Genomic DNA, 230,686 nt, shown 5'->3' with positions numbered 1-230,686 from the left:
GATACGGTTATCGTTTGATGATCAAGGTTGCTATTTAAGAGACCTTCAAATAGCAGAGCCATTTCAAAATCAAGGATTAGGCGCCAAAGCACTGTCGCAATCAATGCAACTGGCACGAAATTTAGACGCAACGAACCTAAGGTTGCGGGTTTTTAAAATCAGTCCTGCACAGCATCTTTATATTAGAGAAGGGTTCTTAGTGTCTAGTGAGGATGAAAGATTCTTATATATGGTGCAAGAAATATCATAAGCTTTATTAACACTTTATCTATGTTAGATTAATTAACTAACTCAATGATTTCAAAGTTACGAAAAAGGTAAATAATGAAGTTCAACTTGATTGCGTTTAGTATGCTGTTTTCTACTCTGATGTTTACAGCAAAAAGCTATAGTGGAGATGAGTTTCCGATCTTACAAGGAGATTACTTTGGTCAACAGGAACCTGGCTTAACGGCTGAAATTTTTGCAAAAGATATTGTTTCAATTAATGGTAGATACGAATACGGCATCAGCTTTTCGCCTGCTTTAAATGAAATGTATTTTTCAGTTCAGCAAGAAGGCGAAACCGCGAATATCTACTTTTCAAAACTCAAAGCTAATAAATGGCAACCGATTCAAAAAGCGAATTTTACCAAAGGTAGAAAAGCAGGGGAAATGGAACCTTTTTTAAGTCTTGATGGTAAAGAGTTATATTTTACCGCCTATAACCCTGATTTTACCGATACTAAAATTTGGGTTGCTCAGCGTGTTAATAATGGCTGGGGTGAAGCAAGAAAACTAGACTCGCCAATTAACGAAGAAGAAGTATTTAATGCTGTACTTGCCAAAAATGGTGATCTTTTCTATACCGATATCTTTAAATCTAAGACATACTTTGCGGCATTCAAAAATGGTAAATATCCGCAAGTAGAGGAAGTTGGTATTGAATTTGGTGTTCACGGATTTATATCGCCATCTCAAGATTACTTATTGGTCGATGCTCGCAACCAAGAAGACAAAAATAGAAAAGATAAAGACATTTATGTGTACTTTAAGAACCAAGATGGTACTTGGTCAAAACCAATAAACCTTGGCGAAGCAGTAAATTCAAAATTTGGAGAAACAGTTCCTAGCGTCACTCCTGATGGTAAGTATTTGTTTTTTAGTCGCTACAATGAAGAAGGTGGTTTATCAAACCTTTATTGGGTGAGTACACAAGTGATTGAAGATCTAAGGCCGAGTTTCTAGGTGCTAAACTAGAATTATAAGCTTGGTATTAAAACTTAGGCATATTCTTCATTCAACAGAAATTATGAAAATTACTTTAACTGAAATAGAAGATACTTAATAAGGAAATTGAGCGTGTCGTTAACCCAAGTCGCAAGGTATATAATCGGAGTTAGCTGGCTCTATCATGGTATTTTCCCTAAATTAGTTCATGTTGCACCTCTTGAAAAAGCATTAACAGCAAGCCTCGGTTTTTCAGAGCAAATCTCATACATGATTACCAAGACTGCAGGCATCGGTGAGGTTATTTTTGGCATTATCTTTCTCATTTTTTACAAAAGTCGAAGTATTGTTCTATTAAATATTGCAGCCTTATCAGGGTTATTGCTTTTTGTCGCTATTCTTCAGCCACAACTATTAATTGAGGCTTTTAATCCGGTAACTACTAATATACCTTTAATCGGGTTAAGCTTAGTTTTATTAAATAAATCAGATAATTAATTCGATGCCGTTTGTATTGTGGTTTAAATATTACAGATAACAACGTTTATAACTCTGTAAAAACACTAACAAACTGGTAACTTTCATTTACCTTTCTAAAAGTATTATTTTCTAAGGATAGCCAGTGCGTAACCTAATATTAATATTTTATTTTTGCGTGTTTGCAGCAAGTGCTACTAATTTTGACAAGGATATTTCAGCTAGCCTAATTGAAAGAACAACCCATGATTTGACTTATAATGGCGCTTATATTTCTATTTCATACCCCAATGGCGATGTGCCTGAAAATATTGGCGTATGCACTGATGTTGTAATTAGAGCTTATCGTACGATTGGCACCGATTTACAAAAACTAGTTCATGAAGATATGGCTAAAAACTTTAGCTTATACCCATCAAATAGAATTTGGGGATTGAACTCTACTGACAAAAATATCGATCACCGCCGCGTACCTAATCTGCAAGTGTTTTTTAAGAGACATGGTGAAGAGTTAGTGATTAGTCAAAATAAATCTGATTATAAAGTAGGTGATATTATCACTTGGATGCTGCCTGGAAACTTGCCTCATATAGGTATGGTCACTGGCAAAAAGAGTGCGCTAACTGGCAATCCCTTAATTGTACATAATATTGGCTCAGGTCCTATGCTGGAAGATATGATTTTTGATTATAAAATTACCGGACATTATCGGTTTGTACCAATGAAATATAAAAAAGCAATTAACAAAGGTTAAACGGATAGTATATGAAATTTTTTACCCTCGCCATTTCTCTTTTTCTTGTTCTCTCATGCAGTAGCCATGTAACGGTCAATGCACAATCAACCGAGTTAACAGGTGAACGCAATTCAGTTATTACAAAAACTGAGTGGATCCATGGTTCGAAGAATTGCGATACCAATCAAGACCCTTTATATGATGTTTATCAGCATGATGCGACCAGCTTTATTATTCGACAAAATAAATGTGCTACTTTTGAGGCGCCTTTTAGTTATGTTTTGATTGGAGAAAAGAAAATATTAGTCGTCGATACGGGCGCGTTAAGCGGAAAGCCAGAGTATTCATTATACGCTCAAATAGAGCGGGTAATTGGCAAAGGCCAATTAGCAATGAAATCAATACTTGTCGTTCATTCACATAGCCACAGCGATCATTATGAAGGGGATGTGTATTTTGAAGGCCATGATAACGTCGAAATAATTGACACATCTGCGACCAATGTTAAATCGTTTTGGGGCTTCCAAGAATGGCCTAATGGAGAAAAAACAATTGACCTTGGAACAAGAGAAATCACCGTAATTCCGACTCCGGGACACCAAGAAGAAGCAATAAGCATTTATGATCACCACAGTAAGTGGTTAATCACTGGCGATACGCTATACCCCGGTTATATCTACGTAAAGGACTGGCAAGCATATCGAACTAGTATTAGCCGTTTAACCGAGTTTGCCAACAACCATGAAGTATCAGCCATCATGGGAGCGCACATAGAAAAACAAAATTCTTCAAATGCTTACTTCCCCATTGGAACTACTTATCAGCCTAATGAAGCGAGCCTTGACTTAAGTGCTGACGTGTTACCAATCCTTAACACTAGACTAAAAACAATGGTTGAACCTGCTGAAATAGTATTTGATGATTTCACACTCAAGCCACTGAGCGGCATGCAAAGATTACTATCCAATGTTGCTCGCTGGTTTACTCAATAGCGAGTAATGAAATATTAGCTTTCTAATGGTATGTTTTGTGAGTAGGATAATTGCTACAGAAAGACAAAGCTTTGCTTACCAGAACTTTTATTAAGGAATTAAAGTGTCAAAACTAGTTAAATTAGAATGCGCATGCTCTAAGGTAAAGGGAGAGTTAACCGTCGTAAAGCGTTCGTTTTTTCATGTTCATTGTTTGTGTTGTGATTGCCAGGAATTTGCCTCGTATTTAAATAATAAAGAAATGATTTTGGATCAACATGGTGGTTCTGAACTGTTTCAAACTTATCCTCAATACTTGAGAATTACTCAAGGTCATGACCTCATTGGAGGCGTGCAGTTGCAAGAAAAAGGCATATATCGATGGCATACTGCCTGCTGCAATATGCCAATTGCTAATACATTGTCCACAGCCACAATTCCATTTGTAGGTATATCAGTTAAGCTGATGAAGTTTAAAGACGAACAAGAAAAATTTGAAGTGTTAGGGCCTGTTACAGTTAAAGCGTTTGGTAAGTATTCCATTGGCGATATGCCCAGTGATGCACACCCAAGGTTCCCACTTTCCTTTATGCCTAAAGTCATAGGGTTTATGCTTAAGGGGTTGTTGGGTAAAAGAAATAATCCATCGCCATTCTTTAATGGAAAAAAAACGATAGTCAAAGTGAAAACCTTGTTCGATAACAGAGTGTAAATTATTCTTTATTGAGACATCTATTTTAATCGACTGCAAATAATTAGTTAACAGGTCAAATATGAATAATAATTGGTATCAAAAACCGGAAATGATCGTCGCACTTTCGGCATTATTAATTAGCATCGTAACAGCGATAGTCGGAATATATTCAGCCTACATTGATCGCTCTTATGCACGCGCTTCAGTGTGGCCTAGGGTTGAAATTTATCGAAGCTTCAGTGGTGACAAATTTGAATATGGCGTAACCAACAGTGGAAATGGCCCTGCTTTAATAAAATATGCCGTTGTCGAATATAATTCTAAAGCGATAAAGACCTGGTCTGAAGTGCCTAAACTGGGAAACTATTCGCAATCACACATAAGCACCAAAATACTGTCACCGCAAAATATTATCAATCCAATTTCTTATCGTGGCGAAAATATTGAAGCATATCTAACAGCAGATAAGTCGATTGATATAGAGCTTTGTTATTGTTCAATTTATGACGAGTGCTGGTTGACGAGCAGAGTGAATGAGCCGATCGTGGTCGACAGTTGTGTCGTTGACGAAAGTAAGGCTTTTACACAATAAACAATGAAGCTAACGGTTATTATCGAAGGCTAGAAGGCATTTGCACAGTATGGATTACATAAACATCAATAAAGAAGCGTGGAATAAACGCACTAAGGTTCATGTCGATTCTAAATTCTATGATGTGAAAGCATTCAAAAATGGCAAGTCGTCGTTGAATAAAATTGAGCTCGAACAGCTAGGCAATGTCGATAGAAAAAGTCTTTTGCATCTACAGTGTCATTTTGGCCAAGATACCCTATCTTGGGCGAGATTGGGCGCTAAGGTTACCGGCGTTGATTTATCCACAGCAGCAATAGCGCAAGCCAAACAACTTAACTTGGATCTCGGTTTAGATGCGAAGTTTATAGCTGATGATATCTATAACTTTGGTGCTCACAATAGTGAACAATTTGACATCGTCTATACCTCTTACGGCGTTCTTTGTTGGTTGCCAGACTTAACACGCTGGGCACAGTTAATTGAAGATTCACTTTCTATCGGTGGAGAGTTTCATCTGGTTGAGTTTCACCCATTTAACGATCTGCTCAGTGGCTATTCTTATTTTCCTCAAGTTGATCCTGATGTAGAAGAAGAAGGTACCTATACTGAAAACTGCGACGGTGAAACATCAACTGTGGTTACATGGGCACATTCAATCAGTGAGGTTGTTAATGCGCTTATATCTGTTGGACTAAATATTGAATTATTTAACGAATATCCATACAGTCCATATGATTGTTTTGAAGGCCTAAAACATGTGCCAGAACTTGGCTTTGAAATGATATCTAAAGGACAACAAGTGCCATTGATTTATACAATTAAAGCGCGCAAAACAGGTTTGTCAGTGAAACAAAATAAACAATAAAATAAGTTAACAGGCACGAAAAATGAAAATTCAGAAAATTATATTGTTATCTTTCACCCATATTTCTATGTTGGCCGTAGGCTTTGTTATCGGCATTTATGTATTACCGATACTTGCTGCACCGCCAGCCCCAAGCGCTTTAGAAATAAATGCGGTTGTCAGTGAAGCTGACTATCAAACTGAGTTTGTACGCGAGTTAAAAGGTAGCGATACACTTCATTGGGGCGAAGGCAAAGTATCGCTTAGTCAACATTATATAACCCTTTTAGGCGAACTTGCTCCAGGTCCTGAGTACAAACTTTATTTGTCGCCTGAGTTTGTCGAAACAGAAGCAGAGTTTGAACAACTAAAAACTCAAATGACACTCGTTGGTGACGTTAAAACTTTTGATAATTTTATGGTGCCTGTCGATCAAAGTATCGATTTATCAAAATTTAATACTGTCATTGTTTGGTGCGAAGCGTTTAGTGAGTTTATTACTGCCGCCCAATATCGATGAGAGGTATCGCCAAGAGGCATCGATAATAAGTATCGCTAGCAAACATATACCTATATGAGGGGAATTTTTGAAGTCTATCGATGTAGAACAGCAATTTAATTCTTTAATCCGTGACGTTCGAAGTTGTGAAATTTGTAGTGAATACTTGCCCTTAGGTCCAAGACCTGTGGTACAGCTCGATCGTCAATCACGTATTTTGATAGTCGGACAAGCACCTGGATTGAAAGTCCATAAATCTGGCATACCGTTTGATGACGCCAGTGGCAATCGATTACGCGATTGGTTAGGTATGTCTAAGGAAGAGTTTTATGATCCTAAATCCGTTGCCATTTTACCTATGGGCTTTTGTTATCCGGGCAAAGGGGCATCTGGAGATTTACCTCCTCGTTCAGAATGTGCAAAAGCATGGCGTCAAAAATTACTGGCACAATTAACAGCGGTTGAGCTCACTTTAGTCATTGGTCAGTATGCGCAAGCGTATCACCTTCCAGACGCTGTTAATTCGGTAACTGACAATGTTTTAGCGTGGCAAGAATACTGGCCTAATGTAGTGCCTTTACCCCATCCAAGTCCGAGAAATAACCCTTGGCTAACACGCAATCCTTGGTTTGCAAATGAACTTGTCCCTAAATTGCGTAGTCGAGTGGAAGAGATTTTAGCGAAGCCGCGTTAATGTTTATGGTCGCTGTTTATCTCTATCTAGATGGCATTTTAATAAACTTAGGGTATAAGGCAATATAAATTTTATTAACAATCGAGCTACCTTTACTCTGGAAAAATAGAAGGCTAGGAGAAATGAAATGAATTATGTAGATGGTTTTGTTTTGGCTGTTCCAAAAAAAAATAAAGAGCAATATGTAAAACATGCTTTTGATGCGGCTCAGGTTTTTAAGGAATGCGGCGCGCTTAATGTCGCAGATTGTTGGGGGGATGATGTGCCCGATGGTGAGGTTACTTCATTTCCGTTAGCGGTAAAATGCGAAGAGAATGAAGTTGTTTGTTTTTCTTGGGTTGTTTGGCCGTCAAAAGAGGTGCGTGATGAAGGCATCAATAAAGCAATGGAAGACCCAAGATTATCATCTGAGGTTAACCCAATGCCGTTCGATGGCAGGCGTATGATTTTTGGTGGCTTCAATATGATTGTAAATGAATAGAAAAGTCCCCAAACCAATGTATATTAATGGCAATGAATAAGTAGAAAAAAGATTGGAAATTAGAAAGTTAAATTCGTTGCGAGCAATTGCCGCTCTTATTGTTTTCATCACTCACTTTAGTGATGTAACTCATTGGCTTGATGGCGCTTTAGGTGGTGGCTCAGGCGCATACGGCGTAATGCTGTTTTTCTTGTTGAGCGGCTTTCTCATGTCTTATTTATATTTAGACAAAGCGTTTAGCAAAGACAACATTAAACATTATATAGTTGCGCGAATTGGCAGAGTTGTTCCGCTTTATCTGCTTATCGTGTTCGCCTCGTATTTTTTATCTCAAGCTGGCAGTGATGTACTGTATCAAATTCCCGATTTCAACTCGTTATTAGGTCATTTTTTATTCATGGTTGGCGATAGAGTGCTGTGGTCAATACCTCCAGAGGTTCAGTTCTATTTAATTTTTATTGTCTTTTGGTCACTAAGCAATCATAGATCTGGCTATATTTATTTGGCGATTGTAGCGGTGCTGATAATACTGTTTTTGACTAATTTTCCGCGAATTTACGGTGATATTTACGGCGTTCCTTATAATATGTTTAATGTGATCAGGTCACTGCCGCTATTTTTTGTCGGCGTAGTGTTTGGCCTGAATTATAAAAAGCTGAACATCCCTACATATATGAAACAACATTGGTTGGTATTGGTTCTATGCTTGATCCCGTTGATGTACCCTGAGCTTAGCCCCGTTAATACCGACGCCAAGCACAAAATGTGGCTAAGCTATGAAGTGTTGTTAGTTATGAGTACGGTGTTTTTTTGTATCGTATTTTTAGTGCCAGACAACAACATCTTATTAGCCAATAAAGTAGGGGACGTTATTGGCAAGATATCGTACTCGCTTTATTTGTTGCACCTACCCGTAATCATGCAAGTGAATCAACTAAATTTAAACATCGAGCTTAAACTGTTATTGTCATTAGCGGTGAGTCTTTTATTGGCATACATATCCTATCGATATTTTGAAAAGCCAATTGCTCAATTTATCCGAGTAAAAACTACGAACTCAAGCAGCCAAAGTTGAACAGCAAAGCAGTCAATAGCGCCGGTATAAGATCGAAATAGACCGGCAACGAAAGCAAAATTTATCTGTTGTTCTCTCACTCGTTGTTGAGTGCCTAGCTTTTATTGCCTACAATAAGCTACTTTCAATTCAAATCAGGTCATAATTATGAGCGACACTAATCAACCAACGTTACCGGATCGTCTTGCCATTGATCCGCGCAGCCCACATTACGTAAAAGAAGTTTTTGAACACAATATTGGTATCCGTTTTAACGGTAAAGAACGCACTGATGTTGAAGAGTACTGTATTAGCGAAGGTTGGATAAAAATTGCATCACCAAAAGCATTAGACCGCCGTGGTCAGCCAATGCTGATTAAACTTAAAGGTACTGTTGAAGCATACTATTGTTAATAACAATAAAATTTAGCAAACGCCTAAAAACTTAACCGTTGTTATTATTCAATTTATTTCACTAAATGAATGTGACAACGGTTGATAAATCGATATTTTTCTACGCTTTCCCAATCAAACTGAAATTGCCAAAGCAATTGATGCTTTCAAATTATTCCAACCATATTTAGCAGAAATACTTAGATACAAACTACGGCTTGAGTGTGTCAATTACTTTGTGTTTAAATCAATAATGCTAGCCATATACTGGTCGTATTATGTTTATAAACAAGGAGAGCTTCAGTTGAATATTAGTAAATCAATTTTTATTTTACTATCGTTAATTTCATTTAATTCGTTTGCTACAAGCGCTGATGAGATCAATCATTTACTAAGCTATGTAGAGTCTACACAATGTAAGTATGAACGAAACGGTACGATGCATACCGGTAGTGAAGCGGCTGAACATATTAATAAAAAATATGAGTATTATCGAGACGATATTGAGACTACAGAAGATTTTATTAAATACTCAGCAACAAAAAGTAAAATGTCCGGCAAGTATTATAAAATTCATTGTGCGGATAAAGCAGTTGTTAACAGTAAAGATTGGTTATTATCAGAGCTAAAGCGTTATCGGTTGGCAAAAAAATAATATCGAAAGCTGTTTAGTTTCTGATTCCTTTGCACAATATAATTGGAGTCTAAATGTCATTTAAGGCCATTAATTTTGAAGAAAAGTTAGCCAAGTTCAATGAACATTGGTCGCCCCGAGTTATTGCCGAAATGAACGATTACCAATTCAAGTTAGTAAAGGTTAAAGGCGAATTTGTCTGGCATGATCACCCTGATACAGATGAAGTGTTTGTTGTCATTGAAGGTACACTTGATATTGAATTTCGAGACGGTACGGTCACCATAAATACGGGAGAAATGTTTGTTGTGCCAAAAGGCAAAGAGCATAAACCGGTAGCAAATAGTGAATGCAAAGTGATGATAATAGAGCCTAAGGATGTCGTTAATACTGGCGATAGAAACTCTGAGCTAACTGCTGAAAACGATGTTTGGATCTAAGTCATTTGATCTATGATTAATTAAATCCAGCTTGTTTTATACTGTCTTGATAAGTTCGAGAAACAGGTACTTCAATATCGTTAGTTAAGACTAAACTTATTTTGCGGTTTTCTTTTTTTACATGAGTAACGGCTTCTTTAGCAACCCACCACGAGCGATGAGTTTGCATTCCTGGGTAATTAGCGAGTAAGTTCATAGCGTCTTTAAAGCGCATTAATAAAAGATGATTTCCTTTATCGGTATATATCTTTAGGTAATGATCTGCCATTTCTAAACAAAGTAAATCTCCTCGCTTTTCTAGGGGTACCTGCTCCATTAAATGTGCCAACTTTTCATTTTCTAGATTGTTCGGAAGCAGCTGACTATTTTTCGCCTCGAGCTCTTTCAATTCTAGTTCTTGTTGCTGCTGCTTAATATGGTCTCTCATCATGGTAATGATACTAATTGCACCACCAATCACGACCGCTTTTGGGAAAACTTGGAAAAATTGAACCTGGTAATTAATCGGCATATTGAAAAATAGCCAAGTGCATACTGGGACAGTAAAGCCCATTAAAAAACTACCGAGTAACGTGCCAACAGCAACCCGATGCCAACGAATGTTAATTGAATCTTGCAATAGAATATCTACGAAATGCATCGATGGTGCGTAAATAAAGTAACCAATTATACAAGTAGAAACCCAATAACCAATCGATATCCATATAGACAATTGGCCCATCCCAAAAGGTGCTAAATAGCCAATAAATAAGCCAACGCAAATCGATATAAATAAACTGCTAATCACCCTTTTACGGGTAAAAAGTGGCTCTGTCCCTTGTTTTTGCTGGGGTGTTTCACGATTCGTCAACGGTACATTCACCTTTTTTTGTGTATTTTACGAAGTTTTTGAAGCACTTCACGAAACATAACTTTTGATCAACTAAACCACATTCTATCTTGTTTTAAACACGGCGCAACGACTGCGTATAAACAACAAGACTACAAATAAAATATAAAAGGATCAATGATGAAAATTTTTAATCGTACATCAAATACTATAGCCGCTTTATTACTTTCACTTTCTGCTCAATCTGCCAATGCCAGTAATATTACCTTTGAAATTTCCGGTGTCCAAGCGAAAGGGAAACTATACATTCAACTATTTAAAGGTGAAGACAATTACCAACAAGGTAAAGCTCACAACGCTACGATAGTTGTCGCCAAAGAAGGTATTACTAAAGTGTCATTTGCTGATATTGAGCAAGGTGAATATGCCTTACGTTTTTTTCACGACCAAGATGACAATGGTGAAATGGCGACTAATTTATTTGGTATGCCGACGGAAGGTTACGGCTTTTCAAACAATGCGAAACCTAATTACGGGCCAGTTGATTACAGCGAAATCAAATTTGAGGTCGGTAAAGATCAGCAAGTTGTTAATAAAACAGAAGTGATTTACTAGGAGTTTATAATGCAACGCAGAGAATTACTTAAAAGTATTGGTTTAGCGAGTGTTGGAGTAGGCGCAAGTATAGCAATGCCGAAGGCGCTTGGCGCTGCGGCGACTAAATCATTGACAAAATCACCTAAAAATATTGCGGTTAATTTTAAAGAGTTATTTAACCAAGCTTTGGCCAAAGACCCTGATCTAATTGGCTTCGCCAATGTTGAACATGATTTTGATACAAAGTCACTGCAACTCGAAGGTAAAATACCTAAGGACTTACAAGGTGTGTTTTATCGCAATGGCCCAGGTAAACATGAACGTGGAGATATGCGTTACAAACACCTTTTTGAAGGTGACGGCATGTTACAGCGGTTTGATATTGCCGATGGAAAAATAATCCATCATGGCAAGTTTATCGGTACACCTAAATTTAAAACAGAGCAAAAAGCTGAGCAGTTTTTATATTCAGGCCCAGATACTAAATTGGCTAACTCATTGCCAGTATCTAGCTCAGATATGGTCAATACAGCTAATACCAACGTTATACCTGTAGGTGATGATTTATGGGCGCTATGGGAAGCAGGTTCTCCGGCAGTGATAGATTCGGACACCTTAGAATTTAAGCAATTTGAGGCTTTAGGGAAAGATACAAAATATACCAATAGTTTAAAAGGATTGCCATTCTCAGCACACCCGAAAATATCTCCTGATGGTGATATTTGGAACTTTGGCTTAGGTCCTGCAGGTCATATCGTTCTGTATCATTTAGCCGCAAACGGAACGGTTAAAAATGTTGGTGTGATAAATGCCCAGTACAATGGTGGAATGTTGCATGACTTTTTGATGACCGATAAGCATCTGTTAATTATCTTACCGTCAATTGTTGCAGACCGCTCAATACAGGGGTATTTTGCTGGCACTCAATTTGATCAAAATGTGGCTATGACGGTGCTTGTGGTTAGTAAGCAATCTCTTGCCATTAAAAGCCGAGTAGAGTTGCCTCCAGGATTTGCGTTTCATTATGGTAATGCTTGGGAAGATATCGATGGCACCATACACTTTGATGCCAGCCTTTATCCTGATTTAGACGTTCTCCACAAACTATCAGATGTTATGCAGGGACAAATGAGTCATGTTAACTCACGAGCAAGAACAGCGTTTTATACCATAAAAAACAATGGTACATATGATATGCAAATACTTGATAGCATTTCTGAATTTCCAAGGGTGAGCGATCATGTCGTGGGCTTGAAGAATGATTACCTATATCACTTATCAGCAAATCAAAATAGCTTTTGGAGTGATACAGTTTCATCAATTAATACCGATACTGGTAAAGAACAGCACTTTCATTTCGGTGAAGATTATTTGGTGGAAGAACACGTTTCAGTGTGCCCAAAACAAAAACAAGGCACGGGATATTTAATTGGCACCGCCTTGCATGTACCAAGTAAACGCACTTGTTTAAATATCTTTGATGTTAGCAATCTTGGCCAAGGGCCGATTTGTAGAGCGTGGCTGCCTTATCATTTACCGTTAGGTTTTCATGGTAATTTTAAAATTAAACAAAGTTAGCAAGGAAGCGTTATTGATACGTGAATAGATAGCGCTTACTTTCAAAGTATGAACTGTAAATAGATCAAGGTGAAATAGGTGTCGCATAAATAAATAATAGTAATCCGCGCAGGTTAAATACTCGGTGGTATACTTAATTAAGGACTTTCAAAATAATCAGCATTATGAAGCTAGTAACGGCTAATGCCAAAATTTAAACATTTGATAATTCAAAGCCTTAAGGATAGTGAACATATTACTAAGTAAATACTAGGAGAATCTATGAATAGTAAAATTATCGGAATAGTGCTCATCATTGCTGGCGTCGCTTTAGCGATTTGGGGATATAACCTTTATGATTCTGCAGGTTCTCAAGTTAGCCGTGCATTTAGTGGTGATGCACCACTAGAGTCTTGGGCGGCGATGATTGGTGGCGTGGTTTGTGTGTTACTTGGCATTGCAAAAGTAAAATAGTTATCGTTAACGATACTCTTATCTAAATGAAATGACTAAAAGGAATTACTATGCTTTCAATGAGTAGTGCATGGCGTGCAATGCAACCACTGAAAAAGCGTTGCCAACGATGCGGACTTTATTATCCTAAATCACTCACAGCCTGCGACCATTGTTCTAACTTAAGTGAACATGAGCTGACAGCTTTAAAAACTGCTAATCAAAAAATGAAAAAGGGCAATGCTCAATTAGGGCGCATGATGTTTTTTTGCGCCGTTATTATCGGCGTGCTACTAATGGCAAGCTTTGTAAAGTGATGTCCGCCTACCAATAATAATTAGTTAAAAGGCAAAGTAAAGGAATGTATATTGATCACCTCAACATCAGCACCCCAACAAAAATATTAATTCAGGAAAAAACCTTTTTTTGCCAAGTATTTGAGCTAGAAGAAGGCTTTAGGGCCAAGTTATCATCGAACGGTTATTGGCTATATTCGGGTTTGAATTAATCGATGTATTTCGTTGTAGCATTTGCCGTTCTCTTGATGTGTTTCAGCACCATTATGATTGCAAGCCCAAATTACTGGTCAGCAGCCATTATACGCTTTGCCAAGAAAAGATACTTTCATTGGTTTGAGGTCTCTAGTCGATTTATAACAGGGATATTATTTGTGCTGTTTAGTGCTGATACGTTATATCCCAACGTCATTATTTTTATCGGTTATTTATTGATAGCAGTGAGTATTGGATTAATTGTTACTGGCGAAGCAAAACATCGTTAGTTCGCAAACTGGTCAGCGGTGAAATTCAAATCTATTTTTCGCCCTGCTGGACTAGGCTCTTTAATTTTTTCAGTGTTTTTGATTTATTTGGCACTGGCCGTTTAATAGAAAGCGTATAGTAGAGAGTGTTTAATAATGAGTCTTTAACAAAGAGAGTTTAAGTGTGTTTTTTGACGTTGATGAAATAGAAAACCAAGCTAAATATCGTTTGCTCAATGGCGGCGTGACACCTCGACCAATTGCATGGATAAGTACTCGTTCAAGTGCTGGCGTGGATAACATTGCACCTTATTCTTTTTTTACTGTGGCAAGCTGCAATCCACCGGTGCTTTTGTATACCCAAGTTACCCAACGAAACAAAATTGATAAGGATACCTTAACTAACTTAAGGGACACTGGCGAATGTGTCGTTAACATAGTCAACGCCGAGCTTTTAGAAAAAATGAACCAAACAAGCGCCGCTATCGATCATGATATAAGCGAGTTTGACTATGCCAATGTTGAGCAGTGTGCAAGTCATAGAGTAACGCCATATTCGGTTAAACAATCTCCGGTCCGATACGAATGTACGTTACGAGAAATTATTTCGGTTAGCGAAGCAGCGAGTGGCGGAACAGTTATTTTATTAGATGTAAAATGTATTTATGTCCGCGATGACTTGCTTGAAGAAGGTAATATCAATCAGCACCTAATTGATTCTGTTGGAAAAATGGGTGGTGATTTGTTCTCATTAACTGAACAAAGAGTGAAATTAGAACGTCCGTAAACAACAAACAATACAACTATCTTGGAGTGAATTGAAATGCTTAACAAACATAACACCGGTTTGATAGTGATTGATGTACAAGGAAAACTAGCAAGTCTGGTTGCCGACAGCGAAGCAATGTTAGCCAACATCGAAGTGCTAATTCAAGGCTGTAAAATCGTAAACTTACCTATTGTTTGGTTAGAGCAAAATCCACAAGGACTGGGGGCAACCGTTGCTCAAATAAGTCAGCATTTGCATGGTGATAATAAACAGCCAAATGAAGCCATCGTAAAACATACCTTTAGTGGTTGTGGCAGCAGTGAGTTTGTTCAAGCCGTGGCAGATAGCAATGTTAAACAGTGGTTAGTTTGCGGTATAGAAGCACATATTTGTGTTTATCAAACGGCCTATGCTTTATTAGAAAAGGGCTACGATATTGAGGTGGTTGTAGACTGCGTATCATCTCGCGACAAAGCCAATAAAGACTTGGCAATTGATAAGCTAAAACATAAAGGTGGTAGTATCACTAGTGTGGAAATGTGTTTGTATGAGCTGATTGAAGATTCGAGAAATGCAGAATTTAAACAAATACTTTCACTGATAAAATAATTTTCAGCTCATTGATTTAGTCGTCGGCATCGATGATAAGGTGTTTAATTTTATTTGGTACACCATCCCATTCTTTAGCATCTTTAGGCGGCGCTTTTACTTCAGTAATTCGCGGCCATTGCTTTGCTAATTCACTATTAAGTTCAATAAAGTCTTGTTGATCTTCTGGTACTTCATCTTCTTGAAAGATAGCTTCGGCGGGACACTCAATCGGGCATAAATCACAATCAATACAGTCGTCAGGGCTGATCACTAAAAAGTTAGGGCCTTCATAAAACGCATCGGCAGGACATACAGCGACGCAATCGGTGTATTTACATTTTATGCAATTGTCGGTTACTACAAACGCCATTGGCTGTCCTTTGTTTTAGGTTGAAGCTCTAGATAGAGGCTTTAGCTTGAATTTTTAGCTAAATAATAGCGGCGATCATACCGTGCTGAAAAACTATTTCAATTGCTGATTTATCTGAGCTAAGCATTTTGGTAAAATATCGCGGCTTAACTCGTAAATCGCGATGTAAATATCGTCGTCTATATTATTGCTGTTATTTAATTTCCCAAATTGGAACACATATGTTGCGCTTAACTAATATTAAGTTAGATCTAAATCATCAACCACAAGACCTTGAGAATGCTATTTTAACTAAGTTAAATATAGATCAAAGTCAGCTAGTTAACTTTACCGTGTTTAAGCGTGGTTACGATGCTCGCAAAAAGAACAACATCATTTTGATGTATACTTTAGATGTGGAAACAAAGTGCGATGAAGAATTATTAGCACGATTTGAAAAAGATCAACACGTCCGAGTTAGTCCAGATACAAGTTACCATTTTGTTGCACAAGCACCTGAAACTATTACTAAACGCCCTGTCGTCATTGGCATGGGGCCATGTGGTTTATTTGCCGGTTTAATCCTTGCGCAAATGGGTTTTAAGCCAATTATTTTAGAACGCGGTAAAGAAGTTCGTCAAAGAACCAAAGATACCTTTGGCTTTTGGCGCAAAAAAATCCTGAATACTGAGTCTAATGTTCAGTTTGGCGAAGGCGGCGCCGGCACTTTCTCTGATGGTAAACTTTATAGTCAGGTTAAAGATCCAAAACATTACAGCCGAAAAGTATTAAATGAGTTTGTTGATGCTGGCGCACCAGATGAAATTTTATATGTTAGTAAGCCACACATAGGTACCTTTAAATTAGTCACTATGGTCGAACGTATGCGCGCAACAATCACTGAGCTTGGTGGTGAAATACGCTTCGAACAACGCGTTGATGATATTCATTTTGAAGAACTTAATGATGGCTCAGGAAAGCGCAAAGTCGTTGGCTTAACGCTTGCTGATGGTGAAACCATTGAGACCGATGCTATTGCGCTTGCAATTGGACACAGCGCCCGAGACACCTTCAAGATGCTCCATGAAAAAGACGTCTTTATTAAATCAAAACCATTTTCTGTTGGCTTTCGCATCGAACATGAACAGTCGGTTATTGATGAAGCTCGATTTGGCAAAAATGCTGGTCATCCAATTTTGGGTGCTGCAGATTATAAGCTAGTGCATCATTGTAAAAATGGCCGCTCGGTTTACAGTTTTTGTATGTGCCCTGGTGGCACCGTGGTTGCTGCAGCTTCTGAAGAAGGTCGTGTAGTGACAAACGGTATGAGTCAATATTCACGCCATGAACGCAATGCAAATAGCGCCATTGTTGTTGGCATCGATCCAAAAGATTACCACCCTGATGGCAGCACCGATGATGTGTTAGCAGGAATTGAATTTCAACGCCGATTAGAAGAACAAGCTTACAAGCTTGGTGGTGAGAGTTATGACGCACCGTGCCAGCTTGTTGGTGATTTCTTAGCGGGTCGTAAAAGTGGTGAACACGGTAGTGTCGAACCATCGTACAAACCGGGCGTTAAATATTGTGATTTAAGCGAGGCACTTCCTGATTATGCGGTTGAAGCGATTCGTGAAGCATTACCAGCATTTGAACGCAAAATTAAGGGTTTCTCAATGGCTGAGGCAACATTGACCGCTGTTGAAACTCGCACATCATCGCCGATTCAAATTACTCGCGATAAGCAAACACTACAAAGCTTAAATACTGATGGTTTGTTTCCTGCAGGTGAAGGTGCTGGTTATGCTGGAGGTATTTTATCGGCAGGTATCGACGGTATCAAAGTTGCTGAAGCAATGGCTTTAGCAATGTTAGAAAAGACAGAATAGCTTCAGTTAGTTCTTTTAACTAATCTGTTTTAACTTAAGCTCGCCGGTCGGCTATCGATCATTAAAACGTCGAGCTTTCGTTGCGCTTGTTTTGGATTTTTTAAGTCTTGCTGTTCGAGCATTTCGCACTCATCTTTGAGCATTTCGTCAATACGACTAGGGTAATGGCGGCAGTCCTCTGGTCGATCTAAATATATACTGCAAGTGTATTTAGTCGCAGCTAATTCGTTTGCTTTCGCTTCGGTTTGTAAAAATGGGCAGCGCTCTAATTTATTGCCGGTTTTTGGATCAAACCATATTTGCTTGTTTTTTACGAACTTGAAAATCTCTGGTTGGAATAACTCCCATAGCTCTATCTCTGATGTTGAGACCGCTAAGTCACCACCACCATATTTTGTACAGCACTTGCCGCATTGATTACATTCTTGCATAGTTTGAAATAAAAGCTCAGCCAGTGATATCGGGTATCGTCATTGTAGCATTGATATTGTTGTTAGCGCATAAGCTATTTAGAGGCTAGTCATTTTAATATATGCTCTGATATAGTAAGTGCGCTAGCCCAAGTCTGTGCTAGCCAAAAAAAGTAAGAACAATAAACATGAATGAAAAATTAAAACAGGTATCGGAGTTAGTCGCTAAAGCCAATGATATGTTTTACAACAAATTTAAAACGGTTGATACATTGATGGGCATTATGGACAAAGCCTTGCGTAAACAAGGTATGAATGCCGATGCAATAACTCTAGATTGTGTCGCTTTAGATAAAAAAATAGTGGTGCTATTGCACGATCACAAACCTGACACGGTTGATATCGCTTTAGGTAATAAAGCCGGTGATATATTTTCATCAACTGAATTTAATATTGGTGAATTGTCAGAAACGGTAATTTTGGCAATACTAGAAAAGAATTTTATTGCTCAGGAATAATGATGAATATACGTCCTTTCTCTAGTCTTGCTTTGTTACTTTGCAGCGCAATATTGGTGCCTATTCAGTGTTTAGCACAGTCCAACTCAACCACCAAAGATATAAGTCATCTAGTTTCAAAAGAGCAGTTCATCTCCTATAAAGATGTTGGCGAATTTATCGACGCTTCACCGAAAGTAACCATTATGGTCGAATCATCGGCGAGTGATGTTGAAAAATACGGTGAGGGCGTAGTAAAGTCATTAACTGGAAGCGATTGTGATAGAGACGGCAAAATGGATGATAATGCCACTTGTAACGCTGTTTACCTTAAATTGTGGATTAAATATCAACGTTAGCTAAGCACCGCAGTTCAGCCTCCAACTATTGTACTCCTTCATTTTTTAACCTTTATATCTATATATTTTCCCTAATTATCATCGTATTTATTGTTTTTTTGACCACTTTTACGCCCAAATAGATACGTTATTGCTGACTAAAGTCCTGTAGCTTGATTATTTAATAACTTATTAATGTGCGATGAATGTAACTACAACAGTCAATACAACTGTTAGTACAAGAATAAAAACAACAAGCACATTGTATATAACGATAATAATGGGGTTAACAAATGAGTACTGAAATTGGGGCTTTGGAAAGAATTCATCAAGAGCCGATGAAAGTAGGGCAATGGTATATCGTTGCAATCTGTATCGGCATTTTAGCGTTAGATGGTTATGACGTTTTAGCCATTGCTTTTGCTGCACCAGGAATGACTGCAGAATGGGGCTTATCGAAGGCGGTTTTAGGTATTATCCTGCCAGCAGAACTTGTCGGTATGGCTCTGGGTTCTATTATTATGGGGGCTCTCGCCGACTCAAAAGGGCGTAGACCAACAATGCTACTTGGCTTGGTGATATTAACCGTCGGTATGGGGATTGCAGGCGTAGCACCCAATATTTATGTGTTGGGTGCCGCTCGGGTCTTCACTGGTATCGGTATTGGTGGCTTACTTGCTGCTGCTACTGCGACTTCATCGGACTACTGTAATAATAAAAACCGTTCTCTTGCTGTTGTATTAGTTGCTGGTGGCTTTGCCTTTGGCGTATACCTTGGGGCTACCTTTTTAGCGCCTTTACTAAAAGAATATGATTGGCGTGTTACCTTTTATCTAGGTGCGGTGCTGAGCTTATTATTTATCCCGTTAGTCTATGCGTTGGTACCGGAAACTATCACTTATCTTGAGCGTAAACGCCCAGAAGGTGCATTAGAGAAAATCCAGAATATAATGCGACGTTTGGGTCATTCTATTCCAACGGCATTGCTGCCAATAGAAGAGAAAAAGGTTGAGCCAGTCGGCGTTAAAAGTCTATTCAAAAATAATTTAGCGATTGTTACCTCGATTTTGATTTTTGCCTATTTCGCTAATATTGCGACTTATTATTATTTTGTGAAATGGCTACCGACAATTGTATCTGATCTTGGTCACTCTGCATCAGAGGCGACTAAAGTTTTGGGCATTATTAGTTTAGGTGGCGTGTTTGGCTCTATTGGTATGGGCATTGTTGCTCGCTTTGTATCGATCAGAATATTAATGGTGGTTAGTCTAATCTGTGCTGCGATAGGCGTTGCTGGATTCCCTTATTTTACTGAAACATTAACAAGTATGAAACAGATAGGATTCTTTACAGGTGCCTTTGTTTTTGCTGCAATTTCAGGTTTTTTCGGTTTGTTTGCCGCATCCTTCCCGTCTTCATTGCTAGGATCAGGTTCAGGCTTAGTGCTTGGTATTGGCCGTGGTGGCGCAGTATTAGGGCCAATGATCCCAGGGTTTCTTTTTGCCGCAGGCATGGCGCTAGAAAGTGTCGCACTAATTATGGCTGCAGGTTCGTTTCTCGCTGGCTTAACGGTGTTATTTTTGAAAAAGCAGCGAATATAACTCAAAAATAAATAATCGAAATGAAAAGGGCACTTTATCGTGCCCATTTTTATTATGCTAAAACAATCTAGAAAAATATTGGCTTTTATTAAGTATTCCCTTACCTTAAACAATATCAGAAAGTGTATGTAGCGTTTTAATTATGCTGCCTAAATCGATTTGTAAAGGATTAAAATGCGACGATTGTTAATTAAAATCTTGGCTTTGACAGGCTTGTTTTTTAGCTCATTCACCATGGCTTCACCAACGGAAAATGAGTTTATTCCATGTAAAAAGATTGCCGTGGCTATGCTTGAATCTTGTCTACAACATGATGATGGCAATTGTTGGGTCAAATCTGAAACAGCACATAACTCATGTCGAACGAAAGTAATCGATAGCCATAAAGTTGATCAAAACCGTGTAAACGCCGAAAAAAATGCAGCAGCAAAACGAGCGGCAGAAATAGAACAACACAAAGCAAACAACGATATTTAGCTTCTTTCTAAACCAATTATCGCCAATGTTTTGCAACGCTACTGGTGTTAAACAAACCTCTATATATTTCATAAAGTTACTGCTCGATTAGAAGTTAAATTAATCAAACAACAATTAACCATCATAGTACTAGTTTAGTGTAAATTTGCTGTAAATATGATTGATAATTGATGTAAATATAATTATTTTACTTATCAACCAATTAAGAAAACTATGGCTATAAAAATGATAAGAAAAGTAATTCAAGTTGTACTGTTACTGCCCCTAGTGCTGCCAGCTATGATAGAAGCAAAGGAAATCAAACCACTTGAATTCCCCAATATTGTTATCCTTTATGCTGATGATTTAGGTTATGGTGATGTGTCAGTACAAAATAGTGAATCTAAAATTGCTACACCCAATATCGATGCACTTGCCGCCCAAGGGATCCGTTATACCGATGCTCATAGTTCTTCCGGTGTTTGTTCGCCAAGTCGTTATGCACTGTTAACCGGTAATTATCATTGGCGCCGTCAGCATTCTATTGTAGGTTCGTTCGAGCCATCTTATTTTGAGAAAGACGAGTTTACTTTAGCCAAAATGTTGCAAACTAAAGGTTATCGTACCGCTATGTTAGGTAAGTGGCATTTAGGTTGGAATTGGCAAAGTGTTGTTCGTAAAGGCGCATCCATATCAAAAGTAGGTAAAAAAGGTAGTGGCTATTTTAAGGTTGAGGATATCGATTGGACTAAACCGCTAAAAGGGGGCCCTGTCGATTTAGGGTTTGATAGCTATTATGGTGATGGGACAATAAACTTTCCACCTTACGCTTGGATAGAGAATGATAAATTTGTCACTGCCCCGTCTAAATTATCTTATGCAGAAATACCAGAAGTTACTGAGGGAAAAGGAAAGTTTCGTCTGGGTCCACAAGCTGATGATTGGAAGCCATTTGAGGTTTTGCCGAGGATCACTGAGCGAGCGGTCAAAATAATTGACGAACATAACGCTGAAAAACCATTGTTTTTATATTTTTCATTTCCGTCTCCACATGCGCCAATTATTCCAAATAAGGAATTCATCGGTAAGTCTAAAGCGGGCTCTTATGGTGATTTTGTTTATCAAACAGACTGGGTGGTCGGAGAAATTGTTAAAGCGTTAAAAGACAAAGGGATAGAAGATGATACTTTGGTTATTTTTTCATCCGATAACGGTCCAGAATATTATGCCTACGAGCGAATGAAAAAACATGGACATGCGAGTATGGCTAATTTACGTGGCGCTAAGAGAGATATATGGGAAGGCGGGCATCGTGTGCCATTCATCGCTAAATGGCCAGCTAAAATTTCGGCAGGAAAGGTGTCTGATGAGTTATTCAGTCAAGTTGACTTATTAGCAACGATCGCCAGCATAGTTGATTACCCATTATCTAACGAAGTGGCCGTTGATAGCTACAATATGCTCGCTTCATTAACAGGTAAAAACGATAATGTGATCAGACAATCGACAGTACATAATACATCCAAAGGCAAGTATGCTATTCGTGTGGGAGATTGGGTACTTGTCGATCATAGTAAAAAAGATAAGCGCCAGCCTAAGTGGTATCTTACAGAGTATGGTTATAATCTACCATCAAAAAGCTTTGAGCTATTTAACTTAAGAACAGATATTGAACAAAAACATAATGTCGCTTCTAAACATCCTGAAAGAGTCAAAGAAATGCAGGCTCTTTTGCTAAAATACCAAACGTCTGGTCGCAGTGTTAAGCGTTGAATAATATGTTGAATCTGCAAAAACTAGCTTTCGGTATTAAACAAGTGTAGAAGAATGTTATAAAGTCATTACGTCACTAGAAATTAAGCTAAACTGATCAATTTAAAGCACCCAATAACAAGCTGAATATGCGAAAAACAGACAAAAAAATAGAGAACAATATCCGCATTTCGCTAACACAAGTTTGTGAACAGGCGTTAAAAGAAATCGATGGCTTTTTATGGTTAACCCATACGGTAAACTATTCGAAATTTCCCGAAAGCTTACAAATACTATGTGCCTTTGATACTGATGAATCGATAGAGAAACTTGTTTCATCGAGTGGGGATGTAAAAATGAATGCTTTGATTAAGCAAGAACTTGCTCGCATTGATATCAAATTAAAAAATATCAACAATCATGTAAGCTATGCTTTGGAAGCAAAAACAAAACTTCATTAATACAATGGTTGAAGATCAAGTTGTTTGTTTTCGTGAATTTTACGCCTATTATTAAGTGTTTTGGCAACATATCAAAGCAGTTTGACATCCGTAAAAATCGATTGTAGGTGAATTGGGGAGTATGTACGATGACAATATCTGGGCTATTTGATGTAAACCTTGAGCCACAAACTGACGAAAAAGCACCGGCAGGAAGATTGCTTATATCAAAGAAATATCATGGTGATATGCAAGGCAGTGGCAGCGGCCAGATGTTGAGTAAGCGCACTGAAGGTGGCGCAGCAGCTTATTGTGCAATTGAAGAATTTAGTGGCAGCGTTGCTGGTAAACATGGTGCGTTTACTTTAATACATACCGGCTTTATGGATGGCGCGGCAATGTCTCTAGATATCAAAATATTAGCCGGTTCAGGACAAGGTGAGTTGGCAAATATTACAGGATCAATGGAGATTATCCAGCAAGATGGCGAGCATCAATACGTATTGAACTATGCTTTAGATTGAATTGGAATAGAGCTGCTTCAAAGACAGTAATTTGTAGAAATAATAGTGAATTGTTAAACATCATATATGAACAATCAAACATCCAGCGGCATTATCGAAATATTCTGGCGCTATTTGATACTTGGCTTGGCTAGTTTCGGTGGTCCCGCAGCCCATATGGGGTATTTTCGAAAATTATTTGTTGAGCAGCTTAATTGGATTAACGACCAAGAATACGCAAAACTCATTGCTTTGAGTCAATTCTTACCGGGCCCAGGTTCGAGCCAAGTTGGGTTTGCCATTGGCGTACAACGCGGTGGTTTAGCTGGTGGTATCGCGGCCTTTTTGGGATTTACATTACCATCTTTCTTATTGCTCTATTTTTTGTCGGCATTAACTTTGTCAGACCAAGCGGCTTGGTTTGACGGCGTTATACATGGTTTAAAAATTCTGGCTGTTGTCGTTGTTCTTGACGCTACATTGTCGATGTTCAATTCTTTTTGCAAAGACAAAATAACCACTGCAGTTTGTACTGTTAGCGCCGCCACTTTGATGGTAATGCCTAGCATTACGACTCAAATGTTAGTACTCGTGTTTGCCGCTATAGTCGGTGTAATTTATTGCAAAGAAGTTTCTTCTCAAAGTACTGCTGAAGCGAATTCTAATCTTGCTGAAAATTCTGACATAAAGTCCAATTCGAGAAAGCTAAGCAAAGTTAAGATGGTCCCGCTTTGTTTGTTTGCGATGTTATTTTTATTGCTACCGGTCATATCTAACCAGTCTCTGTGGGGAGAATTATTCGCCAGCTTTTATAGTGCCGGTTCTTTGGTCTTTGGCGGTGGTCATGTGGTGCTGCCATTACTGCAAGAAACAGTCGGCAATAATGTTGCACCGGATCAATTTATGCTTGGCTATGCGGCGGCGCAAGCTGTACCCGGACCTATGTTTACCGTCGCCGCGTTTTTAGGCGCTGAAAGTATGCCTGAGCATGCATTTTTGGCTGCCACAGTAGCTACGCTAGCAATATTTTTACCGGGATTTTTGTTGGTACTTGCGTTCCAAAAATCTTGGGTAAATTTAGCCAAAAAACCTGTTGTTGCTGGCGCAGTTACGGGTATAAATGCAGCAGTAGTGGGTTTATTATTATCGGCATTGTATCAACCTGTCTTTGTTAATGCGGTGCATAGTGGCGTCGAAATGGCGGCGGTGATCATTGGTTTTATGATGTTAAGGCTATTCAAATTACCGATAGTGTTATTAGTGGTAGGTTTTGCAGTATTTGGCATAACATTGTAATTGTTCATTTATCGTAAATTTACTTGTATTCAACCCTTCAATATAGACTTTTCGACGATAAATCATTATTGTTGCGCTGTTTTTAACCATTAATAAGAAATTAAAATGAAAAAAATAGCATTATTATGTCTTGCTAGTGTTTTAGCTGCTTGTGGCACTAATACAGATGAGACTACAGCTGATATTACAACATCAAAAAAATCAATAACTTACCCTGTGACAGAAAAGATTGCAGTGGTGGATACATACTTTGATACCGACGTTACTGACCCGTATCGCTGGTTAGAAGACGATCGCAGTGAAGAGACTGGTGATTGGGTAAAGCAACAAAATAAACTTACCTTCTCTTACCTAAACGATATCCCTTACCGCGATGAATTAAAACAGCGTTTAGCCGAACTTTGGAATTTCGAGAAAAGCACGATTCCATACATTGAAGGCGACTACACCTATTATAGTAAAAACGATGGTTTACAAAACCAAAATGTTGTTTACCGTAAAAATAGTGACGGCGTAGAAGAAGTATTCTTAGATCCGAACAAATTTAGTGAAGATGGTACAACGTCTTTAGCAGGATTAAGTTTTTCACGAGATAGTTCAGTAGCAGCATACTCGATCTCTGAAGGCGGTAGTGACTGGCGTAAAATTATCATTATTGATACTGAATCAGGTGAGCAACTTGAAGAAGCATTAATTGATGTTAAATTCTCAGGGATCTCTTGGTATAAAAACGAAGGTTTTTATTACTCAAGTTACGACAAGCCAAAGGGGAGCGAATTATCAGCTAAAACTGATCAACATAAGCTTTACTACCATAAGTTAGGTCAACCACAAAGCAAAGATCAGTTGGTTTTTGGTGGTACTGAAGAAGAAAAGCGTCGCTACACATCTGGTTATGTAACCGATGATGACCGTTACTTAGTTGTTTCTGGTGCAGTTTCTACTTCTGGTAATGATTTACGCATTAAAGATTTAACTAAAGCCGATAGCAAATTCGTTACCATTCTTGATCACACTGATTCAGATACTTATGTTGGCCACAATGAAGGTTCGAAATTATTCTTAGTTACTAACTTAAATGCGCCAAATAAGAAAGTTGTTACGGTTGATGCTGCAAACCCTACTGCGGAAAACTGGGTTGATTTTATTCCAGAAACAGAAAACGTACTTTCAGTTTCTTTAGGTGGTGGTTACATCTTTGCTAAGTACATGGTTGATGCGATTTCACAAGTTAATCAATTCGACATGGCAGGCAAACTGATTCGCACCGTTGAACTACCTGGTGTTGGTACTGTTTCGTCTATATCAGGCAAGAAAGAACAAAAGCAACTGTTCTATACATTTACTAACTATACAACGGCTTCAACTATTTTTAGCTTTGACGCTGCAACAGGTAAATCTGACGTATACAAAGCATCGGCAGCTAAATTTAATAGCGACGATTACGTGTCTAAGCAAGTATTCTACAAATCAAAAGACGGTGTAACCGTACCTATGATTATTAGCCACAAAAAAGGTCTTGAACTAAACGGCAAAAACCCAACTATTTTATATGGTTACGGTGGTTTTAACGTTAGTTTAACGCCAAAATTCTCTGTTGCTAATGCAGTATGGATGGAAAAAGGCGGTATTTATGCGGTTGCTAACTTACGTGGCGGCGGTGAATACGGTAAAGCATGGCATAATGCTGGTACGCAATTGAAAAAGCAAAACGTTTTTGATGACTTCATTGCCGCTGGTGAGTACTTAATTGCTGAAAATTACACATCATCTGACTTCCTAGCGATACGCGGTGGATCAAATGGTGGTCTATTAGTTGGTGCTGTTATGACTCAGCGTCCTGACTTAATGAAAGTGGCACTTCCTGCTGTTGGCGTACTTGATATGCTACGCTACCATACGTTTACTGCGGGTGCAGGCTGGGCATATGATTACGGTACAGCAGAGCAAAGCAAAGAAATGTTTGAGTACTTGTTAGGTTACTCGCCAGTACATAATGTTAAAGAAGGTGTTTCTTACCCTGCAACATTAGTAACGACTGGTGATCACGATGATCGCGTTGTTCCTGCTCATTCATTTAAATTTGCAGCAGAATTACAAGATAAGCAAGCAGGTGCTGCACCGACGTTAATACGTATTGAAACTAAAGCTGGTCATGGTGCTGGTACACCGGTTTCGAAACTTATTGAACAATATGCAGATATCTTTGGTTTCACACTATATAACATGGGTATAGAAAAGCTTAATTAATATCGATAAAGCTTAATTGCCAAACAATTGAGAAAGCCGCTTAGTATTACATTGCGTTAAAACTAAGTGGCTTTTTATTTTTAGCTTAACGATATAATTCCGATCCGGCGTCGCTCTTCTTCATCCATGAAGCCGCGACATACTCGAAAATTAGATGAGGCGTCGAAAATGAAGTAAATGGAATTACAAATGCCGTGGGTGCATGGATGCACAGGAACGGCTATAGATCGGAGCTATCACGACGAGGCGTCGCTCCTCTTCATCCGTGAAGCCGCGATATAATCGAAAATTTAGATGAGGCGTCGAAAATGAAGTAAATGGAATTACAAATGCCGTGGGTGCATGGATGCACAGGAACGGCTATAGATCGGAGCTATCACGACGAGGCGTCGCTCCTCTTCATCCGTGAAGCCGCGATATAATCGAAAATTTAGATGAGGCGTCGAAAATGAAGTAAATGGAATTACAAATGCCGTGGGTGCATGGATGCACAGGAACGGCTATAGATCGGAGCTATCACGACGAGGCGTCGCTCCTCTTCATCCATGAAGCCGCGACATACCTACATCCGTGTAGGCAAAAAAAAATGCCTTTCATTAGAAAGGCATCAACATTAGGGATGTTTAAACCTACATCGGTGTTAAGAATGTAGAACTAAATATATAGCAATAATCGTTCCGAAAAAATTAAAGCCATACAATACAAGTGGTTAAGTAAATTTCAAAATGTAGTTTTTGTACAGCTGTAAAGTTTACTGACATATTTTCGAATGTGATTGCCGCTTTTGCTCATTTTTTGATGCAGTGTCTATTAAATGGAGGTTTGTTGATCTATATCTAACTATTAGCCTAAAGTCGTATTACATAATATTAACAACTGGTTTACTATTTAATAGGGATTATATAAATGGAAGATTTTAATGTTTTTACCTGAAAAAGTAATTATTGCTGACGACCATCCACTATTTAGGCAGGCGTTATTGCAAACGCTGAATGAAAAGATGTCGAGCACACAGTGGTTGCAGGCTGAAACCGTTGAAGAGCTGGATCAAGTACTAATCGAACATAAAGATTCAGACCTATTATTACTTGATTTGAACATACCTGGAGCGCATGGGTTTAATACTCTTATTCACGTTCGCCAGCACTTCCCACAAATCCCTGTTGTTGTTGTTTCAGCCTATGAAGATCGCGACACAATTACTCAAGCAATGAATTATGGCGCGTCAGGATTTGTGCCAAAATCGGCAGATGTAGAATCGATATTTACCGCAATTAATACCGTGCTAAGTGGTGAGTTGTGGACCCCTGAACTAGTCGAAGGCAGTGTTCATGATGAGAGTAAATCAGATACTGCTGAGCGAATTGCTAGTTTGACCCAGCAACAATATAAAATATTACTAATGTTTGCTGAAGGATTGCTAAATAAACAAATTGCTTATGATCTCAATGTTTCTGAGGCGACAATTAAAGCTCATGCAACCGCCATTTTTAGAAAGCTAAATGTGCGTAATCGAACGCAAGCAGTCATAGTATTAGGGCAGCTTGATTTGAATGACAGTGACTTTAGTACAGAGCTTACCTCTTAGGGGTTAAATCTTAGCGACTAAATTTTAACTGCTAAAATCTTAGCAGCTATCGCTTCGGTAAATAGTTCTGCTGTAAAGAGGTGGCAAGCTTCGCGCTCATCATTGCTCTAAGTGCAGCCGGTTTCACCATCTTTCTCATATAACCAACATCAGCTTTTTCGGTTTTTTCTTCCATATTACTTTCAGTGGTCGCGGTGATTAATATCGCCGGTATTTGTCGTTGAGCAAGCTCTCTAATTTGGCTAACTAAATCTAAGCCGTCTTCGTTATTATCGAGTTGATAATCGACCAGTAGTATTTCTATATCATTGTGTCGGTTAAATATTTCTTTCGCCTCTGCAATCGAACTCGCGCCGTATACATGACACTGCCATGACTTAAGTAGCTCTATCATTCCTGAAAGTACGGTAGGGTCATTATCGATACACATTACGGATACGCCCTGTAAGCCAACTTTATTTACAGGTGTCTGCAACGTTTGTGGTTTAGCCTGTGTTATTGGCACCAATACTGAAAAGTTACAACCATGGTTGGGCTCAGAAGTAAGCTGTAATTTATGGCCGAGAATTTGAGCAAGTGAGCGGGTTATGTTTAAGCCTAGCCCTAATCCTAAACGGTTGTTTTTAGCCTGTGTAGAATTATCAAGTTGGGTAAACTGCTCAAACACTAATTTTTGCTTATCAGCCGGGATGCCAGGGCCGTTATCAACAACTTGTAACTTGAGTTGATTATCAATTGTCTTTACCGCGACAGTAACATCGCCGGGTGAGGCATAGCGAAATGCATTGGTTAATAGGTTTTGCAAAATACGACGTAATAATAGCTTGTCACTTTCAACCCATTGATCACTGCTATGAATTTTAAATGATATCTGATGTGCCTCAGCAGACACGGAAAATTCACGCTCAAGAGGCAACAAAATTTCACTGATCGGGAAAGACTCAATTGTCGGTTTAATGTTGCCACCTTCGATACGGGCAATTTCTGCTAGGCTTGTTAATAAATCATTGGCAACTTTGAGGGATTGTTCAATATTCTCTACCTGGCGACGCTGACTGTTGCTAAGCTTGTTTTGCGCTGATAATGCTGAAGTAAACAGGCGAGCGGCTTCTAACGGTTGCATTAAGTCATGGCTACAGGCTTTTAAATAGTGACTTTTTTGACTGTTCGCTTGTTCTGCTAGTTGTTGCGCATTTGCCAACTTTTTGTTGGTCAACTCCAACTTTTTGGTACGCTCTTGAACTAACGATTCTAAATCGAGGTTTTCTGCTTTTAAGGTTTTTTCAGCCATTCGAAAGGCGGTGATGTCCTTAAACATCATAACAAACCCGCCATCGGGTAATGGGTTACCTTCAATCCCGATCACTAGCCCGTCTTGATGCTGCCGTTCAGAAGAATGAGGACTGCCATCTTTTAGATAATCTAATCGTTTTTGTACTTCTTTTTCGATATCGCCATCGCCACAAAATCCGCGCTCGGCATTGTATCTGATCAAATCTTCAATCGGACTGCCGATAAATATGATCTCTTCGGGATAATCAAATAATTCTAAGTACTTTTTATTCCAGGCAACCAGTTTTAAATTATTGTCAATGATTGAAATACCTTCACTGGCATTTTCTATAGCGCTATGTAACAGCGTATGACTAAATTGTTGCTGTTGGCTTGACGATTCTTCGACCAATTGCGCCAGTTCAGTCAAATTAATATTTCTGCCATCAAGCGCCGATTTTAATACCATGCGCGCCGATGACGATCCTAAAACTGTGCCAAGTTCACGTTCGCAATGTTGTAGTAATTCTTGGTTATATTCGCGGCTACCTACTGGCTGACTTACCTCTTGGTCGAACTTTACAAAGCTTTCGTTAGCTTTTTGCTCACCGATAAACCGAGTAAGCAATAACTGGTATTCTGAACCATCAAAGTTACGACTTTTAACCGGTAAGGGCTGCATTTTGTCGGCATTATCATTAAAAAATGCTGCTTGTACTCGTTCATGAACACTTTGTCTGCTGAGTAAGGATATTGCCCACATAACTAAGATATTACAGCCAAGGCTGATCAATGTTGTTGTGGTATTGATTGATAAACTCGAATCGGCAAATGGTTGTTCATAAATGCCCAGATTCGGTAAAAAGTTGAGTAAACACCACAAGCTAAACCCGGTTGTAATACCGCTATAAACGCCAGTCAAGCTAGCGTGACGCCAATAGAATGCTGCAACTAAGGCTGGCGTTAATTGGGCAATTGCGCCAAAAGCAATAACACCTAAAGATGATAATCGCTCTGGTGAAACCATTAAAAACGCGCCATAACCTAACAGCATAATTGCTAGCACTAAGAGCTTTCGAATATTCAGTAGTTTTAGACGAAATTTCTCATAATGGCTGTGTTGCTGCTTGTTCGAACGAAACATGATTGGAAAAACAATTTCGTTACTGATCATTGTACTAAGCGCAATAGACGAAATAATTAACATCGAACTTGCCGCGGAAATTGCCCCTAAAAACGTAAATAGGGTAATAAACTCATTATGTGCAAGACCTGGCAAAAGCAATACATATGAGTCAGCGGCAACGGTGTTGCCAAGTTGTATATGACCGGCAAGACCCAAAGGTATGGCCAAAATAGCAAATATCAGTAAATAAATTGGAAATATCTTTCGGCTATATTTAGTGTCTTGCTCGTTGCGTGTTTCAACCACCATTACTTGGAATTGACGTGGCAAAGATAAAAACGCAGCCATCACAATGAATAACATGCCAACCATGGTTGTAAGGTGCGGCAAACTGAGCTGCTCACTAATATTTATTTCCGCTTGTTGCCATATTTGTACAGGTGATTCGAACAGGTAAAAACTGACGAATATAGCGACAGCAATAAATGCTAATAACTTGATTAATGATTCAAAGGCAATGGCCAACATGACGCCTGGGTGGCATTCATTTACATCAATATTGCGGATCCCGAAAATGATGGTAAATCCGGCGAGTACAAGAGATACGATTAACCCAAGTTGGTAGACGTTAACTTGTTGTTCAAATTGTAATAATTCAAAGGAATAGACGATGGCTTTCAGTTGTAATGCCATATAAGGCAATGTGCCGACTAAGGCGACAATGGTGACTAATATAGCGAGCTTGTGGGATTTACCAAAACGAGCCGCTAATAAGTCGGCAATAGAGGTTAAATTGAGTTTTAAGCTAACCCGAATAATGCGCTGGATAAAAGGCCAAGCAAACATGAACAATAAGATTGGGCCGAGATAAATTGGGATATGAGAAAATATATTGGTAGCGGCTTGCGCGGTCGTGCCGAGAAAACTCCATGACGTACAATAAACGCCGAGGGTTAGCGCATATATTATCGCTTTGGCATTGCCGTATAGCTTATGACGATATTTGTCACCTAACCATGCGACTAAAAACAACAAGCCGATATAAACAATACTTAAAGTGATCAGTTGCCAGTTGCTAAACATTTATCATTCTCATAGTTATTTGTTCAGCTGCCGATTCAGCTTTATTATCTATTTCGCCGTATGAGTATAAAATTCGCTGATATATTGCCCACCTTTAATTGTGGCAACAATACGCATTTTATATGTATCACCTTGCTTACCAGCTAGTTCTCTCAGTGGCGTAGGGTTAAACCAATAATACGGTGTGTCACTCATTTGTAGTCGATAGGTACTTGCGCTGTCATTACTGTCGACTAAAAATAGTGTTGCAGTATCTAAAGGAAAAGTCGAGTTAATGTGAGTCACACCGTCTTTATCATAGATGTTTACTTTGAAATCTTTAGAAATGAGTACGCAATCGTTATTAATGACGTCACAGCTACTTTCAACGCTTAGCGGAATTAAACGTACTTGTTCGGCTTCGTTAGCGAGATAAAAGTCCGAAGCAACATACCCACCAATGATTAATAATGGTGCCACCAGCATTGCTACTTTTGTGTGTCTATTCATTATGTTAAGTCCTTGTTAATACTTTTTTAACAGATGCTGAATTTGATTGAAAGAGTTTAATGATAATAAAGGCTCCCGAAGGAGCCTTTAGTTAGCTTTATATTGGTTGCTTAGTGAGCGTGAGCTGCACCAGAACCTTTTGGTGTACGCATATTTTCAACCATTTGTTGAATCTCTTCTGGCGCATCACCGGTGATGAACTTAGACACACCGAATGCTACTGCGAAGTTAACGATAGCACCGACTGCACCAAAGGCATTTGGTGAAATACCGAAGAACCAGTTTTGATCTAGGCCACCAAGGAATGACGTACCAGGAATAAACATGATGCCTTTATGCTGGAATACGTACAGCATAGTTACACCAATACCTGAAATCATACCGGCGACAGCAGCTTGACCACTAATCTTCTTCGAGAATATACCCATCATAAGTGCTGGGAATATTGACGATGCAGCAAGACCGAAGGCCAATGCTACCGTACCTGCGGCAAATCCAGGCGGATTTAAACCGAGATAACCAGAGACTAAAATGGATATGGTCATGACAATACGACCGGCTCTAAGCTCCGACTTTTCTGATAAGTCAGGCGTTAACACCCCTTTCATCAAGTCATGGGAAATCGAGGACGATATCGCAAGTAATAAACCGGCAGCCGTAGATAGCGCTGCGGCTAAGCCACCGGCGGCAACTAAGGCTATAACCCAGTTAGGTAAGTTTGCAATCGCAGGGTTCGCCAATACCATGATGTCACGGTCAACTTTAACCATTTCATTTTTCTCAGGGTCAGCAACGTATTGAACTTTACCGTCACCGTTTTTATCTTCAAACTTCAATAGGCCAGTTTGTTCCCAATCTTTAAACCACTGTGGACGTTCAGCATAAACCATGTTTTGACCTGCTTCAGGTTCGATGGTGTTCATTAAGTTGAAACGAGCCATTGCACCAACCGCTGGCGCTACAGTGTAAAGTAAGGCGATAAATACTAATGCATAACCGGCAGAAGAACGTGCCGCTTTCACTGAAGGAACGGTGAAGAAACGCATGATAACGTGCGGCAGACCAGCAGTACCAATCATCAGAGACATCGTATATGCGAACATATTCAATGTGCCACCCATGTTATCTGTGGTGTACTCTTTAAAGCCTAAATCGGTTACTACCATATCCAGTTTATCTAACAAGTAAACACCGCTACCGTCAGCTAAGGTGCTACCTAAACCAAGTTGTGGAATTGGATTACCTGTTAACTGTAATGAAATAAAGATTGCTGGAATGGTGTATGCAAAAATCAATACACAGTACTGGGCGATTTGCGTATAAGTAATACCTTTCATACCACCTAATACCGCATATACCCAAACCACTAACATACCGATGCCAAGACCTAAGTCATAATCTACTTCTAAGAAACGAGAGAACGCTACGCCAACACCTTTCATCTGACCGATGATGTAGGTAAGTGAAGCAATGATTAAACAAATAACCGCAACGATACGTGCAGTTTTTGAATAATAACGATCAGAGATAAACTCAGGAACGGTAAACTTACCATGCTTACGCATATAAGGAGCTAGTAGCATTGCTAATAGTACGTAACCACCGGTCCATCCCATTAAGAATACTGAGCCACCATAGCCCAAGAAAGCAATTAAACCGGCCATTGAGATAAATGACGCCGCACTCATCCAATCGGCACCAATTGCCATACCATTTTGCATTGGCGAAATACCACCACCAGCAACATAGAAATCACTTGTTGAACCTGCACGAGCCCACCAGGCTATTGCGAAGTACAAGCCGAAAGAGCCAAAGACGGCGATATAGGTATAAAGTTTTAACTCATCCATCTTATTCTTCCTCTACGTTATGCTTTTTATCTAGCTTATTCATTTTTGATGAATACCAGAATACTAATGCCACGAAGGTATATATTGAACCTTGTTGGGCAAACCAGAAACCTAGTTTGTAACCCCCAATTCGTATTTCATTTAGCGGCTCGACAAGCAATAAGCCAAAACCAAATGAAACTACAAACCAAATGACAAGGCAGATGAGTATGAGGCGGATGTTTTCAGCCCAGTAACTTTGATTACTCTCCACAATGTTCTCCTAAGAAATAATGTTGTAATTGTTTAAAAACGACGTTTTTTTATTTATAAATTTATCGTCTAAAGTTTCCGAATAAGACTTAAATACAATGAGAAAATCATCAAAAATCTTTTTCTAACTATCAACTTAGCAAGGCAAATTGCAAAAAAGTATTAGACTTTAGGCTAGTATTGGCGATCGAACATTGTAACTTTGCTGTCTATCAGATACATATAAAAGAAGACTTCGAGTAATACTTAATGGTGATTAAATGAATAATGAGCTAGGTGAAATACAAGACTTTATTAAAGCCATAGAGCCGTTTGATCAACTGCCGAATGATGCGATTGCAAGTATCGTTCGCAATATAAGTATTTGTTATGTGCGAAGTGGCGAAGCCCTGCCTCCTAATGGCGTGGAGGTACCAATGTTGTATTTTCTCCGTAAGGGCTCGCTCGCGTACTTTGGCCTTGAGAGAGGTATAGAGAGCGGCAAAGAAACTGAACATAAACGTTTGCTAGGTAAATACGGCGAGCGCGATATTTGCACGGTATTTTGCTCTCCCGATAGCCATGTCGCCATAGAGGTTGTGCCACAAGAAGATACATTACTATACGCCATTAGCTGCAGTGATCTAGCGAGTGTTATTACTGACTATCCCGATGTTGCTGCTTTTTTCAGTCAAACCGCAGCTCAGCGATTAAAAAAACAAGTACGAAAAATTAATGAAGAGGCAATTATGGCATCGACATTAATGAATACCTCGGTCAGTGATTTTTACCATAGCCCTGCTGTCACCATCGAAAATACAAGCAGCATTCAGGCAGCCGCGCAGAAAATGACTGAGCTCGGGTTTTCCTGTTTAGTCGTTGTTGAAGCGGGAACAAATAGCGAATTCCATGAACAAGGTAATGTCGTTGGTATTGTTACCGACAAGGACTTGCGTCGCCGTTGTATCGCTGTTGGTCTTGATTATCAAAAACCAGTGTCTGAAATAATGACAGGCGACCTAAAACTTATGGATATCAACCATAGTGCATACGACGCTTTGATTATGATGACCAGTGCCCATATTCATCATTTACCGGTCACCAAAAATGGCGTTCTTGCCGGTATGGTCACCGTAACCGACTTAATGAATCAAGAAGGTCTGAATGCGGTAAATATGTCGTCGACGATCAGTAAGGCCGGTAGTGTTGAAGATCTAGCCGACTTGGCAAAAATGCTGCCTAAATTGCAAATTCGGATGGCTAAATTGGGCAATACCGCCGATCACGTTGGTAAAACTATCAGTGCAATCACCAATGCAATTACCGCTAAATTAATCGCTATGGCAAAACAACAACTCGGTCCTGAGCCGGTACCGTTTGCGTGGCTCGCCGCTGGTTCGCAAGCAAGACAAGAGCAATTTGCTCACTCCGATCAAGACAATGCCTTAATAATTTCCGATGAAATGAAACCTGAAGATGATCTATGGTTTTCTAAATTGGCTAAATTTGTCAGTGATGGATTGGCTGCATGTGGCTTTATTTATTGCCCTGGTGATGTGATGGCGACCAATGCAAAATGGCGACAAACAGAATCTATTTGGCAACAATATTTTGATCAGTGGATCGACACACCAGAACCGCAGGCGTTAATGCATGGCAGTATCTTTTTTGATTTAAATACTGTCTACGGCGACGAAAGCTTACTTGCTAATATTCGTCGTAATATGCTGCGAAAAACTCAGCAAAACACCTTGTTTATTGCCCATATGTCGACCAACGCTCTGAAATTAAGGCCGCCATTAGGCTTCTTTCGAGACTTTGTATTGAGCTATAACGGCAACGATAAAAAGACATTAGATTTAAAACATAACGGTATTGCGCCGATTGTTGATCTAGCGCGAATATACGCACTACAGGAAGGCATTGTTGCGGTAAATACTCTTGAACGACTGCGACAGGCGTCAGGGACCAAGTCACTAAGTAAAGAGTCGGCAGCGAACTTAATTGATGCCTTAGAGTTTTTGGCAGCGCTCAGGTTTGAGCACCAAGCGCGGCAATTGCAAAGTGGTATTGCTGCCGATAATTATCTTTCACCAAAAGAATTATCAAGCTTAGAACGAGAGCACTTAAAAGATGCGTTTAAAGTGATTAAAGAGCTGCAAAACAGCAGGCAAACAACGTTAGCCTAAAGCAAAGAAGAGTTAAGCTTAACGGCTTAGTCTTTGTTTTATAAACAATTTAAATAACTGGACCATCGTTATGAATGCGTTACTTAATTATTTTTTCTCTCTGGAAAAGCAGCGTAAAAGACTGTTGGCAAAAGCGCCAGAGGGTCCGCTGAAGCAGTTTCTATCGATCCCATTTGTCGGTGAAAATCAAAGCATTGCTGAAACTCAGTTGTTAGCGCTAGATTTTGAAACCACAGGTTTGAATGCTAAGACCGATAAGTTATTGAGTGTTGGTTACGTTACTGTTGATCAAGGTTTAATAAAGCTCGGCCAAAGTGAACATCAAGTGGTAAGAAGTAATGGTGCGCTGTGCAAAGATAATGTCGTCATTCATCAAATAACTGATGATGAAATGGCTAACGGTGAGCCTTTGTCTGAGGTTGTTGAAAAGCTGTTACAAGCACTTGCCGGCAAAGTGATGTTAGTGCATTTTGCCAAAGTTGAAAAAAGTTTTCTACAACAAGCATGCCTTGAGCTCTATGGCATGGCGCCCGTGTTTCCAATTATTGATACCTTAGTGGTAGCAAAACGTCGTTTGGATATGCGTGATACACCATACGATCCTTCCGAGCTGCGATTGGTTAACCTTCGTGATTATTATCAACTGCCAAGTCATTGGCAACACAATGCTTTAAATGATGCCGTCGCAACGGCTGAACTATTAATGGCGCAATTACAGCATAATTACCAAGGCCTGAAGACTCCCTTAAAAAGTGTTTTAATTTAACAGCTTAACGATATAACTCCGATCCATATAAGACTAAAGTCTACCCCGTAATATCGCCATTTTAGACTTAGGTCTAATACCTTTCATAGCAATTACTCTCTAACTTAATTACAACAAAAAGTTATCTGTAGCGGTAACGATAGAAATTTCAGACTGTTTATTCGTCGTTGAAAAATCAACTTACGAGATAGAAAACACAAACTCTCAACACAGTCTAAACAAGAATTTGATGGAGACAAACATGAGTCAGAACGATTCCCAAGACATATTTTACCCAAGCCAAGAAGTGATTGATCAAGCTAATGTCAGCGATTACGAAGCTTTATATAATTATTCTGTAGAAAATCGTGAACAGTTCTGGGCTGAGCAAGCGGATGAACTTGCATGGTTTAAAAAGTGGGATAGCGTGCTCGATGAATCTAATGCGCCATTTTACAAGTGGTTTGATGGCGGTGAAATTAATATTGTTCATAATGCTATCGACCGCCATTTAGAAAATGCTAACCGCAATAAAATGGCAATTATCTGGGAAGGTGAAAACGGTCAGAAACGTAACTTCTCATATAATGGTTTAAACCGCGAAGTTTGTCAGTTTGCCAACGTATTAAAAAGCATGGGCGTTGAGAAAGGCGATGTTGTTACGATCTACATGCCGCAAATTCCAGAACTAGTTTTTGCCATGCTGGCTTGTGCCAAAATCGGTGCGGTTCATTCGGTTGTTTATGGTGGTTTTAGTACTGAAGCGTTAGCTTCTCGTATTGATGCAGCTCATTCTCGTGTATTAATTACTGCCGATGGCGGCTGGCGTCGTGGTAAGCAAATTGACTTAAAGTCTATCGCTGATGATGCGATGAAACGCTCACCAAGCATCGAAGTTTGTATCTGTGTTAAAAATAACGAACTTGATGTAGAAATGGAACCGACTCGTGATTTTTGGTTACATGATTTAAAAGCACTTCCTATTGCCGGCTCAGCCTGTGAAACAGAAAAAACAGGTGCTGAAGACCCATTATTTATCCTTTATACATCAGGTACCACAGGACAACCAAAAGGTATGGTGCATACCCACGGTGGTTATGCTGTCTATACCTCAACCACGCATCGTATGGCGTTTGATATTAAGCCACAAGATAGATGGTGGTGTGCCGCTGATCCAGGTTGGATCACCGGCCATAGCTATATTGTTTACGGTCCACTAATTAATGGCGCAACCATTATGTTGTATGAAGGTGCGCCAAATTATCCTTACCCTAACCGTTGGTGGCAGATCATTGAGAACTACGGCATCAATATTCTTTACACCTCTCCTACTGCAATTCGTGGATTAATGCGTTTTGGTGAACGCTGGCCGAAAAAACATGATCTATCAAGCTTGCGCTTATTAGGTAGTGTTGGTGAGCCAATTAATCCGGAAGCTTGGCGCTGGTACCACGATGTCATTGGTAACGGCAAATGCCCAATTATAGATACTTGGTGGCAAACCGAAACCGGCGGTTTCATGATTTGTCCATTGCCTATCACACCGCTTAAGCCAGGTAGTGCAACCAAACCTTTCTTTGGTAATGAAATCTCCGTTGTTGATGAAGACGGCAATATTGCTGCGCCAAATGAAGAAGGCAAATTAGTCATTAATAACCCTTGGCCTGGTATGGCAAGAACGGTATTTGGTGATGACCAGCGTTATGCCGACCTTTATTGGAGTAAAAAAGACGGCAAATGGCAGTATTTAGCTGGCGATAGCGCCAAAGTCGACGACGATGGTTACATTTGGGTTATTGGTCGTATGGATGAAGTATTGAAAGTGAGTGGTTATCGTTTAGGTACATCAGAAGTAGAAAGTGCTTTGGTTAGTCACCCGCAAGTCACTGAAGCAGCTGCTGTTGGTTTACCTCATGAACTTAAAGGTAATGCGATTCATACCTACGTGATTTTACAGGCCGGGTTAAAAGGCGATAAAGCCTTAGAGCAAGAATTGAAAGCTCATGTCGGTTCGGAAATGGGCAAGATTGCAACCCCTGAACGCGTCGAGTTTGTTGAATCGCTACCGAAAACTCGTTCTGGAAAAATCATGCGCCGTGTACTGAAAGCCCGTGCACTTGGCCAAGACGAAGGTGATTTGAGTACCCTCGAAGAGTAAAAAAAATAATATTTAGCACACAGCGAAAACTTAAATTCAAAAAAAACAAAGGCAGGGATACACCTGCCTAATATAAACAAAAGATCGCTTAACAGGCCAAGCAGTATCACCTTAAGGCGAATGGGAGCAAAAACAATGTTAAATCGAAATAAACTTGCACTAGCAACCTTATTAGCAGCGACCGTTGGTAGCGCTCATGCTGCTTATGTCGTCAAAGTAAATGACACGGATACACTGACATTTGGTGGTTATATACAAGGTGATATACGGTATGTTGATGGTGATGCACAATCGCCTTTAACTACGGATGACTTTTGGATTGGTCATGTAACAAAAGATGATGTTTCTAACGTAAATTTTAACGCCAATTCAACGCGTTTTAATACTAAGTATGTTAGCGGCGATCTTACCGGCTTTATTGAAATGGATTTTTACGGTGGTGGCGGTAATGAAAAATTAACGAACTCAAGCCATCCACGATTACGCCATGCATTTATCAAATATAAAAACTGGACTGTAGGTCAAACATGGTCAACGTTTATGAACACGAGTTCATTAGTTGAAACCGCAGACTTTGGTGGCCCACTTGTTGCTTCTGCGTTTATTCGTCAAGATCAAATTCGATATACCAATGGCGGTTTTCAAATAGCTATTGAAAACCCAGAATCTTACGGTGGAGAAACCGCCGATACAGGTGCCTACGGCGATCAAGATTCGGTACCAGATATTGTTGGTAAATATACTTTAAAAGGTGATTGGGGTAATGCGGCAATCTCTGCTGTTGCAAAGCAGCTAAATACTGTCGGTGGAGAATCTGAGACTGGTGTTGGTTACGGTATCTCTGGTCGCATCAATTCGTTTGGTAAAGATGATTTTCGCTTCGCATTTCACGGTGGCAATACAGGTCGCTACGTAGGCGCTGCAGCTGCAACAGATTTAGTTGGCGAAGAAGTTGAAGAATCAACGGTTATTATGGTTGCATATCGTCATTTCTGGACAGAAACTATGCGTACCAATGTATTCTACGGTAGTCATGAAACAGATGAATCAGATAGAGAGCGTACTCATTGGGGAGTGAATATATTCAACAATGTTACCAAAAAGCTACAGTACGGCTTCGAAGTAGGTAACTTCGAAGCAGCAGATTTAGATGCCGATTCTAATTATGCGCAAATATCTGTGAAATATACTCTTTAGTATAGGAAGTTATTCTCCCGTATGTCACCCAAGCGCAAGCTAAAAGCGGGATTTTTTAGGAAGGCATATGCCTTCCTTTTTTTATGCCGAAAATTACTTAACGCGGGAATCAAAGAAGACATTTAATTATCTGCTAATCATTAGGCTGGGCTATTAGTTCGACACCGGTGTCTTATTCATATAAGTAGACTAATAACTGGCTTTAACTGCTTCGACATTGCTCGAACTAGTAGTGCTAAATTTCATTTCAGTCGTCTACATAAGCCTCTTGCTCAATATTTTAAGTCAAAGTTTTAGTCTAAGTTTTTAGTCAAAGTTTTTGGGAGCCCCAAGCTTGATATCTAGCATTAGCTTATAAATCATACAATTTAATTTTTTTACTTTCTGGATAACGTGGTCATTGACTTAAACCTTTGTGAGACATTGACCATAGCTACAAGTGTTATTAACGGAATGTTAACCTACCATTTACAAAAATACTTATATAAAACAAAGGGTTATCTTTTGAGTCTTTTTCTGTTGTTATGTTTTTGTAAGATATGTCCATTGCAACAATCAAGGAGTAACGTAAACTTAATATCAGTTACAGGATGTGACTAACAAGAAATCGAAAATAGGAAATTTGGTAAGGATGCTATAAGGAAGCTTAACGGATTATTAAGCCAATCAGGAAGATTAGTTAACACGGAAAGTGTCCCGCAAGGGTTTATGGATAGCCAATAAAGTGTCATGAAGACCAAAAACAAACATTTTGGTATGGAAACACAATTTATTATGGATGATAAGCAAGGATATGCAGGGCTGGAATACCAGAACAAATGACAAATTGAATTGTCAAAAGGCGATAGTTTCTATCGCCTTTTTTTTGTCTCACACATCCATGTGTTCACCCTTTCAGGGTAGCTTCGCAAAGAAAAACTATTCCCGATAGTTTTTTGTCTCACACATCCATGTGTTCACCCTTTCAGGGTAGCTTCGCAAAGAAAACTGTTCCATACAGTTTTGGGTTCTATTATCAAGTCGCCAACGTCTCAGAAAAAAGATTTTAAAGTTTAACTAATGCTGCATGTAATCGTCAGTTACAAAGAATATTGAACGAAAACTAACAGTTTTGCCTAACTTTAGCGTAAAATGTAGATAATCTATTGTTATCTAAGAATGTTATGAGCAGAACTAAAAAATCACGTAAGCCAGGACGTATAAAACCGTCAAGCGCACCAGCCTCTATTGTTGGCGAAAGAGAGCCTAGAGCTCGTAAGAAATCAGGTAATAAAGCTGGAACTCGTCAAACAGTTGCTAATGTTGAACGCAATCCAAAGCAAGAGACTGTGGATAAAGACCCACGTATTGGCAGCAAAAAACCGATTGATTTAGGCATTTCACTAAAACCTCAAGTTAAAAAACCTAAAGCTAAATCTGAGCAATCAGCGCCTATAGCTGCGATTCGTGTTGCTGAAGAAACGACTCAAGTTGATCAAACAGAGTTATTGGAACAAGAATTACTAGCGATAGAAAGTAACCAAGAGCTACAAATTCTTGCCGCTAAAGTAGACGCAGGCGAAGATGTTTCTGAGCAAGAAGCTGAATTACTGGCGACAAGCCTAGAACGTTACCAACAAATTATTGACCAACTTGATTTAGCAGGTTCAGATGAAACTGAACAAGAAGCTATTGAAAATTCGGCAAGTGACGACGAAGACGACCTACTAGATAAACTCGACGACTTAGATCTATCTGAATTTAAATAACAGGCTAAAACATGACAACAACCATGATTCTATTATTGTGCGTGGCTGCCGTTGTGATTTTTTCACTGGCAACCTATGCAACAGTCTTATTGCTTAAATTACGCGAGCAAAATAAGCAACAACTTGCATTGGCGGAAGAGCAAAGACTCAAACATAACGCTAAAGACTTGAAAATCATCAATTCAGTAGTGTTAATTGGCAAAGCCATGGAGCAAGAGCAGTGTGAGATTTCAGAAGGGTGTTGGCGATTATCTGTGTTGATTGAATCTATGGAAAATGGCTCAGAAGAAATACAAACTCAATTTCCTGCTATATTTAAGTTATATAGTAAAATCAAACATATGCCGATTTTAGATGCTCGTAAAGAGTTAACTAAGAAAGATAGGTTAACTCTTGACTTAGAGCGTATGGGCCATGAACAAGAATTTGAGTCTGCGGTAATGTTGGATGTTAAAAACCTAGTTCCTTATGCTGAGAATTTACAACAGGAGCTAAATCAACAATAAAAATAGAAAGGGAGCTGAATAATGTCTGAGCAGCTGAAAAGTGAATTCACCAAACGCATTATTGAATTACAATCTAGAGTTTCGTCAATCCATGAAGACTTTGCCGACGGAAGAGCCGCAGATTGGTCAGAACAAGCCGGTGAACGTGAAAATGATGAAGTGTTAAACGCACTCGAATCAGAAGCTAAGATTGAAATCCAGCAACTTTCTAATGCCATTACTCGAATCGACAATGGCTCCTATGGTGTATGCATGGATTGCGGCGAAGAAATCGCGGCCAAACGATTAGAAGTTCAACCATCAGCGACCAAATGTATACAATGTGCAGACTAGTTCTGCACCAATCCAGTTAAACCAATTTCATCGCTTTATGCATCTGCAAATGTTAATCAATTGCTAAATGATTGCGCTCGATCAATAAAAAATTATGTCGTTTCGATAGAATGACAAACTTAAAATAGTAATAGGTTTGTTTGATGTCATCTAAAATGTTTTCCCCTGAATTATTGTCTAAATATAACGTAAGCGGCCCTCGCTATACCTCTTATCCTACGGCGCTTGAATTTCATTCAGACTTTTCTGAAAATGATTTTGTGCAAGCTGTTGAAAATTCAGAAAATAACAATTTGTCTCTCTATGTTCATGTGCCATTTTGTCATAGCCTTTGCTATTACTGTGGTTGCAACAAGATTGTTACTCGTCATAGTGACAAAGCAGATGAATACCTCGATTATTTGTTTAAAGAAATTGAATCGAGAGCACCTTTATTCAAAAGCCATAAAGTAAAACAGTTACATTGGGGGGGCGGCACACCAACATTTTTAACCAAACAACAAATCAGTCGATTAGTTGATAAGTTAAAGTCGAGTTACGATTTTGATGAACAGTTAGAAATGAGCATTGAAATTGACCCAAGAGAAATTGAATTAGATTTAATCGACCACCTATACGAAGTTGGTTTTAATCGTATCAGTATCGGTGTTCAAGATGTTGATACGAAAGTTCAAAAAGCGATTAATAGAGAGCAGAGCACAGAGTTTATTATTGATCTAGTTCAACGTGCTAAGGCTGTTGGTATCAGCTCGGTTAATATCGATTTAATTTATGGTTTACCCCATCAAACACCGGAGACATTCGCCAACACTATCGCTGCGGTTAAATTAATTGATCCAGACCGAATTTCATTATTTAGTTACGCCCATCTACCAAGTCGCTTTGCGGCACAACGCAAAATCCGTGACCAATGGTTGCCAAATGCTGAGCAAAAATTAACATTGATGCAATACGCCATTGAGTCGTTTTTAGACTTGGGCTATGAATTTATTGGTATGGATCATTTTGCAAAACCTAACGATGAATTGGCGATTGCTCAACGTGAAGGAAAATTGCACCGAAATTTCCAAGGTTATACGACACTTGGAGAATGTGATTTATTAGCGTTAGGCGTGTCTTCTATTAGCGCTATTGGTCAAAGTTTTAGTCAGAATAGCAAAACCTTAAAAGAATATTATCAAGCAGTTAATGAAAAAGGTAACGCCCTTGAAAAAGGTATTGCGACCACAATTGATGATACGATTCGCGCCCATGTGATCAAAGAGTTGATGTGTAATTTCAGTATTAATAAAATTAGTGTCAGTGCTCTTTATAACATTAGTTTTGATGACTACTTTGCTGACGACTTATTAAGCCTTAATACTTTTATTGAAGATGATTTGGTAACGATCACCGATGATGAAATTATTGTTGCTGAAAAAGGACGCTTATTGATCCGTAATATTTGCATGTCGTTTGACGCATATTTAAAGACGAAATTACATCAACAACGATTCTCTCGTGTGATTTAATATTCATAATTCAGTGCTGACAGTATTAGTCTGTACTGACATCACCTAAACAAAAGCTAGAGCCAGCACTGTGAATAAGCAATTGCTGGCTTTTTTCATGTTCTACTATATCGGCTAATTCTGCCCACTGATAAAACACATTACGATGAATGCTCGCCATTAGATTACGACGAATGTTGATACTCAATTGGCCATTACTATCGATAACCAATGGATGTTCGTCATTAAGTAAAACCCGATCACCTAAGTTCGTTGTCAATTCCATCGTTGCAGGCTCTATATCTTCAAGCCATTGCCAAGACGTAACCACAAAAGGTAACTGTTCTACCTTAATCTTAATTTTCTCTACTGGCGTTACCAAAAAGTATTCGTCGTCTTGATATTTTATCACGCTGGCAAATAGCTTTACTAAGCGTAACCGTTCAATGGCGCTGCCGTTATAGTGCCAATCACCATTTGCTTTGATAATAATATCTATCTCACCGCAATATGGTGGATCCCACTGTTCAACTGGAGGAAAGGCGCTTTCTTGGTCGGCAAGTTGCTTACGGATACTTTCAAGAGACATAGTGGTGTTTGATAGTAGTTAATTGGTAGATTAATTATAGCACTCGCCACGTTTGGCTCGTGCTATGCAAAATTAAGCAGCGAAATGGGTAACCTTGTTTTTACCGTTAGCTTTTGATTCGTACATCGCTTCATCGGCTTTTTTGATGACCGATTCTAAGTCATCATCTTCGGTTACTTGTGCTAAGCCAAGACTCACTGTGGTTGAAAAACTATGGCCATCGAAATCAATTACACATTCTTCAATCGCTTTACGAATACGTTCTGCCAAGTTATAAGCATCACCTAGCGAGTTATTATGACACCCGATCATAAATTCTTCGCCACCAATACGACCACAAAAATCACTGGCACGGATCATAGTGCGGGTAAGTTCTGCTACTTCGACTAATGTTTGGTCACCGGCAGGATGCCCATATTGGTCGTTGATTAACTTGAAGTTATCGATATCAAAGGCAATGAATGTTAAAGGCTTTTGTTGGCGATTTGCTTGGGCAATAGCCATCTTCGCTAGATTCATAAAAGCGCGACGATTTGGTAGGTGAGTAAGCATATCCGTACGCGCTTCAAACTCAGCTTGTTCTTTAGCGGCTTTAAGCATCTGATTTTGACGCTTCACTTGTTCTTGCAATGCGTAAGCTTGTTCATAAGCATCAGTGATTGAATCGATGTCTTCAGCTGACCCTTCACTAAAGTGAATTTTTGCTTTGTTATACATCGCCCATAATAAACAAATTAATTGCGCTAACATGCCAACCGTTGGTAAATAAACTAAACCATAAGTTGGTTTAACATACCCCCAAGACTGTAAATTAAGAACCAGTAATGTGACGAAAAATAGCGACTTAGCTAGGATCATCGTCGACATTTGTTTTTCACCTTTTACGCCACAATAAATTGCAGTAATTATCGCAACAGGGAAGGTGAAAATTGCTAATTGTTGAATATCCATGGCTAATTCATGGAAGCCTATAATGGCTACCGGCAACGCAATTAGAGCTAATAGCAAAGTCAGATGTAGAATTTTATCGGCGAGCAAAGAGTGATATGACGCATTACTGTAAGCTCGAATAAATTGAATACCAGCAGCCATCATAACCACCATAGAAATAGTGCCGAGCGGATGGTAATCAAGATTTGGAATATAAAGGTTAAGGATGCCGGTAACTAAGCCAAGTACCGGAAATGAACTCAGTGCAAATAAGCTATACCAAAGGAAGAACTTTTCTTTTAAAACCCTAAATAGAACAAGGCTAATAAATGACGATACGATGATGAAACAAAACACAATACCGAAGATGATGTGCTCAACATTCGAAGCATGTACTAAATTCGCTGTTGACCAAATTCTAAAATCAGTAAACCTAACGGTGGCAATATCGCTATAGGTTTCAATTAATAATTCTTTACTTTCATTTGGCTCAAGATTGAGCGGTAACGCCACTCTCGGCGTTGAAATCTCTCTTTGATTAGACGTGTCACGAAGATCATTCTTTACTAAATTAAAGGCGCTATTGCTGCCGGATAAACGTTGGTATAAAACCACAGTAGATGGCTGATTAAACGGGTATTCAATATATACGGTTAAGTTTTTATCAGTGCCGTTTCTAACGACTAATTTGCTCCATACAGAACCTGAAGTTTTTTCTAACCAAGAATTGATATCGGCGTCGGCGGCAATAAATTTATCAGAATTGGCAACACTTTGAGCAGTTAAGGTAGAATCTTTATCGATTAAGTAGGCACTGTTCGCGCTGACAGATATGCCTTGCTCATTACCATTAAGTACGATTGTCGGTAAGCTATTTTCGGCATAACTAGCCACGCTAAATAAAGCGATAATAGTAATGCAAAAAGTAGAAATGAATTTATTTAAATACGACATATAATTATTGTTATTAGTTACATTCTTATAATATTGGTTCGTAAACCAATATGTAATCTTATTTGTACGTTGTCATACGTTAACTAATCTAGCAGATTTAGAAGCAAATTGTAATTTAGTCTCATAAAAAAGCTGAGATATTAACCAGACTAAAAATAAATTGATATGATTTAATGATACAGGGTTGAATGTTTTAGGCGATCTATATACAATCCGCGCACTGTTTCAAACCTTGATGCAGCTGTTTATTCTAAACATCAGTGGTGGCTATAGCTCAGTTGGTAGAGCCCCGGATTGTGATTCCGGTTGTCGTGGGTTCAAATCCCATTAGCCACCCCACTTTCTCAAATTAATTTAAACTTTATTCATTAGAATCACTTGTGATTCCGACTTACAATTTCCGTGAGGTTCAAATCCCATTAGCCACCCCACTTTCTCAAATTAATTTAAACTTTATTCATTAGAATCACTTGTGATTCCGACTTACAATTTCCGTGAGGTTCAAATCCCATTAGCCACCCCACTTTCTCAAATTAATTTAAACTTTATTCATTAGAATCACTTGTGATTCCGACTTACAATTTCCGTGAGGTTCAAATCCCATTAGCCACCCCACTTTCTCAAATTAATTTAAACTTTATTCATTAGAATCACTTGTGATTCCGACTTACAATTTCCGTGAGGCTCAAATCCCATTAGCCACCCGGTAATCCCCCCATTTTCTCAAATTAATTTAAACTTTACTCATTAGAATCACGGGTGATTCCATTCTCAGTTTCCGTGAGGTTCAACATTGTAAACAGTCATTTTATTTAATTATTTTAAAAACCACCTTTTAGTTTAATCAAACTACCATTAATATAGTTAGTCGATGAAAAGTAAGGTTAAAAGTAATGAAAAAAGATATAAAACAAATACAAAATGCCCAATTAGGTATTTTAGAGCAGTTACTAGCGGTGTTTAAAGAACATAACCTCAATTATATTGCTGTTTGTGGAACGTTACTTGGTGCTTATCGACATAAGGGCTTTATTCCTTGGGATGACGATATTGATCTTGGTATGCCAAGAGAGGACTATGACAGGTTTTTAAAGATGCAGAATGACATGCCTGACAATTTGTTTATTCAACATTACTCAACCGAATCAACCTACCCTTTATATTTTGCTAAGGTTCGTTTAAATGGTTCTCGTTTTGTAGAGCGACGTTTTAAAACCTTCGATATTCATCATGGTGTCTACGTAGATATTTTTCCATTAGATAATATCGATAAAAGTACAAATACAGAGAGTAAATTTAAGCAACTAGAAAAATGCTCTGATAATTTTCGTCGCAGTTTAAAACCATATAAGAAGTGGTTATATTTTCTTACGAACCCTTTTAAAAATGCCAAATCATATTTTGCTGAATATGACAAAGTTAGCCAAAGCGATAATGATAAAAGTGTAGATAAGATTGGTTACCTTTTACTGCATGATTATTTTGACGTTCAGGAAAATTGGTCTGAGCACCAGCTTCCTTTCGAACATTTAATGATAAATGTTCCTCATAACATCGAAAAATATTTAGAATATAAATATGGCAACTATATGGAACTGCCAGCAGAAAAAGATAGAAAAACCCATAATATTATTGAGTTCTCACTTTAGTTAGTGTGACTTGTATAAGTCTTTATATTTTGCGGTGATTTATTATTTAAAGCTCGAGTTTAAATAATAAATCACTCTAAATCCTTTTACTAATAAAGCTTTCTAATGTGGATTTAAACTTTATAGAATTTATCTAACTTACCTTGTTTAGCCAGTGATTCGTATTCTTCAAGATCGTCCACAGAATCAATTTCTAGCCAGCCGTTATTTACTAATGCTGCTTTTGTCTTCCAACCGGCATCAATTAATGACTGCAAAAAGCTTGTCATGTACATATTGTCGAAGTCTTTTCCGTCAAAACTAGCGTTACGATCGAGCTGTTTATAAAAAGCTACAAAGTCAGATATTTTATCGGCACTAATTTTAATCAGACCAGTGTATTGACCTTGTATGCGATCGTAGTTTTCAGGCTTTTTACCTAACTCAGTTACATAACCAGCATCATTCATGACCAAAGTTTCAGCATCTTCTAAAGGATTTTCCAAACGCAATGACCATAAGTCACGCCATTTTTTATCAATCATTAATGCGATCTCACCGTCACTTTCTAACAGTGTAGTAAGGTTAATATCGTCATAAACAATATCGCCATAGGCAATGATTAAATCACCTTCTTGTTCGATAAAATCTAATGCACAAAATAACGTGCTAACCATATTTGTCTGGTTGTAACGCGGATTCAACGAGGTTGGGTATCCCAATGTTTCGATTTGTTCAGCTCGATAACCGGTAGCGATATGAATGTCAGTAATTCCCTGGCGTTTTAAACAAGCGATTTGTCGCTCAACCAGAGACGTACCAAGTAAAGGCACCATACATTTAGGTTTATCATTGGTCAAAGGGCGTAAACGTGTACCTTCGCCGGCCGCTAATATAAGAACTCTAGTCATAATAAAAATCTTTTTAGTAATTGAATATCAAGGTTAGTGAAATTTTCTTCGCGCTCAGGGTGCCACATGATCCCTAAAATCTTTGAGCTAATACTATAAAAGGCTTCAATATTGCCTCCATCATCGTAAGCTAGTGGCTCTAATGATTTAGCAAGACCGTCATTTGGTACGCAATAATTGTGAAAACTATTAACTGTTTTAGGTAAATCAAAGCCTTTTACATTGGAAGTTATTGAATGGCGCTGACCAACATGACCTTGAGTCTTAGCTAAAGCTCCACCCATAGCAAGGTTTAATACCTGCATTCCTCTACAAACACCGATTAGAGGAATATTAGTCTCAAGTGCTTTAGCAATAATAGCGTTTTCAAACTCGTCGCGCTCTGGTGCTGCATCTGAGGCCTCGGGATTTAAAGTCGTTATAGAATTACCGCCGCTTAAAATAATAGCATCAAGTTGCAAGGCTGTTACAAGAGCTTCCACCATATCTTCAGATACGTTTGGCAAAGGTATCGGCAAAAAACCTAACTGGATAATCAAATTTGACCACTGTTGATCAAGACAATCGCGGCGTTCGCCGTAGCTTTTTACAACTTCAACTCTCTGAGTAATGCCTATACGTTTCAATCTATATTCCTAATAAGTTGATTGCCGCAATCTAATTCAACCATGCGCATAGCTGAAATTTCTTCATAGAGTTTTTCTCCTACCCCAATTGCGGCTGGTAGGCCTATTTCTGCGGCACGAATGGCCATATGTGAATTAGCCCCGCCAAATTGAGTGATCAATCCGGTAATGCCGTGACCAAATAACCAATCATAGCCAGGGTCAGCTTGCGGAATAAGTACAATCTTACCGTTAAGGTCTTCTTCCTGGTGATTATCAAGGCTCTGTGTAGTGCCTTCCACACGGCTAGAGGTAACGAAGTTTGGTTGCGATGCTAAGCGTTCAAAACAAAATAAATCGATGTCTTGCTGAATAAACGACGGTAGCTCAATCACCGAGGTGGTTGCGTAAGACTTTTGACGCATTTTAATCAAATCATTTATGTCAGATAACGTCGATAAGTTCAGCTTAACATGCTTTAAATCATTAAATGTTACAAACGCTAGGTCTTCTCTATTCAATTCATATTGAGCGCCGAGTTCAACACAATAATCTAGAGCACGACTTAAGTTTCGTGTAAATTCAAATTTAACATACTCACGTGATTGTATTGATTCAATTAAGTATGTAACGAGCTGCTCAGACGATATGTCCGAGCCTAGTTCCGTTAACATCTGAGTAAATGCCAACAACTCTTGTTCAGTAAAAGAAAAATCTGTCTCTTTATGTTCATTTGCATCATTTTCTGAGACCAAATAACGAGCGGGGTCTTCCCAGTAAGCTTGAGCTGTAATGTCATAAGTACCAGGTCTTAAATGGCCATATTTATTGATAAGGTCTTGCAATTCAATATCACCGTTAGCGTGTTGGTGTTTATCTTTACTAAATTCTCCAGCAACAGTGGCAAAGCTATTTAAAAATTCCAGTCTACGCTCATCGGTTAATAAGTCGTTTTCAATAAAGGCTTTCAATAACGATGTAGCCACAAATCCAGCTCTTGCTGCATGAGAGAATGCTAAAGTGCCAAAACGTTTACAGTCATCCAATAAGGTATATATTTTATCGATTGTCGATAAATTACATGCATCGATAACTTTGCGTCGTTCATTCAATACAGTGATTGATGCAGTATCATCAGATAAACGTTCTAAAGCATTACAGGTGATATCCTTAAGCGCTGATTCTAAATTTTCTATGTCCGATTTTAATACGCCATAAGGTAAAAGACGTGCTTCGGCTTTGGCAGTAAATCCAGGAGTCCAAACGGTAAAAAGAACGTCAAATTCAAGCTTGTCATGATACTGAGGATTGTCCGCTAATATCTCAAGGTAAGCATTGGCTAGTCGCTCTGCTGTTGCGTCAGATAAAGACGCCGGGATGAATGAGTTTATACTTGCGCGACAATCAATATATGGTTGACCACATAAAGAAACTAATAACGGTGAAGGATTAACATCTCTATAACCAAACTCGGCACGTTGTTTAGCCCAAACGTCATTAGTAATTAAATGTCTATATAAGCTAAACGCTAGAGGTTTTGGTCGAGTACCAATAATTTCTGCAGGGTTCCAATCAGGCATATTGGCAAAAATCGTTTTGTTGCCATAAACAAATGGAGATGCAGTTTGTTGCCTAGAAAATTGCTTTGAAGCATGTGCTAACTGAGAGTTAACCATTTTTTCATCGACACTAAAATCATCATGGTTTACCGTGATAGGACGCACTTGGAATATATGCACCATACCAGTTTTGGCGATAGCAAATTCAATGTCTAATTTATCAAAACCTAATAGCTGCTCTAATTCCTGTATTGCGACTAATACAGGCTGTAGCTCTGGCGCGACTTGTTCTAACTTTTCTGACGCAGCACGATTTAATAATACCGTTCGTAAATCACAATGAGTACCAGCGGTAACTGATTCAGTTGACTGAGTTTTATCATCAAAGTTGAAACGGTAGTACGGAGAACCAGACTCTAAATCACAGGTGAAAACAACACCTGCTGCTTGTACATCGCTTAAATACTCTTGCACGAGAATTTGGTCATCACCAGCTTGTGGTTTTCCAAATGAAGTGATCACATCGTCGACGGCATTTTGTACGCTATTATCATCGCTGCCATCGACATTTAATATACTTTCAAATCCGCCAGCATTCGAACTATACCAATTGTCCTCACCCTTTGAACTACTGCGCACAACGAGACGTGCACCATTAAATTTAAGCTGAATATCTTTAAGTACTTTGTTCTGGTCAAGTTGCCAATCTAGTGAAGTAAAGCTGACTTGGCTGCCAATGTGGCTATGTTTTACTAAAGGCTCTAATCGGGCTAAGGTTTCAGATTTTGTGCCGAGAATAAAGTGAGCGATATCTCTTGCGGAGTTAAATTCTGCCCAGTGGCCAGCAACATCGTGCGTAGCGATAGAGTAACCGCTCTTCTCTAAATAATGAATCAAGTCTATTAAGGTTCGTCCAACATCACCTTCAGCGAGTGTTGGCAGCAATTGTGCAATTGCCGGTGAGAAATGTATTAACCCAGTAAATTCTACAACTTGGTCATTAATAACAATAGTTTCAGCAGATTGGATATCTGTTTCAGAACGAGATTCATACCTTTCTTTCCAGCAGCTATCAATGGCGAATACTATGTCGGCATCAACCTTGACTAACTCTTCAATATTGCTTTTACGAAATACCGTATCAGAATAAGCGACTAGGATAGAGTTACCGGTAAATTGTGTTCTTAAGAAAGTATGTAGAACACTGTGTTGTTCCCAATCAGGGATAACTTGATATTTAAGAAAGGAATAATCTTGAATAACTTCTTCAACATTATAGCCGCCTAAAAACGTAATGTTTTCTACATCGACAACTGATTCTAGGCTGTGTAATTGCCAATCCATAGCTTTGGTATTTAACGCTATAGATCTAAGCGCTGCAGGTTTATGACCTTGTGCTGGTCGACCAGCACCTAAGAAATACATTTCCAATTTATTTAGATTCTCTTATTTGGGCGAATATTTTTTGTAATAAACAAGTTTTATGCTGAAATAATTATAACATAAGAAAATATCTAAGTGATTTTCTTATGTTGTAATTATTCGTTAATGATAAGTAGCTTAATTATAAACTTAAATCTAGACAAGATTGCTTTTCTTCAAGAGTGCAGCAATAGTGATTTTTGTTATATATTTTATTTTTCCGTCTATATGTTCAAGCAATAGTTTTGCTGACTGACTTCCTATTTTATAGGTGTCTTATTTGAGCACTGTAATTGGCACCTTAAAAAATTCGGCCATAGGAATTTCATCGAAACCAATTAAGGAAAAATCCTTTACCACTATAAGATTCAGAGGTTCGATTGCTTATAGGAAGTCGGTAGTAATGGCTAAATGCTGAGTGAAAAAAACGTTGGTGGTTCAGATAAAGTGAACATTTTCGCCAATGGTTGGTTGAAACCGCTTTCTCTGCTCCAGTATTGGGTGAGGTTTTCATCAATAGGTAAATTGTATTGCTTTAGTGCTTAGACATAAAAATACCCCCAGTAATTGGATAGTCCAACTATTGGGGGTCACTTCACGAAGCTGCTTTTTTACTTTAAATGTGACGTTTACTTAAGAGATGACATATATTCAGATAATACTTGAATGTCTTCGTCAGTAAGTTTTGCTGCAATTCCTGTCATCATTGAGTTCATATCGTTATTACGAGAACCATCGCGGAATTTAGCCAATTGCGATTTTAAGTAATCAACATTTTGAGTTGCAATTGTTGGGAAGCCGGCAAGTGCAGAACCTTTACCTGTGCTACCGTGACATGCTATACAAGCTGTAATGCCACGAGTTGCGTCACCGCCTTGATATAACTTCTCACCAACAACGTTACTTTCAACAGCTGAAGGTGTTGCTTTTTGGCTTGCGAAATAGGCTGCTAAGTTTTGCATGTCATCTTCAGATAACATTGCTACTTGACCAGCCATTACAGGGTCATTACGACCATCTGGGCCTGCTTTAAAGTCAGCCAGTTGTTTTGCTAAATACTGTTCATGTTGACCAGCAAGCTTTGGATAAACAGGAACCATGGCGTTACCATCGGCGCCGTGACATGCCGCACATACAGCAGCTTTTGCTTTACCCGCTTCAACATCTCCTACAAATGTTAACTTTTCAGCTGAAGGTTTAGCAGCCACTACAGTTGCTACCGCTTCTGGATCCTTAAAGTATGCACCAATATCCATGATATCTTGTTTAGTTAAGTTTTTTGATACGGCATTCATTGACGGGTCTACACGCTCGCCAGAATTAAAGGCTGTTAATTGCTTTTCAATGTACTCTGGATGCTGAGCGGATAAGTTCGGGTTGATTAGAACTTTAGAGTTACCTTCGTCACCATGACAAGCAACACAAGCTGTAATACCACGAGCAACATCACCGTTTTCATATAAACCTTTACCGGCAGATGCATCGCCTAACATTACAGGCGCGGCTGGCGCTGGAGTAGCAACGGCAGTAGAATTAGATGCAGTATCAGTTGAAGTACTTGCCGCAGCTTCGCCGCTACGTGAGAATGAAGCGAAATAAGCTGAAATATCTGCCATATCTTGATCTGAAAGTGCTGCTGCCATAGGCTTCATTACTGCGTCAGGACGTGAGCCATCTTTAAACGCAGCTAATTGCTTGGCAAGATAATCAGCGTGTTGACCAGCTAGGTTAGGATACATATCAGTAATACCAATACCATTTGCACCGTGACATGCTGCACACGCTGCTGCTTTGCTTTTACCTGCTGCTGCATCACCAGCGGCGATTGCATTACCAAGTAAACCAAAACCTAAGATCGCTGTAAGTAGGATTTTTTTCATAGAGTTTCTGCCTGTTTTCATTCAGAGTTTTATTTGCGTTGCCACATAACTCTTTTATTAGCACTTTAGATATAAAAATTAACGGTATTTTACACAATTCCCGCGTTAGTGTAATGGTTATTGGTGAAAATATGGAAAATTAATTGTAATTGCCCTCAGATCTGAGCCATTACAAAAAAACTATGTCTTAAATGTTCAAAAACAAGATATAATTGAACAAGTTATTATTTTTGTTTTTTATGGTGGGATCTATTTTGACAACTCCTCAGGTAAACCTGCATGTGGCAAAGTTTGAGCTTAGTGCTCCAGATATTCGTCGCCTGCCTGAAGATAGTGGTATTGAAGTTGCCTTTGCTGGCCGTTCAAACGCTGGTAAAAGTAGTGCGCTTAATACTCTAACAAATCAGAAGTCATTAGCGAGAACCAGTAAAACCCCTGGTCGAACGCAATTAATTAATGTTTTTGATATTCGTGAGAACCGTCGTCTTGTCGATCTTCCGGGTTATGGCTTTGCTAAAGTACCACTGGAAATGAAAAAGAAGTGGCAAAAGGCTTTGGCAGAATATTTAGAAAAACGCTTGAGCTTAAAAGGCTTAGTAGTTCTTATGGATATTCGTCATCCGCTTAAAGATTTAGATGTAGATTTAATTCAGTGGGCAAATGACTGCCAATTACCTGTTTTAGTGTTGTTAACCAAAGCTGATAAATTAAAACCAGGCAAAAGAAATTCTGAAGTACTACAGGTTCGTAAGAAAACTAAGAGTATGCACAACAATATTAAGGTGCACGCGTTTTCATCATTAACTAAAGTGGGTTTAGAAACTGCTACTAGTATAATCAGTGATTGGTTTATCAATCTTGAATATCAGCAAGTTGCCGACGGTGATGATGATCAGCAAGAAGATTTTGTCGAAGAGTAAAAGTTTTCATAAAATCGAATGAAAGAAACCAGCGAAAGCTGGTTTTTTGCTTTTAGGCGTCGCTCTTCTTGACGTATAAGGACATATTAATGCAGTGATCACATGGATGTGAAAGAGCTGTCATCCATGAAGCCTTGGAAACATGAGTAGGCGTCGAATTTATTACCATCCATGGCAATTCGACATATGATGTATAGGATATACGAATGCCGAGATCACAGGGATGTGAAGGAACGGCCCTACTTCCTGTGAGGCGTCGCTCTTCTTCATCCATGAAGCCGCGACATACCTACTTCCCTGTAGGCAAAAAAAAACCGACGCAAATGCATCGGTTAAAATAAGCTTATGGGGAAGCTCAAACAAAAGTTATTACAACAAGATTCCGTTAGGAATGATTGTAGTTTAGAGTCTTTATTCTACAAAGTAAAGTATTTATTCTAAGTTTTATTACATTTCTTTGTTTATTTTGTAAAAAAAAAGCAAAATATTTCGAATTTAACGAATATTTTGCATTTTTTACTGCTTTTTTGTAATAAAGTTACAAAATTATTGTGTTGCTCTTATTTAGTGAGCTTGTTGCCAATTGTCGCCAACACCAGCTTCTGAAATTAATGGTACGTTTAATTCCACCGCATTATCCATTATCGCAACCAACTTATCTGTGGTTTCGGTCAAAATATCTTCCGGAATTTCGAAAATCAATTCATCGTGAACCTGCATCGTCATTTTGATGCGTTTATCCGCGCCATTTTGTAACCATGCATCAACATCAATCATTGCTTTTTTGATAATGTCGGCGGCAGTACCTTGCATAGGTGCATTGATAGCAGCGCGCTCTGCTGCTTGTCGACGCATACCATTTCTTGCGTTAATTTCTGGCAAGAATAAACGTCGACCAAATAACGTTTCAACATAACCTTGCTCTTTGGCAAGCTCGCGAGTACTTTCCATGTATTCTAAAACACCAGGATAGCGCTCAAAATACTTATTCATGTATTCTTGCGCTTGATTACGAGGAATATGTAATTGTTTGGCTAAGCCGAATGCCGACATACCGTAAATTAATCCAAAGTTGATTGCTTTAGCACTGCGGCGATGATCTGATGTCACCTGATCGAGCTCGATTCCAAAAATCTCTGCTGCCGTTGCTTGGTGAATATCACGGCCTTCGGCAAACGCGGTTAATAAACCTTTATCGTTAGATAAGTGCGCCATAATACGAAGCTCAATTTGAGAATAATCTATAGCCAAAATTTTAAATCCTTCGCTCGCGATAAACGCTTGACGGATCTTACGACCTTCTTCTGAGCGAATTGGAATATTTTGTAAGTTTGGATCGGTTGAAGATAAACGTCCTGTCGCTGTAACCGCTTGGTGATACGAGGTATGAACACGGCCACTATTTGCATCAACCATCAACGGTAATTTGTCAGTATAAGTAGACTTTAATTTACTTAAACCACGATGTTCCAAAATTAATTTCGGCAATGGGTAATCTAGCGCGAGTTCTTGTAATACTTCTTCGGCTGTTGAAGGTGCGCCTTTTGGAGTCTTTTTGATGACCGGAATGCCTTGCTCTTCAAACAATATTGTTTGTAATTGTTTAGGTGAGCTTAAGTTAAAACTTTTACCAGCAATATTGTGTGCTTGGATTTCTAGTTCATCTAAGCGCGTTGCAATAAAGTGGCTTTGTTCAGCTAACAGATCAGAGTCAATCAATACGCCGGTTTGCTCCATACGCGAAAGTACTGGCATCAGTGGCAGTTCAATATCCTTAAACACTGACAGCTGATTTTCACTTTTGCTCAGTTTTGGCCAAAGAGCATTATGTAAGCGCAAAGTAATATCTGCATCTTCTGCAGCATAATGACCGGCCTTATCGATTTCAATTTGATTAAAGGTTAACTGCTTTGCACCTTTGCCTGCAATGTCTTCAAAATGAACGGTTTTATAACCTAGGTACTTTTCTGCTAGCGCGTCCATATTATGACGGGTAGCAACACTGTTAAAACAATATGATTCGAGCATAGTATCAAAACCGACACCTTGTAGAATGATGTCGTAACGGCTTAATACATTGGCGTCGTATTTTAAGTTTTGGCCAATTTTTAATATGGTTTTACTTTCAAGGATAGGCTTAAGCTGAGCTAGAACCCAATCACGATCTAGTTGCTCTGGTGCATCAATATAGTCATGGCTCAATGGTACATAAGCTGCTTTTCCTGCCTCAATTGCAAATGACAAACCAACTAATTCGGCCTGCATGTAATTAACGTTGGTGGTTTCTGTATCAAATGCAAAGCTCTCAGCAGCTTCAAGTTTTGTTAACCATTGGCTAAATGATTCTTTGCTATAAACAATGTCATACTCAGCATCAATGTCTTCAAATGCTGGTTCATCGTCTTCTTCGGTAGCGGCTGTAGTCGCACTTGCTTTTTTATTGGTTGCTTTGCTATCACTCGATTGCTCTGCATCACCAGAGCTTTTATTTAAATCGGCAAGTAAGCGTCGTAATTCAAATTTTGTGTACAGCTCTCGTAGCGCATCAGTGTCAGCATCAGTCGCTTCAATGTCTTTTAAATTTTGCGGTAATTCAACATCAAGTTTAATGGTAGCCAGCTCATAAGATAGTGGTAGTTGCTCAAGCGCTGAACGCAGATTTTCACCTATTTTCCCTTTAACCTTGTCGGCATTCGCAATTACATTGTCTAAGGTTTCATGCTCAGTTAACCATTTAACCGCGGTTTTTGGACCACATTTTTCAACGCCTGGAATATTATCGACCTTGTCACCCATTAACGCTAAGTAATCGATGATCTGATCTGGTCGTACGCCGAACTTTTCAATTACACCGTCAACATCTTGAGTGGTGTTGGTCATGGTATTAATTAGCGTCACATGCTCGGTGACTAACTGCGCCATATCTTTATCACCGGTCGATATAACCGTTTCTAGACCTTGTTCTGTTGCTTGTTGTGCCAGTGTGCCAATAACGTCATCGGCTTCAACGCCTTCAATTACCAACATTGGTAACCCCATGGCTCTGATAATGTTATGCAAAGGTTCTATCTGGCAGCGTAAATCATCTGGCATTGGTGGACGGTTAGCTTTGTATTCTGGGTATAAATCATTACGGAAGGTTTTACCTTTGGCATCAAATACAACAACAACTTTGCCGCCTGGATAATCTTTTTTCAGGCTATTAAGCATATTCAATACACCAGTAATTGCCCCTGTCGGGTGTCCATCTTTGGTGGAAAGTGCTTGTAAATAAGGTACATAGTAAGCTCTAAATAAATATGAAGAGCCATCAACGAGTATATAAGGAGAAGCTTGTGTCATTGTGTCTTGAGTTTTTGCTGAAAAATACTGGCCTTAGAATGCCATAGTTAAGATCTAGAGACCACAGAAAAACAAGTAAATAGTGTTAACAGTTATTTTTAAATTGTGGATAACTCTGTGAAAAGAAATGCTAAACCCACCTGTCACAACAAAAAAATGACAAGTGTAAATGGCCTGTGAGGCTTATTAATTATGATGTTCGGAAGATACAAATGACCGTTTCTATTTATTATTATTGGTAAAATAGATGTGGATAATTTTTCCTTTCCCTTTCTAAATACAACTTAGAAGTAAACGAATTTGGAACCGTTTTCTTTAAAAGGGACAATGATACTAGCAGAAAGAATTTCGAAAAAAAACGACTTTGTAACATTTTATTAATAAATTAAATTAATCGTTAATGCCTCTATTGAACTTAAAAATTGATTAGCTAGATTTTTAAAGGGATAGCGTAAACCTGACCAATTTACTCGACTATTGATATCGATGACAACGAATTCACAATACTGTCTTAAAAATGTCATATTCCTTTCACCTGTTTGTAACATTTGTTTTTCACAATAGCGGCAGTTTAATTATTTATATTTAAGTCGAGAAACAAACTATGAAACATTTATTCAAATATACATCGCTTGCTATATTAAGTTTGTCAGCAACGATGAGCACTGCAAATGCTGCCAATAGAGACACTATTAATGTAGTAGGATCGTCAACTGTTTATCCTTTCTCAACTGTTGTAGCTGAGCGTTATGGTAAAACTACATCTTTTAAAACACCGAAGATAGAGTCAACAGGTACCGGTGGCGGCATGAAGCTGTTTTGTGCAGGTAATGGTGTCGATACACCTGATATTGCCAACGCATCGCGTCGTATGAAGAAAACAGAATATGACATGTGTCAAAAAAATGGTGTTACTGATATCACCGAAGTGTTGATTGGTTACGATGGTATTGTTGTTGCTAATTCTCGTTCAGTTGCGCCAATGCAATTGACTCGCAAAGAGTTATTCTTAGCATTAGCTAAACAAGTACCAGCGTTAGATGGTAGCGAAACATTAATCGATAACCCTTATCAAACTTGGAAAGATGTGAATGCTGCATTGCCGGCAACTAAAATCGAAGTATTAGGGCCACCGCCAACATCAGGTACTCGTGATGCTTTTGCTGAATTGGTTTTAGAGGGCGGTTGTAAAACCTTCCCATGGATTAAAGCGATGAAAGCGAAAAACAAGTCGCAATATAAGCAAGTTTGTCACTCTGTTCGTGAAGATCATAAGTACATCGAAGCCGGTGAGAACGACAATTTGATTATTCAAAAATTGGTTGCTAATCCAAACGCGTTAGGTGTATTTGGTTTCAGCTTTTTAGACCAAAATTCAGATAAAATTCAAGGCTCAATCATTGATGGTACCGAACCTTCTTTTGATGCAATTGCCGACGGTAGTTACCCAGTATCTCGCCCATTATACTTTTATGTGAAAAACGCTCATGTAAATAAAGTACCAGGTATTATGGAGTTTTTAGCTGAGTTTACTCATGACAATGCAATGGGGGAAGAAGGTTATCTAACTGATAAAGGACTTATTCCTTTAGCCGCTAAGAAGCTTATCGCTTTGCGTGATAACGTGTTGTCACTTAAGCAGCTTACGCTGTAAATAACAGACAAATAATAAAACCGGTAGCAATTTAGGTTGCTACCTTTTTTCGTTTTATTTCAGGTCTAATTATGAACTCACTAATACTCATCTTTATTTTATTGGCCTTAACTGGCTTTAGCTATTTTTATGGCAAGCAAAGGGCAATAAAACTTTCTGGCGGTGTCGTCAGTACTCGATCGTTCAATTCTTTACCAAAACAGTTTGGCTTATTGACGGCTCTTTGTTGTGGTTTACCGGCACTGGTTTTATTACTCCTTTGGGCGATATTTGAACCGGTAATTATTAAGTCTTTAGTGGTCTCAACGCTGCCACAAGATATCCAACAACTTAACAGTGAGCAGTTAGGTTTATATTTCAATGATGTCTATATCATCGCCGAATCAGTAATTTCCAATTGCAGCGACAGTGATGCTATCAAGTGCAAAGCAGCTTCTTATTACACCGAGCTATCTGCCAATGCCAGTGTTTATAAAGCGGCATTTATTATTGCTGCTGTTATGTTCGCTGTTAGCGTTTTAGTTCGCCGTTTTCATTCAACATTTAAAGCGCGCCATTATGCTGAGCGCACCATTAAAACTATTTTCCTTATTTGTTCGATTGTTGCCGTACTAACGACGTTGGGCATTGTTGGCTCGGTATTATTTGAATCGTTGCGATTTTTTAGTGCGGTATCGCCATCGGATTTTCTGTTTGGTAGTAAGTGGAGTCCACAAATTGCCATGCATGCGGAGCAAGTCGCATCATCTGGCGCGTTTGGTGCGGTGCCATTATTCACTGGTACGCTATTAATCACCTGTATTGCCATGTTAATCGCAGCGCCGATTGGCTTGATGACGGCAATTTATTTATCCCAGTACGCCAGTGATCGAGTCCGCGGTGTGGCTAAACCTATGTTAGAAATATTGGCTGGTGTACCGACGGTTGTTTACGGCTTTTTTGCTGCGCTTACGGTAGCGCCAATCATTCGTTCATTGGGTGAGTCGATTGGTTTGTCTGTGGCCTCTGAAAGTGCATTAGCGGCAGGGCTGGTAATGGGCATTATGATTATCCCATTTGTCTCTTCGCTATCAGATGACGCGATTAATGCCGTACCGAAAACCTTAAAAGAAGGTTCATTGGCGATGGGGGCAACTGAGTCTGAAACCATCAAAAAGGTATTATTACCAGCAGCATTACCAGGCATTATGGGGGCAATGCTATTGGCCGTTTCACGAGCGATAGGTGAAACCATGATTGTCGTTATGGCGGCAGGTTTAGCGGCTAACTTAACTGCAAATCCTTTGCAGGCCGTTACTACAGTTACCGTTCAAATAGTGACTTTGCTTACCGGCGACCAAGAATTTGACAGCCCGAAAACGTTAGCGGCATTTGCATTGGGCTTGATGCTGTTTGTCAGCACCTTAGTGTTAAACATTATCGCTTTAAAAGTGACAAGAAAATATCGAGAGCAATATGAATAATTCATCGCAAATATTAACTTCTGCGGATACTGACTTAGAAGCGAGTCAACACGATAAGTCAGACCTAGCTAATTCGAATTTAGCTAATTCGAACGTAGCTAATTCCGATGTGACTAGTACTATCGCCCGCAGCTTAAAAAAGCGTCATGCCAAAGAAAGGTCGTTTCGACGTTTTGGCATGTGCGCTGTGGCTTTTGGTTTTATCATGGTGGTGTTATTACTCGCTGATATTAGCTCGAAAGCGGTACCTGCGTTTTCGCAACATTGGCTGCAAATTGATGTTGAGTATAACCAACAATGGCTCGGTGTGGATAATACCTCTGCAAACGGCTTAGGCAAGGCAAACTACCGTACGGCATTGAAGAAATCTTTGTATCAAATGTTTCCTGAGGTTAAAAGCCGCAGTGACAAGCGGGCGTTATTCGCGTTAATAAGTAACAACGCCGAGTTTAATATTAAAGATACGCTAATGGCCAACCCAGAGCTATTAAATAAAACGCACTCAATGTGGTTGCTAGCCGATGACGACGTCGATAATTACTTTAAACGAGCGGATAAAATTGGCGCTGCTTTTGGCCGAATTAACGATAAACAAGCTACATGGTTAGAGCAACTGTCTGCTGAAGAGCAGGTGGTATCTCGATTTAACTTTATGTTTTTTACCAATGGTGATTCTCGTGATCCTGAGCTTGCCGGTATTCGTGGCGCTTTGACGGGAACCATATTAACCATGTTGGTGACTTTGTTAATTTCATTTCCGATCGGTGTCGCTGCGGCAATCTATTTGGAAGAATTTGCGCCAAAGAACAAAATTACTGATCTCATTGAAGTCAATATTAATAACTTAGCGGCGGTGCCATCGATTGTCTTTGGTCTGCTCGGTTTAGCGGTCATTATCAATTTATTCGGACTACCTCGTTCTGCACCTTTAGTTGGCGGTATTGTGCTTAGTTTAATGACCCTACCGACCATTATTATTGCCAGCAGAGCATCAATAAAAGCGGTACCCAATTCAATTCGAGAAGCAGCAATTGGCTTAGGGGCGTCAAAAATGCAAGTTGCCCTTAATCACGTATTACCTCTAGCGATGCCGGGAATTCTAACCGGTAGCATCATTGGTTTAGCGCAAGCATTAGGTGAAACCGCGCCGCTATTAATGATTGGTATGGTTGCCTTTATTGTTGATATACCGACAAGCTTTACCGATGCAGCAACGGTAATGCCAGTACAAATTTACCTTTGGGCGGATGCTCCGGAAGCAGGATTTTTGGCAAAAACATCGGCGGCAATACTGGTGCTGTTAGCATTTTTATTAACGATTAATTTAAGCGCCAATGCGTTACGTAAAAAGTTTGAAAGAAATGGCCTAAATCGCCATTAGCTTATACAGGTTTTGAGAAAGGTTTTGAGAAAAATGAATATATTAAATACAAATTTAGAGCAACTTGATACGAGTAAAACTCTTGGTCAAGGCTTCGTCGAAGATGCAAAAATGTCGATGCAAAACGTCAATGTATTTTACGGAGACAAACAAGCATTAACAGATATCAATTTAGATTTGGCAAGAAACCAGGTAACTGCGTTAATTGGCCCATCAGGTTGTGGTAAGTCAACGTTTTTACGCTGTATTAACCGTATGAATGACACCATAGATAGCTGTAAAGTAAGCGGCAATTTTCAACTCGATGGTGAAGATATTTATGCGAAAAGTATGGATCCCGTATTACTTAGAGCAAGGGTAGGCATGGTGTTTCAAAAGCCAAATCCTTTCCCTAAATCTATCTATGATAACGTCGCTTATGGTCCGCGATTGCATGGTCTTACCAACAACAAAGAAGAGTTGGATGAGATTGTCATTACCAGCCTACAAAAAGCCGGCTTATTTGAGGAAGTTAAAGATCGCTTAGATGCGTCGGGTACCGGATTGTCAGGCGGTCAACAGCAACGCTTATGTATTGCCAGAACGATAGCGGTAAGCCCAGAAGTGATATTAATGGATGAACCGGCTTCAGCATTAGATCCAATCGCAACGGCAGTTATTGAAGAGTTAATTGATGAGTTAAAAGAGAAGTATACGATAGCTATTGTTACTCACTCGATGCAGCAAGCCGCTCGTATCTCTCAACGTACAGCTTATTTCCATATGGGTAACTTAGTTGAGGTTGGTAAAACCGAAGATATTTTTACTAACCCTGTTCATAAGTTAACTGAAAACTATATTACTGGTCGATTTGGCTAGAGGAATGAAGATGAATACGGTAAATCCAACACAACACATATCAAATACGTATGAAGCGGAGTTGCAACGCGTTAAAAATTTGATTATCGAAATGGCACAAACGGTTACTCAACAGGTGCAATCTGGTTTAGATAGCTTAATTAAATTAGATAAAACAATGGCTCAGCATGTCATTGCCACCGATAGCAAAGTAAATGATTTAGAAATGGAGATAGACAAAGCCTGTACTCAAATCATTGCCACACGCCAACCTGCGGCGAGTGATTTACGCTTAATAGTCACTTCAATAAAGGTGATCACTGATTTAGAAAGAATTGGTGATGAATCGTTGAAATTGAGTCGAAATGCGCTGAAGTTCATCGATCTAGAGCAAAACTCTCGAGAACTTAAAGAAGTACGTAATTTAGGAAACTTAGTGATTGAAAACTTAAATAAAGTTATCAAAAGCTATCAACAACTCGATGTTGCTCAGGCCATTGAAGTAATTGAAAATGATGACGCGATTAACGAAGAGTTTGACAATATCTGTCGCTTGCTGCTTACCAAAATGATGGAAGAGCCCCGAGAAATTAAAAACTCATTACGAGTGACTTGGTGTGCAAGGGCATTAGAGCGCATCGGCGATCATGTTAAAAACATTTCTGAGTACTTAGTCTACTTAGTTGCTGGAATAGATGTCAGACATATCAACATTGCCGAACTAAAGCATAAGTTAAATAACCAGTAATTTGTTATTAATAGGCCAACAAAAAAGGAGCAATATATTGCTCCTTTTTTATTATTTAAGTATGTGTCACTTATTTTAGCGCCGTTATTAACGCATGGTCACAAACTCTTCTGCCGCCGTTGGGTGAATAGCAATGGTATTGTCAAAATCAGCTTTCGTCGCGCCCATCTTAACGGCAACCGCGAAGCCTTGTAACATTTCATCACTGCCTAAACCAATGCAATGCATACCAACAATTTTTTCATTGTCACCCTGACATACCAGCTTCATTCGACAAGGTTGGCGATGCTTAGTTACTGCCGTATACATCGAGGTAAATTGTGATGTGTAAACGGTAATATCTTCGTCACCATATTGCTCCACTGCTTGCTTTTCAGTTAAACCAATTGTGCCGATAGTCGGATGTGAGAATACAACTGTTGGGATTAAGTTATAGTCTAAAAGTTCGTTTGTTTTACCGTTAAATAAACGTTCTGATAAACGGCGCCCAGCGGCAACAGCAACAGGTGTTAATTGTGCACGGCCGGTGTTATCACCAACGGCGTAGATATTTGCAACATCGGTGTTTTGGAACTTATCCGTTTCAATAAAGCCACGCGCATTGGTGCTAAGACCCGCCGCTTCTAGGTTAATATTATCGGTCGCTGGTTCGCGACCTATTGCCCAAATTAGACAATCAACAGTAATTGCTTCACCGTTTTCTAGTTCAAGAGTTAATGTGCCATCACTATTTTTAATCACTTCTTTTGGTGTGCAATGGGTTTTTAATGTTGGACCTTCTTGCGCCATGATTTCAACTAATGTGTCAGACATCATTTCGTCAAATTCACGTAATGGTTTATGCTTGCGCACTAGTAACGTTGTTTCACTACCAAGAGCATTTAATACGCCGGCAATTTCAACTGCTATGTAACCGGCTCCAACCACTGCAACTCGCTTAGGTTGCTCAGTTAAAGCGAAAAATCCATCAGAGGTAATACCGTGTTCTGCACCAGGAATAGTCGGCACCGTTGGACGACCACCCGTGGCAATCAAAATATGATCGGCGGTATAAACTTCGCCATTAACTTCAATCGCATTTTTGCCAACAAATTTACCAAAGCCATTTATCACAGTGACATTATTTTTGCCTAATACGTTGTCGTAAGATTGATGAATTCGACCTATGTAAGCTTCACGAGATTCAACGAGCTTGCCCCAGTTTAATTTTCCGGCGGTTAAATCAAAGCCATAGTCTTCGCTTAAATGCACTGCATCGGCGACTTGGCCGGCATACCACATTACTTTTTTCGGTACACAACCGACATTGACACAAGTTCCACCTAACGCTTTCGCTTCGATTAAGGCGCACTTTTTACCGTGCATGGCTGCTCTGTTAATTGAAGCGATACCGCCGCTACCGGCGCCTAACGCGATGTAATCAAAATGCTGTGACATGAAGTTCTCCTGAACATAAAATTCGTTTGCTATGGCTTAGATATAGGTCTTAATTGCAATAAATCAAGCTAAAGCCGATTTAAACCATTGATTGAGCTAAATATGGACAGATAATGCCTTGGTTAACTTTCATAAAGTTTAGTTTATTGCAAATAGACTTGAATAATTGCATCCTAGGACCTATCTCTATTAGAACATCATAACGATATTATGATGTTCATCATTTATGATCCCAGTAACCTTTGGGCTAGCATCAACAAACTAAAAGATTAAGAGCATTATGAGCAATCCACTACTACAGCAGACCAGCCTTCCTTTATTTTCTCAAATTAAACCTGAACATATAAAACCTGCAGTAGAGCAAGCAATTGCAGATTGTAAGCGTAAGATAGAAGAAGTCGCCAGTGCTCAAAACCCTCATACATGGGATAGCCTTGTGACAAGCATTGACGAAGTAGATGATGTACTAGAAAAGATCTGGTCACCAGTGTCACACATGAATGCCGTTGTTAGTACTGATGAATTGCGCGACGCACACGATGAGTGCTTACCAATGTTGTCTGAATTTGGTACTTGGGTCGGTCAACATCAAGGCTTGTATGAAGCCTACCAACAGTTTAAAGATAGCGCTGAGTTTGTATCACTAGATACAGCGCAACAAAAAGTCATTACCAATGCCCTCAGAGACTTCAAGTTATCAGGCATCGCCTTAAACGACGATGATAAAGTTCGTTACGGAGAAATCCAAACCAAATTATCCGAGCTATCGTCGCAATTTAGCAACAACTTACTCGATGCCACCGGTGCCTTTTCGGTGCTGATAGAAAGCGAAGATGAATTATCAGGCTTACCTGAGTCTGCATTAGCTGGCGCAAAACAAATGGCTGAAGCGAAAGAGCAACAAGGCTGGTTGTTTACCCTAGATTTTCCAAGTTACTTACCGGTAATGATGTATTGCGACAATGAAAAATTACGTGAGCAAATGTATGTTGCCTTTGTGACTCGAGCGTCAGATCGTGGCCCTAATGCCGGCGAATTTGATAACTCTGAAATTATGGCGGAAACACTAAGCTTACGTCATGAAATCGCTCAGTTACTAGGCTTTGATAACTATGCGCAAGAATCGTTAGCAACCAAAATGGCAGAAAATACTGAGCAAGTTTTTGGTTTCTTGAAAGACTTAGCGCAAAAATCGAAATCTCAAGGTCAACAAGACTTAAAACAATTGCAAGATTTTGCCAAAACTCAATATAACAAAGAGCAAATGAACCCGTGGGATTTAGCCTATTATTCTGAGAAACTGAAGCAACAAGAGTTTTCAATATCCGATGAGGATTTACGCCCATATTTCCCGGAAGATAAAGTGGTTTCTGGTTTGTTTGAAGTAGTAAATCGCTTGTATGGCTTATCTATTAAACAGCGTCATGACGTTGATTTTTGGCATCCGTCTGCGAGCTTTTATGATGTCTTTGATAACGACAACCAATTGCGTGGTAGCTTCTATTTAGATTTATACGCCCGAGACAAAAAACGCGGTGGAGCGTGGATGGCCGATTGTGTTGGCCGTCGCCAATTAAGTGATAACTCGGTGCAACTACCTGTCGCGTTTTTAACCTGTAACTTCACCAAACCAGTTGGTGACAAGCCGGCGTTGTTTACTCATGATGAGGTGGTTACTTTATTTCATGAATTTGGCCACGGTTTACATCATATGCTTACCCAAATTAATGCTCCAGCAGTTGCTGGTATTAACGGTGTGCCATGGGACGCCGTTGAACTGCCAAGTCAGTTTTTAGAAAACTGGTGTTGGGAACCAGAAGCGTTAGCGTTTTTATCGTCGCATCACGAAACTGGCGAGCCGTTACCACAAGAAATGCTTGATAAAATGTTGGCGGCGAAAAACTTCCAATCGGCTATGCAAATGCTTCGTCAACTGGAATTTAGCTTATTCGACTTTACCATTCATGCTGAATATAACCCTGAAACTGGCGATCAAATCCAGCAAGTACTAAACAAGGTTCGTGAACAATATTCAGTCGTTAAAGCCCCTGAATTTAGTCGCTTCCAGCATAGCTTTGGTCATATTTTTGCCGGCGGTTATGCAGCGGGCTACTATTCTTATAAGTGGGCTGAAGTATTATCTGCCGATGCCTATTCACGTTTTGAAGAAGAAGGTATCTTTAATCGCAAAACCGGTGAAGATTTCCTGCAATGTGTTTTAGAAAAAGGCGGTAGTGAAGAGCCGATGGAATTGTTCAAAGCATTCCGTGGCCGCGAACCACAAGTAGACGCATTACTACGCCACAGTGGCATAGGCGCATAAATGCTAACCAAATAAGTAGGGTCAGATCCTGACGGATCCCCACGAATTTATAGTTAAACATTAAGCGGCTCCAACATAAATTTATTGAGCTGCTTAATTGCACTTTTCCACTCTTCTTTTTCAATACAAAATCTTAAGTTCCTTACGGCTCTTAGTGCGATGAATTGATATGATAATACGGCTCTGGATTTAACACTGTTAGCCTGGTATTGACGGTTTTTCCCTTGTATAACTAAAGCCATACCAATGAGCATTAGAATATACTGCGCTATAAGTGCGATAACAAGCAGTACTAGTATTCGCAGCCTTTTTCGACTATTACATACATTCATATTAAGACCGGTTTTTACATCACGAAAGCTCTCTTCTATTTGCATTCTAGTGGTGTAGATTTTAACTACTTTTTTAGCAAAACCTAGCTGTTTTGAACACAGTGACGTTGTGAGTAACCAAGGCTCTCGCTCTCGTTTCGCATTGGCTTTTGATTTGCCACTTCGACGACGCCTATTACCTTTTGCAACAAGATCTTTTCGCCCTTTATTTCGAGATTTAAATATTACGAAGTTACATGTTATTGGATTGCAACGAGCCACATCAAAACGACCAAGCGATTTAGGGCGCGTCGTTGCAAGCTTGTATAACGCTTTAACTGGGAGCCAATCTTTATCTTGTTTACAGAATGTACGGTTTCTCATTCTGCCAACATAATCCCAATTCAGTGATTGAATCATATTAAACCAGGGCGTTCTGAATCCGGCATCTGTAACAATAATTGGCCGACAAGTTGAGGGCAGCATATTTTTCAAAACCATCATAAAGTCTTTATGAACCTTAGGTTTTTCTTTGCTTGATTGGGGATGAACTTCTTCATATAAAGTTAACGACCGACCGTTAACTGCTATCGCAGCGCGTATTAAGAAATTTTCTTGGCGCGCATCTAAATCTGACCAATCCACCAGGATGACAGGATGCTTTTGCGTCCCAACAAGTTTGCGAGTTAGTGTCTCGTATATGCTAGGAATTTCGGCATGTAAGTGAACATTACTACAAAGTATATCACTTCGTTTGATTTGGTGTTTTTCAGATGTTTCGCTAAGTATGTTGCGCCCTAAATTCGTGACAGATAAATCAGCCCCTCGAATTAGACTAGTAATTAAACATTTAAGGCTATTTCGACGTACTTTGTGCATTTTCGGGGTGACAAAAGATAAGGTTTGATTCAATATATGGTCTACATTCATGGCTTGCTCTTGGGATTATTTTTGTTTGGCGATAGATCTGATCACCAAAAGCCATGAATGTTCCCCAGATTTTTTAATTCCTACGAAATTCTTGAATCACAAATTTCGTGGGGATACCTCAGGGTCAGATCACACTTTTGCAAAATACTGGTACAGGTTAAAGTTAGACAATGGAAAAAATAAGCAGCATTTATCAACGAGCATTGGAGCGTAAAGGCGGTGAGCAAAACTTACAGCCTTTACTCGCGCCTTATGCAAGTCTTGCTAATTCTAATAGTGAATTAGCAATGCTTGGCAGTGATCGCTATTTAGCTGAATTCACTAAAAAAGTATTCCAGTCAGGCTTTGTTTGGCGAGTCGTTGAAAATAAATGGCCGAGCTTTGAAGAGCACTTTTTTGATTTCAATATCGAAAAAATCCTGATGATGCCGGAAGAAATGTTAGAGCGTAAAGCGCAAGATCCTAAAATCATTCGCAATTTCAAAAAAGTTCAAACCATTAAAGCCAACGCTCATATGATCCATGACATTGAAGTGGAGCAAGGTAGCTTTAGTGAATTTATCGCCGATTGGCCAGAAGATAACATTATTGGCTTATGGGAATATCTAAAAAAGAATGGTCAACGACTTGGCGGTAATACTGGACCGTATGCGCTTCGAGCGCTTGGTAAAGACACTTTTTTGTTAAGCCGAGATGTCGAAAGTTATTTTCGTGCTAATGATTTAATTTCTGGTGGCTTAACCAGTAAATCGAGTCTAAAAGCCATTCAGCAATGCTTTAACGAATGGCAACAGCAAAGTGGTTACAGCTTGAAAGAAATTAGTCGTCTTATTGCGCTTAGTACTGGTGATAATTACCTCCACGTTGAAGAAGAATAACCTGATGACCGACCGCACTTTATCGCCTCATTGTTTAGTCTTTGCCGATAGCTTTAATAATATTATGAAAGCAGAAGCGGTTAGCGAAAAATGGGGCATTCCTTACGGTGGAGAATTACGAGATCTAGCCAAAGTAAAAAGCCCTTATTTTTTATTATCAACAGATACGCAATTAGAGCTGCATAAAACCGATGAACCGAAAACCGGTGCAATCGTTGTCGATTTTGTCTCTGGCGCGGTTGCCCATCGTCGAAAATTTGGTGGTGGTCGCGGTCAAGATATTGCCAAAGCCATTGGCTTAAAGCATGGTTTTAATCCAACAGTACTTGATGCGACCGCAGGTCTTGGTCGTGATGCATTTTTATTGGCAAGTTTAGGTTGTACGGTGACCATGATGGAACGTCAATTACCGGTTGCGGCGTTGCTTGATGATGGCTTAGCCCGTGGCCAACAAGATGCCGATATTGGTCAGTGGTTATCCGAGCGTTTAACCTTGATAAATGAGTCATCAATATCTGGAATGGAAAAGTTAGATAATATTGATGTTGTGTATTTAGATCCAATGTACCCTCATCGTGAAAAGTCAGCGGCTGTAAAAAAAGAAATGCGCGTATTTCAAACCTTAGTTGGCAGTGATCCTGATGCCGATGATTTACTCGACAAAGCATTGGCATTAGCCAAATATCGAGTAGTGGTTAAGCGTCCAAGTTATGCCGAGCCGCTTAATGGTAAAAAACCTTCGACCAGTATTAAGATGAAAAAAAATCGTTTCGATGTATACGTAATTCAAGGTATACCTAAAGCCTAAATAGCAATGCTTCACAAGAGCACATAAATACAGTAAGTTTTAAATCATATACAACACATTAATCGACCCTAGGTTGCAAACACTATGAACAAAAAAACAATCATTAAAATTCATCTATATACGGCAGCGTTTTTATTGCCAATTATTTTGATGATTTCTATCTCCGGTGGACTGTATTTATTTGGATTTAAAGGCACTACAGAAAATACGCCGATTGATATCCAATCGGGCTACCAATTTGACCGTAATTCAAATGATTTAGATGCAGAGGTGAAAAAGCTGTTATCCACACATGGTTTCAACAGTGATTTTGAATATCTAAAACAGGGCGGCAATAATATTTATACGCGGCCAACATCGAAACAAAGTTTTGTAGTCACTGCGACAGAATCATCATTAAAACTTACTAAAGTTGAACCTGATTTTATAAAGACGTTGGTAGAATTGCACAAAGGTCATGGGCCGACGGCATTTAAAACTCTGCAAAAATTCACTGCCTTTGGCTTAGTGCTCATTCTAATTAGCGGTTTAATTGCAGCCTTGATGAATAAACGCAATCGCAAAGTGGTTGGCGTGACTATGTCGGCAGGTTTTTTGATTTTCTTATTCTTTGCGATTTAGCTTTTATTCTATAATTTTGGCAATTTAATTTTTGAATTTTAAAAGTTGCTAAAGTAAGAAATCATTATTAATCGCAGTAAACTTATCGCAAGCAATCAGTAATGAGTTTGCGGTAAGTTGTTCAACACCGAGCACTTCAACTTCACATTTGTGTTTACTGCGTAGCTTATTAACTAACAGATCAAAATCACCATCACCTGACAGCAAGATAATCTTGTCTGCTATCGGTCCTGCTTCGATGGCATCGAGGGTTATACCAACATCCCAGTCACCTTTTGCACTGCCATCTTTACGTTGAATATAAGGTTTTAGTTTTACCTCAAATCCAATGGCTCTTAAAATGTTTTGAAACTGACGTTGCTTCTCGTTATTAGAATCAATAGCGTAGGCATTGGCCATAACGATGTCGTGGGTAGAGCTCGCGTACGCCCAAAAAGCATTGTAATCAAAGCTTCGATTAAAGCCTTGGCGGCAAGTGTAGTAAATATTTTGCACATCAACGAAAATGGCGACGGTACGGCGATTGCTCTGTGACATAATTAACTCTCAATCGAATCAGCGTCGATTGTTGCAATAGTGATAGCCAGTTGTAATAGCTTTTTGTGATTGTTTTAGTGTATCTGAAAAATATTTGTAAATCATTTAAATAGCTGTACTCAGACGGTTATTTAATGGCATTGATTTGGCTTTGTGCTTATAATGTTGAAACAATAAAATGACCTCCAATAAAGACAAGGCGAAGACTATGATCCAAGTTAATGATGCAATGCCAGCGGGTGAGTTACAGCAACTAACCGACGACGGTATGGTTAACCACAATAGCGCAGAACTATTTGCCAATAAGAAAACCGTGTTATTTGCCGTTCCAGGAGCATTTACGCCAACGTGTTCGGCGGCGCACTTACCAGGTTATGTTGTTAACTTTGACGAGTTCAAAGCCAAAGGTGTTGATCAAGTTATTTGTGTTTCAGTCAATGATGCGTTTGTTATGCAAGCATGGGGCAAAGCACAAAATGCCGAAAATTTAATGATGCTTGCCGATGGCGACGGTAGTTATACTAAAGCTCTTGGCTTAGAAATGGAAACTGGTGGTTTTGGTGGTTTGCGTTCACAACGTTACGCCATGGTTGTTGAAAATGGTGTGGTAACCAAGTTACACGTTGAAGCACCAAAAGAATTTGAAGTGAGTGACGCAGCTAGCGTTCTTGCAGTACTTTAAGAAGAGAAGAATTATGTTAAAAAAAGAAATGGTTGCGCAGTTAAACGCACAAATTAATTTAGAATTTTATTCATCAAACTTATACCTACAAATGAGTGCTTGGTGTGAAGATAAAGGATTTGAAGGTGCTGCTGCATTCATGCACAAACATGCAATTGAAGAGATGCAACACATGAACCGTTTATTTACTTACGTTAGTGAGACAGGTTCTATGCCGATCCTTGGTAGCATTGATGCGCCACCACACGAATTTGAATCATTGGTTGAAGTGTTTGAAGAAACTTATAAACATGAGTGTTTGATCACTGAAAAAATTAATGATTTAGCGCATTTTGCATTTTCTAATCAAGATTACTCAACGTTCAACTTCTTACAGTGGTTTGTTTCGGAGCAGCACGAAGAAGAAACCTTGTTTAAAGGCATTATCGACAAGATTGAATTAGTTGGTAACGATGGCCATGCGTTATTCTTCGTTGATAAAGACTTAGCTGAATTAGCCAAGCAAGGTTCTACGTCAGCTGTACCAGAACCTGGTATGTAATATCAGTGTCACTTGTACAAGTTGATGCGTTAATCATTGGTGCCGGCGCAGCCGGCCTAATGTGTGCGCTAAATGCCGGTTACCGCGGCCAAAAGGTCGTGGTGGTCGATATGGGTAAAAAGCCCGGCCGTAAAATCATTATTAGTGGTGGCGGTCGTTGTAACTTTACCAACCAAAATGCATTACCAGAAAATTACCTCTGCAAAAATCCTCATTTCGTTAAATCGGCGCTCAGTCGATATACTCAATATGACTTTATCGACATGGTTGAACGCCATGGTATTGACTACCATCATAAAACCTTAGGTCAGCTGTTTTGTGACAATAGCGCCCACGATATTGTTGATATGCTAACCACAGAATGTGAATGGGCAGGCGTGACCATCAACATGCAAAGTGAAGTGCTGAAATTGGCGAAAACCGATGACGGATTTATCGTCACAACCTCTGGCAAAGATTATCAATGTAAGTCATTAGTGGTTGCTGCTGGCGGCTTAACGATGCCGAAACTTGGCGCTACTCCAATTGGCTATAAGATTGCTGAGCAATTTGGTATTAAGGTTTTACCAACCTGTGCTGCGCTTGTGCCATTTACCTTACATGATAGTGACAAACAGCGTTTTGATGGCTTGTCAGGCATTAGCATTGATTGTGATGTAAGCAGTGAAGATGGCACTAGTTTTAGAGAAAACATCTTGTTTACTCATCGTGGGTTATCTGGACCTGCGATATTACAGATATCTTCTTTTTGGAAGGCTGGTCAGTTTGTAAGCATTAACTTACTGCCAGAAATAAACCTAAGTGAAACACTGCAACAAATCCGCAAAGAGCATCCTGAACGCGGCTTAAAAACCACGTTAAGTCACATCTTACCGAAGCGTTTTATTGAAAGCCTGTATAACGCCAACGAATTACCCGATAAACCATTAAAGCAACTTGACCATAGCGAGTTTGATAGCATTGCGGATTACTTTCATAATTGGCAAATTAAACCGAATGGCACTGAAGGTTATCGCACCGCGGAAGTTACATTAGGCGGCGTCGACAGTGATGAACTTTCATCAAAAACTTTAGAGAGCAAAAAAGTTCCAGGCTTATACTTTATTGGTGAAGTAACCGAAGTCACCGGTTGGCTAGGCGGCTATAATTTCCAGTGGGCCTGGTCGAGTGGTTGGGCTGCAGGGCAAGTTATTTAGCCCCTACGAATTGTTTCTTGTTACTAAGGGTTTAGCTTTTATTTCGCACAAATATATACAATTCCATTTATCTGTTAGCACCTGTTGTTTTTTCATTTGTTGTACTACAATCCAATATTAATACTAAAAACATTAAAACGGAATTTTATGAACCTCCATTACTTCTCTAAATTAATTTTAATCTCGCTTTTGTCTTTGTCATTACTTGCTTGTGGAGGCGGCGGTGGCGGTGGTTCTGATAATTCTGGACCTGATCAAAGCCAAGATCAAAATAATGACCCAAATGATGATCAAAACAATAATGACACAAATGAATATGCATCTTTCATTACTGACAGCAGTAATGTTCAAACAGCTTCAATAGCTCGTATTGCAGTACAAGTAAATGAACAACTTGCTGCGCAAGAATACCCTGCCAGCATTGGCGATTATGAGCTAAGTTTAAGTCGAGTATCCACAAATGAACTAATGTTTGTTGTACCTTTTAATTTAGAGGCAGGAGATCATCAACTTAAGTTTGATTTAAATGGCAAGAAAGTCATATTAAGCTTCACTGCGGTTGTTCCTGAGCTTATTGCTCGCGTCGATGCTGAACAAGAACTGAATGAATTAACGAATTTAGTAACACAAAATCTGGATAACCTAATTTTAGTATTAGAAAGCGAGTCAGCACCGCAACAAGAGATAGATGCGATTATTGCTAAACGAGATGCTTTTTATGCTCAAGATATGACTAACATAAGTGATGAAGAGTTATCCCAAATAGTGTACTTTTTACGAGATATGATACCTGATGCAGCACGCAGTGATGGCTTGGCGGCAAAAGGTGCAAGCTCTCTCCAATCTAAAGCCGATTGGTCTGAATCTAGATGTAATGCAACATTAGCGCAGTTTGGTGCCGCAATAATCATCGCACTTGAAGCCGGAAGTGTGACAGTAGGGTCGATAGCAGCTGCAGGGGTGTCGGGTGGCAGTTCTTTATTCGTCGCTACCTTTGCAGGCGGCGCAACCATGTGGTTTATCATGGAAGTCAGAGATAAATATACACTATTAGATAATCATTGTTATTCCGCTGCTGTAGACAACGTTTTACATGGTGCAGGTGGCCTGGCAAATAAGTTGGTAGCTGCCAAAACTCCGGTATATAACGTTGATACACCGATGGACTTAAGTGATTTTTCAATGGAATATCGTTTACCGTATAAAGAAGATATTGCCTTTCCTTCATTAAAAGAAAAATTTGATCAAGCTAAGCAAAAGTTGGCTGGATTTATTAATGATTACAAAGCTGTATTGCCTAATTCTATGGTGGATTGGTTTAATGAAATATTGCAACCTGAACAGCATTTTTCAAATGCATCATCGCTTATTTTGGAATCGATAAATCCTTCATCAATAACCGGTCAGCTTACCACGCAAAGCGAATTTGCTTTCACCTTAAATTTTGATATCCCAGAATCATTTGATACTGAAGAATATTTTAGTTTTATTCTCTATGATACCGAAAACGACTTTAAAGCGAAGTTTTTAGGGTTTGTGGGTATTTGTCCTGAACATTACATGGCGATAGACGAAAACAATCCAGATGAATCTGGCGTTATTATTACCATAGAAGGCGATCTCTGTATTATTAAAGAGATATCTATAAATTCGGTCGGTTATGGTTTTATTTATACTTATAAAGCAAGAAACCTCATCGAGATGGAGGGATACTCTAATGGCCGTTTAGATAGTTATTCTGAATTTTATAAAACGTCTGAAATATCAGTGGAAGCGCAGATGATAAATAACGGTGTTTTTGAGAAAAAGAGCACTCATATTAGCTATGTAGATGAATCTATCGGTTCAGCTATCTCTTACCAAACTATAACTACCTATGATAAACCAATTATAGTTAGTGAACATGGGGCATTTAACCCATTATTATCTGTAACACAAATAGATTTTACCGGCGATCAAATTACTTCTGAATGGGAATATCGGACGGTAAAGCATGGCAGAGTGTATGCCAGCGTTTTAGCTAAACAAACTTACCATTCTCCTAAAGCTACAAACACTTTATCGACTAATTTCAGTGCTAATTACGTTCTTACGCCAGAGCGGCCACCATATGAATCTATATCTGAGTATTTTGATAATACCGGATTGCATTTTTCTTATGACAGAATTGGGTTAGCGGATGATTATCAATTTAATGTTGATGGCCTTAAAGCTTTATTACCCACGACTTATCCTATAACACCTTATTATTATAGTGTGTATATTAATGATAATGGTACGCTAATACCTAGAGAAGAGATATCGGAAGTGCAAGTTGCCCCATACACAGGACCTGCTTATGTCGGCGGTTCTGCAATTTTTGTAAAAGAAAAAATAAACTACTTTTCAAACGAAGTTATTAGTAATGAGGTAAGTTATCAATTCACATACAATGGCTACGGCTTTCCTGTAAGAGTTGTATTATCGAATATAAATTTTTCTGAGAGAGGTTTTCAGCAATCATCGGAATATTATCATGTTGCACAAATCTGTGAGACTTGTGACGAATTCAATGAGACTTTTGGTCAATATACCGCAGAAAAAGAAATTTTAATTTATAATTCAGATGGTGGTTTAGATGATTGGCAGCTGTTTTCTGAGCTGTTACAAACTGACGACGGCTCTTGGATGTCGGTATGGCAGGAGCGCATTGGGTATATATCCGGTAAATTGGATTTTCATCAATTATTTTATCCACCAGTAAAAAATGCAAACGGCTTTTGGCAGAGCTTAGATAAAAAACAAACCTATTATTGGGATAACGGTGCCGTTAGTCACCTTGCAAATTATAGCGGACAGTATACTAACGATGACGGCACTTTTACATCTTTACCAACCGATTCTCAACAATTTAACGATAACTCAAGCTTTAGAGTCGACTATACCTTTAATGCTGTGAAAAATGCCTTAGGCATTTGGCAAACAACACTTAAAAAAGAGACCTCATATTTCAATGGAAAAATAATATCAGTTTTTACCTATGAAGGTGAATATACTAATGATGATCAAACGTCTATGTCAGTAATGGTTTTATCTAAGCGTTATGATAGCGATACCTCGGTGCTTCACACAACTGAAGAATTTAAGCCGTATAAAGATGAATCGGGTTATTGGAATGGTTATTTATCGAAATTAATTGACCACATCCAAAACTGTTCACAGACATACAGTAAAAATGGGACTGTCTTATCAGATACATGTCCAAAACCTGAATAGCCGCCACAAAGAGTCGTAAGATTAACTGTTAAAACAAAGTCATTTTGCATATTTAAAAACCAGCTATTAGTAAATAGCTGGTTTTTCTAATACTGGAAACAATATTGCTTTTCATCGTTCAGCTTTGTCAATAAATTATGGGCTCTACGCTCCTATTGTCTTGTTTACCAAAACACGAAATCAGTTTTTAATAGATAAACCGTTTAATAGTCTAATAATGATCTAAACTTCTAGTAATCCATCAATTTTCCTAGGAAGCTTATGACTATAATGCAAAAAACGTATTGGCTCATTGCTACGCTTGGTAATGCAGTCGCTTTTTTATTATTAATCAATAACAGCAGCGTTTTTGCATATTCGCTTTTTACCATTACTCTGCTTTACACCTTGGTTGGTTTTTACGATATTTTCTATAGTCGACATACGCTCAATCGTCTTTATCCTGTCGTTGCTTATATTCGTTATTTTCTTGAATCTTATCGAGTTGAGATCCAACAATACTTTATTGCTAACGATACCGAAGAACGCCCATTTAATCGGGAACAACGTTCTTTAGTTTATCAACGCTCTAAAAATGTCAGAGATACTATCGCTTTTGGTACCCAACGAAATTTAGTGGAAGAAAACTATCTCAGTTTATTTCATTCCATGCACCCTAAAACAGTGAATAAAGAAGCTGAAAAAGTTCGCTTTGGTGGACCTGATTGTACCCAGCCTTATTTAGCGTCTTATCTTAATATTTCGGCGATGAGTTTTGGCTCGCTAAGTTCAAATGCTATTGAAGCATTGAATCTTGGTGCGCAAAAAGCAGGGTGTTTTCATAATACTGGCGAAGGTGGGGCAAGCCCTTATCATTTGAAGCATGGCGGCGATTTAGTGTGGCAAATAGGCTCGGGTTTTTTTGGATGTCGTCATGATGATGGCAGTTTTAATCCAGATACGTTTGCGAGCATGGCAAATAAACCACAAGTTAAAATGATAGAAATAAAGCTCAGCCAAGGTGCTAAGCCAGGTCATGGCGGGGTGTTACCGGCGGCAAAAATAACCGATGAAATCGCGGCAATTCGCCATGTTAATAAAGGCCAAGATTGTGTGTCCCCGGCGGTGAATCCCGAATGTACAACACCCAAAGATTTACTTAACTTTGTGCAACAATTGCGTCAATTAAGTAATGGCAAACCGGTAGGTTTTAAATTGTGTGTTGGTAATCCGGTTGAGTTTCTTTGCCTTTGTAAAGCAATGATTGAAACCGGCATAACGCCAGACTTTATTACTGTAGATGGCGCGGAAGGTGGAACCGGTGCCGCGCCAATCGAATTTTCTAACCGCTTAGGAATGACCTGCTTAGAAGGAGTGAGCCTAGTACATAATGCGCTAATAGGCATTGGTCTGCGCAAGCAAATAAGAATTATTGCTTCAGGTATCACCGCATCTAGTTTTGATCTATTGGCTAAAATTGCCGTAGGCGCAGATACAGTCAATGCCGCGCGAACTATGATGATGTCGTTAGGGTGTATTCAAACTAGACACTGTAATACCAACGAATGTCCAACCGGTATTGCCACTCAAGACCCGGTGCGCAGTAAAGCCATTAATGTTGTGCAAAAAAGCGATCGAGTAAGAAATTATCATCACAATACGATTGAAAGCTTTTTCGAGTTGGTTGGTAGTATGGGGCTCGATGATCCGGCAAAGCTAACGCCTAACATGGTCAAACGTCGTACACCGTACGGACTTTTAATGTCGACCGGTGGGTTAGTCAAACCAATTGCAGAAGGGGAATTGATTTCGGGTGTTGAACGCGATTGTATTTGGCAACATTGGTGGGCTCAAGCCAACAGTGAATCATTTTATGCTGAAGATATTTATATTATTAGCCCCGCAGAAATAACAATGCAGCAGCCTAGAAGCCAGTGATTATTAGTTAGAAAAATAGCAAGGCCAAGTTTTGGTCTTGCTATACATGTTACTTAAACTAGCTGTTAGTTCGATAAAACCTCTTCTATCAGGTTGATTTGCTCATCACTAAACTCAATATTCTCTAATGCTTTCACTGAGTCGTGAATTTGTTGGGTTTTACTGGCCCCGACTAAACAAGAAGTAACAGCAGGATTATGTAACGTCCATGCAATGGCCATCTGCGCTAAACTTTGACCACGAGAGATAGCAATTTGGTTGAGAGACTTCAATTTTTGCAGCTTATTATTGGTAATTTGCGACTCGTTGAAATGTATTATCTCCTCTCTTGCGGCTCTTGAATCATTAGGAATACCATCAAGATATTTATCGGTTAACAAACCTTGTGCAAGCGGACTAAAGACAATGCTACCAACTTCATTTTGTAGCAAAATATCGGTTAGGCCATTTTCCATAGCTCGATCAAACATATTGTATCTAGGCTGATGAATAAGCAACGGAGTGCCGAGGTTGTTAAGTATATCAATGGCAATCTTTGTTTGTTCTGGTGCATAATTAGATATACCAGCATACATTGCTCGTCCAGAACGAACGATATAATCAAGGGCTTGCATGCTTTCTTCTATAGGGGTTTTAGGGTCCATTCGGTGATGATAAAACACATCAAAATAATCTAGTCCCGTTCGTTTTAAACTTTGATCGCAACTCGATACTAAATATTTGCGAGAGCCACCATCTCCATATGGTCCTGGCCACATGTCGTAACCTGCTTTGCTAGAGATAAATAGTTCGTCTCGATAGACACTGAAATCTTGCGCCAGTATTTTGCCAAAAGTCGATTCTGCTGAGCCGTAAGGAGGACCATAATTATTTGCTAGATCAAGGTGGCAGATGCCTAAATCAAATGCAGTATGTAGTAATGCGCGTGAATTTTGATAATCATTATAAGCACCAAAATTTTGCCATAACCCTAAAGATATTCTAGGTAACAAAACTCCACTTTTACCACATCGATGGTATGGCATATTTTCATATCGATCATCACTTGCTAGATATTCACTAGCATCTTTCGTATTCATTAAAGGTTTCTCTTTCTAATGCTCAAACTAATTATGGTATTTACATAACATTGATAACAATAAGGTTGAATCAATTAAGAACACCTTAAACAAAGTGTAAACAAAATTATACGCAGTGCCAATGAATTACTAAAGATTTGTGATGTTTTGGTCTAATTTTGCCAATAATTTATTAAGCTTAACAATGTCCTTATCAGTAAAATTCTGTAGTGCTAATTGTTGATGATTCAGGGCAATAGGCACCAAACTTGAGTATAACGAGCTACCTTCTGGGGTTAATTGGATCGTTTGTGAACGATTGTCATTGGTCACAGTGTTTGTCTTAACTAATTGTTTAATAATGAGTTTTTTAACTGTTCTCGATACTTTTACTTTATCCATAGCAATGGTTAAGGTGATCTCTTTTGCCGTCGCTCGCTGGTTTTCGCCCAGTACCGCAATTACCCGCCATTCGGCTACGCTAATGCCAAACTGCTTACTGTATTTATCTGCTAACGACTGAGATAGTCTGTTTGCCAAAGTTGACAGTTTATATGGTAAATATTCTTGTAAAGTTAAAGTGCCATCTTCACTTTTATCCATATTGTAACTCCAATTGTTATTGACTCTGTTAACGACTAAAATAGTTTCAATTGAAACTAATAGTACCATAACTAAAATTATTTTCATCGGTAGATACTAAAGCCGGTGAATACGGAGAAAAACATGGCTGATTTATTTGAAAACCCAATGGGCCTAGATGGCTTTGAATTTGTAGAGTTTACTGCATTAGAAAAAGGCGTTTTAGAACCAGTATTTGAAAGCATGGGTTTTACTCACGTTGCTAATCACAAATCAAAAGACGTGACTTTATGGCGCCAAGGCGATATTAACTTTATCGCTAACTATGAAAAAAATAGCCACGCTCATTACTATGCACAAGAACATGGTTCGTCAGCATGTGGTATGGCATTCCGTGTTAAGGATGCACAAGCGGCATATAAACTAGCCCTAGAGAAAGGCGCACAACCGGTACATATCGAAACTGGTCCAATGGAATTGCGTCTTCCTGCTATCAAGGGTATTGGTGGTGCAACGGTATATCTAATCGACCGTTACCAAGGTACCAACACGATTTATGACATCGATTTCGATTGGATTGAAGGTGTAGACCGTCATCCTGAAGGTTGTGGCTTCCACACCTTAGATCATTTAACTCATAACGTTTACCGTGGTCGTATGGCTTATTGGGCTGACTACTACGAAAACTTGTTTAACTTCCGTGAAATTCGTTTCTTCGATATCAAAGGTGAGTACACAGGTTTAACATCGAAAGCGATGACAGCACCAGACGGTAAAATCCGTATTCCTCTTAACGAAGAAGCTGGCGGCGGCGGTCAAATCGAAGAGTACTTAATGGAATACAACGGTGAAGGTATTCAGCACATTGCTTTTGCTTGTGACGATATCATTGCATGTTGGGATAAATTAAAAGCTCAAGGCATTAAGTTTATGACTCCACCTCCTGGTACCTACTATGACATGCTTGAAGAGCGTCTTCCTGGCCATGGTGAGCCGGTAGATGAATTACAGCCTCGTGGTATTCTAATGGATGGTTCTACTGAAGGTGGTGAGCCACGTTTATTACTTCAAATTTTCTCTGACACATTATTAGGCCCAGTATTCTTTGAGTTTATTCAACGTAAAGAAGACCAAGGTTTTGGTGAAGGTAACTTTAAAGCATTGTTTGAGTCTATTGAGCGCGACCAAGTTGAACGTGGCGTAATCAAGACTGACGCATAAGTAGTTTCGGAGAATATTATGGCGATTAAACGAATTCATCATGTAGCGTATCGCTGCAATGACGCAAAAGAAACGGTAGCGTTTTACCGTGACTTACTTGGTATGGACTTTCAGTTAGCAATCGCTGAAAATGAAGTGCCTTCAACGAAAGCACCAGATCCATATATGCATGTATTTCTAGATGCAGGTATGGGCAATGTTTTGGCGTTTTTTGAATTGCCGAACTCGCCTAAAATGGACCGTGACAACAATACGCCAGAGTGGGTACAGCATATTGCTTTTGAAGTAGAGTCGATGGATGAGCTACTTGAATCGAAAACGAAATTAGAAGCAGCGGGCTTAGATGTCTTAGGTCCGGTAAATCACACCATTTTTAAATCGATTTATTTCTTTGATCCAAATGGACATCGTATTGAATTAGCTGCGCAAGTTGCTAAACCAGGTATGATGGAAGAATTAAAACGCGTATCTGTTGAAATGCTAGATGAGTGGGCGGAAACTAAAAAAGCTCCTCAACATGCAGCATGGTTACATAGTGAAGCCGAATTAAAGAAAAAATTTTCAGGTGATAAATAATGAAATTAGCAAGTATTAAATCAGGTCGCGATGGCGCCTTAGTAGTTGTAAACAACAGTCTTACTAAAATGGCATGTGCTGGTCACATTGCTACAACGATGCAAGATGCATTAGATGATTGGGCTAATGTTGAGCCTAAACTGCAAGCGTTAAGCGTACAATTAGAGAATGGCGAAGTAGAAACAGCAGACTTTGATCAAACTCAAGCTGACTCGCCACTTCCACGTGCTTACCAATGGGCTGACGGCAGTGCTTATGTAAACCACGTTGAATTAGTTCGTCGTGCACGTAACGCTGAAATGCCAGCAACGTTTTGGACTGATCCATTAATGTATCAAGGTGGCAGTGATAGCTTTCTTGCACCTCGTGACAACATTGTAATGCCACAAGACGAAGGGTTTGGTATTGACTTTGAAGCGGAAGTTGCAGTGATCACTGGCGATGTTCCTATGGGCGTTTCGGCGGAAGACGCACTTAACTATATTAATCTTGTGATGATCGTAAATGACGTATCATTACGTGGTTTGATTCCAGGTGAGTTAGCGAAAGGTTTTGGCTTTTTTCAATCTAAGCCTTCAAGTGCATTTAGCCCAGTATGTGTAACACCAGATCAACTAGGCGATGCTTGGGTTGATGGCAAGTTACATTTACCACTTAATTCAAAATACAATAACGAGTTGTTCGGTAAGCCGGAAGCTGGTATTGATATGACCTTTAACTTTGGTCAATTAGTAGCTCACGCAGCGCGTACTCGTCCTTTATGTGCTGGTACGGTAATTGGTAGTGGTACGGTATCTAACAAGTTAAATGATGGCCCTGGTAAGCCTGTTTCTGAAGGTGGTGTTGGTTATAGCTGTATTGCAGAAATTCGTATGATTGAGACTATTGAAAACGGTAAGCCAACCACGCCATTTATGAGCTTTGGCGATAACATTGAAATGGAAATGTTTGACAAAGATGGCCAGTCAATCTTCGGCCAAATTAACCAAACAGTCGTTAAAGGTTAAGAGAAGAGGTTAAACTCTATAGACAAATGCAGAGTAATCACTTTGCACGGGTCCAGGGGAAGAAGCTAAAACAGTAATAATAACAATACAAAAATAATAAAAGCCACAATTAAAAAAGCCGTATCAACACTGTTGATACGGCTTTTTCTTATTTAAATGCATATTTCTATGCAGTTTAATATATTTACATTGGCATTGGCGCGCCATTTAATAAAGCTTGACCGTTGCTAAATGAAAAACTAAAGGTAATTTTGTCGTCTTCTTTAACCAATACATTTTGCTGAATCATGGCATCGATATCGGCGGTTTTGCCAATGCTTTCGAAAAATGCCAGAGGTGCAGAGCCATTCGCTTTAGCATCTATTGCCATCATCATAGTCATTGGGTTATTTGGATCAAACAAATCAGCATCAAAAGTGATGATCATATTCGAGTCTATCTCGCCTTCATCAGCTTTAAAACCAAGTTTATCGATGCTGAAACTAAAGCCATTCGAAACTAATTGTGGCAACAACTGTTGAAGTTGCATCATTGCGATTGCTTGTTCTTGCTCATTCATCGTTTGCAGTTTCGCAAAAAGCTCCATAAGTTGTTGATAGCTATCGATATCAAGGTTTTTCATTGAGAAATTATAAGTAATTTCATTATATTCTTGGTCGATAACCGTTAATTTATCAGCTACTAAGCTAGCGACAGCATTAAGCTTGTTGTCATCTTCTGTAATGTTACCGGTAAAAGTCATTTTATCCAGGCCGAATTCATCATCAGTATTTGGTGAATGAACCAGAATGTTGGCAAGTTCAATGGTAAAATCACCTGTAGATATCGCCATCGGACTAAAGATATCGCCACGAATAATTTGTTGTGTACTATCTAAAGTGAGTTCTCCAATAGTTACTACAGTCGTATCGTCTTCTTTAATTTTCATACCCTGCCATTGACCGTTAGCGGTAATTTGACCATCCATACTAATGTTACTGGTAAATTCGCCTGGTAATATTTCAATATCAACAGTGTCAAATGGCATAGTGACACCGTGAATTTTGCTTAGTGACGATAAACTACCGTCAAATGCAATTCGTCCAAAGTTTTCCATTGCATAAGTCAATTCATCAAGTTCTGTTGGCATCGCAGCGGCGATTTCACTTGGTAAGCTCATGTCATAAGTAATATCAGCTAAACCTAAGCCGATTCCATTATTAACAAGTACCGGTCCATGTTGTAATTGATGATCTATGGTAATTGTCATCATTTCAAACGGTAGGTTATCATCTTGCGGTAATTCAATCGCTAATTCAGCTTGAGCACTGGCTGTAAACCACCCGCGGTTGTATTCCTTCAATGAAATTTTAAGTTGTGGATGTTGATCAAGCTGCGCATACATGTTGCGAACTTTTTCTTCAGCTTTTTGGCCAATAAAGTATGGCGAAATTAAAACGATGGCGACGATCACCACGAGGGAAATGAGCTTTTTCATTAAAGCAATGTCCTTATTTTTATTAGTAGGTATCTTTTTTAAAGACAATATCATATCAGCAAATAATCAAAAAATGTGCTTTTTTTAACTCAATTTGCCACTATGTTAGTGATTACATTCTTGAACTAAAAACCAAAAACTAAAGCAATAAAAGAAAATAATGAATAAGCCAATTCTTTACTATGTTTATGATCCCATGTGCAGTTGGTGTTGGGGATATAATCCAACTTGGCATAAATTGCAGCAAAAGCTCAGCCCATTAGTCGATATCCAATATCTTGTTGGTGGTCTAGCACCGGATAGTGATGAGCCAATGGCGGACGATATGAAAGCCTTTTTACAGCATACTTGGCGGCGAATATCAGCTCAACTTGGTACTGAATTTAATTTCGATTTTTGGCGTGATTGTCAGCCGCGTCGTTCAACCTATCCTGCTTGTCGGGCGACTCTGATTGCACGTAACCATAATTTAGAACAGGAAATGTATCTGGCGATACAACAAGCTTATTATTTGAAAGCTAAGAATCCGTCGGACTTGTCAACTCTGACTAAAATTGCCAAAGGGTTAGGATTAAATGAAGCTGATTTTGTTAAAAAAATGGCTAGTGAGTCTTTGAATAATCAATTACGTGATGAAATACGATTGGCGCGAGCAATGCCGATCAATGGTTTTCCATCGCTAGTACTTGCGATTAATGGCAATAAATACCCTATAGTGATTGATTATCTTAATTGGAAAGTTAGTTATGACGACGTTATAAAAAGGTTACCAAGCCAATAATTATTCTTCAGTTAGATAATCTTTAAATTCTTTAATTCCAAAATATCGTATGGATTTTTTGTGGGTCACTTTTTTTGCGATCAGTGTATCGCCGCAGTAGATTTTTACAACCTGCTTGTCACCATTGCTATCCACATCATATTGGTGGTTTTTATTGAGTCGCAAATTATCAAATTCGCTACGCATGATTAGTTTCATAATTATTATTATAAAGTAATTGTTAAGAGTTTAACTAGCTCGCTTTCACTAGCATATTTTAACTGAGCGCAAATGTCACTGTCCAAAGGAGCCTTATTTAAATAGTAAAACTTACTCTGATAGATGTACAAATATGGGTTTATGAACTAAGTTAAGTATTCATTATTAAATATAAATAAAACAAAGAATTATAAGGGTTTAGGGGAATTTTATGGTGAAAGGTAACAGCTTGTTTGTTGCTTTGTCGTTTTTACTTGCAGTTAGTACGTCCGCGAGTGTTAGCGCCGAGCAGTTCGATTATGCAGATGTTTTTCAATTAGAATATGCAGCTTCTGCACAAGTATCGAAAGACAAGAAATCAGTCATTTACGTTCGTCGTAGTATGGATATTATGAGTGACTCAATGCGCTCGAGTATCTGGCAAGTCGATTTAAACGGTAAGAATCATCGCCCACTACTTTCTGGCAAAAGTAGTTATCATAGCCCTCGAATTTCACCTGATGGTACTCGCTTAGCTTATGTTAGTGCGTTTGATGGTTCAAGTCAGTTGTACGTAAGATGGCTCGATACCGGACAGACCGCACGAGTGACTAATTTGCAATATTCGCCGAGCAGTATTGCTTGGTCTCCGGATGGAAAAACCATCGCTTTTAGTATGTTTACTCCTGCGCCGTCTAAGTCACTTTTCACTGAAATGCCAGCGCAACCAAAAGGTGCAAATTGGGCAGGTACCGCAACCTATATTGATGATGCTTATTATCGCAGTGATAGTGGTGGTTACAATCCGAGTGGTTTTTCCCATATTTATCTGGTGCCAGCCCTTGGCGGTACTCCTCGAAAAATTTCTAGTGGCAACTTTCACCACGGCGGTTCTATCAGTTGGAGCCGCGATCAAAAATCTATTTATATAAGTGCTAACCGCAATGATAACTGGCAATTGACTCCTTTTCAGGCTGACCTCTACGCCATTGATGTCATCAGCAAAGAAATTTCTGTGGTTATTGAAAGTGAAGATCCTGAGTTTTCACCAATAATCAGTCCGGATGGCAAGTACCTTGCGTTTGTAACCATTGAAGATAATAAGAAAGCGTCACAAAATGCGTTTTTAAAAGTGATGAAACTCAGTGACAAAACGGTAAAATCCTATGTTAAAAAGCTCGACCGTAATATAGAAGATATTCAATGGCGTGATGATAGCCAAGGCCTGTACTTTACTTTTGATGATCATGGTCAAAAGCAATTAGGTTTTGTCGGTCTAAATGGTGAACTCACAAAAATGAAAGTGTTGTTAGGTGGACAGTCACTAGGCAGACCTTATACCTCTGGTGAGTATACTCAAGTTGGTGACGGTAGAATTGTGTATACCGTTGCTAATCCAAATCGTCCGGCAGACTTAGCGGTGATTAATACCAAAGCTGAGTCAACTATGCTAACTCGTTTAAACGAAGATTTAATGGCTCACAAGAGTATGGCAAAAGTAAGAGATTTAACCGTTATTTCTTCCGTTGATAAACGAGCAATTGAAGCTTGGGTGGCATTACCGGCTGGTTTTGACCCTGAGAAAAAGTATCCACTAATTTTGGAAATTCACGGTGGTCCACACGCGGCTTACGGTCCAAATTTTTCTGCCGAAGTGCAATTGATGGCTGCCAAAGGTTACGTAGTTATCTGGGCTAACCCTAGAGGTAGTACATCTTATGGCGCTGAGTTCGCCAACCTGATTGATAAAAAATACCCTTCTGAGGATTATAATGATTTGATGGACGTTGTTGATGGTATTATTGAAGAAGGTTATATCGACGAAAATCAATTGTTTGTCACCGGTGGTTCTGGTGGCGGCACATTAACCGCGTGGATAATCGGTAAAACCGATCGATTTAAAGCTGCCGTAGTCGCTAAACCAGTGATTAACTGGATGAGTTTAGCGCTAACTTCTGATGCCTATATCTACTTCGCCCAATATTGGGTACCTGGTATGCCATGGGAGTTCCCTGAACACTTATGGAAGCATTCACCATTATCATTGGTCGGTAATGTGAAAACGCCAACCATGTTGCTTACTGGTGAAAATGACTATCGCACGCCAATGAGTGAAACTGAGCAGTATTATCAAGCATTGAAATTGATGGATGTAGATACAGCGCTAGTGAAGATAAAAAAATCTGGCCATGGTATTGCTAACAAGCCAAGTAATTTAATTCAAAAGGTCGGTAATATTATTGCTTGGTTTGAAAAATATCAGCAGCAACCTAAAGCGGTACCTGGACGATAAAGATTCAACTCTGTACTAGTGATAGTACAAGCGAGAGTGTTGATGATTAAAAAGAAGCCATCAGACTTAATATCTGATGGCTTCTTTTTTCTGAACTTGCTCTTGTTGATTAGTCTTTTGATTTGTTTGGTGCGGGCAATTGTGCTTTTTTCTTCGACTGCTTTTTCAGTTTTTCTGCATTATCTTCGTGAAAAGAACTCGGTAATATCTCGACACCAACTAAACGACTTAGCTTGATCATTACCGGAATGGTAATGGGCGCAAATGGCAATACTGCAAATACGCCCATGCCTAATCCTTTAAGCAAATCTAGAAACTGATCATTGGCGATTTTCATTTCTTCGCTAGAGGCTTTGCGTCTGGTATATCTGCCGTAAATCGCCAGCATTTCTTTGGTCTCGTCTTTTTCTTGACCAAGGGCATACTTAAGTACCAACATTTTTCGCTTAAAGCGATACATAGTTTTGCGTCGCTTAATTCGAATTATGCGAATTGGAGCCTTAAAAATATATACTCTTAATTTTGCCAAAGTGAAATTTTATTAACTTCTGCGAAAAAATCGCGCGAATGCTAACCCTGCTAGTAATAATAGATTAGTTGAAGACCCGCCACTTGAGTCGCTATCATTTTCTTCTTCAGGCTCTGATGGGGTGCTTTTAGTTGATAATGGTGGTAACTCTGGCTGGGTATCAACATTTTCGTTAACGACAATAATAGATTCGATCATCACAAAGTGTTCATCGGTTAATGGTGAATTGTCAGGTACAGATCTTAGCGGAGTATCAGTAAAACCAGGTAAGTTTTGGATTGAATAATGATCTAGTTCTTCAATAGTTTTTAAAATCTCTAAGCCATCGCCTTGAACAACACCAAATACAGTAAACCCACCATTTTCATTGTCCAAATAGCTACTATTGTTATCCACATTGAAGAACCATTGGTTAGTCGCACTATTTTCATCACCACTAACTTTGGCCATAGCAATAGTGCCAGTAACATTGGAGAATACTGGTTCATTGATTACCGCTGGATTGCTATTGACACTATCAACCATTTGTTCTTCAGTATTATAAAAATAACCGCCACCTTGGATTATAAAACCCGGCACACTGCGATGAATGATGGAGTTATCAAAGTCTTGTGCATGCACATACTCTAGGAAATTCTCTACGGTTTTAGGGGTGTGCTCATCGAGAAGGTTTACTTCAAAGTCACCCATTGACGTTTTAAAAAGTACTACTGTTGCATTGCTCGGCATGGCAATACTAAATAGTAGGGTGAATATTGCAGTTAATTTGATGTGATGATAATTCATTATTACGACTACCTATATGAAATAATTATGCTGATTATACTTAAGAAAAAAGGAATAGCATTAACTAAATATAATTCCATCTAATTAGATTAAAAGGCAGGACATTTTTGACTGATATTATCATATACATCATCAATCGTTCGGCTAACCTCATAGCGACCACCATCTGTTAACTGGGTAATAATAACGTCAGGTAATATGATATTTGTATGGCCACCAAAGCCTGACATTACAGGTAAATGTGTAGGGCTACCACAAGCAGCAAGTTTTGTTTTTTTATCAGCATGGAAACGCCAAAAACCATTATCATAGTGATGATCAGAGTTCAAAACTTTTAGTCCCCGCGTCTGCTTAGTTAATACCTCTCGGACCATTGTAGGATCAAGTAAATCATCATCTAAAGCAAAATCTCGCAAGTACTGACTAAATAAAACGACGTCGTTTACGGTCATCGATAACCCATAACCAGCCCATGCTTCTTGACTATCTGAGGTACGTTGTGAGCCTTTTATGTATTCACTTAATCCTATTTTTTCGTAAATCGGTATGACAATATCGTTGAACCCTTGCGAATTCTTAGACTGTTTGGTTTTTAGAAATTGATTAACGGCATAGCCTACTAATTCAGTATCTGTAGTGTGATATACATGGTAGCGGTTAGGCTCTGTTTGCTTTGGCCAGGCGGTGCATGCAAATGTTGCACGTTTTGCTCTAGTTGTTGGAATAAAGTAACCAAATACAATCGCATCGCTGCTTTCATCGCTTTGATTTTCTAACGATGTGTAATTGCCTGTGGCCATGTCTAAAGCATTTTCTACTGTGACATTCTGCCACCGGCTATCGACATTACATTCTGCCACTAAGTCTTTAATTAAGGTGTTTTTAAAACCAGGATACTGTTTTTCTAGAGCAGCCACAGCGATGAATGCATGCATAGATTTGGCAAAAGAATAAGTGCCAATAGTTTTATCTGTACAATAAGGATGGGGCCCGTATCGAGTATTGCAACCACTGATATAGCTGATGCCGTTGACAGCGATGCTATAACCGTTAATGGTTTCTTTTTTAATTGCATAACCATAGTTAGCAAGGTTAACGCCAGGGTAATCAATGGCTAGCTCTGTTAATGGCTTTGTAGGTAGCCAGAATGCTTGTTCTCTATTTCTACGGTCGATGATTTGTGATTTGTTAGTAATACTTGCCGGTATATACTGGCTTGCTAATGTACCGTAAAACTCAAAACCATAAAACACACAAGTCTCGGCAATGTTTTGTACATGCACATTTGATATTGTTCCATCATTCTTGAACAAAAACGTTGCCAGGCCATTGTGCTCACAATTGGCGTTGTTTTCTTTAATGGTATAAGGGAATGCTGCTCTGGTGTATCCCTTGTCACTTGCCTCATCCCAAACTGCACCAACGCCTGCTGTGATAGACCAAGGTCCATTACCGATAAAGCCATGGTGTCTATCTACAGGAATTAATCTATTATCGCTTTGAACAAAGTCAACATTAAACGTCGGCCATTGTTCAAAACCAGTAAGTAGATCATCCATATCACCATAGTTGCCTACCAATGTCGGTGCTCCTGAGATTATCAACCTGCCTTCAAACTGGTTAATGGTAGGGGATTTATTCGTTGCTGCAAAGCTGCTCGCAGAAAAGGTTTGATCTGCGCTTGAGGTTAGGTACTTAAAAGTGGCCTCTGAGCGAAACTGTGTGGTCGAAGTATAGGCGTAGATGATGGAAATCAGAGTAATGGAGAAAATTATCAAAGTTATCAAAATTATCCAAGTCCGTTGAAAACCTGTCTTCATAAATGAAAAAACTCCCCATTATTATTCTATTAAAACATTATAATGCTCGAACAAACCGAATTTAAGTAGTACCAGTTTCAGTCTTCAACAGGTGCCAATTAGGAAGTTAACTGGTCAATGACTTGTTGAAAAGAGTGTTGCACCATAGCGACTTTCTTGCGCTCTAGAGGTTGGGACTTTACCACCGCTGATAGTTCAAATTGATATTTGAAGATATCATCTTTTAATAGCTTCAAAGTTTCATCTTCGAGTTCTCTTTTAATATAGCTTTTTGGCAAGAAGCCGATGTATTTTCCTGATTTTATCATCGCCAATCGTGTATCAAATTGGTATGAATGCGCTGAGATTTTCAACTGTTTTAATAACGAACTACCCTGATGGCTAATTTCTATACCTGGATGAATTGCTGGCCATTTAATAATATCCTCTTGGCTTAATAACCTAGCATCAACACTAAATAGAGGATGTTGATGACTGCAGCATAGGTAAATTGCTTCTTGATGAAAGCGCTGGTAACTCAATTCTTCCACTTTTTGATAACCTGGAAATATCGCCAGGTGTGCTTTGTCCTCTAATAATTTTTGTTCAATGTTTGCCACTGAATCACCATCAACAATTAAATTAATATCGGGAGCCTGTTGATAAACCAACTCAATTAAATCAGAAAGCATTTGCTGTGTATGTCTATCGAGTTGATCTGAGCAAAGAATAACAATATCGCCGGTTATATCTTGATCTAGAGCGTGAACCAAATGCGAGAAATCGTTAAATGAATCAAATAATTTAAGGCTTGCCCGGTAAATAGCTTGCCCTTCGCGAGTTAAGGAAAAACCTTTTCGCCCTCGAATACATAAAGTTTGCCGTAACCGTGTTTCTAAACTAGCCATATGTATACTGATGGTCGAACGAGTTATTCCTAGAGTTTCTTCTGCAGCTGCGAACCCGCCATGTTCTACAACTTCTTTAAATATCCGCAATAGTTTTAAGTCGTATTCGCTTACAGTTCTTGGTTTATTCACAATCGCCTCTTTGTTTGAAAAAATCAAACTTATGGTTGAATGTTTTATATTTAACCCGATTAAAATTTGTATTTCAATAACAAAATATTCAATTGGAGAAGTTTATGCTTGTATTAAACGACAGTAGCTTACTAAGACCGGGGTCTTATATAGATGGCCAATGGCAAACAAATAATCAACATTTAGCAGTGAGAAATCCGGCCAATGGAGAGCTTTTACATACAATAGCTAACAGTAATGGTATTGAAACCGAGCAGGCAGTTGTTGCCGCGAGAAAAGCATTTACTAGCTGGAAAAAAACGACCGCTAATGAACGAGCAAGCATCATGCGTCGGTGGTTCAATTTGATAATGGAACATCAGCAAGATTTGGCCAAAATACTCACAGCTGAACAAGGTAAACCGTTAGCAGAAGCAAGTGGTGAAATTGGTTATGGTGCGGCTTTTATTGAGTGGTTTGCTGAAGAGGCGAAACGAGTATATGGCGATACAATTCCTGCCCCATCTGGGGATAAACGAATTGTCGTAATAAAGCAGCCTGTGGGTGTTGTTGCAGCAATTACACCGTGGAATTTCCCTAATGCAATGATCGCAAGGAAAGCGGCAGCGGCTCTTGCTGCCGGTTGTACTTTTATTGTTAGACCGGCAACTCAAACGCCTTTATCGGCATTAGCACTCGCTGAATTAGCACAGCGAGCAGGTGTTCCTGCCGGCGTTTTTAATGTTGTTGTTGGCGATAACGCGCGAGCAATGGGGCAGATTTTAACTAGTCACCCTGATGTTGATAAATTTACTTTTACTGGCTCGACTGGCGTGGGTAAATCATTGATAGCCCAGTGTGCGACAACGGTCAAAAAAGTGTCGATGGAGCTTGGCGGGAATGCACCATTTATTGTGTTTGATGATGCTGATGTCGATGCGGCGGTCGCAGGTGCGATTGCCTCGAAATATCGAAATGCTGGGCAAACGTGTGTGTGCACTAATCGGATTTTCGTGCAGCAAGATATTAAAGACGAATTTACTGAAAAATTTGTTTCGGCGGTGAAGCAGCTGCAAGTTGGCGATGGTTTTGATGAAAATGTGGTTATTGGTCCAATGATTTCAACGCAAGCGGTAAGAGATGTACAAAATCTCGTGCAAGAGTCGATTAGTCAAGGGGCGGTAGTCGCATTAGGTGGAGATAGTCATAGCGCCGGTGATTGCTTTTACCAACCGACAATTATGACCAATGTCAGCAATGATATGGCTATTGCCGCAAACGAAATATTTGGTCCTGTATCACCGATTATTGCCTTTGATAATGAAGATGAAGTGATTGGCTTGGCGAATGATACAGAGTATGGCCTAGCTGCCTATTTTTATGCCCGAGATATTGGCCGAATTTGGCGAGTCGCTGAAGGTTTGGAATATGGCATGGTAGGTATTAATGAAGGCATCATTTCAAATGCAGCAGCACCTTTTGGTGGTATGAAACAATCGGGTAACGGTCGAGAAGGTTCTAAGTATGGCCTTGATGACTATTTAGAAATCAAATATTTATGTATGGGAGGGTTAGACAAATGAACCCAGTGAATGTAAAAACCAATGCAGATTTACAACAACGTAAAGTAAAAGCGATTGCTCGCGGGCAAGGTAACGCATATCCAGTATACGTTGAAAAAGCTAAAAACTCAGAAGTTTGGGATGTTGAAGGAAAACGCTATATTGATTTTGGAACTGGTATAGCGGTCTGCAATACTGGACATAGTCATCCAAAAGTAGTCGCTGCAGTAAAAGCGCAAGTCGATAATTTTAGCCATACCTGTGTCATGGTTAATCCTTACGAAGTTGCCGTAGAATTAGCCGAGAAACTTACTACGTTAGCGCCCGGAGAGAGTGACAAGAAAGCGGTATTTGTGACTACTGGTGCTGAAGCGGTAGAAAATTGCATTAAAATTGCGAGAGCCTATACCGGTCGAAGAGGTGTAATTGCTTTTAATGGCGGCTTTCATGGGCGTACTAATTTGACCATGGCATTAACTGGTAAAATAACGCCTTATAAACATTTGTTTGGCCCATTCGCGGGTGATATTTTTCACGCGCCATTTCCGATTGAATGTCATGATGTAACCGTTGAACAGTCTCTGAAAGCGCTAGATAACCTGTTTAAGGTAGATATCGCACCGAGCGACGTAGCAGCCATTATTGTTGAACCAGTGCAAGGTGAAGGTGGATTTTATCATGCACCTAAAGAGTTTTTAAAAGCGCTGAGATCGAAATGTGATGAACTTGGAATTGTGCTCATTGCCGATGAAATCCAAACCGGTTTTGGGCGCACGGGCAAAATGTTTAGCTGTGAACATGCAGAAGTTGAGCCAGACTTAATTACTATGGCAAAAGGTATTGCTGGTGGATTTCCAATCGCTGCAGTAGTGGGTAAAAGCGATATTATGGATGCACCTTTGCCAGGAGGGTTAGGTGGTACTTATGGTGGTTCACCTGTTGCTTGTGCAGCGGCACTTGCAGTGCTTGAGATTATTGAAGATGAAGACCTAATCAATAGATCAAACGTTATAGGAGACACATTTAACCAGCGACTTCGTCAATTGCAGAGTCAACATCCTAATTTAATTCTTGATGTGCGTAATCAAGGCTCAATGATTGCGCTTGAATTGGTGCATGATGGCGATAAAGAGCAACCTAATGTGCAATTAACGCAAGCCATTATTGCTAATGCTGCGGAACATGGATTGATATTGCTAGCCTGTGGTTTTTATGGCAATGTGATCCGATTCTTACCGGCGCTAACAATATCAGATGAAATATTGAATGAAGGATTAAATGATTTTGTTCGTTTGTTCAATAAGCTTGCAAGCTGAATTAAAAGTACGCTAGGTTAGTGTTATTAATAACATAAATAACATTAACCTATGCTTAATCGTTTAATCTATCTCGATGCAAAGTTATCTGAAAGCCTGCAGTCTCAGCTAAGACAAAAGCTTGTAGAAGGTATTCTTGTAGGCTCTTTTGCCGCGGGCAGTAAACTGCCATCATCACGAAAACTTGCTCAGCAATTAAACATTTCTAGAAATACCGTGGTGCTGGTATATCAAGCCTTGTTGGCGGAAGGATATATCGAATCTCGTGAACGTAGCGGTATTTTCGTGAGTGAAGAAATTAACCGCGGTAAAGTAGAGTTTGTCGATAGTGATATTAAATACAACCCTAAACAAAGTGATAATCAACGCCGCTTTAAAGGAGCAATAGCAGCGACCAATGCGGCCTCATGTCCTGCGGATTGGCAAAATTACTCGTTTCCCTTCATTGATGGCAAATTTAATTCATCACTATACCCAGTTAAAGAGTGGCGAGAGGCTGTAATTAAGGCCAACAGTACTCGTGAACTTTATTTATGGGGACAGTTAAAAAGTGGTGAAGATGACCCCATGTTGCTCGACGAAATTCGCACTAAAATACTTCCAAGAAGAGGTATTCAAGCGAGTAGAGACGAAATCTTAATTACCGTAGGAACGCAACAAGCATTGCATTTAATCACTCAATTATTTGTCGATGAAACTGTTGAAGTGGCGGTTGAGGAGCCAGGCTATCCAGAAATGCGAGCGTTGCTAGAACAAAAAAAAGCAAAACTATTACATCAACCTATTGATGACAAGGGCCTCATTGTTGATGACCGATTGAATGACTGTGACATTATTTATACCACTCCTAGCCATCAAACTCCGACCAGTATTACCATGTCGCTTGAGCGCCGCGATCAGTTGTTAAACAAAGCTAAAGAGCAAGATTGTTTAATAATCGAAGATGATTTTGAATTTGAAAGTAATTTTTTGGGGCATCCACATCCGGCACTACGAAGTTTAGATACCGATAACCGCGTCATCTATGTTTCTTGTTTATCTAAAGTACTTGCTTCAGGAGTACAAATTGGTTTTATTGTCGCTGACGCAAGCGTGATTACTGAGCTTAAAAAACTGCGAAAATTAGTACTGCGAAACCCTCCTATTAGTAATCAAAGAACCGTGGCGCATTTTTTAGCAATGGGCCATTACGATGCCTTTATGATGCACTTACATAAAACCTTTTTTGAACGTTGGCTGACACTGCGAGAGGCACTGAACATATACTTACCAAATTGTATTGATACCGGACCAATTCAAGGAGGGACGGCGTATTGGATTACCGGACCGAAACAACTTGATGGTGAATACTTGCGAAAGAAAGCGGTAGAACACGGTATATTGATCGAACCGGTAAAGCGCTATTTTGCATTGGGTTCTTCACCAAGTAATTGTTTTCGTATGGGAGTAACTAGCATTCCGAATGAAAAAATTCGCGAAGGTGTTAGAAAACTAGCGCAACTTATTCATCAGCTAACTGATGAACACGAAGAAAAGCTGTCTAATGCCACGGGTAAATTATTAGAACAGCAACAACTAGAGCAAATATTACCTGGTGCGTTATTGGAGTGTCAGATGGTTTATGGCGTTCCTTGCACCATAGAACTAAAAGAAAATGGCCGTATGATTGGCCAAACATTTGGCAATGATAATGAAGTCGATACGGGCCGTTGGTGGATAGAAAATGGTATGTATTACCGCAAATGGAACTTGTGGGGATACGGTGAAATGCGTGGCTTCTACGTTATTATGGATGGTAATGAAATGAAGTGGTTTGATCAAAATTATTGCTTTGTACGCACCTTAACCTATCAACAATCTACCCCTGAATAACCTTACAAAACTGGTACCATTGTTTTAATCAAACTGGTACTAACACAGTTTGCCCTGCCCCTGTAGATTATTTAAACAATAATACTTATAAACCCAATCTAAGGACATTATAGATGAGCCATTTTGCTATTGCCGGCCTACAAATGAATTTGTCTAATGGTGATAATTTATCCGAAATAGCTAGTGAAATAGTTAGAACTAAAAAGCGTTTTCCTTGGATCGATATGATTGTATTAAGTGAACTTGCCAGTTTTGGAAGCGACAAAAAATACGCCCAATCATTACCTGGTGATGCAGAAAATTTTTATTGCCAATTGGCTCGAGACAATAATGTCTGGTTGATCCCTGGTAGCCATTATGAGCAAACACCAACTGGCATATTTAACACTGCGTCGGTAATTAATAATCAAGGTCAGGTCGTTGCTCGTCACCGCAAAATTTATCCATTTTTACCTTATGAATCAGATATTAATGCTGGAAATGAATTTGTCGTATTTGATGTGCCGGGCGGGCGTATTGGTGTTGCCATTTGTTACGACCTTTGGTTTCCTGAGGTTGCGAGAACACTTGCATGCGAAGGTGCAGAAGTGCTCATTTACCCAACATTAACGGGCACAATTGATAGGCCGATGGAGTTGATATTAGCACAAGCGACAGCGGTAAATAATCAATGTTACGTAATGACGATAAATGCGTCAGGTGGGATTGGTAATGGTCAATCGAATGCTATTGGCCCGGATGGCCAGATTATTTACCAAGCGGGCTGCGCAGCAGAATTAATTCCCATTGAAATTGACTTTGAGCAGGTAAGAAGAAATCGAGAGCGTGGCTTACATGGACTAGGCCAAGTTTTAAAAAGTTTTCGTGACAATGAAGTCGAATATACGGTTTACAAAAATAAAGAATGCAAAAACAAAAGCTTAAGCTCACTTAGTAAATTAGAAGTGCCGGGCATAAAAGAAAAATAAAAAGAATAAACTATCTGTCTTGAACTGGACCTATGACTTCTTACCAACTGGTACTAAGAATTTGTGAATGACTGGTTTACGCTCAAAACAGGCTAAAAAAACAACAACTATTGGAGCCACCATGAAAAAAGTTACATTCAACAGATCAACAATAGCGACAGCGGTAAGTACTGCTATTTTATTGTCGGTGCCATCGGCAGCTTACGCTGAAGAAGCGCAAGCAAGTGCAACTGAAGACAAGAAAATAGAGCGAATTCAAGTAACGGCAACTCATCGTTCAGTATCACAAGAGGAACTACCGTTTAACATTTCTTCGGTTCAAGGCGAAGAAATTGAAGGTTTAGCGATTGTGGATAATGCCGAGTTACTCCGTAATGTTGCGGGTATTACTGTTGTAGACCGAGGTCAACGTAATGGTGGTACGACTAACTCTATGATTATTCGAGGCTTGAATGTTGAAAGTGGTACACCTGACGATGTTGGTGAATCTACCGTTCCGACAGTGTCTACCTATGTCGACAGTACACCAATTTTTGCGAATTTCCTATTAAAAGATATTGAGCGAGTAGAAATCTTAAGGGGTCCGCAAGGTACTTTATATGGTTCTGGTTCATTAGGTGGTACGGTGCGTTACATTATGAACAAGCCAGACGCTGATTTAACTGAAGGTAGTTTTAAATTGGACTTGAGCCAAACAGATGGTTCCGATGGCCAAAACCTCGGTTTTGATGCCATGTATAATATGCCTGTTGGTGAAACATCTGCATTAAGATTTGTTATGTCTCATGTCGATCAAGACGGTATTATCGATGCCCCTAATTTATATCAATTGGATGATAATGGCATTCCATTAGTAAAAGATGATGCTGGTAACTGTAAAAGCGTTTCAGATGGCAGCTTAACATCTCAACAAGTTACCTTTAACGGCGCTTGTTACGAGTCTAAAGATGATATTGATTCAGTAGAAATGACCTATTTTAAAGTAGCATTTGCCACAGAATTAACCGACGATATTAATTTATTAATTACCCATCATATTCAAAGTGATGAAGTTGGTGGTCGTAGAGCGGTAACAAACGGTGCAGATTATTACGGCAATGAATACGGCGAATATGAAAATGGACTGACTGCATTAGAGCCATCAGAACGTGACGTTTCTTTAACCAGTTTAGAGATAGAAGCGGATCTTGGCTTTGCGACACTTACCTCGAGTTCGTCGGTATATGATCATGACGGTTCCGGCTGGCGCGATAATACCAGTTTATGGGTAACAGATAGAACCGGTGGTGCGGGTTTTACTAACTGGTTTGATATTCTTTATACGGGTAATCCGCGCCCTTTAGCACACGTAGAAGCGGGCTTTGAAGACGAAGCAATTATTCAAGAGTTTAGATTAGTATCCAATACTGATGAAAGTGACAGTATCGATTGGATAGTAGGTGCGTATTACATGGATCAAGAGCGCACAACAACTAACTTTAGTCATCTTCGTGGATTAGAAGAATATGGGTTTGCGTGTATAGACGTAGGTGCTAGCTGTGCTTCCGATGGTTCGTGGTGGGCTGGCGTTGATGCAATTAACGACATGGATTTTAGTTATATTCGTAAAGAAACGTTTGAAGATATGGCACTATACGGCGAGCTAACTTACAAATTTAGCAAGCAGTTTAGAGTCACTGCCGGGGTTCGTTGGTTCGACAATGAGTTAACCAATGAAACTTCTACCTTCTTCGCATTTTTGCAGCCTGAAGACATCCCGTTTGTTGAATATCCGACACAAAGCGAAGACGATATTTTGATGAAGCTAAACATTTCTTATGACATTAGCGACCAAACAATGTTGTATGCAACGTATTCAGAAGGTTTCCGTCGTGGCGGCTCAAATGCAATTCCAGATAGTGGCCCGTTTGCAGAATATCGACCTGAAACAGTATCTCTTTATGAAAAAGATACCGTAGAGAATTACGAAATAGGTATAAAAGGCTACACCGATAATATTACTTACTCAGCAGATATTTTTATGGTTGATTGGGATCAACCACAGTTAAATACATCGACAGCTTGGTGGGCATTCTTTATGGCTCAAAATGGCGAAAGTGCTGAAAGTAGCGGTGTTGAACTTGAAATGAATGCTCAGTTATCGAGCAGTCTAAATCTTAATATTGGTTATGCATTTGTTGAATCAGAATTAAGTGATGATCTAATAGCTCCGCAATATGAAAACGTAATCGCTGAATCAGGTGCGCGTTTACCAGGCGTTGCCGAGCATACCTTCTCTATGAGTTTAAAACATATGACCAACCTTACTGATGAGGTTGAAATGGTCAGCAGAATTTCTGGCTACTATCAATCAGATTCAGTTAACTCAGTGGTTGAATCTAGTTCTATATACGATGAATTTGACGGCTTTACTATATTTAATGCTTCAGTCACTTTTGTTATGGATAATTGGGCGACGAGTTTATACATGAAGAACATAAGCAATGAAGAGGGCGTAACAGCAAGTTATCCTGACTCATACTTAAGTACCGATACCGGTGTATTTGAAAATTACTATGGTAATAACCAACGTGATTATATTGCCCGACCTCGTACAATTGGCGCAACCTTGTCATACCAATTTTAAGCTACTCCCTAAGCAGTGGATACTGAGCCCCGCAGGGCTCAGTGTTTACTTTTTAGTAATCTATAAGTTGATGAATCTGTTTAATTATTGATATATTGGTAGAAAAAAATATGACAGTGCAATCATCTTCACAACTTGAATTAAAAAAGCTTATTGATTCAGGCTGGCGCTCCTTAGATACAGGCGACGTTAAGCAAGCAATTTCAATTAGCCAAAACTTAACTAAAAACACTCCTAATTTTGCTAGCGGATGGTATTTTACCGCGCAAGTTGCGTTGCGTATTAATAACATGGCAGCAGCGATACAGTCTTTGAAAAATGCCTGTAAGCTTCAGCCGAGAAATACTGGTTGGAAGCTTGCGCTGGCGCACACACTGTTAAACACAGCTGAATACGAACAAGCACGACTATTACTTGATAGCCTGAGTCATCCTTCGCCAAGAGATAACGTAAATAACTCTTCATTTAGCGCCATTGAACAAAATCAATTGGCATTACTGTATGCACGATTAAATCAAAATACGCAGGCGGTAAAACACTATCTATTGGCTTGTGAATTAGAACCAAATAACTATGACCATTATTACAGTTTGGCTGCAGTCTATCGTCAAATGGGCAATATATCTCAAGCAATAGAATGCCTCAAAAAAGCGATAACTCTAAATCCGTTAGACATTGATTCTCATGTCTTGCTCGTTGATACCGAAAAACAAACGGCGGATCAAAATCATATTGAAACTTTAGTTTCGCTATTAGCTAAAGCATCGTCAAATAAGCAGAGAGTGCAAATAAACTTTGCCCTAGCAAAATGTTACGAAAGCATTGGCAATTATGAGCAATCGTTTTCCGCATTAACTGCGGGCGCAAACTTGCGACGAAGTGAAATTCAATATCAAAGTAGCAGTGATGCACAAATTATTAAAACCATTATCAATACGTTTAGCAAGGATTGGAATCAGCAACAAATAGACAGTTTGACACCTGAGTTAACACCAATATTTATTGTCGGCCTTCCTCGGACCGGTTCAACGCTTGTCGAGCAGTTATTATGTGCAGATGATAGTGTTTATTCAGGTGGTGAAATGAATGATTTCTCTCGATTGTTGATGAAGCAAGTGAGAACACAGCAAGGTAACAAACCACTGAATCCTCAACAATTAGTTGAAGCGTCTAAAAATGTTAATTTTCAAAAGCTTGGTGAGGATTACATCAATGCCGTAAGGCAACAGTTAAACATGCAAAACTCTATATCTAGTGGATATTTTACCGACAAGTTACCGCTCAATTACCTGTATTTGGGACTAATTAAAAAAGCATTACCCAATGCCAAGTTCATTCATGTTAAACGGAATCCAATGGACAGCTGTTATGCAATGTACAAAACCTTATTTGAACAGGTGTATCCATTTTCCTATGAGCAAAAAGAGTTAGCCCAATATTACGGCAATTATAAAATGTTGATGGAGCATTGGCAGGCTTGTGAAGTGATTAATATATTCAATGTTGATTATGAAGATCTAGTTGCAGACCCAGAAAATACATGCGCACGGCTATTTGAGCATTGTGACATTATTTGGCACTCACATTATCGGCAATTGGCTCGCAATCAAGGTGCAGTGAAAACAGCAAGTTCAGTGCAAGTTAGAGAAGAAATATATAAAGGGTCGGTGCAAAGGTGGCGGCATTATGAGCAGCAATTAAAACCATTGAGAAGTGAATTGCTAGCTTTAGGAATAGACATAAACGAAAATAAATAGTTGGCCAATATGAATGACAATGTAGTGATTAAAGAAAATAGCTTTTTAAATATAAATAAAGCGAGTGCTAATGGTGTAATGGCACGAATATTTCTTGCCTTTTTAACCACGGCCGGGATCTTTTACGTCAATATAATGCCTGCCATTATTGATGGTTTGAAAGACGGCGCGGGCTTTACCGATCAACAGGCGGGCTTTGTTGGTTCGGCAAATTTATATGGCGCAGCATTTGGTGCACTTCTAGCAGTATTTATTATCAAAAAAATTAACTGGCAACGCTGGAGTTATGCACTTTTAGTGGCGATATTAGCAATAGACTTTGTTTGTATCTATATTAATTCGCCAACGATGATGATTGCCATACGAGCGTTACATGGAATTACTGGCGGCTTATTGGTGGGCATTGGCTTTGGGATTATTTCTCGTACCTCGGAAGCAGACAAAACCTTTGGCTATTTATTGCTAATACAATGGAGTTTAGGTGGTTTAGGTATTATGTTTTTGCCAGGTTTAGTGCCTGAGTATGGAACTGCGGCAATGTTTATTTCGTTAATGGTCTTTACCGTGGTGACTTTAATGATGCTACCATTTTTAGGCGATTATCCAATTAAAAATGATGAGCATAAAAGCACTAATACGGCTAAAATTAAACGCCTACCGTTAATGCTCACATTGTTCGCGATATTTATGTTCCAAGGTGCGAATATGGGCTTATTTGCTTATGTTATTGGCTTGGCTAAAGCGGAAGGGTTAATGATTGACTTTATTAGTACATCTCTAGGTCTTGCCAGCTGGATTGCATTGTTTGGCGCGTTTTTAGTCATAGTTATCGGTACAAAATATGGTCGAACAGTACCGATTATTGCCGCGATTGTTTTAACGGCGATTAGCACTTGGTTATTGCATTTTAGCGAAAGCGCCAATGTCTATCTTATTGCCAATATTATTATTGGTATCACTTGGGCGTTCATACTGCCGTATCTATTTGGCATATGCTCTGAACTAGATAAAGCTGGGCAAATGGCTGCACTGGGCGGTTTTGCATCAAAAATGGGGCTGGCTTCGGGTCCTATGGTTGCAGCGCTATTTCTGGGTAACGACAATTATGGCCTGTTAATTGACATGGCGGCAATTGGTTTAGTTATCTGTGCCATTGCCGCTTTTTATCCTGCACGTTTGCTCGATACCGCTAAATAATAGGCGTTTTTGATAATATAGCGGGCTTATATTAGCCGCTATAAAGGCATTAGCACTGAATAGTCTATATCTAGCACAACATCACTGTGATAGCTTTTACGTCCTGCTGTTTCCGTATAAAGCGAATCCATATTGCTTGGTTGATTATTTTTTATGCCGAGCAGGTTTATCCTTACTTTTGCCAAACCTTGGTCTTGCAAGGTCAAATCGATGTCAGTGATAGTGGACTGTGCATATATGGTATCGCCGACAAAACTTGGATTACAATGACTACCGCCATGAATCGCAGTAAGCCATAAGGCATTGCCAAAGCCGTTGTAACTCAATGCACGACACAGTGAAATAATATGGCCACCATAAACTAATCGCTTACCGTGTTTGGAATCGTTCATCATATGCTGATCAAAGTGAACACGAGCATTGTTTTGATACATGCGTGTAGCCATTGAATGATCGGAATCATTAATGGTTATGCCATCACGATGAAACATGGTGTCGCCGACGTTAAAATCTCTGGCCGTGCGTTGATTATCACTAAACCAAGGTTGCCAGCCTTGAATATCAAGTTGTTCTGGTTTGTGCTGTTGTTCAATAGCAACAGCGGCGGCAAGTTCAGGCAATTGATTGATGCCGGTCACCGCAGCGCCTTTCGCTTTGTGCACCATCACCCAACGCTTAAAACTTAATACCGGTTGATTACGCTGATTTGTCGCCGTTGACTTGACATAAACGACACCGGTTTTACCGTTTGAATTTTCCTTTAATCCGATTACTTCACTTGTCACCGCAATGGTGTCTTGAGCAAATACTGGACGGGTAAATACAACTTCGGCGTAGCCTAAATTAGCAACGGCATTGAGCGATACATCGTTGACGGTTTTGCCAAAGGCGATGTGAAATAATAAAAAATTATCAATTGGCATTTTGTTAAAGCCAGCGGCGCTGGCAACAGTTTGCGCACAATGTAATGAAAACCTTGAGCCAGTGAGTGCAATATATAAAATACTGTCTGCTTCAGTGATGGTTCTTGGTACACCATGTTGCAAGGTTTCACCGATGATAAAGTCATCGAAAAACTTTCCTGCTGGAGTTGCAAGTAATGTCATATGTAGTCGCCTATTATTTTTCTATACCAATAAGTTCACTTTGACCAAATTCATTTACTTTGTCATACAAACATATCACTCGTATTGCCCATTGTTCAAGGCAAGGCTCTATTAGCCTATCGTCGATAACAGCAACACTTTGTCCCTCGTTTTTAGCTTGCTCCATTGCTTTGATGATTGCTTTCGCTCTGCGAACGTCCTCACCTTTAGGTGTTAATGCATCATTAGTATAGGTCAATTGAATTGGGTGGATAACGGCTTTACCGTCAAATCCTAAATCACGCGCTTGTCGACAGCTGTATTCACAAGCTTGTACATCTTTTAGGTCAAAGTGAGGGCCGTCGATAATGTTTTTATGATAGGCTCGGGCGGTTAAAATGCACATAGATAGGTAGGTCAAAAGTCCTTGTCTATCTAAGGTGTTATTAATCCTTAAGCTATTCGCTAAATCGGTTGTGCCCATAATTATTGTCGTTAAGCGGTCAGAGCAGGCAGCGATTTCTTCACTTCGCAATACCCCTAATGGCGATTCGATATTGACCATGATGGTTTTGTCGCTGCCGCCAAATTTATCGAGCATAGCAATGGCTTGTTGCACTTGCTCGGCACTCTCAATGTTTGGAAACAATACCGCGTCGATGTCTAATTGGGCGATAGCCTGTAAATCTTCTTCACCCCACGGCGAGTTCAATTTATTCACTCTTACGATACGTTCTGAATAACCAAAATCGCTGTTTTGTAGTTGTTCAACTAACAGCTCGCGAGCATGCTTTTTACGAGCTGGCGGCACTGATTCTTGCAAGTCGAAAATAATGCAGTCGGCAAACAAGTTTCGTGATTTGTCAATGTAACGGGTTTTATGTGCAGGTACATACAATGCACTGCGTCTTGGTCGATAGTTGTTGTCTGTATTGCAGTTCATCATTATGCTCCTGAAGTCTCTAATTGCTTTTCATTGAGTTGTTTCAGCATTTCTTTTCGTAATACTTTGCCATTTTTAGTGCGTGGAAATTGATGGTAAAAGTGCACGATTTTAGGTGCCTTGTACTTAGCTAAATGTTTATTACCAAATTCAAGCATTTGCTGCTCGGTCATGGTCGAATTTTCCGTTAGGATTATGCATGCGCTCACTAAAACTTTGTCCTTACCAAGCTCCTCACCTAAGGCAACGCAATCGGCGACGTCGGGATGGGTTTTTAACACCCGCTCAATTTCATGGGGTGATACACGGTAGCCAAAGGTATTGATAATGTCGTCTTTACGGCCAACAAACCAAATATAACCATCGCTGTCGGTTTTGGCGTAATCGCCGGTAAAGAAATAGCCGTTGTGACGAGCTTTAGCGGTTTCTTCTGGCAGCTGCCAATATTCTAAAAATAATCCAGGGTCAGTGTCTTTGATAGCAATCATACCTTCAGTGCCATCGTTAACCGGGTTGTTTTCTTCGTCCAGTAAATGTACTTCATGACCAGGTTGAATAAAGCCGGCCGCACCAGGACGAATAGGTTGCTGTTTGTTTTGCGAGATATAGTAAGAAAATTCTGACATCCCAATCGCTTCATAAACATCCATTGAAAAACGTTGGCGCCATGCTAAAAGCATCTCGTCTGATAAGTGCTCCCCGGCACTCATACAGTGTCGAAGTGACGGTACGTCTTGGGCTGAAAATTCAGTTTTTTGAATGATTTGACGGTAGATTGTTGGTACGCCGATAAAAATCGTACAGTCATGTTTTTTGATTAGCTTAGGCCAAGTACTGGCATCATTTTGACCCTCATGAACAATCACTGTATGGCCATGAAATAATGGGTCCATTAGTGCCGAACCTAAAACATAAGTCCAGTTAAACTTGCCCGAATGCATAATCCGATCGTTGGGCTTAAAATCAAACCAAAAGCGACTTGCAGGTAAACGCCCAATCAAAGAACGATGCGCATGCAGCACGCCTTTAGGGTAACCAGTTGTACCTGATGTATAGACTAAATATGCTGGATCGTTGACTGAGTTGTCGGCAATAAAATTATTGTCGCTGGCGTTATCTAATAATTGCTGCAAATCGAGAACCTTAATATTGCCACTCGGTAAGTTCTCTGGCATTGACTCATTTCCGGCTAACAAAATCGTCGTTAGCTGAGTATCTTTTTCGATAATATTGCTTAGTTCTGACCACATTGATTTTGCCGTGATCAATATTTTGGCGCCTGAATCCTTAGCCAAATATGCAACTTCTGGAGCTGATAATAAAGTGGATGTTGGCACTGCAATCGCGCCTTGTTTCAAACAACCAAAAAAGCTTACCGGATATTCAGTGGCGTTAGGTAAACGAATCAATACACGATCGCCGCCTTGCAAGCCAAGATCGTTAAATATTGACACTAGACGACCACTTAATTGGTCGAGTTTTTGATAACTTAGCTCACTACTGCCTTTACTATCGTCTTCGATAACCATGGCAATGTTATTGCCGTTACCTTGTTCGACATGCTGAGTTACACAGGCATAAGCGATGTTAAATTTTTCAGGAATAGTCCATGCCCATCCTGATTCAGTTTGGTTTAGTAAATCTTCAAATTTAATCATTAGATACGTCCATAAGGCCAGTTTTCACGAATTACAGTAATAGGAAGCATTTTTAAAACATCCATGGCAAATTGCTTGTCTTGCTCTGACAAAGACTTCAGTGCATAAGCGCGAAGTAGTGTTTGTAGGGCTTTACCAAACATCGGTGGATCAAGCATTTCGCCTTCAAATTTAATCGCACCACCAAGCAGAGCGTCAGCATCGATTGCGGCTTTTAGAATTTTTACATTACGTTGAATTTGATTAGGCGATGGCGTAAATGCCACCTTACACAGATGGATATGGTATGGGTGTATCAACTGTTTTCCTGTTAAGCCCATTTGTGTTTCAACAATTGCGTGGCCATGGACAACATGTGATTCGTGGTCACCATGAAGGTCCAACCAGCGGCGCACATCGTCTGGTTCAATAAACTTTTCTGGCATTGGGTTATCGTTGATTAATACTTCAACACCGCCGATAACCCCTTTACCGGCGATTCTTGCTTCTAGCAATAAAGTACGTAGATAGGTCAATAACTCATCTATCCAACCCTCGGGAGTTAAATGAATAGCCATGGCTTTTGAAAAATCATGGATACCAAATACGACATGCTTTACTGCCGGAAAGGCCATTAATTCTGAGGCAATTTTTAAACTGCGAGGGTGTTCAATGATTGGCTGAATTTCAATGTCTGGATTTACGCCAATTAACCAGGCTGATAAGTCCCTAATCTCCGCTGCGCCGTATAACTCCCCGGCTTTTGCTAAAACGATAACATCGATATGCTCGGCCACTTTCATGATCATTTCTAAATCTTTTTCATACTCATCGGTGCGAAACGGATTAATGCGTAAAGCAATTTGAAAGTCACGGTCGGGAAATTTTGGTAACTCATTAAGCAGTAATTCACGACTCATCGCTTTTTTACTACAGCCATCTTCTAAATCGAATAACAAGGTATGTGCTTGGCACTGATGTGCATGTTTGCGCATTCTGTCTGTTGCTTGCTCAAGAGTTTCGTATGCACCATCTTTAGGCGAATATTTGACAGGAGGGTAATACAATTGAATGCCTGGCCAAAAGCCTCCAAGTACATCTTGTTCGTTTACCTGTTCTAAGAACTCACTATGATAGTTCATCGATAACTCCTTCAATTCTAATTGTGATTATGGTTGTTGTTACATACGTCCAGTGTTGGGTTTGTTGTTTTTAGTGAAAGCTTTCAATTAAACTTACACAATTAGAGTAAATAGTTCAAACTATTGTTTGAAATTTATTTTAAATGTCGTTAACCTAGGTATAACAAATTATTAACAACGGCCTTGTCGCCTTAGTTACTCATATGGCTTTCTTATGTGGGGCAAGCGTATACTCTATAGGTATAAACAATATTAATGAGCTTGTAACTAGCACTTTAGTTGTAATTTTGGCTTTAGAAGTTGACTTAGTTATTGTTCAAGGGTACTTATTTAAGTAATAGAAATTGAAATAAAATTACACTTTTAATCAAACTATCGGAGAAAACCATGACTGCAAATGTTCATCCAAATGACGCTCTATTTGATGCGGAAAAGCCATTTCCAATTATTCCTAGCTGTGAACATTTCGCGGGCTCTGAAAAGCTAATTCTCAAAGCAATGCAGATGCAAAGAGATTTAGGTCCGATTTTTGATATTACCTGTGATTGTGAAGATGGTGCCGCCGCAGGTTCTGAAAAAGAACATGCTGAAATGGTCGCTCGCATTATTGGTAGTGCTGACAACGAATTAAATATGATGGGTGTACGTATTCACGATTATACCCATGACCACTGGCAAAAAGATGTTGATATTCTAATTCCTTCCTGTGGTGAAAAACTCGCTTATATTACCTTGCCAAAACCAACTAAGGCTCAGCAAATAAAAGACATGGTTGAGTATATTCAACAAAGTTGTAAGGCAAATAATATCAACCGAGAGATTCCAATTCATGTGTTAATTGAAACTCACGGTGCACTACATGAAATTTGGGACATTGCCGCAACACCATGGGTGCAATTACTTGATTTTGGCATGATGGATTTCGTTTCAGGTCACAATGGCGCAATTCCTGCGGCATGTATGCGCAGTCCAGGTCAATTTGACCACCCATTATTAGCTCGTGCAAAAACTGAATTAGTTGCTGCGGCGCTTGCCAATGGTGTTGTACCTGCTCACAACGTAACCCTTGATTTGAAAAATGTTGAGCAAGCACGCGATGATGCAAAACGAGCAAGAAATGAATTTGGTTTCTTGCGTATGTGGAGTATTTATCCGACTCAAATTACTGCCATTGTTGATGCGATGAAGCCGAATTATGAAGAGGTAGAAGACGCGCAAGATATCTTACTCGCAGCGCAAGCAAATAGTTGGGGACCAATTCAGCACAAAGGTGAATTGCATGACCGCGCAACTTATCGTTATTTTTGGCAGTTATTACAACGTGCCCATGTAACGGGAATCGACATTAGTGAACAAGCTAAATCTGCGTTCTTTTAATTAAACTAGCTTAGTCAGACTACCGTAATTAGACGATATAAAGCCCACTGATGTTCGTGGGTTTTTTGTTATGTATGATTTACTAAAAGTAAAGTTTATTTGACATTGTGTTTTCTTGCTGTATTATCCTTTTATTAAAAGTAAAGCTTGTTTTACTTTTTGTATAGGAGTATATACTAATGATTACACAAGAAAATAATGATTGGCAGCAAGAAAACATAAAGAATACCGTACAGGTTGCCATTTGGACTGTCGTTTGGTTAATTTCAACAGCGCTCGTTGCGTTTGGTCCGAAATTTATTTGGGACTTCGAAACTTCAATTTCTGTAATTGCTTTAATCTTGCACATAGCGGCAGGCATTAAAATGGTATTGGTGACGCGCAGACAAATCCTCAGCCTTGATGAATTGATGCAAAAAATTCAACTTAATGCCATGGCGTTATCTTTGGGGGTTGGTTTAATTGCCGGTACTTCGTACGAGATGTTAGAGGATATTCGCTTAATTACTTATGAACCGGAAATCTCACACCTGATTATGGTGATGGCCGTTGCCTATATGGTCGGAATCATAATGGGTAAAAGGAAGTATCTATGAAGAATCGACTGAAAGTTTTAAGAGCTGAATGCGATTTGACGCAGGCAGATTTAGCGTTGGCTCTGGATGTTTCTAGGCAAACCATCAATGCCATTGAAAAAGGTAAATATGATCCAAGTTTGCCTTTGGCTTTTAAAGTAGCGCGTTTGTTCGAACTAACAATAGAAGATATTTTTCAAGAAGAATAAATGAAGCTTGGTCAGCAATAGAGATAAGAATAGAAATTACACGAGAAATAAATGTACCCATTAGAATATATTGAACCGGTATTTCGACCGCCATCGGAATGGAAAAGTTTGATTTTGCAAGTCACCAATGGCTGTTCTTGGAATCGCTGCACATTTTGCGATATGTATACCAATGACAACAAAAAATTTAGACCGAAAAAACTTGAGCAAATAGAGCAAGAGTTAATTCAAATTAAACAATCAAGCTTACCTGTTCATCGAGTATTCCTCGCTGACGGTGATGCGATGATGTTACCGTTCAATCGGCTGAAAGATATTCTTTTATTGATCAGGCAGTATTTTCCCGATGTTGGCAGAATCTCTAGTTATTGCTTGCCAAGAAACTTAAATAATAAAACCGTAGAACAACTTTCTCAATTGAAAGGTTTAGGTCTAAGTTTAATGTATGTTGGTTGTGAAAGTGGTGACGATGAAGTGCTTGAGCTAATCGAAAAAGGTGAAACTTTTGACAGCTCATTGCAAGCACTAAACAAAATCAAACAGGCCGGAATGAAATCGTCAGTGATGATTCTAAATGGTTTAGGCGGTCCAGAGTATTCAAAGCAACATGCGATTAATTCAGCTAAGCTTATGAACGCAGCGCAGCCCGACTACCTGTCAACATTAGTGGTTTCTTTTCCATTGGGAGAGCAACGCTTTGCCGAAAACTTTAATGGTAAGTTCAGGCAGTTAAGTCAAAATGAATTGTTTGCTGAAATGGCGCTGTTATTAAAGGCGCTGGAACTTAACAAGACCATATTTCGCAGCGACCATGCCTCGAATTACCTAGTATTAAAGGGAGTTTTAGGTAAAGATAAAGAGCGCTTGGTAAATCAAATTGATATGGCGCTTAATCATCCCGATGCTGTTCATCTTAGAAAAGAATGGCAACGTGGACTATAGCTAACACAACCCGAATTAAACTAATACACATTGACGAGAAATTATGACTACTACTCCGGTTACACACAAAGGTTTTGCTCTAAATCTCATCGATGATTTAAACGCCCCACTATCCGATCGTATTGAACTTATCGATAAAGAGTTGCCAGCGTTAAAATCGGGTCAAGTATTGGTTAAAATGTTGGCAGCCCCAGTTAATCCATCCGATTTGGTTTATTTGATGGGCAAATATGGCTTACCGCCAGTCAATGGCAGTTTTGTTGGCTTTGAAGGTTGTGGTCTGGTGATAGATGCTAATGCAGGCTTATATGGAAAGTGGCTAAAGGGAAAGCGCGTAGCACTGTCAGCACAACCAGGAAAAGACGGTGTATGGGCTGAATATGCGGTTACCAAAGCAAATTTTTGCTTGCCGGTTCGCGATGATATCAGCGATGTTCAAGCCTCTACGATAATTGTTAACCCATGTACTTCGGTATGTTTAATTGAACGTGCAATAGAGCTTGGTGCAAAAGCCGTTGTTATTAATGCCGCGGCAAGCCAAGTAGGTAAAGGTGCGATTCGTTATGCCAAAATAAAAGGCATTAAGACGATTGCTACGGTACGATCAGAAGCTAATGTTGAAGTATTAACCAAGCTTGGAGCAGATAAAGTTTTATTGACCACAGCTGAAGACTTTAAAGCGCAGCTTAAAAGCGCTAGTAGCGAATTGAAAGCGACCGTTCTTTTAGATGCAGTTGCCGACATTGATACACCGACAACAATGTCGTGTATGCCGCCTAAATCTACCGCCATTGTTTATGGTCGACTCACTGAAACCCATGATCCCATTGGTGGGCAATTTTCAGTGGCCGATGTAATTTTTAAACAGCATAAAATAGAAGGCTTCTGGCTAGCAACCTACATTGGCAATGCAAAACCTTGGCAAGTACTAGGATTAAGCCGTAAAGTGCAAAAACTATTTAGTGAGGGTATATTTCAAACCGATATTTATGGAGAATTTAATTTTTCAGATTTTCCTGAAGCGTTAGAACACTATGCTGATCATAAGAGTGACGGTAAGGTAATACTCGTCCCTTAGCTTAAAATACTGGTGTCAGAGTCCACTAAATATTATTTTTTCAATAAAAAGCCAACGAATTGCAGTGAGTTCGTTGGCTTTTGCACATTTAATCCGGCAATAACTTTATTTACTTCGACCTAACCAAGCGATTGAAAATGATAACGCAAACGGCACTAACCGTTCCAAATAATCCCCCGGTGGTGACGGGAATAAACTTAAAATCACTGACAAGCTAAAACCAACAACGATAGCCGCAAAGGCATGTTTCCCATTAACTGATTTACTCACTAATTTAACAATTAACAGCGGGCCAAATGCTGCCCCTAATGCATTCCAAGCAAATAATACCCGAGAGAAAATATCTTCCGGTGCATAGAGTGCCAATAACATTGAAATAATACAAATCGCCACTACGGTCAGGCGCGAATAGTTTAAACTTTTTTTGTCGTCTTTTTTGTCGAGTAAATCATAAGACATCGCCGATGCAGAAACCAATAATTGGCTATCGGCGGTAGACATAATCGCCGACAAAATAGCGGCAATGATCACACCAGCAACAACCGGTGGGAACAGTTGATTGGTAACGGCCAGTAAAGCCTGTTCTTTATCGACCAATTCAGTTAATAAAACTTTGGCACACCAGCCGACTATCATCATGCCAACAATCACGATGGCGGCCCAACCGATGGCAATGATTTTTGCTTGTCTTACCGACTTCTCGTCTCGCAGCGCCATCATTCGATTCACTACATGCGGCTGTCCCGGCTGAGCTATACCTATACCCATCAATCCCACTACAAAAGCGATAGCGACAAGGCCAGAATGCGGGCCAGTAATTTGCATTTGTGTAACATCAAATACTTGCTGCATTTGCTCAAACAGATTAGCAAAACCACCAACAGCAATAAGCCCTGCTACTGGCAATACCAGTGACGCCAGAGCCATCAGTAAACCTTGTAATGTATCGGTAATACTCACCGCCCAAAAACCGCCTAACAAGGTATAAATTAAGATAATCGTGGTACCCATCACAATACTGCTGGTCATCGAAACATTGAAGGTAGAAGCAAAGGTTGTGCCCGCCGCCTGAAATTGCGCTGCCACATAGAAGGTAAAGCAAAATACGATACAAAATGAACAGAACCAAATAATTGGTTTTTTAAATGAACCACTGTTATTTGCTAATACATCGGTAAGAGTTACCGCGTTTTCAGTTTTGGCTTTTTGTTGAATTCGAGGCGCAATCCAAACCCAGTTAATTATATAACCACCGAGTACAGCAGGAACCAACCATATTGCCGATAAACCCATAGCATAAGCAGCGCCTGATACGCCAAGTAATGTCCAGGCAGATGATGCAGAAGCAGCAGAGCTAATGGCAGCAACCCAAGGCCCTAAACCACGGCCACCAATAAAGTAGTCTTCTGTAGAGCTTGTTTTTTTATTGGCATAAAAACCTATGCCAATTAAAACAATTTTATAAACGATAAGGGTAACAAGAACGGTAGTGGTGTAATCCATAGTGCTTTTTATTTTTAGTATTGGAACAGGTTACAGGATAACAATTTAATTGTTTAAATACATCAAGGTTTTGCTTTGCTTGTTAGTTTTAGCCATTAAAAAAGCACCAACAAGTGGTGCTTTATATGTTTATATAACAAGCTATATTATCTGCTAAATTTTCTTGAAGCTAAGCCTAAGATACCTAGTGCAAAAATAACTAAAGTTGAAGGTTCTGGAACGCTTGCTTGGTTTAAGGCACCAATTTGAATGGTGATAAATTCGCCAGACACTGCATCGGTCACTGTGTATGAGCCTGAATTTAAGCCTAATACTTCAAAGTTATAACCTTTGGCAATCCAGTTGTGATCGGCTGACCAAATATCACCTTCTAGATCATCTTCACGAATACCTAAGCCGGGTAAAGCCACTGAAGGCGCTGCCCATATAAATGTAGCAAATGGTTTGGTTCCACTTACCACATCAAAGTCCATAAAGTTATATGACCAAAAGGTTTCTGTCCAAGGACTCGCTGCTCCTTGCCAAGCTGAATAGTCAGTACCCGCACTAAAACCAAAAGAAATGTCTATTTCGCCATAATTAGTACTACCAAGAAAGTCATAAGTACCACTTTCGATACCAGTATATCCCCAGGGAGAAGTGTTTCCTTCTACTAAGCCACTAGTGTCTATAGAGCCTGAAGAGGTCATGGTGACATTGTTATCAACTTCTTCAAAACTAAAGATTAACCCGGCATTAGCAACATTACTTATCGATAAAATCAATGCAGCAATCGTTGCTTTTAAATACGTTAAATTCATTTAATTACCTTAATATTTTATTCTTTAAACTTCTTGTTTTTTATATATTTACGTAATTCCTTCTATATATTGGCCAAGCAAGAATTATTCCATCATAAAAAATGAAGTATATTCAATGAGTTATGGTCTGGAGGCAGTAAAGTTATTCTGAACTGTAAAAAAATCTGACGCTTTTTTGCTAGATTATCTGTATCTAAATTATTGAAAGTGATAGAAAAGAACAAAAGATAAAATAAGTAATTGTAAGAATCAATCGCGAGACTAACGGGATAGGTCTATAGTTTTATAAGCAATTTTAATTTAAAGATGATCAAGAGAAATATTAAATGAAACATAGAGTCGATGTAATGATTTCGGAGCAAGATGTTGCTGAGAGAGTGCAAGCCCTAGGGAAAGAAATTAGTGAGCATTATAAAGATAGTAATAACCTAGTAATGGTTGGTTTGTTGCGTGGTTCATTTGTGTTTATGGCTGATTTAGCGCGCGCTATTGCAGTCAATCACACGGTCGATTTTATGACTGCATCAAGTTATGGCAATGCTATGGAAAGCTCTCGTGATGTTAAAATTAAAAAAGACTTAGATGATTGTATTGAAGGCAAGGATGTTCTTTTAGTAGAAGATATTATTGATACTGGCAATACCTTAAACAAAGTAGTAGAAATTTTAAAGCTGCGCGGACCTAATTCAATTGAAATTTGTACGTTATTAGACAAGCCATCGCGTCGTGAAGTAAACGTTGATTGCAAATGGATTGGTTTCGAAATTCCCGATGAATTTGTTGTTGGTGTGGGCATTGATTACGCGCAAAAATATCGTCATTTACCGTACATTGGCAAAGTAATACCGCTTGAGTAAGTGAATTTTTGTAAAGCCCAAGTTATTGTCAAAAATAGCTTAACGTATAGATGCCAACATATAATTGTTTGACTATATAAAATACCCCTACCTTTACAAAATATGCAATAAAGTAGGGGTATAAAGTTAATATGTAAAATTAATTGCTTACTGTAATTTCGAGAGTTGCAGTTACTGCAGGATTGATACCATCACTTACGCTAACTGTGAAGCTATTTAAACCTCTGTTAGAACGAGTTGGTGTACCGCTCAATGCTCCCGTTTCACTTACATTTAACCAATCTGGACCTGAAACTTTACTGTAAGTTAGGGGATCGTCGTCAACATCGGTAGCCGATGTAGCAATAGAGTCATTATAAGATCGATTTTTCTTTATACTAGATGCTGTAAAAGGGTCGCTGTAAAAGGTCGGGGCAGTATTAGCTGCAGCTACGGTTACTGTCATGGTAGCCTCTACAGGGGCATTTATTCCATCGGTTACACTTAGAACAAACACATTATCACCAACATCATTAAGTGTCGGCGTGCCTGAAACTTTACCATTGGCTTCAACAGTTAACCAACTTGGTCCTGAAACTAAAGCAAATGTTAGCGGATCATTTTCTGTATCGGTAATGCGCCATTCTTGATGTTGTACGAAAAGTTCGCCGCTCACAATACCGCTATAGCTAAAGCTATTTTTATTCCAAACTGGAGCGTTATTTGGTGCATCAGTGCTTATTGTTACTACAGTTGAGCTTGCAGACTCATTCCAAGAACGATCTTTTGCAGTAATATAATAATCGTATTTATCGCCTATTGTAATCTCGCTATCTGTATAGTTATTACTATACACAGCTTGTGCATGTTGACTAAATACCTCACCATTTACAGAGCGATAAACATTGTATTCTTGAAAAGCATCATCGTTATGAGCGTCCCACGATAATTCTATAATATTATCTACTAAATTAGCATTAACTCCAGTAACAATGCTCGGCGCTAGAGTATCTTTAACAACTTTGAAGTATTCATTACCGATAGTAAATTCACCAGTATAGACCTCATAACCTGCAGAAAGTGATTTGACCCATAAATCTGACGCTGCGATTTTTTCATCTGCTAGAGCCCTTTCTTCGGCAGGTATATCGATGTAATCAATGTATTCAGCGCTCGCATCAATGAATGCTTTTAATGGGTGGTCTAAGTACGGTGCTACGTTATTATTGTCGATTGGGATATATTTGATATGAACTTTGTCGTTTTTATGTGCTTGGCTTGCTTTAGAACCTTCAGGGTCATAGTTGAAAAATTTGTATCGTACAGCCCACTCATAATTAATGCCGTCAATATTTAAAGTAAAAGGTTTTATGCTGCCATCAGGATTTCGGGCAAACCAATAGTAAAAAGTATTCTCTGCCTTAACTTTATCTGTTAATGCATCTTGCTCATACCTCTCCAGTTGAATCACAATATCAAAATCACGATTATCAGAAACAGGCTCAATTAGTGCCGGACCGTTATCAAAAATTACATTAATGGTCGCCCACCATTTATCGTCAGCATCGAGAGCATCTATTTGAAAAGTTTTCCACTGTATACGGAATGAGTCATCTAGATTAGTAATTAATTCGGGCATACCTGTTAAATAGTAATCACTTGGATTCCAGTTACCACCAGTTTTGAAACCACCCACCGTGCCTTGCACGTAAGCATCCATACCACTGCCACCGGGATCAAGATAGTCAATTGAAAAAGCAGCACCTTTCGCTTCTACTTGACTTGGTTCATAGGACATATCACTGCCATCATCAAAGAGGTTGTTACTAAGTAAATAGTGGCTTTCTTTTATTTCGGTGTTTGCTTGGGTAACAGTTTCGGCTAAAGCTGTAGAGCTTATTGCCAGCGTAAGCGCAGAGCAAAACGTTTTAAGCTTATTGTATTTTTTCATTTGTTTCTCTTATCGTTATTTTTGTAGAGAAAGTCCATTTAGCTTTTATTTAGGAGCGATAGTTAGTCATTAATCATCACATTAACAAGTTAAAAGTACTTGTTGAAAATTAAATTTAAGTGTGGATGATTACGTTGTCAATGTTTTTAAATAAAAAACAGGATCGAATTCTAGTAGTTGTTTTTAGAATAAACCTCGTTAAGCTATGTTTTGCCTGGAGTTGGCGGATTTGGTAATCACATTGGCAAATTATCACTTTCATTTTAGCGAGCTAAACAAAACAATTTATGATTACGTTATCAAATTGGACGTAATGATAAAAATAATTAGTTAAGATGGGGAATATTCATTGATTGTTAATGCCTGTGCGGCTCTATAATAATGAAATACAGTTTCTGCTGAAAACAATAAACACTTGTATGGATAATAAACCCATATCTTTTATTAATTATTTTTAATTTTCGGTAAAGTGAGACCCAGGCTTTAGCTGCAACTAAAGCCCTTCTTTGTCGTAGTTCGATTGAACGAAGGCTCCTCTGTTGAGAGACCGATAACAAGAACGAACGCGACGAAGAACTCCAAGCATTACACTCGAATAGTCTACTGGGTCTCGAACCCGCATTATGCAAGTAAGGGTTAGCTTATTATGAAAGCACATACAAATCAAAACATTAACGTTGGTGTTGATACAGGAAAATATCAGCTCGACATTTATATTCGTCCATTGGACATTTATTTCACCGTAGCAAACGATAAAAAAGGCATTAAGGAAGCCGTTAAAATCATCAAAAAGCACAAACCTGAACGTATTGTTATTGAAGCAACTGGACGGCTTGAAATGCCATTTATCATCGCCTGTGCTAACGCAGGTTTACCATTCACTATCGCAAACCCTATCCATATAAAAAGGTTTGCAGGTGCCATTGGTCAGCGCGCTAAAACAGATAAACTTGATGCACAATTAATTGCCCACTATAGCGAAGCAATTAAACCATCATTGTCCAAACTTAAACCAGACACCATGCAAGCTATGAGCGATTTAGTCACCCGCCGTAACCAATTATTAAATATGCAAACCATGGAAAAGAATCGACTACAAATTATGCCCAAAGAATTGGCTATGACAATCAAACCAGTGCTTACTTTATTCAAAAATCAGATAATAAAAATTGAAGAAAAAATCGTTAAACTCATTGAAAGTTGCCCAGAATATCAAGCGAAAAATATGATACTTCAAAGCATGACAGGCATTGGCAAAATTGCAGCGGCATCAATCATCAGTAATTTGCCTGAATTAGGCTATATCAACAGTAAGCAAGCTAGCGCATTAATTGGTGTTGCGCCTATGAACCGAGAAAGTGGTCGGTATAAGGGACATCGAAAAATACAAGGAGGCCGCCCTCAAGTGCGAACAGTTTTATACATGGCAATGATGTCTGCAATGCAATCAAATCCAGTTTTTAAAGCAACATATCAGCGATTATTAGAGGCAGGAAAACCTAAAAAAGTCGCTATTATTGCCTGCATTAGGAAGATGATTGTGATCTTAAATTCAATGCTTAGAGATGGTGTTATGTGGGAGGCGCCAAAAGTATGAAATTAGTTATTGACGCCATAGTCTCTTGTTAGCAGTAGACTATCTAAAAAGTATATATCTAATATTTAAACTAATATATTTCCGCGGCAACGATTGAGATTTCTACTAATAATTCTTCGCGTGCCATGCTTGCTTCAACGCATGCCCTTGCTGGTGCAAATCCATCCGGTATCCATGCATCCCAAACTTCGTTCATTGCTTTAAAGTCTTTCATGGTTTTTATGTATATTGTCGCGGACAAAATATTCTTGCGATTGCTACCAGCTTTTACTAATAAATCGTCGACTTTTTCAAGCATTGTTTGTGTTTGTTCGGTTATACCTTTTTCAGCATCTGCACAAACCTGACCACACAAATAGATGGTACCATTGTGTTTTACAATGCGACTCATGCGCTGTTTAGTTTCAAATCGTTCAATCATAAAAATTATTGCTCTTTGCTGGTGTGTTTTTTAAGTGACTCATCGAGCTGCTTTTTATTGTCGGCTTCTCTGCGCTTTTCTTTTTCACAATATTCATTGTTTTCTAGGTGACGACAATCGCCCATGACAACAACCATATTGTCACCATTATCACTATTGCGTCGATAGTTTTCTTCATCAAGCGCGGTTGGCAATTGCGGCGCAACGTTGATTTCTTTCTTTTCCTGTATAGAAAGGCAACCTGTTAGTGAAAACATGATTAAAACTAGTATGTATTTCATTACACAAACTCCGTCTCTGCTGTAAATAATTGGCGCCTAATAAAAGGCTTGTAAGCCGGTTTGAGCTCGACCTAAGATTAGCGCATGAATGTCATGGGTGCCTTCATATGTATTAACCGTTTCTAGGTTAATCATGTGACGAATTACATGAAACTCATCGGCAATACCGTTACCACCATGCATATCTCGAGCGGTGCGAGCGATATCTAATGCTTTGCCGCAGTTATTTCGTTTGACTAGCGATATCATTGAAGGTTCGAATCGTTTTTCGTCAATTAAACGGCCCACTCGAAGTGATGCTTGCAGACCTAAAGTAATTTCCGTTTGCATATCTGCATATTTCTTTTGAAATAACTGTGTTTGCGCCAATGGTTTGCCAAACTGAGTACGATCTAAACCATATTGACGAGCACGGTGCCAACAGTCTTCCGCAGCGCCCATTGCGCCCCATGAAATGCCGTAACGAGCCATGTTTAAGCAGCTAAATGGGCCTTTTAAGCCGCGAACGTCTGGGAACATGTTCCCTTCTGGCACAAACACGTTATCCATTACAATCTCACCAGTTATCGATGCTTTTAATGACATTTTACCTTCGATTTTAGGTGCAGATAGACCCTTCATGCCTTTTTCTAAAACAAAACCACAAATCTGATTGTCGTGTGCTTCACTCTTTGCCCAAACCACAAAAACATCGGCAATTGGGGAGTTGGTGATCCACATTTTGCTGCCAGTTAATTGATAACCACCAGCGACTTTTTTAGCACGTGTTTTCATACCTGCTGGATCGGAGCCGGCGTCAGGTTCAGTTAAACCAAAACAGCCAATCCATTCACCAGTCGCTAATTTAGGTAGGTACTTTTGCTTTTGAGCGTCACTACCCCAAGTATATATTGGATGCATAACAAGCGATGATTGCACGCTCATTGCACTTCGGTATCCTGAGTCAACGCGTTCCACTTCGCGTGCGACTAAACCATAAGAAACGTAGCCAACACCCGAGCAACCATAACCATCGATTGTCGCACCTAACAAGCCTAACTCGCCAAATTGACGCATGATTTTTGGATCAAAATGCTCATTGCGATTTGCCATTAAAATACCAGGTTGTAATTGTTCCTGACAGAAATCACGAGCCATATCTCGGATCATACGCTCATCTTCGGTTAATTGGTCGTTGAGTAAAAGAATGTCTTCCCAGTTTGACTGCGCTGCGCTCACGGTAACTCTCCTCTGTGGATCATGACATCAATAATATTGCACTGATGTTTTGAGGTTTAGATATGTTTAATATCACTCAAGCTAAATTGATTTTTTTTAGATAAAATTTTGTATAAAAATTATAAGGTAACAATGCAAAGGTATCAGGATTATGTCAAAGATCAAATACGACTTGATAAGAAGAGAATAATATTGCCGCAAGTGTAAAAGATACTCTACAGTTTTAGCTCTATATTGGAACGTAGTATATAAATTAGAGTTTTTTGATGTTTGCTAATTTTTACTTGCCCGCCAATTGTTTCTGCGCGTATTCAAATTTCAATCGATACTCAGTAATCTTATCTTGAAGTTCTGCGGTTTCATCGTTAAGACGTTGTTTCAATTCTGAATTTTCATCGCGGAGTTCTTTTAAGGTATTGCGAATCTGATCATCGCTAGAGTCTTGACGAGATTTCAATGTCGCATTTTTTTGCAGGTAGCTTGAAACTTTTTCTTGCTCGGCTGCCAATGCCGCTTCTAGTTTTGCAATTTCAGATGATTCATTCGTTGTTTGTTTTTTCAGTGTCTCTAGTTCTTTACCTAACTCAGCTTTGTCATTGTTAAGCTTTTCAATAATTTTGTCGGTATTACTTTGGTGAGTATCTAATTTATCTTTCTGCTCTTTAAGATCTAAATTAATTGCGCTGATTTGTTCATTAAGGCTGTTGGTTTTACTGTCGCTTTCACTTGCCAACTGTTTGATTTCCGCTTTGTGGGACTTATTCAGTTCGGACAATTCACTGTCATGCTGTTGGCGTATATTAATGAGCTGTTCGGTAGTCTTCTTATGATTGCTTTCTAACTCTGATAATTGTTCTTCTTTGCGTTCGACTTTATCTTTAAGTGCGCCGTTTTCAATCCAAGTCGACTTTTGTTTTTTCTCGCTTTGCGCCAGCTGTTTTTCAATATCATTCAGCTGTTGTTGCAAATCTTTTGTCGCCTGTTCAAGTTGCTGTTGATGTTGTTGCTCAATATCGGCAATTTGTTGTTGCTCGGCGTTAAGGTTTTGCAAATGATGATCAAGCTCAGTCTGTATCTTGTCTTTGCTCTTGGTTAAAGCACTAACCTCTTTGTTTAATGCCGCTACCTTTGATTCGGAATCTGTTTGTAGCTGCTCAATTGCTTTTTCATAAGCTGCTTTTTCTGATTCTAACTGTTGGCTGAGTATGTCACGTTCATTGGCTTGTGCTGTTAACTCAGTAATTTTTTCGTCAGTAGATTTTTGTTGTTCTTTGAGCGCTTTTTGTTGTGTTTTTTCGGCATCCTTAAGCTTTACTTCGGCAGCGGCCAATGTTGCTTGAATGGCTTCTAATTGTTCTTGTAATTGCGCTATGTCTGCAATGTGTGCAGTTTCACTATCTTGTAATTTTTGTTTTTCAGTTTCAATAGACTTCAGCGCTAAGGTATTAGCGTTGATGGTTTTATTCAGTTTTTCTATCTCTGACTTATATTGTTTGTCAACCTTGGCAGTTTCTTGATCTATGCGCTTAGCAGAGTTTTTATTTTCCACCGTTAACGCTTTGTTATCTTTCTCTAATTGCTTGATACTCTTGTTGAGCTCGGCTATTTCTGCTTTGTTCTTGTTAACTAATTCTTGAGACTTGGTTAGCTTGCCTTCAAGGCTTTTAAGGGCCTGTGAGCTTGAGCCAGAGGCTTGCTCATAGATCGATAAACGCTCTTTGTGTTGAGCAATGAGTCGCTCAGTTTCCGACTTGTGAGCGATATTTTTTTCAGCGATCTCGTTATTTAACTTACTGACACTTTGTTCGCTATCGTTAAATTTTGACTCTAGCTCAGTAAAGGTATCATTGAGGTCTTTGTGCGCCGTTTGTAGCTGTTCAAACTGATCTTGGTCACCGTTTAGGCTGGCTTTTAATTCTGCAATTTCAAGACTCGTGGTTTCTTGTAGCTGTTTGTGAGTTGTTTCGAGCTTAGTTAGCTTTTGCTCTACTTTCTTTAGTTCTTTTTTTAGTTCGGCGTTTTCTTGATTCAGAGGTTCAAGTTGTGACTGTAACAGGTTTCGGTTGTCTTTAACCAAACGAATTTCTTCGTTAAAGCTTTGCTCTTCTTTTAGCTTAACTTTTAAAATGGTACCAATGGTTTCGTGTTTTTCTTTTAGTTGCAGGTATTTAGTTTCATAGCGCAATAGCTTTTGATTAAGCTGCTCTATTTCGCTGTATTTGAGATTTACTGAATTGTGTTTTGATTGGCTTAATTTTTCATGAACTAGATTATATTTTTCATCCAATTCATTTTTTTGTTCAACAAGAGCTTTTTGTTTTTCTACCTCGGCTTGTTCACCTAACTTAGCGGCAAATTGCTTAAACTTATCCTCTAGTTGGATAAATATATCTCCAGCCAGTAATTGCAACTGCTCTTCCGTGTCGTTATCTAATACAGACTTGTCTGCCATAATAAGCTCTTGTTGTTTTTATATATCGTTATTATTACTACTAGCATTTAATCACGTTTGATAGGATTTACAAAATTTATCAAACTCTCACGGTGTCGAAAATTCAGTGTTTTAATGAAACAGCCGAAATAGTTTAATCAATCCCGCATCAAACCTAGATAAATGCTATTTCTTAAGCATAGCAAATACCATGATGATTTTTCACAAAATTTTAACATGTCGGAGTTGTTTTTACGGTTTTAGGCGTCAGAAAAAATAAAAGCGCCACAACAGGCGCTTTCTTTGGCATAAATTCATCGTTATATGATGAAGTTTATAAGACTTTAAATAGTGTATTTAAGCCTTTTTGGTTTGGTATTTTTTAATCATTAAAAATAGCTCATCTTTATGATTAAGACGTTGTTTCTTTAATGATTCCAAGTAATCATCCGATGTATTTTCTACACCTTCTTCAATGCGAATAACTTCATGATCAAGCTCATGATAAGCCTTAAATACTTTAGCAAAATGATTGTTGCTCATTTTTAGTTCATGGATTTCATCGTGATACTCAGGAAATTCGTGATGCAAATCGTGTTTTTGAATGTTCATAATTTTAATCCTTTGATATTGTTATTTAGTATTTAGTATTTAGTGTTCAGTTTGAGCGCAGCTAATACAGGTTTTGGCATAAGGCAATGCAGTTAGGCGCTGTTCGCCAATTTTATCTCCGCAGGTGCTGCAAATACCGTATTGTTCTGTTTGCAGTAATGCTAATGCTTGTTCAATCTTGTTTAGTTCTAAGCGAGTCTGTTCACAGATCTCGACTAAAACCTCATCGTTTTCTGATTCTGTGTTTTGTTCTGCGAAGTCTTGGCTGCGACCTTTTTGAAAGTCTTTCTCAATAGCGACTAAGCGCTTGGTGAGTTCAGCTTTTTTTTCGTTGAGGGTATTGGTTAGCTTTTCTACAATCATTGTCATACTCCTTATGACTGTAGATTAAACAATTGAATAAATATGATTTTGATCTAGCGCAATAAATGTAGTTGTTAACTATAAGTTAATCGATAACTACAAGTTAATGCGCTCTGAGTGAATTTTGAGTGCAAACTTAAGTATTTGAAAATACGCTATTGTTATAGAGAATTTTGAATGGCTTTTTGCGGAATAAAATTACCTTCGCGTTTAAAGTTAAACATTGGCAGGTAATCACTAAATTCAATTTGACTGTCTAGTTTATAAGATACTGTTTTTGTTGGTTTGCGAATGATTTCTTTAATCACTTTATAGCTGTTAAACCAATCCGCTTTGCCAATAAGCACAACTTCTTGAGAATCATTAGCACTTATAGATGGTAAATTTTTATTCTTACCAGCTAATAACGGTTCAGAATTTACCAGCAATTTATAATTCAACTGACTAATATCAAGATCAAAGCTATTTGGATTTGTAACATTTAGGGTGATCTTAAACGCTGGGTTTACGCCTTTAAGTGGCAACATTTCAATACCAACAACTTCTACATCTGGCTCTTTAACATCAGGCATCACTTGTGCACATGCGCTAATCATAAGCACTGAGAAAACAAACATTAGAGCACGTAAAGGAGAAGGTGTTGTCATTTTATGATCCTTAAAAAGCAATATTAGATTACGATAGCGTCTCCTAGCATTATCTATTTTGACGTATATGGCTAGTAAATTTATTCGCTATTGAGTTTTGGCTGGCAGTTATTCTGATTCGGAATTTATGCGATGTTTGTTCTTAATATAAAGCTGCTCAACTTTTTCTCGCGCCCAAGGTGTTTTGCGCAAAAACTTCAAACTCGAGTTAATGCTAGGGTTATCAGTAAAGCAACGAATTTTGATCAGCGCACCTAATTCTTTAAACCCAAAATAGGCTTCTAAGTCTGTTACGATCGTTTTTAAGGTTACACCATGGAGAGGATTATAAGGTTGGTTATCCATTGATTATTGCTTCTTACTTTGTTGCCAAGATAAGATAAATAATACCAAAAAACCGGGGTCAGAGTCAGATTAATTCCTTATAAAAATAAAATTAATCTGACTCTGACCCCAGTTTAAATGCGCGAGCATTATTTTTCAGGTATCAGTTAGCTTTCTAAAAAAGCGGCTAAATCGTCACTACCACCGATATGCTGGTTATCAATAAATACTTGCGGGACAGTTTCACGACCAGTAATTGCTTTAAGTGACGTTAAACTTGCACCACTACCTAAAACGATTTCTTCGTAGTCATAGCCATTTGCAGTTAATAACTCTTTTGCTTTTATACAAAATGGACAACCAGGTTTGGTGAAGATACTTACTGATTGTGGTTTTTTCGCTGTTGGATTGATGTACTCCAACATTGTGTCTGCATCAGAAACTTCAAACGGGTCGCCCGGAACATTTGGTTCAATAAACATTTTCTCAACAACACCGTCTTTAACTAGCATTGAATATCTCCAGCTACGTTTGCCAAAACCGATGTCGCTTTTGTCTACAAGCATGCCCATACCTTCACTGAACTGGCCGTTGCCATCAGGAATTAGGGTAACGTTGTCTGATTCTTGATCAGCCGCCCAAGCATTCATAACAAAGGTATCGTTTACTGAAACACAAACAATTTCATCAACGCCATTTTCTTTAAATGTTTTTGCTAACTCGTTGTAGCGAGGCAAATGCGTAGATGAACACGTCGGTGTGAACGCGCCTGGTAATGAGAATAAAACAACGGTTTTACCTTTAAATAATTCATCAGTAGAAACGTTTTTCCATTCGTTGTTTTGACGGGTTGGGAATACAACGCTAGGTACGTTTTGACCTTCTTTATTATCTAACATATCTGTCTCCTAAATATTATGGTTACGCTGCAAGGCAACGTTTAATGTCTAACTAATTTCGATGGGTTAATTATGGAACAGTTTTTAAATTTAATAAATTGATTTAAATTGATTCAATTAATCTAAAAAACAAATTAAGAGTTTTTCCTAAAATGCAACTCTAACAATTTTTTACCATTCACTACTTTTTATATACGAAAAAACGTATATAATGAAATCCATATATACTTGCCATGTGAAGAGATGCAAATGAATAGTGTTCAGTTTTTTAAAGCATTAGCCGATGAAACTCGGTTAGCAATATTACTAATGATAGTTCATGAACAAGAGTTATGTGTTTGTGAATTAGTGCAAGCTCTTGGTGATAGCCAACCTAAGATCTCTCGCCATTTAGCTTTGCTTAAAAAAGCAGGGTTGTTAAGTGATCGAAAAACCAAGCAATGGGTCTATTACCGACTCAGTGACAATTTAGCCGAGTGGCAGGCGCAAATTATCCAATCTACGCTCAGTAATAATTTAGAGAGTGTAGAGCTTAAATTAACCAATATGACTGATAGACCAGCAATGTGCTGTTAGGAGAAATGATGACACATCCATTTGATAAACTGAGCCTAGAAAACGGCGCAGGAATAATTTTTACCCCATGCCCAGGTACCAAAGACACCAGTATAAGTGACGCGTTAGCAACCTTGAAATCTCAAGATATGACGATGATATTAACCTTATTACCCGATCAAGAATTACAAAAACTATCGGTAATGGAAATTGCAGATGAGTGTTCTAAACTAAATATAATTTGGCGACAGCTGCCTATTATCGACGATCAAGGTCCTACTGCTGATTTTGAACAGAATTGGCAGAGTTATAAAGATGAGATTGTTCAATTATTAGCGAACGGCGGCACTATCGCGGTTCATTGTAAAGGTGGCACCGGACGGACAGGTTTGGTTATCGCCTTGATTCTAACGGAACTTGATTATTCTTTTGAGCAAATTTTAGAAATGGTACAAGCGATCCGGCCAAAGGCGTTACGCAACGAGCAGCAACTTAATTATTTTAAACACTATTACGCTAAGCGCTAGCCGCTAGACGTAAGACAGCAAATTAGACTCAACACGTATTAAATTAAATAGAATTAGGTAAAAACGATGACTATTAAAATCGGTATTAACGGCTTTGGTCGTATGGGACGATTATCAATGCGCGCGGCATTTGATTGGCAGGACGTAGAAATTGTCCATATTAATGACCCTGCAGGTGATGCAAAAACGTTAGGGCATTTATTAAAGTTTGACTCAGTTCACGGAATTTGGCACCACGATGTAGATGCCGAAGGCGAAGAGATTGTGATCAATGGCAAAACAATAACCTGTAGTACTAATCGTGCTATTAGTGATACGGACTGGTCCGGTTGTGATGTGGTTATCGAAGCTAGTGGCGTCCTGAAAAAGAAATCATTATTAGAGGCTTATTTAGAACAAGGCGTGAAGCGAGTCGTTGTTACGGCACCAGTGAAAGAAGAAGGTGTGTTAAATGTTGTGATGGGTGTCAATGAACATCTTTATGATAAAAGCATCCACCCTATTGTTACAGCAGCGTCTTGTACCACTAATTGCTTAGCGCCTATTGTAAAAGTCATTCACGAAAATATTGGCATAGAGCACGGTTCAATGACCACGATTCATGATATTACCAATACCCAAACAATATTAGATGCGCCACATAAAGACTTACGTCGCGCACGAGCGTGTGGCATGAGTTTGATCCCAACCACAACCGGATCAGCAACAGCAATTACCCATATATTCCCAGAACTAAAAGGCAAGTTAAACGGCCATGCTGTGCGAGTGCCTTTGGCAAATGCTTCGATTACAGATTGCGTATTTGAATTAAAGCGAAGTGTTAGCGAGCAAGAAATTAATGCTTTATTTAAACAAGCCGCGACAGGTGAGTTAAAAGATATTCTAGGCTATGAAGAGCGACCGCTAGTATCAATTGATTATAAAACCGATCCACGCTCGACCATCATAGATGCATTATCAACGATGGTGATTAATGGCACGCAACTTAAATTATATGCTTGGTATGACAACGAATGGGGTTACGCAAATCGTACCGCCGAATTGGCACGTAAAGTTGGCTTGGCCGATTTAGTATAGATGAATCGGCTTAAACGATTTTGCGCAGAAATATGCAGTAGCAATGTGACCTTATGAATATGACCTTTATAAAAGACTTACCGCAGCAGGTAAAACAGTATTTGATTATCACTGGTAATTATTGGGCGTTTACCTTAACCGATGGCGCGCTAAGAATGCTTGTGGTGCTGTATTTCCATCAACTTGGTTACAGCCCGTTAAGCATCGCCATGCTGTTTGTTTTTTATGAAGTATTTGGTGTTATTACTAACCTAATTGGCGGTTGGCTAGGAGCAAGGCTAGGTTTGAATAAAACCATGAACATAGGCCTTGGCATGCAAATATTGGCGTTGGCAATGCTAGCGGTGCCGGCGGATATGTTAGCGATTTGGTACGTTATGGTCGCGCAAGCATTATCGGGGATCGCCAAAGATCTCAATAAAATGAGCGCAAAAAGCTCAATTAAGCTATTGCTACCTAAAGATGCCGAAGGTGCGCTATACAAATGGGTGGCAATTCTTACCGGCTCTAAAAATGCGTTAAAAGGTGTCGGCTTTTTCTTAGGTGGTGTTTTACTTACTTGGCTGCAATTTCAAGGTGCCATTATTGCTATGGCGGGCATGTTATTCGTAGTTTGGCTGTTTAGTTTATTTGCCTTAAAACAAGATTTAGGTAAGGCCAAAAGTAAACCTAAATTTAGCGAAATATTTTCTAAAAGCGCTGCGATAAACTATTTATCCGCCGCTCGCATGTTTTTATTTGGTGCTCGCGATGTATGGTTTGTGATTGCTCTGCCGGTTTACCTTGCTGCTACATTTGCTTGGGATCGCTGGTGGGTCGGGGCATTTATGGCAACCTGGGTTATTGGCTATGGCATGGTTCAGTCATTTGCCCCTAGCTTTACCGGTAAAAAACAAGGCAAAGTGCCAACCGGAGAGGCGGCACTGAAATGGGCAAGCTATCTAGCCATTATTCCCGCTTTAATCGCCTTAGCACTACATTTTGATTTTCAGGTCAAAATAGCAATCATCGCCGGCTTATTAATATTCGGGGCAATTTTCGCCATAAACTCGTCGCTACACAGTTATTTGATTGTCAGCTATGCTGACGGCGATGGCGTATCGTTAGATGTTGGTTTTTATTATATGGCCAATGCAATGGGACGATTAATCGGTACTGTGCTTTCTGGTTGGATATTCCAGTTATATGGCTTAGGCGCTTGTTTGTGGGTTTCGTCGGCGTTTATAGTGTTAGCGGCAATATTGTCTATTAGGTTGCCAAAAGCTTAAGCGAGCATCGTTGGCAGTATAAAGTCAGCGGTTTAAAACTGACAATTATTGTGTCGCTATGCCATTAAAAAATATGTGGAAGTATTCATTCGATGAATCTTTAAGTTCATCTTTACTCATTGCTGAGGCCATATCAGGTATTGCTTCAATGGCACCGGCGATAATATTCTCGGCAACCATACGGTCGACATTTTTAATGCTTTTATCGTCTATTCCAAGTTGAATTACTTTACCAAATATCACTCGAGTTTCTTTAAAGGCTTGCTCTATCTGTTTACGTCTTTCTAGGTCAAAAGACCACATTGTGGCATAACGAATTAATGGCCCTTGGTCGCCTACTTGAATATTAAATAACTTTTGAGCTGCAAAAGCTAATTTATTAATACCTGTAGACGATATTTTAAGAGATTCTTCTAACACTTTATTTTCAATATTCAGCGTTCGTTCAAAGCATTTAACCAGTAAATCATCTTTATTCTTAATGTGATAATAAAATGCACCTTTAGTGACACCTAAAGAGCTCGCTAACTCATCAAGAGATGTTCCCTTGAAGCCCTTTTGGTTAAAGAATATTGAGCCTACTCGAAAAAATGCTTCTTGTTTTTTCCGGTTTTGTTGTTGGCGATTAAACCCTTCCGGAGCCGTTTGTATTTGTTCATGCGCAAATGGTTGAAATTCAAATTGTTGTGACTGATTATTCAAACCGTATCGAATAACAGAAATTAGCTGATTAAATGCTTCTTCTCTAGCTTCTGGTTTTACTGCGTTTAACCATATTGGTAGCCAAAAAATTGTGCCCCAGATAGCATTCGAAGTTTTTACCTGAGAAACGTTTTGCATACTGCCATCAGTCTGACCTTCTTCGATAATGTTAATGACTTGGATAACGAAGTGACGGTAGTACTCGGAGATTTCTTTTTGATGATTTTCAGACAGTGATGCAATTTCCGTTAAACCTGCCAAATGACCACGATTACCATCGACAATATCATTCCAACAATCAAAATTAAGACGTATTAGCTTTTCTAATTTATCGAGTGCACTACCTTCAAGCGCAAGAGCAGATTCCACCATTGATTGCATTTCTATACAGGTGTTTAAGTAACATTGGTGAACCAGTTCTTCTTTAGTCTTGACGTAATAATAAAGACTGGTTTTGGTCAATTTGAGCTTGTCAGCTATCTGTGTCAGCGTTGTTCCGCGGGTACCATAAATATTAAATAGCTCAGATGCAGCAGATAAAATAGTTTTATATTTATTATCGTGTTGATTGGTTTTGCTAAATGGAGAACTAATTTTATTTTTTTTATTTGCAGGCATTTTGCTTATACATTAGGTTATTCAAAAATTATACCGAAAGGTCAATTCCATTCTATGTTATCCAACAAATTTGTTCAACCAATCTATTTTTAGAATAATAAGACTCTATTAAATATCAGTTTTTATGACTTCCATTGAAAGTGAATAAGTGGAATTTGACCTTTTAATAGCCGATTTATTGTCACATTATATTCGAAAATACTTGAAGGTATTTAAAACATACTGTAAGTTCAAATTAGTGAATTAATACCAACATGCTTTAAGGCTTTGATAGAAGACTCAGTTTATCGCTTTAAAGGAGTTGCTGACAGGACGAAATATGGGCTTGCAAAATCAAGACATAACAATTGAATTGGTGACCGCCGATAAGGTCGTGGATGAAATAAACGTCATTACCGCGGCAGGAGGTAGCTTCGAAGTTACCAACAAAACTAGAAACAATATTGAATACACCGCATTTTCGAATCTACCAATAAATCTTGGTGCTATGTATCAAGCCGCTGCAACGGCGCACGGTGATAAAGAGTTCCTAGTATTTAATGAGGAAAGGCACAGTTATAGTTCATTGCTTAAACGCGCGAACGCTTTTGCTTATGTTTTGCAATCTGAATATTCAGTACAAAAAGGTGACAAAGTCGCCATCGCAATGCGTAACTACCCAGAGTGGATCGTCGCTTTTATGGGTATTACCATGTTAGGTGCTGTTGCAGTACCGCTAAATGCCTGGCTACAAGAATCGGAGTTCGTTCAAGTAATTGAGCATAGTCAATCGGTATTATTAATTACTGATGATAAACGTTTTTCGCTGCTCGATAGTTGGTTACAACAGCAAAATTTCCCCTGCATTATTGCCCGTCCATCTCAAAGCCAACCTAAGAATTACGACTTTAATTCAATGTTAGTGCCATTTTTAGAATGTGAACTCATTGATTCAAGTGTCGCAAGTGATGACGTTGCGACTATCTTTTACACTTCAGGTTCTACGGGGGTGCCTAAAGGAGCAGTATCAACTCATGAAAGCATTTTAACTGCGATAAATACCTGGTTAATGTTAGGTACTGCCGCCGCGGTGGCAAATGGTCCTGCGACGACTTCCTCAGCTAGCTCTGCACCGGCGTTTGAGGCGGCTGCGTTAATGACAGTGCCATTGTTTCACGTTACTGGTTGTCATACCCTATTTTTGTTGTCGATGATATCCGGTAGAAAAACCGTGATGATGCCCTATTGGGATGCTGAACTCGCACTGAAATTGATCGAACAAGAGCGCATTACTTATTTTAACGGTGTGCCTACTATGTCAATGGAATTGATGGAGCATCCTGATAAAGACAATTATGACTTATCTTCACTCAGTGATGTTTGTGCTGGCGGCGCGGCAAGGCCACCAGAGCATGTACGCAAAATTTATAACGCTTTTGATAATGGCAATCCGAGTTGTGGATACGGCCTTACTGAAACCAATGCTCTAGGTGCGGTCAATGGACCAGCAGATTATGTAAAGAAACCTAGCAGTGCAGGCTTACCAACGCCACCAGTGGTTGATGTAAAAATTGTCAGTGAAGATGATCAATATTTATCGGTCGGTGAAGTTGGCGAAATCGCAATCAAATCAATTTCTAATATCGTCGAATATTGGCAAGAGCCAGAAATAACCAAAGCCGCGTTTATCGACGGCTACTTTCGTACCGGTGATCTTGGCTACTTAGATGAAGATGGTTTTATATTTATCGTGGATAGAGCTAAAGACATTATTATTCGCGGTGGCGAGAACATTTCTTGTCTGGAAGTCGAATCTGCCTTGTATAAACACCCGCAAATTATCGAAGCGTCAGCCTTTTCTATTTTTGACCAACGACTTGGAGAAGTTGTTGGTGCTGCAGTGACTGTTTCAGAGTCTTCAAGTTTAGATACAGAGCAACTTAAAGAATTTGTTGCCCAGCACTTAGCACAATTTAAAGTACCAGAAGCTATTTGGTTTCATCAACAGAAGTTACCGAAATTGGGATCTGGAAAAATTAACAAACGAGCCCTAAAGGCTTTATACGACCGCTAATTTTATTGGCAAACAAACTTACCATTAGGCAAAACTTATGACCATTAATATTAACGCTCGTGACCTACAACAATATGTGGGTACAGAAACTGGTGTATCGCGTTGGTTCACAATTACCCAACAACAAATCAATCAATTTGGTGAAGCGACTCACGATCAGCAATACATTCATTGTGATCCTGATAAAGCAAAGTCTTCACCATTTGGCGGCACAATTGCCCATGGTTTTCTTTCGTTGTCACTTTTCTCTGCGATTGCCTACGATGCCGCAATAAATTTAGAAAATACCGTGATGGGTCTTAATTATGGCTTTGAAAAAATACGTTTTTTACAGCCAGTTAAGGTAGATAGTCAAGTTCGCGGACGCATGATATTAGCCGATGTGATTGAAAAGCGCCCAGGACAGTTTTTATATACGTGGGATGTCACCGTGGAGATAGACGGTGAACAAAAACCAGCGTTAACTGCACAATGGTTAACAATGACAATTGTTGGTGAATAAATTAAACGTCAACAACATTCCAATAATAGTTTCGTACAAATCGTTATGTACAAATACAAATACAAATTCAATTTAAAAAGAGGTTTTTATGTCAGTAAGATATGACGGTCAAGTGGCCATAGTTACAGGTTCAGGCGCAGGTTTAGGTCGTTCTCACGCATTAGCTTTAGCAGCGCGTGGCGCAAAAGTTGTGGTTAATGACTTAGCTGCAAGAGATGGCTCAATGTCTGCTGGTGCGCTTTCTGTGGTTGCCGAAATTGAAGCGGCAGGCGGTGAAGCTATCGCCAATGGTGCAAATGTTGCCGATATGGCGCAAGTGCAAACTATGGTTGAGCAGGTCATGGAAAAATGGGGACGCATTGATATTTTAGTGAATAATGCTGGTATTTTACGTGATAAATCATTTGCTAATATGCCAATTGAAGATTTCCAATTAGTCGTAGATGTGCATTTAATCGGCTCAGTGAATTGTACCAAAGCTGTTTGGGATATCATGAAAGCACAAAAATATGGTCGCATTGCCATGACTACATCATCTTCTGGCCTTTACGGTAACTTTGGTCAAGCAAATTACGGTGCAGCGAAAATGGCGGTTGTAGGCTTTATGAATACGCTTTGCATTGAAGGTGAAAAATACGGCATTAAAGTAAATTGCCTATCACCAACAGCTCGTACTGCAATGACTGAAGATCTTATTGAAGACAAACGTGTACTTGAAATGATGACCGTTGAATCAGTTACCACAGGTTTACTGGCATTAGTGGCAGAAGATTCACCAAACCGCTCGATTCTTGGTTGTGGTGCTGGCGGTTATGCCCGTGCTGTCATTAAAGAAACCGATGGTATTTATTTAACTCCTGAGCAACAAACACCTGAAAATATCCTTGCTAATTGGAGTGACATTGAAGAGGAGAGCAATGCCGTTGAATTGAAAGCGGGTTGGATGCAAACAAATAAATACGTTGGCAAAGCAGCAGCTTCGCTTGGTGTAGATCTAAGCTCGAAATAATTGAGTTTAGATAAATAAGGAATCTATCAAAATGAGAAATGCAGTAATCGTATCAACAGCTCGTACACCAATTGGTAAAGCTTACCGTGGTGCTTTTAATATGACATCGGCGCCAACATTAGGTGGGCATGCGATAGAGCATGCGGTAGCTCGAGCAGGGATTGAAGGTGCAGAAGTAGAAGATGTGATCATGGGCTGTGCAATGCAACAAGGCACAGCATCAATGAACATCGGTCGTCAAGCAGCGTTAGCTGGTGGATTGCCAGTAACGGTTAGTGGCATGTCACTCGATCGTCAATGTTCGTCTGGTTTAATGTCGATAGCGACGGCTGCGAAACAAATTATTTGTGATGGTATGGATATTACTATCGGCGCCGGATTAGAATCTATTTCACTGGTTCAAAATGAACATATGAATATGCATATGGCGGTTGATAAAAAGCTAGTCGGTATGCACCAAGATATCTATATGCCGATGTTACAAACGGCTGAGTTAGTCGCAAGTAAGTATGGTGTTAGTAAAGAACGTCAGGATGAATATGGCTTGTTAAGTCAAAATCGCACAGCGGCAGCGGCCGCTGCAGGTCATTATGACGCTGAAATTGTTCCGATGACAACGACCAAAGCTGTTATGGATAAAGAAACTAAAGAAGTTTCTTACCATGAAGTAACTTTGTCCGGTGACGAGGGGATTCGAGCAACTACGGCAGAAAGTCTAGCGGGACTTAGAACGGTCATTGAAGGTGGTTGTATTACTGCCGGTAATGCCAGCCAGCTATCTGACGGCGCTTCAGCATCAGTGCTAATGGAAGAGAAGTTAGCTGAACAAAAAGGCCTACAACCATTAGGTCGATATATGGGAATTGCGGTGGCAGGTTGTGAGCCAAATGAGATGGGCATTGGTCCTATTTATGCGGTGCCAAAACTACTTAAGCAACATGGTTTAACAGTTGATGATATTGGATTATTTGAGCTTAATGAAGCGTTTGCTGTACAAGTACTTTATTGTGCTGATATTTTAAAAATCCCGATGGAAAAGCTTAATGTTAATGGTGGTGCAATCTCTATTGGTCATCCTTACGGTATGAGCGGTGCACGAATGGTCGGTCATGCACTGATTGAAGGTAAACGTCGCGGTGTTAAATACGTTGTTGTCACTATGTGTGTCGGCGGTGGTATGGGGGCAGCAGGTTTATTTGAAGTTCTTTAAGTTCGGTAAATAATGGATTAAGTGCCACTTATTTCATTATTAAAAAGCTCCCCAAGCCTAGGCTCTTTTCTCGATGAGAAAGGGGACTGGGCTTGTTTACTTTAAAATGATTACGGAGACAAATATGCAGAAAAATAAATATATTAGAGCTGTTATATGGCTTAGTTTAGTGTTTACTTTTAACTGGTCTGCGGTAGCGAAAGATCCATTGCCATCATGGAATGACGGAGTTAGTAAACAAACAATCATTAACTTTGTTGAACGTGTTACCGACCCTGAAAATCCGGATTTTGTGGCTAAAGGTGATCGCATTGCAACGTTTGATAATGACGGTACATTGTGGGCAGAGCAACCTTTATACGCACAGCTTATGTTTGCCATAGAGCGTATCCATGTGCTTGCGGAAAAATACCCTGAATGGAAAACCAAGCAACCTTTCTCTTTGATATTAAAGGGAGATATTAAAGGGGCTCTTAGTGCTGGTGACGATGCTGTAATGGATATTGTCATGGCAGCGAATGCTGGCATGACTAATGAACAATACACTGAAATTGTGAAAGAGTGGATGGGTCGTGCGACACATCCGGTAAGCAAAAAAAAGTTTAGTGAGATGATATATCAACCAATGTTGGAGTTGATTAACTACTTAAAAGTAAATGACTTTAAAAATTACATTGTATCTGGTGGAGGCATTGAGTTTATTAGGGCCTGGTCAGATCTTGTCTACGGCATCCCCGCAGAGCAAATCGTCGGCACAATTATGGTAACTAAGTACGAAGAAGTTGATGGTAAGAGAGTCATTGTTCGTTACCCAGAAATGAGCTTTTATAACAATAAACACAATAAAGTTATTGGCATAAGCAATCATATTGGCAAACGCCCAATTGCTGCTTTTGGTAATTCAGATGGCGATATTCAGATGCTGCAATATACAACTTCCGGTCAAGGCGCTCGTTTAGGTATGATTATTCATCATACCGATGAAAAACGAGAGTGGGCATACGATCGAAAGTCAAAAATCGGCCATTTAAGTAAAGGTTTAGATATGGCCAAGGAGCTTGGTTGGACAGTAGTAGATATGAAAAATGAATGGAAAAGCATTTACCCCAATAGCAATTAATAACCTAAAGCAGGTTTAAATTAGAATTATTGCAGCCTGTATGGCATTTTAAAGCGGGCTGCGAAACTTTATTTAAGTCACTTAAACAAAAGTCACTTAAATAAAGTCACCGTATTCACCAAATCCGCTAGCAGCAATAACACCGCCGTCGAGTACTAAGGTATGTCCCGTCATCCAATTTGATGCTTTTGACGACAAATAAATAACCGCACCACAGATGTCATCTTTATTGCCTAATCGACCTTTGGGTACCATATTTTTGACGAATGTTTGTTGGTCTTTATTTTCAATCGAATATTCAGTCATTTTGCTAAGAAAAAATCCTGGTGCAATTGCATTGATATTAATATTTTTATCAACTAGATCCGCTGCTAAATGCCGGGTTAATTGTACAACTGCCGCTTTGCTCGCAGCATAAGAATAATTTGTCATTCTTGGATTGTTGAATGCATTTATTGAAGCTATGTTGATTACTCTAGCGGGCTCTTCTGCAGTTGCTGACTCAGCCAAGACATCAAGTAATTGTTGAGTCACAAAAAACGGTGCCTTTGCATTAAGGTTCATTACTTTATCCCAACCAACTTCCGGAAATTCAGAGTATTGCGCACCCCAAGTAGCGCCGGCATTATTAATTAAGATATCAATTTTCTTCTCTTTCGTTTTAATCGCTTCAACAAACGTCATTATGCCTTGCATTGTCGACAAATCGGCATGAATTGGAAGACATAATTGCTTACCTGCCAACTCGTTAAGTTCGTTAGCTGTAGCCTCAAGTTCGGTTTGATTACGAGCCGTAATGTAGACCTTACAACCTTGTTCTACTAGACCTTGACTGATCATTTTTCCGATACCACGAGAGCCGCCTGTAACTATGGCTACTTTGTTATCGATAGAAAATAAGTGATTCATTGGTCTACTCTCGTGTTAGTTATCGTTGAATTTAGTTGCTTTTGAATTTTGTTTGGCCCACTGGGTCAGGATTGGTGTTAGCTTTTCATTCAACATCGTATAAGCTTGTTCGGTTAAATGAAGGCCGTCTTCTACAAACCATTTATCGTCATTATCGATAAAGTCATTAAAATCAAAATAGTCATATTTATAATGACAATAGTTCGCTATTTGTTGGTTAATATCGTTAATGATTTGCAATTGCTTGGCTTGAGATTTTTGTGGGCACAACATAATCGAAAAGTATCCCAATCGAGCATTTGGAAAATGTTCGGCGAGCTTATCGAGCAGTGTGCAAACGTTACCGATAATTTGCGTTGCTGATTTATCAAAGATAAGGTCGTTACTGCCACAGTAAACAAGAATGTGGTTTGACGCTGGTAAATTGGTTAAATCATAATTTAACCAATCTTCAGACTGAGTGCTTCGAACGGCACAATTTGAAATCCTTAATTGGCCCCACTTGGGTTGTCCCCAAAACTCAAATATACTGCTACCAATCATCGTGATGTCGAACATATTGGTACTATATTTCCGCTGCTAGCCATGCGGCTTGATTTATTGCTCTTTTAGCATCAAGTTCCGCCGCAACATCGGCACCACCGATGACATGTATCGGCCTGTTATAGCCTGCGGCGGTTAGCTCGTTTAATAGCTGTTTATTCGGTGTTTGCCCGGCGCACAAAACTATATGGTCAACTTCAAGTACTTGTTGCTTGTCATCAATACTTATATGCAAACCTTGATCGTCAATTTTCAGATATTTTACATTGTTAAGGCTGCTTACGCCTTTGTGTTTGAGGCTAGCTCTATGGATCCAGCCAGTTGTTTTGCCGAGGTTTTTACCTACTTTAGTAGCCTTTCGTTGTAACAAAAACACCTGCCTTGGACTTGCTGAAGGTTGTGCCGGTACTATGCCACCAGAGTGGCCATTGGTAAGATCGATGCCCCATTCTTTAGTAAATAAATCTTTATTGAGAGTCGGCGACTCGCCTTGATGACAAAGGTATTCTGCAACATCGAATCCAATACCGCCGGCTCCAATTAGTGCGACACGTTTACCTATTATTGTCGATTTATTCAATACATCTACGTAGCTAACAACTTTACTATGATTAACACCCTCAATATTTGGCGTACGTGGTACGATTCCTGTTGCAATAACCACTTCATCAAAATTTTGTAGATTTTCAGGTGTCGCTTCAAAGCCAAGCTTCATTTGTATATCGTATTTGTTAAGCTGCTTAGCAAAGTATCGTAAGGTCTCATTAAATTCTTCCTTACCTGGAATTTGCCTTGCAAGGTTAAATTGTCCGCCTAAAACCGGGCTCTTATCAAATAAAGTGATGACGTGTCCACGCTTTGCTGCGTATGTGGCAAATGCCATCCCGGCAGGGCCAGCACCAACTACAGCGATGTTTTTAGGCGTTGTTACCGATAGAAAATTTAATAATGTTTCATTTGCCGCACGCGGGTTGACCAAACAAGAAGAAATTTTATTATCAAAGGTATGATCTAAACAGGCTTGGTTACAGCCTATGCAGGTATTAATTTCGTCACTACGAAGTTCTGCGGCTTTATTAACAAATTCGGCATCGGCTAAAAATGGTCGAGCCATTGAGACCATATCGCCACAGCCGCTCTGTAAAAGTTGCTCGGCAACTTCTGGGGTATTAATACGATTACTGGTAATGACCGGAATAGAAACTTGCTGTTTCACTTGCTTCGAAACTTCGCCAAACAGCGCTCGAGGAACCGATGTGGCAATTGTAGGTACTCGCGCTTCATGCCAACCTATTCCAGAGTTAATGATTGTTGCGCCGGCCAACTCAACCTGTTTCGCCAATGCGATAACTTCGTCTTGTGAACTGCCTCCTTCAACTAAATCTAACATCGAAAGACGATAGATTAAGATAAATTCTTCACCTACTTCAGCACGAATTCTTTCGATAATTTGAAGCGGAAAACGAATACGGTTTTCAAAACTACCACCCCATTTGTCGCTACGCTTATTGGTTCGACTGACGATAAATTGATTGATCAAATAACCTTCAGAACCCATTATTTCAACGCCGTCATAACCCGCCTGTTTGGCAAGTTTAGCGCAGCGAACAAAATCGCTAATTTGTTGCTCTATTTCTGCTTCGGTTAACTCTTTTGGCATAAAGGGGTTAATTGGTGCTTGCACAGCGCTTGGCGCAACTAAAGCGGGGTTATAAGCATAACGCCCTGCATGTAGAATTTGCATACAAATTTTACCGCCATAGCGATGCACCCTAGAGGTAATTACTTTATGCTGCTGCGCGTCTTCATCACTAACCATTAAAGCAGCACCTTTTGCAACTGCGCCTTCGGCATTTGGGCCAATACCACCGGTAACGATAAGGCCGACTCCACCTTCTACTCGCTCTTGGTAAAAAGCTGCCATTCGTTCAAAGCCATTTTCAGTTTCTTCTAAGTTGGTGTGCATAGATCCCATAAGCGTTCTATTTTTTAGAACGGTGAAACCTAGGTCGAGCGGAGACAATAGTGTCGAAAATGACATAGTTAACCTTAATGAGCATAATAAGTAACACCACTATAGAATATTTTTAAGTAAAAAAAAATACTCTAAGGTCAAATTAATGGTTTTGTTTAAAATAGAATATGCTTTTGTTTAGATTAGAAAGTCGTTGTTTGCCATTTACGGTTTCTAAAATAGCGCACCATAAATACCGCTTTAATAAGAAAATCAACGGCGGTTAAGATAAATAAAGATAAAAATGACAGCTGTAGATAAATAAACACAAAAGGCAAAATTATTCGTACTAGTAGTAGTGTTATTAAAGATACTTTAAGAGGATAGGTAGTATCACCAGCACCCCGAATGGCACCGCCAATGGTAAAGTCTGTGGCTATTAATGGCATCGAAAATGCGATAATGACAAGAAATAAGGCGGTATGGCTCTGCACTATCTCTTCAGTGGTCAACATGGCTGCGATTTGATGATTAAAGATAAAAAATATCAAGCCAAAAAATGTCATAAATGCCACACAAATTCGCCATGCTGCCCAACCTTGTTGATAAGCTTTCTCAGGTTCTTTACGACCTAAATATTGACCAACAACAACAGCACCTGACATAGAAAATGCCAGTGAAGTGATCAATAACAGTGTTAGAACATTCAAGCCAAGTCCATAAGCGGCTAGCACTTCAACGCCGTAGCTAGCGACGGCGATGGTAAAGACTAAAAAACCAATTTGAATGATGGTTTGTTCTACAGCACTTGGCATGCCAATGCGCAGCAATACTTGAGTCTTTTTACGATATGAACTTTGCTCAGGAAATGGAAGGATTAAACGATTTTTGTGCCACATACAGATATAGAAGAGCAACGATATGATTGAGCCTAAAACACCACCAATAATTAACCCTTCAACACCTAAGTTTGGTGCACCAAAGCTACCAGTACTAAAAGCATAGCAACCGAAGGCATTACCAAAACTACTCATTATCGCTAACAGTAAAGGGTGCATAGCATCACCACTGGCGCGCAATGAACCGGCAATAATAATGTTTAATGAGTAAATTGGGCTAAAGAGACAAATCCATTTAATAAATGAAATTGCCATTTGCTCGGTTTTTTCATCCATACCGAACCAATGAGTAAAGTGCTCAGCGTAAATAAAACATAAGGTCGCCAACAGCAGCGAAATAATAAAACTGATTAACATTGCACTTTGAAAAGCTTGACCTGCTTTGTGTTGCTCGTTGGCACCGAAATGTCGGGCAATAATCGCTGAGGCACCTGCAGATAAACCAAATAGAGCTGATTGAAGTAAAAAGAAAATCCTCTGACTGACCGTCATCGCAGCGGTAGCATCGCTACCATATTTGGTCGACATAACAATTTGAATAAAGCCGACCGAGGCAAGCAGCAAATTGGCTATCGTTGTAGGCCAGGCTAGACTCCAAATTGATGGCGGCAGTTTAGAGCCTGTGGTTTTCGTATTCATTAAAATGAGGCCAATTGTTGGTCACTTATTTGTTGCCAAAAATCCAACGATTCTTTATCTGCTTGTGCTGTCCAATTGTGTTCATGATCAAAGTATAAGAACTGATATTCACTGTCTGGATGATATTTAGGCCAGTCAACTGTATTGGTCGCGGGCGTTGAATAATGAGCGAAATTGGCCCAGCAGGATTGCATTTGATTTGATAATTCAATTACTCGTGGCGAATTACCATGGAAATTTTCAATAACATTGCCGAAAACAAAACCAATATCGGTGACATGAGTACAACCAAGCTTTTTAATCACAGTTTTACGACCCAGCTTATATCTAAAGGCTGTTCCGCCCGCGAGAGCGTGATTATTTAACAGTCTATGACAGGGTTGAGTAAACCAATATTCAGTAAAGGCCTCATTTAGCCTCGTTTGTGGTGATTTATGCTGATGGCGTTGGGCTAATTGCTTATCGATAAGAGATAAACAAGGTTTTACTAAATCACTATCCATTAGATAGGACAATGCCTTATTTAATGCATCATTAGATTGGGTGTTTTGATTTAGCATTGCAGCAAATAACGTCCACTCATCGGTATTCGAACCTGATAATATACTGATGTTTTTTGCACTACCTTGTTCGATTGCAACATGGGGTTCTAACGGCAATAAATCACCGTCAATCACCGGGGTAAAAGGCAAAATTCCAAATTTTTGATAGATCTCAGCACGACCTAAGAAGTGTTGTTGTATACGCAGTAAGTCGTCTATTGAAGCGTTACTCAGATCGGTAACAGCGAAACCTAATTCAGTTGCGCTGTTGATAAATTCTTTGGCGACCTCATTAGCTTTATCGATAGAAGAGTAGGTATGAGCAGCACCGCTTTCTAAAATAGCTTTATGAATTAACCCTTTGGTATATGGTGAAGCTAATAAGCATGCAATACTCATTGCGCCAGCAGATTCACCAAAAACGGTTACATTGTTTTTATCCCCACCAAAATGAGAGATGTTTTGTTGTACCCATTTTAAGGCCGTAATTTGGTCTGTTAATCCTTCATTACCAGTAGACGGTATTGCACCATCGCTGATATCACAAAGGCGGAGAAAGCCGAGAGCCCCAAGTCGATAATTAATACTAACAACAATTACATTTGCACTTTCAGCTAAGTGTTCGCCGTTATATAAAGCCATCGACCCACTGCCAATTTGAAAGCCACCGCCATGAATCCAAACCATTACCGGTAGCTTTTCATTTTCATGGTTCAATTCATTAGGAATATAAATATTTAGGCTAAGGCAATCTTCACTTTGTTGAAATTGATCTTCCTTGGCGATTAACAATGAATTATTTTCTTGGCTTTGCATCGCAATTGCGCCAAATGATGTCGCGTGTTCTTGTGTAAATGGTTTTAGCTTAGAAGGTTGCCAACGTTTAGTGTGCTCTACAGAGCATCCATAGTTGATGCCGAGAAACTTTAAGGTATTGTTTTTTAATCCTTTAATGTTGTGGTGGGGCAGTTTTAGATAACTATATTCAGGCATTGGACTTTGCTGTTTTGAATGACAGGTATGTAAACCTACCATTAGTTAAAATTGGATTCAATTCATTATTTTTAGAGTTAAAGCTCTTTTAATTATGTCATTTTTTTGTTAAAAAATTCTTGTAAGTAGCATTTACATACTGTAAGTTCAAATTAGGTTTTTGATGTAAATTAGCAATAATTTGCATCTCCAATTATCTTGATTGAGAAGTTAAATGCTTAAATTAACGTTTTTAACAAAGGTGTCTTATGGCATCGGCCAGATGTCACAGGGCGTCAAAGATACTGCGTTCCAGTCCTTTGTCGTATTCTACTTTAGCCAAGTGTTAGGCATGCCTGCTGTCATGGCCGGATTTGCTGCGTTAATTGCGTTAATTGTCGATGCTGTCACCGATCCGTTAATGGGTGATATTTCCGATAATTGGCAATCAAAATGGGGTCGTAGACATCCATTTATGATTGCCGCAGTTATTCCTTTTCCATTAGCTCTGTATATGCTTTTCTCGCCGCCAGAAGGATTAAATCAAGATAGCTTGTTTTTATGGTTATTAGGCTGGTCTATCGTGGTTCGAGTGATGCTGACATTATTTAACGTGCCTCACAATGCGCTGGGAGCAGAGCTTAGTAGTGATTATCAAGAGCGAACTAAAATTGTTAGTTATCGAACCTTCTTAGGATATGTCGGCGGTATTGCGCTTTCCGTTATTGCCCTTAATACCTTCTTTAAGGTATCGGAACAAAATCCGTATGGCATGCTCAATCCTGCTGGTTATTCAGATCTTGGCTTACTCGCCGCGGTTATTGCTTTTGTTGCCATGATTATATGTATAGTTGGTACTAAAAATGTCATTCCATTTTTACCTAAACCAGCTAAAAGTGAGAAGAAAGTAGACTTTAAGCGAAGCTTTAAAGCTTTTTTCGAAGCATTAAAATTAGCGCCTTTCAGAGCTGTTTTTACTGTCCAAGTATTAAGTATGATTGCTGGCGGTGCTGGTACAACATTTCTCCTCTATACCGGTAGTTACTTCTTCGCATTATCAACGGCGGAAATTTCAGTGCTTACCTTAACGATTGTCGTCGGTCTAATTCCGGCAACGATAATTGCCCCTGTATTATCGAAAAAAATCGACAAAATGCCAAGTTTAGTATGGTGTTTACTACTTGCTACATTAGTTAGTTTTAGCCCAATCATTCTGCGTTTATTCAATATCATGCCAGAAAATGGTTCAGCACTAATTATGCCAATATTGTTTTCGACTTATGTTGTTGGATACAGCCTATTTATTGCCGGTGGCATTGTTATCGGCTCGATGTTAGCAGACGTTGCTGATTTGCATGAAACCAACACAGGTAAGCGTCAAGAAGGTCTTTTCTTTGCCGCAAATTCATTTGCACAAAAAGCAGCTTATGGTGTCGGCGCATTAATAGCTGGCATTGGCTTGGACGTTATCGCTTTTCCAAAGCAAGTCGCTCCATCGATGGTAAGTGCTGATGATCTTTTTAATTTAGGTCTAATTGCTGGTCCATTGCCAATGGCAATTTACTTAATCGCAGTATTCTTTGCCACTAAATATGATTTAAACAAAGACAAGCATACACAGATATGTGCTGTGTTAAGTGAACAAAGAGCTAAATAAATTTAAAGCCAATTTAAACAACTAAAAATAACGTCAAACTAAAACAAAATAATAAAAATAGAACAACAGGAAATATGGGAATAAACATGAGAGAAAATAAAACTAATGCATTAAGGTTTAAACTGTCGCCTTTGGCCTGCGCTATGATCGTTACTGGATTCAGCAGCGCTGCTTATGCGCAACAAGAATCTGTAGAACAAGCAGACGCTGGCATAGAGGTTATTGAAGTCACGTCAACTAAACGTTCAACAACGCTAATGGAAACAGGTCAAGCCGTTAGTGCTTTCAATTCTGATGCGATGGAAGACTTAGGTATCGATGATGCGCAAGGGTTAGTGCAATACTCACCTTCTTTAGTTATCACCTCGAACCGAGTATCTATTCGTGGTGTAGGTCGTCCAACAACTTCTCTTGGTTCAGATCCTGGTGTTGGTATTTATACTGATGGTGTTTATAACACTGAAAATGGTGTATTTAGCTACTGTAATTTCTGTGATGTTGATCGCATTGAGGTACTTCGTGGTCCTCAAGGCACGCTATATGGTCGTAATGCTGTTGGTGGTGCAATTAACTTTATTAGTACAGCACCACAAAAAGACTTTGGCGGCTATATTAATTTAGAAGCTGGTAACGATGGTTACTTGTTAACTCAAGGTCAAGTGACTGGTGGCTTAGGTGATATTTTTTCCGCTATTGTTACTGTCTCTAAAAAAGAACGTGATGCCCTACAAGAAAATTTAGCCGAAGGTGTTGCTGATTTAGATAATGAAGATCGCACCTACTACTCTGCAACGTTGCAAGCAGACTGGAGTGAAAACTGGACCAGTTCATTACGTTACATCAATACTGATCGCAGTGAAAACCCTTCACCGGGATACTTAACAGACGAATACCCTACAGACTATATTAATATCGGTCTTGCTAACTTGCCTGGTATGTACCCTAATTCGGTTGCCTTAAACCATTTATCTGGCTATACCTTAGAAAACCCAGCAGTTGCCGATGAAAGTAAAACAAATGTCGATACTGCGGGTCACTTAAGCTCAGAAACCGAACGTTTTATTTTTACTAATACCATCTCTTTTGGTGATATCGATGTGAAATACATATACGGTAATTACACTCTAGATTACGATTCATTAGCTGATGGTGATGTTTCTAATGCTGCTTATGGTGGCATAGACTTGTCAATGATGTTGGCGGAAACAACGGGTGCATTTATTCCTGGTGGACCGTTCTATTTACCAAACCCTGCAACAGGCGCACCAATCACGCTGGCGTCAGATATGACGACAAGTATTATGCAAGAAGTTGATACCAATTCACATGAACTACAATTCATTTCGAACTTTGATGGAAATCTTAACTTTATCGCCGGTCTTTATTATTACAATAGTGAGGAGAGCCAATACAATGACTTCGTTGAACATGGCTTTGGCTTAATGCAGGGTGATGCTATCCAAGCATACTACGGCGGCGCGATTGATACCGGTATGTTTTTAACCGGAGCCCCTGGTATTGCACCTATGAGTATTTACCAATTTAATGCGGCATTGTTAGGTGGTGCACCATTTAAAGCGGAAGGCGATACGGGTGGTTACTTGTATTCAACTCAAAATGAATTAGAAACAACATCAACGGCAGTATATGGTCAAGTTGAATATCAAATGAATGATGAATTAACGTTGACAGCAGGTTTACGTTATTCAGAAGATGAGAAAGAAGGCTCAGATGATGTATTCACTTACCTTTTTGTGCCACAAAATCAACGTGAAGTTAAAGATGACTGGAGTAAAGTAACTTGGCGCTTACAAGCAGATTGGCAGGTTGACCAAGATACATTGTTTTATGGTTATGTTGCCACGGGTTATCGTTCAGGTGGTTTTAACTTAGGTGCAGCCAACACTGACCAACCTGACTTGGTTGATCCAGAAGAGCTTACAGCGTTTGAAGTAGGTTATAAGAAATCATTATTTGATAATCGTGCGAACCTTTCACTAGCGGCATATTTTTATGATTACACTGACTTACAAGTGCAGTCGGATAAACTTGAAGCAGGTGTTATTACATCATCATTTGATAATGCAGCCGAAGCATCAATAACAGGTCTAGAAGCGGAGTTACAGTTCTTATTAACTGATGATCTAATTATCAATGCTATGTATTCATACAACAAATCTGAATACGATGAATTCACAGCAATCGATTCAATTGCTTGTGCATTTTATGGTGAATGTGAGATCCAAGATTTATCTGGTAATCAGTTAAATATGGCTCCTGAAACTAAAGCCAGCATCGCTGCTACTCAACATTTTGAATTAAATGACATGGGTGCTATCGCATTAACTGCAAGCTACTCATATGTTGGTGAGCAATATTCTCGCGAATTTAATCGTGATGATTTTGACAAAGTTGACAGTTATGACAGCATTGATGCACGTTTAGCTTGGACTTCACCGGAGGAAGCGTTTGTGGTTGCTGCGTTTGTTAAAAATGCGGCTGATGAGCGTAATGTTCTTCGTTACAGTTCGCCATCTACGCAAACTCGTATGCAAGCTTCTGAATTGTCAGATCCGATTACTTACGGTGTGCAATTGCGTTATAGCTTTTACTAAGTAAAAACTTTAAAGCCCCATAACAATTGTTGTGGGGCTTTAATTTTAGGAGACATGCTTTACCATGAAACAAATTGAACAGGTGTTACAAGAGTGCAATTGGTTTCAAGGCATACCTGATGCGGGTATTGATGAGTTAGCAAAAGCTGCTCGTATCAAATGCTATCAAGATCGCACTTATCTCTATCGATTAGAAGATACATCAAACTATGTCTATTGCGTTTTATCCGGCTTTGTAAGGATAAAAATTAGTAGCATTCAGGGGCAAGAATTTGCGATTACTGAATTTTCCACCAACTCTTGGTTAGGCGAATTCTCCCTTACAAATAAGCCAGTGCGAATGTTTGAAGCACAAGCACTAGAAGATACTAGATTACTCGAACTGCCAAAACACGCAGTGCAGGCTATCGCTGAACAATACCCTATCGTTTATAAAAATCTGTTTTTAGCTCAATCCGATCGAACCCAAAAAATGTGTGAGTTATTAGCTGGTATGCTTTTTTATCCGTTAGCCGCTCGAGTTGCTGGTCGATTATTGTGGTTTGCGCAGAACTATGGAGAAGCAAATGAACAGGGCACTTTAATTAACAAAAAAATGAGCCAACAAGAAATCGCGGATTTAACGTTAGGTTCCCGTCAAAGAGTAAATAAAATTTTAAAGTCGTTAGAGTCTGATCAGATTTTAACGATAAAAGGACAGCGATATTTAGTTAAAGATATGGCTGCACTAAAAGAGCATACGCGCTTAGACGCTGAATAAGATTGCTCTTTAGAGTTGTTTGTCACCTTGGTGACAAGTGACTTTTTTACTGTATTGTAGACTTCCAAGAAGTATTAAATTTTAAACATTAGTAGCAAATCAAGCCTTGATGTTTAAAGAGTGAAAATAGGTAGATTATGAATTCAAGCAAACAGCATTTTGACGTTTTGATCGTCGGCGCAGGTATTTCCGGAATAGGCTCAGCATACCACTTGCAAGAACAGCACCCTGATAAAAGTTTCTGCATATTAGATGGTATGGAGAGCTTTGGCGGTACCTGGCTAACCCATAAATATCCAGGTATCCGTTCAGATAGTGATTTATTTACCTTTGGATATCGTTTTAAACCATGGACAGGCAAACCAATAGCAAGCGGCGAAGAAATTCTCAATTATATGAATGAAGTGATTGAGGAAAACAATTTAGATCAGCATATTCGATACAACCACCATGTATTAACCGCAAACTGGTGCAATAAAAGTCAATTATGGACAGTCACAGCACTAAAAAAAGATAGTCAACAATCCTTCACTTTTACGGCAAATTTCCTGTGGATGTGTCAAGGCTATTACAAACATGAAAAAGGCTATACACCGAAATGGGATGGCATGGATGAATTCGCTGGAGACCTGGTTCATCCGCAAAATTGGCCTGAAGATTTAGACTATGCAAATAAGAAAGTAGTGATTATTGGTTCTGGCGCTACCGCCGCAACCTTAGCACCTAAAATTGCCGAGCAGGGTGAGCATGTCACTGTATTGCAACGCTCGCCTACCTATTTCTTTCCGCGTAAAAACGAAAACCCGCTTGTTGATCAATTACGTGCACTAAATATAGATGAATCTTGGGTTCATGAAATAGCTCGTCAGCAAGTTTTGCAAGAACAAGCTGGTTTTATTAAATTATCGCAAGATTATCCTGTTGAGGTAAAAAAAGGTCTTATCGAAGGCGTACAAGCTCATTTACCGCCAGGTTTTGATGTAGAAAAGCATTTTACGCCAAAATATAACCCTTGGCGTCAACGCATTGCTGTTGTACCTGACGGCGATATATTTACCGGTATTCGATCAGGTAAAGCGAGCATTAAAACCGATGAAATCGAATGTTTCAACAAGCAAGGTATTTTACTTAAGTCTGGAGAGCAACTGGAGGCGGATATTATTATTTCGGCGACTGGTTTTAATTTGTCGGTATTAGGTGGCGTTGAGTTTTCAGTCGACCAACAATCAGTAAACTTTGCTGAAAAAGTTGGTTATCGTGGAATGATGTTCACCGACATTCCTAACATGGCTTGGGTGATGGGATATTTTCGCGCTAGTTGGACGTTACGAGTTGATTTAATAGGTGACTTCATTTGTAGGTTATTAAAACATATGGATGACAACCAGGTTAAGCAAGTCACTATGACCCTGCGTGAAGAAGATAAAGACATGGAATTGCTACCATGGATTGATAGTGAAGAATTTAATCCAGGATATATGATGCGTTCAATGCACTTACTGCCTAAACGAGGCAATAAAGCGGAATGGCAACATACTCAAGACTATTGGTCAGAAAAAGAGTTACTACCTAAGGTAGACCTGACCGATGACTTATTTGTGTATAGATAATCCATCATGCAGCCTTTTATTTTTGAAACGACTAAATCAATCGTCAGTGAAATTGGCGCAGTTAAACGTATTGTTGAATTTTGTGCCAAATTAAATATTACTAAACCATTGATTGTAACGGATCAAGGCATTGTTAATTGTGGTTTATTGTCGGCGATTAAAGAACCATTATTAGCCGCGAAAATTGATGGTTTCTATTTTGACCAAGTTATCGCCGATCCACCTGAGCCCTTAGTGAGCGAGGCAGTAGGTTTTGCCAAGCAACACGCTATTGATGGTGTTATTGGTTTTGGTGGCGGCAGCTCACTTGATACTGCTAAGCTGGTTTCTTTGCTCGCCAATAGCGACGAATTAATCGCCGATATTTATGGTATTGACAACATTACTGGTCAGCGACTGCCACTGATCTTGGTTCCTACTACGGCGGGTACAGGATCAGAAGTTACACCTATATCGATTGTTACCACCGGCGAAACAACAAAGGCGGGTGTTGTTTCAAATGTATTGTTGCCGGATGTAGCACTACTTGATGCGGAGCTTACCGTGGGTTTGCCAGGGCAAGTTACCGCTGCAACAGGTATCGATGCAATGGTGCATGCAATAGAAGCATATACCAGTGCGATTAAGAAAAATCCGTATTCTGATCTGCTCGCTAAACAAGCGTTAGAACTGTTAGCAAACAACATAGTAGAAGCCACCTTTAATGGTAAAAATCTACATGCTAGACAGGCTATGTTATTAGGCGCTTGCCTAGCGGGTCAGGCGTTTGCAAATGCACCTGTTGCTGCGGTCCATGCGCTGGCTTATCCCCTTGGCGGGCATTTTCATATACCTCATGGTCTAAGTAACTCATTAGTATTGCCACATGTTATGGCGTTTAACTTAAGTCAGGCGAGTGAGCAATATGCGCAATTGGCTCCACATATCAATAGTGATATCAATTTAGCACAAAGTCAGCAAGCAATAGCATCTGATCTAATCGACTATATTCGCCAATTAATTAAGCAACTCAAACTACCAACAAGTTTGGCCGAACTAGAGATAACAGAACAAGATATCGAAACGCTCACAGGGGATGCATTGTTGCAGACAAGATTGTTGGTAAATAACCCTAAATTATTAGACGCTACAGATATCGAAAATATTTATCTAGAAGCACTGCGCGGATTTTAACAACGAGCATTAATGATGAAAAATAATGAACATAACTCAAGCCAGAACTTAAGCCAGAACTCGGCTGAAAACACCTTGACCGATACTAGCAAAGAAGCTTATACGTACTTTTTTCCAATCACTACTCGCTGGATGGATAATGATATATTTGGCCATGTAAATAACGTTAATTACTATTCGTATTTTGACACGGTAGTGAACCAATTCTTAATTGAAAACGCAGGATTTGAACCGACTAAGAGTGAAGAAATTGGCTTCATTGTTTCTTCACAATGCCAGTATCTGCACTCAATCGCTTATCCTGACAAACTTATCGGTGCTTTCAGGGTCAATAAGATCGGCAATAGCTCGGTTGAGTATGGCGTCGCTATATTTAAAAAGAACAGCGATTCTGCTGCTGCGACAGGTCAACTAACCCACGTTTTTGTCAATAGACAAACAGAAAAACCGACCCCAATTAACAGCTCAATGCGAACCGCGATGCAACACGCAATGCTGGATGCATAGCAGTAAACTAATTCATTAAGATGATCACGAACATATGGTAGAAATAAACACAATAGAAACAACGGTTAATGTCAATGATGTCGATATAGCCTATCAACTTCATGGCAATGCTAATAACCCGACAATTATGTTGATTCATGGTTTGGGTGCGCCTTTATCTGCTTGGCCGAAAGCATTTGTTGAACAGTTAGTGTTACAAGGCTTTCAGGTGTTATTGCTTGATAATCGAGATGTTGGAAAGTCAGCTCAACTTGAACACCTAAAGATGCCCAATTTACCTTGGTTAATGCTTAAGTTAAAACTTGGTTTAGCTATCAATGTGCCTTATAAACTGGAAGATATGATGAATGATACTGTGGCTTTACTCGATCATTTACAAATCGACAAAGTACATCTAGTTGGCGCATCGATGGGCGGAATGATTGCTCAATTAATTACCATCAATTATCCCCATCGAGTTCATACGCTTACCTCGATGATGTCGACAACAGGTAATAAAAAATTGCCGAAAATGACCGACGCGGTAAAGCAAAATTTTGCAGAGAAACCTGCATCATATAGTGCCCAAGACATACTAAAATTCAATATTAAAAAATGGCAAGTGATTGGTAGCCCAGGTTATCCTAGCGATGCTGAATCCCTGACTGAATTTGTTATTGGCTTACTTGAGCGCGGGATGACAGCCAAAGGTACATTGCGTCAAATGTTAGCAGTAATGGCGACTAAAAATAGAGAAAAAGATTTAGCTAAAATAGCAACGCCAACATTAGTTTTACACGGCGATGACGACCCACTAATACGAGTTGAATGTGGCATCGCCACAGCCTCTGTCATCCCCAGTGCCCGATTAAAAACCTATCCAGGAATGGGTCATGACTGCCCAATTGAATTAATCCCAAGCTTTGTCGAAGAAATCATTTCGCACACTAACACGGTCGCCAGCCAAACTTCGTCTGATACCAAGGAAATAACCTCATGAACCAATATCAAAACTCAGTCGCGGTAATCACTGGCGCTGCCTCAGGAATAGGTCTAGCACTAGCGATAAATTTGGCTGAAAAAGGCTGTCATTTGGCACTTGCGGATAGAGATATCGAAGGACTTTCACAAGTAAAAGAACAGGTTGAGTCACTTGGTGTGCGCTGTGTTATAGAGCAGCTAGATGTGGCCGATAACAACGCCTTTATCAAGTTTGCCACGAAAGTTGATGAAGAATATTCGCAGGTTAACTTCTTGTTCAATAATGCAGGTGTCAGTTTAATTGACTCAGTCGAGAATCAATCGTTAGAAGACTTTCATTGGTTAATGAATATCAATTTTTGGGGTGTGGTTCACGGCAGTAACGCGTTCTTACCTTATATGAAAAAAGCAGAATTTTCTCATATTGTAAATGTTTCAAGCTTGTTCGGGTTATTATCATTGCCTTTAACAAGTGCTTACAATGCTTCAAAGTTTGCGGTAAAAGGTTTTACCGAATCTTTGAAAATGGAAATGGCTGGTACTCGGGTATCGGTTCATTGTGTGCACCCAGGTGGCATTAAAACCAATATTACCAATAACGCTAAAGTTACCACCAACACGATTTCAAAAAGCGAATTACTTGCTGGCTTTAATAAACAAGCAAAAACTACCGCCGAGCAAGCAGCCGCTGCTATATTACAGGGCATCGAAAAGAACCGTAGACGCATTTTAGTTGGTGGTGATGCTAAGTTATTGGATAAAATAGTTCGTTGGTTTCCTGCAACGTATGAGAAGATCCTCGGCTTTGAAAAAGGCGTCGTTGCTAAACGCAAGCAATCTAATGAAAAAGCTTAATGCTGAAGGAAAATGTTCGAGTGCAAATGTTTAACTGCTAATGTTTAACTTCTAGAGTTTAATTACTACAAGTTAAACATAAAGCATGTTACTCAAATATATCTGGCTGCTCTTTGCCAGTCACACTAAATAACGGCAGAAAACTGACAGAACCTGCAAGTTCCCTACCTACTATTTTTTAAGCTGATAGAGCCTTTGAATGGCAATTATTTTAGCTGTAGCGATAGTTTGTATCTTGTCTAAAAGCTAAAATGTTCAGCATCAATCGCCATTAAACTTTTAGCTCCATTTCTTAAACAAGCTAGATGTCCATGGGCTCTTGGCAATATTCGATCAAAATAGAAGTCAGCGGTATTGAGTTTGGCTTGATAAAACTCTTGTTCTTGTGTTGAATTTGCCATTGCATCTTGTGCCGTCTTCGCCATTTGAAGCCAAATATAAGCCAAAGTGATGTAACCTGACAGCATCAAGTAATCAACAGAAGCCGCGCCTATTTCATCCATGTTTTTCGCAGATTTCATCGCGATGTCTCTAGTAACAACGGTCCAAAGCTCGACAAACTCGATTAACATAGCGCTATGCTCAGCAAGAGAATTATTTTGATTGGCGTGGCAAAACTCTAGTATTTCATCGGTAAATTCATTAAGCAATTTACCTTCATTGCCAATGACTTTTCGACCGATCAAATCTAATGCTTGGATACCGGTTGTACCTTCATAAAGACAGCAAATTTTGGTGTCTCTTAGTAATTGTTCCATGCCCCATTCTTGAATAAAGCCGTGACCGCCTAGCACTTGAATACCATGACTGGCATTTTCTACCGCGGTTTCTGTTAAAAATGCTTTTGCAATCGGTGTGAGTAATGCCAATCGATTGTTTGCTGCGGTTATCTCACTCTCAGTTTTACCTGCATGGGTTACATCGACTAAATGGGCAAGCTTGGCAACTAATGCTCGACCTCCTTCGGTAATCGACTTTTGTGTTAACAACATGCGCCTTACATCGGGGTGAACAATAATAGGATCGGCAGGACCATCCGGGTTCTTAACACCAGTCATTGAGCGCATTTGTAATCGATCTTTGGCATAGGCAAGGGAGCCTTGAAATGCCGCTTCAGAGGCAGAAACACCTTCATTGGCAACGCCTAAACGAGCACCATTCATAAAGGTAAACATGCAGTTTAAACCACGATTTTTTTCACCAATCAAATAGCCTTTTGCATTGTCGAAATTTATCACACAAGTTGCGTTCGCATTAATGCCCATTTTGTGCTCAATGGAACCACAGCTAACGCCATTTTTATCTGCGATAGTGCCATCATCGTTAACGTTAAATTTAGGTACGATGAACAATGAAATGCCTTTTGTACCAGCAGGGGAGTCTGAAATTCTGGCAATTACCAAGTGAACAATATTGCCTGATAAGTCATGTTCGCCGGCAGAAATAAAAATCTTGCTACCGTTCAGAGAGTAACTACCATCATCGTTCAAATCAGCTTTAGTACGCAGTAACCCAAGATCGGTACCACAATGAGATTCTGTTAGACACATAGTGCCGGTCCAAGAACCATCAACTAAGCTAGGCATGAACATTGCTTTTTGTTGTTCGCTGCCATAACGCTCAAGTGTTGCCATACAGCCATGACTCAGTCCTGGATACATTGCAAAGCTGTGGTTTGCCGCTGATAACATTTCACTTATCGTGGTGTTTAATGAGTGCGGTAGACCTTGACCGCCAAACTCTTCAGACTGTGATAATGTTGGCCATCCGCCTTCAATATACTGGCTATAAGCATCTTTGAAGCCGTCAGGAGTCGTAACGTCACCATTACTCCAAGTACAGCCTTGTTGATCACCAATTTGATTAATCGGCGCAACAACTTGTTCGGTAAATTTGGCCGCTTCAGATAGGATCGCATCCACCATTTCGATGCTGGCATCGTGATAGCCTAGATGTTGATAATGGTTATCGCAGTCAAGAAACTCCTGCATAACAAACTTATAATCACGCAGTGGCGCTTTGTATTCAAACATAATAATTCTCTAATAAAAGTTGGCTTTAAAACCAATCTGCTTGGGTGTCGAAGCTCGTGCTATCTATATTCTTCACAAGACTTCCCCAGTGATAAGTCAACGGCAATTCACTATTAAAGAAATACTTCATAGCTTGCAGCTTACCGTTATAAAAATTTTCGTCATCAATGTGCGGTTCATTTGCCAGAGCGTTAGTGGCGATAGCACTTTGTTTTAACCATAACCAAGCGATAGTGATATGGCCGAACATATTTAAGTAGCTCACAGAATTTGAAAACACCATATCAATTTGTTGGCTCTTCGCCGCGGTTAACACTTCAGTGGTTACGCTTTGCAAGTTATCGATTGCTAATTGCAATTGCTGTGCATATGGCTTCAGGCTGTTAACCTGAATTACTTCATCAATGGTGGTTTTCATTTCATCGATAAACATGTTGTAGCCGGTAAAGTTATTCATTGGCACTTTACGACATAGTAAATCTAGAGATTGAACACCTGTTGTTCCTTCGTGTATTGGATTTAGACGATTGTCTCGATAAAACAGTTCGACTGGATGCTCGTTGGTATAACCGTGTCCGCCAAGAACTTGAATCGCCAAGTCATTTGATTTTGGTCCCCATTCTGAAGGCCAACTTTTGATCATCGGTGTTAGGAAATCGAGAATGATTTTCGCTTTTTCACGCTCTTCTTCTGTTGGCGCGGTAGCCTCATCATCGGCTAATTGATGGCCGTATAAACAAAGCGCATAAGCACCTTCCGAATAAGCTTTTTGCGTTAATAGCATGCGCTTAACGTCTGGGTGTTCAATTATATTTACCGGCGGAGAATGCGGATCTTTACATGAGAGTAATCGACCTTGTGGTCTTTCTTTGGCATAGTGTAGCGAGTATTGATACCCGATCAATGCGGTTAATGCAGCGCCTGTACCTACTAATATTCGTGCTTCATTCATCATATGAAACATATACATTAGGCCTTTGTTTTCTTCACCTACAAGGTATGCGACAGCGCCATCTTTTTCACCAAAGCTAAGTGCCGTCGACGTATGTCCGCGGCCACCCATTTTATGAAATAAACCAGCAAGAGCAACTTCGTTACGCTCGCCAATACTGCCGTCTTCGTTAACCAAAAATTTAGGAACGATAAATAGCGAGATACCTTTAATGCCTTTCGGAGCGCCTTTTACTCGCGCAAGCACCAAATGAACAATGTTTTCATTTAAGTCATGGTCACCACCAGAGATAAAAATTTTATTTCCGGTTAAACGGTAATTACCGTCATCATCTTTAATAGCGGTAGTGGTCAAATCTGCAAGACCGGAACCAGCGCCGGGCTCTGTCATAGCCATGGTGCCAGCAAAGCGACCTTCACGCATTGGGTGAACCCACTTTTCTATTTGTTCACCGGTGCCGTGCGCTTCAATCAAGTTACAGTTAGCATGAGTTAAAGAAAGATAACCAAGAGACGTACTTGCTACCGAAGATAAATAAGCAAACGCACCACTGGCAGCGACTAATGGCAATTGCATGCCACCCATTTCGTAATCGGTTGTAGGTGCAGATAAACCAGCTTCCATGACCGCGTCTAAGCCAACTTTGATTTCAGGGATCATATGAATTTTTTCACCATCAAAAGTAGGCTCATTCATATCAACCTTTTGACGGATTGGTAAAAAATACTTTTCAGCGATAGCTTGCGCGGTATCAATTGCGCCATTAAAGGTTTCGTTGTCGTGATCTTGGTAGCGCTCTCGAGACGTTAATGCTTCAACATTAAACATTTCATAAAGATAAAATTCGATATCACGACGATTCATAATAGGTGCAGACATAAAAATACCCATAAACAAAAATAGTTAGGATAAATGTACCGCATTTAGAATTTAAAGTTGTCACATAGGTGACATTTTGACAGTGGGACAAGAATGAAAAAGCGACAAACAGTGTTGTTTGTCGCCTTATTTATTGCTCTCTATTCTTTAAATTTTATTCAACGGTGACCGATTTCGCTAAGTTGCGCGGTTGGTCAACATCGGTACCTTTGATGATGGCAACATAGTAAGATAATAGTTGCAGCGGCAAGGTATATACGATTGGCGCAATGGCTTCGTCACAATGAGGGACGTTGATGACTTTCATGGTGTCATCTGAAGCAAACTTGGCATCTTTGTCGGCAAATACATACATTAATCCGCCGCGAGCTCGAACTTCTTCAACGTTTGATTTTAGCTTTTCAATTAAATCATTTTGCGGCGCAACAACAATTACCGGCATATCGGCATCAATTAGTGCTAGCGGTCCGTGCTTCAATTCTCCGGCAGCGTATGCTTCAGCGTGAATGTATGAAATCTCTTTTAGCTTTAACGCACCTTCCATAGCGATTGGATATTGATCGCCACGACCTAAGAATAAAGAATGTTGTTTATCGGCAAAATCTTCAGCTAATGCTTCGATATCTTTTGCTAATGACAATACTTCTTCGAGCTTGTTCGGCAAGCTCATCAGCGATGCAACTAACGATTTTTGCTCAGCTTCTGTTAGTGTTTTATGTTGGCCAATGGCGATAGTCATCATCATTAAACCAACGAGTTGGGTAGTGAACGCTTTCGTTGAGGCAACGCCGATCTCGGCCCCTGCCTTGGTCATAAATGCTAAGTCAGATTCACGTACTAGAGAAGAGCCGGGCACATTACAAATACTTAAACTAGCGCGGTAGCCTAAATCTTTCGCAAGGCGCAGCGCCGCTAGTGTATCGGCAGTTTCACCTGATTGAGAAATGGTAACGATTAGTGCATTTTTAGGAACAAAGGATTTACGATATCTAAATTCGCTGGCGATCTCGATGTTGCAACTAACTCCTGCATATTGCTCTAGCCAATAACGGGCAACCATGCCTGAATGATAAGAAGTACCACAGGCTATAATTTGCACGTGTTCGATATCTTTAAAAATGTCATCGGCATTTTCTGTGTTGTTAGTGCTATTTTGAGATACACCAAAAGCATCGCTGGCGATCATGCCATTAGTAAAACGACCTTCAAGGGTATTACGAATCGCCGTTGGTTGTTCGTAAGTTTCTTTAAGCATGAAATGGCGGTACTCACCTTTATCACCTGCATCATGACTTACCGAGGCTTCTGTTATCTCACGTTCGACGCTGTTACCATCTTTATCTAAGATGTTCACTTCAAATCGCGTAATTTCCGCAACATCACCTTCTTCTAAAAATGAAAAACGACGAGTAACTGGCAATAATGCCATCATGTCTGATGCTAAGAAGTTTTCACCTAAACCATAACCAATAACGAGTGGACTACCAGAGCGAGCGACAACCACACGGTCTTTATCATTGGTGTCCATAATTACTGTGCCATAAGCACCTTCAAATTGGCGCGCGGCATTTTGCACAGCTTGTAATAATGACTCCGCCGTTTTTAATTCGTGGTGCACTAAGTGCGCAATTACTTCGGTATCTGTTTGTGATACAAATTCATAGCCAAGCGCAGTAAGTTGATCTTTTAATTCTTGATGGTTTTCAATAATGCCGTTATGAACAACAGCAATATTAGAGCCTGATACGTGCGGGTGAGCATTGGTTTCTGATGGAACACCGTGGGTTGCCCATCGAGTATGAGCAATACCGGTGCCGCCATGCGCTGGCGTTTGTTCAAGAGCATTGGCAAGCTCTTGTACTTTACCTAAGCGGCGCACACGGCTTAACTGATTACTGTTATCAATTACTGCAACACCGGCAGAATCATAACCTCGATACTCAAGGCGACGAAGGCCTTCTACTAAAATGTCTGCGACATCACGTTGTGCCACTGCACCAACTATTCCACACATATTGTTAATCTCTATTTAATTGTTCAGCGGCTTTAATTAGCAGCTTTGTTCACTTAATTTATTTCACTTGCGCGCAAATTAAGTTTACGCCTTGTGCCTTTATTTCGTTTTGTAATTCAACCGATAAACCATCATCGGTAATTAGCGTATCTATTTGCTGCCAGGTTAATTCGATATTAGGTATGCGGCGGCCAATTTTTTCTGACTCCACCATAACCACGACTTGGCGCGCAACGTCACTCATCACCTGAGATAGACCAATGAGCTCGTTAAACGTGGTTGTTCCACGCTCAATATCAATACCATCAGCACCAATAAAAAGCTGATCAAAGTCATATGATCTTAGTACGAGTTCGGCAACTTTACCTTGAAATGCTTCAGAGCTTGAGTCCCACGTTCCGCCGGTCATCAATAATGTTGGCTCATTTTCTAGTTCTTGCAGGCTATTGGCGATAGACAATGAATTAGTCATTACCACCAATCCTTTTTTCTGGTTTAGTTCACCGACGATTGCTGCCGTGGTGCGACCGCTATCGATAATAATACGATTGTGGTCATTAATTTGCGCTGCAGCCTCTCTGGCGATTGCTTGTTTTTGTTTCGAAACTTTTTCAGTATTTGAGGTCGCGGTAATTTCCGCAGGTAGTGATACGGCGCCACCATAACAGCGCAACAATAGCCCACTTTTCTCCAATTCAGCTAGATCCTTTCGAATCGTAACTTCGGATGTTTGGAAAAATGAAGACAGTTCATCAACCGTCACTTCGCCATTATCTGCTAGGCGCGTTAAAATTGTGTGTCGGCGTTGCTGAGTGTTGCGTTTTGACATATTGATGTATCGAAAGACTAAAGTTTCGTTTTCTTTTTATAAGTTTCGGTTCGTAAGTTTTGTAATTAAAGCAAAACTTAAGATAAAAGGCAAATATCTTTGAAAGCAGACAGCTAAAATGTTAAATTGTGCGCACAGTTTCAAATTGTATATACAACTTCATCGTTTTGATCGATAGAGGTTTATTATTTTGTATTTGTACCATTTGAATATAAAAATCAAAGAGAATTTAATGACTAAATCTAGTTTTACTTTGCTACAAGGTTCTATTCCATTACTGATCAGCATGCCTCACAACGGTGAAGGTGTGCCGTTAAATATTCAGAAGAAAATGACCGCCATAGGTCTCTCTGTGCAGGATACCGACTGGTATATGGATAGACTGTATGACTTTGCTAAAGAAATGGGCGCCTATATTTTGATGCCTAGATATAACCGTTATGTGATTGATTTAAATCGCGATCCAACCGGTGTGAATTTATATCCTGGCAGCGATACTACGGAACTTTGTCCAACCACGAGTTTTGAATCTATGCCACTTTATCAATCGGGTAAAGCGCCTGATGAAGAAGAAATACAGCAGCGTGTTGAACTATATTGGCAGCCATATCATCAAGCGATCAGTGATACCCTTAGTGAAATTAAGCAGCAATTTGGTAAAGCAGTAATGCTCGAAGCGCATTCTATTGCATCTCATGTTCCGCGTTTTTTTGAAGGTAAATTACCAGATTTTAACTTTGGTACAAATGATGGCGTCAGTTGTGCTAAGGAGCTGATTAATAATGTTGAAGCAATTGATTTTGCTAATTTTAGTCAAGTGACTAACGGCCGTTTCAAAGGTGGTTATATTACTCGCGCCTATGCCGATGTCGATGCCAATGTGCACACCTTGCAACTGGAACTTTCTCAAGCCACTTATATGGATGAAGAAATGCTTACTTATGATGAGGGCAAAGCAGCCACTGTTAAGCCAGTATTAGCAGCAATGGTTAATGCCATGGCTAAGTTTGCTAGTGCCCCGTCTTAAACATTGGTCCTAAACATTAGTCTTAAACATTAAACAAATTATAGATACAGATTTTAAATTTTACTTAAATTATAGGTTTTATTAGAGCGACAACATGAAACTATTTGCCGAAAATATTCTCCTCAGCGATGGCTGGCATCAAAATCAAACGCTAACCATAGACAATGGCATCATTACTGATATTCACAGTGGTAAAGATGATGATGCGACTGTGTTATCTGGCCCGGTAATTCCAGGAATGATCAATTGTCACTCCCATGCTTTTCAGCGGGGGTTCGCTGGTTTTTCAGAACAAGGTAGTGAAACCAATGATAGTTTTTGGACCTGGCGAAAAATCATGTATCAATTTGTTGATAATATTAGCGTTGAACAAGCACAAGTTATTGCCAGTCAGTTATATATCGAAATGCTTAAAGCAGGTTATACACGAGTTGCAGAATTTCATTATTTACATCACGACAAAGATGGTAGTAATCACCCAGAGTTAAGCGCTATGGCAAAAGCAATTTTTGCCGCGTCTAAATCAACGGGCATTGGTCTAACAATGCTACCAGTAATGTATCGATTTAGTGGTTTTGGTCCACTACCTGCTGTTGCTGGTCAAAAACGCTTTATCAACTCTATTGAGCAGTTTAATCAATTGGTATCTGATTGTTTCGAAATCACTCAACACCAAGAAAACTGTAATGTTGGTATCGCACCGCACTCACTGCGTGCAGTTGATAAAGAGTCCCTTGTAGCCGCTGTAAATCATGTGCGCGGTTTAGATGACAAAGCGCCAATACATATCCACATTGCCGAGCAGCAAAAAGAAGTGAATGATTGTATCGCGCATTACAATAAGCGTCCGGTGCAATGGTTGCTTGATAATATGCCGTTAGATCAACATTGGTGTTTAATCCATGCAACTCATATTGATGAACAAGAGGTAGACGGCATCATCGCAAGCTCAGCGATTGCTGGCATCTGTCCGACAACAGAAGCGAATTTAGGCGACGGTATCTTTCCAACCACTGAATTTATGGCCAAAGGCGGTCAGGTTGCCATTGGTTCAGATAGTCATATTAGCGTATCTGCTATTGAAGAAATTCGTTTACTTGAATATGCACAGCGTTTGATCAAACAGCAAAGAGCGATTTTGGCAAACAACAAAACTCGTTCGGTGGGTCAAAATTTGTGGCAACATGCTGCTAAAGCAGGGGCATTGTCGACAAGTTGCAATAGTGGTGAACTGGCTATTGGTAAACAGGCGGACTTATTGGTGCTTAACTCTGAACAAACACGATTATTCGCAAATCAAAACAAGAATTTACTTGATTCATTTATTTTTGCTAGCCAGCAAAATCCAATAAATGATGTGATGGTCAATGGCCAATGGCAGATTCAAAATGGTGAACATAAGCTGCAACAACTTAGCGCTGATGCCTTTGCAAAAGCGCTTAGAGATATTGCTGGGAATTGTGCTTAACTAATAATATTGAAGTTAAACTGAAGGCCCTGGAACGAATGTTTTAGGGTCTAAATACTCGGTATTGATCTATTTTGTCACACACCATCTTTAAGTGTTCGCGCCTTAAGCGTCGGTTCTCTTGACCCTCTTCACATGAAGATGTGTAAAATCCTTTTAACACTTCTCTAGATTCAGTTATTTCTTTCAAATAAGCCACCTCTTGCTTAGAGAACTTTTTCATTTCTTTATGCAAGCTGGTGTATATTTTAGACGGTGCTACGCGAGCTTTGGTATCTACAATATCCATAAATTTTTCATCAGCTTTGGTTGCACTTTCTTCAAACCATTCATTTAATTGTTCATTTGGAAAAAAATGAAGGTAAACAGCGATAGCGACGATAATGATAATAATATTTTTCAGCATGATTTTAATTTCTGGCCGATAATTGAGTGTATGGTTACATCATAACTAATTTTAACGAAATGTTAAAAACTTAATCTAAAACAAATTTTTAAACTTATTAGATGTTATACTCTAATTAATTTAACAATAAGATATTCAGGGTATTCACGTGGCAGAAAATCAGGCGAATAAGCCAGCGAAAACGGCACCTAGTAAAACGATTCCTGTTAAAAACATTAAAGTTCACAAGCCTAAGAGCGGCGCTGTTGAGCAGTATAAACCTCGCGATCAGATTTATGTGCGCAAGGTAAAAGGCTTTTATCAAGGCATTCGCCGTAAAATGAATATCCTATTTATGGCAGTATTCGCTCTTCTTCCTTGGCTTCATTTCAACGGCCAACAAGCGATTTTATTTGATATTGGTGAACAACGCTTTAATATTTTCTCTCTTACTCTTTGGCCGCAAGACCTGACATTATTGGCTTGGATATGCATCATTGGCGCATTCTTACTATTTTTCGTGACTACTTTTATTGGTCGAGTCTGGTGTGGTTATTTATGTCCACAAACCGTGTGGACGTTTATCTTTATGTGGTTTGAAGAAAAATTCGAAGGGGCGGCAAATAAACGCAGAAAGCGTGATCAAAGCCCAATGAATTTTGAGAAATTTTGGCGCAAGGCGGCAAAACATAGTTGTTGGATCGGATTTTCACTACTTACAGCAATAACCTTTGCCGGTTATTTTACTCCGATGCGCGAGTTGGCGGTCGATTTCTTCACCTTTAATGCTACGTTAACAATCACTTTAGTGATATTTTTCTTTACCTTTTGTACTTACGGTAATGCCGGTTGGATGCGCGAAGTTATGTGTTTGCATATGTGTCCGTATGCACGTTTTCAATCTGCAATGTTTGACCAAGATACGTTAACGGTTTCCTATGATTACAATCGTGGTGAAAGTCGAGGTCCACGGGGAAGAAAGGCCGACCCTAAAGAGCTTGGTCTTGGTGATTGTATCGACTGTAACCTCTGTGTTGAAGTTTGTCCTACCGGTATAGATATTCGCAATGGTTTGCAATATGAGTGTATCAACTGTGGCGCTTGTGTTGATGCCTGTGACGGCGTTATGGATCGAATGAAATATGATCGAGGTCTAATTAGTTACACCACGGAAACCAAACTTAAAGGTAAACATGTACATATTTTACGCCCGAAACTGTACATGTATGCCACGGTTTTAATTGTAATGTGTGGCTTCTTTATTACCGATTTAGCCACTCGTGTACCATTACAAATTGATATTATTCGCGATCGAAATACCTTAGCCCGCGAGAATATCGACGGCCTTATCGAAAACGTATACACATTAAAAATACTCAACAAGTCACAAATCGATTCGACCTATGAAATTGAGGTAGAAGGCCTAGAAAATTATACTTGGCAAGGTGAGAATGTGGTGACAGTGAAAGCAGCTGAAATTGACACCATTGCAATTAGTCTCGCCGTAGACCCTGTTGATATAAAAGGTTATATGACTGACATTTCTTTTGTTATCCATCAAGTAGAGCCTGCGGATAATGATGTTATTATCAAGCAAAGCAGCGTATTCTTTAACAAGCGCTAATTCATTGATAAAAAATAGGTATAAATGAGCGATTTTAGCTTTAAGGAATTGACTCCTGAGACCATTATAGATGGTCTCGAAGAACATGGTTTTTCAGTAGCAAGCGGCTTATTAGCGCTTAATAGTTATGAAAATAGGGTGTACCAATTTCATGATGATGACCGGGTTAAATTCGTTACCAAATATTATCGACCGAATCGCTGGAGCCTTGAGCAAATTCAAGAAGAGCACGATTTTGCTTTAGAACTACAAGATGCTGAATTGCCTCTGGTAGCGCCAATCGTAAAAGACGGGCAAAGCATCTTTAGCCACAAGGGCTTTTACTTTGCCGTGTTTCCTTGTCGTGGTGGTCGCATTTTTGAAGTAGATAATCTTGACCAATTAGAATGGATGGGACGTTTTATTGGTCGTATTCATGCAGTATCAAGTACTACAGATTTCAAAACGCGGCCAGAAATTAATACCCAAGAATTTTTATTCCAAGCAAAAGAGATCATTAAAGATTCTTCTATGCTTAGCAGTGGCCTAGAAAAACCTTTCTTTACTATCCTTGACCAAGTCATTGACATTGCTGACAACCAATATAAACCGAAAAAGCTTATTCGTTTGCATGGTGACTGCCATGCAGGCAACATTCTTTGGACAGATGCCGGCCCTCACTTTGTTGACCTAGACGATTGTCGAAGTGGACCTGCAATTCAGGACCTTTGGATGATGCTCTCTGGCGACAGACAGGAAAGATTGTTACAATTAGATACATTGTTAATGGGCTATGAAGAGTTCTTTTCATTTGAACTTTCAGAGCTATCACTGATAGAATCGCTTAGAACCATGAGATTAGTAAATTATATGGCTTGGTTAACGAAGCGATGGGAAGATCCGGCGTTTCCGAGAAATTTTCCTTGGTTTAATACTGAAAAGTACTGGGAACAGCAAATTTTAATGTTAAAAGAACAATTTGCAATTCTAAATGAACCAAGCCTAACTTTAAGCGGTCTATAATACCAAGTTCAATCATATACAGGATTAAGAGAACATAATGAAAAAGTTTGTAGGAATAATATTTGCGGCACTACTAATGCCGTTTTCAGCACTAGCAGCAGATTACGAAGCTGGTAAACATTATACGGTTATAAATGAAACGATCACTGCAAAACCCGAAGTTCGTGAGTATTTCTCGTTTTATTGTCCTGCTTGTTTAGCGTATGAACCGGTAATGCATAAAATTGAAGCGTCATTACCTAACGGTACGCCATTCGTTAAAAATCATGTTGATTTTATGCGTGCAGCAAGTCCTGAAGTGCAGTTTGGTTTAACCAAAACCATAGTTGCAGCAGAGGAGTTTCCTCAAAAAGACTTAATTATTGCTGCAATATTCAATGCAATACAAAAAGAACGTAAACCACTGGCAACACTGCCTGAATTGGTTGAACTAGTCGCGAAAACTGGCGCTGATGCGGCAAAGTTTGAAAAGCTAATGAATAGCTTTGGCGTTAACTCGAAAGCGAAGCAAATGAAAAAGAGCCAAGATCTAATGACTAAAAAACGCGTACTTACTGGCGTTCCTACAATCATTGTTAACGGCAAATATCGTGTCAATGCAAAAGAATTAAGTCGTGCTGACATTGTAAATGACTACGTAAATATTGTTAATTACTTACTTACTTTAAAATAAATAAAAACACGTAGGTCAAATTCGAAAAATCCCGAATTTTTATTCGGGATTTTTTTATTCTTCAAATAACTAGTCAGTCAATTAAGTAATTAATTCTTCGCTTTGTTGTTTTTCTTTAGCCCTTTTATCTAATCCGTATTTTAACTCCTTTTTTTAGCACATAATCAAAGATTGGGTTTTCCGTTAACTTTCCTCTGTCCCTTTATAAATATGACATTTTTATTTGTATTGTTTGTTTATTGACCTATATTAAAGTTATCTGATACAGCGAAGTAGCAGATAAATATTGATGAGTTCAAGGAATGAATTACCATGTCTTTATTTAGAAAACAGGTATTACAAAGTCAGAGCCAAAGATTGCCGGGAGCGGTTTCTCTGTCGCAACCATTTTCACTTAAGCTTTGCGTGCTTGTAACGCTGTCTATCTTTATTTTTATCATTACGTTCTTAAGCGTTTCTAACTATAGCCGTAAAGCTACTGTGCGTGGATTTCTCAATCCAGATAAAGGCCTAATCAAAGTATTCTCTCCACAACTTGGAATCATCGGACAACTTCATGTTGATAATGGTGAACAGGTTAAGCGTGGCCAAGCTTTGGCAACAATTGTTAATCCTAACTCGACAATATTAGACAGTGAGCAAAGCAGTGATTTGAATGCGCAATTAATTACTCAATTAGAAGCGAAATATCAGTTAGTGACGTTTGAGCAGGAAAACCTAGAGCAATTAAAAACAACGACATTAAATAAACTTAAAACACGTGAACAGTATTTAAAACAACAGCAACAAGCCCTAGTAAAACAACAGCATGTTCTTGAACAGAAAAAAGTACTTGTCGATCAACAAAACCTTCAATTCGAGAAGCTGTACCAGCAGGGGCATGTTTCCGAGCGAGATCAAAAACAGCAAAAGCAGCTGTTACTTGAAATAAAGCAAGAGCAATTAGTATTGCAGCGATTAATGTTAAACCATAAAAACGAGCAGGCTGAAATACAATACCAATGGCAGGTATTACCGCAACAATACTTATCAAAAATTAACGCTTTAGAAGGTGATAAAAGCGAGATTAAAAATCGATTAATGCAATTGAAAAATCAACAACGCTATACCGTAACAGCAAGTACCTCTGGCCAAATTACATCGGTGCAAGTTGTCGCGGGCGAGGCCATTGATTCGAGCAAGCCTTTAATGCATATATTACCATCAGGTGCCAAATTAGTAGCGACCTTACTTGTGCCAAGTAGAGCCGTTGGATTTATCCAAAAGGGAGATATCGCTAGACTGAGGTTTGATGCTTTCCCTTATCAAAAATTTGGCATGATCAATAGTGATATTGAGAGTATAGATCAGTCAATTATGCTACCCAATGAAGTCGCATTGCCAATAGCGCTACAAGAGCCAAGTTACCAAATTAAAGCTACTTTAAATGAACAATATGTATCAGCCTATGGTCAGTCATTTGCATTAAGAAGCGGGATGCTATTTGAAGCTGATGTAGAGTTAGAAAAACGTGCGGTTTTTGAATGGTTGTTAGAGCCCTTAATTAGCTTAAAGGGAAAAATAAATTAATAAAAGGAATTTGCTTTAGTCACTTGGTCTATTCATTTAGCTTTTTATTTTAGCTATTTAGTTTAGCAAAAGGCTTTAAGCAAAAGTGCCGCTCGTCGTGATTTCGGGCGACATGAATGTGACCAACGGAGTTGGTTAATTTTACAATCGATATGATATGGATATCGAATTATTGACAAGGAAAGCAAAATGAAAGAGTTAAATGTTATTGAAATTCAGCAAGTTAATGGTGGCATTATCCCGATATTAATTGGTGTCGGTAAAGGCCTTATTGCTATCGGTGCGGTAGTCACAGCAGGTTATGCACTTTATAACCTAGGAGAAGAAGCTGGTTATGACTATATCTCAAATTAATTTATAAGGAAGAAATTATGAAAGTATTAAACATCAATGAAGTACATCACGTATCTGGTGGCATTGTGCCAGTCATTATTGGCGTCGGAATTGCAATCGATATTTATTTGTATGGCTTTATGAAAGGGATTGAACGAGGCCTAGCAGAAGGTTAACGACCATTATCTGCGAATAGCCTAAAAACTTTAGGGGGTTCGCCCCCTTTATTTAATTTATTGAATTAGGAGAAAGGTATGTTTATTGTCAAAGCCAAATTATTTTATTGCTTGATGGCGATTTTGATTCTGGCATTTTTAATTGGTATGTCTAGAACGATGGATATGTATTATTTAGCGATATATGCAATGGTTTTTCTGATGCTAATGTCCGGCATATATGTGTTTGCTCGTAAGAGCTTTAATTATTTTTTATGGATGATAACGCTACTTCCTGCATTTTATTACGCTGTAGAATTACTAAACAATGGATCTAATATAGTAGTGGCGATAGCACAATTATCACTGTCGATTGGACTAAGCTACTATTGCTTTTTATCAGTCAGAGCGATGGCTCAGGAATAGTTATGATGCAAGAAAAGGAACGGATACCTTTAAATTTCTCACTGTTTAAATCAGTCCCTATAATCTATCAAACCCAAATGTCTGAATGTGGGCTGGCATCACTGGCGATGATCGCGAGTTATTATGGTCACACCATAGACTTGGTATCTATTGGCAAGCGGTTTAACGCTGCTCAGCGTGGCATGAATTTGCAACAAATGATGGATGTTGCTAATCAACTAAATCTAGCTTGCCGTCCATTACAGTGCCCGTTAAATGAAATATACAAACTCTCTTTACCCTGTATTTTGCACTGGGATATGAACCACTTTGTGGTGCTTACCAAAATTATCGGAGATGGTCCAAATAGCAAAATCATTATACATGACCCTGCGAAAGGACAATGTCGATTGAGTCGGCAAGAATTTTCTGAGCATTTTACTGGAATTTGCTTAGAACTTACGCCAACTTCTTCATTTAAGCGACAAAAGCGTCGATCTTCATTTAAATTTTATCAATTATGGAGTCATATCACTGGTATCAAGTCGGGTTTGTTGAAGCTGATCTTGCTCAGTATTGTGTTGCAAGGATTGGCTTTATTATCGCCCTATTATATGCAATGGGTTATCGATGAAGTTGTGGTCAGTTATGATCGATCATTATTATTGGTGCTTGCGATCGGTTTTGGTTTTATCGTCATTGTTTCTAGCGTTACTAAGGCGCTGCGTAGCTGGCTGACATTGAGACTGTCTAGCCAGTTAAATATGCAAATGGGAATAAACGTTGTAAACCACTTACTGAGATTGCCAATGCAATATTTTGAATCAAGGCATGTAGGTGATGTTGTTTCTAGGTTTGGCTCTTTAGCACAAATTCGAGAACGAATAGCCAATGGTTTGGTTGAGACATTTATGGATGGTGTAATGTCTATTGCTGTACTTGTGGTGTTGTTTCTTTATTCGGTCAAACTCACCTGTGTAGTTATAGTGGCAATGATGGTCTATTTGCTACTTAGGCTGGCAATTTTTACTCCTTTTAAACAAGCTACTGCCACTGCAATTGAAAGCTCGGCAAAGGAGCAAAGCAATTTTTTAGAAAGTATTCGAGGCATACAAACAATCAAATTGTTTGCCAACGAATCGCAACGTCAAAGTCTATGGCAAAACCGTTACAGTGAGGTGATCAACGCCCATATTAGAGTGGGACGTTTATCGATCAGCTTTGAATTCATTAAAGGGCTTATTTTTGGTATCGAGAATATTGTACTCATATATTTTGCAGCGATGGCAGTGATTGCGAATCAATTAACTTTAGGCATGGTCCTGGCTTTTGTCGCCTATAAAGGGCAAATAATCGAGCGCTTTAGTAATGTGATCGAACAAATTATTCAGTTTAAGATGATGCGTCTTCACTTAGAGCGGATTAGCGATATAACGTTAACACCTGTTGAGGAAAACCTTCATGGCATCGCCACTAATGAGCAATGTCTAGGTAAATTAGAGTTAGACAATGTATGTTTTCAATTTCAACAAGGTCTTCCACCCTTGCTTAACGGTATTAATTTAACTGTCGAAAGCAATGATTGCATTGCCATAACTGGATTATCTGGTAGCGGTAAAACAACATTGATGAAAATAATGCTCGGTTTGCTAAAGCCAACATCGGGACGTGTGCTCCTTGATGGCAAAGATATCATGCAAATTGGTTTACAAAACTATCGAAAAACAATTGCCTCAGTAATGCAAGATGATACTTTATTGGCAGGTAGCATCGCCGACAATATCAGTTTTTTTGACCCTCAACCTGATTTGGAAAAAGTAGCTAAATGTGCGAAACATGCCGCGATTGATGCTGATATTAGGCAAATGGTGATGGGATATAACACTTTAGTTGGTGATATGGGAGCCAGTTTGTCCGGTGGTCAAATCCAACGTATTTTGTTAGCACGAGCATTGTATAAATCACCGACAATGTTGTTTATGGACGAAGCGACTAGCCATCTTGATAAAGCCAACGAAATGTATATATCCAAACAAATTCAATTATTGTCGATGACACGTATTATTATTGCTCATCGTCAAGAAACCATTGCCCAAGTAGATAAGGTATATACGCTAGTTGATGGTAAATTAAGCGAGCAATGCACTGACGCTAAAATAGCGGTTTAATTATCTTTAACTCTGCTGAAGTGGCTCTTTGGATTGGTATAGTATTACTTAAGCTCTGCCTGATATTTGGCGTATAAACGATAACTCAATGCCACGGCGATTAGGCTTAGTGCGATGCTTGCCACAATTTGCCATATCGACATATCTTGAACTCCGCTGCCCGCCAATGCGAATATTGCCATTTGTGGAAAGTAACCTAAATATGATCCGCCAATAAATGGTAGCGGCTTTATCTTGGCCACGCCGGCAGCCAAGTTGAGCAAAAAGTTGTTCCCTGCGGGTATCAAGCGAATAATGAACGCTTTTTCGAAGGTATGATGTTGCAAGAATTTGTTGATGATAGATACTTTATCGGAGTATTTTTTCATAATTAGCGGGCGAGCAATAAACCGAGCAACAGTATAGCTGATGCAGCATCCTAAAAACGCTGCTAAGGTGGACAGCAAAGTGCCCAAGACAAAAGCAAATGCATAACCACCGATAAACGCTGCTACTTGTCTTGGCAACCCCACGGCCATAGCGAGAGAAACGACTATTAGATAGTGATAAATTCCACTTTGCTCGGTCGCCATTTGCTGTTGATCTACCCATTCTTTATTTATAAAAGAGAATAGTCCAGAGTAATTAAAAAACAGCGCCAAAATGACACTAAACAACAAAAACATTAGTAAAAATTTAATGCTTTTCTGATGTTTATCATAAAAACGAAGAAATCGGCTGGCCATGAGCGCTACCTGGCAATTAGCGTTTGTTTAGTCATTTAATAATTGGTTATTTGGCTGGGCAAATGATGACTTTCTTGGCATCGATAAATTGCTTAGACTTATTGGTACTGACGTAATTTAATGCACCTTCAACTAGAAGTTGTTCACCAAGAACCGCCTTGTTGGCAAAAATCTCAGCCGGTTTGCCCCATAGATGCACCATTCGATGAATTTTCTGGCCACTAAAATGATGATCAGATTCAACAAAACCAGGTTCATTAATTGTCACTTCAAACTCTGCCAAAGTTTTATCACCGTCGGTGGTAACCAATTTAATTTCTGAATGCAATGTGGCATGGCAAACAAGTTGATTTATTCCGGTATGGATGCCTTTACCGATTAAAGAAAGTGACTCTACCTGAACATAATCTTTACCGGTTTTACGACTTGTCGCTAATGCACCATGTAGCAAGACTAACTGACCTTTATCAGCATAGATAAAGTGCTCTTCTACATGGTGCCCTTCAAAATGACACTTATGATAGCTGGTCCAATCTTTGAAGCTCTTGGTCTTTTTATCAAACCAGGAGTGATTACTTGCAATCACAAACTCTGCGATTGGTACTACAGGATTCGCTCGATACCGTATTTCAGGTTTGGCAACTAAATTACCAGCAATAATCATATGACATTGCTGTTTCTTTTCGGCTGGGTTTACATTCGGTCGTTTGCGTTCTGTCATAACTTAAATGGGCTTATAAAGATTACCTGTATCATAAGAAAAAATTAATCTGTTGAACACTAAAATAGTAACTTTATTCGCTTGTGGACAAATGAGTGGCTTTGCCGAAGCAAATTCATCTCTGCAAAAATCGCTTGAATTTTAGACTGCCTACAAGTGGACAAATCAGTAAAAACTGGTATGCTGACAAAATAGATAACGTTGTCAATTTTGACCTGTGGTTGTATTTTGAGTTGCAACTCATAATAAAGTTAATTAGAGATTAGAAATTTGAACCATATAAAACACATTGTTTGTAGTGCTGTCATTTCACTAGGGATAGTCAACCCCGTGTCGATTGCAAATGCCAATGATAAACCTAACTTTCTTTTTATTGCTATCGATGATTTGAAACCGCTAACTGCTAGCTATGGCAGAACAGACGCTATAACCCCCAATATTGAGGCGCTAGCAGACAATGGTGTTGTATTTCAACGTGCCTACAGTCAATATCCGGTATGCGGTCCATCTAGAATGAATCTATTAACCGGTTTGCGACCAGAAACAAACGGCATCTTAAATTTAAGTGATACCATTCGAAATGTGAATGTTAACGTTGTCACTCTACCGCAAAAACTAATTTCAGAAGGTTATGTGACCGCTGCCGCGGGAAAAATATTTGATCCGCGAAATGTTGATGACAATTATGACAGCCAATCTTGGTCTGTTGACTATATTAAGGTTTCTGGCGATGTTGATAAAAAGACTGCTGACAACCTGGCCGTTAAAGCCATTGATGCCGAAGAAAATCGCTTTGTCGATGGCAAGATTACAAACCAAGGAATCGCCTTGTTGCAGCAGTTTGCTGAACAAGAAAAACCATTTTTCCTAGCCGTTGGCTTCAAAAAGCCACATCTGCCATTCTTTGCACCCAAAACATATTTTGACTTATACGACGCTAACGAATTTGATTTAGCAGAGTTTCAGCAACTGCCAACAGACAGTGATGCTAGCTATGTCGATAGTAATAGTAATGAGTTGATAAAAAACTATAACCCTGCGGTTGGTCAAAATTACGAATTTGGCAACATAACGCCTGACCAACAACGAGATTTGATCCACGGTTATTATGCCAGTACCAGTTTTATTGACGCGCAAGTTGGGCTGCTCATAGCCGCCTTAACTGAGCTAGATCTTGCAGACAATACTGTGATTGTTTTGTGGGGAGATCATGGGTTTCATTTAGGTGATCATGGCTTGTGGGGTAAGCATACAGTGCTAGAGCAAGCTAATCATATTCCGTTGATAATCAATGTACCGGATTCTATTGCACACCATACTAATGCACTCATTGAAAGTACCGATATTTATCCAACGATTTTAGATATTGCCAATATTGAAATTGATGAACATTTACAAGGTGTGAGTCAGTTGCCTGTTATCAAACAAGAGAAACTGACCGTTCGAAATGGCGCGGTTAGCCAATATCGACGGAATGCTGCTATGGGGTATTCATTGCGAACGCAAAATTATCGCTATACCGAATGGTGGAACACTAATGGCAGCGGAATAGCCTATACCGAATTATATGACTTAAACAATGATAGCGATGAAACCGTCAATATATTTGATGCAGAGGTTGATAGAGAAATACAACAGCAACTTTATAATTTGTTACGCGACAATGGACAGGGGTTAGAGTTATTGCAAGGTGAGCCTAAAGATGTCGAGCCCTTGATTGAAGAGATCGCCGTTGAAGAAGAATCGCCAGTCGAAGAAGAATCGCCAGTCGAAGAAGAATCGCCAGTCGAAGAAGAATCGCCAGTCGAAGAAGAATCGCCAGTCGAAGAAGAATCGCCAGTCGAAGAAGAATCGCCAGTCGAAGAAGAAACGCCAGTCGAAGAAGAAACGCCAGTCGAAGAAGAAACGCCAGTCGAAGAAGAAACGACAGTTGAAGAAGAGACACAAACCGAGCAAGAGCTTAAAGGTGAAGAAAAAAGTTCTGGTGGTAGTGTTTTTTGGTTTTGTTGGTTAACGTTTATGGCTTCGTGCACTCGAGTGTTGACGTTGGTCAAAGAGACGAAATATATGAATAGAAACATAAAAAAATAGGCTGCCAATAGAATGAAAAATATGAGAATACTGAGCCGATTAATCATTAGCATTTTATTGTGTAACGCACTTTTTGCTTGTGGCGGAGGTTCTTCAAAACCGGATATAGAACAAGAAGTCGAACAAGAACAGGATGAGAATGCTAACGAAACCGAAACCGAAACCGAAACCGAAACCGAAACCGAAGGAGAAGGAGAAGGAGAAGGAGAAGGAGAAGGAACCGGTGAAAGCGAAGGCGGCAGCGAAAAAGAAACAGACAATGGGTTATATTCAGTGTCTGGCCAAGTACATGGTTTATATCAACAATCGCTCAAATTAAGCGTTAACGATGACGAATTAATTGAAATTAACAATGCCGGTGACTTTAGTTTCTCAACAACCTATTTAGATCAACAAGACATCCTTGTGTCAGTCTCTACGCAACCAGATAATCTGAACTGTAACGTAATTAATGCCACAACCACGATAGATAAAAGTCATGTTACTGATGTTATCGTTCAATGCAGCGAGCAATTAAAACAGTGCGACAAAACAACCGCAGAGGCGACTAATTCGTTGGATTTATCGGGTAACAATATTACAGGTATAGAAGCGATCGTTGAAGACGTTGAATGTGGTCAGCAACAGTGGCGCAAAGATGCTAATCAACGCATTGCACAGCACCGAAAAACGGCGGGTAAGATAACCTTATTAGATAAGAATGGTGACATTGTCAAAAATGCCAAGGTTCATATCGAACTACAGCAACACCAATTTAAATTTGGTGGTATTGTCCAAGCCAAAATGTGGGATGGCTCAGAAGGTAATTTTAGCGATCTCTACCGACAAACATATTTAGGCTTCAACTTTACTAAAGCCGGTCTGCAAAATGGATTGAAATACAAACTACGTAGCGGTTTCGAAGAAATCACTGCTCGCTTAATTCCATGGTTAAAAAGCTACAATATTCCGGTGCGAGGACACACTTTGATTTGGCCTGGTTGGGGCAATATGGAGTCTACAATTAGTGCCGATGACGCGCAACGATTTGGTATAAGTGCTGGTTCACCGAGTGAGTTATCAAATGCTGACCTTAAGACTTATGTCGATTCCATTATTAAGGAGTGGGCAGCAAAATGGGATGTTGAAGAATGGGATGTGGCGAATGAGGTACGTGGCAAATTTGATGTACAAGAAAACTTGGGTTATCAAGAAGAGGCGCATTGGTTTAAGCTAGCTAAACAACATGTTAAAAATCCTAATGCCATTTTATTCCTCAATGAGAATCGGGTCGTTTCAGATAACGCGTTGGGTGATGTTACCGATAAGATGGAAGTCTTTGAGTCAGATATGCTATCGATTTTGGACAATGATGGTCCTCTAGAGGCGCTTGGCTTTCAAAGTAGGTTTGGAACCCTTGTTGATGGCGAACTGCTTGATGCTGAAACCATGTACAAGCGTTTAGAGTATTTCGACCAATACAACTTACCGATTGCAGCAACTGAGTTTGAGATGAAAGGTGGCGCAGAGAATTTAGGCATTGCCACAGAATATGAACGGGCGTTAATGACTGAAAGAGTGATGAGTGTTTATTTCAGCAAAGAAAATGTTACAGATATTCTGGTTTGGACCTTCTTCGATAAGGGAGATGGTAAAGAGCGCCATATTGTTGAATTAGATGGTAGTCCAAATTTACGAGGAAAAACTTGGCTCTATATGGTCAAAAAACACTGGCATACTGAGCGACATGATTGGTTCAACCGCAGTGGAGAATTACACTTTGATGGTTTTAAAGGAACTTATACAGCGACGGTGTCGATAGATGGTGTTGATGAAGAAATAATGTTTGAGTGGATTGATGCCAGCTCAGGGATTAATCTACAACTATCTAACTATACAAATTAGGCGGTGGAACAATTACCCCATGAAGACACATAGAATCAAACTAGCTTTTGCTTCAGCGCTAATGTGTTACTTAATGGCTAGTTTACCGTCTACAGCAATTGCTCAGGAAGCGTTACGTCACGTGAAAGTGAAGGCTAGTGAGCAAAAGTATATCGCTTTAACGTTTGATGACGGTCCTATTGAAAATGTCACTGAATCATTGTTGGTATTACTCGATAAATACCAAGCCAAGGCGACATTTTTTAATGTTGGAAAAAAGGTAAAGAGTCGTCCGCATCTAACATTGCAAATTGTTGAAGCCGGGCATGAGGTTGCAAATCACTCATGGTCACATAAAAATTTTTTAGAATTAAATGCCATTGAACAACATGACGAAATAGACAAGTTTCAACAGCAGGTTAAGCTGCTAGGCATTGAGCCAACTTTATTTCGAGCGCCATTTTTAAAAGTTGATGAGTCAATTAAACAAACACTAACATCCAAAGAGTTGACGCTAGTAAGCGCGAAGATCATGGCCAAAGATGCAGCCAAGCATGTTGATATTAAAGCCATTGTAAAACGATTGTCGACAGGTATTGAAAGTGGTGACATTATTTTAATGCACGAGCGAAAGCATACTGTTGAAGCGCTAAAAGAGCTTTTACCATTGTGGCAAAAGCAAGGTTTTGAATTTGTCACTGTCAGCCAGTTGTTGTCATTATCCGAAGCTAATAAAGCTAATAAAACCAATAAGACACAATGAATTAATTCATTAAATTAAAGGCTTTTTATGTGCTCGCTTAATTGTTCCGACATTTTGATATGCTTGGATACATGGGGATGATAATGACCACCGATCTCGCTGTTATCTTTGAATGGCGTAAATATAAGAGTGCTTGAATTTTCATTTTTTTCTACCAGTTCAGGCAACCAATGTGAAATTTCTCCCGCATTCATAGGGCCTATGGCAAAGATTAAATGTGCACCTGGATGATCGTTACGCAGCGTATTAATAAAGCTTTGATAGGCGTCTAAATATAAGTCTTTATTCAACTTTCCTTTCGTCTTTGAATTGGCGTTATCGTTGGTACCTAAATTAATTAGAATATGATCGGCAACAAAGTCAGCAGGCTGCCAATTTTGCTGTGCTTCATTGGGTAATATGTAATGATATAACTGTGGAAGTAGTCCTACATCATCATTTTTTAAGCTTCTGTTTCGCGATATTCCTCTGCCCGACCAGCAAACAATCATTAAGTCACTTTGCAAGGCTCTTGCCGCTATCGCAGAGTAAGTTTGGTAACCATTTTGGTTACTCACAGTGTTACCTTCATCGTTATGTGTTGCTTCATTACCATAGCCACAGGTTATTGAGTCGCCGATGGCTAATAAACGATGCTGCTGTCTCTGAGTATGCATTAGATGGTGCGAACTATTAATTTCTAATTTGGTCAGTTGGACGCTGCCTTTGCCGGCCTCATTGCGCTTCAATATATTAATATTATGGCTACCTTGAGGCAATTCATCGGCGATTAAATAACGATGACTGCCAGGTCGAAGTATTAGTGTTTTGTCATCGCCATCAATCACTATATTTAGCGCAGCTTGTGTTTTGTTGTTGGTAGTAAAACTTGCCCATATACTGCCGCCGCTGATACTAAAAGAAAGTCCTGAGCCGGTCAGTGAGAATTTTTTTGAGTCTGTAACACGACCGCGATACAGTAGATTTGTATCATCTAAACTAATGGACTTTGCGCTAGTTTGAGTGTTGTCTTTAGAGCCAGGAGCTGCACTAGCGTAGACACTATTTGTAGCCGTTAACAAACAACTAATAAGTAACCAAAACACGCTGAATATAATGTTAGTTCTAATGCCCATATCAAACCTTTTACTTTTAGTTAATAAAAAGCGAAGCATTAACAATAATACTTCGCCTCTTTCACAACAATTAATCTACTTTAATTTACTTAATTTTAGTTTAATTTTACGTTTACTAAATCAGAGTCTGTTAATTCAACTAGTTGATTAATGGTTTTACCGTTAGCCATTTTGATTTTTAGGTTATATTTACCTTTAAAACCGTTAAATGAAAGTTGTCCTTTATTATTGGTTTTCAATGACGCTTTGGTATGCCAAGTTTGATGGATCAACTTGTCGTATACTTGTCCACTTAAGTTTAATTCACCATTGTCACCGTATAAATCGCTTAAGTTCCAATGAATAAATCCATCGGTACTTGGGTGAGCAAAAAACATGGTGATCAAATCTTTGGTAAATTGCGCTTTTAGTTCTTCATCGATCTCAAAGAAGTCAAATTCAGTTAGAACAATTGGCAAACCAAATTCAGCAAAACGGTCTAGGCGCTGCTTTATTTCGCTTATTGGCATTGGCCCTTGGAAATGACCTTGTACACAAACTCGGTCGATAGCTTTGTTGTCATTAAAGTATTTAACCCAATCGTAATATGCATCTTGATGCCAGGTATCATAGCGGGAAATAATGGCATAATCGTTGGCACAAAGACTTGCTTCTGGATTTGCTTCTCTCGCCGCTTTAAACCAATCCAGTGTTGCTTCTTTGCCTAGAATGTCAACAAAGTGCTTTTCTGGTGCTGGTTCGTTAATAACGTCCCATTCAGTGATTTGTTCAGGATAAAACGCGGCGAATTCTTTAATGTGCTTTATCAACTCTTGCTGAAATTCTTCTGGGTGCTCTCGGTAATAGTCTTCTTTCTTTTCAACGTCTTTGTGTGCACTTCGAAAACGACCCCAAATTAGTGCATGACCACGAACTTTAATATCTCGCTCCAATAACCAAGCCATCGCCTTAGTGACACGATCTTCGTTGTAATGACGCCACTTTAAGGAGTTGTTGATAGTGACCATGTTACACATTTTTTCAGTTTGCGCTAAACGCAAAGATTGTTCTTCTGCAGATACCTGTTTGTTAACGCTAAATAACTGCGCGGCGTTTAAACCACAACCAAAATTATAGTCATGTTTGCTTAATTCAACATCAATGACAGCATCGATAATAGGTTGATTGTTTTGATCAGTTAATTTCACCATAAAGTCAGCTTTACGGTGCTTGCTAATTTGCAGCTCTGCTTCATCACGCCATGGTGCATCGGCTTCACTGCCAAAATATTTAACTTTTGTCATCGGCAATGATGCTGCATCTACCTTATCCTTGTAATTAACTAGCTCTAATTCAGCAATTTGGATATGTTGCTCAGGTAAACCACCAAGTAGCAGTGCAAGTTGCATATCGGTTGTGCTAGGTCCGCGATATACGTTTTGTGGAATATAGAACGTCTGCCATTCTTGACTCAACATTAAACGTTTTATCACTACAGGTTTGCCGCGTCGGGTATATTTGAAAAATAAATCCATTTGGCCGACGTTACCATCTGCAATGTTCGAACTTACAGAACGAGCAACAATCTTGAACAATATGTTGTCACCAACTTCAACTTTTGCGTTTTCGAATTTAAATGGCACTTGTATGCCCCAAATTTTCGGAGACGGCTTATGCACGTTGATGTCTAGAACATCAAGGTATTTGTCATTGCTTAATGTGACTTTCTGAATATCTGAAAAATCATTCTTTTTCTTCAATTGAGTAAGAGCAGGGCTGTATGGAACTATCTGCCCGCCTGCTGGAAGTTCTTTTGCACTTACCACCGATGAAAATACTATGGCGCCGCATACTAGAGGTGATACCAGTAATAAATTAATTCTTTTTATTATTTTTATCATTATTTAGATTTCACTTTGATTGGTTTTTTTAAGTCCCATTTCATTTTCTTACCAGGCTTGCGATATTGGGCATCGGCATCTTTTAGCCAAGCATTGAGTTTTTGCTGTAATTCTTTAACTTTTTCAGGATGTTGCTTAGCTAAATTAGTGGTTTCACCTTTGTCTTCCTCAAGATTAAACAATTCAACAAAACCATCATAATACCAGTCAATTAATTTCCATTTACCATCGATAACGGCGGAGCTAATTCTGTCTCCAGTGGAATTTGGACGAGAGATGGGTGAATGCCAAAACATAGGCGCTCGAGTATAACTTTTGCCCTTGGTTGCTTCTAAGTAGCTTACCCCATCTAGGTGATCTGTCGGGCTTAAGGCAAGTCCAGCCATTTGTAAGATTGTAGGGTAATGGTCTGTACCAGTTACTTGTACATTGGTTGTTGAGTTTGAGGCAATTTTACTTGGCCATTTGACGATATGAGGAACGCGAATACCGCCGTCATATAACCAGCCTTTACCATGTTTATAAGGCAGGTTTGATGTCGCCAATTCACGCTTTTTTGGACCCCTTGATGAAAGGCCACCGTGATCAGAGGTAAAAATAACAATGGTGTTATCTGCCAAGCCTAGCTGCTTTAATTTTGCATTAACTTTACCTACGCTATCGTCAACAGATTTCACCATAGCAGCGTATGTAGGGTGGTTCTGCAATGTTTTTTGTTCAGAAATTCCCGTGCCATCTGCTTTAATATCGTATTGAACGCCTTTCTGCGCAGGCTCTCGGCCCATTTTTTTTAGTTTCTTTACAAAGTATTGAGTATCTTCACCTAAAGATTCAATTGGTGTATGTACGGCATAATGTGAAAGCACTAACATAAATGGGTGCTTCTGATTACGCTCTATGAAAGACAACGCTTCATGACTCATTCTTGTTGTTAAGAATTCGCCTTTTTCACCTTTAACGTCACCGAAAGTTTCACCTCCTTTTTTAGACTTAGCGCCCCAAGGATAAAAATAACTATCAGGTGCGCCTGCAGAGCCAGCCAAGATGCTTTCATCAAAGCCTTGTTGCTTAGGCCAACCTTGGCCTTTATGACCCAGATGCCATTTACCGATAAAACCTGTCGTATAACCTGCTTTTTGAAGATGTTCTGCGAAGGTCACTTTAGCTATCGGTAAAGCGTTCTTGTCATTAGTTTTTCGTGTGAGGCTACTTCCGGTTCGTGTCGGAGATTCGCCACTCATGAAGCCAATTCGAGACGGCACACATCGAGGATGTGCAACGTAAGTGTTGTTGAAAGTCATTCCTTCATTAGCTAATTGGTTGAGGTTTGGTGTTTCGTGGAAATCACTTCCGTATAACGCTAAATCTTGGCGACCAAGATCATCAGCGATGATAAATACAATATTAGGTTTTTGAGTTTTAAGTTCTTGCTTTTCATTGGCCGAGGTAGTGTTAACACAACCTAGTACGCTTAAGGCAATCAGAGGTATAAATTTGAATTTCATCACAGTACCATTGTCTTTTAAGTTCACAATAAAATAGCAATAGGTGATAACGTTGTCAACGAGGTCTTGGATACAACTGAACGGCTTTACAATAAATTTACTTTGTGTGCACCAATTTATTGCTCAAACATGATGTTACATTTTAGGGCTAGTGGAATTTCTTAATACTAACTTGCATTGAAACTTGCTTTCAATATCGTCAAAATCTTGCTTTTTAATATGACGAATAAGTTTTTGCACAGCGTGTTTCGCAAGGTCATAAATAGGCTGTTTAACTGTGGTTAAAGATGGCCATATTTGCTTAGATACTGGTGCGTCATCATAACCAACTACGGAAAGATTTGCTGGAATTTTGACATGCATTTGTGCAGCTACCTTCAAAACAGCGGCAGCCATATAATCGTTGCTGGCAAATATTGCTGTAGGCTTATGCTCTTGAGTAAGCAACTGTCTTGCGCAGGTTTCTCCAGATTCAAAGGTAAATAGGCCTTCTTTTACTAAAGAGTCATCTACCTCAAGATTCATTTCTTTCATTGCTCGTGAAAATCCTTCATAGCGCTTGTGGGTTGCACCATAATCAGGGTGTCCTTTTATGATAGCAATGTCCGTATGGCCCAATGAAATCAAGTGTTTTGTCATTTCATAGGCGGCTAAATGATCATCAGACAAAACGTAAGGAGATGAGTGCTTATGATGAAAAGGTGAAATACGTACAAAAGGAATATTATTTTTTTCGAGTAACGCGATAATTTCTTCGTTATCACACAAAGGATGAGTCAATAAAAAGCCATCTTGACTTGAATGGGCAATTATTGATTCAATATTTCTTACCAGATTCTTATTAGTGTGATCACAAGGCAATATCTGAAGGTTAAAACCTTCCGCATTAGCTTGCTCAATTGCACCATTTTGTAATTCTAAAACATAACTTGGATTTGGATTTGAATAAAGTAACGTAATAATAAAGGAGTTCTGTCCGCGTAATCCTCTAGCTAATGGGTTTCGTTTAAAATTTAATTCAGCAACTGCGCTGTTGACTTTATCCTGCATAGCAGGTCTAACATTCGGTTCATTATTAATAACGCGAGAAACAGTTTTAACTGAAACACCAGCTAAACTAGCAACGTCTTTTATAGTAGCTTTCAATTCACAATCCAATGTAAAGTTTTTGTTAATGCGACAATGTTAGCAAAGCTAACATCAAAAGTTAATGTAATTATGTCAGTCGCTGTCATTTTGGTTTTTATACGACAAATGCGAAGTAAATTTTATCAATAAAAAAGGCCTATGAAATTTAACCTAGGCCTTTGTGTAAGAATGTGTTCTTTTATGAACCTATTTTTTTACTTTTTTTGGTATCTTCTTTTTATCATGCTTCATGAAAGAGCGCAGACCTTCGTCGTCCTCACTCTTTTCCCAGTGAGCTGGAAATTCAGCAGCTTTTGAACGAGTACCTTCACGGTACACTGCACCAGAGCTAAACTTCTCAGTAAATGGTACTGTATGTTCACCTTTGTTATTCGCTAATCGTTCAAACAGTTGTGCACGCATTTCAACAATAATAGGTAGATACTTTTCATCATTGATTAAGTTATTCATTTCACGTGGATCATTTTTAATATCATAAAGTTCTTCAGTATCCCAAATACCGTGATATTGAATTAGCTTATAGTTATCTGAACGCAATGCAAAAGTGGTTGGCGTTGACGGGTAATTAAACTCCCAGTAATACTCGTATAAAAAGTTGTCGCGCCACTTGCCATCAAAAGTACCTTTGGCGATTTTTAAGAAGCTTTCGCCGTCGAAATGATCAGGTTTTTCTATGCCAGCCATCTCTAATAATGTCGGAGCAATATCAATATTTGCAACGATCTCTTCAACTACTTTACCTTCTTCTAAGTAACCAGGAGCGTATGCTAATAATGGAACACGCATTGATTCTTCGTATGCATTTCGTTTATCAATTAAACCGTGCTCACCAAACATAAAGCCGTTGTCACCCATTAATATTACCGTAGTATTTTCGGTTAAATCGTTTTCTTCTAACCAAGTTAAAATACGACCTAAACTATCATCAACAGCAGACAACGCGCGGTGATATTGTTTTTTATACGATTGCACATCTAAAGAGCTATGATAAGGGAAGTCAACACCATGCCAACTATTACGTTGGTTTTGAACCCACATAGGTTTACCTGCTCTATTTTCTGCTGTATCAGCCTGGCTTGCAGGTACTGGTAATACGGCATCAGCATATTGGTTTTCATGTCGTTTCGCTGGAGCGAAATTTGAATGTACGGCTTTGTGAGATAAATAAACCATGAACGGCTTATCTTGGTCAACTTGGTCTAACCAATCTATTGTGTAATCAGTTAGCTCATCAGTGATGTATTTTGTTTGAGGTACACGTTTACCATTAATATTGAATGTGTATGGTTTTCCATTTGGCATCTTTTTAGGGTAATAAATACCTTGACCAGGAAAGCTTAACCAGTAATCAAAACCAGGTTGTGGAGAATCACTTGCGCCGTGACCGGCATCTTCACCCATGTGCCATTTACCAACAAACGCGGTTTGATAGCCTACTTCTTGCAAGTATTCTGGGAAAAAGATTGTACCAGCTCTTGGTGGCTTGTTATTATCCACAACACCATGGTTATGCATGTATTGACCGGTTAAAATTGATGCGCGACTTGGCGAACATAGTGCAGTGGTGACAAACGCGTTCTTAAAATGAATACCTTCGTTTGCTAATTTATCCATGTTCGGTGTATCTAAAATTGGATTTAAAACACCCAATTCGTCATAACGTTGGTCATCAGTTAAAACATAAATGATGTTTCTTTTTGTTGGCTCTGATTTTTCAGCTGCTTGAGCTGATGTCATAGTTCCTAAAATCGCTAATAGCGGCGCAATAGCGACTGTTAGACCCTTAATGCTTGTGGTAATTAATTTCATAAACGTAAACTTCAATGTCATACTCCGAAACGGAAATCGTCATCTAAGTGCTATACCTGATAACAGTAGTTAAATTCTGGAAACTATTAAAGCCGCTCTTGACACCGTTGTCAAGAGTCTATTTAATAGTGAGACTAAAAAATAGAGCAAATAAATTATGAAGACAAAAATAACTCTTTCTTTACTTACAGCCTTTGCATTAACGTCTATTGCAATAACTCCATTACATGCTAAATCTAAACTGCCTTACCAAGATGCAAGTTTGTCTGCCGAACAGCGTGTAAATGATTTAATTTCGCGAATGACTGTAGCTGAAAAAGCCGGCCAAATGAGCCAGTTTGTTGGTTTAAAACATATTGCAGAAGCAGAGAAACAATTAACTGCAGAACAACTAAATAACTCAGATGCTCATGGCTTTTACCCAGGTTTAAACAATGATGACTTAAAACAAATGATTGTTGACGGGGAAATAGGGTCATTTTTACATGTCGTTGACGCTGAAGAAGCAAATGCGTTGCAAAAATTGGCAATGCAATCGCGCTTGGGTATCCCGTTAATTGTTGGTATCGATGCTATTCATGGCAATGCATTAGTCAATGGTGCTACGGTATATCCATCGCCAATAAGCGCAGCGAGTTCATTTAATACTGATTTGGTCAGAAAAGCTTCGGTTGAAACGGCTAAAGAGATGCGCGCTAATGGTGCACATTGGACGTTTACACCTAATATCGATATCGTCCGAGATCCGCGTTGGGGTCGCGTAGGTGAAACGTTTGGTGAAGATACTTATTTGGTAACCGAAATGGGAGTTGCAACGATTGAAGGCTTTCAGCAGGGAGACTTTACCGGAACTGAAAAAGTAATTGCTAATGCAAAACATTTTGTTGGTGGTGGCGATTCAATAAATGGCCTTAACATTGCTCCACTAGATGTTTCAGAACGTACGTTAAGACAAGACTATTTTCCTCCTTTTAAAGCGGCTGTTGATGCCGGTGTTTTTACCTTTATGGCAGCGCACAATGAAGTAAACGGTCAACCGTCTCATGGCAGTAAATTTTTACTCAATGATGTACTTCGTGAAGAATGGAAATTTCCTGGTTTTGTTGTTAGCGATTGGTTGGATGTCGATCGCTTACATACACTTCACCGAGTGGCAGAAAATCATAATGATGCAGTAAAACTAAGTGTTGATGCGGGTATGGATATGAATATGCATGGACCGCAATTTTCAAAAGCGATTTTGCAATTAGTAAAAGAAGGTCGTTTAACTGAACAGCGTTTAGATGCATCAGTAAAGCCTATATTAATGGCTAAGTTTCGCCTCGGATTATTCGACCAACCGCTTGTAGATGAAACTCTTGCTGAAAAATTAAACTTCCACCCAGAGCACCAAAAAACGGCATTAACAATGGCTCGTCAATCGATTGTGCTATTAAAAAATGAAGAGAAAATTTTACCACTAAATCATAAACAAAAAATCTTTATTACTGGCCCGAATGCCAATGCTCACACAACCTTAGGTGATTGGTCATTGCCACAGCCAGAAGACAACGTCATTACCGTTGTTGAAGGTTTACAAAAACTAAACTCGTCAGGTTCAGTTAAGTATTTGGATATAGGTAATCAAGTTAAACAGATTAGTGATGAAGATATTGCTAAAGCCACTGAACAGGCCAAAGATGCTGATATTAGTGTTGTAGTTGTCGGTGAAAATCCTTTGAGATTCGACAATGCTGGTAAAACATCTGGTGAAAACGTTGCACGTGCGGAGCTCGACTTATACGGCAAGCAACTGGATTTAATTAAAGCGATTCATAGCGTAGGTAAACCAGTTGTTGTTGTTTTAATCAATGGTCGTCCTATTTCAGAGCCATGGTTATCAGAGAATGTTGAAGCAATTGTAGAAGCATGGGAACCAGGCAGTTTTGGTGGCCAGGCAGTAGCAGAAGTGTTGTACGGTGAAGTGAACCCAAGCGCTAAAATGCCAATTTCTGTGCCATACAGTGAAGGGCATATCCAGTCAGTGTATAATCATAAACCTTCAACATACTTCAAGCGCTATGTCGATTTACCAACAAAAAATCTATACGAATTTGGTTTTGGTTTAAGTTATTCAAGCTTTGAATATTCAGATTTATCGATTGATAAGTCGACCATTTCTGGTCAAGAACAAGCAGTGGTTAGCATTAATGTGACTAATAACAGTGACGTTGCAGGTGACGAGATTGTACAGCTGTATATCAATGATGAATTTAGTGAAGTTACCAGAGCAGTTAAAGAGCTTCGCGGATTTGAAAGAGTATCTCTTAAACCAAGCGAAACTAAACAAGTGAGCTTCGTGGTCAATCAAGAAATGCTCGCCTATTACAATTTGGATATGCAGTGGGTGACTGAAGCTGGTGGCTTCAATATTTTAGTTGGCTCTTCTTCACGAGATGCCGATCTGCAATCTATCCGTTTACAAGTTAAATAAGAAAGGACAATTATGTACTTTAAAAAATCACTAAAAAGCATCTTGTTGACATCATTATGCTGTCTACCTTTATTGGCATCCGCTGCCGACAAAAAACAGCAACCTAATGTGTTGTTTATCGCTGTAGACGACTTAAGACCATTAATTGGTGCTTATGGAAACGAACAGATTAAAACACCTAATATAGATGCATTAGCGAATCAAGGCACGTTATTTACTAATGCATACTCTCAGTATCCAGTATGTGGGCCTTCGAGAATGAGCTTACTGACTGGGTTGCGTCCTGAAACAAATGGCATTATGAATTTAAAAGACAAGATTCGTAACGTCAACCCAGATGTTGTTACTCTACCGCAATTATACCGACAAAATGGTTTCGAAACCGCTGCAGTAGGAAAGATATTCGATCCTAGAAACGTTTCAGGTCGTAAAAACGATGATCCGCAATCATGGTCAATTCCTTATAAGGCGCCAACTTCATTTATGAAAGGGAAGCAAAAATTAGCGGTTGAATCGTTGGAAGGCCCTATTGAAAAATTTGTTGATGGTAATATTAATAAACACAGTATTAAGCTCCTTAAAAAAATGGCCGCAAGTGACAAACCATTCTTTTTAGGGGTTGGTTATAAGCGTCCTCATCTGCCGTTTACTGCGCCGAAACAATTTTTTGATATGTATGACCCCGCTTCTTTTACTTTAGAAAGTTTTCAGACTGCGCCGGCAAATAGCAATGCCAAATACATCTTGAATAATAATGGTGAAATGCGCAGCTATAAGCCAACACCTAAACCGGGAGAAAAAATAAAACCTTACCCGAAAGGACCATTTTCAGAAGCTCATCAAAGAGAGTTAATTCATGGTTATTATGCTGCTGTAACATTTGTAGACTATTTAGTTGGTAATCTAATTTCTGAACTTGAAGCGACTGGTGAAGCTGATAATACCATTATTGTTTTATGGGGTGATCACGGCTTTCATTTAGGCGATCACGGTATGTGGGGAAAACATACCACCATGGAACAAGCGAATCATGTGCCACTAATTATCAAGGTGCCAGGGCAAAAAGCAACAATTTATAAGAAGCCAGTTGGTTTAATGGATATATATCCAACATTGGCAGAGCTGAATAAATTACCAGCGCCATATGAGCTACAAGGTGATTCGTTAGTACCTGCAATGACAGGGCAAAAAGAAAGCAAGCAACCTGTAGCTATTAGCCAATATAAGCGAGTGGGAGCATATGGTTATTCTATGCGAACTGAAAAGTACCGTTATACCGAATGGCTAAGCAAAACTAAAAAAGTCGTTTACCGAGACTTATACGATATGGAAAAAGATCCAGGTGAAACGATTAACGTAATCAATGACGAAAAATACAAAGACGTTGTTGATAATTTAGCTGCATTATTAAGAGCCAACGGTAAAGGCTTACAACGTTTGAAATAAATATCTTACAGTTTTAAAGCCTCTTAATTAATCAATACAGAGGCTTTCTATTAAATTATTAATGGTATATATCATATTTGACAACGATATCAATTGATGTATGCTAACCCAATCATCGATAATAATTAAAAATTTAGAGTGAAAAAAAATGGCTACAATTACTAGCACAAATACCCCTGTTTCAACTACGCAAAATGATGGAAATCTAAATCATAATGTGAGTTTGGTGATCCTAACTTCATTATTCTTTATGTGGGGTTTTGTAACCTGCTTAAACGACATTTTAATCCCTCATTTAAAGAACGTATTTTCATTAAGTTATACCCAAGCAATGCTGATCCAGTTTTGTTTCTTCACTGCTTATGCTGTTATGTCATTACCGTCGGCAAAGTTAATTGAAAAAATAGGTTATAAGCATGGTATTGTCGCTGGTTTAATCGTTGCAGGTCTTGGTTGTTTAATGTTTTACCCTGCGGCAAGTATGCAGTCTTATCCTGTATTCTTAGCTGCACTATTTGTTTTGGCATCTGGTATTACTTGTTTACAAGTGTCAGCAAACCCTTATGTTACAGCGCTTGGTAAAAAGGAAACTGCTTCAAGTCGATTAATCCTAACTCAGTTTTTTAACGCTTTTGGTACGACTGTCGCGCCTTATTTTGGTGGTTTATTGATTTTATCGGGCGTAGCCATTGGTGTTGAAGAATTGGCAATGATGAGTGAAGCTGAGCAAGCCGCGCATCGACTTGCTGAAGCCGAGGCAGTACAAATTCCATACGTAGGTTTGGCAATCTCATGGTTTGTTTTGGCGGCGATTTTTGTTTGCTTAAAACTACCGACTATCGACACTATTGAAGGTAACGATGTTGTCGACAGCAATGTGAAGTCAGCTTGGAAATTTCCTCATTTAACATTAGGGGCAATCGGTATATTCCTTTATGTGGGAGCCGAAGTATCTATTGGTAGTTTTTTGATTAATTTTTTTGGTGAAGAAAACATTTTGGCAATGCCAGAAGCGGAAGCCGCACATTACATTATGTTTTATTGGGGCGGAGCTATGGTTGGCCGCTTTATTGGTATCTTTTTAACGCGTGTTGTTGCGGCCAACAAATTGTTAGGTTTTAATGGCATAGCGTCAGTTGCGTTAATACTTACCGCAATGTTTACTGATGGTTATACCGCTGCAGCGGCAATTTTAGCTGTAGGACTATGCAATTCAATTATGTTCCCTACCATATTTTCATTAGGCGTAGCCGATTTAGGCAAAGCGACGAGCCAAGGCTCTGGAATTTTATGTATGGCGATTGTTGGTGGTGCTTTAATTCCATTGCTTCAAGGTGTGTTAGCAGATACGATTGGTATTCAATTAGGCTTTATTTTACCTGCCGCGTGTTATGTATTTATCGCCTACTATGGTTACAAAGGCGCTTTGATCAGAAAGGCCTAATCAAAGTTTATAATTCAAAACTATTATTAAAAAAATCATAAAAATGGGGAAGCAAGATGAAAAAAATATACAAAACAATGACGGTAGCTGCTTTATTATTAGGTTCAATTGGTAGTGCTAATGCAATTTCTGAGAAATACTTTGCACAACTCGATGCAGATAAAAATGGCACCATAAATATTACTGAATTTGAAGTTAACTTACAGAAGTACTTTGAGAAAAAAAATATTACTGATCCTGAAGTGCAAGCGAAAAAACTTAAAAATGGATTTAAAAAGAAAGATCTAAATGGTGACGGTGAAATTAGTATCGAAGAGTGGAATACCAAGCCACAGAAATAATGTAAACAGTTAATTTAGTAAAAACCCTAGATAAAACACTTTATCTAGGGTTTTTTTATCTTAAAAAGATAATTTTGTTAAATTTTTTGATACTTAAGTTTAAGTGTAGTTATCTACATGTCGATCACCTAATAATGTTGCAAGTAATTGAATTTAATAGCTATTTTGGTGTTTTATTTGTGGTTTGGTGTTTTATATTTGATGGGCGTGGGGGTGAATAGGTTAAATTGATACGTATTTGTAAAGTTATGTAAATTTTCGCTTTGACATCGTTATCAGTTGAGGTATCCTAGTTCATTATAAAACTAATAATAAAAGCGCCTTAGTTGTAGATTTAGTCGCAACTATTGAAAACGATAACTCAGGGGAAGGAAATGCTAGACAAGTCTAAAAAGTCACTGTTGGCTCTTAGTATCTTAGCTATTTTACATGGCACTGCATGGGCTCAAGAAGAAAGCACAGCAAAGGTTGAAGTGGAAACTGAAACCGTTACTAACGAACAAGAAGCTGAAAAAGAGAATGACGATACCGAAGAACAAGTCGAAGGTATTGAAGTCATAGAAGTACAAGGTACGCGTGGTAGTTTAAAGCGTTCGATGAACGCCAAACGTTATGCTGATCAAGTTATGGACGGTGTTTCTGCCGAAGATATTGGTAAACTTCCAGACGATAATATCGCAGAAGCAATTTCTCGTGTTGTTGGTGTGTCCATGAGCCGAGCAGCTGGTGAAGGTGAATATGTCAGTATCCGTGGCATGGATCCAGGTCTTAGTAAGGTTACAGTCAACGGTCAATCTATGGCTAGCGGTAACGCAGGCTCGATGAACGTTGCGACTGATGGCAGCTCCCGTGCAACCAACTTAAATAACATTGCCAGCGAAATGGTTGGTGGTATCGAAGTATTTAAGAGTCCAACAGCAAACATGGTTGAAGGTTCAATCGGTGGAACGGTTAATTTAAAAACACGTAAGCCGATTGCTGTAGGTGATAAAGGTACAGTCTCAATCAAGTCTGATTTTAACGAATTATCTGGTGAAGCCGGTCCCGGCGCAAACCTATTTATCAACCGCGTAAATGATGATGAAACGTTCGCACTAAGCACTACCGTAAGTTATTTTGAACGTACAATTTTACAGAATAGAATGACGTCGCGTGGTTGGTCACTACAAAACCCTGATAACCGTTTTACACAAGGGATCCCTTACGTTGATGCTGAAGGGTATATTCCCGCCGATGAAAATGGCGAAGGTGGCGGTGTCTACCGTATGGAAAATATCGGCTCGCAAACCATTGAAGATGAACGTGAACGTTTAAACGTTGCGTTAAGCGCACAATGGATACCAATGGACGACCTAGATATAAACCTAGGCATATTATATGCAAAGCAAACTCGTAATCGATTATCTACCGATAGCCTTGCTGAATTCAGGGATGCTGATAAGTTAGCTGTTCAAGAGGATAGCATCGTAATCGATGGTCTTAATGTAATTTCGCAAGTGTCTGATATTACAGCCGGTTCAAAATTTAATTTTAACCAAGTGTCATACGATCGTGAGTATGAAGATGAAACCACTGGGGTGAACCTTGGTGCTGAATATTTGATTAATGACAACTGGACAATATCAACGGCCTTAGGTTCGAGCAAAGCGACGTTAACCCAAGACCAAACTCAGGCTACTTTTAGCACGCAGGTAAATGGCTTAGGTTACACCATCGAGAATGGTTCATATATGCCAGAAGTGATCTACCCTGAGACAACTGCAGAACTAAATGCGATGGAACCGCAAAACTTATTACTTGAGCAATATAAATTAAAATATTTTGATACAGAAAATACTAGCGAATATTTCCAAGTTGACTTGGACTGGGAACTAGATAATGACTATTTTCGTTCTTTTGAATTTGGTGCACGCTATGAAAGCGGCGAAAAAGAGTACTTTTCGACGGCTAACAATTCATCGGGTGCTGAAAACTTAGAGTATTTAGAGCAAATTAAAGAAGCCAATGGTGGTGAATACGCCAATCTAGCTGATTTTGGTAATTACATTCATGTGTCTGATATGTTGCATAATGCGCCATTTGATTCTTGGTATAGCCCAGATACAAAAGCGTTGGATAAGAATTTTGCAACTTTACGCGAGCAAGTTGAAATTCCATACGAACGATATGAAGTTATTGAAGATACAGCTGCGATATATGGGCAGTTGAACATCAGCAGTGAAGTATTAGGTATTCCTGTTCGTGGTAATGCTGGTGTACGTTATGTAACAACGGATATCGAATCGAGCGCAAATAAGAGAGTTGAGAACAACCCAGATTGGGTTTGGACAACGATTAAGCATGACTACGATGATGTATTACCAAGTGTAAACCTTGCGTTTGTGCCACATGATGATGTGGTAGTGCGTGCCGCTGGTGCTGCGGTTATGTCGCGTCCTAGTCACGGTCAATTATCATCTAGCTATCGTCCCGCAACCGATAATGGCAACCAGGTTTTTAAATTGGGTAACCCTAAATTATCACCGTTTCGCGCTAATCAGTTTGATTTGAGCCTAGAATGGTATTTCAATAGTGAAGGTTTATTATCTGCCGGCGTGTTTTACAAAGACATTTCCGATTTCGTTGTTGTTGTTACAGAAAATAGAGTGTTACCAGACGTAGCTGATGGTTGGCCCGTTGATGTACAGCAACCTATAAATGCTGATGACGCTTCGGTTGAAGGTGTCGAGCTTAGTTATCAACAAGCATTCACTAACTTACCCGGTTTTTGGAGCGGTTTTGGTACAGCAATAAACTACACCTATAACGATAGTGAAACTAAATTAGTAAACGAAGTGACCGGCGAGTTTATGACGTTGCCTGGTCTTTCACAAGATACAGCTAATGCGACAATTTATTGGGAAAAGTATGGTTTTAGTGCACGACTAGCCTACAACTATCGTAGTGAATATTTCAGACAGTTTTCTTGGTCGGGTGAAGCAATTTATGTTGATGATTTTGATCAACTAGATTTCACTGCAAGCTATCGTATTTCCAAGCCGCTTTCGGTTAGTTTTAACGCAAGAAACCTCACTGGCGAAAAAACTTATGAATACGTAGGTGATGATTCAAGAGCTTATTCTGTTACCGATAATGGTAGTAGCTATAACGTGACAGTTAAATATAACTTTTAATAAATGAGTTTGCCGTCAATGTTAGTGACTATAGATTGGCACTGACGGCGGTAAACTTAAAACGTGACACATAAAAGCAAAGGTTTATTGCTTTTGTGTAAAACGAAAAATGATTGAAACAAGTAGAGATAAAAACTAAAACATTCTACTTACAAGGAAACAGCCATGAAATTACAAAAAATTACCATGTTGTCGTTAGCGATATTAACACTTGCTGCCTGTGACGATGGGGTGGATAGCTCTGGCAATACAGAAACATTCGACAAGTTTTTGGCATCGATTGAATATCAAGATGCCAATTTGAAAGCCTGTGTGGAAAGTTCGATAGAAGAACAAGATGTCAAAACTTCAGCAGAGTTAACTAGCTTAGTATGTACTGACGCAATTGAAAGCGTTACTGGTTTAGCCAACTTCAAAGAGTTGGTTTCGATAGATTTAACTGAATCAGGACTTAGTTGTGCATTGCTAGATACCTTTGACCAACAGCTTGCTGCAGATGCTGCAGCGTTGGGTGATGATACTCCGGCGGTTACAGTACAACCTGAATCTTGTTTCTATAACGGATTAATTTTTACCGATTCGGAGTTCAGAGGATGTGTTGTAGAACAGTTTGCAACCAATGGTTGGTCGTCGGTGGAAGAAGTAACCACATTAACCTGTAATAACCAACTAATTGTCAATATGGATGGCGTAGAGATATTCACCAATTTAACTGATCTTGATATCACCAATACTTCAATCAATTGCGCTGACACAGCAGCTTATGTCGCTGCTAATGAAGGTGTTACTGTGGCAAGTCCATCGGTATGTATTATTGCCAATATCGATATGAGTGAAGACGTTGCAGCTTGTATTGAAGGGCAGACGCCGCCATCGGGTCTTGTGGTTGATTTTAAACAGTTAACCTGTAGCTCTCCTGAGTTTACTGATGTTAAAGGTTTGGAAAAACTGACCTCTCTTACAGATCTAGTGTTATCGGACACTAATGTTGATTGCTATGATAACCGTGACTTTGAAGAACAATTGTTAGATACCATTAATTATTCGGGTCCAAGTTCATGTATTATTACCGAAACTTCGACTTTCGATCAGATTTTACGTGAGTCAGGCGATCCTTCTGATCCAATATTTACTGATCCATTATTGCAGGAATGTTTCGATGATAGAGTGGCGGAAGGTGCTTGGACTATGGTTGGCCAGGTTACTTCATTAAACTGTGGTTCAGCAGACTATAAATATATTGAGTCACTTCAAGGTGTCGAAAACTTTGCTTGGTTAACAACGCTTTATACTAATAAGCCGTCATTACCATCTGCTGAAGGATTCGAATACATCGCAGATTTGGAATTATTAATCGATATCAATATTCAATATTCAGATACGTTAAAGGCTGCTGGTGATGAAACGTTACAGTATTTAATTAATAATGTGAGTCAGTTACAAAAACTCAATATCAATGGCTACAAAGGCTTAGACTACGCGACTATCAAGAACTTTGATAATCCTGAAGTTGAAGGTGATGGATTAGTATTTTTAAAACTTATGGGTAGTGCCTTAGATGATGCTGCTTTAGTTGAAATCGCAACGGCGTCTACGTTAGAAGAGTTATACATTGGTAATAACCCGAATATCACTTCAATCCTAGCGTTTAAAGATATGCCAAATCTAACGGTACTTGATATTAACCATAAGAATACGGCCAACATTAAATGTTCAGATATTGATACGTTAACGTCAAACGGCATTACCGTGATCACCGGTGTGTTTACGTGTGTTCCTTAAACGCGACACCACTACAGCAAACATTAGTGACTAAATTGCCTTAAGTCATTAAAGGTGCCAAGTAAAAATCCAAGAGCATGCTCTTGGATTTTTTGTTTTTAAACGAATATAAATTAGCTTTATTTAGCTTTATTTAGCTTTATTTAGCTTTATTTAGCTTTATTTAGTTTTGTTTAGCTTATTCAACGTTTATCTACTCATCGATACAACATTCACTTTGAAGAAATGCTATTACCGAAAGTAGTTTTTCATATTCCACTACACAATAAAGAATCCTGCCTTCACGACGTTGGCTAATAAGTCCTGCCGACGCTAAACCGGAAATATGGTGTGACAAAGTCGATCCTGGAATAGCTAATTCTTCTTGTACAACACCAACGGCTAGTCCTTGTTTACCTGATTTTACTAGGCGTTTAAAAATTGCTAAACGAGTAGGGTGGCCTAATTCTTTTAGGGCTTTAGCGATAATATCGATATCCATAATGTATTCTCCATTTAGTTTATATTTCGATATTACTAGAAATATATTGACAGTACCACTATTATCTATATAATTCGACAAATCTAGAAATATAGAGATATTAATTGTGACTATTACCAATGAAATGATTTTCAACGCATTAGATATGTTTGTCTTTTTGGCGGTTGAATTAACCTTACTGTTTTTACTTATTAGCTATTTAGTCGGAGTGCTACAAGAGTATATACCGCCAAGTAAAATACAAAGCATATTGAGTTCTAAGAATGGTAAAGGATATATCATAGCGGGCTTCTTAGGCGCTATCACACCATTTTGCTCATGTTCCACCATTCCTTTTTTAAAGGGCTTACTAAGGGCTAAAGCTGGCTTTGGTACTATGATGGTATTTTTATTTGCAAGCCCATTGCTTAATCCAATCATTATTGGCTTGTTTGCTGTGACATTTGGCCTAAAAGTAACCGCTTTTTATTTCGTTATTGCAATGGGAGTATCCGTAATCGCCGGTTTTTTGTTAGAGAAATTAGACTTTGAAAAATACATTAAGGCTGAAGCATACATTGAACCTAAAAGCAGTGGCTGTGCTGCAACCTGCGGTAAAACTGGCAAAACAATAAGTAAGTGGAGACGAATATGGCATACAACGTGGGCTGACTTTAAGAAAGTTTTGCCTTACTTAATTGGAGGTATCGCTGTTGGTTCATTGATATATGGTTTTATGCCTACTGAATTTGTCGCAAGTATTGCCAGCGATGATAACCCTTTTGCAATTCCTGTCGCTGCGGTAATTGGTATTCCACTATATATCAGAGCTGAAGCGGTGATTCCATTAAGCGCAGCATTAGCTGCAAAGGGAATGGGATTAGGCGCAGTAATGGCGCTAATTATAGGTAGTGCCGGCGCTAGTCTAACTGAAGTGGTTTTATTGAAATCTATTTTTAAAAACCAAATGATAATTGCTTTCCTAACGGTGATCTTATCGATGGCTATTGCAGCAGGCTTTTTATATCAATTTATCTTTTAAACTTAAAACACGTCACTGTTCGGTGACGTGTTTTTGTCGTCTATTAAGAGGTAATTCTCATTCTACTTGTTCAAATGGTGTATCAAAAACTCGATGTCATCTGCAAAACCCGCTTTGTTTTTAGGATACTTAAGATGAGTCTCCACACCTTTTGCTTTGAGCTCTTTTTCAAGAGCTAATCCAAAATTCACATGATGGGTAACCCAGCCCTTTAATTTCCTTTTATTTTTATTAGGTATAGGCTCGCCTGGACTGCTGGAAAACGATAAAAATGTTGGCGGATCGTCAGCGCTAATATGATTAATAATAGAAAGTTCCTTAATTAATTTAGACTGTTCAGGATTGTGTTTTGGTTCGCCATCGGATTGCCAAAATTGCTTATGAAATGATTTAAGATATCCTGGTATATTTTCATGCCACCAACTTAGATCAATGGTGGATTGAACGGCTCTTGGCGCTACCGCGATTAAGCGTGTTGATTCACGGGATATAGGATCATCGCTTTTTACATCGGCAAAATCGTCATGCCAAGCTAAGTAAGCGACGAGTTGACCTCCGGCTGAGCCGCCGTATGCGGCTATTTTATTCTTATTAATACCCCATTCTTTAGCTTTACTACGAATAAACTGTAAAGCACGAATTACATCTTCATGTTGAGCAGGGAAGTTAGCATGTTTCAAGAAGCGATATTCAATTGAGATATGATGGATTCCAGCATCTAAAAAGCGTTTAACTTTACGAGGGTTTACTTTGTCATGAGAGCCCCCAGTAAAACCTCCGCCATGAATATAAATCACTAACGGTGCCAATGAATCAACGTCAGCTTTGCGAAAATCTAAGATTTGATTTTTATGCTCACCATAGCTTACATTTTCAAGAGTAATGGATGAGTTGGAAGATTGTTTATTGTTCGCTAGAGCATTGCTACTTATCAAGTAAACAATGAACAATAATAGATGCCAAGATTGGGTAAGGTTATTAGCTTTCATGATATCGGTCTTCGCTGTTGAATTATACTTAGTATTACTTAATGAAATAATATTTAAACCATATAAAAAAAGGTGCTAATAAGCACCTTTTTATTTAATTTTAATTCGTACTACTTATAAAAACGTCGACGAATAAATGCTGGTACAAGTAACGCGATTAACCACCATGTAGCACCGCCATCATCACCTTCTGGGTAAATTTCACCATCATTGTCCGCAGCAATTGCATCTAAACTAATTGATGCGGTTGCCGAAACAACGTGAGTTGGACGATTCAAATCAGTTGCTGTTGCTGTCAACTCAATAACACTTCCAGCTTGATAATCCTTGCGATTGATACTGAATTCTCTGCCGTTAGCTTCAGATTCATCTAACAAGTATTCAACGCCATCAATAGTCATTGTCCAAAGGTAAGAGAATGAATCCGCTTCTGCGTCTTGAGCACCTAATACAAGAGTACCATCTTCATCAAGGTAACCAATTGAGAATGTTGTGTTATCAGCGTCAACTTCAGTGGTTACAATGTTTACTTCTGGTAAGCGGTTAGTCACTAACTGCCATGTCTTCATCGCTGAATCTTTACCGTCTGAAACAGTTAATACAACCGTTAATTCAGTACCTGGTGCATAATCAGCATTGCTAATAGAGATATCTGCTGAATTAGAACCTACAACTTCACCATTGATTTCCCATTGGTAAGTAATAGTATCTTCTTCGTCGAAATCAAATACATCAGCGGTTAAACTCAATGTATCTGCAAAGTTGTCTGCCACTGGCTCTGAATCAGCAATTTGTGGAATAAAATTAAGCTTCTCGCCAGGCATAGAAATAACAGTTTGTTTTGCAATTGATTCTGCTGTTGTTACTGCAGTAACAGTAATAGGAACTTGGAATCCAGGTGGGTAATCTGCTGCATTTAGCATAATGCTATTACCACTTTCTGAAAGTTCGGTTTCTTCAGCAGTAAATGTACCATCTTCAGCGATATCTGTAGTAAATACATTCCAACGATAAGTTAGATTGTCATCATCGCCATCGACTGCGTTTGCAGTAATTGTATAAGTACCGTTACTTTCCTTAACCTCTAACTCGCTTAAAAATAATGGTGTGAAGTCGTCATCAATTGCGTTGGCGATTAAATCATTATCATGATCGTCATCGTAAGCATCCCAAATCTCATCGTCATCAAGATCAGTGCCCGCATCGCCTAATGGCGTATCGTCTAAGCCATCTTTGATATCGTCGTTATCATCATCGCTATCAATAGCATCGATCATAACTTCAGTATCCGTCGCTGCGTCAGCATCACCACCTTCAGCAAAATTAACTTCTAATTCATCAATCCATAATGTTACAGGACCAGCTGCTTTAGTTTTAAATACTAAATTAGGTGCAATAGATTTAACCGCACCGGCTAATAATGATTGTGACTCAACATAAAGCCAACCATTGTTTTCTTCCATAGCGTAAACTTCAACAAGTTTAAGCTTATTCTCATCTGAGTTTTGATTTGCATAGTAGCCAGGGAATGCACCGCCAGAAATACTTTCATCATGGTATTTAACCGCAATTCTTAAAAATATACGGTCAAGAACATCTAATGCTTCGCGTTCTAGAGAGTCTTCAATTTTAATCCAGCCACCAATGCGGAATGCTTTAGCGTCTTTCTCTTCAGCTATTTCTAATAGAGGGCCTTCATAACGATTCTCAGCCGCATCAGAAACAATTTTGAATGCCGCGGTGGTTTCGCCATCTCGACCTATCGTTTGGTCAATAGTCGAATTTGCAGTATGAGACCACCCTGTGGTGTTAGCTTCAGCATCAAAGCCTACGGCTGATAATAAATTTGTAGTAGGTTGGCTAAACATATTTAGATCATCGTATTCATCAACATCGTTATCCCAACCATCGCTATCAGGGTCTGTAGGGATACTGCCTGCATCGTTTGGATTACTGCCGCCCATGATTTCTTCTTCGTTTTTGAAACCATCTTCATCATTATCGTAATCGACAGGTACAGCTGTTAAGCCACACGTTTGAGTACCTTCTAGTTCAGGTGAAGCAGGAGCATCGCCATCAAGCTCAACTAAACAAGCATCGGCTAAATCATCATTATCAGCATCTAAATGCGCTTCTTTTTCATCTGGGAAAGCATCAATAATATAATCAGATGCATCTAAACAGACTTGATCACAGCTATCGTTGATATCATTTAGGCTATCAGGGTAAGTATCGCCATCAGTATCTAAACTAACAGCTGGGTCTTCTGGGTAATCATCAGCACCATTTTCAATTGAACCAGAGCTTAATAGCGAATTGGTAACACCATCGCCATCAACATCGATTGGCGTTTTGTTGGGGTCTTTTGGATCGCTGCCTTCTTCAATTTCAACAGTGTTAAGATATTCATCTCCATCGTTATTAGCATTTTCTGGGGTAATACTAGCGTCAGTATGATCACTAAATACAGCTTTCTCTGCTTCATCAGAGAATCCATCACCATCTTCATCCGCCTCATCACTCACAGGTGTATAATTAGCAAAATCAACGTCAGAAAACATTATTACGTTGTCGATTAAAACTTCATTGCCATCTTCTGTTGCCATAAAGAATGCGATATCACCAGTAAAAGGAACATCAAAGTTGACATTGCCCGTCAAATCAAACTCCGCACTAAGTGTCTCCCAATCGCCGACAGCAGTTGGCGCTTCGATATTTAAATATGCAAATTTTGTTGGGTCTGTTTTCTTAGGGATTTTAATTCGTAGTCGGTCGGCTCTACTGCCCCCAGCTGCTAAAACTTTGATATCTGCCTTTAAATAAAGTTTAGTTACTCCAGTTACACTAACAAATTCAGGATCAGATTTGCGTGTACCTTTGGCAAGTTTTGAATTTAGCGAGTAATTACTACCATCACCTGTATCTGTACTTCGAGAATAGTTTACAAAGCCCCACATATAATCGATGTCACTATTACATAGAGAATCTGGGTCAGCGGTAAAATCAGTATTATCTGAATCGATATCTCTAACACAAGTTTCTACTGTGCCGTTGTGGAGCAAGTTTAAACCGCTTTCTGATTTATGACTCATGACCGTTGAACCGGTTAATTCAGGAAAGTTTGGATCTTCAGCTGCTAAGGCTGTCATTGGTAATGCAAAAGCAACAGTCATCGCCTTCGCTAAATTTGTTAGTTTAACAGTAGTTGGTTTTTTAGGTGTCATTAGGTTCCCCATAACTTGTCATTCTACTCTGCCCTTTCTATATTTTTATCGCAAAGTAATAAAATTTATCTGTATATTAATCTACCACATTTGACATCGTTATCAAGCTTTAACTTTACAAAACTTTACATATTTACAAGTGGTTAATAAAAAACCAACAAATACATAGCATTTGTTGGTTTTGATTAACTTATTTTTAGCATTTGGCTGGTTAATTTTACGAAGGAAAATTTACAGCTAAATGTTTAATATTTATTGATATTGAAAACTCGTGGTTAATTTAATATCTGTATGAGAAGCACCAATATGAACATCAAATTGACCCGCTTCAGCTAACCAATCGTTAGTATTAATATCCCAGAATGATAAGTCACGCTGTTTTAAGGTCATGCTAACGGTTTTAGTTTCACCAGGTTGTAAATGAACTTTACCAAAGCCTTTTAACTCTTTAGCCGGACGTTCAACACTTGCTTCTACATCGTTTAAGTAAAGCTGTACGATTTCGCTACCCGCAACTTTACCTGTATTGGTAACATTTACGTTTACAGTAAGCTCTTCGCCAGCTGAAATAGATGAAGAAGATAATTCAACATTGTCATAGCTGAATGTAGTGTAAGATAAACCGTGTCCGAATGGGAAGATTGGCTTAATGCTTTGCTGTTCAAACCAACGGTAACCAATAAATACACCTTCTTTGTAGAAAGACTCTTTTGAGTTGTAATCATTTAGCGCAATTGCAGCAGTGTCTTCTAACGCAACAGGTAAAGTGATTGGCATTTTACCGCTTGGGTTAATGTCACCAAATAGCGCGTCCGCGTATGCGTGACCACCTTCCATGCCGCCGTACCAGCCCCACATAATTGCTTTAGCGTTATCTACCCATGGCATTTCTACCGCAGATCCTGCATTTAAGAAAATTACTGTATCTGGATTAGCAGCAAGTAATGTTTCGATTACTTCATCTTGTCCGTTAGGTAATTTCATGTTCACACGGTCTTGAGATTCACGGTCATCTGCATGACTTAAGCCACCAAAGTAGATTACTGCATCAGCAGATTTCGCGGCTGCTACGTATTCTTCTTTAGTACTAAATAGACTGCTTGGAGCGTCCCAGCCTAAAATAAAGCTTTTGTTGCCGTCGTATTGCAGTTCAAACTTGTACTCTTTATCAGTGCTTAGCTCAAGAGGGTAGTTAAATTCTTTACCATCAGTACTTGAATGCTCTAGTACTTTTTTACCATTAACTTTTAATCTGAAATCACCAACAACGCTTAGTTTTAACGTATGAACACCAGACTCTAAAGGCTTGATAGTGGTCTTCATGGTAACATGTTCCATCACAGAATCAGCAGGTGCAGTATACCCTGAGTCAGGAACCCATGCCCAATGCTTCCAATTTTTACGTTCTTTTTCTTTCCAATCAGATTGTTGCCAAGCTGGTGTACCTGTACCTGGATTACTTCTAATAATGTAATCGCCGGCAATAGCTGGAATACCAGTTTCAGGGCGAGTACGTAAGAAAGTAATATTTACATTGTCGCCAAGCTTTTCTTGTAAACCTTCAATAGGGCTTACTTCGTAAAGTGATTTAACTTGTGATGAACCACCACCTTTACCGTGTTCTCTGTCGGTATTTGGCCCTAGTACTAAAATATTCTTCACTTCATCTTTGTTTAGAGGAAGAATTCCTTCGTTTTTCAGTAATACGATACCTTCTTCTGCAATTTTACGTGCTGCTTCTCTATGCTCAGGAATATTACGTTGTCCAGATAAACGGCTTTTATCCATCATACCAATACGTAATTGTATTCTAAGAATTCGACGGACTTTATCGTCTAAAACAGATACAGGGATTTTACCCTCTTTAAGCATCTTTAAGAATGGCTTAGCAAGTTTATAATCATCATAGCTTTCAGCGCGGGTACCCATTTCGATGTCTAAGCCGTTCATAGCTGCATCGTATGTATTAATGTTTACGTCCCAATCGGTAAGTAAAATACCGTCAAAGCCCCATTCACCTTTCAAAATATCGTTAACTAGGTATTTGCTTTGGTTTGCGTTTGTACCGCGGAAGCTATTGTATGCACCCATAATCGTGTATACGCCTGCTTCTTTAACACCTGCTTCAAATACAGGTAAGTATACTTCGCGCAACGTACGCTCATCAGGAATAGCATCTACTTTTTGACGGTTTAACTCTTGAGTGTTTAGGGCGTAATGTTTTAAATTAGCTGCCACATCGTTTGCTTGAATTGCTTTGATTTCAGGAATCACCATTACTGATGCTAAATATGGGTCTTCACCGAAGTATTCGAAGTTACGACCATAAGTTGGCAATCGTGCTAAGTTAACTCCAGGTCCTAAAATCACATCTTTGCGACGATGTCTCGCTTCGGCGCCTAGTACATTACCATGTAATGTTGACATTTCAGGGTTCCAACTTGCTGCAACTGTCGTTAAAGGCGGAAGGTAAGTCGACTGATCATCAGTCCAACCCGCTGATTTCCAACTATCACGTGATACTTCTTGACGTACCCCATGAGGGCCATCTGACATCCACATTTCATGGATGCCCAAGCGTTCTATAGAAGCAATAGCAAATTTACTGTTCGCATGAACTAGAGAAACTTTTTCTTCTAATGTTAATTGGGAAAGTAAGCTCTCTACCTTTTCTTCAACACCAGCAAGGCGAGTTTCTAATGGCGATTGAGCAGCTGCTTGTTGTTCAGTAGAGCCTGATTTTACTTCAATGCAGGCGGCTGTACTTGCACTGAGTAATGCCGCAGCGATTATTTTTAGTTTATGGTTCATTGGTATTCCTAAAACTGCTGAAATTAATAGTTGTTGGCGATGTTAATTTGTTTAAGTAACTTTGTACTTAATTCTGTAACAACGCTTGTGTATTCTTTTTGCTCAGAGACATTGACTAATTCTTCTTGATCATTTTCGTGATCAAATAGCATGCGAGCGATAACTTTATCTTTCTTATTACGCCACTCGGTATAGTGGTAGCGATTGGTTCTAATAGTGTCTGAATTTTTCCATCGAGTGAAAACTTCGCCTTTACCTTTGCTGCCTTTAACTGTTAATTGCGGTACTAAGCTAATACCGTCGACTTGTTCTACTGCTGGTAAATTGGCAAGTTCTGCTAACGTAGGATAGATATCCACTGACTCAACTACGCCTTCAACTTGATTATTCTTTAATAATTGTGGAGCATTGAAAATTAGCGGTATTTGATTAGCAACATTGTAAGCGGAATGTTTTGCCCACAAGCCATGTTCACCTAAACTCCAGCCATGATCACCCCACAAAACTATAATGGTATTTTCATCTAGCTTTAATTCTTTTAGCTTATTAACCATTACTCCCACTAATGCGTCTGAATAACTTGTTGCAGCAAAATAGCCATGAACTAATTCTTTTGCCAGTTCTTTAGGCATAGGGCCCTTTTTAGGCATACCATAATAGCTACGCAGTTCACCCCAAGTATGGTTCGACTCCTTCGGTGCATTTTTCGCTAATGCATCGCTGCTAGCAACCGGTAGTTGCTCGCGATTATACATATCCCAATATTTTTGTGGAGCATTAAACGGTAAATGTGGCTTTTTTAACCCTACAGCAAGGAAGAATGGTTGCTTATTTTCGTTAAACATTTCCAATTCTTGGGTGGCTCGCTTTGCAATTTGGCCATTAAAATAAGCAAAATCATCAACATTTGTATTTTCGAATGCCGGACCTTTTTTATTGTCATCAAATATTTTATTCGCGTTATCCGATAGATAATTCATGCGAATTTTTAGATTGGCCTTTTGGTTATTTTTTCCTTTCAGTTTTAGCGCTTCATCAGGGCGCCAATTGGTATTCCAGCCGTCTTTTTTGTCAAATTGGTTATTAAACACTTTCCCTAAACTGACCGTGGTGTAGCCGTTGTTTTTGAAATGTTGGGCAAGACTAATTGCATCCGGAGTATCAACATCTGCGGGACTAAAGGCGAGAAATCTATTTTTGCTGCCTCGAATGCCTGTCATCAAGCTTGCTCGTGATGCACCGCATACTGGGATATTGCTATAGGCTCTATTGAATGCGACGCCTGTACTGGCAAGGCTATCTATATTTGGCGTTTTAGGGCCCTGTTCAGCATAAGGTCCATAGGTCACTCTCATATCATCTATCATGATAAATAAAACGTTAGGCTGTGATTTATTTGCTAACGCACTGCTCATCGTTAGTATTATTGAACAAGTAGACAACGCTAATGCAGTTAAAAATTTCATAGGATTCTCTATATATATTTTTGCTAAGCTTACTATTTATGATAACGGTGTCAATTTAATTTGTCATAATCTTAAGTAAAGGTTTTGTAAAGCTTAGTTACGGTTAGCTTGATTTACGGTAGCTTGCGAATTATAGCTTGTAAAATATCGTTATAAATTAGCTGTTTGTGTCAATTATGCGATTTAATTATTTGAATTAACTGGTCGGCTAACATTTGTGCCCCTGCTACACCTAGATGCACGGGATCTTTTGGACTGTCTTGTCTTAAATTATCAATCGAGGTGATCGAGTCGCCTTTTATTACTTCAATATTGCGATCGCCCGCGTCTATTCTTGCGCTTACTACATTTATCACCGCTTGACGATATGCATCCAATGGCTGACTTACGTGTTTCGCTTTTTTTGATTTAGTAAACAGTGGCGTTATACAGTAAATTTTTGTTTCAGGGTGATTACTACGAATTATCTCTAACATATTCTCTAGGTTTTGCTGATATTGTTTAACATCGGCTTTTGGTGAATTCCAATCGTTATAACCAATGAGCAAGGTAATGAGCTCTATTTCATCAAATTCTGCCAGCATGTTAGCGGTAGGAATTGATGTTTTTCCGCCACCGACAGCAAGATTAAAGAGTTCTAAGTCGAGATGTTGAGAAACAATGTAAGGGTAGGTTAAGTGCGTTGCTGAGCCTTGTCCAACACCGTGAGTAATTGAATCCCCCATTGCCACATATTTTGCTTGGCGAGGTGATTTGATTGTCAATAATTTGCTATTGTCGTCTAAACTAATCGACTGCAACGCTACATTAGACCAACTTGGAAGTGTTAATCGGTACTCTTTATATTTTGAATTTTTGCTCTGATAACTGAGCTTTAAGGTTTTATCTTTACGTTGAAACTTGAACGTTTTAACTAGTTTGTTATTTTCGTAAAGCGCGAATTCAGAGCCTCTATTTTCTTTCTCAATAATGATAAATTCGAAGTTAATTTCTGAGCTGTTGGTCGCTAGATTAATTGCAATTCCCGATGTTGTTTGCGCTTTAATCGGGTTAAACCCAAGCTGTACATTAGGCAAAGCTAAGATTTTTTTGCTGTGACGAGTAAAACTTACTTGGTTGTCTTGCTGATAAATGTAGCTAGCACCTAGAAATCGAATTTTATCATCATTTAGGTTTACTTGTTGAGCTGCATTCGACGGGCTTGAAGTAACAACAGCAAGCACTATCATCGACGATAATAGTAGCTTAAGTTGTTTTGATATATTGGTTGATTTAAGCATTTGACCGATTAATTACCATGCTTGATGGTTGTTTCCAAGCTTTCTTGCCAACCATAGCGAATGGCTTTAGTGGTAACTATATCGCCAGATTTTATGATGAACGGCTCAGTATATATTTGCCACTTGCCGTTATTAATTTTATAGCCAATTGACGCACCTAAGTTGCTATTAGCGATAGTCACCAAGTCTTTACTAATCGAAACCGTTGGTTTAGGTGTTTGAGGCTGTTTACCTTGAGGCCAAAATAGTTGTGCTTGGTCTATCTCTTTAAGCTTGCTGTAATCTTTTACTTTGTGCTGCCAATTGGTTAACGCACTGCGCATTTGTTCTAATTGCGATTTAAATTTTGGATTGTCAGCTAAGTTATTAACTTCATCAGGGTCATTAATGATGTCGTAAAGCTCTTCGCTCGGTCTTGGCATAAACCAAAACTGCTGTGCTTCATTCATTTCACCATTTTCAAGAGCGCGCCATAAATCGCCCATAATAGGCAATTGTTCACGATACCCTAACTTAACGCCACCAGGCTTATTCGGAAGGTAGTTGCGCAGATATTTATATTGGCTACTTCTTGCCGCTCTTTCATAAAAAGGGAATTCATCCAATCTGTCTTTTGAGGCAAAGATATACTCACGTTGAGGTAACGATTGATCAACTAATAATGCACTACCTTGCATATACTCAGGGACTTTAATATTTGCCATCGCTAAAATAGAAGGTGCAATGTCAACAAAGCTGATTAACTGTTCATTGATGGCATGAGGTTTCATACCTTGCGGACGGTACTTTTCTGGCCAATGCACCACCAAAGGAACTTTGATGCCACTGTCGTAAATTTCTCGCTTACTGCGAGGTAAACCATCACCGTGATCTGTTGTCCAAATCACAATGGTATTTTCTGCCAATCCTTGTGCTTTTAATTTGTCTAAAATTGCGCCGACCTGGCGATCCATCGCGGATACATTGTTATAAACTTGAGCTATGGCTTGGCGCACAATTGGAGTATCAGGGTAGTAAGCTGGCACCGATACTTGCTCAGGCTTGACGATTTGTTTGACGATACCTTTTTCAACGTTTTTGGCTATTTTTTCAGGAAATAATGCACTTTCATGGCTGATGTTAAAATGATACATACCGAAGAATGGTTGATTTGGTTTTCGTCCGTTCCAGCTTGGTTTAGAGCCTTCATAATCCCAAATTGTAAAAGGGCCAGAGTTAGCAGCAATCTCACTGAATTGATAATCTAGCTTTGAAGAGACATAAGTGTAGTAACCTTTTCGACGTAATAATTCGGGAAATGCTTTTACATTTTCATCCGGTACAGCACGATAAGATGATTCTTTAAAATCTCTTGTACGCATATGCTGACCACCAACACTCGCTTGATGCATACCAGTAATTAACCCTGTTCTACTAGGTGCGCAAACGCCTGCGGTGGTAAAAGAGTTTGGATACAAAATACTGTGTTGCGCTAAAGCATCAATATTTGGTGTGATGGCGACGTTATCACCAAATGCCTTTACGCGAGCACTCATATCTTCTGCTACGAGTAGTACGATATTGGGTCTGTCTTGCTCAGCTAATCCACTGTTACTGAATAATACTACTGAACTAATAACTAAATAACTAAATAACTTCATGGGCTAATATTCTTCTTGGTATTGCACTACAAGGACTTGCAGATTCTCTTAACACTAAATCACATTCGAGTATCGAAGGCAATTTCTCATAATCTAGGGATTTGATTTTATTGATTAGTTTCTTTGTTGCAAGCTTACCGAGTTGATAAATCGGTTGTTTTACTGTTGTAATTGCGGGCCATACTTGTTGAGAAACCGAGGTATCATCATATCCAGCAATTGTCAGCATTGCTGGTACTGAAATGTTTAATTGCTTAGAAACCTTCAGTACGCCTGCGGCCATACAATCATTACTGGCAAAGATTGCGGTCGGTTTTATAGGTTGAGAAAGCAGTTGTCGTGCGCAGTACTCACCAGACTCAAAAGTGAAATAACCTTGCTTAATGAACTGTTCATTAGCATTAATCCCGTATTCATTGAGAGCTTGTTTATAACCTAATAAGCGTTTATGGGTATCTGAATGATCAGGGTGACCTTTAATAAAGGCAATGTCGGTATGACCTAATGAAATCAAATGCCTGGTCATATCATACGCAGCTTTTTGGTCATCGCTACCGACAAATGGTGAATTACTTTCGCTGTTTAAAGGCGAAATTCTTGTATAAGGAATATTTTTTGATTCAAGCAGTTCAATGATTTGTTGGTTGTCACTTAATGGTAAAGTCAATATCACACCATCTTGTGGTGACCCCTCTAAAAATGAGGTTACCATTTCAATCAGGTTTTCGCTGGTATGGTCACATGGTAATATTTGTAAGTTATAACCATCTTCATGACCTTGATCTAAAATCCCTTTCTGCACTTCTAAAATGTAGTCAGGATTTGGATTAGAATAAATCAAAGTAAGTATAAAAGATTTATTACCTCTTAAACCACGAGCTTGCGGGTTCGGCTTAAAATTTAACTCCTTAACCGCCGCATTTACTCGCTCTTGCATAGCAATGCGAACATTAGGTTCGTTATTTAAGACTCGAGATACAGTCTTAACCGATACATTAGCTAAACTTGCGACATCCCGAATTGTAATTTTGCTATTCAATTTTAGCATTCCTATGTTTATAATTTTTATATGATTGCAATTAGGGTCAATAAACCTTCAGTTATAGCAACTGAGCATCAATATGCATCAAAATAGATAACGTTGTCAATTATTGTTCTAAATTAGAAAATTGTATTGATTTACACGAAAAAACTCCGTTATAGTGCTACCCTCTAAAATTAATAGTTCTATTTTGATTGACCGTTAATCAGAAAATAAGGTTGTTTATGTCCTCCTCGCTAAAAAAAAGCAAAGTTGATAATAATGATGAAGCTTGCCTAAGTTCAAACTTCACGTTAGTTATTTTGACGTCGCTATTTTTTATGTGGGGGCTAGTGGCATGTTTAAATGACATCTTAATTCCGCATTTAAAAAACGTATTCGATCTGAATTATACCCAGGCTATGTTAGTACAGTTTTGCTTTTTTAGTGCCTACTTTATCGTTTCAGTGCCTGCTGGAAATATTGTAAAAAAAATAGGTTATAAGTCAGGGATAATCACTGGTTTATGTATTGCAGGAATAGGTTGTCTAACCTTTTATCCTGCGGCGACAACGCAGTCATATTCTATTTTTTTACTTGCGCTATTTATTCTCGCTTCTGGTATAACATTTTTACAAGTTTCGGCTAATCCATATGTCACCTTACTTGGCCCAGTTAAAACCGCCTCAAGTCGATTAACGTTGACGCAGGCATTTAATGCTCTAGGTACTACAATTGCACCTTTTATAGGAGGTGCGTTTATTTTGGCGTCAGTAGCGCTTGGTGTGGAAGAAATTGCCAAACTGCCAGTGGTAGAGCAAACTGCAATAAAAGCGCAGCAGGCAAATTCGGTAAAGGATCCTTATTTAATCATTGCTGCTATTCTATTCGTTTTAGCATTTATCTTTGTCGCTCTAAAACTGCCTAATTTACATCGAAGTGATACTAGCGATAACGCTAACGAAGAAGTAAAAAAATTATCATTATTTAAAACACCACACCTTTTGTTAGGTGCGACTGGCATATTTTTATATGTTGGTGCAGAAGTTGCCATTGGCAGTCTAATTATAAATTTCTTAGCTCAAGATAATATTGTCGGCTTTAGTGAAGTAAAAGCTGCGAACTACGTTGCCTATTATTGGGGGGGAGCCATGGTTGGGCGGTTTATTGGTGCGGCGATTATGCGCTATATAGATGCTAGTAAGATTTTAACTTTTAACGCATTGATGGCGGCTGCTCTTGTATTAACAGCAGTTATTGCTCAAGGCCATATTGCTATGTGGGCTATTTTAGCGGTGGGCTTATTTAATTCAATTATGTTCCCTACAATATTTACCTTGGGAATTAAAGACTTGGGAAATAACACCAGTAAAGGTTCGGGTATTATGTGCCTTGCCATCGCTGGAGGAGCTATAGTACCAATGATCCAAGGCGTATTTGCTGACCTTATTGGCATTCAGTTAGCATTTATCGTCCCAGTATTTTGTTATATATATATCGTATTTTATGGCGTGAAAGGAGCGAGCATAAGGCTCGGGTAATTCAATGATTAAAGCTTTAACAATGAAAAAAAGTTTGTCTGTAATGTGTCTTGGTTTTGCGCTTAGTTGCATGCAGATTGGCGTTAGTAGTGCAACTGATGAAGTGGAAATAAAATCTCCCGATGGCAGACGATTAAAAGACATTGCCGCCGATAAGTACCCAGAGAATTTTTATATAGGCGCGACCATTCAATATAACGAATTATTTGGGCCAAAGGGAAAATTACTTAATAGTGAATTTAGTTATATAACACCTGCCAATATCTATAAGCAGTCACACATCCATTCTGCTCCTGGCAAATGGCGTTGGGAAAAGCCAGATAATTGGATTGCTATCGCAAAAGAGAATAATCAGTTAGTTCGTATCCATGGGCCAATCAGTCCACAAGTATCTCGTTGGGCAAAAAGTGATGATAGAACAGCGTTAGAATTAGAAGCCAATTTAATTGAGTTTATGCAAGCTTTAGCGGCTCGTTATAACAATGAACCACACGTTAAATGGTTTGACGTCGTTAATGAAACAATTACCGAAGAAGGGACGTGGTTCGGTCCTAAACCTGGAGTCACTGAATGGGAAAATCCATGGACTAAAATGGGTTTCATCACTGACAATATACCAAAACAATTTCCACTGCTAAATAAACTTGGTGTGCCGAAATACATTGTACGCTCGTTTATTGAAGCTAATAAATACGCGCCAAATTTAAAAATGGTAATTAACCAACATCGCATGACGACACCGGAATCTATCGCGTTAATGAAAGAGTTGGTGATGTATCTTCGTTACTTAGGATTGCGAGTAGATGCAATTGGCTGGCAAGCCCATTTTAGGGAAGAGTATGTTAAGTTTTCTGACCCTAAAAGCAAAGAATTGGAAACATTTGACCAATTAATAAAATGGTCTCACGCCAATAACTTTGAATTTCATGTGACCGAAAACAATATTCACCTGAAGAAAAACGCAGCATATAACGAAGAGCTTGTTGCTCAGTCGTATGCCAACCTTATACAAATATTATTGAATAATAGAAAGACGGGTGTTGTATCTTGGAATGCTTGGACCATCACTGATGGTCCGCATTTTCGCAATAAAACCACTATTACAACCGGCCTTTGGGATGAACATTATCAACCAAGAAAAGCTTATTACGAAGTTCAAAAAGTGTTAGAGAATAGTAAGTAGCTAAAACTATAATTATGAAATTTATCCCAATAAAAGCAACATCGATATGTGCTTTATCATTAGTCGCTTGTGGTTCATTAAGCATGAGCCATGCGAAAGAAGTCACAAGATCAACGACAGTTATTAAGTCGGATCATTATTCATTAACTAATCACCTTTATAATCAAGGTAGTGTGATGAGTTATGATGAAAACGCAGTGCAAGAGCTAGGATCCGCGTTTACCATAGACTATATTGACCCAGGTGGTTCAGGTATGGATGCCTATGTGCAGGGCACAGTAGGTGGTGTTAAAGCGGGTGGAAAATGGCTTCCGGGCAGTGCATCGTTGACTGGCATGCCCGTTAAGATCGCAAATTTAAATCACAGTTTACGATTGCAGTGGAAAACATTTCAACAAAATGCCGGAGACAGCAATGACAAATGGTGGGCAACCATTAACGTTATTTTTGACGCAGGTGAAAAAAACCTTGAACCGGTTGATGCCGACCGTGATTTTGACTTGGTCATACAGCTTGAAAGTTACCAACAAGTGGACTTATCCGATAAAGTTAAAGCAGATAATAAGTCTTATTGGTGGTTTGCTCGCAATGAAGATCGCACAATAAAGCCTTTTTCATTAACGGTAGATGGCGCAGAATATCAATGGGCTGTGCGTTACAAGTTTTTCCAAAATAGCGGTGATAATGATAATAAAGTTCACATTAAATTTATTCCTATTGACCACACCCAAGTTGCCCCTTATCTCGACCATTCATTAAAGTTGTTTATTGATATCTCAAAAGACTATTTAAACTTTTTAGATTTGCCTAATGAAGAAGACACTCTTGCTAAAAGGAAAGTAGCTGAACCTGACTTATGGATAAAATCAGTTCGAGCAGGTTATGAAGTATATAGTGGCGAATTTACCGTTGGTAGCGAATATTTTAAAACTGAAATAGATATTACTGCACCGAATAAACCAGAAAGCGTAGCGGTTGAATTAGTTGAAGACAAATTAGAACTGTCTTGGAATATAGACGATAGCGATTCTATAGAGTTTTATCGGTTATATCGTTCAATTGACGGAGCAGCGTTTGAACTTATAAACGGTAAAGTTTATTCAAACCGTTATACTGATCAAATGGATGACTTAGTTAGCAATTATGAATATTATGTTGTTGCAGTAGATAGATCGTTTAACGAATCAACTGATTCAGATATCGCAACACATTCTAACGTACCATCTGAACCAGAACAGGAACCAGAACAGGAACCAGAACAGGAACCAGAAACTGCGACAGATGAAGAAAAAAGCGAAAGCAGTGGCGGTGCAATTTATATGTTATGGCTGGCTTTAGTCGCTCTTGTTCGCAATAAAAGTCGTGATTAAGCCTGCGATAGTCGATATTAACCAAATTAATCAGTTTAATTTAGTTACTTTCCTAATGACATAAAAAAAGCCAGTGAAAACACTGGCTTTTTCCGTTCAATTCTAATTTATTTTCTTTGTAAGCTAGCTGACACACGGCGCCAGTTTAACCCTATCAAAGCCAATGAGAATATTAATAATGTACTCGGCTCAGGAACTGGTTGTGAAGTCCCACTGCCACCTTCACTTGCGTTTACATAAACAGCATCTAACAAGTTACCAACGGTACCAGAACCTGGTTGAATAGAAGAAAAACGAATTGTCGCTTCAGTTCCTACAACTTTAAAACTGCTATTTACTTGTTCCCACTGTGTTGTAGTGTGATCATCCAGTAATAAATTCACGCTGCTTTCTGAACCAATAATTTCAAATCGAAATGATTCACTAGTATTACTTCTTGCTCTATAGGCAAAACCGAAGTCATAAATATCACCGTCAGTTAAACCTGTAAGTGTTTGCTCTAAGACCCATTGAGTACCATTGTATGGATGAGCATTCAATTCAGCATGTTGTTCACCGCTAAATGCTTCAACACCAGGAAATAATGAATCCCAAATTTCAACATTATCACCAGACCAGCCAACTGCACCTGCAGCAAACCATTGCCAAGAGCCATCTTGAACATCCACATCTTCAAAGTCACCATTTTCGACTAGACTGACCAAGGTTGCATTTGCAACAAAGCTTAGGCCAAATATTAAAGAGAAAAGAAACCCTTTAACTGTAAACTTATTCATAAATTTATCCTTTTAATTCTCAACAATCACATTTATTGAATTTGCAAGTAGTAATGCAAGGCATGTGCCAGTTTTTAAATTGTTGTTTTTTAAAGGAAATATTGTTTACTTTGTTTGGGGTTGTAAATAATTCTGACAGTTAAACGGAAAGTAAAATTGAATATGGCCCACCCGGCAGGAGTCGAACCTGCGGCCTCGCCCTCCGGAGGGGCGCGTTACAGATTAAAATCAACTTATCAATCAATTGGTTATGTTGCCAATTTATGGTTGTGACTGAAAAGTGACAGAAAAGTGACTTCTCTAGCCTAACTAAACCTTATAATTACCAATATTGAATAAACTTTCCTGATTATAATCCTTATACCTTTAGAAGTTCTTAAAGAGATTAGTTTTATAATCATTTCCGGAAATTACAGTAGTGAGTTTAATTCAACTTTACTTGAGTAATAGTCAATTGTTTCATATCAGAGTTCTTGTAGACTATCCGTGTGTTCAAATTTTAACCATTATGGTTTGGATGTTACATTCGCCAAAATTTAGCTGTATGGCAAAAATAATCAATACAAGAATAAAGGCTTTATTATGAAAATAAATAAACTTCGGAAAAGTGCTGCTTTTGTTATTTTTTGCGGACTAAGCAGTCTCTGTAGTGCTCAATCTATAGACCCCTCAGATGAAAATATTCAATATACTGGTCGCTGGAATTTTGATAACCCTTCAGCACCAAAAGTTACTTGGCATGGTTCCAAACTCTTATTTAGATTCAGCGGAACTAGTGCAAGTGTTGATATTGATGCAGGAACACGCAGTCCTTATGGTGTTGAATGGAAAGAGCAGTATAGGGTAGTAATCGATGGCGTGCCTAGTGATGACTTAATTTATATGGATCCAGGCCGCGCTACTTATACACTTGCTAATAATTTGCCTCTAGGTGAACACACTATTGAGTTGTTTAAAGAGACTACTTATTCTTATAAGTCAGCTAGTACTATTTATGGTATCGATGTTGATGGAACGTTGCTTGCTCCTCCGGCTCGACCAAACCTTCGAATAGAGTTTTTTGGTGATTCGAATATGGATGGCACTTCTAATTACAGTGAACAAGATTCGGGCGATTCAGGTGGTTACTATGCCTATCCGGCCATGGCGAGTCGAATGTTAAATGCAGAAATGAATTTACAAGCGGTAGGAGGGGCTACCCTTGATAAATCAGGGCAGGGTGGAGATAATGATGTTCGCTCATTTATCTTTTCTGAAGACTATATAAATCAAGATATTAATTATAGAAGTGGATTTGACCCTCATGTAATTGTTGTTAATGCTGGTGCGAATGACGTTGGCGCTGGTAAAGAAGAAATAAAAAACAGATATAAAGATGTTATTACTGACTTACGTTCGGTTTATGGCAACACACCTCATATCGTATTAATGAATGCATACGGCTGGGATTTAAATGAACCAGCTAATTATAGTCATGAAGTAGTCTCTGAAGTTGGTGGAAATTTATCGGCTTTAAAATACCCCTGGATGTGGGAACAATTTCACGGTTCGATGTGGGATCACAGTGGGCAAGCACATATGTTAGCACAGCATATAGCTTCACTTAATCCATTATGGTCGATTCAAAGCAATAATGAAATTGTAAATGCTTTTACTAATAATGGAGATGTGGCAAACGGGAGTTTTGAATATGTTGCTCCATTTGGTGGTTACGGATGGCGTTATTATGACGATCCTGGTGTGGAGCGAGTATACGATCCTGCAGGTGCTGCAGATGGTAATTATTATCTGCGTCTTTCTGCGGATAATCAATCACGAGGGGTTCATCAGGCGACTGATGCAACAGGAGATTTAATACCGGGAGCAACACAAGGTGGTGAAACTTATACTTTGACTGCTAAATTACGTGGTACATCACCCGGTGCAAAAGCAAAATTTGAAACACACTTCCAAGGGCAAGAGCTTTGGACCCACAAAACTGAAGATGGTAGCCCATACCCATATCAAGTCACTAGTATAGATGTAACAACACAATGGCAAGAATATACACATACATTTTCTGCAAGCGCAGGGGTTTGGCAGTTGTATAATTATCTATATGCAACACAAGGCTCTGTAGAATTTGATGATATTGTATTAACGGTCAACAATGTTTCACCTCCACAAAATCAACAGCCCACTGCGAGCTTTACCGTAAGTTCGAATAATTTAACGGCTAACTTTACGAGCACAAGCTCTGACAGCGATGGTAATATTGAAAGTCACTATTGGGATTTTGGTGATGGTAATAACTCGGATGTTGAAAACCCTAGCTACAGCTATGCATCTCCAGGGAGTTATACTGTTGAATTGACTGTAACCGATAATGAAGGAAGCTCTGATAGTTCAAGTCAAGTTGTGGCTGTATCAGAGACTACTGGTAACGAAGTTACTATGGATATTTGGTCAGCCTCCTTAAATAGGAAAGGTCGTTTAACTGTGCAACTTAATTGGAGTAATGCATTAGGCAACAATGTGGAGATAGTAAGAAATGGAAGTGTGATTGCTACTACCGCAAATGATGGCACCTTTAAGGATGTTTCATCTAATATGGCAAGTGGCACTTATACATATCAAGTCTGTGAACTAGGTGGTGGGAGTTGTTCGGCTGAGCAGTCAGTGAACTTATAAAACAACCTTACTTTTACTTAAGCCGGTATTTTAAAAATATCGGCTTTTTAGTTTCTTAAACGGTTTATCCAATTACTAGCGAGTGCTAACCATTGATCTGTACCATCTTCAATATTACCTGCACCAAATCCATGCCCACCGGTTGGGAATAAATGAATTTCAACAGGAATATTTTTGCTATGTAAGGCTTGTGCATACAAAGTTGACTCTAAATAGTGGCATATTTCATCATCCATTGCATGAACTAGAAAAGCAGGGGGAGTATGAGGGGATATTCGTTTTAATAAAGTGTTTTCAGCAATTTCTTGAGAAGTGAGTGGTCGATGATACAAGCTGTCTTGCAACCATTTTTTATTTTCATTATTTAAACGAGTCACACCATATATTAATAATGAAAAATTTGGATTTTCTTCCGCTACTTGCGATAAATTTACACTCGCAACCGTTGCTAGATGACTGCCTGCAGAAAACCCCATAACACCAATATTATTAGGATTTATTTTTAGCTCTTGATGTTGTTCTCTCAGTAATGACAAAGCTTTTCTGAGATCTGTTATAGGAACTAGCTCAGGTTTAGTTGCTGATAGAGGATTAGGTAAACGATACTTTAACACAGCCGCGAGTATCCCTTTAGATGATAATATTTTCGCTATTTCATATCCTTCATGATAAATCGCTTCTGTTTGATAACCCCCTCCGGGTAAAATCAACACTGCGGCACCATTTGAGGCCGTAGTTGGTTTAAAAATAGTTAAAGTAGGGTTTACAACCTGATAGATACAGGTTGCTCCCCAACAGTCAGCTTCATATTCCTTTAGTTCATTTGGCTTGCTATAGGGCATTTTCTCTGTGCCATATAAACTAATTTCTTGATGCGCAGCAGATACAAATATTGCAGAAAAGCTAAAGAACGCAACAAGCGAAATATATCGAAGAACTAAAGCTACTCCATTCATTGAAAAACGTAGAGCTTTTATCACATAATATGTCATGCATTGTCCCTCTGACTAACTTTAATATCTCATATTTATTTAATCGGTATTACTTATGTTCCTGATAAGGTTTAAATGAATACGAAAAACGGTAGTCTAACCAAGGTAAAATATAGTTATCAAGTGGCTCAGAACCCCAAGAATCAGTTCCTCCAACCCCTCGCTGCCTGTAATCTATATTCACAAAAATACGATCATTTTTAATAAGTTCAAAGGGATGTAAATTTCTTCGAACATGATCGCTTTTAGAAGCATCGTAATCATCTGTATTAAAAAATTCAGCACCAAAACCAATGACTCCTTTTTTATTTGAACCAGAATTATTAATACCAGAAAATGTGATTCCTTGACCTTGATTATCTATAAAAGAAACGTGCCTAACATCGGTACGATAACCATTCTCCGAAGGACGAACATAGGGAACATACAAAGCATCAACATTGGTTTCATATAAACCGACAAAGGCTGAAGACTTTCTATCATCGTAATTTTCATGGGGTCCTCGACCATAATAGGTTAACTTGTCAAAGCTAGTATCAAGTTCAAATAAGTTTCCTATTCTAGGCAAATCACCATATTCTTTATGTGGGGCTGCATAAAACCAATTATCAACTTTTACTTCGCCTGAACCATATACATGATAGGTCATGAAATATCTGCTTTCGATAGCGTCTAATGCAAGTTCTACTTGTATCTGGGCATAATTAGAAGATATTCTTTCGACCTGAATTGAGTTTAGTTTGCTATTTTTCCCTGCGTGTTGCCACACAGACATATTTTTTTCATAGTCAACCATCTCTAGATCATTATAAACCGGTGCTCTCCAAAATTCTGGATGTGTAGGGCCTTTTAAGAACTCTTTCCCATAGTAATTAATAGAGGTGATTAGGCCAGTAGTTTTATCTACGTCCATGGTAAAGTCTGCCCCGGAAAACGTCACTTTATTTTTAAGATTCTCTATCTCTAAAGGTGTTTGTTGAGGTGGTTTAGCATTAGCAACTTGATACGGTAGAGCAAGTTGTTCCTGTGCAACTATATGGCCTTTTTCAAGTAAACCTTCGGAATTGTTAAGGGTTATATCGACATTAAAAAAATACTCATCTTGATTGCTTAACGGAGTTTTAAAATCTAATGTTATATACTCCTTCTTGCCTGGTTTAGCCGAAAGTGTTCTAACATTTCCTTGTTCAATAACTTCGCCATTTTCCAATAAACGCCAATTTAATTGATAATTGCTTAGATCTTTAAAGTAATATTTATTGCGAACGATAATTTTACCTTGTGCTAAATCAAGAGCTTCTATCGAAATGTTTTGTTGAACCTTTTTTACTTCCCATAAGTATGGGTAAGGAGTGCGATCAGCAAAGACTAAACCATTGGCACAAAAGCTGTCACTGTTCGGTGTACCTTCGGGTTCTAAGTCTCCGCCATAAGCTTGGAATATGGTGCCATCAGGAGCTTCTTTTTCAATAGTTTGATCTACCCAGTCCCAGATAAAACCGCCTTGTAATCGGTCATATTTTTCAAACGCATCCCAATACTCTTGAAAATTTCCGAGTGAATTACCCATTGCATGTTCATATTCAATAAGTATTACTGGTCGCTCATCATGTTGCGTTTCTGCGTAACGGATAATATCGGGTAATGGTGCATACATTTGTCCATAAGCATCCGTATGGCGCCTAAGTTGTGCCTGCTCAGATATAACTGGTGATGCCTCTTTAGCTTTAAGCCAGTCGTATGTCGCTTCTAAATTTGGCCCATCACCTGATTCATTTCCTATAGAGCGCATAATAACAGAAGCGTTATTTTTGCTACGCTCATACATATTAGAAACTCTATCTAAGTAGGCAGCTTTCCAGATTGGATCGTTTACAATGTGTTTTTTTGGGTTATAAGACCCTTGATTGGCTGCCCCTAATCCATGAGATTCTATATTGGCTTCATCCATAACATATAACCCATACTTATCAGCTAAGTCATACATATAGGAATCATTGGGGTAATGGGACATTCGAACTGCATTTATGTTAAATGACTTCATCATTTTAACATCTTCAATCATAGACTCTTTAGTTATTACATGCCCTGTTTTTGGGTCATGTTCATGCCGATTAACTCCTTTGAATAATACTGGCTGACCATTAACTAAAAAGTTACCATTTTTATATTCAGTGGAACGAAATCCAATTTTTCGCCCTATATACTGTGATGTTTTTTGTTGTTTATTAGCTAAGGTTAGCTGGATGTCGTATAAGTTAGGTTGTTCTGCACTCCACAAAGCCGGATTGTTGACTTGAGTACTGAAACTTACATTGGTTTTTTGACCAGGGCTTAACTGTTTTACAGTAAGGTCCTTAGATAAAATAAGTTTTTTATTCTTATCAAAAATATCTACCTTTAATTTTTGCTCTTCAGAGGTGTTTTTTGAACGGTTATCTATGTCAGCATCGAACTTTAAAACACCATTTTTGTAGTTATCATCCAAGCTAGTGAAAGCATGAAAGTCTCTGACAGCAACTTTAGGCGTAGTGTATAAATATACGTCTCGTTCAATACCACTTACACGCCACATATCTTGGCATTCAAAATATGATCCATCAGAATACCGATACACCTCAAGTGCAAGTAAATTATCTCCTTGCTTGAGGTAAGGGGTAATATCAAATTCAGCATCAGTTTTAGAATCTTGAGAATAGCCGACCTTTTTGCCGTTGACCCATATATAAAATGCTGACTTTACTGCTCCAAAATGAACAAAAACTTGTTTATTCTTCCAATCATTTGGGACGTTAAATACTTTACGATAAGAACCTACAGGGTTGTACGGTATATCTTGTTTAGGTAATAGTATTTCATTATCGAAACACGCATGGCTATGATAAAACGGTGTACCAAATCCGTTTAATTCCCAATTAGCGGGTACTGGAAACTCACCCCAGTTATTGTCATTAAAATTAGTTTGATAAAAATCCTTAGCTCTTTTACTAGGGTGATCAACCCAATTAAACTTCCACTGTCCATTAAGTAATTGATGGTTACTTTGTTGCCATGGTGCATCGCTTTGTAGCGCAGCTTTATTATCGTAGCTGAAAAAAAAACTCCTCGCAGGTTCTTTATTTATTCTAAATACTTCAGGGTCTCGCCACTCTTCCACTGCCAAACTTGTACACGACATTAGCATTGATAATAAAACTAACCATAAATTTAATGTATTACTTTTTATTTTCATTATTTTATACCTTAAAAGTAAATTTACGTTTGCCCCAAATCCACAAAATGAATAACAGGCTGTAAAGTGATTGTGAGCCACCAGAACTTTTTTTATTTTCAGTATCAGATTCCGGCATAGGGGTTGGCGTAGGATCTGGAGTCGTGCTGTCAATTAGTGGCGATAAGTGCGTTTGAAGAATAGGACGTTCTAAGGTGTTATCTGGTAATTGCCATCCAACGGATAGGTTATCATTACCGTTATGTTCTTTATGTAGTGTTTCCACATAATATTTTTGTCCTGCAATTAGGTATATCGGTGATGATTGTTGTGAGCCATATTTATCCCAATCTTGAAAGTCAGTCCAATCATTACTGTAAGCAATTTTAGTTTTATTGTTAGGATTATCATCACTGCTAAGCCACAATTCGCCACTATTGTCAGCAGCAATCCAAAAGATATACTCTCCTGTTAGGGGGGCACATAAATAACCTTGAATACGTGTGGCATAGTTGTCAGCGGAATCTGATTGGATTTCAAAAGTAGAAATAGTATCACTATCCCCAGCGGTATTTAATGGAATGCTCGCAGTTGAGGAGTCATAGTTATAATCACCGGTTTCTGATAGATCTGACCATGTTTCAATATTTAAATAACCTGAAGAAGAACAAGCTTGAGTGTTTTTAGCGATAACCTCCACTGAATTAGTTATAGTCTTTGAGTCAGAGCCAAATGCATTACTCGCATTAAGAGTTACATTAAAGTTTCCAGGCTTAAGATAAGTGACTTCCTGAGTCGCACTGGTACTAGTTTCTGGTGTGCCACCAATAAATACCCATTGCAATGAGTCAGGTGAATTAGAAGTTGTACTAGAAAATGTTACTGCACTGCCTTCCTCTATTAAAGCTCTGTTTTGAGTAAAGCTTACTATCGGTGTCGATTCATTATCGACAAGATCTGCTACGAATGTCACTATTGATTTTGCCGGTATTTGATAAACATTCTCAAAATTAGTTATTCCGGCACTCACTAAGTTATTGTTAGCATTAGTTATGTGGGTTGACATTGAGCTGATTGATTTCCCCTGGGGTAAACCACTAATTTCAAATGAGAGAGGCTGCGCGCTTGTTCCTACATTAGTTGCAACGAGTACTAATTTTTTACTGTCTGGGCTTCTATAAGAAGAGGCCATTACGCCATTGATATTATCAACATTATCTAACCCTACTCTTATATAGCCAGGACGGATAAAACGACTATAATTGCCTAGAGTCCAGAGAACTTTAGACGGTTGAATCGAGTTGGCATCTAAGTCACTATTTACTTTTATTAAACCGTCTTTGTAATTATATGGGGTAACACCTAGCCACCAATACCAAGCACTAACGTTGAGTCGGGTTAGGTCTCGATGAAGCACTTTGGCAATATGTAACGCGTAATCCATATCGTTTACATTCCAACCATTTCCCTCAAAGTTGCGAACATCACCAGTGCCACCTAATATTGCAAACTCACTCATCCAAATTTTAGCTTCAGGTGAAACTTCTTTAACGTTTGCCAAAACAGTATCACGTAAACTTCCCATTCTGTCTGACCAGGCATCAGAGAAATACCCATGTAAGGAAATCTTATTACCTAACTTAGCTCTTAATAATTCATCGCCTAATAATTCATTAATATAGTTTCTGTATAGCCCTTGACCAGTGCCATTCATGCCACCATTATAATTTGAGCTATCGCCGGAGAAGTTTTTATAGCGACTGTCATTTAGCGCCGCGGTGTACTCAACGACTTCACCACCATCAATATCAACAAAGCTATCCAACCCTGCATTTTCTAGTGCTGTGTGCAATTGTGTATAAACGGAGACAAGATCACTCATGTTATAACGATTTGCTTCTTGGCTCTTACCTTGCCATTCCCAAGTTGGCTCATTTATAGGGCTAATGTAATTTACAGGCACTCCAATTTCATTTCCTCTTAGATATTCCAAAACGTTGACTAAAAAATTAGCATAATCGTCAACCATATCGGGCTTTAAATTCGTTGAATCGACCCCTGTACCTGTATTTGGGTGGGCTAATCCATTCTTGGTTGCCCATACTGGTGGGCTATTTGCAAAAGCGACAAAGTCGTGAACGTTTCTTTCATAAGCTTCTTGCAAAAATCGAATTTGACCTAGTTGCTTAGTCTTATCAATGTTTGCATTTGGACTTGGTTGTAATAGTTCTGCGCGACGATAATCTTTTCCCAAATTATCCAAAGTAATTAGGCTATTGCTTCCTTGTTCAGCACTGCCTGCTCCAATATTAAAGCGCCAACCCGATAAACCTATGCCTGAGTCAGTGGAAAAAAATGTATCTGCTAGCTCCTCTATTTCATCGTTTTGACCTTTTGCTAACCAGTCATTAATTAAAGGGTTAATTGTCCAGGCATCGGATGCACCAAAACTGTCTATTTCTTGATGCTCAATATTAAACTTAATGGCAATGTTCTCTTGTGCATTTAGTTGAGTAGCCGTTGTTAAATACAGCAAAGCAAAAAATAATTTTTTTAAATATGTAACCCTGTAAGTTTTCATAAAAATTCCTGTAAATAAATCATGACTTGTTGTTCTAATCTAATATTTCTACTTAGCACTTGAGCGTCAATAAAACTTAAAATTAATAGACCATTAAACCCTTTGAATGAATTATCAAGTGGAAGTTAATGATACTAAAGAAAAATTTAAAGTGTGATTGAAAAAAACTAAACGATAAGTGAGAAATTATCACGACTAATTTATCCGTACCTTTAGTTTGTTTTTTAATCTATTAAGTCGCTTAAGCTCTGCTCAATAAATATGCAACCTGTAGCTAGATTTTGCGGTTTTATTGTTATGTTTTTGTTAGTGCAAAGAGTATCTAAAACCCCTAAATACTCAAATACGCTTAATTGACAGTAATAAAAATTGATGCAATTTTATTTATCAGCAAGATCATAAAAATAATTTAAGGCTGGAAAATGAAAAATATAATGAGTAAATATCATTGCATTCTCATCCTAATATTAGCTCTATTTGGATGTGGAGAAGGGGGGGATGACGTTTCTTTTAATTACGACCAAGATAAAGTTATTTCTGAAAACCAATCTAATGAATTTGTCGAACCCGCTAGGGCTCCAGATGGCTTTAAGGTTATCTATTATGTGGATGCTGGTGATGGAACTCCAGGAAAACTAGAAGTTCGAGAAACCTTTGGTACTCGCAGTAGTGTCGAAGATCAGTCTTATGGACCAGATTTAGTTACTGGCTATAGTTGGGGATATACGTCAGAAACCGCTCAATATTATGCTGATGCAGATAACTACGGAAGTATTCGAGGTGATGAGAGAGATACTGCAGGTAAAGGTGTTGAGTATGCCTTTGAGTTGGACAGTGGCAGCTATACCGTAGTTTTTGGGTTTAATGACCCTTGGGATGCTGAAGGCACTCGTCACGTCGATCTTGTCGCCGAAGGCATTACATTAGAAGAAGGTTATTACATTGCTGTAGATAACGATTTTAGACGTTTTGATAATGTTGTGGTGAGTGATGGAATTTTAGAACTTGCGGTTCAAAGAACAGCTACAAATTCTGATGGTGATGCTGATCCGCAAATATCTTGGATAGAAATTTGGGGCGAAACTGATGAAGAAACAGCTAGCCCAGTTCAAAAAATTTGGATTTCTGGTGAATTTCAACTCAATCATTGGGAGCTTAGCCAAGCGCCTTTAATGACCGCTCAGACTGAAGGCTGGTACGAGATGCTCATTCACTTCCAACAGGCTGGAGCGTTTAATTTTATCGACCAGAACTCCAGTTGGGATGCAGAGTATTACGGAACAGACGATAACGGTAATATCGTTTATTCCACCTCCGGCGGCTCTATGGGGGTCGACGAAGCCGGTTATTACACGGTTCGATTTAACTTAGATACTTTAGAATATAGTGTCGAATTATTAGATATTTCTGATATCACCCCGCTAGATCAAATGTATATTTATGGTAAAGGATTTCCTCAGCACCCTGAATTAGATTGGTGGGTTGAAGGTGAAGATGGCAATTGGGACATCGCAGACTCTATTCCTATGGTGAAAAATTATAAAGGCATGGGAGAGCATGTCTTTGGTATCGAAAATTTAGAGTTTTCAGATGCCGTTGAACTTGAGTTTATTAGCAGCTTGGATTGGAACACCGCTTCTGAATGGGGTTTTGCTAATCAAAGTCAGCTTAATGCTGCAGCTTCAGAGTTTTATTGGCATGAAACCGTTAAAAAAGTTACCGACGAATATCAATATATAGAATACGCAGATGCAGCAGGACTATACACTGTTATCTTCGATTACGCAGCAGGCCGAGCTACACTTATTAAGCAAATAACTACTATGTATATGGTCGGAGTCGGAACACCTGGTGACTGGGATGCTGGCCGAGCAATTGCGATGAACGAAGATACCGAACAAGCTGGTTGGTATCAAATAGAAGTTCAATTTAGCAATGAACATAATGGTGACGACACTTCTGAAGAACCGTACGGTGGCTTTAAATTTATAAGTGAGCAAAGTTGGGATGGTGGTAATTTTGGCCTTGCTAATAGAAGTAATAACTTAACTGATATGGAAGACTCTGATTCTAGTGCTGCTATTCCAGCACAAGCTCCAGGTTACTACACAATAAGGTTTAATCCTTTCTTATTAGAGTACTCGATAACGCCAATTGATCTCACTAATTTAACCATCCACGATGAAATGTACATATACGGTAAAGGGTTTCCTCAATATCCAGAATTAGACTGGTGGATTGAAGGGGAAGATGGCAATTGGGACATCGCTGATTCAATCCCGATGGTTAAAAACTTTAACGGTATGGGGGAGCATGTATTTGGTATCGAAGGATTAGAGTTTTCAGACGCAGTTGAGCTTGAATTTGTTAGTTCGCTAAGTTGGGATACGGCATCTGAGTGGGGCTTCACTAATCTAGAAGAATTAAATGCTAATAGTTCACCATTTTACTGGCTTAAAACCATTAACGAAGCATGGAACTATTTAGAGTACAGCAACGCAGCAGGTATCTACACAGTTATTTTTGACTATGCGGTAGGCAGAGCGACCCTGATCAAGGAGTCATCTATCGCTGATATGTATATGGTCGGTGCAGGTACAGGTGGAGATTGGGATATCTCTAATGCTGGAAAAATGTCAACAACTCCAGACTGGCCAGGTTGGTACTATATTGATGTGCAATTTACTGCTGAAGATTCAGGCGATCCTATTAAACCCTACGGTGACTTTAAATTTGTTAGTGAGCAAAGCTGGGGCGGAGATAATTTCGGTTTAGTTGATGCCTCAACTAGCTTAACAGAGATGGTGAATTCTGGCTCAAGTGATGGTATTCCAGCGCCAGCACCTGGTTATTACAACGTCTGGTTCGAACCAGAAACACTTACATACGAGTGGTATGAAACTGATCTTTCAGGATACCCTGTTCGCACCGAAATGTTTATTGTAGGCAAAGGCTATGTGGATTACCCAGAGCAAGACTGGACGCCAGAAAATGCCATTCCATTAGTCAGTAATTATCAAGGCTTAGGTGATTATGTCTTTGGTATTCAATGTCTTGAACTTGATACCGCAGTTGATATGAAGTTCTTAGGTCAACAGTCATGGGACGGGTACGATGCCGGTTTTGTTAATGGCGGTGAACAAACTGCTCCGCTTATATGGGTTAAAGCTGATGTCGGTGATGGTTCAGCAGACCTCAAGCTTATCGACCAAGCAGGTTTTTATGATGTTTCTTTTGATTACTTAATAGAGCGCATCAGCGTTACGCCAAGTGCAGATGGCACTTGTTTGTAATCACCACTATTAACCAGTATGAAGATATAAATTTTGTATCACCGAACAATCTTCGGTGATTCATAGGAGCAAATAATGATATTTAATAAAAAAAATAAGATTAGTAATCTGTTTTGTTTAAGCTTACTGTCAGTAAGTATTAATAGTGCTTTAGCACAAGAAGCAGATAACGTAGAGCCAGAATCAAAAGATGACATTGAAGTCATTGAAGTCAACGGCTATTTAAGTAGTGTCAAAAAATCAATTTTATCTAAAAAAGCTGCCGATAGTATTTTAGATTCAATTGAAGCAGAAGACTTAGGTAAATTTCCTGATACCAATGTAGCTGAGTCATTACAACGAATCACTGGTGTATCAATCGATCGTAATGGTGGCGAAGGTAGTAAAGTTAGTGTTCGTGGTTTAGGACCCGAGTTTAATGTAGTTACTTTTAATAATCGAGTAATGCCAAATCCAGATGGCTCTCGTTCATTTAGCTTTGATATTCTTGCCTCTGAAATGGTTTCACGCGTTGATGTGTATAAAACCTCTAAAGCAGAGCTTTCAGATGGCGGTATAGGCGCCGTAATAGATGTAAGAAGTCTAAGGCCTCTTGATTTAGATGAAGGGTTTACGGGGTCAGCGTCAGTTAAGGCAATGCATGACGAATTATCTGAAGAGACAGACCCGCAATTTTCAGGGGTAATAAGCTTTAAAGATGACGGTGGAGATTTTGGTATATCAGCTTCAATTGCCTCTCATAAACGAACCACGCGATCGGACTATATGGGTACAAGTGGTTGGTGGCCGATGGAGTACGACCTTGATGCTAATGGCGCGAAAGAGCTCGTTGCTTGGGCTCCTCAAGGTATTTCTTATGGTGTTGAGCAGGCCGAACGAGAAAGAACAAGTGGGATGGTTGTTGCGCAGTATGCATTATCAGATGACTTAGTTTTTACCCTTGATGGCTTATATTCTGAATATGATACTCAAGCCGATTACAATCAAATAGCCCATTGGTGGGGAGGTATTAATAATAATAATGCAGGCCCTGGGAGTGTTAAAGTTGATGAGCAGGGCACATTAGTTTATTGGGCTGGTCATGCTGCTCCTACGGAGATGGTGCATTCAACCGGTAACCGCCCAACGGAAACCTATATGGTTGGGTTTAATGTTGAAAAATTATTTGCCGATGATTCGGTATTAACATTTGATATGTCTTACGCGAAATCACAAAATACCGCTGGTGGTACACAAAGTTTCGCCGTAAGTGGCTTTAGAAATACTACTGAAAGCTCTAGCTTATTTCAGCTAGTTCCCGGCAATACAATTCCGTCACTCACTTTCCCT

Annotated in this window: 189 protein-coding genes, 1 tRNA gene and 2 pseudogenes (2 of these 192 only partly in view); 120 read left to right on the top strand and 72 right to left on the bottom strand. The window is 39.1% G+C overall.

Annotated elements, in window-relative coordinates:
• The 15 genes from LT090_RS16440 to LT090_RS16370 all read left to right on the top strand — a co-directional run.
• A protein-coding gene (locus LT090_RS16440) for a GNAT family N-acetyltransferase (RefSeq protein WP_068547715.1) crosses the window boundary here: on the top strand, positions 1–250 show its 3' portion. 173 nt of this gene lie to the left of the window's left edge; the window shows 250 of its 423 coding nt (coding positions 174–423); the start codon falls outside the window, past its left edge; it ends in the stop codon at positions 248–250.
• A gap of 74 nt (positions 251–324) precedes the next feature.
• Positions 325–1,227, top strand: a complete 903-nt coding sequence (locus LT090_RS16435; RefSeq protein WP_068547716.1) for a TolB family protein — start codon at positions 325–327, stop codon at positions 1,225–1,227.
• Between the two features lie 114 nt (positions 1,228–1,341).
• A complete protein-coding gene (locus LT090_RS16430) occupies positions 1,342–1,707 on the top strand; it encodes a DoxX-like family protein (protein WP_068547717.1) in 366 nt (121 codons plus the stop codon).
• Between the two features lie 124 nt (positions 1,708–1,831).
• On the top strand, positions 1,832–2,440 hold the full coding sequence (locus tag LT090_RS16425; protein WP_068547718.1) for a DUF1287 domain-containing protein: 609 nt from the start codon (positions 1,832–1,834) through the stop codon (positions 2,438–2,440).
• 11 nt (positions 2,441–2,451) lie between these two features.
• Complete coding sequence (locus LT090_RS16420; RefSeq protein WP_068547719.1) at positions 2,452–3,414, top strand: MBL fold metallo-hydrolase; 963 nt, start codon at positions 2,452–2,454, stop codon at positions 3,412–3,414.
• 103 nt (positions 3,415–3,517) lie between these two features.
• Positions 3,518–4,105: a DUF6151 family protein gene (locus LT090_RS16415; RefSeq protein WP_068547720.1), complete on the top strand. Its 588-nt coding sequence runs from the start codon at positions 3,518–3,520 to the stop codon at positions 4,103–4,105.
• A gap of 61 nt (positions 4,106–4,166) precedes the next feature.
• A complete protein-coding gene (locus LT090_RS16410) occupies positions 4,167–4,679 on the top strand; it encodes a hypothetical protein (RefSeq protein WP_068547721.1) in 513 nt (170 codons plus the stop codon).
• Between the two features lie 49 nt (positions 4,680–4,728).
• Positions 4,729–5,526 (top strand): class I SAM-dependent methyltransferase, encoded by a 798-nt coding sequence (locus LT090_RS16405; protein ID WP_068547722.1) that lies wholly within the window; start codon positions 4,729–4,731, stop codon positions 5,524–5,526.
• A gap of 22 nt (positions 5,527–5,548) precedes the next feature.
• The gene (locus LT090_RS16400) at positions 5,549–6,025 is read left to right on the top strand and encodes a DM13 domain-containing protein (protein WP_068547723.1); all 477 of its coding nucleotides are present in this window, start codon (positions 5,549–5,551) and stop codon (positions 6,023–6,025) included.
• A gap of 67 nt (positions 6,026–6,092) precedes the next feature.
• Complete coding sequence (locus LT090_RS16395; protein WP_193408710.1) at positions 6,093–6,698, top strand: uracil-DNA glycosylase family protein; 606 nt, start codon at positions 6,093–6,095, stop codon at positions 6,696–6,698.
• Between the two features lie 127 nt (positions 6,699–6,825).
• The gene (locus LT090_RS16390) at positions 6,826–7,179 is read left to right on the top strand and encodes a DUF1428 domain-containing protein (protein ID WP_068547724.1); all 354 of its coding nucleotides are present in this window, start codon (positions 6,826–6,828) and stop codon (positions 7,177–7,179) included.
• Positions 7,180–7,231: 52 nt separating this feature from the next.
• On the top strand, positions 7,232–8,254 hold the full coding sequence (locus LT090_RS16385) for an acyltransferase family protein (protein WP_068547725.1): 1,023 nt from the start codon (positions 7,232–7,234) through the stop codon (positions 8,252–8,254).
• Positions 8,255–8,401: 147 nt separating this feature from the next.
• Positions 8,402–8,647, top strand: a complete 246-nt coding sequence (locus tag LT090_RS16380; protein WP_068547726.1) for a DUF3297 family protein — start codon at positions 8,402–8,404, stop codon at positions 8,645–8,647.
• Positions 8,648–8,930: 283 nt separating this feature from the next.
• Positions 8,931–9,281: a DUF5329 family protein gene (locus LT090_RS16375; RefSeq protein ID WP_226996503.1), complete on the top strand. Its 351-nt coding sequence runs from the start codon at positions 8,931–8,933 to the stop codon at positions 9,279–9,281.
• A gap of 53 nt (positions 9,282–9,334) precedes the next feature.
• A complete protein-coding gene (locus tag LT090_RS16370; RefSeq protein WP_068547727.1) occupies positions 9,335–9,700 on the top strand; it encodes a cupin domain-containing protein in 366 nt (121 codons plus the stop codon).
• Positions 9,701–9,716: 16 nt separating this feature from the next.
• Here LT090_RS16370 and LT090_RS16365 read toward each other — a convergent pair whose 3' ends face one another.
• On the bottom strand, positions 9,717–10,550 hold the full coding sequence (locus tag LT090_RS16365) for a LytTR family DNA-binding domain-containing protein (RefSeq protein WP_070796020.1): 834 nt from the start codon (positions 10,548–10,550) through the stop codon (positions 9,717–9,719).
• A 156-nt stretch (positions 10,551–10,706) separates the two neighbouring features.
• On the opposite strand from LT090_RS16365, the gene LT090_RS16360 reads away from it, so the two are divergent.
• The 7 genes from LT090_RS16360 to LT090_RS16330 all read left to right on the top strand — a co-directional run bounded on the left by LT090_RS16360 (position 10,707) and on the right by LT090_RS16330 (position 15,274).
• Entirely contained in the window at positions 10,707–11,144 is a 438-nt protein-coding gene (locus tag LT090_RS16360; protein WP_226996502.1) for a DUF2141 domain-containing protein, read from the top strand.
• 9 nt (positions 11,145–11,153) lie between these two features.
• A complete protein-coding gene (locus LT090_RS16355; RefSeq protein ID WP_068547730.1) occupies positions 11,154–12,704 on the top strand; it encodes a carotenoid oxygenase family protein in 1,551 nt (516 codons plus the stop codon).
• A 261-nt stretch (positions 12,705–12,965) separates the two neighbouring features.
• Positions 12,966–13,157 carry a DUF3185 family protein gene (locus LT090_RS16350; RefSeq protein WP_068547731.1) on the top strand — a complete coding sequence of 64 codons (192 nt, stop codon included), beginning with the start codon at positions 12,966–12,968 and terminating at the stop codon, positions 13,155–13,157.
• A 50-nt stretch (positions 13,158–13,207) separates the two neighbouring features.
• The gene (locus tag LT090_RS16345; RefSeq protein ID WP_068547732.1) at positions 13,208–13,453 is read left to right on the top strand and encodes a hypothetical protein; all 246 of its coding nucleotides are present in this window, start codon (positions 13,208–13,210) and stop codon (positions 13,451–13,453) included.
• 245 nt (positions 13,454–13,698) lie between these two features.
• On the top strand, positions 13,699–13,917 hold the full coding sequence (locus LT090_RS16895; RefSeq protein WP_082897266.1) for a hypothetical protein: 219 nt from the start codon (positions 13,699–13,701) through the stop codon (positions 13,915–13,917).
• A gap of 163 nt (positions 13,918–14,080) precedes the next feature.
• Entirely contained in the window at positions 14,081–14,683 is a 603-nt protein-coding gene (locus LT090_RS16335) for a flavin reductase family protein (protein ID WP_068547733.1), read from the top strand.
• Positions 14,684–14,719: 36 nt separating this feature from the next.
• Positions 14,720–15,274 (top strand): hydrolase, encoded by a 555-nt coding sequence (locus LT090_RS16330; protein ID WP_068547734.1) that lies wholly within the window; start codon positions 14,720–14,722, stop codon positions 15,272–15,274.
• A 16-nt stretch (positions 15,275–15,290) separates the two neighbouring features.
• Here LT090_RS16330 and fdxA read toward each other — a convergent pair whose 3' ends face one another.
• Entirely contained in the window at positions 15,291–15,626 is a 336-nt protein-coding gene (gene fdxA / locus LT090_RS16325; RefSeq protein ID WP_068547735.1) for a ferredoxin FdxA, read from the bottom strand.
• A gap of 221 nt (positions 15,627–15,847) precedes the next feature.
• Here fdxA and LT090_RS16320 point away from each other — a divergent pair, with 221 nt between their 5' ends.
• Positions 15,848–17,494 (top strand): NAD(P)/FAD-dependent oxidoreductase, encoded by a 1,647-nt coding sequence (locus tag LT090_RS16320; RefSeq protein WP_068547736.1) that lies wholly within the window; start codon positions 15,848–15,850, stop codon positions 17,492–17,494.
• Positions 17,495–17,523: 29 nt separating this feature from the next.
• Here LT090_RS16320 and LT090_RS16315 read toward each other — a convergent pair whose 3' ends face one another.
• A complete protein-coding gene (locus tag LT090_RS16315; protein WP_068547737.1) occupies positions 17,524–17,925 on the bottom strand; it encodes a YkgJ family cysteine cluster protein in 402 nt (133 codons plus the stop codon).
• Positions 17,926–18,092: 167 nt separating this feature from the next.
• Between LT090_RS16315 and LT090_RS16310 the strand changes: the two genes are divergently transcribed.
• From LT090_RS16310 to LT090_RS16265, 10 genes are all read left to right on the top strand, one after another.
• Complete coding sequence (locus tag LT090_RS16310; RefSeq protein WP_068547738.1) at positions 18,093–18,422, top strand: hypothetical protein; 330 nt, start codon at positions 18,093–18,095, stop codon at positions 18,420–18,422.
• A 2-nt stretch (positions 18,423–18,424) separates the two neighbouring features.
• Positions 18,425–18,760 carry a hypothetical protein gene (locus tag LT090_RS16305; protein ID WP_068547739.1) on the top strand — a complete coding sequence of 112 codons (336 nt, stop codon included), beginning with the start codon at positions 18,425–18,427 and terminating at the stop codon, positions 18,758–18,760.
• Between the two features lie 272 nt (positions 18,761–19,032).
• A complete protein-coding gene (locus LT090_RS16300; protein WP_068547740.1) occupies positions 19,033–20,340 on the top strand; it encodes an MFS transporter in 1,308 nt (435 codons plus the stop codon).
• 174 nt (positions 20,341–20,514) lie between these two features.
• On the top strand, positions 20,515–20,817 hold the full coding sequence (locus LT090_RS16295) for a hypothetical protein (RefSeq protein ID WP_068547741.1): 303 nt from the start codon (positions 20,515–20,517) through the stop codon (positions 20,815–20,817).
• 225 nt (positions 20,818–21,042) lie between these two features.
• A complete protein-coding gene (locus tag LT090_RS16290; RefSeq protein WP_068547749.1) occupies positions 21,043–22,569 on the top strand; it encodes a sulfatase family protein in 1,527 nt (508 codons plus the stop codon).
• Positions 22,570–22,697: 128 nt separating this feature from the next.
• Entirely contained in the window at positions 22,698–23,009 is a 312-nt protein-coding gene (locus tag LT090_RS16285; protein WP_068547742.1) for a Fis family transcriptional regulator, read from the top strand.
• A 128-nt stretch (positions 23,010–23,137) separates the two neighbouring features.
• Entirely contained in the window at positions 23,138–23,512 is a 375-nt protein-coding gene (locus tag LT090_RS16280; protein WP_068547743.1) for a DUF3224 domain-containing protein, read from the top strand.
• Positions 23,513–23,578: 66 nt separating this feature from the next.
• Positions 23,579–24,787, top strand: a complete 1,209-nt coding sequence (gene chrA / locus LT090_RS16275) for a chromate efflux transporter (RefSeq protein WP_068547744.1) — start codon at positions 23,579–23,581, stop codon at positions 24,785–24,787.
• A gap of 105 nt (positions 24,788–24,892) precedes the next feature.
• Positions 24,893–27,037, top strand: a complete 2,145-nt coding sequence (locus LT090_RS16270; protein ID WP_068547745.1) for a prolyl oligopeptidase family serine peptidase — start codon at positions 24,893–24,895, stop codon at positions 27,035–27,037.
• 919 nt (positions 27,038–27,956) lie between these two features.
• On the top strand, positions 27,957–28,625 hold the full coding sequence (locus LT090_RS16265) for a response regulator transcription factor (RefSeq protein WP_068547750.1): 669 nt from the start codon (positions 27,957–27,959) through the stop codon (positions 28,623–28,625).
• Positions 28,626–28,671: 46 nt separating this feature from the next.
• Here the strand turns inward: LT090_RS16265 and LT090_RS16260 are convergent, their stop codons facing one another.
• The 4 genes from LT090_RS16260 to LT090_RS16245 all read right to left on the bottom strand — a co-directional run bounded on the left by LT090_RS16260 (position 28,672) and on the right by LT090_RS16245 (position 34,698).
• A complete protein-coding gene (locus tag LT090_RS16260) occupies positions 28,672–32,106 on the bottom strand; it encodes a hybrid sensor histidine kinase/response regulator (RefSeq protein WP_068547751.1) in 3,435 nt (1,144 codons plus the stop codon).
• Between the two features lie 48 nt (positions 32,107–32,154).
• Positions 32,155–32,595, bottom strand: a complete 441-nt coding sequence (locus tag LT090_RS16255) for a hypothetical protein (RefSeq protein ID WP_068547752.1) — start codon at positions 32,593–32,595, stop codon at positions 32,155–32,157.
• Positions 32,596–32,705: 110 nt separating this feature from the next.
• Complete coding sequence (locus LT090_RS16250; protein WP_068547753.1) at positions 32,706–34,445, bottom strand: sodium:solute symporter family protein; 1,740 nt, start codon at positions 34,443–34,445, stop codon at positions 32,706–32,708.
• A gap of 1 nt (position 34,446) precedes the next feature.
• On the bottom strand, positions 34,447–34,698 hold the full coding sequence (locus LT090_RS16245) for a DUF4212 domain-containing protein (protein WP_068547754.1): 252 nt from the start codon (positions 34,696–34,698) through the stop codon (positions 34,447–34,449).
• A gap of 259 nt (positions 34,699–34,957) precedes the next feature.
• Here LT090_RS16245 and LT090_RS16240 point away from each other — a divergent pair, with 259 nt between their 5' ends.
• The 8 genes from LT090_RS16240 (at position 34,958) to hemN (ending at position 45,063) form a co-directional block, all read left to right on the top strand.
• A complete protein-coding gene (locus LT090_RS16240; RefSeq protein ID WP_068547755.1) occupies positions 34,958–36,865 on the top strand; it encodes a putative nucleotidyltransferase substrate binding domain-containing protein in 1,908 nt (635 codons plus the stop codon).
• A gap of 70 nt (positions 36,866–36,935) precedes the next feature.
• Complete coding sequence (locus LT090_RS16235) at positions 36,936–37,631, top strand: exonuclease domain-containing protein (protein WP_068547756.1); 696 nt, start codon at positions 36,936–36,938, stop codon at positions 37,629–37,631.
• 241 nt (positions 37,632–37,872) lie between these two features.
• Positions 37,873–39,768, top strand: a complete 1,896-nt coding sequence (gene acs / locus LT090_RS16230) for an acetate--CoA ligase (RefSeq protein WP_068547757.1) — start codon at positions 37,873–37,875, stop codon at positions 39,766–39,768.
• Between the two features lie 135 nt (positions 39,769–39,903).
• Positions 39,904–40,965 carry a DcaP family trimeric outer membrane transporter gene (locus tag LT090_RS16225; protein WP_068547758.1) on the top strand — a complete coding sequence of 354 codons (1,062 nt, stop codon included), beginning with the start codon at positions 39,904–39,906 and terminating at the stop codon, positions 40,963–40,965.
• A 1,163-nt stretch (positions 40,966–42,128) separates the two neighbouring features.
• Positions 42,129–42,713, top strand: a complete 585-nt coding sequence (locus LT090_RS16220; RefSeq protein WP_068547759.1) for a GTPase-activating protein — start codon at positions 42,129–42,131, stop codon at positions 42,711–42,713.
• A gap of 11 nt (positions 42,714–42,724) precedes the next feature.
• Entirely contained in the window at positions 42,725–43,219 is a 495-nt protein-coding gene (locus LT090_RS16215; protein WP_068547760.1) for a DUF2489 domain-containing protein, read from the top strand.
• Positions 43,220–43,240: 21 nt separating this feature from the next.
• On the top strand, positions 43,241–43,552 hold the full coding sequence (locus tag LT090_RS16210; RefSeq protein WP_068547761.1) for a TraR/DksA family transcriptional regulator: 312 nt from the start codon (positions 43,241–43,243) through the stop codon (positions 43,550–43,552).
• A 143-nt stretch (positions 43,553–43,695) separates the two neighbouring features.
• Positions 43,696–45,063, top strand: coding sequence for an oxygen-independent coproporphyrinogen III oxidase (gene hemN / locus LT090_RS16205; protein ID WP_068547762.1), 1,368 nt, complete (start codon positions 43,696–43,698; stop codon positions 45,061–45,063).
• Between the two features lie 25 nt (positions 45,064–45,088).
• Here hemN and LT090_RS16200 read toward each other — a convergent pair whose 3' ends face one another.
• Together LT090_RS16200 and LT090_RS16195 are read right to left on the bottom strand one after the other, a co-directional pair.
• Positions 45,089–45,631, bottom strand: a complete 543-nt coding sequence (locus LT090_RS16200; protein ID WP_068547763.1) for a DUF1285 domain-containing protein — start codon at positions 45,629–45,631, stop codon at positions 45,089–45,091.
• Positions 45,632–45,703: 72 nt separating this feature from the next.
• On the bottom strand, positions 45,704–47,515 hold the full coding sequence (locus LT090_RS16195; protein WP_068547764.1) for a sensor domain-containing diguanylate cyclase: 1,812 nt from the start codon (positions 47,513–47,515) through the stop codon (positions 45,704–45,706).
• Between the two features lie 263 nt (positions 47,516–47,778).
• Between LT090_RS16195 and LT090_RS16190 the strand changes: the two genes are divergently transcribed.
• Positions 47,779–47,854 (top strand) — tRNA-His (locus LT090_RS16190).
• Positions 47,855–48,408: 554 nt separating this feature from the next.
• The gene (locus LT090_RS16185; RefSeq protein WP_068547765.1) at positions 48,409–49,164 is read left to right on the top strand and encodes a LicD family protein; all 756 of its coding nucleotides are present in this window, start codon (positions 48,409–48,411) and stop codon (positions 49,162–49,164) included.
• Positions 49,165–49,277: 113 nt separating this feature from the next.
• Here the strand turns inward: LT090_RS16185 and LT090_RS16180 are convergent, their stop codons facing one another.
• The 5 genes and pseudogenes from LT090_RS16180 to LT090_RS17295 all read right to left on the bottom strand — a co-directional run.
• The gene (locus LT090_RS16180; RefSeq protein WP_068547766.1) at positions 49,278–50,054 is read right to left on the bottom strand and encodes a phosphocholine cytidylyltransferase family protein; all 777 of its coding nucleotides are present in this window, start codon (positions 50,052–50,054) and stop codon (positions 49,278–49,280) included.
• Positions 50,051–50,680 carry a type 1 glutamine amidotransferase gene (locus LT090_RS16175; RefSeq protein WP_068547767.1) on the bottom strand — a complete coding sequence of 210 codons (630 nt, stop codon included), beginning with the start codon at positions 50,678–50,680 and terminating at the stop codon, positions 50,051–50,053. The genes LT090_RS16180 and LT090_RS16175 overlap by 4 nt, the downstream gene beginning before the upstream one ends.
• Positions 50,677–53,643, bottom strand: coding sequence for a PEP-utilizing enzyme (locus LT090_RS16170; RefSeq protein WP_226996591.1), 2,967 nt, complete (start codon positions 53,641–53,643; stop codon positions 50,677–50,679). Before LT090_RS16170 ends, LT090_RS16175 begins: the two co-directional genes overlap by 4 nt.
• Positions 53,644–54,269: 626 nt before the next feature.
• On the bottom strand, positions 54,270–54,896 hold the full coding sequence (locus LT090_RS17300) for a c-type cytochrome (protein WP_082897269.1): 627 nt from the start codon (positions 54,894–54,896) through the stop codon (positions 54,270–54,272).
• Positions 54,891–55,520, bottom strand: a pseudogene (locus LT090_RS17295) (c-type cytochrome); the annotation flags it as partial. The gene LT090_RS17300 and the pseudogene LT090_RS17295, both read right to left, overlap by 6 nt.
• A 254-nt stretch (positions 55,521–55,774) precedes the next feature.
• Here LT090_RS17295 and yihA point away from each other — a divergent pair.
• A complete protein-coding gene (yihA, locus tag LT090_RS16160) occupies positions 55,775–56,440 on the top strand; it encodes a ribosome biogenesis GTP-binding protein YihA/YsxC (RefSeq protein ID WP_082897270.1) in 666 nt (221 codons plus the stop codon).
• 564 nt (positions 56,441–57,004) lie between these two features.
• Here yihA and polA read toward each other — a convergent pair.
• Positions 57,005–59,782, bottom strand: coding sequence for a DNA polymerase I (gene polA / locus LT090_RS16155; RefSeq protein WP_068547770.1), 2,778 nt, complete (start codon positions 59,780–59,782; stop codon positions 57,005–57,007).
• Positions 59,783–60,386: 604 nt separating this feature from the next.
• Here polA and LT090_RS16150 point away from each other — a divergent pair.
• The 5 genes from LT090_RS16150 to phoU all read left to right on the top strand — a co-directional run bounded on the left by LT090_RS16150 (position 60,387) and on the right by phoU (position 65,865).
• Complete coding sequence (locus LT090_RS16150; protein ID WP_068547771.1) at positions 60,387–61,436, top strand: PstS family phosphate ABC transporter substrate-binding protein; 1,050 nt, start codon at positions 60,387–60,389, stop codon at positions 61,434–61,436.
• Positions 61,437–61,507: 71 nt separating this feature from the next.
• A complete protein-coding gene (gene pstC / locus LT090_RS16145) occupies positions 61,508–62,899 on the top strand; it encodes a phosphate ABC transporter permease subunit PstC (protein ID WP_068547772.1) in 1,392 nt (463 codons plus the stop codon).
• Positions 62,892–64,280 (top strand): phosphate ABC transporter permease PstA, encoded by a 1,389-nt coding sequence (pstA, locus tag LT090_RS16140; RefSeq protein ID WP_082897268.1) that lies wholly within the window; start codon positions 62,892–62,894, stop codon positions 64,278–64,280. The genes pstC and pstA overlap by 8 nt, the downstream gene beginning before the upstream one ends.
• 33 nt (positions 64,281–64,313) lie before the next feature.
• Positions 64,314–65,138: a phosphate ABC transporter ATP-binding protein PstB gene (gene pstB / locus LT090_RS16135; protein WP_068547773.1), complete on the top strand. Its 825-nt coding sequence runs from the start codon at positions 64,314–64,316 to the stop codon at positions 65,136–65,138.
• 10 nt (positions 65,139–65,148) lie between these two features.
• Entirely contained in the window at positions 65,149–65,865 is a 717-nt protein-coding gene (gene phoU / locus LT090_RS16130; RefSeq protein WP_068547774.1) for a phosphate signaling complex protein PhoU, read from the top strand.
• Positions 65,866–65,952: 87 nt separating this feature from the next.
• On the opposite strand, the gene gorA is transcribed toward phoU, so the two are convergent.
• Entirely contained in the window at positions 65,953–67,302 is a 1,350-nt protein-coding gene (gene gorA, locus LT090_RS16125; protein WP_068547775.1) for a glutathione-disulfide reductase, read from the bottom strand.
• A 280-nt stretch (positions 67,303–67,582) separates the two neighbouring features.
• On the opposite strand from gorA, the gene prlC reads away from it, so the two are divergent.
• A complete protein-coding gene (gene prlC, locus LT090_RS16120) occupies positions 67,583–69,625 on the top strand; it encodes an oligopeptidase A (protein ID WP_068547776.1) in 2,043 nt (680 codons plus the stop codon).
• 53 nt (positions 69,626–69,678) lie between these two features.
• Here the strand turns inward: prlC and LT090_RS16115 are convergent, their stop codons facing one another.
• Positions 69,679–70,866, bottom strand: a complete 1,188-nt coding sequence (locus LT090_RS16115) for an IS4 family transposase (protein WP_070796018.1) — start codon at positions 70,864–70,866, stop codon at positions 69,679–69,681.
• Between the two features lie 170 nt (positions 70,867–71,036).
• Between LT090_RS16115 and LT090_RS16110 the strand changes: the two genes are divergently transcribed.
• The 3 genes from LT090_RS16110 to LT090_RS16100 all read left to right on the top strand — a co-directional run bounded on the left by LT090_RS16110 (position 71,037) and on the right by LT090_RS16100 (position 73,173).
• Positions 71,037–71,744 carry a DNA-3-methyladenine glycosylase I gene (locus LT090_RS16110; RefSeq protein WP_068547383.1) on the top strand — a complete coding sequence of 236 codons (708 nt, stop codon included), beginning with the start codon at positions 71,037–71,039 and terminating at the stop codon, positions 71,742–71,744.
• 64 nt (positions 71,745–71,808) lie between these two features.
• Positions 71,809–72,552: a class I SAM-dependent methyltransferase gene (locus LT090_RS16105; protein WP_089153036.1), complete on the top strand. Its 744-nt coding sequence runs from the start codon at positions 71,809–71,811 to the stop codon at positions 72,550–72,552.
• 84 nt (positions 72,553–72,636) lie between these two features.
• Positions 72,637–73,173: a PepSY domain-containing protein gene (locus tag LT090_RS16100; RefSeq protein WP_068547387.1), complete on the top strand. Its 537-nt coding sequence runs from the start codon at positions 72,637–72,639 to the stop codon at positions 73,171–73,173.
• A gap of 48 nt (positions 73,174–73,221) precedes the next feature.
• On the opposite strand, the gene LT090_RS16095 is transcribed toward LT090_RS16100, so the two are convergent.
• The gene (locus tag LT090_RS16095; RefSeq protein WP_068547389.1) at positions 73,222–73,710 is read right to left on the bottom strand and encodes a LabA-like NYN domain-containing protein; all 489 of its coding nucleotides are present in this window, start codon (positions 73,708–73,710) and stop codon (positions 73,222–73,224) included.
• A gap of 208 nt (positions 73,711–73,918) precedes the next feature.
• Here LT090_RS16095 and LT090_RS16090 point away from each other — a divergent pair, with 208 nt between their 5' ends.
• The 5 genes from LT090_RS16090 to LT090_RS16070 all read left to right on the top strand — a co-directional run bounded on the left by LT090_RS16090 (position 73,919) and on the right by LT090_RS16070 (position 81,301).
• Positions 73,919–74,392 (top strand): peroxiredoxin, encoded by a 474-nt coding sequence (locus LT090_RS16090; RefSeq protein ID WP_068547391.1) that lies wholly within the window; start codon positions 73,919–73,921, stop codon positions 74,390–74,392.
• A 13-nt stretch (positions 74,393–74,405) separates the two neighbouring features.
• Positions 74,406–74,933 carry a non-heme ferritin gene (gene ftnA, locus LT090_RS16085; protein ID WP_068547397.1) on the top strand — a complete coding sequence of 176 codons (528 nt, stop codon included), beginning with the start codon at positions 74,406–74,408 and terminating at the stop codon, positions 74,931–74,933.
• Positions 74,934–74,992: 59 nt separating this feature from the next.
• Positions 74,993–76,129: a BaiN/RdsA family NAD(P)/FAD-dependent oxidoreductase gene (locus tag LT090_RS16080; protein WP_068547457.1), complete on the top strand. Its 1,137-nt coding sequence runs from the start codon at positions 74,993–74,995 to the stop codon at positions 76,127–76,129.
• Between the two features lie 147 nt (positions 76,130–76,276).
• Positions 76,277–79,384, top strand: a complete 3,108-nt coding sequence (locus LT090_RS16075) for a hypothetical protein (protein WP_068547398.1) — start codon at positions 76,277–76,279, stop codon at positions 79,382–79,384.
• 261 nt (positions 79,385–79,645) lie between these two features.
• Positions 79,646–81,301, top strand: coding sequence for an FMN-binding glutamate synthase family protein (locus tag LT090_RS16070; protein ID WP_068547400.1), 1,656 nt, complete (start codon positions 79,646–79,648; stop codon positions 81,299–81,301).
• A gap of 65 nt (positions 81,302–81,366) precedes the next feature.
• Here the strand turns inward: LT090_RS16070 and LT090_RS16065 are convergent, their stop codons facing one another.
• Together LT090_RS16065 and LT090_RS16060 are read right to left on the bottom strand one after the other, a co-directional pair.
• Positions 81,367–82,380, bottom strand: a complete 1,014-nt coding sequence (locus tag LT090_RS16065) for an aldo/keto reductase (protein ID WP_068547402.1) — start codon at positions 82,378–82,380, stop codon at positions 81,367–81,369.
• 129 nt (positions 82,381–82,509) lie between these two features.
• Complete coding sequence (locus LT090_RS16060; RefSeq protein WP_082897242.1) at positions 82,510–83,049, bottom strand: MarR family winged helix-turn-helix transcriptional regulator; 540 nt, start codon at positions 83,047–83,049, stop codon at positions 82,510–82,512.
• Positions 83,050–83,085: 36 nt separating this feature from the next.
• On the opposite strand from LT090_RS16060, the gene hppD reads away from it, so the two are divergent.
• Genes hppD through LT090_RS16045 form a run of 3 tightly spaced genes read left to right on the top strand, consistent with a single transcriptional unit; the run spans position 83,086 to position 85,745 of the window.
• Complete coding sequence (gene hppD, locus LT090_RS16055) at positions 83,086–84,162, top strand: 4-hydroxyphenylpyruvate dioxygenase (RefSeq protein WP_068547403.1); 1,077 nt, start codon at positions 83,086–83,088, stop codon at positions 84,160–84,162.
• 18 nt (positions 84,163–84,180) lie between these two features.
• Positions 84,181–84,738, top strand: a complete 558-nt coding sequence (locus LT090_RS16050; protein WP_068547405.1) for a VOC family protein — start codon at positions 84,181–84,183, stop codon at positions 84,736–84,738.
• The gene (locus LT090_RS16045) at positions 84,738–85,745 is read left to right on the top strand and encodes a fumarylacetoacetate hydrolase family protein (RefSeq protein ID WP_068547407.1); all 1,008 of its coding nucleotides are present in this window, start codon (positions 84,738–84,740) and stop codon (positions 85,743–85,745) included. The genes LT090_RS16050 and LT090_RS16045 overlap by 1 nt, the downstream gene beginning before the upstream one ends.
• Positions 85,746–85,929: 184 nt before the next feature.
• Here the strand turns inward: LT090_RS16045 and LT090_RS16040 are convergent, their stop codons facing one another.
• A complete protein-coding gene (locus tag LT090_RS16040) occupies positions 85,930–87,222 on the bottom strand; it encodes a DUF945 family protein (protein ID WP_068547408.1) in 1,293 nt (430 codons plus the stop codon).
• Between the two features lie 160 nt (positions 87,223–87,382).
• Between LT090_RS16040 and LT090_RS16035 the strand changes: the two genes are divergently transcribed.
• The gene (locus LT090_RS16035; RefSeq protein ID WP_068547410.1) at positions 87,383–88,003 is read left to right on the top strand and encodes a DsbA family protein; all 621 of its coding nucleotides are present in this window, start codon (positions 87,383–87,385) and stop codon (positions 88,001–88,003) included.
• Here the strand turns inward: LT090_RS16035 and LT090_RS16030 are convergent, their stop codons facing one another.
• On the bottom strand, positions 88,004–88,201 hold the full coding sequence (locus LT090_RS16030) for a hypothetical protein (protein ID WP_068547412.1): 198 nt from the start codon (positions 88,199–88,201) through the stop codon (positions 88,004–88,006).
• Between the two features lie 211 nt (positions 88,202–88,412).
• Between LT090_RS16030 and LT090_RS16025 the strand changes: the two genes are divergently transcribed.
• Positions 88,413–90,473: an alpha/beta hydrolase family protein gene (locus LT090_RS16025; protein ID WP_068547414.1), complete on the top strand. Its 2,061-nt coding sequence runs from the start codon at positions 88,413–88,415 to the stop codon at positions 90,471–90,473.
• Between the two features lie 109 nt (positions 90,474–90,582).
• On the opposite strand, the gene LT090_RS16020 is transcribed toward LT090_RS16025, so the two are convergent.
• From LT090_RS16020 to LT090_RS16005, 4 genes are all read right to left on the bottom strand, one after another.
• Positions 90,583–90,933, bottom strand: a complete 351-nt coding sequence (locus LT090_RS16020) for a hypothetical protein (RefSeq protein WP_226996500.1) — start codon at positions 90,931–90,933, stop codon at positions 90,583–90,585.
• Positions 90,934–91,014: 81 nt separating this feature from the next.
• Entirely contained in the window at positions 91,015–91,788 is a 774-nt protein-coding gene (locus LT090_RS16015) for a peptidylprolyl isomerase (protein WP_068547417.1), read from the bottom strand.
• Positions 91,789–91,877: 89 nt separating this feature from the next.
• Entirely contained in the window at positions 91,878–93,608 is a 1,731-nt protein-coding gene (locus LT090_RS16010; protein ID WP_157726655.1) for a hypothetical protein, read from the bottom strand.
• A gap of 98 nt (positions 93,609–93,706) precedes the next feature.
• The gene (locus tag LT090_RS16005) at positions 93,707–94,627 is read right to left on the bottom strand and encodes a LysR family transcriptional regulator (protein ID WP_226996499.1); all 921 of its coding nucleotides are present in this window, start codon (positions 94,625–94,627) and stop codon (positions 93,707–93,709) included.
• 104 nt (positions 94,628–94,731) lie between these two features.
• Here LT090_RS16005 and LT090_RS16000 point away from each other — a divergent pair, with 104 nt between their 5' ends.
• The 7 genes from LT090_RS16000 to LT090_RS15970 all read left to right on the top strand — a co-directional run bounded on the left by LT090_RS16000 (position 94,732) and on the right by LT090_RS15970 (position 105,904).
• The gene (locus LT090_RS16000) at positions 94,732–96,189 is read left to right on the top strand and encodes an NAD-dependent succinate-semialdehyde dehydrogenase (RefSeq protein WP_068547421.1); all 1,458 of its coding nucleotides are present in this window, start codon (positions 94,732–94,734) and stop codon (positions 96,187–96,189) included.
• The gene (gene gabT, locus LT090_RS15995; RefSeq protein ID WP_068547423.1) at positions 96,186–97,484 is read left to right on the top strand and encodes a 4-aminobutyrate--2-oxoglutarate transaminase; all 1,299 of its coding nucleotides are present in this window, start codon (positions 96,186–96,188) and stop codon (positions 97,482–97,484) included. Before LT090_RS16000 ends, gabT begins: the two co-directional genes overlap by 4 nt.
• A gap of 51 nt (positions 97,485–97,535) precedes the next feature.
• Positions 97,536–99,356: a MocR-like pyridoxine biosynthesis transcription factor PdxR gene (gene pdxR / locus LT090_RS15990; protein WP_068547425.1), complete on the top strand. Its 1,821-nt coding sequence runs from the start codon at positions 97,536–97,538 to the stop codon at positions 99,354–99,356.
• A 113-nt stretch (positions 99,357–99,469) separates the two neighbouring features.
• Positions 99,470–100,324 carry a carbon-nitrogen hydrolase family protein gene (locus tag LT090_RS15985; protein ID WP_068547427.1) on the top strand — a complete coding sequence of 285 codons (855 nt, stop codon included), beginning with the start codon at positions 99,470–99,472 and terminating at the stop codon, positions 100,322–100,324.
• Between the two features lie 121 nt (positions 100,325–100,445).
• Positions 100,446–102,950 carry a TonB-dependent receptor gene (locus tag LT090_RS15980; protein WP_068547462.1) on the top strand — a complete coding sequence of 835 codons (2,505 nt, stop codon included), beginning with the start codon at positions 100,446–100,448 and terminating at the stop codon, positions 102,948–102,950.
• Between the two features lie 110 nt (positions 102,951–103,060).
• Positions 103,061–104,707 carry a tetratricopeptide repeat-containing sulfotransferase family protein gene (locus LT090_RS15975; RefSeq protein ID WP_068547429.1) on the top strand — a complete coding sequence of 549 codons (1,647 nt, stop codon included), beginning with the start codon at positions 103,061–103,063 and terminating at the stop codon, positions 104,705–104,707.
• A 9-nt stretch (positions 104,708–104,716) separates the two neighbouring features.
• Positions 104,717–105,904 carry an MFS transporter gene (locus LT090_RS15970; RefSeq protein ID WP_068547431.1) on the top strand — a complete coding sequence of 396 codons (1,188 nt, stop codon included), beginning with the start codon at positions 104,717–104,719 and terminating at the stop codon, positions 105,902–105,904.
• A 38-nt stretch (positions 105,905–105,942) separates the two neighbouring features.
• On the opposite strand, the gene LT090_RS15965 is transcribed toward LT090_RS15970, so the two are convergent.
• The 4 genes from LT090_RS15965 to LT090_RS15950 are packed head-to-tail and all read right to left on the bottom strand — an operon-like array spanning position 105,943 to position 110,711.
• The gene (locus tag LT090_RS15965) at positions 105,943–107,010 is read right to left on the bottom strand and encodes a MaoC family dehydratase (RefSeq protein ID WP_068547433.1); all 1,068 of its coding nucleotides are present in this window, start codon (positions 107,008–107,010) and stop codon (positions 105,943–105,945) included.
• A gap of 13 nt (positions 107,011–107,023) precedes the next feature.
• A complete protein-coding gene (locus LT090_RS17085; RefSeq protein WP_068547435.1) occupies positions 107,024–107,935 on the bottom strand; it encodes an HpcH/HpaI aldolase/citrate lyase family protein in 912 nt (303 codons plus the stop codon).
• Positions 107,935–109,590 (bottom strand): acyl-CoA synthetase, encoded by a 1,656-nt coding sequence (locus LT090_RS17080; protein WP_068547437.1) that lies wholly within the window; start codon positions 109,588–109,590, stop codon positions 107,935–107,937. Before LT090_RS17080 ends, LT090_RS17085 begins: the two co-directional genes overlap by 1 nt.
• Positions 109,590–110,711 carry an HpcH/HpaI aldolase/citrate lyase family protein gene (locus tag LT090_RS15950; RefSeq protein ID WP_068547439.1) on the bottom strand — a complete coding sequence of 374 codons (1,122 nt, stop codon included), beginning with the start codon at positions 110,709–110,711 and terminating at the stop codon, positions 109,590–109,592. Before LT090_RS15950 ends, LT090_RS17080 begins: the two co-directional genes overlap by 1 nt.
• A 387-nt stretch (positions 110,712–111,098) precedes the next feature.
• Between LT090_RS15950 and LT090_RS15945 the strand changes: the two genes are divergently transcribed.
• From LT090_RS15945 to LT090_RS15925, 5 genes are all read left to right on the top strand, one after another.
• A complete protein-coding gene (locus tag LT090_RS15945) occupies positions 111,099–112,088 on the top strand; it encodes an HpcH/HpaI aldolase/citrate lyase family protein (protein WP_068547440.1) in 990 nt (329 codons plus the stop codon).
• Positions 112,089–112,267: 179 nt separating this feature from the next.
• Positions 112,268–112,684, top strand: coding sequence for a hypothetical protein (locus tag LT090_RS15940; RefSeq protein WP_068547442.1), 417 nt, complete (start codon positions 112,268–112,270; stop codon positions 112,682–112,684).
• Positions 112,681–112,872, top strand: coding sequence for a helix-turn-helix transcriptional regulator (locus tag LT090_RS15935; protein ID WP_068547445.1), 192 nt, complete (start codon positions 112,681–112,683; stop codon positions 112,870–112,872). The genes LT090_RS15940 and LT090_RS15935 overlap by 4 nt, the downstream gene beginning before the upstream one ends.
• A 51-nt stretch (positions 112,873–112,923) precedes the next feature.
• Positions 112,924–113,814 (top strand): radical SAM protein, encoded by an 891-nt coding sequence (locus LT090_RS15930; RefSeq protein WP_068547447.1) that lies wholly within the window; start codon positions 112,924–112,926, stop codon positions 113,812–113,814.
• Positions 113,815–113,857: 43 nt separating this feature from the next.
• Positions 113,858–114,892, top strand: a complete 1,035-nt coding sequence (locus LT090_RS15925; protein WP_082897245.1) for a zinc-binding dehydrogenase — start codon at positions 113,858–113,860, stop codon at positions 114,890–114,892.
• A 105-nt stretch (positions 114,893–114,997) separates the two neighbouring features.
• Here LT090_RS15925 and LT090_RS15920 read toward each other — a convergent pair whose 3' ends face one another.
• Positions 114,998–116,395, bottom strand: a complete 1,398-nt coding sequence (locus LT090_RS15920) for a sodium/proline symporter (RefSeq protein WP_068547449.1) — start codon at positions 116,393–116,395, stop codon at positions 114,998–115,000.
• Between the two features lie 146 nt (positions 116,396–116,541).
• A complete protein-coding gene (locus LT090_RS15915) occupies positions 116,542–117,195 on the bottom strand; it encodes a PEP-CTERM sorting domain-containing protein (RefSeq protein ID WP_068547451.1) in 654 nt (217 codons plus the stop codon).
• Positions 117,196–117,521: 326 nt separating this feature from the next.
• Between LT090_RS15915 and hpt the strand changes: the two genes are divergently transcribed.
• A complete protein-coding gene (gene hpt / locus LT090_RS15910) occupies positions 117,522–118,052 on the top strand; it encodes a hypoxanthine phosphoribosyltransferase (protein WP_068547453.1) in 531 nt (176 codons plus the stop codon).
• A gap of 139 nt (positions 118,053–118,191) precedes the next feature.
• Here hpt and LT090_RS15905 read toward each other — a convergent pair whose 3' ends face one another.
• The gene (locus LT090_RS15905) at positions 118,192–119,982 is read right to left on the bottom strand and encodes a putative Ig domain-containing protein (protein WP_068547455.1); all 1,791 of its coding nucleotides are present in this window, start codon (positions 119,980–119,982) and stop codon (positions 118,192–118,194) included.
• A 646-nt stretch (positions 119,983–120,628) separates the two neighbouring features.
• On the opposite strand from LT090_RS15905, the gene LT090_RS15900 reads away from it, so the two are divergent.
• Positions 120,629–121,579: an IS110 family RNA-guided transposase gene (locus LT090_RS15900; protein ID WP_068547901.1), complete on the top strand. Its 951-nt coding sequence runs from the start codon at positions 120,629–120,631 to the stop codon at positions 121,577–121,579.
• A gap of 70 nt (positions 121,580–121,649) precedes the next feature.
• On the opposite strand, the gene LT090_RS15895 is transcribed toward LT090_RS15900, so the two are convergent.
• From LT090_RS15895 to LT090_RS15855, 9 genes and pseudogenes are all read right to left on the bottom strand, one after another.
• The gene (locus LT090_RS15895) at positions 121,650–122,000 is read right to left on the bottom strand and encodes a RidA family protein (protein ID WP_068544512.1); all 351 of its coding nucleotides are present in this window, start codon (positions 121,998–122,000) and stop codon (positions 121,650–121,652) included.
• 5 nt (positions 122,001–122,005) lie between these two features.
• Entirely contained in the window at positions 122,006–122,281 is a 276-nt protein-coding gene (locus LT090_RS15890; protein ID WP_068544511.1) for a hypothetical protein, read from the bottom strand.
• 36 nt (positions 122,282–122,317) lie between these two features.
• A complete protein-coding gene (locus LT090_RS15885) occupies positions 122,318–123,499 on the bottom strand; it encodes an acyl-CoA dehydrogenase (RefSeq protein WP_068544510.1) in 1,182 nt (393 codons plus the stop codon).
• Between the two features lie 280 nt (positions 123,500–123,779).
• Entirely contained in the window at positions 123,780–125,951 is a 2,172-nt protein-coding gene (locus LT090_RS15880; protein ID WP_068544509.1) for a coiled-coil domain-containing protein, read from the bottom strand.
• A 336-nt stretch (positions 125,952–126,287) separates the two neighbouring features.
• On the bottom strand, positions 126,288–126,542 hold the full coding sequence (locus tag LT090_RS15875; RefSeq protein ID WP_068544508.1) for a YdcH family protein: 255 nt from the start codon (positions 126,540–126,542) through the stop codon (positions 126,288–126,290).
• Between the two features lie 39 nt (positions 126,543–126,581).
• The gene (locus LT090_RS15870) at positions 126,582–126,905 is read right to left on the bottom strand and encodes a TraR/DksA family transcriptional regulator (protein ID WP_068544507.1); all 324 of its coding nucleotides are present in this window, start codon (positions 126,903–126,905) and stop codon (positions 126,582–126,584) included.
• Between the two features lie 161 nt (positions 126,906–127,066).
• Positions 127,067–127,552, bottom strand: coding sequence for an LEA/WHy family protein (locus tag LT090_RS15865; RefSeq protein ID WP_068544506.1), 486 nt, complete (start codon positions 127,550–127,552; stop codon positions 127,067–127,069).
• Between the two features lie 117 nt (positions 127,553–127,669).
• A pseudogene (locus tag LT090_RS15860) lies at positions 127,670–127,897 on the bottom strand (VF530 family protein); the annotation flags it as partial.
• A 146-nt stretch (positions 127,898–128,043) separates the two neighbouring features.
• The gene (locus tag LT090_RS15855) at positions 128,044–128,775 is read right to left on the bottom strand and encodes a glutathione peroxidase (RefSeq protein ID WP_068544504.1); all 732 of its coding nucleotides are present in this window, start codon (positions 128,773–128,775) and stop codon (positions 128,044–128,046) included.
• 249 nt (positions 128,776–129,024) lie between these two features.
• Between LT090_RS15855 and LT090_RS15850 the strand changes: the two genes are divergently transcribed.
• From LT090_RS15850 to arsJ, 4 genes are all read left to right on the top strand, one after another.
• Positions 129,025–129,351: a metalloregulator ArsR/SmtB family transcription factor gene (locus tag LT090_RS15850; protein ID WP_068544586.1), complete on the top strand. Its 327-nt coding sequence runs from the start codon at positions 129,025–129,027 to the stop codon at positions 129,349–129,351.
• A gap of 5 nt (positions 129,352–129,356) precedes the next feature.
• Complete coding sequence (locus LT090_RS15845) at positions 129,357–129,857, top strand: phosphatase domain-containing putative toxin (protein ID WP_068544503.1); 501 nt, start codon at positions 129,357–129,359, stop codon at positions 129,855–129,857.
• Positions 129,858–129,923: 66 nt separating this feature from the next.
• Positions 129,924–130,934: an ArsJ-associated glyceraldehyde-3-phosphate dehydrogenase gene (locus tag LT090_RS15840; RefSeq protein ID WP_068544502.1), complete on the top strand. Its 1,011-nt coding sequence runs from the start codon at positions 129,924–129,926 to the stop codon at positions 130,932–130,934.
• Positions 130,935–130,993: 59 nt separating this feature from the next.
• Positions 130,994–132,202 (top strand): organoarsenical effux MFS transporter ArsJ, encoded by a 1,209-nt coding sequence (gene arsJ, locus LT090_RS15835; RefSeq protein ID WP_068544584.1) that lies wholly within the window; start codon positions 130,994–130,996, stop codon positions 132,200–132,202.
• 45 nt (positions 132,203–132,247) lie between these two features.
• On the opposite strand, the gene LT090_RS15830 is transcribed toward arsJ, so the two are convergent.
• Complete coding sequence (locus LT090_RS15830) at positions 132,248–133,522, bottom strand: TetR/AcrR family transcriptional regulator (protein WP_068544501.1); 1,275 nt, start codon at positions 133,520–133,522, stop codon at positions 132,248–132,250.
• 319 nt (positions 133,523–133,841) lie between these two features.
• Here LT090_RS15830 and LT090_RS15825 point away from each other — a divergent pair, with 319 nt between their 5' ends.
• From LT090_RS15825 to LT090_RS15805, 5 genes are all read left to right on the top strand, one after another.
• Positions 133,842–135,575, top strand: coding sequence for a class I adenylate-forming enzyme family protein (locus tag LT090_RS15825; protein ID WP_068544500.1), 1,734 nt, complete (start codon positions 133,842–133,844; stop codon positions 135,573–135,575).
• 37 nt (positions 135,576–135,612) lie between these two features.
• Entirely contained in the window at positions 135,613–136,077 is a 465-nt protein-coding gene (locus tag LT090_RS15820) for a MaoC family dehydratase (protein ID WP_068544499.1), read from the top strand.
• Between the two features lie 88 nt (positions 136,078–136,165).
• Positions 136,166–137,086 (top strand): SDR family NAD(P)-dependent oxidoreductase, encoded by a 921-nt coding sequence (locus tag LT090_RS15815; protein ID WP_068544498.1) that lies wholly within the window; start codon positions 136,166–136,168, stop codon positions 137,084–137,086.
• 31 nt (positions 137,087–137,117) lie between these two features.
• A complete protein-coding gene (locus tag LT090_RS15810) occupies positions 137,118–138,296 on the top strand; it encodes an acetyl-CoA C-acyltransferase (protein WP_068544497.1) in 1,179 nt (392 codons plus the stop codon).
• Positions 138,297–138,420: 124 nt separating this feature from the next.
• Positions 138,421–139,416 carry an HAD family hydrolase gene (locus LT090_RS15805; protein ID WP_068544496.1) on the top strand — a complete coding sequence of 332 codons (996 nt, stop codon included), beginning with the start codon at positions 138,421–138,423 and terminating at the stop codon, positions 139,414–139,416.
• A 96-nt stretch (positions 139,417–139,512) separates the two neighbouring features.
• Here LT090_RS15805 and LT090_RS15800 read toward each other — a convergent pair whose 3' ends face one another.
• From LT090_RS15800 to LT090_RS15780, 5 genes are all read right to left on the bottom strand, one after another.
• The gene (locus LT090_RS15800; RefSeq protein WP_068544495.1) at positions 139,513–140,325 is read right to left on the bottom strand and encodes an SDR family NAD(P)-dependent oxidoreductase; all 813 of its coding nucleotides are present in this window, start codon (positions 140,323–140,325) and stop codon (positions 139,513–139,515) included.
• A 15-nt stretch (positions 140,326–140,340) separates the two neighbouring features.
• Positions 140,341–140,883 (bottom strand): GDSL-type esterase/lipase family protein, encoded by a 543-nt coding sequence (locus LT090_RS15795; protein WP_226996498.1) that lies wholly within the window; start codon positions 140,881–140,883, stop codon positions 140,341–140,343.
• Positions 140,884–140,890: 7 nt separating this feature from the next.
• A complete protein-coding gene (locus tag LT090_RS15790; RefSeq protein ID WP_068544494.1) occupies positions 140,891–142,909 on the bottom strand; it encodes an oxidoreductase in 2,019 nt (672 codons plus the stop codon).
• A 116-nt stretch (positions 142,910–143,025) separates the two neighbouring features.
• Positions 143,026–144,360 carry an MATE family efflux transporter gene (locus LT090_RS15785; protein WP_068544493.1) on the bottom strand — a complete coding sequence of 445 codons (1,335 nt, stop codon included), beginning with the start codon at positions 144,358–144,360 and terminating at the stop codon, positions 143,026–143,028.
• Positions 144,360–145,895 (bottom strand): carboxylesterase/lipase family protein, encoded by a 1,536-nt coding sequence (locus LT090_RS15780; protein WP_082897020.1) that lies wholly within the window; start codon positions 145,893–145,895, stop codon positions 144,360–144,362. Before LT090_RS15780 ends, LT090_RS15785 begins: the two co-directional genes overlap by 1 nt.
• Positions 145,896–146,109: 214 nt before the next feature.
• Between LT090_RS15780 and LT090_RS15775 the strand changes: the two genes are divergently transcribed.
• The 8 genes from LT090_RS15775 to LT090_RS15740 all read left to right on the top strand — a co-directional run bounded on the left by LT090_RS15775 (position 146,110) and on the right by LT090_RS15740 (position 156,011).
• On the top strand, positions 146,110–147,531 hold the full coding sequence (locus LT090_RS15775) for an MFS transporter (protein WP_082897019.1): 1,422 nt from the start codon (positions 146,110–146,112) through the stop codon (positions 147,529–147,531).
• An 86-nt stretch (positions 147,532–147,617) separates the two neighbouring features.
• The gene (locus tag LT090_RS15770; RefSeq protein ID WP_193408709.1) at positions 147,618–150,146 is read left to right on the top strand and encodes a TonB-dependent receptor; all 2,529 of its coding nucleotides are present in this window, start codon (positions 147,618–147,620) and stop codon (positions 150,144–150,146) included.
• A gap of 64 nt (positions 150,147–150,210) precedes the next feature.
• The gene (locus LT090_RS15765) at positions 150,211–150,906 is read left to right on the top strand and encodes a Crp/Fnr family transcriptional regulator (protein ID WP_068544491.1); all 696 of its coding nucleotides are present in this window, start codon (positions 150,211–150,213) and stop codon (positions 150,904–150,906) included.
• A gap of 137 nt (positions 150,907–151,043) precedes the next feature.
• Positions 151,044–152,516 (top strand): flavin-containing monooxygenase, encoded by a 1,473-nt coding sequence (locus LT090_RS15760; RefSeq protein WP_068544490.1) that lies wholly within the window; start codon positions 151,044–151,046, stop codon positions 152,514–152,516.
• A gap of 6 nt (positions 152,517–152,522) precedes the next feature.
• A complete protein-coding gene (locus LT090_RS15755) occupies positions 152,523–153,689 on the top strand; it encodes an iron-containing alcohol dehydrogenase (protein ID WP_068544489.1) in 1,167 nt (388 codons plus the stop codon).
• 12 nt (positions 153,690–153,701) lie between these two features.
• Entirely contained in the window at positions 153,702–154,196 is a 495-nt protein-coding gene (locus LT090_RS15750) for an acyl-CoA thioesterase (RefSeq protein ID WP_332452272.1), read from the top strand.
• Between the two features lie 34 nt (positions 154,197–154,230).
• A complete protein-coding gene (locus tag LT090_RS15745; RefSeq protein ID WP_068544488.1) occupies positions 154,231–155,175 on the top strand; it encodes an alpha/beta fold hydrolase in 945 nt (314 codons plus the stop codon).
• A complete protein-coding gene (locus tag LT090_RS15740) occupies positions 155,172–156,011 on the top strand; it encodes an SDR family NAD(P)-dependent oxidoreductase (RefSeq protein WP_068544487.1) in 840 nt (279 codons plus the stop codon). Before LT090_RS15745 ends, LT090_RS15740 begins: the two co-directional genes overlap by 4 nt.
• Positions 156,012–156,250: 239 nt before the next feature.
• On the opposite strand, the gene LT090_RS15735 is transcribed toward LT090_RS15740, so the two are convergent.
• The 4 genes from LT090_RS15735 to LT090_RS15720 form a co-directional block, all read right to left on the bottom strand.
• Positions 156,251–158,044 (bottom strand): acyl-CoA dehydrogenase C-terminal domain-containing protein, encoded by a 1,794-nt coding sequence (locus LT090_RS15735; RefSeq protein ID WP_068544486.1) that lies wholly within the window; start codon positions 158,042–158,044, stop codon positions 156,251–156,253.
• Positions 158,045–158,069: 25 nt separating this feature from the next.
• Positions 158,070–159,875, bottom strand: coding sequence for an acyl-CoA dehydrogenase (locus tag LT090_RS15730; protein ID WP_068544485.1), 1,806 nt, complete (start codon positions 159,873–159,875; stop codon positions 158,070–158,072).
• A gap of 154 nt (positions 159,876–160,029) precedes the next feature.
• Positions 160,030–161,889: a glutamine--fructose-6-phosphate transaminase (isomerizing) gene (gene glmS, locus LT090_RS15725; protein ID WP_068544484.1), complete on the bottom strand. Its 1,860-nt coding sequence runs from the start codon at positions 161,887–161,889 to the stop codon at positions 160,030–160,032.
• A 58-nt stretch (positions 161,890–161,947) separates the two neighbouring features.
• On the bottom strand, positions 161,948–162,718 hold the full coding sequence (locus LT090_RS15720; RefSeq protein WP_068544483.1) for a DeoR/GlpR family DNA-binding transcription regulator: 771 nt from the start codon (positions 162,716–162,718) through the stop codon (positions 161,948–161,950).
• A gap of 232 nt (positions 162,719–162,950) precedes the next feature.
• Here LT090_RS15720 and hutG point away from each other — a divergent pair, with 232 nt between their 5' ends.
• Entirely contained in the window at positions 162,951–163,745 is a 795-nt protein-coding gene (gene hutG / locus LT090_RS15715; RefSeq protein ID WP_068544482.1) for an N-formylglutamate deformylase, read from the top strand.
• A gap of 94 nt (positions 163,746–163,839) precedes the next feature.
• A complete protein-coding gene (locus tag LT090_RS15710; protein ID WP_068544481.1) occupies positions 163,840–165,213 on the top strand; it encodes a formimidoylglutamate deiminase in 1,374 nt (457 codons plus the stop codon).
• A gap of 43 nt (positions 165,214–165,256) precedes the next feature.
• Here the strand turns inward: LT090_RS15710 and LT090_RS15705 are convergent, their stop codons facing one another.
• On the bottom strand, positions 165,257–165,619 hold the full coding sequence (locus LT090_RS15705; protein WP_068544480.1) for a hypothetical protein: 363 nt from the start codon (positions 165,617–165,619) through the stop codon (positions 165,257–165,259).
• A gap of 148 nt (positions 165,620–165,767) precedes the next feature.
• Here LT090_RS15705 and ccoG point away from each other — a divergent pair, with 148 nt between their 5' ends.
• The 8 genes from ccoG to LT090_RS15675 all read left to right on the top strand — a co-directional run bounded on the left by ccoG (position 165,768) and on the right by LT090_RS15675 (position 173,527).
• A complete protein-coding gene (ccoG, locus tag LT090_RS15700) occupies positions 165,768–167,222 on the top strand; it encodes a cytochrome c oxidase accessory protein CcoG (protein ID WP_068544479.1) in 1,455 nt (484 codons plus the stop codon).
• Between the two features lie 24 nt (positions 167,223–167,246).
• Complete coding sequence (locus LT090_RS15695) at positions 167,247–168,224, top strand: serine/threonine protein kinase (RefSeq protein ID WP_068544478.1); 978 nt, start codon at positions 167,247–167,249, stop codon at positions 168,222–168,224.
• A gap of 37 nt (positions 168,225–168,261) precedes the next feature.
• Positions 168,262–168,897 carry a thiol:disulfide interchange protein DsbA/DsbL gene (locus LT090_RS15690; protein ID WP_068544477.1) on the top strand — a complete coding sequence of 212 codons (636 nt, stop codon included), beginning with the start codon at positions 168,262–168,264 and terminating at the stop codon, positions 168,895–168,897.
• Positions 168,898–169,209: 312 nt separating this feature from the next.
• Positions 169,210–170,466, top strand: coding sequence for an HlyD family secretion protein (locus LT090_RS15685; protein WP_068544476.1), 1,257 nt, complete (start codon positions 169,210–169,212; stop codon positions 170,464–170,466).
• A gap of 189 nt (positions 170,467–170,655) precedes the next feature.
• Positions 170,656–170,820 (top strand): class IIb bacteriocin, lactobin A/cerein 7B family, encoded by a 165-nt coding sequence (locus LT090_RS16875; RefSeq protein WP_082897018.1) that lies wholly within the window; start codon positions 170,656–170,658, stop codon positions 170,818–170,820.
• 17 nt (positions 170,821–170,837) lie between these two features.
• The gene (locus tag LT090_RS16965) at positions 170,838–170,975 is read left to right on the top strand and encodes a class IIb bacteriocin, lactobin A/cerein 7B family (protein WP_112424271.1); all 138 of its coding nucleotides are present in this window, start codon (positions 170,838–170,840) and stop codon (positions 170,973–170,975) included.
• Positions 170,976–171,053: 78 nt separating this feature from the next.
• A complete protein-coding gene (locus LT090_RS15680) occupies positions 171,054–171,380 on the top strand; it encodes a hypothetical protein (RefSeq protein ID WP_068544475.1) in 327 nt (108 codons plus the stop codon).
• A 2-nt stretch (positions 171,381–171,382) separates the two neighbouring features.
• Positions 171,383–173,527, top strand: a complete 2,145-nt coding sequence (locus tag LT090_RS15675; RefSeq protein WP_226996497.1) for a peptidase domain-containing ABC transporter — start codon at positions 171,383–171,385, stop codon at positions 173,525–173,527.
• A gap of 44 nt (positions 173,528–173,571) precedes the next feature.
• Here LT090_RS15675 and LT090_RS15670 read toward each other — a convergent pair whose 3' ends face one another.
• Together LT090_RS15670 and LT090_RS15665 are read right to left on the bottom strand one after the other, a co-directional pair.
• Positions 173,572–174,252, bottom strand: coding sequence for a TVP38/TMEM64 family protein (locus LT090_RS15670; protein ID WP_082897017.1), 681 nt, complete (start codon positions 174,250–174,252; stop codon positions 173,572–173,574).
• Positions 174,253–174,298: 46 nt separating this feature from the next.
• Entirely contained in the window at positions 174,299–174,973 is a 675-nt protein-coding gene (locus tag LT090_RS15665) for a single-stranded DNA-binding protein (RefSeq protein ID WP_068544474.1), read from the bottom strand.
• Positions 174,974–175,303: 330 nt separating this feature from the next.
• Here LT090_RS15665 and LT090_RS15660 point away from each other — a divergent pair, with 330 nt between their 5' ends.
• Genes LT090_RS15660 through LT090_RS15650 form a run of 3 tightly spaced genes read left to right on the top strand, consistent with a single transcriptional unit; the run spans position 175,304 to position 179,690 of the window.
• Positions 175,304–177,064: a sulfatase gene (locus LT090_RS15660; RefSeq protein WP_070796015.1), complete on the top strand. Its 1,761-nt coding sequence runs from the start codon at positions 175,304–175,306 to the stop codon at positions 177,062–177,064.
• A gap of 12 nt (positions 177,065–177,076) precedes the next feature.
• Positions 177,077–178,948 (top strand): endo-1,4-beta-xylanase, encoded by a 1,872-nt coding sequence (locus tag LT090_RS15655; RefSeq protein WP_157726579.1) that lies wholly within the window; start codon positions 177,077–177,079, stop codon positions 178,946–178,948.
• 19 nt (positions 178,949–178,967) lie between these two features.
• Positions 178,968–179,690: a polysaccharide deacetylase family protein gene (locus LT090_RS15650; protein ID WP_068544472.1), complete on the top strand. Its 723-nt coding sequence runs from the start codon at positions 178,968–178,970 to the stop codon at positions 179,688–179,690.
• A gap of 14 nt (positions 179,691–179,704) precedes the next feature.
• Here the strand turns inward: LT090_RS15650 and LT090_RS15645 are convergent, their stop codons facing one another.
• The 5 genes from LT090_RS15645 to LT090_RS15625 form a co-directional block, all read right to left on the bottom strand.
• Positions 179,705–180,805, bottom strand: coding sequence for an SGNH/GDSL hydrolase family protein (locus LT090_RS15645; protein WP_157726578.1), 1,101 nt, complete (start codon positions 180,803–180,805; stop codon positions 179,705–179,707).
• Positions 180,806–180,900: 95 nt separating this feature from the next.
• Entirely contained in the window at positions 180,901–182,685 is a 1,785-nt protein-coding gene (locus LT090_RS15640; protein WP_068544470.1) for an endo-1,4-beta-xylanase, read from the bottom strand.
• Positions 182,685–184,190 (bottom strand): sulfatase, encoded by a 1,506-nt coding sequence (locus LT090_RS15635; protein ID WP_082897014.1) that lies wholly within the window; start codon positions 184,188–184,190, stop codon positions 182,685–182,687. Before LT090_RS15635 ends, LT090_RS15640 begins: the two co-directional genes overlap by 1 nt.
• Positions 184,191–184,325: 135 nt before the next feature.
• Positions 184,326–185,336, bottom strand: coding sequence for a LacI family DNA-binding transcriptional regulator (locus LT090_RS15630; RefSeq protein WP_068544571.1), 1,011 nt, complete (start codon positions 185,334–185,336; stop codon positions 184,326–184,328).
• Between the two features lie 189 nt (positions 185,337–185,525).
• Positions 185,526–187,148, bottom strand: coding sequence for a sulfatase family protein (locus tag LT090_RS15625; protein ID WP_082897024.1), 1,623 nt, complete (start codon positions 187,146–187,148; stop codon positions 185,526–185,528).
• A gap of 157 nt (positions 187,149–187,305) precedes the next feature.
• Between LT090_RS15625 and LT090_RS15620 the strand changes: the two genes are divergently transcribed.
• The 6 genes from LT090_RS15620 (at position 187,306) to LT090_RS15595 (ending at position 197,807) form a co-directional block, all read left to right on the top strand.
• Entirely contained in the window at positions 187,306–189,621 is a 2,316-nt protein-coding gene (locus LT090_RS15620; protein ID WP_068544469.1) for a glycoside hydrolase family 3 N-terminal domain-containing protein, read from the top strand.
• Between the two features lie 12 nt (positions 189,622–189,633).
• Positions 189,634–191,067: a sulfatase gene (locus tag LT090_RS15615; RefSeq protein ID WP_082897013.1), complete on the top strand. Its 1,434-nt coding sequence runs from the start codon at positions 189,634–189,636 to the stop codon at positions 191,065–191,067.
• A gap of 148 nt (positions 191,068–191,215) precedes the next feature.
• Positions 191,216–192,511: a sugar MFS transporter gene (locus tag LT090_RS15610; protein ID WP_068544468.1), complete on the top strand. Its 1,296-nt coding sequence runs from the start codon at positions 191,216–191,218 to the stop codon at positions 192,509–192,511.
• A 56-nt stretch (positions 192,512–192,567) separates the two neighbouring features.
• Positions 192,568–192,852: an EF-hand domain-containing protein gene (locus tag LT090_RS15605; RefSeq protein WP_068544467.1), complete on the top strand. Its 285-nt coding sequence runs from the start codon at positions 192,568–192,570 to the stop codon at positions 192,850–192,852.
• Positions 192,853–193,226: 374 nt separating this feature from the next.
• Entirely contained in the window at positions 193,227–196,025 is a 2,799-nt protein-coding gene (locus LT090_RS15600; RefSeq protein WP_068544466.1) for a TonB-dependent receptor, read from the top strand.
• A gap of 165 nt (positions 196,026–196,190) precedes the next feature.
• Positions 196,191–197,807 (top strand): leucine-rich repeat domain-containing protein, encoded by a 1,617-nt coding sequence (locus LT090_RS15595; protein ID WP_068544465.1) that lies wholly within the window; start codon positions 196,191–196,193, stop codon positions 197,805–197,807.
• A gap of 193 nt (positions 197,808–198,000) precedes the next feature.
• Here the strand turns inward: LT090_RS15595 and LT090_RS15590 are convergent, their stop codons facing one another.
• A complete protein-coding gene (locus LT090_RS15590) occupies positions 198,001–198,288 on the bottom strand; it encodes an ArsR/SmtB family transcription factor (RefSeq protein WP_068544464.1) in 288 nt (95 codons plus the stop codon).
• A gap of 124 nt (positions 198,289–198,412) precedes the next feature.
• Between LT090_RS15590 and LT090_RS15585 the strand changes: the two genes are divergently transcribed.
• Positions 198,413–199,309: a permease gene (locus LT090_RS15585; protein WP_082897023.1), complete on the top strand. Its 897-nt coding sequence runs from the start codon at positions 198,413–198,415 to the stop codon at positions 199,307–199,309.
• A gap of 62 nt (positions 199,310–199,371) precedes the next feature.
• On the opposite strand, the gene LT090_RS15580 is transcribed toward LT090_RS15585, so the two are convergent.
• The 7 genes from LT090_RS15580 to LT090_RS15550 form a co-directional block, all read right to left on the bottom strand.
• On the bottom strand, positions 199,372–200,298 hold the full coding sequence (locus tag LT090_RS15580) for an alpha/beta hydrolase (protein ID WP_068544462.1): 927 nt from the start codon (positions 200,296–200,298) through the stop codon (positions 199,372–199,374).
• A 110-nt stretch (positions 200,299–200,408) separates the two neighbouring features.
• Positions 200,409–203,522 carry a hypothetical protein gene (locus LT090_RS15575; RefSeq protein WP_068544461.1) on the bottom strand — a complete coding sequence of 1,038 codons (3,114 nt, stop codon included), beginning with the start codon at positions 203,520–203,522 and terminating at the stop codon, positions 200,409–200,411.
• A 252-nt stretch (positions 203,523–203,774) separates the two neighbouring features.
• A complete protein-coding gene (locus LT090_RS15570) occupies positions 203,775–206,333 on the bottom strand; it encodes a beta-glucosidase (RefSeq protein WP_068544460.1) in 2,559 nt (852 codons plus the stop codon).
• Positions 206,334–206,356: 23 nt separating this feature from the next.
• Positions 206,357–207,799, bottom strand: a complete 1,443-nt coding sequence (locus tag LT090_RS15565; protein WP_068544459.1) for a sulfatase — start codon at positions 207,797–207,799, stop codon at positions 206,357–206,359.
• 170 nt (positions 207,800–207,969) lie between these two features.
• Complete coding sequence (locus LT090_RS15560) at positions 207,970–209,079, bottom strand: SGNH/GDSL hydrolase family protein (protein ID WP_068544458.1); 1,110 nt, start codon at positions 209,077–209,079, stop codon at positions 207,970–207,972.
• Positions 209,080–209,087: 8 nt separating this feature from the next.
• Positions 209,088–210,719, bottom strand: a complete 1,632-nt coding sequence (locus tag LT090_RS15555) for a sulfatase family protein (protein WP_068544457.1) — start codon at positions 210,717–210,719, stop codon at positions 209,088–209,090.
• A complete protein-coding gene (locus tag LT090_RS15550; RefSeq protein WP_226996496.1) occupies positions 210,706–211,758 on the bottom strand; it encodes a LacI family DNA-binding transcriptional regulator in 1,053 nt (350 codons plus the stop codon). Before LT090_RS15550 ends, LT090_RS15555 begins: the two co-directional genes overlap by 14 nt.
• A gap of 227 nt (positions 211,759–211,985) precedes the next feature.
• Between LT090_RS15550 and fucP the strand changes: the two genes are divergently transcribed.
• From fucP to LT090_RS15535, 3 genes are read left to right on the top strand one after another with little or no spacing between them, the layout of a single operon-like run.
• On the top strand, positions 211,986–213,281 hold the full coding sequence (gene fucP, locus LT090_RS15545; protein ID WP_068544455.1) for an L-fucose:H+ symporter permease: 1,296 nt from the start codon (positions 211,986–211,988) through the stop codon (positions 213,279–213,281).
• A gap of 4 nt (positions 213,282–213,285) precedes the next feature.
• A complete protein-coding gene (locus LT090_RS15540; protein WP_068544454.1) occupies positions 213,286–214,464 on the top strand; it encodes an endo-1,4-beta-xylanase in 1,179 nt (392 codons plus the stop codon).
• Positions 214,465–214,478: 14 nt separating this feature from the next.
• Positions 214,479–215,834, top strand: a complete 1,356-nt coding sequence (locus LT090_RS15535) for a hypothetical protein (protein ID WP_068544453.1) — start codon at positions 214,479–214,481, stop codon at positions 215,832–215,834.
• 107 nt (positions 215,835–215,941) lie between these two features.
• On the opposite strand, the gene LT090_RS15530 is transcribed toward LT090_RS15535, so the two are convergent.
• Positions 215,942–216,610 (bottom strand): PEP-CTERM sorting domain-containing protein, encoded by a 669-nt coding sequence (locus tag LT090_RS15530; RefSeq protein WP_068544452.1) that lies wholly within the window; start codon positions 216,608–216,610, stop codon positions 215,942–215,944.
• 582 nt (positions 216,611–217,192) lie between these two features.
• On the opposite strand from LT090_RS15530, the gene LT090_RS15525 reads away from it, so the two are divergent.
• Positions 217,193–219,280: a PKD domain-containing protein gene (locus LT090_RS15525; RefSeq protein ID WP_068544451.1), complete on the top strand. Its 2,088-nt coding sequence runs from the start codon at positions 217,193–217,195 to the stop codon at positions 219,278–219,280.
• A 47-nt stretch (positions 219,281–219,327) separates the two neighbouring features.
• Here LT090_RS15525 and LT090_RS15520 read toward each other — a convergent pair whose 3' ends face one another.
• Genes LT090_RS15520 through LT090_RS15510 form a run of 3 tightly spaced genes read right to left on the bottom strand, consistent with a single transcriptional unit; the run spans position 219,328 to position 226,064 of the window.
• Positions 219,328–220,272, bottom strand: coding sequence for an alpha/beta hydrolase (locus tag LT090_RS15520; protein ID WP_068544450.1), 945 nt, complete (start codon positions 220,270–220,272; stop codon positions 219,328–219,330).
• Positions 220,273–220,321: 49 nt separating this feature from the next.
• Positions 220,322–223,504, bottom strand: a complete 3,183-nt coding sequence (locus tag LT090_RS15515; RefSeq protein ID WP_082897012.1) for a glycoside hydrolase family 2 TIM barrel-domain containing protein — start codon at positions 223,502–223,504, stop codon at positions 220,322–220,324.
• Positions 223,505–223,508: 4 nt separating this feature from the next.
• The gene (locus tag LT090_RS15510; RefSeq protein ID WP_068544449.1) at positions 223,509–226,064 is read right to left on the bottom strand and encodes a glycoside hydrolase; all 2,556 of its coding nucleotides are present in this window, start codon (positions 226,062–226,064) and stop codon (positions 223,509–223,511) included.
• A gap of 422 nt (positions 226,065–226,486) precedes the next feature.
• Here LT090_RS15510 and LT090_RS15505 point away from each other — a divergent pair, with 422 nt between their 5' ends.
• Together LT090_RS15505 and LT090_RS15500 are read left to right on the top strand one after the other, a co-directional pair.
• A complete protein-coding gene (locus tag LT090_RS15505) occupies positions 226,487–229,357 on the top strand; it encodes a cadherin repeat domain-containing protein (protein WP_068544448.1) in 2,871 nt (956 codons plus the stop codon).
• Between the two features lie 75 nt (positions 229,358–229,432).
• Positions 229,433–230,686 carry the beginning of a TonB-dependent receptor gene (locus LT090_RS15500; RefSeq protein WP_068544447.1) on the top strand. 1,542 nt of this gene lie beyond the right edge of the window, so 1,254 of the gene's 2,796 nt are visible here — the first part of the coding sequence; its start codon is at positions 229,433–229,435; its stop codon lies beyond the right edge, outside the window.

Origin of the sequence: Thalassotalea crassostreae (assembly GCF_001831495.1) — a bacterium.
GTDB lineage: Bacteria > Pseudomonadota > Gammaproteobacteria > Enterobacterales > Alteromonadaceae > Thalassotalea_A > Thalassotalea_A crassostreae.
This window is presented reverse-complemented; position numbering and strand designations above follow the sequence as displayed.

Bases quoted from the DNA above. Each gene is read 5' to 3' on its own strand.
- LT090_RS16435 (WP_068547716.1), top strand. From the start codon at position 325: ATGAAGTTCAACTTGATTGCGTTTAGTATGCTGTTTTCTACTCTGATG.
- LT090_RS16420 (WP_068547719.1), top strand. From the start codon at position 2,452: ATGAAATTTTTTACCCTCGCCATTTCTCTTTTTCTTGTTCTCTCATGC.
- LT090_RS16410 (WP_068547721.1), top strand. From the start codon at position 4,167: ATGAATAATAATTGGTATCAAAAACCGGAAATGATCGTCGCACTTTCG.
- LT090_RS16405 (WP_068547722.1), top strand. From the start codon at position 4,729: ATGGATTACATAAACATCAATAAAGAAGCGTGGAATAAACGCACTAAG.
- LT090_RS16400 (WP_068547723.1), top strand. From the start codon at position 5,549: ATGAAAATTCAGAAAATTATATTGTTATCTTTCACCCATATTTCTATG.
- LT090_RS16390 (WP_068547724.1), top strand. From the start codon at position 6,826: ATGAATTATGTAGATGGTTTTGTTTTGGCTGTTCCAAAAAAAAATAAA.
- LT090_RS16380 (WP_068547726.1), top strand. From the start codon at position 8,402: ATGAGCGACACTAATCAACCAACGTTACCGGATCGTCTTGCCATTGAT.
- LT090_RS16370 (WP_068547727.1), top strand. From the start codon at position 9,335: ATGTCATTTAAGGCCATTAATTTTGAAGAAAAGTTAGCCAAGTTCAAT.
- LT090_RS16360 (WP_226996502.1), top strand. From the start codon at position 10,707: ATGATGAAAATTTTTAATCGTACATCAAATACTATAGCCGCTTTATTA.
- LT090_RS16355 (WP_068547730.1), top strand. From the start codon at position 11,154: ATGCAACGCAGAGAATTACTTAAAAGTATTGGTTTAGCGAGTGTTGGA.
- LT090_RS16350 (WP_068547731.1), top strand. From the start codon at position 12,966: ATGAATAGTAAAATTATCGGAATAGTGCTCATCATTGCTGGCGTCGCT.
- LT090_RS16345 (WP_068547732.1), top strand. From the start codon at position 13,208: ATGCTTTCAATGAGTAGTGCATGGCGTGCAATGCAACCACTGAAAAAG.
- LT090_RS16895 (WP_082897266.1), top strand. From the start codon at position 13,699: ATGATTGCAAGCCCAAATTACTGGTCAGCAGCCATTATACGCTTTGCC.
- LT090_RS16330 (WP_068547734.1), top strand. From the start codon at position 14,720: ATGCTTAACAAACATAACACCGGTTTGATAGTGATTGATGTACAAGGA.
- fdxA (WP_068547735.1), bottom strand. From the start codon at position 15,626: ATGGCGTTTGTAGTAACCGACAATTGCATAAAATGTAAATACACCGAT.
- LT090_RS16320 (WP_068547736.1), top strand. From the start codon at position 15,848: ATGTTGCGCTTAACTAATATTAAGTTAGATCTAAATCATCAACCACAA.
- LT090_RS16315 (WP_068547737.1), bottom strand. From the start codon at position 17,925: ATGCAAGAATGTAATCAATGCGGCAAGTGCTGTACAAAATATGGTGGT.
- LT090_RS16310 (WP_068547738.1), top strand. From the start codon at position 18,093: ATGAATGAAAAATTAAAACAGGTATCGGAGTTAGTCGCTAAAGCCAAT.
- LT090_RS16305 (WP_068547739.1), top strand. From the start codon at position 18,425: ATGAATATACGTCCTTTCTCTAGTCTTGCTTTGTTACTTTGCAGCGCA.
- LT090_RS16300 (WP_068547740.1), top strand. From the start codon at position 19,033: ATGAGTACTGAAATTGGGGCTTTGGAAAGAATTCATCAAGAGCCGATG.
- LT090_RS16295 (WP_068547741.1), top strand. From the start codon at position 20,515: ATGCGACGATTGTTAATTAAAATCTTGGCTTTGACAGGCTTGTTTTTT.
- LT090_RS16290 (WP_068547749.1), top strand. From the start codon at position 21,043: ATGATAAGAAAAGTAATTCAAGTTGTACTGTTACTGCCCCTAGTGCTG.
- LT090_RS16285 (WP_068547742.1), top strand. From the start codon at position 22,698: ATGCGAAAAACAGACAAAAAAATAGAGAACAATATCCGCATTTCGCTA.
- LT090_RS16280 (WP_068547743.1), top strand. From the start codon at position 23,138: ATGACAATATCTGGGCTATTTGATGTAAACCTTGAGCCACAAACTGAC.
- chrA (WP_068547744.1), top strand. From the start codon at position 23,579: ATGAACAATCAAACATCCAGCGGCATTATCGAAATATTCTGGCGCTAT.
- LT090_RS16270 (WP_068547745.1), top strand. From the start codon at position 24,893: ATGAAAAAAATAGCATTATTATGTCTTGCTAGTGTTTTAGCTGCTTGT.
- LT090_RS16265 (WP_068547750.1), top strand. From the start codon at position 27,957: ATGTTTTTACCTGAAAAAGTAATTATTGCTGACGACCATCCACTATTT.
- LT090_RS16260 (WP_068547751.1), bottom strand. From the start codon at position 32,106: ATGTTTAGCAACTGGCAACTGATCACTTTAAGTATTGTTTATATCGGC.
- LT090_RS16255 (WP_068547752.1), bottom strand. From the start codon at position 32,595: ATGAATAGACACACAAAAGTAGCAATGCTGGTGGCACCATTATTAATC.
- LT090_RS16250 (WP_068547753.1), bottom strand. From the start codon at position 34,445: ATGGATGAGTTAAAACTTTATACCTATATCGCCGTCTTTGGCTCTTTC.
- LT090_RS16240 (WP_068547755.1), top strand. From the start codon at position 34,958: ATGAATAATGAGCTAGGTGAAATACAAGACTTTATTAAAGCCATAGAG.
- LT090_RS16235 (WP_068547756.1), top strand. From the start codon at position 36,936: ATGAATGCGTTACTTAATTATTTTTTCTCTCTGGAAAAGCAGCGTAAA.
- acs (WP_068547757.1), top strand. From the start codon at position 37,873: ATGAGTCAGAACGATTCCCAAGACATATTTTACCCAAGCCAAGAAGTG.
- LT090_RS16225 (WP_068547758.1), top strand. From the start codon at position 39,904: ATGTTAAATCGAAATAAACTTGCACTAGCAACCTTATTAGCAGCGACC.
- LT090_RS16220 (WP_068547759.1), top strand. From the start codon at position 42,129: ATGAGCAGAACTAAAAAATCACGTAAGCCAGGACGTATAAAACCGTCA.
- LT090_RS16215 (WP_068547760.1), top strand. From the start codon at position 42,725: ATGACAACAACCATGATTCTATTATTGTGCGTGGCTGCCGTTGTGATT.
- LT090_RS16210 (WP_068547761.1), top strand. From the start codon at position 43,241: ATGTCTGAGCAGCTGAAAAGTGAATTCACCAAACGCATTATTGAATTA.
- hemN (WP_068547762.1), top strand. From the start codon at position 43,696: ATGTCATCTAAAATGTTTTCCCCTGAATTATTGTCTAAATATAACGTA.
- LT090_RS16200 (WP_068547763.1), bottom strand. From the start codon at position 45,631: ATGTCTCTTGAAAGTATCCGTAAGCAACTTGCCGACCAAGAAAGCGCC.
- LT090_RS16195 (WP_068547764.1), bottom strand. From the start codon at position 47,515: ATGTCGTATTTAAATAAATTCATTTCTACTTTTTGCATTACTATTATC.
- LT090_RS16185 (WP_068547765.1), top strand. From the start codon at position 48,409: ATGAAAAAAGATATAAAACAAATACAAAATGCCCAATTAGGTATTTTA.
- LT090_RS16180 (WP_068547766.1), bottom strand. From the start codon at position 50,054: ATGACTAGAGTTCTTATATTAGCGGCCGGCGAAGGTACACGTTTACGC.
- LT090_RS16170 (WP_226996591.1), bottom strand. From the start codon at position 53,643: ATGTATTTCTTAGGTGCTGGTCGACCAGCACAAGGTCATAAACCTGCA.
- LT090_RS17300 (WP_082897269.1), bottom strand. From the start codon at position 54,896: ATGGATATTGGTGCATACTTTAAGGATCCAGAAGCGGTAGCAACTGTA.
- polA (WP_068547770.1), bottom strand. From the start codon at position 59,782: ATGACACAAGCTTCTCCTTATATACTCGTTGATGGCTCTTCATATTTA.
- LT090_RS16150 (WP_068547771.1), top strand. From the start codon at position 60,387: ATGAAACATTTATTCAAATATACATCGCTTGCTATATTAAGTTTGTCA.
- pstC (WP_068547772.1), top strand. From the start codon at position 61,508: ATGAACTCACTAATACTCATCTTTATTTTATTGGCCTTAACTGGCTTT.
- pstA (WP_082897268.1), top strand. From the start codon at position 62,892: ATGAATAATTCATCGCAAATATTAACTTCTGCGGATACTGACTTAGAA.
- pstB (WP_068547773.1), top strand. From the start codon at position 64,314: ATGAATATATTAAATACAAATTTAGAGCAACTTGATACGAGTAAAACT.
- phoU (WP_068547774.1), top strand. From the start codon at position 65,149: ATGAATACGGTAAATCCAACACAACACATATCAAATACGTATGAAGCG.
- gorA (WP_068547775.1), bottom strand. From the start codon at position 67,302: ATGTCACAGCATTTTGATTACATCGCGTTAGGCGCCGGTAGCGGCGGT.
- prlC (WP_068547776.1), top strand. From the start codon at position 67,583: ATGAGCAATCCACTACTACAGCAGACCAGCCTTCCTTTATTTTCTCAA.
- LT090_RS16115 (WP_070796018.1), bottom strand. From the start codon at position 70,866: ATGAATGTAGACCATATATTGAATCAAACCTTATCTTTTGTCACCCCG.
- LT090_RS16110 (WP_068547383.1), top strand. From the start codon at position 71,037: ATGGAAAAAATAAGCAGCATTTATCAACGAGCATTGGAGCGTAAAGGC.
- LT090_RS16105 (WP_089153036.1), top strand. From the start codon at position 71,809: ATGAAAGCAGAAGCGGTTAGCGAAAAATGGGGCATTCCTTACGGTGGA.
- LT090_RS16100 (WP_068547387.1), top strand. From the start codon at position 72,637: ATGAACAAAAAAACAATCATTAAAATTCATCTATATACGGCAGCGTTT.
- LT090_RS16095 (WP_068547389.1), bottom strand. From the start codon at position 73,710: ATGTCACAGAGCAATCGCCGTACCGTCGCCATTTTCGTTGATGTGCAA.
- LT090_RS16090 (WP_068547391.1), top strand. From the start codon at position 73,919: ATGATCCAAGTTAATGATGCAATGCCAGCGGGTGAGTTACAGCAACTA.
- ftnA (WP_068547397.1), top strand. From the start codon at position 74,406: ATGTTAAAAAAAGAAATGGTTGCGCAGTTAAACGCACAAATTAATTTA.
- LT090_RS16080 (WP_068547457.1), top strand. From the start codon at position 74,993: ATGTGTGCGCTAAATGCCGGTTACCGCGGCCAAAAGGTCGTGGTGGTC.
- LT090_RS16075 (WP_068547398.1), top strand. From the start codon at position 76,277: ATGAACCTCCATTACTTCTCTAAATTAATTTTAATCTCGCTTTTGTCT.
- LT090_RS16070 (WP_068547400.1), top strand. From the start codon at position 79,646: ATGACTATAATGCAAAAAACGTATTGGCTCATTGCTACGCTTGGTAAT.
- LT090_RS16065 (WP_068547402.1), bottom strand. From the start codon at position 82,380: ATGAATACGAAAGATGCTAGTGAATATCTAGCAAGTGATGATCGATAT.
- LT090_RS16060 (WP_082897242.1), bottom strand. From the start codon at position 83,049: ATGAAAATAATTTTAGTTATGGTACTATTAGTTTCAATTGAAACTATT.
- hppD (WP_068547403.1), top strand. From the start codon at position 83,086: ATGGCTGATTTATTTGAAAACCCAATGGGCCTAGATGGCTTTGAATTT.
- LT090_RS16050 (WP_068547405.1), top strand. From the start codon at position 84,181: ATGGCGATTAAACGAATTCATCATGTAGCGTATCGCTGCAATGACGCA.
- LT090_RS16045 (WP_068547407.1), top strand. From the start codon at position 84,738: ATGAAATTAGCAAGTATTAAATCAGGTCGCGATGGCGCCTTAGTAGTT.
- LT090_RS16040 (WP_068547408.1), bottom strand. From the start codon at position 87,222: ATGAAAAAGCTCATTTCCCTCGTGGTGATCGTCGCCATCGTTTTAATT.
- LT090_RS16035 (WP_068547410.1), top strand. From the start codon at position 87,383: ATGAATAAGCCAATTCTTTACTATGTTTATGATCCCATGTGCAGTTGG.
- LT090_RS16030 (WP_068547412.1), bottom strand. From the start codon at position 88,201: ATGAAACTAATCATGCGTAGCGAATTTGATAATTTGCGACTCAATAAA.
- LT090_RS16025 (WP_068547414.1), top strand. From the start codon at position 88,413: ATGGTGAAAGGTAACAGCTTGTTTGTTGCTTTGTCGTTTTTACTTGCA.
- LT090_RS16020 (WP_226996500.1), bottom strand. From the start codon at position 90,933: ATGTATCGCTTTAAGCGAAAAATGTTGGTACTTAAGTATGCCCTTGGT.
- LT090_RS16015 (WP_068547417.1), bottom strand. From the start codon at position 91,788: ATGAATTATCATCACATCAAATTAACTGCAATATTCACCCTACTATTT.
- LT090_RS16010 (WP_157726655.1), bottom strand. From the start codon at position 93,608: ATGAAGACAGGTTTTCAACGGACTTGGATAATTTTGATAACTTTGATA.
- LT090_RS16000 (WP_068547421.1), top strand. From the start codon at position 94,732: ATGCTTGTATTAAACGACAGTAGCTTACTAAGACCGGGGTCTTATATA.
- gabT (WP_068547423.1), top strand. From the start codon at position 96,186: ATGAACCCAGTGAATGTAAAAACCAATGCAGATTTACAACAACGTAAA.
- pdxR (WP_068547425.1), top strand. From the start codon at position 97,536: ATGCTTAATCGTTTAATCTATCTCGATGCAAAGTTATCTGAAAGCCTG.
- LT090_RS15985 (WP_068547427.1), top strand. From the start codon at position 99,470: ATGAGCCATTTTGCTATTGCCGGCCTACAAATGAATTTGTCTAATGGT.
- LT090_RS15980 (WP_068547462.1), top strand. From the start codon at position 100,446: ATGAAAAAAGTTACATTCAACAGATCAACAATAGCGACAGCGGTAAGT.
- LT090_RS15975 (WP_068547429.1), top strand. From the start codon at position 103,061: ATGACAGTGCAATCATCTTCACAACTTGAATTAAAAAAGCTTATTGAT.
- LT090_RS15970 (WP_068547431.1), top strand. From the start codon at position 104,717: ATGAATGACAATGTAGTGATTAAAGAAAATAGCTTTTTAAATATAAAT.
- LT090_RS15965 (WP_068547433.1), bottom strand. From the start codon at position 107,010: ATGACATTACTTGCAACTCCAGCAGGAAAGTTTTTCGATGACTTTATC.
- LT090_RS17085 (WP_068547435.1), bottom strand. From the start codon at position 107,935: ATGATGAACTGCAATACAGACAACAACTATCGACCAAGACGCAGTGCA.
- LT090_RS17080 (WP_068547437.1), bottom strand. From the start codon at position 109,590: ATGATTAAATTTGAAGATTTACTAAACCAAACTGAATCAGGATGGGCA.
- LT090_RS15950 (WP_068547439.1), bottom strand. From the start codon at position 110,711: ATGAACTATCATAGTGAGTTCTTAGAACAGGTAAACGAACAAGATGTA.
- LT090_RS15945 (WP_068547440.1), top strand. From the start codon at position 111,099: ATGACTGCAAATGTTCATCCAAATGACGCTCTATTTGATGCGGAAAAG.
- LT090_RS15940 (WP_068547442.1), top strand. From the start codon at position 112,268: ATGATTACACAAGAAAATAATGATTGGCAGCAAGAAAACATAAAGAAT.
- LT090_RS15935 (WP_068547445.1), top strand. From the start codon at position 112,681: ATGAAGAATCGACTGAAAGTTTTAAGAGCTGAATGCGATTTGACGCAG.
- LT090_RS15930 (WP_068547447.1), top strand. From the start codon at position 112,924: ATGTACCCATTAGAATATATTGAACCGGTATTTCGACCGCCATCGGAA.
- LT090_RS15925 (WP_082897245.1), top strand. From the start codon at position 113,858: ATGACTACTACTCCGGTTACACACAAAGGTTTTGCTCTAAATCTCATC.
- LT090_RS15920 (WP_068547449.1), bottom strand. From the start codon at position 116,395: ATGGATTACACCACTACCGTTCTTGTTACCCTTATCGTTTATAAAATT.
- LT090_RS15915 (WP_068547451.1), bottom strand. From the start codon at position 117,195: ATGAATTTAACGTATTTAAAAGCAACGATTGCTGCATTGATTTTATCG.
- hpt (WP_068547453.1), top strand. From the start codon at position 117,522: ATGAAACATAGAGTCGATGTAATGATTTCGGAGCAAGATGTTGCTGAG.
- LT090_RS15905 (WP_068547455.1), bottom strand. From the start codon at position 119,982: ATGAAAAAATACAATAAGCTTAAAACGTTTTGCTCTGCGCTTACGCTG.
- LT090_RS15900 (WP_068547901.1), top strand. From the start codon at position 120,629: ATGAAAGCACATACAAATCAAAACATTAACGTTGGTGTTGATACAGGA.
- LT090_RS15895 (WP_068544512.1), bottom strand. From the start codon at position 122,000: ATGATTGAACGATTTGAAACTAAACAGCGCATGAGTCGCATTGTAAAA.
- LT090_RS15890 (WP_068544511.1), bottom strand. From the start codon at position 122,281: ATGAAATACATACTAGTTTTAATCATGTTTTCACTAACAGGTTGCCTT.
- LT090_RS15880 (WP_068544509.1), bottom strand. From the start codon at position 125,951: ATGGCAGACAAGTCTGTATTAGATAACGACACGGAAGAGCAGTTGCAA.
- LT090_RS15875 (WP_068544508.1), bottom strand. From the start codon at position 126,542: ATGAACATTCAAAAACACGATTTGCATCACGAATTTCCTGAGTATCAC.
- LT090_RS15870 (WP_068544507.1), bottom strand. From the start codon at position 126,905: ATGATTGTAGAAAAGCTAACCAATACCCTCAACGAAAAAAAAGCTGAA.
- LT090_RS15865 (WP_068544506.1), bottom strand. From the start codon at position 127,552: ATGACAACACCTTCTCCTTTACGTGCTCTAATGTTTGTTTTCTCAGTG.
- LT090_RS15855 (WP_068544504.1), bottom strand. From the start codon at position 128,775: ATGTTAGATAATAAAGAAGGTCAAAACGTACCTAGCGTTGTATTCCCA.
- LT090_RS15850 (WP_068544586.1), top strand. From the start codon at position 129,025: ATGAATAGTGTTCAGTTTTTTAAAGCATTAGCCGATGAAACTCGGTTA.
- LT090_RS15845 (WP_068544503.1), top strand. From the start codon at position 129,357: ATGATGACACATCCATTTGATAAACTGAGCCTAGAAAACGGCGCAGGA.
- LT090_RS15840 (WP_068544502.1), top strand. From the start codon at position 129,924: ATGACTATTAAAATCGGTATTAACGGCTTTGGTCGTATGGGACGATTA.
- arsJ (WP_068544584.1), top strand. From the start codon at position 130,994: ATGACCTTTATAAAAGACTTACCGCAGCAGGTAAAACAGTATTTGATT.
- LT090_RS15830 (WP_068544501.1), bottom strand. From the start codon at position 133,522: ATGCCTGCAAATAAAAAAAATAAAATTAGTTCTCCATTTAGCAAAACC.
- LT090_RS15825 (WP_068544500.1), top strand. From the start codon at position 133,842: ATGGGCTTGCAAAATCAAGACATAACAATTGAATTGGTGACCGCCGAT.
- LT090_RS15820 (WP_068544499.1), top strand. From the start codon at position 135,613: ATGACCATTAATATTAACGCTCGTGACCTACAACAATATGTGGGTACA.
- LT090_RS15815 (WP_068544498.1), top strand. From the start codon at position 136,166: ATGTCAGTAAGATATGACGGTCAAGTGGCCATAGTTACAGGTTCAGGC.
- LT090_RS15810 (WP_068544497.1), top strand. From the start codon at position 137,118: ATGAGAAATGCAGTAATCGTATCAACAGCTCGTACACCAATTGGTAAA.
- LT090_RS15805 (WP_068544496.1), top strand. From the start codon at position 138,421: ATGCAGAAAAATAAATATATTAGAGCTGTTATATGGCTTAGTTTAGTG.
- LT090_RS15800 (WP_068544495.1), bottom strand. From the start codon at position 140,325: ATGAATCACTTATTTTCTATCGATAACAAAGTAGCCATAGTTACAGGC.
- LT090_RS15795 (WP_226996498.1), bottom strand. From the start codon at position 140,883: ATGTTCGACATCACGATGATTGGTAGCAGTATATTTGAGTTTTGGGGA.
- LT090_RS15790 (WP_068544494.1), bottom strand. From the start codon at position 142,909: ATGTCATTTTCGACACTATTGTCTCCGCTCGACCTAGGTTTCACCGTT.
- LT090_RS15785 (WP_068544493.1), bottom strand. From the start codon at position 144,360: ATGAATACGAAAACCACAGGCTCTAAACTGCCGCCATCAATTTGGAGT.
- LT090_RS15780 (WP_082897020.1), bottom strand. From the start codon at position 145,895: ATGCCTGAATATAGTTATCTAAAACTGCCCCACCACAACATTAAAGGA.
- LT090_RS15775 (WP_082897019.1), top strand. From the start codon at position 146,110: ATGCTTAAATTAACGTTTTTAACAAAGGTGTCTTATGGCATCGGCCAG.
- LT090_RS15770 (WP_193408709.1), top strand. From the start codon at position 147,618: ATGAGAGAAAATAAAACTAATGCATTAAGGTTTAAACTGTCGCCTTTG.
- LT090_RS15765 (WP_068544491.1), top strand. From the start codon at position 150,211: ATGAAACAAATTGAACAGGTGTTACAAGAGTGCAATTGGTTTCAAGGC.
- LT090_RS15760 (WP_068544490.1), top strand. From the start codon at position 151,044: ATGAATTCAAGCAAACAGCATTTTGACGTTTTGATCGTCGGCGCAGGT.
- LT090_RS15755 (WP_068544489.1), top strand. From the start codon at position 152,523: ATGCAGCCTTTTATTTTTGAAACGACTAAATCAATCGTCAGTGAAATT.
- LT090_RS15750 (WP_332452272.1), top strand. From the start codon at position 153,702: ATGATGAAAAATAATGAACATAACTCAAGCCAGAACTTAAGCCAGAAC.
- LT090_RS15745 (WP_068544488.1), top strand. From the start codon at position 154,231: ATGGTAGAAATAAACACAATAGAAACAACGGTTAATGTCAATGATGTC.
- LT090_RS15740 (WP_068544487.1), top strand. From the start codon at position 155,172: ATGAACCAATATCAAAACTCAGTCGCGGTAATCACTGGCGCTGCCTCA.
- LT090_RS15735 (WP_068544486.1), bottom strand. From the start codon at position 158,044: ATGTTTGAATACAAAGCGCCACTGCGTGATTATAAGTTTGTTATGCAG.
- LT090_RS15730 (WP_068544485.1), bottom strand. From the start codon at position 159,875: ATGTCTGCACCTATTATGAATCGTCGTGATATCGAATTTTATCTTTAT.
- glmS (WP_068544484.1), bottom strand. From the start codon at position 161,889: ATGTGTGGAATAGTTGGTGCAGTGGCACAACGTGATGTCGCAGACATT.
- LT090_RS15720 (WP_068544483.1), bottom strand. From the start codon at position 162,718: ATGTCAAAACGCAACACTCAGCAACGCCGACACACAATTTTAACGCGC.
- hutG (WP_068544482.1), top strand. From the start codon at position 162,951: ATGACTAAATCTAGTTTTACTTTGCTACAAGGTTCTATTCCATTACTG.
- LT090_RS15710 (WP_068544481.1), top strand. From the start codon at position 163,840: ATGAAACTATTTGCCGAAAATATTCTCCTCAGCGATGGCTGGCATCAA.
- LT090_RS15705 (WP_068544480.1), bottom strand. From the start codon at position 165,619: ATGCTGAAAAATATTATTATCATTATCGTCGCTATCGCTGTTTACCTT.
- LT090_RS15695 (WP_068544478.1), top strand. From the start codon at position 167,247: ATGAGCGATTTTAGCTTTAAGGAATTGACTCCTGAGACCATTATAGAT.
- LT090_RS15690 (WP_068544477.1), top strand. From the start codon at position 168,262: ATGAAAAAGTTTGTAGGAATAATATTTGCGGCACTACTAATGCCGTTT.
- LT090_RS15685 (WP_068544476.1), top strand. From the start codon at position 169,210: ATGTCTTTATTTAGAAAACAGGTATTACAAAGTCAGAGCCAAAGATTG.
- LT090_RS16875 (WP_082897018.1), top strand. From the start codon at position 170,656: ATGAAAGAGTTAAATGTTATTGAAATTCAGCAAGTTAATGGTGGCATT.
- LT090_RS16965 (WP_112424271.1), top strand. From the start codon at position 170,838: ATGAAAGTATTAAACATCAATGAAGTACATCACGTATCTGGTGGCATT.
- LT090_RS15680 (WP_068544475.1), top strand. From the start codon at position 171,054: ATGTTTATTGTCAAAGCCAAATTATTTTATTGCTTGATGGCGATTTTG.
- LT090_RS15675 (WP_226996497.1), top strand. From the start codon at position 171,383: ATGATGCAAGAAAAGGAACGGATACCTTTAAATTTCTCACTGTTTAAA.
- LT090_RS15670 (WP_082897017.1), bottom strand. From the start codon at position 174,252: ATGGCCAGCCGATTTCTTCGTTTTTATGATAAACATCAGAAAAGCATT.
- LT090_RS15665 (WP_068544474.1), bottom strand. From the start codon at position 174,973: ATGACAGAACGCAAACGACCGAATGTAAACCCAGCCGAAAAGAAACAG.
- LT090_RS15655 (WP_157726579.1), top strand. From the start codon at position 177,077: ATGAAAAATATGAGAATACTGAGCCGATTAATCATTAGCATTTTATTG.
- LT090_RS15650 (WP_068544472.1), top strand. From the start codon at position 178,968: ATGAAGACACATAGAATCAAACTAGCTTTTGCTTCAGCGCTAATGTGT.
- LT090_RS15645 (WP_157726578.1), bottom strand. From the start codon at position 180,805: ATGGGCATTAGAACTAACATTATATTCAGCGTGTTTTGGTTACTTATT.
- LT090_RS15640 (WP_068544470.1), bottom strand. From the start codon at position 182,685: ATGATAAAAATAATAAAAAGAATTAATTTATTACTGGTATCACCTCTA.
- LT090_RS15635 (WP_082897014.1), bottom strand. From the start codon at position 184,190: ATGAAATTCAAATTTATACCTCTGATTGCCTTAAGCGTACTAGGTTGT.
- LT090_RS15625 (WP_082897024.1), bottom strand. From the start codon at position 187,148: ATGAAATTAATTACCACAAGCATTAAGGGTCTAACAGTCGCTATTGCG.
- LT090_RS15620 (WP_068544469.1), top strand. From the start codon at position 187,306: ATGAAGACAAAAATAACTCTTTCTTTACTTACAGCCTTTGCATTAACG.
- LT090_RS15615 (WP_082897013.1), top strand. From the start codon at position 189,634: ATGTACTTTAAAAAATCACTAAAAAGCATCTTGTTGACATCATTATGC.
- LT090_RS15610 (WP_068544468.1), top strand. From the start codon at position 191,216: ATGGCTACAATTACTAGCACAAATACCCCTGTTTCAACTACGCAAAAT.
- LT090_RS15605 (WP_068544467.1), top strand. From the start codon at position 192,568: ATGAAAAAAATATACAAAACAATGACGGTAGCTGCTTTATTATTAGGT.
- LT090_RS15600 (WP_068544466.1), top strand. From the start codon at position 193,227: ATGCTAGACAAGTCTAAAAAGTCACTGTTGGCTCTTAGTATCTTAGCT.
- LT090_RS15595 (WP_068544465.1), top strand. From the start codon at position 196,191: ATGAAATTACAAAAAATTACCATGTTGTCGTTAGCGATATTAACACTT.
- LT090_RS15590 (WP_068544464.1), bottom strand. From the start codon at position 198,288: ATGGATATCGATATTATCGCTAAAGCCCTAAAAGAATTAGGCCACCCT.
- LT090_RS15585 (WP_082897023.1), top strand. From the start codon at position 198,413: ATGATTTTCAACGCATTAGATATGTTTGTCTTTTTGGCGGTTGAATTA.
- LT090_RS15580 (WP_068544462.1), bottom strand. From the start codon at position 200,298: ATGAAAGCTAATAACCTTACCCAATCTTGGCATCTATTATTGTTCATT.
- LT090_RS15575 (WP_068544461.1), bottom strand. From the start codon at position 203,522: ATGACACCTAAAAAACCAACTACTGTTAAACTAACAAATTTAGCGAAG.
- LT090_RS15570 (WP_068544460.1), bottom strand. From the start codon at position 206,333: ATGAACCATAAACTAAAAATAATCGCTGCGGCATTACTCAGTGCAAGT.
- LT090_RS15565 (WP_068544459.1), bottom strand. From the start codon at position 207,799: ATGAAATTTTTAACTGCATTAGCGTTGTCTACTTGTTCAATAATACTA.
- LT090_RS15560 (WP_068544458.1), bottom strand. From the start codon at position 209,079: ATGCTTAAATCAACCAATATATCAAAACAACTTAAGCTACTATTATCG.
- LT090_RS15555 (WP_068544457.1), bottom strand. From the start codon at position 210,719: ATGAAGTTATTTAGTTATTTAGTTATTAGTTCAGTAGTATTATTCAGT.
- fucP (WP_068544455.1), top strand. From the start codon at position 211,986: ATGTCCTCCTCGCTAAAAAAAAGCAAAGTTGATAATAATGATGAAGCT.
- LT090_RS15540 (WP_068544454.1), top strand. From the start codon at position 213,286: ATGATTAAAGCTTTAACAATGAAAAAAAGTTTGTCTGTAATGTGTCTT.
- LT090_RS15535 (WP_068544453.1), top strand. From the start codon at position 214,479: ATGAAATTTATCCCAATAAAAGCAACATCGATATGTGCTTTATCATTA.
- LT090_RS15530 (WP_068544452.1), bottom strand. From the start codon at position 216,610: ATGAATAAGTTTACAGTTAAAGGGTTTCTTTTCTCTTTAATATTTGGC.
- LT090_RS15525 (WP_068544451.1), top strand. From the start codon at position 217,193: ATGAAAATAAATAAACTTCGGAAAAGTGCTGCTTTTGTTATTTTTTGC.
- LT090_RS15520 (WP_068544450.1), bottom strand. From the start codon at position 220,272: ATGACATATTATGTGATAAAAGCTCTACGTTTTTCAATGAATGGAGTA.
- LT090_RS15515 (WP_082897012.1), bottom strand. From the start codon at position 223,504: ATGAAAATAAAAAGTAATACATTAAATTTATGGTTAGTTTTATTATCA.
- LT090_RS15510 (WP_068544449.1), bottom strand. From the start codon at position 226,064: ATGAAAACTTACAGGGTTACATATTTAAAAAAATTATTTTTTGCTTTG.
- LT090_RS15505 (WP_068544448.1), top strand. From the start codon at position 226,487: ATGAAAAATATAATGAGTAAATATCATTGCATTCTCATCCTAATATTA.